The following is a 230,686-nucleotide window of genomic DNA, read 5'->3' as shown; positions in this document are numbered from 1 at the left end:
CCGCCAGCAGGGCCTCGCGGAGTTCGGTGGCCAGCCCGCCGTGCTCGTTGGACGCCACCCCATCCACGCCCAGCCCGACGGGCACCCCGGCCGCCAGCAGCTCCGGGATCGGGGCGATGCCGGACCCGAGCCGGCCGTTGCTGCTCGGACAGTGCGCCACCCCCGTCTCGGCTGCGGCCAACTTCGCGATGTCACCCGTGGACAGGTGCACACAATGTGCCAGCCACACGTCGTCGCCGAGCCAGCCCAGCGATTCGACGTAGTCGACCGGTCGGGCGCCGAACGTCTCGAGGCAGAACTGCTCTTCGTCGACGGTCTCCGCGAGATGGGTGTGCAACCGCACGCCAAGTTCCCGGGCGAGGTCGGCGGACTGTCGCATCAAGTCGCCGGTCACCGAGAACGGCGAACACGGCGCGAGCGCAATCCGAACCCGGGAGTCGAAGCCGGGGTCGTGGTGGTCGGCGACGGCCTGCGCACAGGCCGCCAGGATGGTGTCGATGTCCTCGACCACGGAGTCCGGTGGCAGCCCACCCGAGGACGCGCCGAGGTCCATCGATCCGCGGGTGGGGTGGAAACGCAGCCCGATCCGGGCGGCCGCGGCCACCTCAGCGGCCAACACGTCACCGCCTCGGTGGGGGAAAACGTAGTTGTGGTCCATCGACGTGGTGCAGCCGGTGAGCGCCAGCATTCCCAAAGCTGCGCTGGCAGAGGCGAATTCGAGATCCTGATCGATACCTGCCCACAGTGGATACAGCGTGGTCAGCCACTCGAACAGGGTGCCGTCCTGCGCGTAGCCGCGAGTGATCCACTGATTGAGGTGATGGTGGGTGTTGACCAGACCGGGCGTGGCCAGGCAGCCGCGTCCGTCGATCACGTCGGCATCGGCGACGTACGGTGCCGAACCGCTGCCGACCTCGACGATCACCCCGTCTCGGATCACGACATGACCGAGCGGGTATTCGGTGCCGGCGGAATCGATCGTCGCGATGGCGCAATCGGTGATCACGTGGGTGGGCATGATTCATCCTCCCGCGTTGCGGTGCCACGAGCACCTCCTGAGGACCCCGGGACATGGTTACCATGACTTTTCATGAGCGTTCCGCCGCGACCCCGCCCAGCCGGTGAGGTGTGGCGATTCGACGATTTCGAACTCGACACCGCGCGATACGAACTGCGGGGCAAAGGATCTGTGATCCGGATCGAACCGCAGGTGTTCGACGTGTTGACCCAGCTGGTGACCAACCGGGACCGCCTGGTCACCAAGGAGGAACTGTTCGACACCGTCTGGGGCGGACGGTTCGTCGGTGAGGCCGCGTTGACCAGCCGGATCAAGGCTGCACGCCGGGCGCTGGGCGACGACGGCGAACACCAGCGCTACATCCGCACCGTCCGCGGCCGCGGTTACCAGTTCATCGGTGCGGTCGCTGACGCACCGCAGGCACCCGCCACCGAACCCGAGCCGGCGCCGCCGTTGCCCAGGCAGACCATCGCCTTCACCCGGGCCGCCGACGGCATCCGGTTGGCCTATGCGGTGGCCGGGCAGGGCCGGCCGCTGGTGCGGGCGGCCAACTGGATGACCCACCTCGGCTACGACATCGAGAGCCCGGTGTGGTGTCACTGGGTCCGCGACCTGTCGCAGGCGCATACCTTCATTCGTTACGATGAGCGCGGTTGTGGTCTCTCGGACTGGGAGGCGGGCGCGTTCACCTTCGACGACTGGGTTGCCGATCTCGAATCCGTGGTCGAAGCGCTTGACCTGCAACAGTTTCCGCTTCTGGGTGTGTCGCAGGGGGGTGCGGTGGCGGTGGCGTATGCGGCCAAGCATCCCGAGCGGGTGACCAAGCTGGTGCTGTGTGGCGCATATGCCCGGGGCCGAGCGGTGCGGGCGGTGGGCGAGCAGGAAAAGCGCGCCGCCGCTTTGGATCTCGATCTGGCCCGGGTGGGCTGGGGTAAAGACGACCCGGCTTTTCGTCAGGTGTTCGCCGCGCAGTTCCTGCCCGACGGCAGCCGTGCTGACTGGGCGGCCTTCGATCAGCTGCAGCGGCGCACTACCTCACCGGAGAACGCGGTGCGGTTCCTGGAGCAGTTCGCCACCATCGATGTGCGCGAGCAGGCCCGCGACGTGCAGTGCCCGACCTTGATCCTGCATTCCCGTGAGGATCATCGGGTGCCGATGCAGTCCGGCCAGGAGCTGGCGGCATTGATTCCCGATGCGCGTCTGGTGGCTCTCGACAGCAAGAATCATCTGCTGACCTCTGACGAGCCCGCGTGGCGGGTGTTCCGCGACGAGGTGGCGGCCTTCCTGGGGTCGTGAGCCGGGGATCTCCACCGAATCTCCACGCTATCTCCATGTAACCCCGTCTCGCGGCGACCATGCTGGTGGACATGAGAAAACACCTCCGTACCCTGCTGATCGGCACCACCGCGATGGTGGCGCTGGGCACCGTGCCGGCATGTTCGGGCGGCTCCTCCACGGAAGCCACTTCCACCACCACTGCCGCGCCCACCTCGAGCACCAGCGTGGCCGCCGCTCAACCGTTCCCGCAGGCCGCCCGTTACATCGCCGACATGCCGATGGCCGACGGCGGAACCATGACTCTCGGCGTCGCGGTCAGCGGTGAGAAGGTGGTGGCCTACGCCTGCGACGGCAGCAAGGACGAGGCCTGGTTCTTCGGCACCCAGGACGATGGTGCCCTGGACATCACCGGCAAGTTCAAGGACACCTTGGCCGCGGAGTACAACGGCGCCGATGTCGTCGGTGACCTGACGATGAACGGCGTCACCTACGCGTTCTCCGCACCGCAGGTGGCCGACCCGGCCGGGATGTACACCGCCGAGCTCGGCGGCGTCCGCGCCTCCTGGGTGGTCCGGCCGGATGACACCTCCACTGGTGTGCAGTTCACCCCGAAGGACGATGACAAGACGGTCTTCGACCTGCAGGGGGAGGAGTTCCGGGAACGGGTCCGCAACGCCCGGCAGCTGGCGCCGGCCCCGCAGCTGACCCTCGACGGGCTGCGCACCACCATCAACGGCCAGCCGGTGGTCGCCGAACTCGTCACCGGTGACACCAGCTTCACCAAGGACTGAACGGCAAGCGGCCCTTTGCCTCACCAGGAGCGCAACCCTGGTGAGGCTGGGGCCGCACCCGGTAGAACCGGATACCGTGCCCGCCAAGTTCTTCTGGTTCCTGCCCACCAGCGGGGACAGCCGGTCGATCGTCGGTTCCTCCCATGCCTCATCGGAACAGGTGGTCCCCGACGGCTACCGCCCGCCGACACGGCGTTACCTCGCTGAAATCGCCCGGGCGGCAGACCGGCTCGGCTACGAGGGCGTGCTCACCCCCACGGGAACCTGGTGTGAGGACGCCTGGCTCACCGCGTCGGCGTTGCTGGCCGAGACAGAACGCCTCAAATTCCTGGTGGCCTTCCGGCCCGGCCTGGTGCCGCCGACGCTGGCCGCGCAGCAGGCCGCGACGCTGCAACGGTTCTCCGACGGCAGGGTCCTGCTCAACATCGTGAGCGGCGGCGACGACAGCGAGCAGCGCCGGTTCGGTGACTGGCTGTCCCACGACGAACGTTACGCCCGCACAGGCGAGTTCCTCGACATCGTCCGAGCCACCTGGACCCAGGAGTCGGTGGACTACACCGGGCGCTACTACACCGTCGCCGACGCGCGGGTATCCGAACCGCCCGACCCGTTGCCGGAGATCTATTTCGGCGGTTCCTCACCAGCGGCGTTGCCGATCGCCGCCCAGCACGTCGATGTGTACCTCACCTGGGGTGAACCGCCGCAGGCGGCCGCCGAGAAGATCGCCAAGGTGCGTGCACTGGCCACCGCCCGCGGTCGCGATGTCCGGTTCGGGATCCGGCTGCACACCATCAGCCGCGACACCTCCGAGGCCGCGTGGGCTGTTGCCGACGAGCTGGTACGCCGGCTCACCCCGGAACAGATCGCCAAAGCTACCGCGCTGCACAGCAACTCGGAGTCCGAGGGGCAGCGCCGGATGACCGCGCTGCACGGCGGTCGGCTCGACCGGTTGGAGATCTATCCCAACCTGTGGGCCGGGGTGGGTCTGGTTCGCGGCGGCGCGGGCACCGCCCTGGTGGGCAGCCACCAGGAAGTGGCCAACCTGATCTGGGAGTACCACTCATTGGGTTTCGACGAGTTCATCCTTTCCGGGTATCCGCACCTGGAAGAGGCGTACTGGTTCGCCGAAGGTGTGCTGCCGATCCTGCGCAACAAGGGTGTGCTGGCCTAGACGCTAGCCGCACTCGTAGCGGACGCCGGCGTCAGCCGGAGGCGGCACCTGCTCCAGGCAGCCGAACGGCACCACACCGGCATCGGACATCTGCACGGCGGTCTGACGGGCGAAGTTGACGCAGAACAACGCCACCGGATCGGTGCGGCACTGGTAGTCGCCGAACCTCAGGGAGCTGCCGTAGGGCAGTTCGGGTCCGGTGCCGACGGTGAACGGGCCGGGGTCGCCATGTACCGAGCCCACCTGTGCCGCACCGCCGTCGAAGTCGACCCAGTTGCCGATCCACTGCCCGGCCACCTCGTCCGGCTGGGCGGGCGGTTCGGCGAGTTCCACCAGGCAGGCCAGCGCGCCGCCGGTCATCGTCGCGTCGGTGCGGCACTGGGTCTTACCCGAGGGTGTGACGAAGGCCACACCCTCACCGAGGTCGGTGGTCGTGCCGTCGCGTGTCGCGCTGTGGAATCCGGCCAGGTCAGCCGGGGAACCGGCCTGCACCCACGAGATCACCGCGGCCACCGGTGCGTCCGCGGGGGGCGGGCCAGTCGGGCTGGGTGAGGTGGTGGTGCGGGGCGTCGAAACCGCCGCTGAACTGGGGCTCGGCGAGGATGACGTGGAGGCGCCGGAGCCGCCGGACTGTTCTTCGCCGGCGCCCGAGCAGCCCGCAACCAGCACCGACGCAGCGATCGCGACAACCATCCGCATGCCAGCCACGGTAGCGGCCGGGACACGCGATCTCGGTCAACCCGATCTGCTGGACACCTGTCCGCTACCGTCGGGGTTATGCACGAGCACACCGTCCGCGCCACCGTCTCGAGCGGTGTCGTCGAGGGGTTCACCCGCAACGGCGTGAACCGTTGGCGCTCCATTCCGTACGCCCGCCCTCCGGTGGGGCCACTGCGGCTGCGGGCGCCGCAGCAGCCCGAGCCGTGGCGGGGAGTGCGCTATTGCCACGGCTTCGCCAATTGCGCTCCGCAGCAACGCAAGTACACGCTCACGGGCCTCGGCCGCTATCAGACGATGGGTGAGGACTGCCTGACGCTCAACGTCGTGGCACCGGAGAAGCCGGCGGACGAGCCGCTACCGGTCATGGTGTTCGTCCATGGGGGCGGTTACATCCTGGGCAGTTCGGCCACCCCGATCTACGACGGGGTGAAACTGGCCCGCCGCGGCTGCGTCTACGTCTCGGTGAACTACCGCCTGGGGGCGCTCGGCTGTCTGGATCTGTCGTCACTGGGCACCCCGGAATTCCCGATCGACTCCAACCTGTTCCTGCGTGATCTGGTGCTGGCGCTGCAGTGGGTGCGCGACAACATCGCCGTCTTCGGTGGTGACGCGGACAACGTGACGATTTTCGGGGAGAGCGCAGGGGCCCACGCGGTGGCCACCCTGCTCGCGGTTCCCGCCGCCAAAGGGCTGTTCCATCAGGTCATTTCGGAGAGTCCCGCCGCAGGCATGTCCTCCTCGACCGAGCAGGCCGCCGCCATCGCGGATCGTTTCGCGACACTGATCGGCGCCGACAGGGCCGACGCCGCGCGCGTCTTGCGCACCGCCCAGGCCGCCGACCTGGTCACTGCGACCGACCAGCTGCTCGCCCTGGGGACCGACGAGATGTTCGGCGCCTTCCCGGTGGGTCCCACCTACGGCGACGACTATCTGCCGACCGAGCCGCTGGAGGCGATGCGGCGCGGTGAGGCACATCGGGTGCCGCTGATCGTGGGCAGCAACGCCGACGAGGCCCGGCTGTTCACTCGGTTCCTCAAGCTGCTGCCCACCACCGAACCCATGATCGAGGCCTTGCTGGCCGAGGCGGGACCGGACGCGCGGGCGCGTATCACCGCGGCTTACCCCGACTATCCGCGGCCGGATGCCTGCATACGCCTCGGTGGTGATTTCGCCTTCGCGTCGGCGGCCTGGGAGATCGCCGAGGCGCACAGCACCCACGCGCCCACCTACCTGTACCGCTACGACTATGCGCCGCGCACCCTGAAGTGGTCCGGCATGGGCGCCACCCACGCCACCGAGCTGCTCGCCGTGTTCGACGTCTACCGCACCCGGTTGGGTTCTCTGCTGACCGCCGCGGGGGACCAACGTTCGGCGGCCCGGGTGACTCGCGAGGTCCAGACCCGCTGGCGTGCGTTCAGCCGAACCGGTGTTCCGGGAGACGACTGGCCCGCCTACCACCACGACGAACGGGCGGTGCTGGTGTTCGACCGGCACACACGCGTCGAACTCGATCCGGACCAGGATCGACGCACCGCATGGTCGGGGTTCTCCCTGGCGCGTTGAGAAGCGTCGAGTTGTCGCTGATGTCCTGCGCCGTAGTCGACGATGTGATTGCGTAACTGCTCATGAGCGAATCCCTGCGCCCATCCTCTGATCACCCACTGGATCCGCTGTCTGCTGACGAGTTCATCGCGGTTTCGGCGATTTTGCGGCGCGAGTGCAACGTGGGTGAGGGCTGGCGGATCAACTGCATCGAGATGCTGGAACCCGGTAAGGCCGAGCTGGCCGAGTTCGACGGCGGTGGGACACGACCGGCCCGCAAGGCCCTGGTGCTGTGCCTGGACCGGGGCAGCAACGCGACCTATCGCAGCGTGGTGTCGCTGACCGACGACCGGGTGGAATCTCATCAGCATGTGCCCGGCGTCCAGGCCAACTTCACCGTTGACGAGTTCCATGAGTGCGATGCGATGCTGCGCGCGCACCCGGACGTGATCGCCGCGCTGGCCAAGCGGGGCATCACCGATATGGATCTGGTGTTCATGGACACCTGGACCTACGGGGCCGCTGTCGCGCCGCCGGAATACCGTGACCGGCGCATCGGCTGGTCGGACACCTGGCTGCGCAGCGCGCCGGGCACCAATCCTTATGCCACCGCGGTCAGCGGGTTGCACTGCGTCATCGACCTCAACACCATGGAGTTGCTGCGCATCGAGGACGACGATCCCTTCACCGGGGGCGGTGCACCGCCCAAGACCATGGGTGAGTATGTGCCCAAGCACATTCCGGACCGCATTCGCGCCACCTGGCAGCGGGACCCCGTGAAACCGCTGGACATCACCCAGCCCGAAGGCCCGTCGTTCACCCTGTCGGGAAATCTGCTGACGTGGCAGAACTGGTCGCTGCGAGTGGGTTTCAACCATCGCGAAGGCATGACGCTGCACGCCTTGAAGTATCGCGACGGCGGCCGGGACAGGTCGGTGGCGCACCGGCTGTCGTTCGCCGAGATGATGGTGCCCTACCGTGACCCGTCGGTGGATCACTACCGCCGCACCGCGTTCGACATCGGCGAGTGGGGTCTGGGTTTCATGACCACGTCGCTGGAGCTCGGATGCGACTGCCTGGGCGAAATCCGGTACCTGGACGCCACATTGCACAACTCGCAGGGCCAGCCGTACACCATCTCCAACGCGATCTGCATCCACGAGGAAGACAATGCCGTGCTGTGGAAGCATGTCGACACCGCCGGTGCCGAGGTGCGCCGCATGCGGCGGCTCACCATTTCCAGTCACGTCACCGTCGCCAACTACGAGTACCTGATCTATTGGCGGCTGTACCAGGACGGCAACATCGAGTGCGAGGTCCGCGCCACCGGGATCATGGTGACCACCCCGTTCGCGGCCGGGAGGCCCCACCCCAACGGCACCCTGGTCGACGAACGCACCTACGCGCCGTTCCATCAGCATTTCCTGGTGGCCCGGCTGGATCTCGACGTCGACGGCAGCGACAACACCGTCTACATGTCGGAGTCCTACGCCGAACCGATGAGCCCGGAGAATCCCTACGGCTTGTCGGTGGTGCAGCGCAACGTGCCACTGCGCACCGAGCGGCAGGCGATCCAGGATCTCAACTTCGCCACCCAGCGGGCGTGGAAGGTGGTCAACACCAACGTCGTCAACGGGCTGGGCACGCACCCGTCCTACAAGCTGGTCCCCACCGGCGCCATCCCGCCGATGTTCGACCCGGATTCTCCGGTGTTCCAGCGCGCCACGGTGATCGGCCACACTCTGTGGGTCACCCCGAACCATCCCGACGAGCGTTGGCCGGCAGGCGAATTCGTGAACCAGTCGACCACCGACACGGGACTGGGTGCCTGGACCCGGGCCAACCGGTCGATCGAGAACACCGATGTGGTGCTGTGGTACGTGTTCGGTATCCACCACATCACCAGGCCCGAGGACTGGCCCATCATGCCGGCGGATGTGGTGTCGTTCTGGCTCAAACCGTACGGGTTCTTCGACCGCAATCCCTCGCTCGACGTGCCCGCGAGCCCGCCCTCACACTGCCACGGGCCCAATTGACACGCGTCAACAAATCGGCCGAAAACGCCGTGCGGCGCCGCATCGGTGTCCTACCTTGGTGCGGTGCGAACTGACACCGTTGTCGAGCGTCCCTCCGATCTGACCGCCGCGTGGCTCACCGACGTACTCCAGCACCCGGTGCGCGCTTTCGCTCTCGAGCGGATCGGCACCGGCCAGATGAGCGAGTGCTACCGCGTCACCCTCGACTACGCCAGTGGCGGTGCCGGCCCGGCATCGGTGGTGCTCAAGGTCGCCGCCGCGGACCCCACCAGCCGCCAGACCGGGCTCGCGCTAGGGCTCTATGAGCGCGAGGTGCGGTTCTACACCGATATCGCACCCCGGCTGGCGGCCGGGGGAGCAGGTCCCGTGGCGCCGTGCTTCCACGCCGCCATCGACTCGGCCACCGGGGTGTTCGACCTGGTGCTCGGAGACGCGGCTCCCGCCGTGGTCGGTGACGAAATCCGGGGTGCCACAACAGAACAGGCGCTACTGGCGGTGTCCGAACTGGGCCGCCTGCACGCTCCGCTGCTCGGTGACCCCACGCTGGCGGGGGCCGACTGGCTGAACCGGGAAGCTCCGGTGAGCGCCGAGCTGCTCAGTGGGTTGTACGCCGCGTTCACCGACCGTTACGGCCAGTCCATGACAGACGAACAGCGACTGGTCTGTGACCGTCTGGTGGCCGGTTTCGACGATTACCTGACCGCCGAGGGTGCACCCGAGCGGCCGCAGGGACTGGTGCACGGCGACTACCGGCTGGACAACATGCTGTTCGGTCAGGCCGGTGCCGCCCGGGCCGTCACGGTGGTGGACTGGCAGACCGTCACCTGGGGACCGGCGCTGACCGACCTCGCCTATTTCCTGGGATGCGCACTGCCCGTCGCGGTGCGCCGTGAACAACACGACGCTTTGCTGCGGGCCTACCACGGCGCACTCGGTGCCGATCCGGTGTTGAGCTTCGACGCGGTGCGCGACGGGGTGCGGCGGCAGAGCTTCTTCGGCGTGATGATGGCGATCGTGTCGTCGATGCTGGTGGTCCGCACCGAACGCGGCGACGAGATGTTCCTGACGATGCTCGACCGGCATTGTGCACACGTGCTGGACACCGACGCGTTGGCCGTGTTGTGAGCGAACAGCCGCTGCAACCGTCCCCCGATGACGAAGGCGCTCATCTCCGCGGCGACGAAGCGCTGTGGAACGAGAGCTGGTACTTCGACTTCGTCGATGCCGAGCAGTCGGTGGGTGGCTGGATCCGGCTGGGCCTGATACCCAACGAGAACCGATGCTGGGTCCAGGCGCTGCTGTGCGGACCGGAGATGCCGACCGTGGCGGTGTCGGATTTCGACGCACCGCTGCCGTCGGACCCCGCTCGGGTCCACACCGAGAACATCGAATTGATCCACGGCGCAACGGTTCCGCTGCACAGCTACGCGGTGACGGTGCGCGGACGCGGACAGGCTCACGACGACCCGGCCGCGCTGCTGCGTGGCGAGTCCGGCCACGATGTCGATGCGGCGTTCGAGCTGGTGTGGACGACGCAGGGCACGCCGTATCAGTACCGGATCGCCTCCCGCTACGAGATTCCCTGCGCGGTGACCGGAACCGTCACCGCAGGCGGGCGCAGCTACGTGCTCGATCAGGTGCCAGGCCAGCGCGACCACTCCTGGGGTCCGCGCGACTGGTGGGGCATGGAGTGGGTGTGGAGCGCGGTACACCTCGACGACGGCACCCACCTGCACGGTGTCGACCTGCGAATCCCCGGCTTACCGCAGATGGGCGTCGGCTACTCGCAACTCGACGGCGCTGTGACCGAGCTGCAGACGGTGACAGCACGAGAAGTGTTCGGCGACAACAACTTACCGGTCAGCGCCGAGCTCACCCTAGACTCCGTGGTCCTCGACGCCCGGGCGGTGGGTCAGGCCCCGGTGCTGCTGGCGGCCGCCGACGGCCGGGTGAGTCATTTCCCGCGCGCCTGGGCGGCCGTCACCACCGGTGACGGCCGCCGCGGCGTCGGCTGGTTCGAGTGCAACCGGATCCAGTGATCAGGACTGGAAGAACTCCAGCAGAACAGGATTGAGCTCGTCGGCGTGGGTGGTCGGCAGACCGTGCGGCAGGTCCTTGTACGTCTTCAGTCTGGCGTTGGCCAGCAGCTCGGCTGACTTCGGTCCCGACGCCACATACGGCACGATCTGGTCGTCTTCGCTGTGCACGACGAGCACCGGGATGGTGATCTTTTTCAGGTCCTCGGTGAAATCGGTCTGTGAGAAGGCGACGATGCCGTCGTAGTGCGCCTTGGCGCCGCCCATCATGCCCTGGCGCCACCAGTTCTCGATGACGGCCTCGGACGATGTGGCGCCCGGCCGGTTGAATCCGTAGAAGGGGCCCGACGGTAACGCACGATAGAACTCCGACCGGTTGGCCGCCAGTTGCGCCTGCAGATCATCGAAGACCTCCTTGGGCAGGCCCTCGGGGTTGGCGTCGGTCTTGACCATCAGCGGCGGCACGGCGCACAACAGCGCGGCTTTCGCTGCACGGTCCTGGCCGTGGCGGGCCAGGTAATGCACCACCTCACCGCCGCCGGTGGAATGCCCCACGTGGATGGCGTCCTGCAGATCCAAATGGTCGACCACCGCCTTGAGATCGTCGGCGTAGTGGTCCATGTCGTGGCCGTCGGCGACCTGGGTCGAGCGGCCGTGCCCGCGCCGGTCATGAGCGATCACCCGGTAACCCTTGGACAAGAAGAACAGCAGCTGGGTGTCCCAGTCGTCGGCCGACAGCGGCCAGCCGTGACTGAAGACGATGGGCTGGCCCGTTCCCCAGTCCTTGTAGAAGATCTCGACACCGTCGGTGGTGGTGATGGTGGGCATCAGGTGGTCTCTTTCGCTGAAATCAACTCCGGCTCGCGCTCAACCTACGCCGGATTCAGCTCAGGTGTGCGCTGTTGTCGTCCAGCTCGTGACGGCGCATGCCCATGGGCGTCGACTCCGGGACATCACCGGCCGCGACCACCGCGCGGGTCAGCGGGGTCAGTGCTTCGAAGAGCGCGTTCACCTCCGCGTCGTCGAGCCCCCGCAGCGCGCTCAAGGCCGCTGTGTCGGTGGCGTTCTCGAGCTGGTGCTTGAGGCGGCGGCCCGCCTCGGTGATCGCGCCGTCGCACATCAACCCGCGCTCGGCGAGGGTGGCACAACAACCCGTCCACTCGTCGTCGTCGTAATCGCGGGCCCGGCGTATGAACTCCTCGCTGACCGCGCCGGCCGCACAGTGCAGGACATTGGCTTCCCGGCCACTGATCCCGGCCGCGGTCAGCACCGCGACGTGCCCGTCGCCGCGGTGCTCGCGCAGCAGGGTGGTGGCGTGCCAGAGCGCGGCCAGGGGTTCGTCGGGCCAGGGGAGCGCGGCGTTGGCCGCAAAAAGCGGGCGTCCATCGAGCGGGGCACTACGCGCAGCTTTCGCCGCCAATCCGGCTGCGGTGACCACCAACTCGTCATCGCCGATCCCGTACCGGCGCAATGCCGCCACGGCGCCGTCCGCCCGGGCCCGGAGTGCCTCCTGTGGAGTCGCGTGCGCCCAGGCGGCGGGCAGGGCCCGCCTCACCCGTTGCGCGGAGAAATTGTAGAAGGTCGCGGTCACCAGCTCGGGCGACGGCCCCGCGGTACCCGAGCTCAGCGGGGCCGACCGGGCCGCGAAATAGCTCATCCAGAACCCACGGAACCCCAGCGCGTCCAGCGCTCGGCGGGCCTCGGGGGCGAAGTAGGTGACCGCGTGCACCGGTTCGAAGCGGTCGAAAAAGCGGCGCGCCAGCTCAGGTGATCGACTCACCATTGCAGTTAAACACCGGCGACGGCGGATCCCTGTTATGTTGCCACCGCAGGCGGGACTCCGTCCCGGCTTGGCAACTTCGGGAGGTCATCATGCGCACCTTGATAAAGGCGGCTTCAACTGCGGTTTTGGTATGCGCAGCAGCAGTGGGTTGCAGTTCCAGCACGCCGGTCGTCGGCAAAGCGGATCTGCAGAACGACATCACGCAGCGGCTGGAGGAGGCGGACCAGAAGCCGGAGTCGGTCACCTGCAGCGCCGACCTCGAAGGGGTGGTCGGCAAGACCACCACCTGCGAGGTGGTGCTCAGTGAGACCAACGCCATCGAACCCATCGTGGAGGTGACGAAGGTGGAGGACACCACCGTCAGCTACGAGATGACGCCGGCGCTGTCGCAGGCCCAGCTGGAGAAGTCGGTCGCCAACCTGGTCACCGAGAGTGCCGGGGGCGAGGTGACGGGCGTGACCTGCGACGGCGGTCTGCAGGGCGAGCAGGGCAACGAGACCAAGTGCTCGATGCAACTCGACGGTGAGCCGCTGGACACGGTCGTCACGGTGACGACGGTGGAGGGACTGCTGATGAACTTCGAGGTCAATCAGGTCTGACGGCAGCGGTGGCCTCGTCGATGATCGCGCGCATCGCGGCTTCGGCGGCCGCCTCGTCGCGCAGCCGGATCGCCCGTGCCACTTCGTCGTGCAGGGCGATGGCGTCGGTGTTCGGCCGTTCCGGCATCAGGTGGTGATGGGTGCGGCCGGTCAGCACCTCGGCCACCACGTCGTTGAGTGCCCGGAACATCTCGTTGCCGCTGGCTTCCAGAAGCGTGCGATGAAACACCTTGTCCGCCAACAGGTATGCCTCGAGGTCGCCGGAGCGCCCGTGAACCACCATGTCGGAGACCGCGGCGGCCAGGATCCGGCACTGGTGGGGATCTGCGCGCCGGGCCGCCAGGGCCGCGGCGGCCGGTTCGAACCCCCCGCGTAATTCCGACAGCGAGACCAGTTGTGCTGCGCGGTCGCCGGCGGCGAGCCTCCAGCGGATCACCTGCGGATCGAAGACGTTCCACTTCTCGGCGGGCTGGATGGTGATGCCCACCCGCCGCCGGGAAGCCACCATGCCCATCGCCTCGAGAACCCGGACGGCTTCACGGGCGACGCTGCGTGAGACCCCGTGTTCGGCGCTCACGGCATCGAGTGTCAGCACGCTCCCGGCGCGCAACCGTCCAGACACGACGCCGGTGCCGAGGGCATCGAGCAGTGTGGCGTGCAATTCGCCGACGGATGACTGCCCGGTCACCTGATACATCCTGTCATACGAGCACCCTGGTGTGGTTAAAGCAGGTTCTTGAGTCTCGGGACTTGTAATAGTCAGATCATTGGGGCATCCTGTGTGACACAGAGCTCAACAGGGTAGGTGGAGAGACATGGGCGCACCGATCGTCGTGATGGGCGTGTCCGGGTCGGGGAAATCAACGGTCGGAGCAGCGCTGGCGCAGCGGCTGCGGGTACCGTTCGCCGACGCGGACGACTTCCATCCGCAGGCCAACATCGACAAGATGAGCGCAGGCCACGCGCTCACCGACGAGGACCGTCATCCGTGGCTGGAAGCCATCGGGCAGTGGCTCGCCGAGCATCCCGACGGCGGGGTGATGAGCTGTTCGGCGCTCAAGCACCGCTATCGCGACCAGCTGCGGAAGCACTGCCCCACAACCGAATTCCTGCATCTGGCCGGTACCACCGAGGTGATCGGTCGCAGGCAGGCGAGCCGGCCCGGTCACTTCATGCCGGCGTCCCTGCTGGCGTCGCAGTTCGAGACGCTCGAGCCGCTGTCCGACGACGAGACCGGGGTCACCATCGACGTCGCGCAGAACATCGATTCCATTGTTGACGAGTACATTTCGCTGACCGGACGGGAGAGCTAGATGAACGGTGCGAACACCCTCGCCGTGCTGGCGGCGCAGGAGGCGCCCGAGCTCGCCGAGCCGGTGGCCTCCGGGCCGCAGTTGATCCTGGCGTTCCTCGCCGGCATCGCGGTGATCGTCGTGTTGATCACCCTCGTCAAGCTGCATCCGTTCCTGGCTTTGATCTTCGGTGGTCTGACCGTCGGCTTCGTCGCCGGTGAGAACCTGACCACGGTGCTGAGCTCGTTCACCAGCGGCTTCGGCACCACGGCAGCCGGAGTGGGCATCCTGATCGCCTTGGGCGCGATGTTCGCGAAGCTGCTGGCCGACTCGGGTGGGGCCGACGAGATCGTCGACACCATCGTCGGGCACGCCTCGCCCCGAGCGTTGCCGTGGGCGATGGCGCTGGTGGGCGCGATCATCGGTCTGCCGATGTTCTTCGAGATCGGCCTGGTGCTGGTGATGCCCGTCATCTACCTGGTGGCGCGCCGCTCCGGACTTTCGCTCATCACGGTCGGAATCCCTGCGCTCGCAGGCCTTTCCGCCATGCACGGGTTCGTGCCGCCGCACCCCGGGCCGCTCACGGCCGTCGACCTGTTGGGCGCTGACCTCGGTATCACCCTGGCTCTCGGTGTGGCAGTTGCCATTCCGACGATCGTGGTCGCCGGGCCGCTGTTCGGCAAGCTCGCGGGCAAGTGGGTTGTCGTGGGCGCACCGGACACCTTCGACGCCGACGAACGCGAAGACCAGCGCAGGCCGGCGTTCGCCATCACCTTGTTCTCGGTACTGCTGCCCGTGGTGCTGATGATGGGCAAGTCGCTCGCCGACATCTTCCTGGAGGAAGGCAACTGGCTTCGTGTCATCCTCGACGGCCTCGGCACCCCGGTGGTGGCGCTGCTGATCGCCGTGATCGTCGGCATGTTCACCCTGGGCCGCGGCGCGGGTATGGACCGTGCGGCCATCACCAAGTGTGTCGAATCCGGACTGCCCCCGGTCGCGGGCATCATCCTGATCGTCGCCGCCGGCGGCGGCTTCAAGCAGGTACTCGTCGACAGCGGTATCGGCACCCTGCTGGCGCGGTGGGCCGAAGACACCAGCATCTCGGTGCTGATCCTGGCCTGGACGCTGGCGGTGCTGATCCGCCTCGCCACCGGCTCCGCCACCGTCGCCACCATCACCGCGTCCTCGCTGGTTCTCGGCCTGGTCGAGGGCCTGCCTCCCACGCAGGTCTCGCTGGTGGTGCTCGCCATCGGCGCCGGGTCGGTGTTCTTCTCCCACGTCAACGATGCCGGGTTCTGGTTGGTCAACCAGTACTTCCGGCTCAGCGTCGGCCAGACGATCAAGACCTGGTCGATCATGGAGACGATCCTGTCGGTCACCGGCCTGGTGGTGGTGCTGTTGCTGGATCTCGTCTTCTAAACCCCCGACACGACAATGGCCCCCGCTCGCGCGGGGGCCATTGTCGTGAAAACCAGGTCAGCCCTTGACGACCTGCGTGCCACCGGCGAGTTCGTCGTGCTTGCCCTGTTTGGTGGGGCTGCCATTGATGGTCACCGCAATGACGATGTAGGCGATGAAACCGAGCAGACCACCGATGTAGGGGATCACCGACAACAGCGTGAACGAGTTGCGGATCGCGGACTGCTTGACGTCCGGCTTGGGAGCGCCGCCGGGGCCGCGCACCGACAGGCCGAGCATCTTCTTGGCGGGCGTCCATCCCTGCGTGACCTCGAACCCCACGAAGTAGGCGAAGGTCAGCACACCGGAGAACAGGCCGGTGACCAAGATGTTGTCCATGGCGCCGAAGGCGAACGCCAGGATGAACGCGACGATGCCGACGATGATGCCGTCGATGAACCGGGCGGCGAACCGGATTCCGAGGCTGCCGGGTTCCGCTCCACCGGCAGGGCCGTACTGCGGGGGCGGGTAGCCGCCCGGAGTGCCGTACTGCGGGCTGCCGTATTGAGGAGCGCCGTACTGGGGGCCACCGTATTGGGGCGGGGGAGGAGGCGGCGGGTACGAGCCCGAGGGGCCGTATTGCTGCGGCGGCGGAGGCGGCGGGTAGCCGCCGGGCGGAGGCGGCGGATAGTGGGGGTCCGGATTGTTGGGGTATTCACCCGAAGTCATCGGTCGGCTCCTGATCGCAGTCGTGGACGCTTCGAACTTACCGCGCCCACCGCTCGCTGTGCGGCATTGGCCGCACAGCGAGCAGAAGCCGATCTATCGTGCCGGGACTAGCGCCGAAGTGCCTTGGCCTGCTTGCGGGCCTGCTTGCGTGCCTTCCGCGACAGGTCCTCGCTCTGGCTCAACGCGGTGTGGGCGAGCTCGCCCCCGCGGTCACGGGCCACCTCGGCCAACTCCACGCCTCGGTCGCGGGCCACCTCGGCCAACACCGCTCCGCGGTCGCGGGCGACGTCGGCGAAGTCGCCTCCGCGGTCGCGGGCCACGTCGGCCAGTTCCACGCCGCGTTCCCGGGCGATCTCGGCCAGTTCGGCACCCCGCTCGCGCGCCACATGCGCCCACTCCGACCCGCGGTCGCGGGCGATCTCGGCCCACTCGGCTCCGCGCTTGTGTGCAGCGTCCAACAGGGGAGCGCTCTTCTCGGCGGCGACACTGGCCAGTTCCCGGCCGCGTTCAGCGCCGACGTGCAGACCCTCGTGGACGTTCTTGCCGACCTTCTCGGCGAGCTCACTGTCGATCAGGGCGTTTCCGCCGGCCGCACCGACGGGCAGCGCGGCGGCCACTTTCCCTGCGGCCCGGCGACTCCGCCAGCCCAGAGACGGCTTTCCGGCGGTGTCAGCGGAGGCGATGATGAGACCGCCGAGCAGGCTCATGTCGACGAGGAAATCGCGGCGCTTCTGGGTCTTGAGCTCCGGGTCGGTCTCGGACCAGAACATGTGGGAGCCGAGGTTGGCCGGGATGACCGTCGCGGCCAACGCGGCGGAGGCGAGTCGCGGCACCTTACCGGTGGCCAACAAGATGCCACCGCCGATCTGAACCGCAGCGGTGATCTTGGCGAAAGTCTCTGCGTCGCGGGGAACGTTGGGGCCCACCGGTTCTGGCAGCTTCTGCAGGCCTTCGAGGGTGGGGCGGGCGGCGTCGGCTGCGGGTTTCGGGCTGCGCAGCGCTTCGATTCCTTGGCCGATGAAAGCGGCGGACAGCAGGGGACGGGCGACTCGACGTAGCAACATGACGCGGGTGTTCCCCGCTTGACGGGGGTGCAAACAAGCCCTCTCAGGAGGGCTTTGACCTGGGTTTATTGCGCATTGTCAGCGGCACGATCACCCAGAAGAGAACGAATGCGGCGAGCGCGGTGGCACCGGCGATCAATCCGGCGATGTCACCGGCGACGGCGCCGAAAACGACCACCACGACACCCACCAGTGAGACGCCGAGGAACATCAGTCCCACATAGGTGGTCCGATGGGCTGCGTTCACCAATTGCTCGAGACGGTGCCGCCGGAACAGCAGCCGGTGCATCGCCACCGGGCTGGCCAACAGCACCGTGCTGATGATCGAGCACGCCACCGTCACCAGGTAGACGATCCGCAGGTCGGTGGCGAGTTCCTCGAAGCCGTCGTGAAAAGGCAATGTCAGCAGCAGGCCGGTGAGCAGTTGCACGCCGGTCTGGACCACGCGCAGCTCCTGCACCAGACTCGCCCAATTGCGGTCCAGCCGTTCGGTTTCGGTCTCGTCGCGCTCAGGCTCATCCCAGTGCTTCTCGCGAAGGGGCTGCTCGGCCATAGCTGTAGATCTTTGCACCTCAGGCGGGCTCGCAGCGCCACATCAGGCCAACACCAGGCGCGCAGATCTCTCCAACAGGTCGGCGATCTGCTGATAGGACGCGTACCCCATCCCCGCCCTTACCAACGCCCCGGCGTACAACAACTCCAGCGTGTCGATGACACCTGCATCACCCTCGGGCCCGAGCGCCGTGGACAGCCGTTTGTGGATCTCCATCCCGATTCGCAGGCGCAGGTGTTCCACATCGGGGTCCTTGCCGAGCAAGGCGTTGGTCACCGCGCCCGCCAGCTCGGGTTCGTCGGCCAACAGCAGTGCGATGTGGCGCAGCACGGCGACCACCCGAACCGTCGGATCGGGGGACTCGTTGGGTGGTGCCGGGCTGCCGGCCAGTCGGCGCCAGAACACCTCCGCGACCAGATGTTCCTTCGAGGAGAAGTAGGTGTACGCCGTGGCGGCACCGACACCGGCCTCGGCCGCCACCATCCGGATGGTCAGACCGGAGAACCCTTCACGGCTCAACACCTCCACCGCGGCCCGGCCCAGCCGATCGACCGTATCGGCCTGTTTGGCCGTGAGCCGACGCCGGGTGGCTTCCCGAGCTACCGGATCGGACACATGTCCGGACGCTACTACAACGACTTCGGCCCGGCAAGGATGCGCGCTGGCCATCGGCCCTGCCGACGGGTTAGGTTGCCTGCATGTCACAGACCGACACCACCCCCGCCGAACTGCGCTCCCAGCAAACTGACCGTCTGTTCGCTCTCGCGAACGAGGTGACGGGGTTCATGCCCGCCGACGAGGGCCGGGCGCTGTACGAGGCGGCGTGCGCCTACCTGGACGGCGGCGTCGGCGTCGAGATCGGAACCTACTGCGGGAAGTCCACCGTGCTGCTCGGTGCAGCAGCGCTGACCACTGACGGCGTGGTGTACACCATCGACCACCACCACGGCTCCGAGGAACACCAGCCGGGATGGGAGTACCACGACACCAGCATGGTCGACAGCCACACCGGCCTGTTCGACACCTTGCCCACCTTCCGGCACACTCTCGATGCGATGGCGTTGCCGGACAACGTGATTGCAGTGGTGGGCAAATCGCCGGTGGTGGCCAGGCACTGGCGGACGCCGCTGAACCTGCTGTTCATCGACGGTGGGCACACCGAGGAGGCCGCGCATCGCGACTTCGACGGGTGGGCGCCATGGGTCAGCGTCGGCGGAGCGTTGCTGATCCACGACGTCTTTCCCAACCCCGAGGACGGTGGGCAGGCGCCCTACCAGATCTATCGCCGGGCATTGGAGACCGAGCAGTTCCGCGAGGTCTCGGCCATGAAGTCGCTACGGGTGCTCGAACGGGTGGCCGGAGAGGTCGGGGGCGCGCTCAGCGCTCGCTGACAACACATTCGCAGCTGAAGTCGGCTTCCAGTCCGCGGGGCAGGTCCTCACCACGGAAGATGCCGTTGCCCGCGGTGGTGCGGGAGAGTGCATCGGCGGCCAGTACCACCGCGGCACCGGTCCACGTGGTTCGTTCCACCGGCCAGCGTTTACCGTCGGCATACACCAGCCCGGTCCAGTACGACCCGTCCCGCTCGCGTAGGTGCTGCATGTTCGCGAACTGCTCCAGGGCGCGGTCGGATTCCCCCATGGCGTCCAAAGCCAGGACGAGCTCGCATGTCTCGGCGCCGGTCACCCAGGGCCGGTCATCCACGCAGCGGATGCCGAGGCCGTCGACCACAAAATCGGACCATCGCTCGGCGATACGTTCCTCGGCGCCCGGCCCGCGCAACGCGCCGCCGAGGATGGGGTAGTACCAGTCCATCGAGTGGTGGGGTTTCTCGGTGAACGACCCGGGATGCGCGACGATCGCGTGTCCCAGTTGGCCGCAGGACACCTCCCATTCCGGTTGTGGTTCGCCGACGTAGTTGGCCAGCGCCAGCGCGCACCGCATGCTCTGGTAGATGCTGGCACAGCCGGTCACCAGAGCTTCCTCGATCCGGCCGGACGGTCCGCACGCCCAACAGATCTCACCGCCGTCGAGCTGCAGCCCGATGACAAAATCGATCGCGTTGCGCACCACCGGCCACATCCGCTCGGCGAATACATCGTCGCCGGTGACCAGCACGTAATGCCAGACCCCGGTGGCGATGTAGGCGCAGAAGTTGCTGTCGCTGTTGGCGTCCTCGATGACCCCGGCCCGGAACTGCAGGGGCCAGGAGCCGTCGGCGCGCTGCTCGCGGCGGCACCACTCGTAGGCGGCCCGGGCCGGTTCGAGCAGGCCGGCCACCGTCAACGCCATTGCGCACTCGACGTGGTCCCACGGGTCGGTGTGCCCGAAAGGCGACCACGGGATGGCCCCTGAGTGCTCTTGCGCCCGGGCTATCGACTCGGCCGTGGCCAGGCACTGCGATGCGGTCAGTACACCGGCCACGGAGGGAATCTCAGCGCGCCGCACCGCCGGTCACCGGCCCTCGTCCGTGGCGTGGTGTTCGTTGGCGGGTTTGTCGAAGTAAAGCGCGACGCTCTTGCCGATCAGCGGGTTCAGTGCCGCTTCGGCGGTGCGGGTCAGCGTCGGAGCGGACATCATGTCCCATACCAGCAGCCGATGGTAGGCCGTCACCGCCGGGTGCTTGGTCTTCTCCACCCCGACAGCACATTTGATCCACCAGTAGGGCGAGTGCAGCGCGTGCGCGTGGTGTGAATGGGTGAACCGCAACCCGCGCGCGGTGACCTTTCCGCGAAGCTCGTCAGCCTTGTAGATGCGGATGTGGCCGCCTTCGTTGGCGTGGTACTCGTCGGACAGCAGCCAGCACAACCGTTCCGGAAGCCAGCGGGGCACGGTCACCGCGAGCTTGCCACCGGGTTTGAGCACCCGGACCAGCTCGGCGATGGCGGCCTCGTCGGCCGGAACATGCTCGAGGATCTCCGAGGCGATCACCACGTCGAAGGTGGCGTCGGCGTACGGCAGCGCCAGCGCGTCACCGGCCACCGCCTCGGCGCGCGCGGTGTCAGGCACCTCGCCGGCCTCGGCCATGGCCTCGAACATCGTGGTGACGTTCTCCAGCTCTTCCTTGTCCTGATCGAAGGCGATCACGTCGGCTCCGCGCCGATACGCCTCGAAACTGTGCCTGCCCGCTCCGGCGCCGACGTCGATCACCTTGGTGCCGGCCCCGATACCCAGCCGGTCGAAGTCGACGGTCAGCATGCGGCGTTCCGATCGATCGCGCGGCGGTACACCGTGACCGTCTGCGCGGCAACGGATTCCCAGCTGTAGATCTCGACGGCGCGACGCCGGCCGGCGATACCCATCCGGTGCAGTTCGGCCGGGGAGTCCAGCAGGTCGCCCAGGCTCTTGGTGAGCTCTTCGACGTTGCCCGGCTGCACCAGCACCGCCGCGGACCCGTCGGTGCCGAGCACTTCGGGTAACGCGCCCGCCCGGCTGGCGACGATCGGGGTGCCGCTGGCCATGGCCTCCACCGCGGGAAGCGAGAAACCCTCGTAAAGAGAAGGGATACAGGCTATTTCAGCGGACGCCAGCAAGTTCGCCAGTTCGGCGTCGGTGAGACCGCTGGAGATGTGCACGATATCGGAGATGCCGAGCTCGGCGATCAGCTTCTCGGTGGGACCCTTGCTCTCCAGGCGCGCCACCAACTGCAACTCGACATCACGTTCCGTGCGAAGTTTGGCGACGGCCTGCAGCAGATTGGACACGCCCTTGAGCGGGACATCGGCACTGGCGATCGCGATGATGCGGCCGGGCACTCTGGGCGCCTCTGACGGGGAGAAGACTGCCGTGTCCACACCGAGCGGTACGACGTGCAGCTGATCGGGGCTCACACCGAAGTCGGCGGCGATATCGGTGGCCGAGGTGGTGGACACCGTCAGCAGGTCGGGGATCGTCCTGGCCACCCTCTTCTGCATCTCGGCGAACCCGTACCAGCGGTGCACCAGCGGCTTGCGCCACCACCGCGCCGCCGCGAGATCGAGCACTCGGTCGCGGGTGATGGGGTGGTGCACCGTGGCGACCACCGGCAGGCCCGACGCGGCGATCTTGCGCAGACCGGTGCCCAGGCTCTGGTTGTCGTGCACCACGTCGAAATCGGCGCGACGCTCGGCCAGCAGCCGGGCCGCACGCAGGCCGAAGGTGCGCGGCTCCGGAAAACCCGCGGTCCACATGGTGCCCAGTTCGAGGAGATCGATCGAGCTGCGGATCTCGCTGGGGCGGGGTACCCGGAACGGGTCCGGCTCCCGGTACAGATCCAGGCTGGGCACCTTGCACAGACGCACGCGTGGATCCAGGCCGTCCGGATACGGCTGACCGGAGAACACCTCGACGTGATGACCCAGCTCGACCAGGCCGCGGCTCAGGTGGCGCACGTAGACACCCTGGCCACCACAGTGCGTCTTGCTGCGATAGGACAGCAGGGCGATTCGCATGCCTTTCACCTATACCCGACCGGCTGCGGCGGTGTAGGGGTGAACGAGATCACGCTGCTGTGTCTGGACATGTGTCTGGACCTTAATTCGCATAGCTAACCGGCGCAACGCACTACCCCCGCCGCGGTCTAGGGCAACGGCGCTGGCCTGCGGTTTCACCACCCGGTGCGCAGAACCCGGTCCAGCATGTCGACGAAGAAGTCGGCCGACGCGACGCTCAGGCACATGGGCGGCTTCATCTTCAGCACGTTCTGGTGATCGCCGGTGGGTTGGACGATGACCCCGAGTTCGCGCATCCGCTCGCAGATCGCCGCGGTCTCGGTCACCGCCGGTTCCAGGGTCTGTCGATCGCGCACCAACTCGACGCCCATGTACAGCCCACTGCCGTGGACGGCGCCGATGAGCGGGTGCCGGTCGGCCAACTCCGCGAGCCTGGTCTTCAGGTGCTCGCCGACGGTCCAGGCGTTCTGCTGCAGTCCGTCGCGCTGAATGACGTTCAGAACGGTCAGTCCGACGACGCTGGACACCGGGCTGCCGCCCGCCGAGGAGAAGAAGTACCCCTCGTTGCGGTAGGCATCGGCGATCGCCTTGCTGGTGATCACCGCGCCCAGCGGCTGGCCGTTGCCCATCGCCTTGGCCACGGTGACGATGTCGGGTAGCACACCCTGCTGCTGGAAGCCCCAGAACCAGCCGCCCAGGCGGCCGTAGCCCACCTGCACCTCATCGGCGATCGCCAGCCCACCCGCGGCACGGACCGCGGCGTACACGGTCTCGAGGTAACCCTCGGGCAAGGCCACCCCGCCGGCGTTGCCGTAGAAGGGCTCGGCGATGAACGCCGCAGGCGGATGACCGTCAGCGGTCAGCTTCTCGATGATCGCCTTGGCCTCGGGGGCGTACCGGCTCGCCTCGGCGCCGCGGTAGCGGCCGCGAAAACTGTTGGGTGACGGCACCGTGTGGACCCAATCGGGCCGGGTGGTCAAGGCGTTCGGATTGTCGGCGACGGAGGTGGAGACGGCGTCGGTGGCGTAGGTCCAGCCGTGGTAGGCCTCGGCGACGGCCACCACATCCTGGCGGCCGGTGGTGGTGAACGCCAGTCGCAGCGCCAGGTCCACCGCTTCGGACCCGGAGTTCACCAGGAACACGGTGTCCAGCGGGTCGGGCAGTGTGGCGGCCAGCCGTTCCGAGAACTCCACCACCGCACGGTAATTGAACCGCGAGTTGGTGTTGAGCCGGCGCCACTGCCTGCTGATCGCATCGGCCAGCTCCGGGTGGCCGTGCCCGATGCTGGTCACGTTGTTCACCATGTCGAGGTAGCTGCGTCCCTCGGTGTCCTGCAGGTACTCACGCCAGCCCCGTTCGATGCGCGGGGGATCGCTGTAGTACTGCTCCTGCACCGACGCGAACCAGCGGCCGCGGCGGGCGAGCAACCCCGCGCTGTCCTCGCCGACGGCAGCGGTCTGCGTTCCCACCAGGGCGGCGGGATCGCGGGTCAGCGCCAGCCAGCCCGGTGCGTACTCGGGCCGCACGAATGCCGGTACCGGCACCGAGTTCTCGGTGGTGATCTGCACCCACAACCGGCCTGGGCCGACCTGCGCCAGCGGCGCCCCTGCCGGTACCGCGTGCCCGGTGTCCACCGAGGTGTGCAGGGAGGCGCCGCGCACGTGCAGGACACCTTCCTCGCCGGCGAAGGTCACTTCGTGGGTGCCCACCCCGGACACCAGACCCGTCCACGGTGCGGTCAGCGTCATGTCGCCGGCCACCCAGACGTCGATGCCGGTGGGTACCGTGGCTGGTGAAACACTGCTCAGTGCAACGGATCTGGTGAGGCGTGGCTGCCCGTGGCTGGTGGCCACCACCGCCGCGCCGGCGTTGATGGCAGCCTGGGCCAGCTGATCCTCGACGCCGGTGTGCAACCATCGCCCGCTGTCGAGCTCGTCGGACTCGGTGGACAGATCCAACACGTGTGCGGCACCGCCGGCGAACACCGGGACACCGGGGGTCGACGCCGGCCTGCCGTTGCCCAGCGCATCGGCGATCAGCTCCGTCATCACCGCTGTGGGCACTGACACCGCACGCTCGAAGATTCGCCACTCGTCATCGAGAGCGCTTGTCGCATAGTCGTTCTCGCGATCTATTGCGGCCTGCTGATTACCGCTTACCACCAGTGTGGCCGCCCGCAGCACCACCAGCGGCCACAGTGCGGTGATCTCCGGGCGGCTCAACGGCCGCTGCTGGTGGAACGAGGCGATCAAGGGCAGAACCGCCGCGGGCTCACCACCGGCGTGCCGTAGCACCGACGACGCCGCCACCGCGAGTTCTGCGACGGCCCATGACCGGGTGAGGTCCCCGAGGTCGATCACCCCGTCGGGCAGCTGCTGCGCGTCCACCGCACACACCACGTTGTCGTCGGTGAGATCGCCGTGAATCACCTGCACCGGCAGCGCGCCGGCCAGCTCGGCGACCGTGCGCCAGGCCTGCGCGGCTTCACGTTCGATGAGGGTGCGCCGCCCCGTGTCGGACACATACGGCGCCAACAGCGCCACGGTGCGGTCGGCGTGCTGGAGATCCCACTGCAGCACCCGGTCCACGCCGGGGTGGTCGAATTCGGCCAGCGCCCGGCTGACCCGTCCGGCCAAGGTGCCCAGGGCCGCCCACCGGGCCGGTGACACGTAGCGGTCGCCGCTGAGGGTGCCGCCGGCCAGGAAGTCGATGATCCTGGCGGACAGCGCGGATTCGGTACCCACGTCCGCGACGGGCGAGTCGCCGGTGCCGATGTTCCGGGCGGTGCGCACGGATGGTTCGCGGGCGGCGATGAACTCCGCGGCGGCATCCTGCGCCTCGATCTCCAGCCGGGTGAATGCGGGGTTGGCCACCTTGAGCACTCCGAGCGGCCGGTCGCCGTCGGCGCCGAGCAGCAGGAAATTCGCATCCTGCTGGCTGCCCAGCGGTGTCGCCGACGCCTCGATGCCGAAGTGCCTGCGTGCGATCTCGGCTGCGTCGGCGGCAGTGACATCGGGGACGGGCAGTTCGGAGGCCTGGAAGAAATCGAACGTCGTCATGAGGCTCCTTCGGCGAATTATGCGGTTTCACTGTACGTCCCGATACGGTGGAGACATGCGCGCGCTGATCATCGTCGATGTCCAGAACGACTTCTGCGAGGGCGGGTCCTTGGCCGTCGAAGGCGGTGCCGCCGTGGCCCGGGCAATCAGTGAACGGCTGGCCGGTTCGCACGGTTTCGATCACGTGGTCGCCACCCAGGATTTCCACATCGACCCGGGTGAGCATTTCTCCGAGACCCCGGACTACCGGGTGTCCTGGCCGCGGCACTGTGTCGCGGAATCTCCGGGCGCGCAGTTCCATCCCGACCTCGACACCGCCACCGTGGAGGCGGTGTTCCGCAAGGGCCACTACGCCGCGGCCTACAGCGGTTTCGAGGGCGCAGACGACACGCAGACCACACTGGCGGACTGGTTGCGCAGCCGTGGCGTCGACGAGGTGGACGTGGTGGGAATCGCCACGGACTACTGTGTGCGTGCCACCGCGGCCGACGCGGCCAAGGCGGGATTCAGTACCCGCGTGCTGCTGGACCTGACCGCAGGCGTGGCCCCGGATTCGACGGCACAAGCTGTCGAGGATCTGCGGGCCGCCGGTGTCGAGATCGTCGGCGCCACGGCGTGACGTCGCATACCGACGCCGATCTGCTGGCCGCGGTCGAGCAGTCTCCGCAGGCGGCGGCCCGGCACGACCGGCCGGGCTGGGTCGGGCTGTTCACCGCCGACGCATGCGTCGAGGACCCGGTGGGCTCGACACCTCACGTCGGTCGTGACGCCATCGGCAGGTTCTACGACACCTTCATCAAACCGCGCGACATCGTCTTCGACGTGAATGAGGACATCGTCAGCGGCAGCACCGTCATCCGGGATGTGACACTGGAGGTTCGGATGGGCCCGGGTGTGACGATGGCGGTGCCCGCGATCCTGCGCTACGTCCTGCGGGACGTTTCCGGCGAACTCAAAATCGCCGAGTTGCAGGCATTCTGGGAGCTGCCGCCGATGCTGTGGCAGTTCGCCCGCCGCGGGCTGCCGGCGGTGCCGGTGGCGTTGGGGCTCACCCGGTCGCTGTTGTCCAATCAGCACCTCGGTGGCGCGGCGGGATTCCTGACGGGGCTCTATCGGCCTGCGCGACGGCGACGGGCGGCGGTGGACGCGCTGTTGGCCGCGTTGACGGGTGGTGACCAGCTGACCGGGCGCCGGATGCTCGGGGCGGGCGCCAGGGTCACGCTCGGGGAGCATGATCCGCTGAGTGTGGATGCCTTGGGCGTCCGGGTCCGGGGCGCACGGTTGGCGGCCCGGATCACGGCGGGAGCGACGACGGCGGTGTCGCTGCGCAGTCTCGACGGCCCGGTGGTGTTGCTGATCGGCACCGACCCGTGGACGGTCCGCTGCTTCGCGTGAGCGGACCCGGCCACGATCACATCCGGGCGAACCGCGCCATCACGAAACAGTAAGCGCCGTAAGCGGCGATACCGAGGGCGGCGGCGATCAGCAGGAACTTGCCGAACGGCGCCTGGCCCAGCGTCTTGACCGCGGCGTCGATTCCGGAGGCCTTGGCGGGGTCGGCGTTCAGCGTCGCGACGATGACCAGCAGGCCCGCACCCGCGAGCACACCGCCCTTGGCGATGTAGCCCACCTTGCCCATCGGTGTGATGACCGAACCGCCGGAGACCTTCAGGTCGTGGAGGAATTTCTCGGAAAAGCCCTTGTACACGTGGTAGCCACCGACACCGATGACCACGAGTCCCACCACGATGAGAAGTGCTTTGCCCCAGGTCGATTGCATCAGCTGGGCGGACATCCCCGCGTTCTGCTGACCGCTGGACTGTCCGCTGCCCGTGGCGAACCGGATGGCCGACAGGGCGAGTCCGCAGTAGACGATCGCCAGGGACAGCGATTTGACCCGTTTGAATTGTTTCTTGGCGCCCTTGTCGCTGTCGGTGGGTTCATTGGGGTGCGAGCCCACCACCGTCTCGGCCAGCCGCCAGGCAGCCAAACCGAACAGGCCGATGGCCGCGACCCAGAGTGTGAACGCGCCGCCACCGCTGGACGCCAGGGTGGCCAGCGCACCCGATTGGTCGGCGTTCTGGCTGGCCCCACCTCCACCGCCGATGGCCAGCCGCACGACGATGTAGGCGACCAGCAGGTGCAGGACCCCGCTGGTGACGTACCCGGCACGGGCGGCGTATTCGAAAGCGTTGGTACTGGTGGCTCGGTCCACCGCACCGTGAACCCGGTTGTCGGTCATGTCAATTTCGGTACCCGGACAGGGGGTGCGACAAACCGGTCACCGCTCGGTCGCCGATGCGGCGAGGGACGAGTCCGGGGAGAGCGGCCGAGCGAATGGTCACCGCTCGGTCGCCGATGCGGCGAGGGACGAGTCCGGGGAGAGCGGGCCGAGCGTAGGGTCACCGCCGGGTAATCGCGACTCCGAGCAGCGCCAACGCGCCGCCGACGAAACCCAGCGACGTCGGAACCTCCGACAGGAACAGCCACGACAATCCGATGGCGATCGCCGGGACCGCCAAAGTGGTGGCCGCCAAGGCGCCGGCATCGGTGCGGGTGAGCGCGTACGCCCACGTCAAGAAGGCGACGGCGGTGGGGCCGAGGCCGAGGAACACCACGCCCAGGATCGCCGACGCCGGCGCATCGGCGAGTTCGCGCAAGGCTTGCGGCGCAAACGGTGTGGTGGCCACCAGACCGGCGGCGCAGCCCACCCAGGTGGCCGTCACGGCGTCGACGGAGCGCAGCGCCACCTTTTGCATGAGCACACTGGCCGCGTACAGCACCGCGGTCACCAGTCCGAGGGTGATACCGAGGCGATCGTTGGTACCGCCGCCCGACCCGCCGAGTGCGATCAACACGATTCCGGCGAAGGCGATCAGGATGCCGACCACGCGGGCACGGGGAAAACCCTCACCGAGGAACAATCCGGCGAACACCGCGACGATGATGGGCGCGAAGTTCACCAGCAACGCCGCGGTACCGGCGTCGAGATGTTGTTCGGCCCAGTTCAACAGAACCGTGTACGCCGCGAACCACAGCACGCCGTAGCCGAGCACCAGGGCCAGGCCGGTACGGTCCCGGGGCACCGGCCGCCGGTAGTGGGCCGCCACCAGCAGCAGCGCCGTGGTGCCCACGAGCAGGCGGGTGAAGGCCATGGCGCCCGGGGACAGTTCGGCACCCGCCGCTCTGATCACCACGAAGGACGAGGCCCACAGCACAACGGTGGTGGCGGCGGCCAACACCGCCAGGCGTTCGGGTGCAACCCGCATGGGTGTCACCCTAGTGGGTGTCTAGGTGTCGATTCGTTTGCGGCGGTATAGCGTTCCGATGCCGATCAACAGCAGGCTGATCACCAGGATCGCGGTGGCCAGCACGTTGATCTGGGGTGGCACAGCGGCTTTCACGGCGGCGTTCACGTACAGCGGGTAGGTGACGGTCGAACCACTGACGAAGTAGGTGATGATGAAGTCGTCGAGAGACAGCGCGAACGACAACATGGCCGCCGCGACGATGCCCGGGACGATCAGCGGCAGCGTCACCTTGAAGAACGTTCGCGTCGGGCTGGCGCCGAGATCCATCGATGCGTCTTCGAGCGTCCAGTCGAAACCGCGCACACGAGCGCGCACGGTCATTGCGATGAAGCTGACCTGGAACGCGATGTGGGCGATGACGATCGTGGTGTAGCCGGCCGGCCATCCCAGGTCGAGGAACAGCACCAGCAGCGAAGCGCCCATCACCACTTCGGGAGCGGTCAGTGGCAGCACCAGGAAGCCGTCCACCAGGCGGTCACCCCGGAAACGTTGTCGCACAAGGGCGATCGCGAGCAGGGTGCCCAGCACCAGTGCGATCGCGGTGGACACCGCCGCCACGTTGAGGCTCATCTTCAGCGCCGAAGTCAATGCCGGGTACTTGAAGGGGTCCGCCCAGTTGGCGAGGGTGAAACCCTGCCAGGTGTAGTTGAACTTGCCCTGCGGGTTGTTGAACGAGAACGCCACGATGACCGCGATCGGCACGAACAGATACAGCAGCACCAAACCTGCGATGACCCGCAAGGCGATGTCGCCCACCTTGAGGCGGGCGAAGAATCCCGGCTGGTTCTCCGCGGCCTTGTCCGCGACATCGACGTTGGCGGCGGCGATCCGGTCCTGCAGTGTCATGAGAGCGCCCCACTCATACCAGATCCTCCGTACCCAGCGCCTTGGTGTACATCAGCACACCCACCAGGATCAGTCCCATCAACAACATCGACAGCGCGGCAGCGGCCGGGTAGTCCTTGACCACCAGGAACTGCTGCTGAATCACGTTGCCGATCATGGTGGTCTGCGTACTGCCCAGGTACTCGGCGTTGATGAAGTCCCCGACCGACGGAATGAACACCAGCATGCTGCCGGCCAGAACACCCGGAAGTGCCAGCGGCATGATCACTTTGGTGAAGGTGCGGCGGTTCGTCGAGTACAGGTCCTTCGAGGCCTCCAGCAGTCGCGGATCGATCTTCTCCAGGCTCACGTACAGCGGCAGGATCATGAAGATGATCCAGTTGTAGGCCAGTCCGCCGACCACGGCCCAGCTGGTCGACAACAGCCGGCCCTCGCTGGGCAGCAATCCGATGGCGCCGAAGACGTCCACCACCCAGCCGTCGTCGGCCAGGATCGTCTTCCACGCGATGGTGCGGATCAGGAACGTCACGAAGAACGGCAGGATCACCAGACCCAGCAGCAGGTTCTTGTACCGGCCCGCCTTGAACGCGATCACGTAGGCCAGCGGGAACGCCAGCACCAGACAGATCACCGTGGCGGCGAGCGCGTAGGTGAACGACCGGATGATCTGGTCGGTGTAGGCGCTGAAGGCCTCCGAGTAGTTCCCGAAGTCCCACGAGAACGTCAGCGTCGGCATGAACACCGACCCGCCGGTGCTGGACAACGACGTGCGGGCCAGCGAGATGAACGGCACCACGAAGAACAGCCCGAGGTAAGCCAGCCCAGGCAGGATCATCAGATACGGTGCGATCTTGCTGCGCTGCCGGCTGCTGGAAGCTATGCCGGCCACGGTCAGCCTCCGGTGACGGCGGCGTACGCGGTGTTGAATTCCTGGGTCTGCTCATCGGTGAGCGACGCCCACGACTTCACGTTGGCGAGGGTCTCCGGCGACGGGTTGATCAACGGGTTGGCCGCCGCCTCCGGGTCGATCTTGGCGAGCTCGTCGGTCATGTCCGACAGCACCGGCACGTACTGCACGAACGACACCAACTTGGCGTAGTTCACCCGGTCGTAGATGTAGTTGATCCACTCCTCGGCGGCCTTCTGGTTCTGCGTGGTGTACGGCAGCACCATGGTGTCGACGAAGTTGACCGCACCCGACTCGGGAACGATGAACTGCAGATCAGGGTTGTCGGCCTGCAGCTGCACCACGTCACCCGAATAGGCCTGCGCTATGGCGATGTTGCCCGCCGCCAGGTCGTCGGCGTAGTCGTTGCCGGTGAACCGGCGGATCTGGCCGGCGTCGCGCTGTTCACGCACCAGATCGACCGCCTTCTGCACGGTCTCGATGCTCGGGTTCCCGATGTCGCTGCCCTGCGACAGCATGATCATGCCGATTCCGTCGCGCAGATCGGAGAACATGCTGACCCGCCCCTTGAACGCGGGATCCCACAGATCGTCGATGGAGGTGATGTCGCGGCCGGTGGCCGCCCGGTTGTATGCCAGCCCGACCAGACCGGACATGTAAGGCGCGCTGAACTTGCGGCCCGGGTCGTCGGGGGCGTCCATCAGGTCTTGGCGCAGGTTGGCGAAGTTGGTGACGCGATCGTGGTTGATCTCGTTGAGCCAGCCCAGTCCGTTGAGGCGGGCCGCCATGAAGTTGGTGGGCACGGCCAGATCGGCGCCGATGTCCTGCTTGCGCGAGAGCGGCTCCTTGACCTTGGCGAACCACTCCTCGTTGTCGTTGAGGTCTTCTTTGTAGTCGACGGTCAGGCCGGTCGCGGTCTGGAAGGCGGCGACGAAACCGTCGGCCATGTACAGCGGCCAGTTCGAGATCCGCAGTGTGCCGGTGGCCGGCGAACCGTCATCGGGTACGGCGGTGGCACTGCTGGCGCCGCCACCGGAATCGCTGCCGCCACACGCGGCGAGGAAGGATCCGCCGAGTGCGAGCCCGGCCGCGGCGGCGGCGCTGCCGCCGAGGAAGCGGCGACGGGAGGTGCGGTTGGCGGCAAGACGGGACAGTAGAGCGGGGTCGATGTCAGGAGTTCTGGCCATGGCGGCGTGTGCCTTTCGCGATGAGGGGGAGCGGGCCGGATGGTCGGGCGCAGTCGGTGGGCGCGTTACGAGTCGTCGAGCATTTCCTCGAGATCTTCGGTGGTGGGGATGTCGGCGGCGGGCAGCACCAGCGAGGCATCCGATGCCCACCCGACGTGTACCTCGTCGCCGGGCCGCAGCAGGGGCAGGTTCTGTTCGGGGCCGACGTGCGCGACGATCGGTGACCCGTCGGAAGCCTGCAGCGACAGCCGGACGACGGGCCCCTGGAAGGTCAGATCGACGACAGAGGCGCGCACCGAGGCGACGGTCTGGTCGGTGGCGGTGAGCTCGGTGGTCGACACGCGGACGCGTTCGGGACGGACCATGAGCGTGGCCTGGCCACCGTTTTCGATGGTGGTGTCGCCCGGCCGGGCCTTGAGGGTGGTGCCGAGCACGGACAGGTCCACCAGATCGCCCGAGGTGCCCAGCTGCGTACCGTGCCAGAGGTTGGCCTGGCCGATGAAGCCGGCGACGAACACCGTGGCCGGCCGGTCGTAGATCTCGGTGGGAGTGCCGATCTGCTCGACGTTGCCCGCGTTCATGACCGCGATGCGGTCACTCATCGTCAGCGCTTCCTCCTGATCGTGCGTCACGTAGACGAACGTGATGCCCACTTCCCGCTGGATGCGCTTGAGCTCGAACTGCATGACGTGGCGCAGCTTGAGGTCCAGGGCGCCGAGTGGCTCGTCGAGCAGCAGGGCACTGGGGTAGTTGACCAGGGCCCGGGCCAGCGCGACACGCTGCTGCTGACCGCCGGACAGCTGGCTCGGGCGACGCTGGGCGAAGTCGGTGAGGCGCACCACCTCGAGCAGTTCGTCGACGCGGCGTTTCACCTCCGCTTTGTCCTTGCGCATGCTGCGTGGTCCGTAGGCCACGTTGTCCCACACACTCATGTGCGGGAACAGTGCGTAGTGCTGGAACACCGTGTTGACGTTGCGCTTGTGGGGCGCAACCCGGGACACGTCGGCGCCTTCGAGGCGGATCGCGCCCTCGGTCGGCGTCTCGAAGCCGGCGATCATCCGCAGCGTGGTGGTCTTGCCGCACCCCGACGGGCCGAGCATGGAGAAGAATTCACCCGCGCCGATCGAGAAGTCGGCATCCGCGACCGCGACGTAGTCGGAGAAGCGTTTCGTGACGTGATCGATCTCGATGACGGGACCGCCTGCGGAAGCGCCGCCGTGCTGTGGTGCCCGGTGTTCTGTGGCTTGTGCGCCGGTGTTGCTCAGAACAAGTCCTCCTGTTTACTGCACTGCTTCTCACGAGGGCAGGGTTCTGACCGACGTGATCGCAACTGTCAATAAACCTTCACCCATCCTTCGCGCCCTCGCAACCGATTCCGTGGGAAATTTTCCATTTTGCGATGGAATCGCTCGTCAGAAGGCTGTCGAAGCGTCGCGGTCGTCGCCGCCGCGCAGGTTTCAGGGAGTGGGTGTGAGGGTGACGCTGAAGCGGTTCTCCAGGTTGCCGCGGAACTCGTCCTCGCACTCCAACTGGGCGGACGTGTCATTGCCCGCTTGCTGCATGCAGTCGAAATAATCGCCGCCGCCTACTTGGAGGAAGCCCCAGACCCCGAATGCGATGAGCGCCGCGTTCAAGACGATGCCGAGCAGACCGATCACGATGCCGGCGATGGCGATGCCGCCGTTGGTGGCCTCACCCTTCTTGGCGCGCCGGTAGCCGATGAATCCGAGCACGATGGCCACCAGACCGAGCACGAAGCCACCGAAGACGGTCAGCACCGCCGGGAGCGACAGGATCCCCACGACCAGAGCGGCGATCCCGAGTCCGTTCTTCGGCGCGACGGGCGGTTGGCCGTATCCGCCGCCCTCGTACCCCGGATAGCCGGGGTAACCGGGATAGCCCGTTGAGTAGGGCTGCGGCGGTGGTGGCGGATACCCGCCTTGGTACGGGACGGACGGCGGAGGCGGATAGCCCGGTGTATTGCCCGGATAAGGGCTGCCCTGACCCGGTGTATTGCCCTGATACGGAGTGTCGGGCTTCGGGGACTCGGGCGGTTCAGTCATTACTCGTACTCCGGATCAGGTTCGTGTGCGGGCCACCGACGATAAGCAACGTTACCCGTCGGGGTTGATGGACAGTGACGGACAGGCAAAGGAGTTCGCGAAGTCCCGCGGCAGGTGATGGGTGGCCACCACGACGGTTCGGTCGGGCGCCAGCAACCCGTGCTCGGTGCGCAACAGCGCGTGCAACAGTTCGTCGGCGTCCGAAATGTCAAGGTGCTCGGTGGGTTCGTCGAGCAGAACAATCGCCGCCCGGCAGAGCAGCACACGCGCCAGCAGGAGCCGTCGCCGCTGCCCGGCGGACAGCGCCGCGGCCCCACCCTCGAGCACGGTGTCCAAGCCCGCGGGCAGCGATTCGAGCCACCGGCTCAGTCCGACATCAGCCAAGGCGCTGTGCAATTCGGCATCGGTGCAGTCGCCACGCACCACCAGCAGGTTGTCACGGACAGTGGTGGCGAACACATGCGCGTCCTCGGCGAAAAACGCCACCGCCGAGCGTAATTCGGCCTCATCCAGCTCCGCGATGGGCGTCCCTCCGATGTCGACCCTGCCGCGCACCGGTGGCAGCAAGCCCGCGAGCGTCATCAGCAATGTGGTCTTCCCGGATCCGCTGGGGCCCCGCACCACCAGCCGGCTACCGGGCCGCAGCTCCAGGCTCACCGGCGTGGCCGCAGTGTCTGGGGTGTACCCCGCGACCACGTCGATGGCACGTAGCGTCATATCGGCCGGGCGCGAGGCCTGGCCCACAGGTGCCGTTGTGCGCGCGCCGGTGAGCCCGAGCAGCCGGCGCGCGGCGATGCGCGAACGCGACAGCGCAGTGGCGGCGGCCGGCAGTGCGGTGGTGGCCTCGAACGAGGACAACGGCAGCAGCATCAGGATGGCCAGGGTGGTCGGCGCCACGGCCGGGGCGATCCCGAGACCGGCCACCACCGCGCCCAGCACGCTCACCCCGATGGCCAGGGTGGGAACGGCCGCGCCCAGAGCCGCCGGCCGCGCCGCCAGGTCCAGGGCCGAGCCCCAATCACGCTGCCGTTGCTGGGATTCGGCGATCACCGACGGCAAGCGGCCGGCAACCCGCAACTCGGCCGCGTGGTGCAGGGCGAGCATGGCCGCCACATCGCGCTGAGCGTGCAGGTCGCGTGCCGCCGCCTCCTGAGCCGCTGCGCCGCGGGCCGACAGCCACGGCGCGAGCACCCCGGCGACCAGCAGGCAGACCGCCAGCACCGCGGCCGCCGCCGGTGAGATCAGCGCGATCGCCACCACCGCGGCCACCGACAGCACGGCCGCCACCGCGATCGGTAGCACCGCCCGCACCAGCACATCGGAGAAGTCGTCGACATCGGAACCCACCCGCCCGGCCAGTTCGCCGCCGTCCAGGCGCGCCACCGTGTCGACCGGTCCGTCGGCCAGGGCACGGTAGATCCGCGTGCGCGCCGAGCCTGCTGCCCGCAGCGCGGTGTCGTGTGAGGCCAGTCGCTCGCAGTAGTGCAGGACACCGCGTGAGATGCCGAAGGCCCGCACCGCGACGACGGCAACGCTCAAGTCCAGGATCGGTGGCATCTGCCAGGCCCGCGTGATCAGCCATGCGGACACGGCGGCCAGAGCCAAGGCGCTACCCAGGGACAGCACACCGCACAGGATGGCCAGCAGCAGTCGCGGCAGACGGGGCCGCAGCAGGGGCAGCGCCTGCACCAGCGGGTCGGACCGCACACTGTCACACCACGTCACGAGGCTAGACCGAGACACGTTGACCCACCCTCACTATCCGGTCGGCGATCGCGAGCACCGGAGCGCGATGCCCCACCACGACGACGGTGGCTCCCTCCCGCGCCCGGGCGGCCAGAGCCCGCAGTACCGCGGCTTCGGTGGCGGCGTCCAGATGCGCGGTGGGCTCGTCGAGCAGCAACACCGGTGCGGGGGAGCCGAGTGCACGGGCCAGGCCCAGGCGCTGGCGTTGCCCCAGCGACAGACCCACCCCGCCACGGCCGAGGACCGTGTCCGCCCCGGCGGGCAGCTCGGCCAGCACCCGGTCGAATCCCGATGCGGCGCAGGCTGCTTCGAGGTCGCGCAGCGGACCGAACAGGGTCAGGTTGTCGGCGACGGTGCCCGGGACCAGCACGGGGCGTTGAGGCAGCCAGCTCAGTTGCGCCCACCAGGCCCGCGGCTCCAGCTCGGCGACCTCCACGCCTGCCACCGTGACCGCGCCGGCGGCAGCCGGCGTCAGTCCCGCGATCACCTGTACGGTGGTGGACTTGCCCGCGCCGTTGGGTCCGGTCAGCACCGTCACCCGGCCCGGTTCCAGATCGGCGTCCAGCCCGTCCGGTGCGTACCCCGAGCGGCTCGGCACCGACAAGGCCCGGATCCGGATCGGGGCACCGCGCGCCTGGACGGTGCGCGAGCCGACGGGACGTGCGGGGGCGTCGTCGATGAGTGCGAAAGCCCGGTCGGCGGCGGCCTTACCGTCCTGTGCGGCGTGGAACTCGACACCGACACGGCGCAGCGGCCAGAACACCTCGGGCGCCAGGAGCAGCACGGTCAGCCCGGTGGTGAGGCTCAGATCTCCGTAGACCAGCCGCAATCCGACGCTGACCGCCACGAGCGCCACCCCGAGGGTGGCGAGCAGTTCGAGCACCAGCGAGGACAGGAAGGCGATGCGCAGCGTTGCCATCGCCGAACGGCGGTGCGCGGCAGACAGTTCGGCGATCCGGCCGGCCGGACCGCGCGCCCGGCCGAGGGCCCGCAGAGTCGGGATGCCGGCGATCAGGTCCAGCATCCGGGCCTGCAGTGTGGTCATGGCTTCCAGCGCGGCCGCGGAACGCTCGGCGGTGGCCAGCCCGATCAACACCATGAAGATCGGGATCAGTGGCAGCGCCACCAACACGATGGCGGTGGCCTGCAGGTCGAACACCGCCATCAGCAGTACGGCCGCCGGGGTGAGGATCACCGCGAGGACCAGCGCGGGCAGGTACGCCGTGAAATACGGGCGCAGTCCGTCGAGTCCGCGCAACACGACGGTGGCGGCATCGTCTCGGCGCTCGGCGAGCGTTCGCGGATCACCGGCGGTGACCGCCTGCAGCACCTGCCCGCTGAGATCGGCGATGGCGCCGGTGGCGCCGCGCTGGCTGAGTCGCGCCTGCATCCACTGCGCCGCGGTACGCAGGCCCCAGAGTCCGGCCAGCAGCAGCAGTTCCGGCGCCCACTGCATCAGGGTCCGCCCGGCCGGATCGGTGATGATCCCAGCCACGATGTGAGCCAGCAGGACCGCCGAACCGAGCGTGCAACCGGCGATCACCACACCGCAACTCACGGTGGCGGCCAGGAACCGCCGGACCGCAGGGGAGGCCCGCAGCAGCCGCGGATCCAGCGGTGCCCGGCTGGTGGTCGCGCTCGTGGTGGTGGTCAGTGGGTCTGTCCCGACAGCCCGATGGGGTCAGGGATCCGGTCGGTCGAGACCCGCTGCCGGAAGACCCAGTAGGTCCAGGCCTGGTAGATGATCACCAGGGGAGCGAAGATCGCGGCCGCCCAGGTCATCACTTTCAGGGTGTACGGAGTCGACGACGCGTTGTAGATCGTCAGGCTCCACTCCGGGTTCAGCGTGGAGGGCACCAGATTCGGATACAGCGCACCGAACAGGAGCACGATCACCGCGAACACCACGAGCGTGGTCGAGACGAAAGCCCAGCCGTCCCGGGTTCCCTTGTGCAGCAACGCGACTGCGGCCAGTTGCGCGATGACGGCCAGCGCCAGCACCGCCCACGTCCAGGTCTTGCCGTGGGCGAACTGAGTCCAGATGCCGAAGACCGCCACCAACCCGGTCACCGGCCAGGTCAACAGCCGGGCCACGTGCAGTGCGTCATCGCGGATGTCGCCCTCGGTCTTCAACGCCAGGAACGCCGCGCCGTGCAACAGGAACAGCCCGCCCGTGGCCAGCCCGCCCAGCAGCGTGTACGGGTTGATCAAGGCGGTGAAGCTCAGGTGGATCTGCGCGTCGGCGTCGACCGGCAGTCCTTGCACCAGCGCTGCGAATGCCACCCCCCACAGCACCGCCGGAACCCAGGAGCCGATGGCGATACCGAGGTCGGCCCGCTTGCGCCACGTCGGGTCGTCGATCTTGCCGCGCCACTCGATGGCCACGATGCGCAGGATCATCGACACCAGGATCGCCAGCAGCGGCAGGAACAGCCCCGAGAACACGGTGGCGTACCAGCCCGGGAAGGCGGCGAACATGGCGCCGCCCGCGGTGATCAGCCACACCTCGTTGCCGTCCCATACCGGCCCGATGGTGTTCAGCACGGCGCGGCGGCGTTTGTCCACCAGTTCGGCGGTGTGTGCGCCCCGGCCGAAGCGTGACAGCGGCTCCATGAGCATGCCGACACCGAAGTCGAAACCCTCGAGGATGAAGAAGCCGAGGAACAGCACGCCGACGAGGATGAACCAGATCTCTTGAAGTCCCATGGTCGTCTCTCTGGTCAGTAAGCGAACGACAGGGGCGCTACTTCGTCATCGCCCGGTGGTTTGGGTGGCGCCGGCTCGGAGTCGTGTTCCTGTGGCCCGGCGACGATGTAGCGGCGCAGCAGGTAGAACCAGATGACCGCCAGCACCGCATAGGTGAGGGTGAGGCTGATCAGTCCGATCCACACCATGGTCGCCGAGTGTCCTGATACGCCGTCTTGAACGGTCAGGTGCAACAAGGGATCCCCGTCGATGTTCGGTACCACCACCCAGGGCTGGCGGCCCATCTCGGTGAAGATCCAGCCGGCGCTGTTGGCCAGGAACGGTGTGGGCAGCGTGACGAGGGCCAGGGTGGACAGCCACCGCCGGTCGGTGGTCCGGCCGCCCCGGGTCAGCCACAGCGCGGCGAGTGCGAACAGCACCGGCACCGCCAGCAGGCCGATCATCGCGCGGAACGACCAGTAGGTGACAAACAGGTTGGGCCGGTAGTTCCCGGGGCCGAACTTCTCTTCGGCCTGTTGCTGCAGGTCTTCGACACCCTGCAGCGTGACGCCGCTGAACTTGCTCTCGGCCAGGAACGGCAACACGTACGGCACCTCGATCAGGTGCATGACGCTGTCGCAGTTGTTGTGGGTGCCCACCGTCAGGATCGAGAAATCAGGATCGGTTTCGGTGTGACACAACGATTCCGCCGACGCCATTTTCATGGGCTGCTGTTCGAACATCAGCTTGCCCTGGATGTCGCCGGTGAAGAACAACGCCGCGGCCGAGATCAGCGCCACCCAGCAGCCCAGGATGGTGGCGGGCCGGTACATGGTGTGTGACTCGGGGACCGTGACGTCGGCGTCCTGGGCCGTGCGGGAGTTGCGCACCATCCACCAGGCACACACGCACGCGACGAACGTCCCGGCCGTCAGGAACGCCCCGGCCACGGCATGCCAGAACGCGGCGATACCGGTGTTGTTGGTGAACAACGCCACGATGCTCTCGAGTTCCGCGCGGCCGGTCTCGGGGTTGAAACGGGCGCCGACGGGGTGCTGCATGAAGGAGTTGGCGCTGATGATGAAGAAGGCCGACAGGTTGACCGCGATCGCCACGATCCAGATGCACGCCAGGTGCACCAGGCGGGGCAGCCGCGTCCAGCCGAAGATCCACAGCCCGATGAACGTGGATTCGAAGAAGAAGGCCACCAGGCCTTCCATGGCCAGCGGGGCGCCGAAGACGTCGCCGACGAAGCGGGAGTACTCACTCCAGTTCATCCCGAACTGGAATTCCTGGACGATGCCGGTGGCCACCCCGATGGCGAAGTTGATCAGGAACAGCTTCCCGAAGAACCGCGTCAGCCGGTACCACTCAGGGCGACCGGTGACCACCCAGACGGTCTGCATGACCGCGATCAGCGGGGCCAGACCGATGGTCAGCGGGACGAAGATGAAGTGGTAGACCGTCGTGATCCCGAACTGCCATCGCGATACGTCGAGGGCGTCCATGTGCACTTCTCCCGGGGCTGCGAGGCGTCTTTACTACGACACACTGTAGTAGTCGCGTGGTCGTCCGACCAGCACTTCGAGACTCGCACCGCAGTGATCTCCCCGACAAGGGACCTTCGGGCTACACCGCGGGGGCTTTGGATTCTTTCCGGATGCCGAAAGCCATCACGATCTCGAACACGCCGGTGACGATCAGCCAGATCCCGACCACCAGCGCCAGGGTCGCCAGCGACTCGAAGGGCATCACCATCATCACGATGCCGGCGATCAGGGAGACGATCCCGAAGAAGATCTCCAGCCCACGGCCGGGCAGCGTCTTGTCACTGATCGCCGAAGCGGTGGTGGCCACACCACGGAAGATGAAGCCGACTCCGATCCAAATCGCGAGCAGCAGAATGGAGTCCGCCAGGCTCAGGAAGCAGAGCACGCCCAGGACCACCGCGGCCAGGCCGCTGATCCCCAGCAGGATCTTGCTGCCGGTGGGGGCGTTGAGGCTGAACGCCAGGACTATCTGAGCGATACCGGTGACCAGGAGATAGGCCCCGAAGAAGATGGCGGCGATCAGGATCGAGATCCCGGGCCAGGCCACGATGGCGATGCCGAGAAGCACCGCGAGCACACCTGAGACAAGTGTGGACTTCCACAAATGCGGCAACAGGCTTGGAGCAGTAGTGGTTCCCATGGGCGCAGTGTGGCACAACGACGCTGTTCAATCGATGATTTCGACAGTCACAGAACGATGTACGGATCAGACCAGAACGGGTCTGAGAACCGGCAATGTGCTTCTGTCCCGTCCACGCGGTGGTTAATGTTCGGTTACCGGCACTGCGCGCTGGGTTCACGGTCGTTATGGTCGTCGGCGGTCCTGACCGACTCTTGGCGGCCCGATGCAGAAAGAAGAGGAACGTGGAAGCTGGAAACGAGAACTGTCGGAGACGCTCGCGTTGGTGGTACACCGCGGCGATGTTCGCGGTATCGGGCGCCATCGCCCTGTCGGGATGTGCGGCAGGCACCGACAGCGGCAGCAACGCCGACGAAACCACCCCCGCCGAGGGTGGTGCGTCGGGTGCGGTCGAGGAGATCGCCAACACCGTCCCCGAGGACATCAAGGCTTCCGGCAAGCTGATCATCGGCGTGAACATCCCTTACGCGCCCAACGAATTCAAGGACGAGAGCGGCAAGATCGTCGGTTTCGACGTCGATCTGATGAACGCCATCGCCTCCACCCTCGGGCTGACCGCCGAGTACCGCGAATCCGATTTCGCCAAGATCATCCCCTCGATCCAGGGCGGTACCTTCAACGTCGGCATGTCGTCGTTCACCGACACCAAGGAGCGCGAGCAGACCGTCGACTTCGTCACGTACTTCTCCGCGGGTACTCAGTGGGCGCAGAAACCGGGCGCGGGAATCGATCCGAACAACGCCTGCGGCAAGAAGGTTGCGGTACAGGCCACCACCTACCAGGAGACCGACGAGCTGCCCGCCAAGAGCAAGGCGTGCACCGACGCCGGCCAGCCGGCCATCCAGATCACCCCCTTCGACGGTCAGGACGCGGCCACCAACGCCGTCGTGCTGGGGCAGGCCGACGCGATGTCCGCCGACTCCCCGGTCACGGCCTACGCCATCAAGCAGAGTGACGGCAAGCTGGAACCGGCCGGCGAGATCTTCGACGCCGCGCCGTACGGCTGGCCGGTGGCCAAGGGGTCGGCGCTGGCGCAGTCGCTGCAGCAGGCCCTGGAGCACCTCATCGAGAACGGTGAGTACGAAAGGATCTCCACCGAGTGGGGCGTCGAGGCCGGGATGATCGACAAGCCCGTGATCAACGGCGCGATCAGCTGATCCATGAGTGTTGACGCGCCGTCGCCTACCCAGTCGCCGTCCTCCGGTCCTGCCGCCATCGACGCCGTACCGTTGCGGCACCCGTGGCGGTGGGTGGCGGCGGCCGTCATCCTCATCCTGGTGGCGCTGTTCCTCTACGGGGCGGCCACCAACCCGGCCTACGGCTGGTCCACCTATCTGGAGTACCTGTTCAACGAACGGGTGCTGACCATCGGCGTGGTGAACACGCTGCAGCTGACCATCTATTCGATGGTGATCGCCATCCTGCTCGGCATCCTGCTGGCGGTCATGCGTCTGTCACCCAACCCGGTGTTCCGCTACGTCGCGTGGATCTACCTGTGGATCTTCCGCGGCACTCCGGTGTACGTGCAGTTGGTGTTCTGGGGTCTGCTGCCGACCATCTACCAGAACATCCAGCTGGGGGTTCCGTTCGGGCCGTCGCTGCTGCACTTCAACCTGCAGGCGCTGTCGTTCCCGTTCGCATTGGCGATCATCGGCCTGGCGCTCAACGAGGCCGCTTACATGGCCGAGATCATCCGCGCCGGAATCAGTTCCGTGCCCGAAGGCCAGTTGGAGGCCTCGACGGCGCTGGGCATGTCCTGGGGTCTTGCCATGCGCCGCACCGTGTTGCCGCAGGCGATGCGGGTGATCATCCCGCCCACCGGCAACGAGGTCATCAGCATGCTGAAGACCACCTCACTGGTCACCGCCGTGCCGTTCGCATTGGATCTCTACGGCATCACCTCACGTGAGATCGCCGCGCGGATCTTCGAACCCGTGCCGCTGCTACTGGTGGCCGCGACCTGGTACCTGGTGGTCACCAGCATCCTGATGGTCGGCCAGTACTACCTCGAGAAGTACTTCTCGCGCGGGGCGTCGCGCAAGCTCACCACCAAGCAACTCGAAGCGCTGGCCAAGGCGCAGATGGGGGAGTCGCAGCACCCATGACGACTGTGACAGACAACGTGTCCGGGTCGGTGCAACCCATGGTGCGAGCCGAAAAGGTATGCAAGGACTTCGGCGCGCTCAAAGTGCTCAAAGGGGTCACCCTGGAGGTCCAGCGCGGTCAGGTGCTGGTGCTCGTCGGGCCGTCGGGCTCAGGCAAGTCCACGTTCCTGCGCTGCATCAACCACCTGGAACAGGTCAACGCCGGGCGGCTGTACGTCGACGGCGATCTGATCGGGTACCGCGAACGTGGCGGCAAACTGCACGAGATGTCACCACGGGATGCCGCCAAGCAGCGTCGCGACATCGGCATGGTCTTCCAGCATTTCAACCTCTTCCCGCATCGCACCGCCCTGGAGAACATCGTCGAGGCGCCGATCCAGGTCAAGGGCATGAAGAAGGACGCCGCGCTGAGCCGGGCCAGGGACCTGCTCGACCAGGTGGGGTTGTCGGCCAAGGCGGACGCCTATCCCGCGCAGCTCTCCGGTGGTCAGCAACAGCGGGTGGCGATCGCCCGCGCGTTGGCGATGAGCCCCAAGCTCATGCTGTTCGACGAGCCCACCTCGGCTCTGGACCCCGAACTCGTCGGCGAGGTGCTGGGCGTGATGAAGAAGCTGGCGTCCGAAGGTATGACCATGGTGGTGGTGACCCACGAGATGGGCTTCGCCCGTGAGGTCGCCGACCAGCTGGTGTTCATGGACGCCGGTGTGATCGTGGAATCGGGCAAGCCCCGCGAAGTCCTGAGCAATCCGCAGCATGAACGAACCAAAGCGTTCCTGTCCAAGGTGATGTAACCTCAAGCGACCCAAGCGGGGGCAAGCTCTCTGGCCAGGAGTTTCGACGGTGGATGCTCACAGTGCTGGCACAAACGGCGACGGGCCACTCGGGCCTTTCGGGCATTACCAGCTCTTGGAGCTGTTGGGCCGCGGAGGCATGGGCGAGGTCTACCGGGCGCACGACACCCGCACCAACCGGATCGTCGCGCTGAAGGTCCTGCCCCCACATCTGGCCGAGGACACCGTGTTCCAGCAGCGGTTCCGCCGGGAATCGCAGGCGGCCGCCGGCGTCAACGACCCGCACGTGGTGCCCATCCACAGTTACGGTGAGATCGACGGTCGGCTCTACCTGGACATGCGACTCATCGAGGGACTCAACCTCGGTGCCATCCTCTCCGAACGCCGGCGTCCCCTCCGGCCGGAACTCGCGGTCACCGTCGTCGAACAAGTGGCCTCGGCCCTCGACGGCGCGCACGCGGCCGGACTGGTGCACCGCGACGTCAAACCGTCCAACATCCTGATCTCCGAGCGGGAATTCGTCTACCTCATCGATTTCGGGCTCGCGCGTACCGCCAGCGATCCCGGATTGACCACAGCCGGAAGCACTCTCGGGACGCTGGCCTACATGGCGCCGGAGCGGTTCAGCGGCGGACAGGCCGATCCCCGTTCGGATGTCTACGCCCTGACGTGTGTGCTCTACGAATGTCTCACCGGGAGCCGGCCTTATCCCGACGACAGCCTCGAGCAGCAGATCGCCGGGCACATGGTGACCCCGCCACCGCGACCGTCGGACACCGACCGCACGCTGGCCGCGTTCGACGCGGTGATCGCCAAGGGCATGGCCAAGGAGCCGGCCAGGCGGTATCAGACCGGCGCCGAACTCGCCGCCGCGGCACGCCGGGCGCTGAGCACGCCGACAGTCGCGCGGCACCGTGCCCCGGTGCGTACGGGACCACGGCCGCGGCGCAAGGTGTTCGTCGTCGTCGGGGTCAGCGTGGCACTCGTCGCGGTCTCCGCGCTGATCGCCTGGCAGGTCCGTGGTCAGCAGGACGGTACCCGCTCGGCGAGCATCGCCGAGAGCACCGCGCCGCCCGGTGCGGTCGGCCCGGGTGCGGTGCCGGCGATCGCGGCAGGAGTTCCCGCCGACATCCGCGAGTCGGGTCGGTTGGTGATCGGCGTCAATGTGCCCTACGCGCCCAACGAATTCCGCGACGCCTACGGAGAGCTGGTCGGTTTCGACATCGATCTGATGAACGCGGTGGCCCGGGTGCTCGGGCTGACGCCCGACTATCGCGAGACCGCGTTCGAGACGATCATGCCCTCGGTGCAGTCCGGCGCCTTCGACCTCGGAATGTCCTCGGTCACCGACACGGTCGCCCGCGAGGAGTCGGTGGACTTCGTCACCTATTTCGAAGCCGGCACACTCTGGGCGCAACGTTCGGGGTCGGCGGTCGATCCCGCCAACGCCTGCGGAGCACGGGTCGGCGTGGCATTCGGGACCATCCAGGAGACCGACGAGATTCCCGCCAAGAGCGACAGCTGCGTTGCCGCGGGCCGCCCACCCATCGAGAAGGTGGTCTACACCAGCCAGGACGATGTCACCAACGCGCTGATGTCCGGTGCGGTGGACGCCATGTCGGCCGACTCGCCGGTGACCGGCTTCGCCGTCAAACTCAGCGGCGGTGCCCTGGAAGCGGCGGGGGAGGTGTTCGACTCCGCGCCTTACGGCTGGCCGGTCGAGAAAGGTTCACCGCTGGCCGAATCCCTGCGCCAGGCACTCGAACACGTCATGGCCACCGGCGAATACCGCACCGTGGCCACCATGTGGGGCGTCGAGAAAGGCATGATCGACGCGCCGATGATCAACGGTGCGCCGAAGTAGCGCGGGTGTAGGTCTCGGCGAGGAAATGCTCCACCGCGACGGCCGCGTGGGCCGCGCGCGGTGAGCCGAAGATGTCGAAAGCGTGCTGCGCCAACGGCAGTTCGGCGTACACCACCGGCTCGGTGCTGACCTCGCGCAGCCTGGCGGTGAAGCGCCGGGCTTGCTGCACCGGGATCAGGGAGTCGTTCGTACCGTGCAGCACGAAGAACGGCGGAGCCTGCGCGGTGATGTGGTTGATCGGCGAGCTGAGGTCGAACAGTTCCCGTGATTCCCTGCGTCGCTGTTTCATCACCTGGCGTTGCAGCAGCGGAATCAGGAAGGGGTGCAACGAGTTGTCGGTGCGGGTGAAGTCGTACACGCCGTAGAACGGCACGGCGGCCTGCACCCGGGTGTCCACGTCCTCGAAGCCCGGCTGGAACTGTGGGTCATTGCCGCTCAGAGCGGCCAGCGAGCTCAGGTGACCGCCGGCCGACCCACCGGTGATGGCCAGGAAGTCGGGGTCGCCGCCGTATTCGAAGATGTGGTCCTTGGTCCACGCGATGGCGCGTTTGACGTCGACGATGTGGTCGGGCCAGGTGGAGCGCGGGCTGAGCCGGTAGTTGATCGACACGCAGACCCAGCCCAGCTCCGTCAGGTGGCTCAGCAGTGGATGTGCTTGTCCGCGTTTGCTTCCCAGCATCCACGCGCCGCCGTGCACCTGCAGAAGCACCGGTGCGCGGCCGTGGCGTGGCAGGTCGGGGCGACGCCAGATGTCCAGGGTGTTGCGGCGGCCGTACTCGCCGTAGGGGATATCGCTGTCATGGGCGTAGTCCCGGTAGATCCGCAGCATGCGCACCACCCCGGGTTTCTTGGCGGTGGCCCCACCCCGCACCGGTTCCTCCCACAATCCTGTGGAGTCTCGCCGGCGGTCTGCCCCCAGGCCGGCATCCAATGCCGCCGTGAGCGGCGCGTCGGCGGCGCGGCCGACGCGGTACAGGTTGGCCAAACCCAGCCAGGACGCCACAGCAAGGATCCAGGCCACCGCCCCGGTGCGCCGGCCCAGACCGCGCGACACCGGGAGGAACGCCGCGGCGTGCCCGGCCAGGATCTGCAGCGGCAACTCGGAAGTGACCACGCCGAAGCCGAACGCGTACAGCGACAGGTACCCGCGCTTGGTCAGCGGCCGATACCCGTTGGCGGTGACGACCGCGATGAACAGGGACAACAGCAGCGCCACGAATCGCTTCACCAACGTCACCGGCTATTCATACCCCGGCGCGGTGCGCCCTATGCTGAGCACATGCCGGACCGGGATCCCTGCGGCCCCCTGTGGCGCGCCGCCCAGGTGTTCCGGCTGCTGAGCTACGTCTATGCCGCCGGCTTCCAGGTGGTCAGCAATGCCGAGTTCGAGCGTCCCGCGTTGGGCTGGGTGTTGTTCGGCGTCTTGACGGTCTGGACGTCGGCGTGTGCGGTGGCCTATCTGCAAGGCTTCGGCAGGCGACCGGTGTGGGTGCTCAGCGAACTGGCGGTGGTGTGCGCGCTGATCCTGTCCACCGAAATGGTGGCGTCGGCGCAGTGGATCGCCGACAACCAGTCGTGGCCGACGACGTTGTGGGCCACGAATGCCACCATCTCGGCGGCCATCCTGTTCGGCCCCGTCCGTGGAATGCTCGCCGGTATCACGATGATGGCGGTGTACGCGTTCCTCAAAGGGGTTGTCAGCATCGACCTCGCGCGCAACGCCACCATGGTGATCGAGCTTGCCGTCGGGTTGGCGGTGGGCATGGCCGCGCAGACGGCGCAGCGCGCCCACGCCGAGCTGGAGCGGGCCACCCGGATCTCCGCGGCCGTCGCCGAACGCGAACGGCTGGCCCGCCAGGTGCACGACGGCGTCATCCAGGTGCTCGCGCTGGTGGCCAAGCGTGGCCGCGAAATCGGCGGCGCTGCTGCGGAATTGGCGGACCTTGCCGGCGAGCAGGAACGCGCCCTACGGCGTCTGGTGAGCGCCGAGAATGCTGATCCCGAGCCCGGTTCCGTGGACCTGCGGGTGGCGCTGCGGCGTCGGGCCGGCGACCGGGTGGTGGTCAGCGTGCCGGCCACCCCGGTGCTGCTCGAGGCCGCGGTCGCCGACGAGCTCACGGCCGCGGTGGGTAACGCGCTGGACAACGTGACCGCTCATGCGGGCCCACAGGCGTGCGCCTACGTTCTCGTCGAGGATCTGGGGGATGAGGTGACGGTGAGCGTTCGTGACGACGGTGTGGGCATCGCTGCGGGCCGGCTCGAGCAGGCCGTGGCCGAGGGTCGGGTGGGCATCTCGAAATCCATCGTCGGACGCCTGCAAGCCTTGTCGGGCACCGCCAAACTGACCTCGGATGCCGGCGGTACGGAATGGGAGCTGACGGTGCGCCGTGGGTGAGGACAAGCCGGCCGGTGCCGTGAACCCGTCCGTCATGGTGGTCGACGACCATCCCATCTGGCGCGACGCGGTGGCCCGCGACCTCGCCGAGGACGGTTTCGAGGTGGTGGCGACCGCCGACGGTGTGGCCGCGGCGCGGCGCCGGGCGGCCGTCGTGCGCCCCGATGTGGTGTTGATGGACATGAGCCTGGCCGACGGTGACGGCGCCGCGGCCACCGCCGGCGTGCTCGAGGTGTCACCCGGGTCGCGGGTGCTGGTGCTGTCGGCGTCGGCCGAGCAGGATGATGTGCTGCAGGCCGTGAAAGCCGGCGCCAGCGGCTATCTCGTCAAGAGCGCGTCGAGAACCGAACTGGCCGAAGCGGTCCGGGCCACCGCGGCCGGGCGGGCCGTGTTCACCCCCGGCCTCGCCGGACTGGTCCTGGGGGAGTACCGGCGTATCGCCCGCCGCCCGAACGCGGACTCCGGCGGCGGACCCACGCTCACCGAGCGCGAGACCGAGATCCTGCGGCACGTGGCCAAAGGCCTGACCGCCAAACAGATCGCCGCCAAGCTCTCGGTCAGCCACCGCACCGTGGAGAACCACATCCAGGCCACGTTCCGAAAGTTGCATCTGGCCAATCGGGTCGAATTGGCCCGCTACGCCATCGAACACGGACTCGACGAGTAGTCCTACTCATGCCGGGAGCGTCCGGCGCCGTCACTGTAGAGGACATGAGCCAGCCCGCCCGGTTGTCGGAAGAATTCGCCGCGCTGTCGCAGCAACTGTCCCGCGTTGCCGCCCAACTCAGCGAGTTGGAGCGCACGCTGCCGGTGGCGGCCCCTTCACCGCCGCCGGTGCCGCACTACCCGCCCTACCCCTACCCGGTTCCCCCGCCACCGGTGCCCGGGCCTCCACCGGTGGCTCGGGTGCCGTTACCGGTCGAGCGCAGCGGCAACCGTGAAGGCTGGATCGGCAAGGTCCTCGCGGTGGCCGGCGTCGCGGTCACGTTGATCGGCGTGGTGCTGCTGCTGGTGCTGGCCGCCCAGGCCGGGCTGCTGGCGCCCCCGGTACGGGTGGCCGCGGGCGCGGCACTCGCGGCGGCACTGGTGACCGCCGCCGTTTGGTTCAACCGGAAAGCCGGCGGCCGGGTCGGTGCCACGGCGTTGGCGGCCACAGGTATTGCGGCCGGCTACATGGACGTCATCGCCGTGACCACGATCTATCACTGGGTGGCGCCGGTGGCGGGCCTGGTGATCGCCTCGTTGATCGGTGGCGGCGGCCTGACCCTGGCCCGGCGCTGGGATGCCGAACATCTGGCGGTGCTGGTGCTGGTGCCTCTTGCGGTGCTGGCGCCCATCGTCAGCGACGGTGTGACGGTGTTGCTCATCGGGTTCATGCTGGCGCTGTCGGCTGCCTCGCTGCCGGTGCAGCTGGGCAAGGACTGGACGTTGATGCACGCCGCACGTACCGCGGCCGTCACGGTGCCGCTGCTGCTGGCGCTACTGGTGGCAAGCTTCGGCTCCGACCAGAATCCGTGGCTGCTCGGCGGCGCGTGCGGTGTCGCCGCATTGCTGGCCGTCCTCGGTGCGGTGGTTCTGCTTCCCGGCAGTTCACGTCCGGTTGCCATGGCGCTCATCACCGCAGCAGGTGTGCTCCCGGCGTTGTCGGCAGCCGTCGCGGTGGATCAGGTGTTCGCAGTCCTGCTGGCCGCGGCGATCTCGGCGGCCATGCTCGCCATGGTGCTGATGCGCCACCGCCTGCCCGGGGTGACTCCTTCGGTGGCGGCGGTCTTCTCCGCGTTGTCGGCGGTGGCACTGGTGGTGGCGGTCACCGTGGCCTTCGACGGCCATGTGCAAGCCCCGGTCTTCCTGGCCGTGGCGCTGGTGGTGGCTGTCGCAGGCCGCCACAGCACCGTGTCCCGTTGTGTCGCAGTCGTTTTCACCGTAATCGGCGGTCTGGTCTTGGTCAGCTACGTACCTCCGGAACACCTGGCGAGCGCGTTCACCCTGCCGGCGTCGGAAGCGGTGTCCGTGCTGGCAGCCAGTGTGCTGCTGATCGCCTGCGCCGTGGCTCTGGCCCGGAGTGCGACCGCGCAGTGGGCGCCCGTGGCGGGAGCCTCCGCGCTGGCCGTGGGGGTCTACGCGGTCACCGCGTTCACCGTCACCGTGGGCGTGCTCGTCGGCGGCGCTGCCGGCGGGTTCCTGGCTGGGCACATGGCCGCCACCATCTGCTGGATCGCCATGGCGGCTGCTCTGTTCGTCTACGCACAACGGGTCGCGGACCGGGACGCCCGCACCGCGCCGATCACCGCCGGGTTGGCATTGACCGCGGCGGCCACTGCCAAGCTGCTGTTGTTCGACCTCGGCACCCTGGACGGCATGTTCCGGGTGGTGGTGTTCATCGTGGTGGGACTGGTGCTGCTGGCCATGGGGGCCGGCTATGCCCGCAGCCTCGCAGCCACCGGCTCAGCTGATTCACAGCAAAGGCATGCCTCACCAATCGTGACGGAGTAGACAAGATGTTGGGCATGATTTCGCGGCGGGCGGCGTTACGGTAAGCAGGCAAGCGGAAATACCACGGCACGGCAGGTAAACGGCCCGGCAGCCCTCGAGCGGGGTTTACCGCCAACTGTTGACCACTTGCGGACGCCGTTGTCCGGACCGAGAAGAAAGGGCGTGAATCATGACCGCCGCAGCAACCAAGACCAACCGTCGCGAAGCCAATGACATCCAAGGCTTCGTGCCCACCCAAGAGTTCTACGGAAATCTGCAGAAGGTGCTCGTCGACCTGATCGAGCTGCACCTGCAAGGTAAGCAGGCGCACTGGAACGTCGTCGGCACCAACTTCCGCGATCTGCACCTGCAGCTCGACGAACTGGTGGATTTCGCCCGCGAAGGCAGTGACACCATCGCCGAGCGCATTCGCACGCTCGACGGCGTGGCCGATGGCCGGTCGGACACCGTGGCCGCCACGACGTCGCTGCCGGAGTTCCCGGCTTTCGAGCACAACACCACCGAAGTGGTGGACCTCATCACCACCCGGATCTACGCCGCGGTCGCCACGATGCGCGAGGTACACGACGCCGTGGACGCGCAGGACCCCAGCACGGCGGACATCCTGCATCAGCTCATCGACGGGCTCGAGAAGCTGGCGTGGCTGATCAAGTCGGAGAACCGCAAGGTCTAACCGCAGGAACTTGTTCGAGAGGGGCCGTACGGCTCGCCTGGAAACTTCTCTCGCCAGGCGGGCCGTACGGGCATGTCTGGCCTAAGTTGGCCGCATGACGATTATCGCCTGCTGTCAGTTCTCACCCGCCTTCGGTGACCTCGACGGCAACATCGCGGCGATCGAAGCGAAAATCGGTGAGGCCGTGGCGTCCGGTGCGGACGTCGTGGTGGCACCCGAGCTCGCGACCTCGGGTTACATGTTCGCCGACGCCGACGAGGCCCGCTCGCTGGCGCTGCCGTCGTCGTCTCCGCAATTCGCGAGCTGGTTTGCCGCCGCCGGTGATTCAGTGGCCGTGGTCGGTTTCTGCGAGGCGGGAGAGGGCGGTGTGCTCTACAACAGCGCCCTCGTCGTCGACGGCAGTGGGGTGCTCGCCTGCTACCGCAAAACCCATCTGTGGGACCGCGAGAAACTGATCTTCACGCCCGGCGCAGCGCTGCCCCCGGTCGTCAAGACCCGTCACGGCCTGATCGCCGTCATGGTCTGCTACGACCTGGAGTTCCCCGAACTCACCCGTCGCGCCGTCACCGATGGCGCGGAACTCATTGTCGCGCCGGTCAACTGGCCGCTGTTCCCGCGGCCGGACGGTGAACGTCCCGGCGAGGTGATCACCGCGATGTCGACAGCCCGCACCAACAAGGTCGCCGTCGCCGCCTGCGATCGGTGCGGGGTGGAGCGGGGGCAACCGTGGACTGCAGGCACCGCGATCGTCGACCCACACGGCTGGGTGGTGGCGGCCGCCGGACCCGAGGCCGGTATGGCGCTGGCGGACATCGATCTTTCGGTCACGCACGACAAGTCACTGACCGAATACGTGGATCTCCTTGCCGACCGGCGACTCGACCTGTACTGAGCGTCGGCTCACCAGGTACCACGTGTGCATGGTGCCCTTGCCTTTCACGGTGACGTTGCCGCGCTCCTCGAGTACGAAATCGTTCTTCAGCCGTTCATATACGTTCTGGGGCACCTGGATCCGGCCTGCCTGGTCGGTGGTCTCCATCCGTGAGGCGACGTTCACGGCGTCGCCCCACACGTCGTAGAAGAACCGGCGTGAGCCCACCACGCCGGCCACCACCGGGCCCATCGCCAAACCCATGCGCATCGGCACCGCGCGGCCGAGTGGATCGGTGAGACCCGCTGCGGCCGAGGCCATGTCGAGCGCGAGATCGGCCAGCGCGTGCACGTGGTCGGCGCGAGGCTCCGGGACGCCGGCCACGACCATGTACGAGTCACCGGTGGTCTTGATCTTCTCCAGGCCGTGCTGATCGACCAGCACGTCGAATTCGGTGTAGATGCGGTCGAGGAAGGCGACGAGGTCGCACGGGGGAATGTCACTGGCGCGTTCGGTGAAGCCGGCGATGTCGGCGAACAGGATCGACGCGTCGTCGTAGCGGTCAGCGATAGCCGACCGATCGGGATCTTTGAGGCGCTCGGCGATACTGGCCGGCAGCATGTTGGCCAGCAGGCGTTCGGAGCGTTCGTATTCCATCTCCATGGCGGCTTCGGCGCGGGCGATCTCCCGCAATGCGTACCACACGGTGGCGAACGCCATCACACACGAGGACACCACCGATGTCACGAAGCCGACCGTCAACGGCCACAGCGGTTGATTGTCGACGTTGTCGGGCACCAGGATCTCCAGCAGCACCGCCAGCAGTGCGCCGAGTCCGGCCAGCGCACCGGCCAACCCGATTCGTTCGACACCGAGGACCAACACCAGCACCGACGCCGCCACCAGGTAGTAGAACTGCAGGCCCGAGCCGGTGCCGATGTTCCACGTGATGAAGAAGATGGAGCCGTAGGCGACGACGATGAACGTCAGCGGTGCCACCAGATCGCCCAGCGGACGCAACAGCGGGATCATGACGAAGGCGAATCCCGTCACGACGTTGATCAGACCGATCTGCCACATGCCGTAGCCGCTCACCATCTGCCAGACACCGAAGCCGGCGCTGACCACAGCAGCGATCCAGGTGGTGATCTTCAGGACGCGGAACCGCCGTGCAGCGCTGTCGGCGTAATGGGCGCCGCGCACCGGCACGCAAGGATTGTCCTGTCGGAACCGGCCGTCGGCCAGGGCCGAGGCCGCAGCATCGCGCGCTGTCACCACGGCTGCAGCGTATCCCGCTGGGGTGCCGGTGAGCAGCGACTTGGACCGAAGGTCAGGCGCTTGCGGTGACCATTCGGACGGTGTGTTCGACGACGGCGTCGAGGTCATCACCGAGGTTGCCTGACAGCCACTGTTGCGCGAGTTCGCTCATGGCGCCGGTGTAGAGCGCCGCGGCCACCAAAGTCGCGGTGTTGTCATCACCCGGATGGCTGTGTTTACGTTCGCTGAGGACCAGCTGGCGCAGATTCTCCTGAGCGACCGAGCGTCGGGCGGCCAGCACTGGATTGGCGCGCGCCTCGGTGAACAACACGCGGCCGCGGCGGGGGTCGGCGGAGCTGAAGCCCAACACCGCGCGGACCCCGGCACGTAGCCGGTCCACATCCGTGCCGCCGGCCTCGGTGACCGATCTGGTCGCCGACTCCACCTCACCGGCCAGAGCCGCCGCAACCCCGTCATAGACGGCGCCGAGCAGCTCATCGGTATCGGCGAAGCTCTCGTAGAAATACCGGGTGTTCAGTGAGCACTCCCGGCACACCGAGCGAACCGAGACTGCGCTCTCGCCTTCGTCGCCGAACAAGGCAAAGGCCGCGGCGACGAGTAGACCTCGGCGCTCGATGCGGCGGTCGGTCAGCGGAACTCCCGCCCACCTGGTGGGGCTTGACACCGGTACATCCTAGCTACAGAAAGTCTGGCCACAGGTGTATCCAGAAGGTAATCTCGGCCGTATGCAGCTCCTGCCACCGTTGCCGCACCAGCTAATCCAGCAGCGCTTCCTCCGGTTCTACGACGATGAGATCCGCGGACGCTACTTCCGCGGTCTCGACTTCGCCGAGCCGGCCGGCGACCCCGGATGGTTCGGTCCCGGCAGCGCGGTCTGGCATGTCCATTCGCATATGCCTGCGCTGGTGTTCGGGTTGCAGTGCGCCGCCTACATCGAGCGGTTCGACCCGTCGATCTTCTGGATGGGCGTCGACCATTCCCGTATTCCTGAGCGTGACGCCGACGGCGTGGCCACGGGCCGCATCGATCCCGAGGGGGCCGCGGTCAGGCTCGGCCACTCCCTGTCGTTCTTCATCGGCACCGCATACGGATCCACCGCGACCGCCGAACGATTGGCGAAGACTGTCCGCGCCATGCATCACACCGTCAAGGGCACCCGTCCCGATGGGCTTGCTTACGACGCCGACGATCCCGAGTGGTTGCGGTGGAACTATGCGACGGTGGTGTGGGGGATAGCCACCGCGCACGAGTACTACCATCCGAACCCCCTGCGCGGCAAGAAGATAAACCGGTACTACCGTGAGTTCGTCAAGGTGGGCCACGCCCTGGGGGGTACCGACCTGCCGGAGACGAAGGCGCAGACTCTGGAATGCCTGCACTCCTATCTGCCGAAGTTGGCCATCACCTATGGCATGGCGATGTCCACCGGGCCCAATATCGACGGCGCCGACTTCGGCCCACCCGGCAGTGAACTCATCGACTGGGCCATCCGCGACACCCTGCCCAGCTGGGCGGCGGCCATGGTGATGCACCGCGCCCCCAATCCCGTTGAGCGACTGGCCCGTCAGGCCGCCGTCTGGTCGGTGATCAACGGCATCCACGCAACCATGGGGCCGCTGCCGGAGTTCCGGGCGGCCAAGAAGCGCGTCAAGGGTGCGCGCACTGATCCGACCTCGCCGACCTATGTACTCGGCAGCGATCCGGAACGCTCGCGGGCCACAGCTGAACAGATGGCTTGACCCGCAAGGGATCTAGAACGGATCACGTGGCGGTGGTCTGCTTCGTCCGTGTTCTTGTTCGAGGGCGCGTTGGGTGGCGTTGTAGGCGCGTTCGGTTTTGATGTGTTGTTGGCGGTCTTGTTGTCGGGTTCGTTTGCGTTTGGGCATGGTGGGGCCCGGGGTGGTGGTGCGTCGTGTTTTGCGTTTCGGTGGTGGGGGAGTGTGGCGGTTTCGGGGTTCCAGTCCGGGAAGATGAGCCAGGTGGAGGGTTCGGTGAGGTATTGGTGTCCGGTGGGGGCGGTCCAGATGACTTCGCCGGTGGGGAGTTGTTCGTCGGTCCAGCCGTCGGGGCCGGTGTAGAAGGTTTTGGCGAGGTGGTGTTCGCGGCACAGGAGTTTGCCGTTGGAGGGGTGGGTGGGGCCGCCGTCGCCGTGCGGGAGGGTGTGGTCGATGTCGGCGTATTCGGCGCGGCGGTTGCAGCCGGGGAAGCGGCAGCGCATGTCGCGGCATTGGATGAATTCGCGCAGGGCGCCGGTGAAGGCGTACCCGGCCTTGGGTTCTGCGGTGGGTAGCGGTAGGGCTTTGACGGTGGCGCCGGTGTGGATGAGTTCGGCCAGTAGTGCGGTGGGGATGATGCCGCCGGCGAGGGTGACCGCCGGCCGGATGGGCGCGGCGTGGCAGCCACGGGTTGAATCATCCTGTGGTGCATCGTTTTCCGTTTTCCCGGCACGCGCGGCGGGCTGCCCGGCGGTGGTGTCGGTGTCGGCCGGGTCGGTGTCGGGGTTGGGCACCGCGGCGTCGCCGCCACTGTCGGGGTCCTCGGGTCCGGGGACGGGCGCCGGGGCGGCTCTGGGCGGGTCCTCGCCGTCGCCGTCCTCATCGTTGGGGGTGGTGGAGGTCCAGTGCGCCCAGGGCGGTTCGTCGTCGTCATCCTCTCCGGTGGTGGTGTGGTTGTCGAAGTCGCGGGCCAGGGCTTCCAGGTCGACGGTGGGCGCGGGGTCGGTGGGGTTGGCGGGTTGGCGGTTTTGCAGGGCGGCGACCTGGGCCAGGGCGGCTTCCAGGGTGGCTTGTTCGGCCAGGATGTGCACCATCACCGACCCGACTTTCGACGGGATGGTCGCCGCCGGGCAGTCCGGTGTAGCGCAGCGGCAGATCAGCCGGTCGTGGCCGCGGAACACCGCCCCGTAGGCCGCGCTGCGCAACTCGCCGCGGGAGCGGGGGTCGTTGTTGCAGACGGTGTCGGCGTAGGCGTTGAGCACCCGTACCGACAGGTCGGCGTCGGCGTGCAGGATCCGGCCGTAGAGCGATTTGGTGCCGGTGGCGTCCTCGCGTTTCCCGACTTGGACGTCGCAGTGTTTGGCGGCTTCCCGGAATCGCCGGACCGCGTCGGGGTCGCGTTCTTCGATGACGGCGTCGATGGCGACGTCGAGTTCGGCGTCGGAGAGGGTGTTGAACCCGCCGGCGCGCTCGGCGATTTCGGCGTCGACGGCGGCGTGGGCGTGGGGGGCGACGTATTCGGTGCGGTAGACGATGGTGGTGGCCACCGCGGCGGAAATCATGCCGTGTTCTAGGAGGGCGGCGGTTTCGGGTAGGCGCAGGGCCAGGGCTTCGGCGATTTTCATCTGGGTGGAGGCCCGCCGCGGGCTCAGGCGCAGGGCGGGGCCGATGTCGTCGCGGGCGGCGGCCCAGCCGTCGTGGGCCCAGTGTTGGCGGTCCTCGGCGGCGGCGGTGTCTTCGTGGTCGCGCAGCAGCATCGCCACGAATGCCCAGGTGCGGGCGGCGGTGGTTGGCGTGCAGGCGGTGGTATTGCCGGATGGCGGTGACCATCTGCGCGCGGGTGATTTCCCCGCAGGTCGCCGGATCCAACAAGTCATCGAACATGTGTTCGATACTAGATCCACCCACCGACAAATCCGTAGGCGAAGCTGGTGCCGTCTGCGGAAAATCATCGGAAGTTTGCGGCTAATCTGCCTCTTCAGGAAACGAGGGGGATCGGTGACTGCACACAAGCCAGCTGAAGCTTTGCTGACCTGGAGGTACGTGGCGGCAGCGGCATTTGCCGTGGGAGCGGTTGCCGCATCGTGCCCAGGTGTCGCGTCGGCTACCCCAGACGATCGCACTACTGCAGCCTCTAGCAGGGACTCCAGTGCTGACTCACCGTCTGAGCAGACCGAGGCGGTAGGCGAGACCGAGGCGCCGGACGAGGACTCCGACACCGATGACGCAGAGCCCCAGGCGGTCGCGGACCTGGCCGAGGACGACGAGGACGTTGCTGAGGCCGACGACGCCGAGCCGGTCGAGGTTGAATCCGACAAGGCGCAGACCTCATCAACTGCAGACGAGGCTGAACCAGACCCGCCGACTAAGGAAGCGCCGAAGACCTCGCGGTCGCACTTCGGCTCCACATCCGCAGAGGAAGAGACGTCCGATTCGGTAGTCGCCGACACGCCAACAGCGACGGCCGAACCGCAGCCGTCGGTTCAACCCGTCGCGCAGGCGCCAGAAATCGACAACAACTCAGAAATCGACAACAACACGGACACCCCCGCTGCAGTCACCTCCATCCCCACCATCTCCACCGAAACTCCCGAACCGGCACGGCCCGTCAACACGGCCACGATCGCCACCGACGTACTGACCTGGGTCGGGCTGGGGCACGTGGCGGACGATCTCCCCGTCCCGGCTCTTCCTGTGCCACGGCTCCTCGAGATGCTCTGGGTGGCCGTGCGCCAGACGCAATACAGCTGGAACAACCAGCGGCCGACCGCAACGCCCACGCTCCTGACCCAGGGCGATGACGGCGTCATCCACGGTGCCCTCAACGCGACCGACTACGACGATGCGCAGCTCACCTACACGGTCGCGACGCCCGCCCGGTTCGGCACCGTGGTGGTCAATCCCGACGGCACCTTCGCCTACACCCCGCGTCCCGGTATCGCCGTGACCACCGACACCTTCATCGTCACCATCGACGACGGTCCGCGGGTGCACGGCCTCGCCGAGTTGTTCGGGTGGACCGGGCCGACCACCGCCGCCGTCACGGTGAACGTGGTGTCACCAGCCATCAACGACGCCACCGTCACCCGTCCCGGCGCGGTGACGGTCCAGATGGGCACCGATGGCCGGATCAGCGTCATCGACGGCACGTTCACCGACGCGCGGGTGTACAACGCCGCTGACGCAGCAGCGGTGCTCAATACCGTCGCACCGATCCTCGGGGCTCGATCAGGTTTTGCCGCAACCGATTTCATCACGGTGCAACGAGTGGCGGCGACTGGGTTCCCCGAAGAGTTCTTCCGGCTCCGCCAGAGCATCGACGGTATTGCGGTGATCGGCGGCGACGTCGTTCTGGTGACCGATGGCCAGGGCACCGTCACCGGGTTGTTCAACTACCACGACAGTCGGCTCAGCGAGGTCGACACCACGCCTGTCATCTCCGACGGATCCGCGGCCGCTGCGCTGGCCGCCGCTGCGCTGGCCACTTCGATGGGGGTGCGGCCGGGGCCGGCCGCGGTGACGCGGTTGCTCGAATCCACAACGAACACAACCGAACTCGTGATCCTCGCGCTCGACGACGATGCAGCGCCGAGCCTGGCCTGGCGTGTCGAGCTGCGCTCCGCCAATCAGGATGAGCCTTCCGTGGGTGCCAGCTATTACATCCGCGCCAATGGGGACGAGGCCGGCGAGGTGATCACAGGCACGTCGAACGTGCAGGCGCTGGCGGCCACCGTTTTGGCCCGCGATCTGAGCGGAGTCGACCGGCCGCTCAATGTGGAAACCGCCAAGTGGTGGTTCTTCGACAGCCACGCCCTCGTCGACTCCACCCGCAACATCACCACCTACGCCACCACGTACAGCTTCTTCGGGCTGGGTAGTCCGAACATCCCCGGAAACGTCGTGGTCCGCTCGTTGCTGTTCGGCTGGAACGCAGCTGGGGTGTCCGCGCACGCCAACATGGCGGTGGTCTACGACTACTACCTGACGGTCCTGGGCCGCGACTCGATCGACGGCGAAGGCGCGACGGTGGTGTCGTCGGTGGGCTACAACCCACGTACGGGCCTGTGGCAGTACTTCGCCGGGTACACCAACGCGTTCTGGGATCCGGGTGCACAGCAGTTCGCCTTCGGCAACACCGGGGGTTTCGAGGCCGCGCTGGATGTGGTGGCCCACGAATTCACGCACGGGGTGGTCAGCCACATCCTCGCCGACGGCGGCTCAGTATGGGAGTACGGCGAGCCCGGGGCGCTGAACGAGGCCTACGCGGACGTCCTCGGCAGTCTCGCCGAAGGCGACACCGGTGTCGACCGGTGGTTGATCGGCGAAGACACCGGTACCGGTGCACTGCGCAGTATGGCCGATCCCACGGCGGTCGGATCGGGTTACAAGGCGCACTACGCCTTGCGCTACACCGGCACCGAGGACGACGGCGGCGAGCACTGGAACAGCACCATCTTCAGCCACGCTGCGTACCTGATGATGACCGATTCCGATACCACGGACGTGTCGTCGGACACCTGGGCCAAGGTGTTCTACAGCTCGCTGTTCCGACTTCGCGCCGGCGCCAAGTTCGTCGACGGCCGAGCGGCGATCCTGGACAGCGCGGCGCTGTTCGGTTTCAACGACGACGAATTGGAAGCGGTGAGAGACGCGTTCGACGCGGTGGGAATCGCCGGAAGTACGACGCGTGCCGGTTCCGAGGCACTGGTACTTCTGTAGTGCTGGTGCCCTCGGTGAGATTCGAACTCACACTGGACGGGTTTTGAATCCGTTTCCTCTGCCAGTTGGGATACGAGGGCCGTGCGGGATACCACCATAGAGGATGGCTGCGCGCGAACCGTCAGAGGTTACCGTGCGCGCCCTGGGCTCGCCCAATGCGGCGCCCCGCGCCACAATGTCGGGATGACCGCGCCAACGGGCGACTCCGACGTCGCCACACCGCACCGAGTGCTCATCGCCGAGGACGAGGCGCTCATCCGGCTTGATCTCGCCGAGATGCTTCGTGAAGAAGGCTATGAAGTCGTGGGTGAGGCGGGCGACGGCCAGGAAGCGGTCGAACTCGCCGAACAGCTGAAACCCGACCTCGTGATCATGGATGTGAAGATGCCGCGACGCGACGGTATCGACGCCGCCGCCGAGATCGCCGCCAAACGAATCGCCCCGATCGTGGTGCTCACCGCGTTCAGTCAGCGCGACCTGGTGGAACGCGCCCGCGATGCCGGCGCCATGGCCTACCTGGTCAAACCGTTCTCCATCAATGACCTGATCCCGGCGATCGAGCTGGCCGTGAGCAGGTTCGGCGAACTCGCCCAGCTGGAGCAGGAGGTGGCCAGCCTCTCCGACCGGCTGGAAACCCGCAAGCTCGTCGAGCGCGCCAAGGGTTTGCTGCAATCGAAGCAGAACATGTCAGAACCGGAAGCTTTCAAGTGGATTCAGCGGGCGGCGATGGATCGGCGCACCACCATGAAACGCGTTGCGGAGGTCATTCTGGAGACCTTGGACCCGCCTGCGGAGGAACCGCCGGCGACCTGACGCGGCCCGGGCGCGCGTTAAGAATGCGTTTCCCGGGTGGTCAATTTCCGGTTCCACGCCCCGCTGACCGTGAGTTTTCCCGTCGCAGTGCCGACAGAGGGCGGCTCGCGTTCGCCAACACCACGCGGTTCGGCCAAGCGTTGGCTATGTTCTTTCCGAAGCATCAACGTCCCTTTCGAACCATCGACGTCCTTTCCGACGCAGTCGACGGTCCAACTAGGGGCGTTGGTGCCGACTCACATTGACCCGGAGGTGAGAAGTGCGCGGTCGCACGGTACGAAGTGCATTCGCTCTCAGTTCAGCTGCTCTGCTTGCGTTGGGGCTAGCCGGCTGCAACCAGGGGTCGCCCGAAGAAGGTGCGGCCCAAAGCGATCTCAAGATCGTCGAGCAGGTTCAGATCGATCAGGACGGCGCCGAGGTCGCAGCGGAGGAGGGCGCTGAGCCCGCCGATCCCGCGGGTGACGGCAACGCCCAGTGCCCGCCGCTGTCTCTGGCCATGGCCGGCGCGCTGACCGGGCCCGATGCCGCTCTGGGCATCAACATCAAGAACGGCGTCCAGTTGGCCGTCGACAAGCACAACGAGGCCAACCCCGGCTGCCAGGTGCAGCTCAAGACGTTCGACACCGAGGGCGATCCGCAGAAGGCGACCCAGATCGCCCCGCAGATCATCCAGGATCCGTACACAGTTGGACTGGTCGGACCGGCGTTCTCGGGTGAAACGAAGGCCACGGGTCAGGTGTTCGACCAGGCGGGCCTGGTGGCCACCACCGCGTCGGCCACCAATGTCACCTTGTCCGAGAACGGCTGGAAGACCTTCTTCCGCGGCCTGGCCAATGACGGCGTGCAGGGCCCCTCGGTGGCGAACTACCTCAAGAACACGTTGGGCAACCAGAAGGTCTGCGTCGTCGACGACAGCACCGATTACGGTCTCGGGCTGGCCCAGGCGGTCCGCGAGACGCTGGGCTCCGTGGCGGATCCGGGCTGCAACATCTCGGTGAAGAAGGGCGACAAGGACTTCTCGGCCGCGGTGAACCAGATCAAGGGTGTGGCCCCGGATTCGGTGTTCTTCAGCGGGTACTACGCCGAGGCTGCGCCGTTCGTCCAGCAGCTGCGTGACGGTGGCGTGGAGGCGACGTTCGCCAGCGCCGACGGCACCAAGGATCCCGAGTTCGTCAAGCAGGCCGGCGAATCCTCCAAGGACGCCGTGTTGGCCTGCCCGTGCGGCCCGGCCACCGGAACCTTCGCCGACGAGTACACCGAGAAGTTCGGCCAGGAGCCGGGTACCTACAGCACCGAGGGCTACGACCTGGGCACGATCCTGCTCAAGGGCATCGACTCGGGCAAGGTCACCCGTCCGGAGCTGTTGGAGTTCGTGCGTACCTACAGCGCTCCCGGTATCGCCCGCAAGTACGAGTGGACCCCGAACGGTGAGCTCACCAACACGCTCATCTGGATCTACAAGGTTCAGTAAGACTGACGACGAACGCGTCCGGGACCACATGGCTCGGACGCGTTCTCGTTCAGCGGCTAGCGTTAAGGAGCCCCCAACCGGATGACCCAGGACTGCATCGGTCAGAGTGCCTGTCTTGCCAACATCAGCTTCAACGTAGAGGGGCTGTTCGACAGCTTCTGGCAGCTGACCATCGATGGACTGTCATGGGGAGCGATCTACGCACTGGTGGCAGTCGGTTACACACTGGTCTTCGGTGTGCTGAGGCTGATCAACTTCGCGCACTCCGAGATCTTCATGCTCGGAATGTTCGGCGCCTACTTCTGCCTGGACATGATCTTGGGGTTCACACCCAGCGGTAACGCCTACAACAAGGGCGTGCTGCTGACGGTGCTGTACCTGGGCATCGCGATGATCTTCGCGATGCTGGTATCGGGTTCAGCCGCAGTGGGTTTGGAGTTCATCGCCTACCGGCCACTGCGAAAACGCAATGCCCGGCCGCTGACGTTCCTGATCACCGCGATCGGCATGTCGTTCGTGCTGCAGGAGTTCGTGCACTTCATCCTGCCGCAGATCATCAAGGGCTACGGCGGCAACAACGCCCAGCAGCCGATCACACTGGTGCAGCCCAAGGAGCAGTTCACCATCTTCGGCGCCTCGGTGACCAACGTGACGCTGGTGATCATCGCTGCCGCACTGATTCTCGCGTTGGTCACCGACACCGTGATCAACCGCACCAAGTTCGGGCGCGGTATCCGGGCGGTGGCGCAGGACCCGACGACGGCCACCCTCATGGGTGTCTCACGGGAGCGGATCATCATGACCACCTTCCTCATCGGTGGTCTGCTGGCCGGTGCGGCGGCGCTGCTGTACACGTTGAAAGTGCCGCAGGGCATCATCTACTCCGGTGGCTTCCTGCTGGGCATCAAGGCCTTCTCCGCGGCGGTGCTCGGCGGTATCGGTAACCTGCGCGGCGCCCTGCTGGGCGGCTTGATCCTGGGCGTCATGGAGAACTGGGGACAGATCCTGTTCGGCACCCAGTGGCGCGACGTCGTCGCGTTCGTGCTCCTGGTCCTCGTCCTGCTGATCCGGCCCACCGGCATACTCGGGGAGAGCCTCGGGAAGGCACGAGCATGACCGCACCCACCACGAAGAACACCAAGGCCGCCAAGGCGCTTGCCCCCGGCGACGTACTGCGCGGGTGGTGGGACGAACGCACCCGCGTCCAGAAGTGGGGATTCGGCGTCATCGGGTTCGCGCTCATGGCACTGCTCCCCATCTATACGCCGTCGTTCCTCAACACCCCCGGGGTCAGCTTCGACGGGGTGATGGCGCAGTTCACCATGATCGCGCTGGTGGCGATCGGGCTGAACGTCGTTGTCGGACAGGCAGGTCTGCTCGACCTCGGCTATGTCGGCTTCTACGCGGTGGGCGCGTACACGGTGGCGCTGCTGACCAGCCCGCAGAGCCCCTGGAACAGGCTGGGGCCCACCGGCTTCTTCAGCACCGACTGGGCGTGGCTGTCGTGTGTACCGCTGGCCATCGCGTTCACGGCACTGGCCGGGCTGATCCTCGGTTTCCCCACGCTGCGGTTGCGTGGCGACTACCTGGCCATCGTCACGCTGGGTTTCGGTGAGATCATCCGTCTGCTGGCCGACAACCTCAACGACATCACCAACGGCTCCCGCGGCCTCGGTTCGATCGCCTTCCCTCAGCTGGGCGAGGACAAGGTGCCGGGCGGCTACTTCTCGGGTGCCAATGCGATGGGCAACGCCAACAACGGCACCTGGTGGTACTGGCTGGGCTTGCTGCTGGTGGCCATCATCCTGTTGATGGTGGGAAACCTGGAGCGCAGCCGGGTGGGCCGCGCCTGGGTGGCGATCCGCGAGGACGAGGACGCCGCGGAAGTGATGGGTGTCAACGCATTCAAGTTCAAGCTCTGGGCGTTCACCATCGGGGCGGCCATCGGTGGACTGTCCGGGGCCCTGTATGCGGGTCAGGTGCAGTTCGTCGCACCCACCAACTTCAACATCATCAACTCCATGCTGTTCCTGTGTGCGGTGGTGCTCGGCGGGCAGGGCAACAAGCTGGGCGTCATCTTCGGTGCGTTCGTCATCGTGTACCTGCCGAACCGGCTGCTCGGTGTGCACCTGTTCGACGTCAACCTCGGCGACCTGAAGTACCTGTTCTTCGGGTTGGCGCTGGTACTGCTGATGATCTTCCGGCCGCAGGGGCTGTTCCCGGTACGCCAACAACTGCTCACCTACGGCAGATCGGCGAAGAAGTTGTTGAGCAGCGCCGATGATTCGAAGGCGGCGGCATGACCGACGAACCGGAAGTCCTGATCGACCAGGAGATGGCCTCGCTCACCCGTGACGTGAACGTCGCGGAGGGGGAGACGCTACTCGAAACTCAGGACCTGACAGTCAAATTCGGCGGACTGACGGCGCTGGATTCGGTGAGCTTCACGATCAAGCGTGGTGAGATCCTCGGGTTGATCGGCCCCAACGGGGCCGGCAAGACCACCTGCTTCAACGCGATCACCGGCGTGTACCGGCCCAGCTCGGGGTCGGTGATGTTCGACGGCGCCCCGCTGGGTCGCATCAAGCGGCACGAGATCACCCGCCTGGGAATCGCGCGCACCTTCCAGAACATCCGGCTCTGGGGTGAGATGACGGCGCTGGAGAACGTCGTCGTCGGTACCGACGCGCGGCATCGGACCTCGGTCCCGGGCGCGTTGTTCCGCACCCCCCGGCATCGCCGGGAAGAGCAGAGCGCCATCGACAAGGCCGCGGCGCTGCTGCAATTCGTGGGTATCGCGCACCGCGGGGAGGAGAAGGCCAAGAACCTGCCCTACGGCGACCAGCGTCGGCTCGAGATCGCCAGGGCATTGGCCACCGAACCCAAATTGCTGTGCCTCGACGAGCCGGCGGCCGGCTTCAACCCCAGCGAGAAAGCCGCACTGATCGACCTGATCCGCGCCATCCGTGACGACGGTTACACGGTGTTGCTCATCGAACACGACATGCGATTGGTCATGGGTGTCACCGACCGCATCGTGGTGCTGGAGTTCGGCCGCAAGATCGCCGACGGGCTGCCCGCGCAGATCCGTGAAGACCCGAAGGTGATCGCCGCCTACCTGGGAGTGCCTGATGACGAACTCGAATGAGGTTCTGCTCGAAGTCCGCGATGTCGTGGTGCATTACGGGAGAATCGAAGCCCTGCACGGTGTCTCGCTTGTCGTGCATCAAGGCGAGTTGGTGACGCTGCTGGGCTCCAACGGCGCCGGTAAGACGACGTTGATGCGCGCCATCTCGGGTTTACGGCCGCTCACCTCGGGCTCGGTCTGGTTCGAGGGACGCGACCTCTCCCGCGTGAAAGCCCACAACCGGGTCACCGAAGGACTGATCCAGGCGCCGGAAGGCCGGGGCGTGTTCCCGGGCATGTCCGTCACCGAGAATCTCGAGATGGGTTGCTACGGACGCAAGTTCTCGTCGAAATCCGAGCATTCCGAGCGCCTGGATTGGGTGTTCGAGACGTTCCCGCGGCTCAAAGAGCGCGAGTCTCAGGTGGGGGGCACGCTCTCCGGCGGTGAGCAGCAGATGCTCGCGATCGGTCGCGCCCTGATGGCCAGGCCGCGGGTGTTGCTGCTCGACGAACCGTCGATGGGGCTGGCGCCCATGGTGATCTCGCAGATCTTCAAGATCATCTCCGAGATCAACAAGCAGGGCACCACGGTGCTGTTGGTGGAGCAGAACGCGCAGCAGGCGTTGAGTCGGTCCGATCGCGCCTACATCCTGGAGACCGGCAGCGTCACCCGTACCGGTCCGGCGCGGGAACTCCTGGCCGACGACAGCATTCGTTCGGCGTACCTCGGCGTGGCTTGACCGACCAGTTCCGCGGCATCGCGCACGTTGGCCGAGTATCGCCGGGATCTCGCCATAGTGGCCGGACCGATCCCGTGGCCGTGAAACCCGGTGTTACCCTGCTGAAATGGAACTACTACGCAACGTAGTTGTGCTGCTGCACATTGCGGGTTTCGCGGTCACCTTCGGTGCATGGTTCGCCGAACTGACTGCCCGACGATTCCGCACCAGCCGGGTGATGGACTACGGGCTGTTGGTCTCGCTGCTGACCGGGTTGGCCCTCGCGGCGCCGTGGCCGGCCGGAATCGTGCTGAACTACCCGAAGATCGGAGTCAAATTCGCCATCCTGGTGGTCCTCGGCGGCGTGCTGGGTATGGGCAACGCCCGCCAGCGACGCACCGGCGAGGCGGTACCGCGGCCACTGTTCTACGTCGTGGGTGTCCTCTCGTTCGGGGCGGCGGGTATCGCAGTTCTCTGGTGAATGCGGGAGTGACCCCGCGGCGAAACCCGTTCAGCCGTTACCGTTGACTGACACGGCCGGAACGGGGGGCAACGATGTCGGACAGCATGGTGGTCGGCACCCGGATCAGGCATGCCCGGGGAGAGCGCGGTATCACCTTGCGTGAACTCGCCAACCGGCTCGGGGTCAGCCCGGCGACCATGAGCGCAGTCGAGAACGGCCGCACCGGTATCAGTGTCCTGCGGCTGAACGAGGTCGCGAGCATCCTGGACATCACCACCGCCGACCTGCTGGCGCCGGTGGACGCCGTCGATGCCGAATCCTGCCCCAGTGCAACATCAACGGACTGGCGGCACTACGAGCCGCTTGATCTCGACGTACCGATGACGGCGGCGCTCGAGGCGTTTCTTCAGGTGGGCTATCACGGCGCGACCATGCGCGATATCGCCAGCCGGGCCGGGCTGTCGGTTCCCGGCATCTATCACCACTACGCCAGTAAGCAGGAGATGCTGGTGAAGATCTTCGACACGGCGGTGCGCGATCTCACCTGGCGGTGCGAGCGCGTCCGGACCGAAGCCGACGACTGCGTGAGCCGGTTCCGGCTGCTGGTCGAGAATCTTGCCCTGTTCCACACCCATCGACGTGAGTTGGCGTTCGTCGGGGCCAGCGAGATGCGCAGCCTGGAAGAACCCGGCCGATCCCGGATCATGGCCGGGCGCAGCAATATTCAGCAGATCATCGACGCCGAGGTGCAGCGCGGCTGCGAGCAGGGTGTCTTCGCCGTCGACGATCCGCGGGAGGCGGCCCGCGCGGTGGTCACCATGTGCACCGGCCTGACCCAGTGGTATTCGCCGGCCGGCGCGGCGTCGGCGGAAGAGGTGGCGCGTCGCTATGTCGGGTATGCGCTCGGCCTCGTCCGCTACCGCTAACGAGCCACGATCACCGACGAGCCGTGGCCGAACAGGCCCTGGTTGGCGGTAACCCCGACCGTGGCGTTCTCGACCTGCCTGCCCGTCGCCTGACCCTTGAGCTGCCAGGTCAATTCGCAGACCTGGGCGATGGCCTGAGCCGGGATGGCTTCGCCGAAGCAGGCCAGCCCGCCGGACGCGTTGACCGGCACCCGACCGCCGATGGTGGTGGCGCCGCTGCGGAGCAGCTGTTCGGCTTCCCCCTTGGCGCACAAGCCCAGATGCTCGTACCAGTCCAGCTCCAGTGCCGTCGACAGATCGTAGACCTCGGCCAGGCTGACGTCTTCCGGTCCGATGCCGGCCTCGGCGTACGCGGCGTCCAGGATCTGATCCTTGAACACCCGGTCCGGGCCCGGCACCACCGCGGTGGAATCGGTTGCGATGTCCGGTAATTCGGGCAGGTGCTGCGGGTACTGCGGCGTGACGGTGCTGACGGCGCGCACCGACGGCACACCCTCGACCGATCCCAGATGCTTCTCGGCGAATGACCTGCTGGCCACGATCAGCGCGGCGGCGCCATCGGAGGTCGCGCAGATGTCCAGCAGTCGCAGGGGATCGGCGACCATGGGGCTGGCCAACACGTCGTCGATGGAGGTCTCTTTGCGGAACCGCGCGTTCGGGTTGTCCAGGCCGTGGCGAGCGTTCTTCACCTTGACCTGGGCGAAATCCTCGAGGGTCGCTCCGTAGAGGTCCATCCGTCGGCGCGCCAGCAGGGCGAAGTACACCGGGTTGGTGGCACCGATCAGGTGGAACCGCTGCCAGTCCGGGTCGTTGCGGCGCTCCCCGCCGACCGGGGCGAAAAAGCCTTTGGGCGTGGTGTCGGCGCCGATCACCAGCGCGACATCGCAGAAGCCGGCGAGGATCTGGGCGCGCGCGCTCTGCAACGCCTGGGACCCACTGGCGCACGCCGCGTAACTCGAGGACACCGGCACGCCGTTCCAGCCCAGCTTCTGTGCGAACGTCGCTCCGGCGACAAAACCGGGATACCCGTTGCGGATGGTGTCGGCTCCGGCGACCAACTGGATCTGCCGCCAGTCCAGCCCGGCCTCGGCCAGCGCGGAACGTGCTGCGACAACACCGTATTCGGTGAAATCCCGGCCCCACTTGCCCCACGGGTGCATGCCTGCCCCGAGGATGTACACCGGATCCGGGCTCATACCAGCCTCCATGCGTAGGTGACTCGCTGTACCCCGTCGTCATCGGTGTAGAGCGTTTCGGTGGTCAGTTCCATCTCGGCGCCCACGGTCAGATCCGCGGCCAGGGTGCCCTCGACCACCTTGCCGAGCACGATCAGGCCTTCGTCGGCGAGCTCCACCGCGGCGACCGCGAACGGCTCGAACGGGTCGGGGGAGGGATAGGGCGGAGGCGGCGCGTACCGGTTCTCGGTGTAGCTCCACACCGTGCCGCGGCGCGACAGTGCGACGGATTCGAGCGCGTCGCCGTCGCACGCGGGGTTGGGGCAGCCGTTCGGTCGCGGCGGGAAGACGTAGGTGCCGCACTGTGGGCACTTGCTGCCGGTCAGATGCGGATTGCCCGACTCGTCGGTGTCCCACCATCCTTCGATGGCGGGCTGGCTGTCGGCGTGTGTGGCTCCTGGCACGCGGGTCAGCGTACCGGAGAACTGAAACGTGTTGCAGTTTTGTCGGTGGCGGGACCTGGCTCGGCTGTCGTAGGGCTTGCCTAGAGTTAGGTCCGTGAGCCCAGCCAAGACAGCACCAGCGAAGGCACCAGCGAAGCCTGCCGACGACAAGCCCACGTTGATGCTGCTGGACGGCAACTCGCTGGCGTTCCGCGCGTTCTACGCGCTGCCTGCCGAGAACTTCAAGACCCAGGGCGGCCTGACCACCAACGCGGTGTACGGGTTCACCGCCATGCTGATCAACCTGCTGCGCGACGAAGGTCCCACCCACATCGCCGCCGCGTTCGACGTGTCGCGTCAGACCTTCCGCCTCGAGAAGTACCCCGAGTACAAGGCGGGCCGGTCCGCGACGCCGGACGAGTTCCGGGGGCAGATCGACATCACCAAAGAGGTGCTGGCCGCACTCGGCATCACCGTGCTCGCCGAGCCGGGGTTCGAAGCCGACGACCTGATCGCGACGCTGGCCACCCAGGCCGAAGCCGAGGGGTACCGGGTGTTGGTGGTCACCGGCGACCGGGATTCCCTGCAACTCGTCAGTGACGACGTGACGGTGCTGTATCCACGGAAGGGCGTCAGTGAACTCACCCGGTTCACCCCCGACGCGGTGTTGGAGAAGTACGGCCTGACGCCCAAGCAGTACCCGGACTTCGCGGCACTGCGCGGCGACCCGAGTGACAACCTGCCGGGCATTCCCGGGGTGGGGGAGAAGACCGCCACCAAGTGGATTGCCGAATACGGTTCACTGCAGGCGCTGGTCGACAACGTCGACAAGGTCAAGGGGAAGGTCGGCGACGCGCTGCGGGCCCACTTGTCCAGCGTAATTCTCAACCGCGAGCTCACCGATCTGATCAAGGACGTGCCGCTGGCGCAGACCCCGGACACGCTGCGGATGCAACCGTGGAACCGCGACCAGATCCATCGGCTGTTCGACGACCTCGAATTCCGGGTCCTGCGTGACCGGTTGTTCGAGACGCTGGCGTCGGCCGACCCAGAGGTCGAAGACGGTTTCGACGTGCGAGGCGGGGTGCTCGAGCCCGGCACGCTGACGGCCTGGCTGGCCGAGCACAGTTCCGGTGGGAGGTTCGGTGTCGCGGTGGTGGGAACCCACCTCGCCTTCGACGCCGATGCCACGGCACTGGCCCTCGTCGCGGCCGACGGTGACGGCATCTACCTCGACACCGCCAGACTGGATCCCGAGGATGAAGCGGCGCTGGCGGCCTGGCTGGCCGACCCTGCTGTGCCGAAAGCGCTGCACGAGGCCAAGCTGGCCATGCACGACCTGGAGGGCCGCGGCTGGCGGTTGGCCGGCGTCACCTCCGATACCGCCCTGGCCGCCTATCTGGTGCGGCCCGGCCAGCGCAGCTTCGCGCTCGATGACCTGTCCGTGCGGTACCTGCGCCGCGAGCTCCGAGCCGACACCCCGCAGCAACAGCAGCTGTCGCTGCTCGACGACGAGGACGGCGGCGTTGATGACCAGGCGGTGCAGACGCTGATTCTGCGCGCCAACGCCGTCGCAGATCTGGCCAACGCCCTCGACGAGGAGCTGGCCCGGATCGACTCCTCGGCACTGCTCGGTGAGATGGAGCTGCCGGTGCAGCGGGTGCTGGCGGAACTGGAGTCCAACGGCATCGCCGTCGACCTCACGCTGCTCGGGGAATTGCAGAGTGAGTTCGCCGACCAGATCCGTGATGCCGCGGAGGCGGCCTATGGCGTCATCGGCAAACAGATCAATCTGGGTTCGCCGAAGCAGCTGCAGACGGTGTTGTTCGACGAGCTCGAGATGCCGAAGACCAAGCGCACCAAGACCGGCTACACCACCGACGCCGATGCGCTGCAGTCGTTGTTCGACAAGACCGGCCACCCCTTCCTGCAGCATCTGCTGACCCACCGCGATGTCACACGGTTGAAGGTCACCGTTGACGGCCTGCTGAATTCGGTGGCCTCCGACGGGCGAATCCACACCACGTTCAACCAGACCATCGCGGCCACCGGCAGACTGTCGTCCACCGAGCCCAACCTGCAGAACATCCCGATCCGCACCGACGCCGGACGGCGCATCCGCGACGCGTTTGTGGTGGGCCCGGATTACGCCGAGCTCATGACGGCCGACTACAGCCAGATCGAGATGCGCATCATGGCGCACCTGTCGCGCGACGCCGGTCTGATCGAGGCGTTCAACACCGGTGAGGACCTGCACTCGTTCGTCGCATCGCGGGCGTTCGACGTGCCCATCGACGAGGTCACCGCCGAGCTGCGGCGTCGCGTCAAGGCGATGTCCTACGGCCTGGCCTACGGGTTGAGCGCCTACGGGCTGTCCGCGCAGCTCAAGATCTCCACCGAAGAAGCCAAGCTGCAGATGGACCAGTACTTCAACCGGTTCGGCGGTATCCGGGACTACCTGCGTGACGTCGTGGATCAGGCTCGCAAGGACGGGTACACCTCGACGGTGTTCGGGCGTCGCCGCTACCTGCCCGAACTCGACAGCAGCAACCGCAACGTCCGGGAGGCCGCCGAGCGGGCCGCGCTCAACGCGCCCATCCAGGGCAGCGCCGCCGACATCATCAAGGTCGCGATGATCAACGTCGACCAGGCGATCAAGGATGCCGGCCTGCGGTCGCGCATCCTGCTGCAGGTGCACGACGAACTCCTGCTCGAGATCGCCGACGGGGAGCGCGAGCAGGTGGAGGCGTTGGTCCGGGACAAGATGGGCTCGGCGTATCCGCTCGACGTTCCGCTCGAGGTGTCGGTCGGTTACGGCCGCAGCTGGGACACCGCCGCACACTGACGGCGGAGCGCGCTACCGGCCCGGCGACTCCGGGATCCGGTAGTGGGTCAGTGTCTGCAACGCGGGGGTGGCGGCCCGTACCGTGCGCAGCCAGTTCGTCTCCTCGTGGAACAGGGCCGTCACCCTGGCGTCGGCGAAACCGCGGTCGATGCGGTCTTTGACGAAGGCCAATTCGACCACCTGGGCGGCGAAGTCGCGCACCGTCTTGCCCGCTTTCTTGCCGTCGGCCCGGGTCACGGCGGCCACCGCGAGCTTGCGCGAGCGGATCGAACCCAGCCAGCTGGCTTCGTTGGCCGTCACCAGCCCCGCCTGCACCATGCCGGGCAGTTTCGTCGCGACCAGCCGCTGCTCGCGTCGGCGCGCGGCGACGCCCAGCCAGATCGCCAAGCCGAAGATCGGCACCATCCACAGCACGTACACCAGCAGGTAGGTCCCGAAGCCCAGTACCGCGGAGCCGTTCCAGAGGGCGTGCATGATCACCGCGCCGGCGTATCCCAACAGCAGGTACCCGGCCTTGGCGAAGACGTTGCGCTGATGGAGCGCGAAGTACACCCCGATGCCGATCGCCGTGGTGAACAGCGGATGGGCGAAGGGTGCCATCACCAGGCGCATCGCCGCGGTCACCAGCGCCTCGCCCAGTGACTCGCCGCCGGCGATGTAGAAGATGTCCTCCAGCCAGGCGAAACCCGCGGCCACCAGACCGGCGTAGACCAGGCAGTCCACCAACGAATTGAGCTCGTGGCGGCGGCGGCCCGTCATCATGAGCAGAAGGAACAGACCTTTGGCGGCTTCCTCGACGACCGGTGCGGCGATGGCCGTCGTGCGCCAGTCGGAGTCGGCGGCGGCGTCCGTGCCGACCACCGCGCCGAACGCCATCTCCAGGATCACCGACACCACGATGGCAACCGACGCTCCCCAGACGAAGGCGAGCACCAGCAGCCGTGGCGGCTCGGGTTCGAACCGGTCCAGCCACAGGTAGGCCAGCACCACCACCGCCATGGCCACGCTGGACAGGACGAACCCGATGGCGGTGCCCACCGGGTTGACCGAGGTGAGCAGGATGACGAGCAGACCGGCGAGGGTGCCCAGGAGGATGATGACGGCGATCGGGGCGCCGACAGCACGAACCCGGCGTGGGAACGGGGCCGGCAAGTGCGGCTGATTGTGCACGTCAGCAGGGTAGCTGTGACCGTGCATGGACGCGCGCGGTTCGGGCGGTACGCAACGAGCCGCCAAAACGGAACCATGTCGTATCGGAATAGATGAGAGAAAACTCGTGTTGGAACCGCCTGTACCGCAATAATGGCACTCAGTAGTTCCGTATTGGAGGAATCATGAACGCCGCCAATGAGATCGTCGACCGGCTGCAGGCCGCGTTGCTGGCCCACGATATGCAGGCATTCGCCGACGAATGGGCCCCCAACGGGACCATGACGTTCCCCTTCGCCCCGCCCGGCTGGCCCTCGCTGAACAGCCGCGACGACGTGCGCGACTATCTGTCCGGATACACCGACAGCCTCGATGTCCGTGGTATCCGGCACCAGACCCGCTACACGGACTCCGATTCCCGAACCGTGGTCGTCGAATGGGGGGTGACGGGCGTGGTGGTGGCGACCGGACAGCCCTACGACATCGACTACATCTGCGTCATCACCGTGGGTGAGCAGGGAATCGAGTCCTATCGCGACTACTGGAACCCGCTGGCCATCGCCGACGCGATGGGCGGCTCGGCGGACATGGCCGCCGCGTTCGCGATGCCGGGGTCGACGAAATGACCACCGTCCTGGTGCTCGGCGCCACCGGGAACACCGGGTCGGTGGTGGCTGCCGAACTGGCCGGACACACACACCTGACCGTCCGTACCGCGTCACGGCGCGCTGGGAGTTCGCTCCGGTTCGACTGGGCGGACCCGGCTACCCACGACGCCGCAGTCGACGGTGTACAGAAGATGTATCTTGTTGCCCCCGTTGGCGATCCAGACCCGGTGCGGGTTGTCGGCCCGTTCCTGGAGCGCGCTGCGCGCCGTGGGGTCGAGCACGTGGTGATGTTGAGTTCGTCGGCGCTGGACTCCGGTGATCCCGGACTCGGGGAGGTGGCCGCCGCAGTGCAGGCCACGATGCCGCGATGGCACATCCTGCGACCGTCGTGGTTCATGCAGAACTTCCTCGGCGCCCATCCATTGGCGGCCTCGATTCGCAACACCGGGCGTTTCGTCACGGCTACGGGCACCGGGCGGGTGCCGTTCATCGATGCGCGCGATATCGGCCGTTGTGGGGCTGCGCTTCTCCTGGGCGGTGACTCGGACAACGGCGAGTACCGGTTGACCGGGCCTGCCGCCCTCACCTACGACGAAGCGGCTGTGATCGTCGGCGCAGCGCTGGGGCGGCCGGTACGACACGAGGCGGTCAGTGCGCCCGTCTACATCGATCACCTGGTGGACGCAGGGTATGACCGGGCATTCGCCGCCGGACTCGCCGCACTGGACGTGTCGATCCGGCGCGGTGCGGAATCAGCGGTCACCGACACGGTGCAGCGGCTCAGCGGTGAACGGCCGCGCTCGCTGGCGGAGTTCCTCGAAGCGCCCACCGTGGCACCCGTATGAGCGCGGGCCGCCCCCAAGAGGCCGGGGTCACCGCGGCGATCCTCGACGCCGTGCTGGCCGAACTCGCCGAACACGGCTTCGGGGCGATGACCGTCGATGGTGTCGCCCGCCGGGCGGGTGCCGGCAAGGGCGCGATCTACCGGCGTTGGCCGTCGAAGATCGAGATGACCGTCGCGGCCATGGGCGCCCTGGCGAGACCACCGGGCCCCGCACCGGACACCGGTTCACTCCACGGCGACGTGCTGGAACTGCTCGGCAACGTCAGCCGGTGGCTGGGGGAGGATCGCACCCGGCGGCTCTATCCGGACGTACTGGCCGAAGCGCAACGCAACCCGGTGCTTGCAGAGGCGCTGATGGAGCACATCGGACGGCCCCGGCGCCGCTGGGCGCAGGCTGTTCTGGACCGGGCGGCGGGGCGGGGTGAGCTGGCCGCCGACGCAGACCGGGAGCTGATGGTGGACGCCATGGGTGCGCTGGTCTTCTGGCGCATGATCGCGTTGTCCACGCCGGTCACACCGGAGTATCTGAGGCGGATCGCCGATGCCATCTGCGTGATCGCGGGCACCGCGCCACCCCGTTTGTGAGGGTGGGTTTGTCCTGCATGTACCCGGTCGAGTAGGCTCGGCGAGTACCCGTGTGCACGATCTGACGCGGATGCAAACATTCTCGAGGTTTTCTCGGAATGAGCACGACCAATAACTGCACTGTCCCTACGACCACACCTGTCCGGAGCAACCCACCATATGCCAAGTCCCGTCGCCACCTCGCCGCAAGTAGCCGTCAACGATATCGGCTCGGCCGAGGATTTTCTCGCCGCAATCGACAAGACCATCAAATACTTCAACGATGGTGACATCGTCGAAGGGACAATCGTCAAGGTTGACCGTGACGAAGTCTTGCTCGACATCGGCTACAAGACCGAAGGCGTCATCCCTTCCCGCGAACTCTCGATCAAGCACGACGTCGACCCCAATGAGGTTGTGTCCGTCGGCGACGAGGTGGAAGCGCTGGTCCTCACCAAGGAGGACAAGGAAGGCCGCCTGATCCTGTCCAAGAAGCGTGCTCAGTACGAGCGCGCCTGGGGCACCATCGAAGAGCTCAAGGAGAAGGACGAGGCCGTCAAGGGCACCGTCATCGAGGTCGTCAAGGGTGGTCTCATCCTCGACATCGGTCTCCGCGGCTTCCTGCCCGCCTCGCTCGTCGAGATGCGTCGTGTCCGCGATCTGCAGCCGTACATCGGCAAGGAGATCGAAGCCAAGATCATCGAACTCGACAAGAACCGCAACAATGTGGTCCTGAGCCGGCGCGCGTGGCTGGAGCAGACCCAGTCCGAGGTCCGCAGCGAGTTCCTCAACCAGTTGCAGAAGGGCGCCATCCGCAAGGGTGTCGTCTCCTCGATCGTCAACTTCGGCGCGTTCGTCGATCTCGGCGGTGTCGACGGCCTGGTGCACGTCTCCGAGCTGTCCTGGAAGCACATCGACCACCCGTCCGAGGTTGTCCAGGTGGGCGACGAGGTCACCGTCGAGGTGCTCGACGTCGACATGGACCGCGAGCGGGTCTCGTTGTCGCTCAAGGCCACTCAGGAAGATCCGTGGCGCCACTTCGCCCGCACCCACGCCATCGGCCAGATCGTGCCGGGCAAGGTCACCAAGCTGGTGCCCTTCGGTGCGTTCGTCCGGGTCGAAGAGGGCATCGAGGGCCTGGTGCACATCTCCGAGCTGGCTGAGCGCCACGTCGAGGTGCCGGATCAGGTTGTCGCCGTCGGCGATGACGCCATGGTCAAGGTCATCGACATCGACCTCGAGCGGCGCCGGATCTCGCTGAGCCTCAAGCAGGCCAACGAGGACTACACCGACGAGTTCGACCCGTCGAAGTACGGCATGGCCGACAGCTACGACGAGCAGGGCAACTACATCTTCCCCGAAGGCTTCGACGCCGAGACCAACGAATGGCTCGAAGGCTTCGACAAGCAGCGCAACGAGTGGGAGGCCCGGTACGCCGAGGCCGAGCGTCGCCACAAGATGCACACTGCGCAGATGGAGAAGTTCGCCGCTGCCGAGGCCGAGGCCGCCAGCCGGCCCGCGACGGCCAACGGCTCGTCGTCGTCCAGCTCGGGTGAGTCCGCAGGTGGATCGCTGGCCAGCGATGCGCAACTCGCCGCGCTGCGTGAGAAGCTCGCCGGCAACGCGTAACAAAGACACTCATTCGCCGAGTGAAGCCGCGCAGCACGTCTTTCCGACGTGCTGCGCGGTTCTTTTTTCACACTGATGTGAGGGCAGGGCATTGCTGCGAATCGGTTTGACGGGTGGTATCGGCGCCGGAAAGTCCACGGTATCCGCCACATTCAGTGAACTGGGCGGCATCATCGTCGACGGTGACGTGATCGCCCGGGAAGTCGTGGAACCCGGCACCGAAGGCCTGGCCAAACTGGTCGACGCGTTCGGCAAGGACATCCTGCACCCGGACGGCGCGCTGAACCGTCCGGCGCTGGCCGCGGTGGCATTCAGCGATGACGAGAAGCGCAAGACGCTCAACGGAATCGTGCATCCGTTGGTGGCGCACCGGCGCTCAGAGTTGATCGCTGCGGCGGCGGAGGACGCCGTTGTGGTCGAAGACATCCCGCTCCTCGTGGAATCCCACATGGCGCCGATGTTTCCGTTGGTGATCATCGTGCACGCCGACGAAGACGTGCGCGTCCAACGGCTCACCGAGTACCGCGGATTCAGCGAGGAGGACGCCCGGGCGCGTATCAAAGCGCAGGCCACCGAAGAGCAGCGCCGCGCCGTCGCCGATGTGTGGCTGGACAACACCGGCAGTGCCGGGGCACTCGTCGAAAAGGCGCGCGAACTCTGGCATCAACGCATCCTGCCGTTCGCGCACAACGTGCAACAGCGCCGGCCCGCGCAGGTGGTCCCACAGTTGGTGCCCTACGACCCGACGTGGCCGGACCAGGCCCGGCGGATCCTGGCCCGCCTCGGCACCGCATGCGGGCATCGTGCGAAGAGGATCGACCACATCGGCTCGACGGCCATACCCGGTCTGGATGCCAAAGACGTCATCGACATCCAGGTCACGGTCGACTCGTTGGCCACCGCGGACGAACTCGGTGAGGCGCTGTTGACGGCCGGTTATCCGCGTATCGAACACATCACAGACGACGTGGCCAAGGACGACGGCCGCAGTACCGTCGTGCAATTCGATCACGCCGGCGATGCGTCACTGTGGCGGAAGCGGATTCACGCCTCGGCTGATCCGGGGCGGCCCACCAACGTGCACATCCGGGTCGACGGCTGGCCCAATCAACAGTTCGCCTTGCTGTTCACCGCATGGGTGCTCGCCAATCCCGCTGTGCGACAGGACTATCTGGCGCTCAAGCGCAGCGTGGCCATGGCCGGGCATGCCACCACCGGTGCCTACGCCGACGCCAAGGAGCCGTGGTTCCTGGACGCGTACCGGCGGGCCTGGGACTGGGCCGACGCCACTGGCTGGCGCCCCTGAGCTCAGGCCGGCGGGGCCGGCGGCAGGTTCTCCGGCAGGGGTTCCGCCGGCGGCGGGACGGCGGGCACACCGCCCACCGGGGCCTCGCAGGTCAGTGACCCGAAGTCCGGATCGTCGCGCTGCGGCAGTACACGTGGTGCGATGAAGTCGTCGGCCTGCGCCACCAGTGCGTCGTCCACCAAGATCTCGCAGTGCAGGTTCGCCGAGTACGGCCACTGGATGGACAGCCGCATCGTGGCGATCTTGGATGCCGGCAGCACGGTCTGCGCTTCGAAGACCCGGCCCGGCACCATCGTCGGGTTCTCGGTCTGGGTCTGATCGTCCTGCGCGGCCCAGGAGACCGTCGCGCCGCGGGACACCCCGTCGATGCGCGCGCGGTAGGTGATGTTGTGCAGTACCTCAGGCGCGGGGGCCGGTTCGACCGTCGGTGTATCGGTCACCGGTTCGGCGGAAGCGATCGCCGGCTTGAGCGCAGACATGCCGACGAGCAACGCGGCGGCGGTAACCACGCGTACCCAGAAGTTCACATTCGCTGACACTACGCCTCTATCGCCAGGAGATCTGCATTCCGTTACTCGCTAGCCAAGCTAACAGATCGTGATGGTGCTCGGTCAACCCCGTGACCGCGCTGACCGCACTGTTCACTGCTTTTTCAGCTGCCTGATCGGTGATCAACCCCGCCTTGTGTGCCTTGAGTAGCTCATCGATGTCGACGAGTTCGGTGCGCTGTCCGGTGTACACCACAAGATCAAGGTAGTGATCAACAGTTCGCCAGATGTCAGTGCCCGCGGTGATCTCACCGATGTCGAGGTAGAAATCCTGGTCCCGTTCGTGCCCCGGATTCCAATGGAAGACGTTGGCCCGCAGCTGCAGGCCGGGCAGCAGCCAGGACTCGAGATAGTGGAACTGGGCACGACCCGGCGTCGGCCGGGCCATGTACAGTCCCCAGGGCTCGCGCACGTAGACATCGACTGCCCGGACGAAACCCTTGGGGTCGGTGTTGGTGCGGGCAGCCAGATCGAAGGTCTCGTTCTTGGGCGGGTGGATACCGCCAGCCTAATAGCGCTCATGGCGTCAGGAACAACAGATGTCGGTGGCTGGTTCTAACCTGGTGAACATGGCTTTCGCAACCGAACATCCCGTGCTTGCGCACTCGGAGTACCGCCCTGTCGAGGACATGGTGCGCGCGGGCGGTCAGTTCCAGGTGGTCAGCGAGTATCAGCCCGCCGGCGACCAGCCGGCCGCCATCGAAGAGCTGGAACGCCGGATCAGAGCAGGCGAACGTGACGTCGTTCTGCTCGGTGCCACCGGCACCGGCAAGTCCGCCACCACCGCCTGGCTCATCGAGCGTCTCCAGCGCCCCACCCTGGTCATGGCCCCCAACAAGACGCTGGCCGCGCAGTTGGCCAACGAGCTGCGGGAGATGCTGCCCAACAACGCCGTCGAGTACTTCGTCTCGTATTACGACTACTACCAACCCGAGGCGTACATCGCGCAGACCGACACCTACATCGAGAAAGACAGTTCGATCAACGACGATGTCGAGCGGCTGCGGCACTCGGCCACCTCGAATCTGCTGTCGCGGCGGGACGTCGTGGTGGTGGCGTCGGTGTCCTGTATCTACGGCCTGGGCACTCCGCAGTCGTATCTCGATCGCTCGGTGGAACTGAAGGTCGGCGACGAGGTACCCCGCGACGGGCTGCTGCGCCTGCTGGTCGACGTGCAGTACACCCGGAACGACATGTCCTTCACCCGCGGCACCTTCCGGGTCCGCGGCGACACGGTCGAGATCATCCCGTCCTACGAGGAACTCGCGGTACGTATCGAGTACTTCGGCGACGAGATCGAGGCGCTGTACTACATGCACCCGCTCACCGGCGACGTGATCCGTCAGGTGGACTCGTTGCGCGTGTTCCCGGCCACGCATTACGTGGCAGGCCCGGAACGCATGGCGATGGCCATCTCCAGCATCGAGAAAGAACTGGAGGAGCGGCTCGCCGAACTCGAAGGGCAGGGCAAGCTACTCGAGGCCCAGCGGCTGCGGATGCGCACCAATTACGACATCGAGATGATGCGTCAGGTCGGCTTCTGCTCCGGTATCGAGAACTACTCACGGCACATCGACGGGCGCGGGCCGGGTACGGCGCCGGCCACCCTGCTCGACTATTTCCCCGAAGACTTCCTCATGGTGATCGACGAGTCGCACGTCACCGTCCCGCAGATCGGCGGCATGTACGAAGGCGACATGTCGCGTAAGCGCAATCTCGTCGACTTCGGGTTCCGGCTGCCGTCCGCGGTGGATAACCGGCCGTTGACGTGGGAGGAGTTCGCCGACCGGATCGGTCAGACGGTGTACCTGTCGGCGACGCCGGGGTCCTATGAGATCAGCCAGGCCGGCGGTGAGTTCGTCGAACAGGTCATCCGTCCCACCGGTCTGGTGGACCCGCAGGTCATCGTCAAACCGACCAAGGGCCAGATCGACGACCTCATCGGCGAGATCCGGCTGCGCACCGAGCGTGACGAACGCGTGCTGGTGACGACGCTGACCAAGAAGATGGCCGAAGATCTCACCGACTACCTGCTCGAGATGGGTATCCGGGTGCGCTACCTCCACTCCGAGGTCGACACCTTGCGCCGCGTGGAACTCCTGCGGCAGTTGCGACTCGGCGAGTACGACGTACTGGTCGGCATCAACCTGCTGCGTGAGGGTCTCGATCTTCCCGAGGTGTCACTGGTGGCGATCCTCGACGCCGACAAGGAGGGTTTCCTGCGGTCGCCGCGAAGCCTGATCCAGACCATCGGCCGTGCGGCACGAAACGTCTCTGGCGAAGTGCACATGTACGCCGACAAGATCACCGACTCGATGAAAGAGGCCATCGACGAGACGGAGCGCCGCCGGGCCAAGCAGATCGCCTACAACAAGGAACACGGCATCGACCCGCAGCCGCTGCGTAAGAAGATCGCCGACATCCTCGACCAGGTGTATCGCGAGGCCGACGACAGCGAGACCGTCGAGGTGGGCGGTTCCGGGCGCAACTCCTCACGAGGACGACGCGCGCAGGGCGAACCGGGCCGTGCGGTCAGCGCCGGCGTGTTCGAGGGTCGCGACACCAAGAGCATGCCGCGCGCGGAGCTGGCGGACCTCATCAAGGACATGACTGATCAGATGATGGTCGCCGCGCGTGATCTGCAGTTCGAACTCGCGGCGCGGATCCGTGACGAGATCGCCGATCTGAAGAAGGAACTGCGTGGAATGGACGCAGCCGGCCTCAAATAATTGCCGACTGCTTGATCTCAACCGAGGTTGAGCTCGTACGGTGAGGCGGTGACTCGCACCGCGCCCACGACGGCCGCCACCGAGGGGGCCACGTGGCGCAGTCTGCTCGGTCCCCGCTATCTGGGCACGTCGACCGTCCTGGCCGGCGGCGTTGCGCTGTACGCCACCAACGAGTTCATCACCATCAGCCTGTTGCCCAGCGCCGTGGCCGATATCGGCGGGCAGCGGTTCTACGCCTGGGTCACCACGGTCTATCTCGTCGCCTCGGTGGTCGCCGCCACCACCGTGAATCCCATAGTGACGCGGCTGGGCCCGCGCTGGTCCTACCTGTGCGCGCTGGCGGTGTTCGCTTCGGGGACGGTGCTGTGTGCGCTGGCGCCGTCGATGGAACTGCTGCTGGTGGGCCGCACGGTGCAAGGCCTGGGTGGGGGAGTGCTCGCGGGGCTCGGCTACGCCGTCATCAATGCCGCTCTGCCGCAACACTTGTGGACCAAGGCATCGGCCCTGGTCTCGGCGATGTGGGGAGTGGGCACGGTGCTCGGACCTGCGGCGGGCGGTCTTTTCGCCCAATACGGCTCGTGGCGTTGGGCTTTCGGTGTACTGGCGTTGGCCACCGCGGCCATGGTGCTGCTGGTGCCGTTCGCGCTGCCGGGGCGGTCGCGGGCGGGTGAGCCCGCGGCCCCGTTCCGCATCCCGGTCTGGTCGCTGTTGTTGCTCGGTGCGGCGGCGCTGGCGGTCAGTGTTGCCGGTATTCCGCGTGAACCGGCGCTCACCGCGGTGCTGCTGGTTCTCGGTCTGGTCCTGGTCGGCGCGTTCCTCGTGGTGGACCGGCGGACGCGGGTGGCGGTATTGCCGCGCAGCGCTTTCCGGCCGGGTCCGCTGAGGTGGATCTATGCGACGTTGGGCCTTCTGATGGCGGCCACCATGGTGGACATGTATGTGCCACTGTTCGGGCAGCGGCTCGCAGACCTGGTGCCTGTGGCGGCGGGCTTCCTCGGCGTCGCCCTGTCGGTGGGATGGACGGCCGGCGAGATCGCGAGTGCATCGCTGCGCTCGACGCGAATGACCGTTCGGGTGGTGGCCGTGGCCCCGTTGGTGATGGCCGTGGGTTTGGCGGTGGCCGCGGTGACGCAGTTCAACCAGGCGTCCGCGTGGGTGGTGGCGGTGTGGGTGGTGGCACTGATGGTGACCGGAACCGGCGTCGGGATGGCCTGGCCGCATCTGTCTGCCTGGGCGATGAGCAGCGTCGCCGACCCCGGTGAAGGCGGGGCAGCAGCCGCCGCCATCAACACCGTGCAGCTGATCTGCGGTGCCTTCGGCGCCGGACTGGCCGGCGTGGTGGTCAACATGAGTGAGCACCAGGATGCGACGGCGGCGCGGTGGATGTTCGCAGTGTTCGCCGCGCTGGCGGTGGTCGGTGTACTGGCGTCCTACCGGGCAACGCGGGCGGCGCCGTGAGGTCCCGGACCCCCGTGAATTCGGGACTGCGCTCACGCTGAGTGAAACCGTGGTGCCGGCACACGGGTCGAGGCATTGTTGTCGTCAGTGCGGGTGTGGCTGAGTGGCTAGGCACCGGCCTGCAAAGCCGTTTACACGGGTTCGAATCCCGTCATCCGCTCGCATGGTGGTGACGCTGAAGCCGCTCTCCCCGTCGGGGCGAGCGGCTTCAGCGCGTCATGCAGGTCGTGGCCTATGGCTTCCTGCGGGTAGCGCGAACAGCCGCACCACCTACCTCACGCTCCCCATCAGAACCTCCTGTCTATCCTCCAGCCAGCGCCGCCAGCGCCACAGGGTCGACGCCATCTTTTACCGAGATCGGTTGCCGTGCAGTAGAATTCGCCGATCAAACCCCGGGGTACCCGGCGCCGTCGGTCGGCATCTCACCCGTGAACCGGTCAATCGGGGCGGCGAGGGCAAACGGCAAATCCGCCGACCAGTTGGGCATCGACAGCGCCGCCCGGACCCGGCAGCACGCTGTTCGGCAACATGAAACCGAAGACTTTGCAGCCGAACATCTTTGGTACAGGCGCTGCGCTGATCCGGCGATCGCCGAGCCAAAAAGCGGAAAACTCCACGTAACGGTGCAGCGGTTCGGCGTTTGACCGTGGTCAGGCGGGGTAGGACTGCGGCAATGCGGCGCAACAGCCCTGTGCCGTGATCGTGGCTGAATAGCGGAGGTGTGCCATGGTGGAAACGTTCGTGCAGTCGACCGATGATGTGATCGCGTTCTTGGTCGGGCAGCACAATCTGATCAAAGACATGTTCGACGATGTGTTGTACGCGACGGAGACGCCGGCGCGGGAGAAGGCGTTCGTCGATCTGCGCCAACTGCTGGCGGTCCACGAGACCGCCGAGGAGATGATCGTGCACCCCCGCGCGCGTCGTGAAATCGACAACGGCGAAGCGCTGGTGGACGCCCGTCTGCAGGAGGAGCACGAGGCCAAGGAGCTGCTGTCGGAACTGGAGAGCATGGACCTCGGCTCGGAAGAGTTCCTCGCGGCGCTGACCCGCTTCCGGGACGCCGTCGTCGATCACGCCGAGCACGAGGAGAACGAGGAGTTCAACCTGTTGAAGGCAGAACTGAGCCCCGATGACCTCAAGTGGATGGCATCGGCGGTCCGGGCCGCCGAAGCCATCGCCCCGACGCGTCCGCACCCAGGTGTCGAATCCGCCAAGATGAACTTCGCGGTGGGGCCGTTCGCTTCGATGCTGGACCGGGCCCGTGACGTGATCTCCTCGGCGCTTCGGTGATCGTGGCCGAACCGGACCTCACCAATCTGCTGGTGTCACAACACCACCAGATCGCCGAACTCTTCGAGGCGGTGTTGGACTCCCCGGCCGAGAGCAGAGAGTCGACATTCGTGCGGCTGCTGCAGGCACTGGCCACGCACGAATCCGCCGAGCACATCATCGTCCATCGGCAGGCGCGTCATCTCATCGATGGCGGCGACGAGGTGGTGGACGCGTTGCTCAACGAGGAGTTGGCGATCAGCGAGGCCTTCACCGAATTGGAAACCGTACCCGTGGACACCGAGGAGTTCATTTCCCAGCTGACCCGGATACGAGGAGTGGTCGACGCGCACAATCGCCACGAGGAGACCGCCGAGTTCGTCGCCCTCTCCGATCGGCTCGACGTCGACGATCACCGTCGACTCACCCGCGCGGTCGAGGCGCTGAGCGCGTTGGCGGTCACCGGGTCGGAAGACGAGTACCAGGATGCGAGCCTGGCGCCGGGCAGTCCGAACATGATGGTCGGGCCATTTGCCCCGATGTTGGACCGCGCCCGGCAGTTCGTCCAGCACCCGCGCGGGTGAAATGGCATGGCCGGCTTGCTGAATGAGCCGGGCGAAATCTGACGGACTGGTGACGTAGCTGCCGGAGCAGTGTCGTCCCGTAACGGCAGGGCACATAGGGGCGACGTGATCAATACGGCTCCGTGGTGGCGGTGACCGTCTTGCGAAACGCGGCGGATGCCACGCAGCGGCACACGTTCTCCTCCCGAGCGCGCCCCGGTGCGCGTCCGAAAAGAATGGCGAAACACGATGACATTCATGCTCGATCTGGGGCGGCGGCTGACGGCCGCAGCGTTGGCAAGCCTGCTGCTGGCGGGCCTGGTGGCGGTCGCGGGTGGATCGGCGACTGCCGGGGCGTACTCGCGTCCCGGTTTGCCGGTCGAGACGCTGATGGTGCCCTCCGCTGCGATGGGCCGCGACATCCCGGTCAGATTCCAGGGCGGTGGGTCGAAGGCGGTGTATCTGCTCGACGGGCTACGTGCCCGTGACGACAACAACGGCTGGGATATCGAGACAACGGCTTTCGAGGACTACTTCGAGTCCGGTCTCTCGGTCGTCATGCCCGTGGGTGGGATGTCGAGCTTCTACACCAACTGGCAGGGACCGGCCGTCGGCAACGGCGGCACCTACAACTACCAGTGGGAGACGTTCCTGACCTCGGAGCTGCCGGGGTACTTGGCGGCCAACAAGGGGATTTCACCCACCGGCAACGCCGTGGTGGGTCTGTCGATGGCGGGCAGTGCGGCGTTGATCCTGGCCGCCTACCACCCGGGCCAGTTCAGCTACGCCTCGTCTCTGTCCGGTTTCCTCAATCTGTCTGAGGGCATCTGGCCCACGCTGGTGGGCATCGCGATGCGCGACGCCGGCGGCTTCGACGCCACCGCCATGTGGGGTCCCGGTGGCGGTCCGGCGTGGAAGCGCAACGATCCCACCGTCAACGTCGGCCGTCTGGTGGCCAATGGCACCCGCATCTGGGTGTACTGCGGCAGCGGCCGGCCGGGGGAATTGGGCGGCGGCGATCTGCCGGGCCAGCTGCTCGAGACCATCACGGTGGACAGCAACCGGAACTTCCAGCGGCAGTATCAGTCCGCCGGCGGCAGTAACGGAATCTTCAACTTCCCGGCCAACGGCACCCACGGTTGGGGTTACTGGGGTGCGCAGCTGAAGGCGATGAAGCCGGACATCCAGCGCACACTGGGAGTCTGAGTCAGGCCGCCGGTGGCGGGGGCGGTGGCGCCAACGGCACCGGCGGCATTCCGGGCAGCGGCCCGAGCCATACGCCTTCCACTGGTGCCGTTGAGGATTCGGGTGCGGTCAGCGAAACCGTCCCCGGTGGCAGTGGCGGTGAGGGACCGGCACCGGGAGGTGCGCCCGGCGCCTGCACCGGCGGCACGGTGAGTGCCCCGAGCGGGTTGTCCGTGTGGAAGGTCTGCCACATCTCGCCGAGATAGCCCACCGGCTCGTCCAGGCTTCCCGGACCGTAGGCCGGGTTGGGGATCGGCGGAACCGGTGGCGGCGCGGGTTCGGCGGCGGCGGGCCCGGCCAGCGCCAGTGCCCCGAACGCGGCGCACGCGATACCGACGGTGAGCCTCACAGTCATGCAGCCAGGTTAGCGTTGCTCACCGGGTCAGTCCCCGTAACAGCACCGCCAGCCCCCATTCGAAGGCGTCATCGGCGCGCATCGGTTTCGGCGCTCCCGTGGCCACTGCGGCCGCCAGTTCGGGGCCCACGCCGTCGCCCGTTGTCCATGGCTCGTCGGGGGCGGCCAGGTCCAACGCGGAGCCCAGGACGAAGTTGTCCATCGTGGTGATGATGCGCAGCGTGTCGGCCGCATCGAAGCCGGCCCGCGCCAGCGTCACGGCCACGGAGTTGTACATGACGATTGCCTGGGTGCTGTTGACGGCATGGATGGTGAGCAGGGGGATCAGCCGCGGATACCGGGCGAAACTGTCGCGGTAGGACCGCATGATGTCGCCGAGCGTCTCGGTCCACGGGCGGCTGGGATCGTCGTCCGGCAACTGCACCGCCGACATGGCGCGCTCCCGGAGCAATTCCACGATCTGGTCGCGACCGGACACGTGGTTGTACAGCGACGACGGGCTCACCGACAGACGGCGGGCGAGCTCCGGGATGGTGAATCCGCCGGTCGAGTTCACCATCTCCAAAGCCACCTCGGCGATGCGTTCCGTTGACAGCAACGGCACAGGTGGTCGTCCCATTCGTTCCCCTTGCCAAAGGCTGTGCTTGGTATCACACTAAACGAAAGTCGTTCGTTTTAGGAGTTGGATGCTGACACTCAGGGCCGCCGCGCCCGACCCGTTGTCTCGGTCGATCCCGTCGGACCGACCGCCGTTGCGCGTGGCGCTGGTGCAACACCGGTGGCGCCCCGAGCGCGACGAACTGGTGAAAACCCTGCGTGGCGGCATCGATCGGGCCGCTGCCGAAGGCGCGAAGATCGTCTTCCTCCCGGAGATCACGTTGCTGCGCTATCCCGCCGACGTTCCCGGCGGCTCCGACCCGGCGGCACTCGCCGAGCCTCTGACCGAAGGACCGACATTCGCGTTGGCTGCCGAGGCCGCGACGGCCCACGGCATCTTCGTGCACGCCTCGCTCTACGAGAAGGCCGACGCCGGCGACGGCCTGGGTTTCAACACGGCGATCCTGGTGTCGCCGGCCGGAGACCTGGTGGCCCGCACCCGCAAGATGCACATCCCGATCTCGGCCGGTTACTACGAGGACACCTACTTCCGCCCGGGGCCCTGCGAGGGGGAGCCCTATCCGGTGTACGAGCCCGAGGGGTTGGGGGCGCGGTTGGGCATGCCCACCTGTTGGGACGAGTGGTTCCCCGAGGTGGCGCGTAGCTATTCGCTCGGCGGCGCCGAGATCGTGGTGTATCCCACCGCCATCGGGTCCGAGCCGAAATTTCCCGCCTTCGACACCCAGCCGATCTGGCAGCAGGTGATCGTCGCCAACGGCATCAACAGCGGTCTGTTCATGGTGGTGCCCAACCGAACCGGCGACGAGGGCGCGCTGTCGTTTTACGGTTCCTCGTTCATCTCCGACCCGTATGGCCGCGTGCTCGTCCAGGCACCCCGTGACGAGGAGGCGGTGCTGGTGGCCGATCTGGACCTCGATCAGCGCCGGGACTGGCTGGAGCTGTTCCCGTTCCTGTTGACTCGGCGACCCGAGAGTTACGCCACGCTGACCGCACCCGTCGACGGCGACCGGCCCTACGGCGCCGGGCACGCTGCCACGGCGGTGGTCAAGTGAGCGCGAGGCTGTTCACCAACGGGGTCATCTGGACCGGCCCCTCGGGTGACACGGATGCGCTGCTGGTTGCCGACGGCGTTGTAGAGGCGGTTGGGGAGCAGGCGCGTGCCCGCGCCGACGGCGCCGAGGTCGTCGACCTCGACGGGGGATTCCTGATGCCGTCGTTCGGCGACGGTCACGCCCACCCGCTGTACGGCGGACTGGAAGCAGCCGGCCCGTTGGTGCGGCCATGCCGCTCGGTGGACGAGATCGTGGACACGGTACGGCGATTCGCGCAGGACAACCCTGACCAGGAGTGGATCCTCGGCGCGTCGTATGACTCGAGCCTGGCGCCGGACGGTCTGTTCGACGCCCGGTGGCTCGATGCCGCGGTGCCGGACCGGCCGGTGGTACTGCGCGCATGGGACTACCACACTGTGTGGTGCAATTCGGTGGCACTGAAGCGGGCCGGCATCACCGCCGACACGCCCGATCCTCAGATGGGTGAAATCCCGCATCGCGCAGACGGTTCGGTGTTGGGCACGTTGCGCGAATGGGGTGCCGTCGACCTGGTGATGGCCGTAGCCCCGCCACGCGGCGACGATGTCCGCGTCAAGGCGTTGCGGACCGCCGCCGACTACTACGCCGCCCGAGGGGTCACCTGGGTGCAGGATGCGTGGGTCGAGCCCGCCGATGTGGACACCTACATCGAAGCGGCCCGCCGTGGTGAACTCGGGGTGCGTTTCAACCTCGCTCTGTACGCCGACCCACGTCACTTCGATTCGCAGATCGAGCTTTTCGCCGAGTCACGCCGCCGTGTCGAAGAGCTGAATTCGCCGTACCTGACGTGCCAGACGGTGAAGTTCTTCGCCGACGGCGTGGTGGAGAACGAAACCGGCGCCTTGTTGCAGCCGTACTGCTCTGGGCTGCACAGCCACGGTATGACGGTGTGGGAGAACGGCTCGCTGGCCGAGGCCGCCCGGCGGGTGGACGAGTTGGGTCTGCAGATCCACATCCATGCCATCGGTGATGCCGCCGTGCGCCAAGCCCTCGATGCCATCGAGCATGTGGTGCGCAGCAACGGGCAGCGTGATCGCCGGCCGGTGATCGCACACAACCAACTCGTCGACGACGCCGACATCGGCCGGTACGCCGCGCTGGGCGTGATCCCCAACATGCAGCCGCTGTGGGCGCAGCTGGATGCGCTCATGACCGAGCTGACCATCCCGCGTCTCGGAACCGAGCGCGCCGACAAGCAGTACCGGATGAACACGCTGTCGACCTCGGGTGCGCCGCTGGCATTCGGCAGCGACTGGCCGGTGTCCTCCGGCGCTCCGCTGGACGGGATCGCCGTCGCGGTGTCGCGCCGCACCGCCGAAGGGGAGCCTGCCGACGGTTGGACGGCCGAGGAGATCCTGCCGATCGAACCGGCGTTGCTCGCGGGGACCACCGGGGTGGCGTATCAGGGCTTCGCCGAAAAGGCCTGGGGGAGAATCGAACCCGGAGCGAGCGCCGATCTGGTGTGGTTGGATCGCGATCCGCGCGCCACAGCGCCGCTGGACATTCCGGCAATCCGCGTCGTCCGTACCTACCTGCGGGACAAGATCGTCTTCTACGCCGCCAACTGAAGGGAACCTCATGTCAACACCCGCGCCCGCGGATCCCGCGGCATTCCAACCCATCCCGGACGGCCAGGAAGGCCACCTGCGCCGCGCCCTCGGCGTCCCGTCGCTGGTGCTCTTCGGTTTGGTCTACATGGTTCCGCTCACCGTGTTCACCACCTACGGCATCGTCACGGTGGAGTCCGGTGGCAGGGTGCCGCTGGCCTACGTGGTGACGCTGGCCGCGATGATCTTCACCGCGCGCTCGTACGCGCGGATGGCCGCGGCGTTCCCGGTCGCCGGCTCGGCGTACGCCTACACCCAGAAGACCTTCGGCGCACCCGTCGGGTTCCTGGCGGGGTGGTCGCTGCTGCTCGACTACCTGTTCCTGCCGATGCTCAACTACATGGTCATCGGGCTGTACCTGAACGCCGCGGTACCCGCCATCCCGAACTGGGTCATCATCGTGGTGACCATCGTGATCGTCACCGTGCTAAACATCATCGGCATCGTGTCGGTGGCCCGCGCCAACATGCTGATCATCGCGATCCAGGCCGTCTTCATCGTGGTGTTCTTCGTGATGGCGTTCGCGGCGATCTCCGGCTCGGGCACCGTGGACGTCATGGCCCCGTTCGCCGGCGACGGCACTGCCGGCGGGATGGCCCCGGTGCTGGCGGGCGCGGCCATCCTGTGCCTGTCGTTCCTCGGATTCGACGCTGTGTCAACACTTTCCGAAGAAGCCAAGGACGCCAGACGTGATGTGCCGAAGGCCATCATGCTGGCCACCCTGATCTGCGGCGTGCTGTTCATCATCCTGTCCTACGTCTCGCAGCTGGTGTTCCCGTCGAATGCGTTCGAAGACGTCGACTCCGGATCGCTGGATGTCATGACAGCCGCAGGTGGTGCGTTCCTGTCGGCGTTCTTCACCGCCGCTTACGTGGCCGGCGCGCTGGGGTCGGCGCTGACCTCGCAGGCGTCGGTGGCGCGCATCCTGTACGCGATGGGTCGCGACGGCGTGCTGCCGCGCAAGGTGTTCGGGCACGTCTCGGTGAAGTTCAGCACCCCCACCTGGGCCATCCTGGTCGTCTCGGTGATCTCGCTGCTGGCTGTGGTGATCGACCTCGGTCTGTTGGCGTCGGTGGTGAGTTTCGGTGCGCTGGTGGCCTTCTCGGCGGTAAACCTGACGGTGATCAAGCACTACTTCGTCGACGAGGGCGAGAAGAACATCCTCAGCAACCTGATACTGCCCTTCATCGGGTTCGCGCTCACGGTGTGGCTGTGGACCAGTCTGTCCGGCACCGCGTTGACCCTCGGGCTGATCTGGCTGGCGGTCGGCTTCGTGTGGCTGCTGGTGGTCACCCGCGGCTTCCAGCGGCCCACCCCGGTCCTCGACATGCGGGAGTGACGGCACAGTCCTGACGATCCCACCGGCGCGGCGTTCGAGTTGTTCGAACGCCGCGCCGGTTGTGTTGTGCGGGCTGGCAGGGCCACCACCCGGCTGCTAAATGGCTAACGTGTATTTACTTGTCCTCACAGAGTGTCGACGGCTGACGATCCCGGATCTGGGACACGCGACACGCCGGTGGGATGGAACGCGAATTCCGTTCAACTGGGAAAACCCCAGTAGGGGCGGGGCTGGGGTAACCGGAACGCCACTCCTTTGCAACGGTTCCATAAACGCGTGAATTGTCGCGTCGGCAAAGCTCCTGCGCCTGGATACGTTCTGGCGCGAACACCGCAGTCCGAGGAGCCGGAGAACATGTCAAAGACCACGAAGCGCATCGCCACGGGCGCCGCTGCGACAGCAGGGTGCATGTGGGTGGTACAGCTCGTCACACCCCTGACGATGATGCTCGCCGAGGCGCCCGCGAGTCCCGGTATCCCGTGTGTGGGCATCCTGAAGGACTTCGGACCCGGGACGCCCGGCACCCCGGGTTCGGTCGAGAACATCACGACGATGGTCCCCGGTGTCGGTTCGCCGGGGATGGCTCCTGGCGAACTGCTGACGTCGACGACAAATCTGCTGCCCGGGTCGCCCGGTCTGCCCGGGAGCAACGCGGTGAACTCGACTGCGCGCGTGACTCCGAACCTGCCCGGCTACCCCGGCGGCCCGGACGCATCTTCGACGCGGGGTGTGCTGCCGGGTGGGCCCGGGGCCCCCGGAGGTCCCGCGGTGACCTCGACCTCGGCTGGAACCCCGCCGGCGCCGGGTGCTCCCGGTGCTCCTGGCGTGTCGTCGACGACGGGTGTGTTGCCGGGTGGTCCGGGTGCTCCGGGTGCTCCTGGTGTCACGTCGACGACGGGTGTGTTGCCGGGTGGTCCGGGTGCTCCGGGTGCTCCTGGTGTCACGTCGACGACGGGTGTGTTGCCGGGTGGTCCGGGTACCCCGGGCGCTCCTGGTGTCACGTCGACGACCGGTGTCGTCCCCGGCGGCCCCGGGACCCCCGGTGCGCCCCTTGTGGATTCCGCCGGCGGTGCCCTGCCTCCCGGACCCGGTGGTCCGGCGCTGCCCGCCATCAACTCGTCGGCCGGTGTGCTTCCCCCCGCTCCCGGCGCTCCGGCCATCCCGACCGGCGGTGCCATCGATACCGCGCTTCCTCCCGGCGGCGCACCGGTTCTCGACGCCGCGGGCGCCGGTGCACCCGGCGCGCAGGGAGCCCCGGTCGCTGACGCCGGTGCCCTGGGTGCCGGCGGCGGAGGTGCCGGAGCGGGTGAAGGTCTGGGTGCCGGTGCGCCCGCGGGTGCGCCCGCCGGAGCTCCCGGCATCGAGGGACTGCCCGTGATCGATGCCTCCGCAGGTATCGCGCCGCCCCCTCCCGGCGCGCCGCCGATCCCGACCGGTGGCGCCATCGAGGCGGGACCGCCTCCGGCGCCTCCGATTCCGGCTGCGCCCGTGCTGGACAACGGTGCCGTCGTCGCGCCTCCGGGGCCGGGTGCGCCTGGTGTTCCGGTGGGTGACAACGGTGGTGTGGTGGCGCCTCCGGGGCCGGGTGCGCCTGGTGTTCCGGTGGGTGACAACGGTGGTGTGGTGGCGCCTCCGGGGCCGGGTGCGCCTGGTGTTCCGGTGGGTGACAACGGCTCTGCGGCAACTCCGCCCGGGCCGGGTGCGCCTGGTGTTCCGGTCGGTGACAACGGCTCTGCGGCAACTCCGCCCGGGCCGGGTGCGCCTGCTGTCCCGGTGGGCGACAACGGCTCTGCGGCAACTCCGCCCGGACCGGGCGCCCCCGGTGCTCCCGTGCTGGACAGCGGCGCTGTGGTCCATCCGCCGGCGCCCGGCACCCCCGGCATCCCCGTGGTCGAGACCGGCAACGTCGTGACCCCGCCGGCGCCGGGTGTCCCCGGCGTGCCGGTGGTCGAAACCGGCAACATCTCCACGCCCCCCACCCCGCCGGTCCCGGGTGGACCGGCCGGTGACCACGGTGTGGAGTTCACGCCGGGCACCCCGCCCACCCCGGGCGAGCCGCTGGTCGAGACCCGCCAGATCGTCACGCCCCCCACGCCGGGAACCCCAGGCGAGCCGGTGATCACGCCCTACATCGGCATGAACCCGGGAACCCCGCCCACTCCCGAGCTGCGGACCATCGAACCGCCCAGCATCGACATCCCGCCGGGCGGTAGCTACCCGGGCGTGCCGAGCATGCAGCCCAACAGCATCTCGACGCCTCCGGTGCCGGGTGGGCCCGGTGCGCCCGTCGTCGATGCCGGCAGCATCTCGACGCCGCCGGCCCCGGTGGATCCCGGTCTGCCGATCCACGACAACTCCAGCGCGGTGACCCCGCCGGCACCCGGCACCCCGGGTGCCCCGGTGGTCGACACCGCCGGCGTGGTGACCCCGCCTGCGCCGGGTGCTCCCGGAGCGCCGGTGGTCGAGACCGGCAATGTCGTCACCCCGCCCACCCCCGGAACACCCGGTGTCCCTGCCGGTGACAACGGTGGTGTGGTGACTCCGCCCGGACCGGGGACCCCTGGTGTTCCGGTGGGTGACAGCGGTGGTGTGGTGACTCCGCCCGGACCGGGCACTCCTGGTGTTCCGGTGGGTGACAGCGGTGGTGTGGTGACTCCGCCCGGACCGGGGACCCCTGGTGTTCCGGTGGGTGACAGCGGTGGTGTGGTGACTCCGCCCGGACCGGGCACTCCCAATGTGCCGCTTGGCAATCCGGGTGGCGTCGTGACGCCTCCGGGTCCGCCGGCCCCCGGCGCTCCGATCGGTGACGCCGGCGGCGCCGCGGCTCCGCTGGGTGGCGCACCCATCAGCGACGCCTCCGGACCCGTCGGGCCGGCGGGCGCTCCCATCGCCGACGCCGCCGGTGGTACCGGCGCCGGAGCAGGTGGTGGTGCCGGTGCTCCCGCCGGAGCGGTTCCCGGTGCCCCCATCGCCGATGCCGCCGGGGTGGGCGCACCTCCTGCGCCGCTCGGGCCCAGCGGGCCGGTGGGTGCCGGGGTTCCCGCTGCCACTCCGCCTGCTCCCGGTGGCCCGCCCGCGGGTGTGCCGACCGGCCTTCGGATCGCGAATCCGCCGGGGCCGGGTGTGCCCGGTGGTGGTGTGCCGACGGGTGTTCCGGGGGTGACTCCGCCGGGGCCGGGTGTGCCGGGCGGTGGTGTGCCGACGGGTGTTCCGGGGGTGACTCCGCCGGGGCCGGGTGTGCCCGGTGGTGGTGTGCCGACGGGTGTTCCGGGGGTGACTCCGCCGGGGCCGGGTGTGCCCGGTGGTGGTGTGCCGACCGGTGGACCGGGTGCGGTCCCCCCGGGTCCTGGCGGACCGGGTACCAGCGTGCCGACCGGTATCCAGATCAACACGCCCCCAACGGGTTCGGTCCCCGGCGCCTCGGCGGCCACCGATCTCGGGTTGACGACGCCGCCGGCGCCGGGAACCCCCGGCGCTCAGGTGTTCGATCAGGCGTCGCAGATGCCCCCGGGCGTGCTGCCGGTGCTGGGCACCACCTCGTCGTGGGTGACGAGCCTGATCCCGCAGCCGACCCTGGGTGCTCCGGCCGCGGACGCCTCCGGACTCGCGAGCCTGTTCCCGCAGCCGGGGCTGGATCTGCCGAAGATCCCGGGCCTGCCGGTGCCGCTGCCCGAGAACATCCCGCTGAACCCCACCGATTTCATCTGTGAGGGCACCAGCTGGTCGGCGACCGCCACAGACGCCGATGGTGTGACCCTGCCGGGCACGCCGCCGGCGGACCGGCGCGACGACTGGGGCTGACCCGGAGCCGCCACCCGCAGTTACTCCTAGCTGCGGGTGGCGTCCGGGATCAGCAGTGACAGAACCCAACTGACGAGCGACAACACGATGGCGCCCCAGATCGCCGTCCACCAGAAATCGTCCACATCGAGGCCCCAGTGTGTGGTGTTGCGGGTGATCTGCGACGTGATCCACAGCATCAGCGCATTGATGACGATGTGGATCAGGCCGAGCGTCAGGATGTACAGGGGCAGGGCGATGAACTGAACGATGGGTTTGATGATGGCGTTGACCAGTCCGAAGATCACCGCGACCACGAAGATGATGCCCACCCGCGCCGCCGTGCTGTCGCCGCCGACGAAGTAGATTCCCGGGACCACCAGGGTCACGATCCACAACGCGAAACCGGTGAGTGCGGAACGAACCAGGAACGTCGTCATGCTGCGATCTTGGCACGCCCGGTGGCCGGCTGCGATGACGGTTGCTCACAACGAGTTTCGGGGTCACCGCTGGCGAGTCGCTCCGTCAGGTGAGTTGTGTTGCGCGACAGGATGTCCCGAGCCTGCGGTGTGACCTCCGGTACACACGGCCATGGGGCACCTGCTGGCTCACCCTGCCGATCTCACTGTGCCGCGGGCTACGTCGCGGCTGCGACGCCGCTCACGTGTCAGCAAGCTCACCCAAACGGTTGGTGCAGTGGCTTTCGTGCTGGTCGTGCGCGAAAAGCGGGCGCGGGTCGGCGCCGATGTGTCGGCCAAATGCTCCCGTCGGTGAGCAGGAACGGGTTACTGTTTCGGGTGGCGTTGTAACCGAATCGGTTGTCATCGAACTACATGGAGGGTATGGATGAGCGGCTACAAAACCGTGGTGGTCGGCACCGACGGCTCGGACTCGTCGTTGCGTGCTGTCGACCGGGCGGGTGCCCTCGCCTCGGACCCGGACGCGAGAGTGATCATCGCGACCGCCTACTTCCCGTCGGCCGAGGACTCCCGCGGCGCCGACGTACTCAAGGACGAAGGCTACAAACTGTCCGGCAATGCGCCCATCTACGCGATCCTGCGTGAGGCCAAGGACCGCGCGAAGGCCGCCGGCGCCGCCAACATCGAAGAGCGCCCCATCGTCGGGGCGCCGGTCGATGCGCTCGTCGAGCTGGCCGAAGAGGTCAAGGCTGATCTGCTGGTGGTCGGCAACGTCGGCCTGAGCACGATCGCCGGCCGGCTGCTCGGATCGGTGCCCGCCAATGTGGCTCGTCGTTCCAAGACCGACGTGCTGATCGTCCACACGACCGGATAGCCGGCCTCAGTATCCGCGCTCGCGCCACTCTCCGAGGTGCGGGCGCTCGGTGCCCAGCGTGGTGTCGTCACCATGGCCCGGGTACACGATGGTCGTGTCGTCGAACACGTCGAACACCTTGGTGGTGACATCACCCAGCAGCGTCTCGAAGTCTCCGGGCTGCCACGTCTTGCCGACACCGCCCGGGAACAGGCAGTCCCCGGTGAACAGGTGCGTCACCCCGCCGGTGGCGTCGCCGGACAGGGCCAGCGCCACCGACCCGGGGGTGTGGCCACGCAGGGTGATGACGTCGAAGGACAGGTCGCCGACGGCGATCGTGTCGCCGTCGGCGAGCACACGGCTCGGCGGCACCGGCAGCTCCTTGCCGTCGACCTCGCTGGCGGCGGTGGGCACACCGGTGGAAGCGGCCACGGCCTGCAGCGCCTGCCAGTGGTCGAAATGCTGGTGGGTCGTCACGATCAGCACCAGTTTCGGCGCGTGCTCTTCGATGACCGAGAGCAGTGTCTCGGCATCGTTGGCCGCGTCGATGAGTAGGGACTCGCCGGTGTGGGAACAGGTCACGAGGTAGGCGTTGTTGTCCATGGGGCCAACGGACACTTTGACCACCGATGCGGCGGGCAGTGTGCGGCGTGCTCCGGAGCCGGGGTCGACATGGCCGGTGTAGGTGTCGTCGATGACGGTCATGGTGGTCACGTTACTGGCCCCGGAAACCGGCGGAGTAAAACTTGTCGGTGGGGAGACCTAGCATGGAACGCAACGTCTGTGGCCGGTCCGTCGGACCACTGGATTAGCTCCAAGAACTGCACAAACCAGCTGAAAGGTACCGGGTGGCTGAGCGCCTGATCGTCAAGGGTGCGCGCGAGCACAACCTGCGCAGTATCGACCTCGACCTGCCGCGTGACTCCCTGATCGTCTTCACCGGGCTGTCGGGATCGGGTAAGTCGTCGCTGGCCTTCGACACCATCTTCGCCGAGGGCCAGCGCCGCTATGTCGAGTCGCTGTCGGCCTACGCCCGGCAGTTCCTCGGGCAGATGGACAAACCCGACGTCGATTTCATCGAAGGTCTGTCCCCGGCGGTGTCCATCGACCAGAAGTCGACCAACCGCAACCCCAGGTCCACCGTCGGCACCATCACCGAGGTCTACGACTACCTGCGCCTGCTCTACGCCCGCGCGGGCAGCCCGCACTGCCCGGTGTGCGGCGAGAAGATCGCCAAGCAGACCCCGCAGCAGATCGTCGACCAGGTGCTCGCCATGGAGGAGGGCACCCGCTTCCAGGTGCTCGCCCCGGTGGTCCGCACCCGCAAGGGCGAGTTCGTCGACCTCTTCGAAAAGCTCAACACCCAGGGCTACAGCCGCGTCCGGGTGGACGGCACGGTGCACCCGCTGACCGATCCCCCCAAGCTGAAGAAACAGGAAAAGCACGATATCGAGGTCGTCGTCGACCGCCTCACCGTCAAGGCCTCCTCGAAACAGCGTCTCACCGACTCGGTGGAGACGGCGCTCAATCTCGCCGACGGCATCGTCGTCCTCGAATTCGTGGACCAGGAAGAAGGCGCGCCGCACCGCGAGCAGCGCTTCTCCGAGAAGCTGGCCTGCCCCAACGGTCACGCCCTGGCCGTCGACGATCTGGAACCGCGGTCGTTCTCCTTCAACTCGCCCTACGGCGCCTGCCCGGAGTGCACGGGTCTGGGCATCCGCAAGGAAGTCGATCCTGAACTGGTGGTGCCGGACCCCGACCTCACGCTGGCCGAGGGCGCGGTGGCGCCGTGGTCCATGGGTCAGACCTCGGAGTACTTCACCCGGATGATGTCCGGCCTCGGTGACGAAATGGGCTTCGACGTCAACACACCGTGGAAGAAGCTGCCGGCCAAGGCGCGGAAAGCCATCCTGGAGGGTTCCGATCACCAGGTACATGTCCGGTACAAGAACCGCTACGGACGCACCCGGTCCTACTACGCCGACTTCGAAGGCGTCATGGCGTTCCTGCAGCGCCGGATGGAGCAGACCGACTCCGAGCAGATGAAGGAACGCTACGACGGGTTCATGCGTGACGTGCCGTGCCCGGAGTGCAACGGCACCCGCCTCAAGCCCGAGATCCTGGCGGTCACTCTGTCGGCAGGAGACTGGGGCGGCAAGTCCATCGCCGAGGTGTGCGCGCTGTCCGTCGCGGACTGCTCGGACTTCCTGAACGCGCTCACCCTCGGCCCGCGTGAGGCCGCGATCGCGGGACAGGTGCTCAAAGAGGTGCAGTCCCGGTTGGGCTTCCTGCTCGACGTCGGGCTGGACTACCTGTCGCTGGAGCGGGCCGCGGGCACGCTCTCCGGTGGCGAAGCGCAACGGATCCGGCTGGCCACCCAGATCGGTTCGGGTCTGGCCGGGGTGCTGTACGTCCTCGACGAACCTTCCATCGGCCTGCATCAGCGTGACAACCGCAGGTTGATCGAAACCCTGACGCGGCTGCGCGACCTCGGCAACACCTTGATCGTCGTCGAACACGACGAGGACACCATCGCCCACGCCGACTGGGTGGTCGACATCGGTCCGGCGGCCGGCGAACACGGCGGCACCGTCGTGCACAGCGGTACCTACGCTGAGCTGTTGAAGAATCCCAAGTCGATCACCGGTGCCTATCTCTCCGGCAAGGAGAGCATCGAGGTGCCGGCGATTCGCCGCCCGGTCGACCCCAAGCGTCAGCTGACGGTTGTGGGCGCGCGCGAACACAATCTCAAGGAGATCGACGTCGCGTTCCCGCTGGGCGTGCTCACCTCGGTGACGGGGGTGTCCGGTTCGGGTAAGTCGACCCTGGTCAACGACATCCTGGCCACGGTGCTGGCCAACAAGCTCAATGGCGCCCGCCAGGTGCCGGGCCGGCACATCCGGATCAACGGACTCGATCAGCTCGACAAACTGGTGCGCGTCGACCAGTCGCCGATCGGTCGCACGCCGCGGTCCAACCCCGCCACCTACACCGGCGTGTTCGACAAGATCCGCACGCTGTTCGCCGCCACCACCGAGGCCAAGGTCCGCGGTTACCAGCCCGGCCGGTTCTCGTTCAACGTCAAAGGTGGCCGCTGCGAAGCGTGTTCGGGTGACGGCACCATCAAGATCGAGATGAACTTCCTGCCCGACGTGTACGTGCCGTGCGAGGTGTGTCAGGGCGCCCGGTACAACCGCGAGACCCTCGAGGTGCACTACAAGGGCAAGACCATCTCCGAGGTGCTCGACATGCCCATCGAGGAGGCCACGGAGTTCTTCGAGCCCATCAGCTCGATCCACCGCTACCTCAAGACGCTGGTCGACGTCGGCCTCGGGTACGTCCGGCTGGGCCAGCCCGCGCCCACCCTCTCCGGTGGTGAGGCGCAGCGCGTCAAGTTGGCCGCCGAACTGCAGAAGCGCTCCACCGGGCGCACCGTGTACATCCTCGACGAGCCCACCACCGGCCTGCATTTCGAGGACATCCGCAAGCTGCTCAAGGTGATCAACGGGCTGGTCGACAAGGGCAACTCGGTGATCGTGATCGAGCACAACCTCGACGTCATCAAGACCTCGGACTGGATCGTCGACATGGGCCCCGAAGGTGGGTCCGGCGGCGGAACGGTGGTGGCCCAGGGGTCACCGGAAGATGTTGCGGCGGTGCCGGAGAGCTACACGGGCAAGTTCCTGCGTGAGGTGCTCGACGCACCGGCGGCCAAGCCGGCACCGAAGCGGGCGCCGCGCAAGCGCAAGGTCAGCGCGTAGGAAGCGTCGTCGACGCGATCGATTTGGACAGCGGCGACGGGAACCGCGGACTGACCTTCGTGCCGCCCAGCCAGTCGGTCAGTTCGGCAGCCTTGCGGTCCAACGCTTTTCGGGCCTTGGCTCCCGGGTCTTCGAGCAGCTGCACCTGCACCCGGCCGCTGGTGTCCTGGTTCCAGGCGCCGATGACCCGGCCGTTGCACCAGACGGTGGGCCCGGCGTTGCCGTTGGTGTCGAACACCTGACTGCGGTGCGGGCCCAGATACCAGTCGCGCTCCACCCAGCCCATGGTGGTGACATCGAGGCTGGGTAGCAGCGCCACCCACGGGTCCGGTGTGCTCACCGGTTCCAGGTCATCGGCCAGGGCGTACCCGGGAGAACCCTCCAGGTCCACTTCCACCGCACCGATGGCGGCGAGTGCGGCCCGGCTGGCGGTCAGGGTGCTGCCGAACCACCATTTGAGATCGGTGAGGCCGGCCGGCCCGAACGCCCGAAGCCAGCAGCGCACCATTTCAGCGCGCGCCTGCTCGGCCGGTAACCGCTCGATCGTCCCGACCCAGTTCTGGGCGTCGACCCAGCGTGGACGCGAGGTCACCCACGACCCGTCGTTGGGACCCCGCACGATGGCGCCGCTGACCGACAGCACCGTCATGACCCGCGGCGCGACGTGACCGATTCCGCCCCAGGTCTTTCCGGGCGCCGGATCATAGGTGCCGGTCAGCTCGGGCAGGGCGGTGCGCAGTTCAGTGGTGCTGGCCTCGCCGTGCTCCTCGAGGTACGTCAGCACCGCCGCCGACGCCGCCTCCAGCCACCGCGCGCCGTCGGGTGCCACGCCCGCGGTCTCGATATCGGCGATGAGCCGGCGGCGTTCGTTGGCGGCCACCCGGTCGCTCGCGCCGGGCAGGACCATGGCCAGATCGGGCGAGGGGATCAGCCACAACGTCCGCCGCATCGCCAGTTGTTTGACCAACGAACGGTGTTGGTACATCTCGGCGTCCAGGGCGTCGACGGTGAAACCCGGCCGGCGGGCCCACAAGGACAGGTAGGGCGTGGTCGGGTCGGTGGCGTGCCAGCCGATCAGTGCCGCCGTCATCTCCGGTATCGGCAGCATCGAATCCGGGTCGGCAAGGAAATGCCGGTGCGCCAGCCGAGCCCGTCGCTCGGCCGCGGTGAACGCCCTCAGCGGTCTTCGGACTTCATCTGGGCGCGGATCTGCGCCAGGCGTTCCGCAGCCGCACGTTGCCGCGCCTCGTACTGCTCTTCGACGCTGCGGCCCTCAGGGGTCTCGGCGTCCAGTTCGGCGGAGCCGAGAGCGGTACCGAACCGGGTCTCGATCTTCTCGCGGACCGACTCGAAGGTGGGCACACCGCCGGGGGTGTAGCCCGGGTCCTCCGGCGGGACGGGCGCGAAGCTGGGCTCAGGGGTGGGCACCACCTCGGCGTCGATGACGTTCTCGAGCTCCTCGTCTGGCTTGTCCGGCATGACTTCACGGTACCGCCGAGATCGGTCAGCGTACGAGGCTCTTTGTTGTGTCAGGGGGATCGGTATGACGCGTCGGTCGCGGCGGTCCCTGGAGACGGATTCGGGGCGGCCTCCGGCGTGTGGACCGCGCCGGCCAGCCACGGCAGCGCCTGGGCGAAGGCCGCCGCGGCGAAGGGCCAGTCGTGATTGCCGGCCTGGGTCACCACCGTGCAGTCGACGGCCACGGTCCGGCCTGTCGCGCAGAGCTCTTGGGCCGCGGCGGCTTGGCTGGCCTGACCGAATTGCGCCATCCCGCTGACGAACATGCCCGTCTCGTCGACATAGGGCCCGTGGCGGGTCAGCACCGTCACCGGATCGAAGCTCGCCTGGGCCGCAGCATTGCCGCCGTAGAGCCGGGCGAGGGTCTGTCCCGGGGTCCCCGCGTTCGGGGCCAGGTCGCCGGCGATGTCCTCGAAGACGCTGAACCGGTCGGGATGCATCGCCGCGAGGTCGACGGCGCAGGTTCCGCCCATCGACCACCCCGCCACCCCCCACTGCGCCCGGTCGGTACTCACCCCGAAGTGCGAGAGGACGTACGGGGCAACATCTTTGGTGATGTGGTCGGCGGCGTTGCCGCGCGGGCCGTTGACGCATTCGGTGTCGTTGTGGAAGGTGCCCACCGCGTCGACGAACACGAACACGGGTGTGGTGCCGTGATGGGCGGCGGCGTAAGTATCAAGGGTGGTGATCGCGTTGCCGGCCCGCAACCAGTCCGCCGGTGTGTTGAACTCGCCGCCGATCATCAGCACCACGGGCAGTGCCGGAGGCGGGCTGGTGGCGAACCAGGCCGGCGGTAGGTAGACGAACTCGTGGCGGTGCGCGAAGTGCGACGCGTCGCCGGGGGTGTTGATCTCCACGATGCTGCCCTTGGCTGGCAACCGGTGCTGGCGCGCGGTGTTCGCCACCAGTTCGCTCACGCCGGATTGGTCGATCTGATCGGGCAGCGGACCCGCGGTGAGCTGATTCCAGCCGGCCTGCACGTCTGGGACGTAACCCACCCAGAGGTTCACGCTGAGCGCCGCACTGAGCACACACAGTGGCACCGCCAGCACGGACACCGCGCGTCGAAGGCGTCCGGCGCTGCGCCACCCGAGTGCCAGCACGCTGACCGCCACACCGGTCAACCCGACCCACGCCCACAATCCGCCCGGTGGGGGAGTGCCGCCCCAGCCTTCGTCGGCGATGAACCAGTAGAGCCAACCCGTCAGTGCGGCACCGACGAGCACACACCAGGGCAGGAACAGCCGACGCCAGCGGCGCGTACGCCAGCCGACGGCCGCCGCCACGGCCGAGGCGGCAACCGCCTGCGTCGCGCACGGCACCACACCGTGCAGCAGCGAAATCGGCACCACCCCATGGTGGCTCGCGTTTCTTACCGATCGCTGCGAGGTGGCTGTATGTGACCTAGCGCGGTTTGGCCAACGGGAACGGCAGCGTCTCGCGGATGCTGCGCCCGGTGATCAACATGACGATCCGGTCCACACCCATTCCCAGACCACCCGTCGGCGGCATCGCGTACTCGAGGGCCTGCAGGAAGTCCTCGTCGAGCTCCATCGCCTCGGGATCGCCGCCGGCGGCCAGCATCGACTGCTCATGCAGTCGCCGGCGTTGCAGTACGGGATCGGTGAGTTCGCTGTAAGCGGTGCCCAGCTCCACACCCCAGGCCACCAGGTCCCACCGTTCGGCGACGCCGGGTTTGCTGCGGTGCGGCCGGGTCAACGGCGATACCGAGGCCGGGAAATCGGTGTAGAAGGTCGGCGCCTCGGTGCGGTCCTCCACCAGGTGCTCGTACATCTCCAGCACCACCGCACCTGCGTCCCAATGTGTTTGATAGGGGATGCCGGCAGCGTCGCAGAGCTTGCGCAGCGCCGGGACATCGGTGTCGACGTCGACGTGCTCACCCAGGGCCTCCGACACCGCGTCGTGCACTGTCTTGACCGCCCACTGCCCGGAGATGTCGACAGGTTCCAGGCTGCCGTCGGATCTGGGTCGCAGGATCACGTGCGCGCCGTTGGCGGCCTCGGCCGCGTTCTGGATCAGCTCACGGCAGCCGTCGATCCAGACCCGGTAGTCGGCGTGGGCCTGGTAGGCCTCCAGCAGGGTGAACTCGGGGTTGTGGCTGAAGTCCACACCCTCGTTGCGGAACGCCCGGCCCAGCTCGAACACCCGCTCCACCCCGCCCACACACAGACGTTTGAGGTAGAGCTCGGGGGCGATGCGCAGATACAGGTCCAGGTCGTAGGCGTTGATGTGGGTGGTGAACGGCCGCGCATTGGCCCCGCCGTGGATCTGCTGCAGGATGGGCGTCTCGACCTCGAGGAAACCCTTGGCGAACAACGTCTCCCGGATCGCGTGCAACACCTGGCTGCGGGCCCGGATCAGATCCCGGGCTTCGGTGTTGATGGCCAGGTCGACGTAGCGGACCCGCACCCGCGCTTCCTGGTCGGTCAGGCCTTTCCACTTGTCCGGCAGCGGCCGAAGGCACTTGCCGATCAGCCGCCACCGCTGCACCAGGACCGAGCGGGTGCCGTTCAAGCTGGCGCCCACCACGCCGCTGACCTCCACCAGGTCGCCGAGGTCGATCGCGGCGGTGAACTCGGCGGTGCTGAGCCTCGAATTGTCCAGCAGCACTTGGGTTTCCCCCGACCAGTCGCGCAGCTGGGCGAACAACACCCCGCCGTAGTCGCGTAGCCGCAGGATCCGCCCGGCCACGGTGACGTCGGTGCCGTCGGCCGACTCGAGCGCCTCGGCCACGGTGTGGCTGGGTGCCTGCCCGACGGGGTAGGCGTCGACGCCGTTGTCCTGCAACCACTTCAGCTTCGCCATCCGGACTCGGACCTGTTCGGGCAGCCGCGGGGTTCCGGTTTCCTGCGTCGAGTCGGCGGGTAGCGCCGCGGCGTCGGGTGTGCTGCCGTCCTCGTGCAGGGCGCCGGTCCTGACCAGTGCCTCGGGCACCGACGAATGCTGGCCGGTGTGCTGCTTGTTGCGCCGGCTGAACGGCAGCACCAGGAAGCCTTCGGCGATCACCGAGGCCACCCCGACGCGCGGCGCCAGGCGGGCGTCCTCGTAGCAGGCGAACCGCGGCACCCAGTCCGGTTGGTATTTCATGTTGGAGCGGTACAGGGTCTCCAGCTGCCACCAGCGCGAGAAGAACACCAGCAGTGCGCGCCACAACCTGGCCACCGGACCCGCACCAAGCTGCGCGCCCTCTTCGAACGCCGACCGGAACATCGCGAAGTTCAGCGAGATCCGGGTGATACCCAGCGCCTCACCCTGCAGGCACAGCTCGCTGACCATCAGCTCGACGGTGCCGTTGGGGGACTGGCGCGAGCGTCGCATCAGGTCCAGCGACACCCCGTTGGTGCCCCACGGCACCAGCGAGAGCATGGCCACCACTTCTTCTTGCCCGGGGGCACCCCCGACCGCTTCCACCAGCAGGCAGTCCGCGTCGGCCGGGTCTCCGAGGCGACCCAGCGCCATCGAGAAACCCCGCTCGGTCTCGGTGTCGCGCCAGGCGTCGGCCCGCTCGATCGCGGTGGTCATCTCCGCGGCCGACAGCTCGCGGTGGCGCCGGATCCGGACGGTCAACCCGGCGCGGCGGGCCCGGGTGACGGCCTGGCGCACGGGCTTCATGTCCGGGCCGGAGAGCTTGAACCGGTCCGGGTACAGGATGGCCTCGTCGCCGAGTTCCAGCGCGTGCAGTCCGGCCTCGCGGAATGCTTCGGCGGCCGCCGCACTGGCGCCCATCACACCGGGCGCCCAGCCGTAGGTCTCACACAGCTGCAGCCACGCCTCGATCGCGTTCGGCCACGCCCGTGGATCGCCGACGGGGTCACCGCTGGCCAGGCAGACGCCGACCTCCACCCGGTAGGTGATCGCGGCGCGCCCATCAGCGGAGAAGACCACCGACTTGTCGCGGCGGGTGGCGAAGTACCCCAGGGAGTCGTTCTTGCCGTAGACCTCCAGCAGCCCGCGGATCGCCGACTCGTCTTCACCGGTGAGGGCGTTGTCTGCCTGCTGGGAGCGGAACAGCACGACTGCGGCCACCATCAACGCCAGTGCACCGAACAGGCCGAGCAGGGCGTTGACGACGACGTGCGGGTGCTGCCCGTCGAACGCGCCGCCGTCGACGCCGGCGAAGGCGACCACCCGGTTGATGGAGTACGCCAAGCGGTAGTCGCGCTCCAGCGTCCCGGGGAACAGTTCCAGCAGGCCCCAGCCCACCAGGATGCCCAGGGCCATCCCCACCAGAAGCGTCGCGGCGGCTTTGAACAGCGCCGCCCGGCGTACCCGGGCCCAGAACTGCTTGTGGGCCATCACCAGGAAGGCGATCGCGGCGAGGTGGAAGACCAGGCCGATGACTTCGCCGAACTCCTCGCTCAGCGGTTCCTCGCCCTGGACCAGGTCGCCGATGTTCACGACGATCGCGGCCGCCATGTACAGCACCAGGATCCACCAGGCGATGCGTTTGCGTGCCGCCAGCGCCGCCGCCAGCAGCGCCAGCACGAACGCCCACGCGAAGCTGGTGTCGGGGAAGTTGAAGATGTAGTCGTCGACGAATTCGCGGGGGACGCGGATGATCGACCGCACCAGCGGTGACACGCTGGCCACCAGCGACAACGTGGCGATGACGCCGACGGTCCACCCGGCTGCCGCGGGAACCCAGCGGAAGCGGGAGTCGAAGCGGTGCACCGTGCGGTCGACGAGGGTCATAGGCCGGGAGGATATTCGCTGGCGTAGAAAATATCGTGGAGAAACCCTCGAGCTGCCTGTGACCGGCGGGCTACCAGACGGGTCCGGTGTACTTCTCGCCCGGACCCTTGCCCGGCTCGTCGGGCGCGGCGCTGGCTTCGCGGAACGCCAGCTGCAGACTCTTGAGCCCGTCGCGGATCGGGCCGGCGTGCGGGCCGAGGTACTCGACGGAGGCGGTCACCAGTCCGGCCAGCGCAGTGATGAGGCGACGCGCCTCGTCGAGGTCACGGAAGGGGCTGTCGTCGGGGTCGGGATGCGACAGGCCGAGCTTCTCGGCGGCCGCACTCATCAACATCACCGCTGACCTGGTGATCACCTCGACGGCGGGTACTTCGGCAAGTTCGCGTATTTGATCTTGCTCGATTCTGGGATCCTCGGTCATGCCTGATAGAGTGGCACGTGCGACCGTCCCGGCTCACGCCAGGGACAGCAAGTGGAGTCCCACTCCCACCGTTGGCCGAACAGGTTCAACGGTCCGGTCACCGGCATCCCAGGATGCCAGGTTCTGCGTTTCACGCAGGCGGTTCGTCCCGCGACCGGTCGGCTTTGGGCCCTGCTACATGCAGGGCTTTTTTGCTGATGACGTGGTGTTCCAGCTGTTACGCGGTCCGACACAGTGGAACAAACCAGGGAGGCCCCATCAGCACTGAGACCCGCATCAACGAGCGTATCCGCGTACCTGAAGTCCGTTTGATCGGCCCCGGTGGGGAGCAGGTGGGCATCGTGCGCATCGAAGATGCACTCCGCGTCGCCGCGGATGCCGATCTCGACCTTGTCGAAGTAGCTCCGAATGCCAGACCTCCGGTCTGCAAGATCATGGACTACGGCAAGTTCAAGTACGAGACGGCTCTGAAGGAGCGCGAGTCTCGCAAGAACCAGCAGCAGACCGTCGTCAAGGAACAGAAGCTGCGCCCCAAGATCGACGACCACGACTACCAGACCAAGAAGGGTCACGTCGTCCGCTTCCTCGAGGCGGGGTCGAAGGTCAAGGTGACGATCATGTTCCGCGGACGTGAGCAGTCCCGGCCCGAACTGGGCTTCCGACTGTTGCAGCGGCTGGGCGCCGACGTAGCCGAATACGGCTTCGTCGAGACGTCCGCCAAGCAGGACGGCCGCAATATGACAATGGTGCTGGCCCCGCACCGCGGCGCGAAGACTCGTGCCAAGGCGGCTCATGACGCTGACACTCCGGCGCAACGCTCCGGCGGCGCGGACGCACAGCCCACCGAAAACCCAGACACCACCCAGTAGAACTGAGGACTACATGCCCAAGGCCAAGACCCACAGCGGCGCGTCGAAGCGTTTTCGTCGCACCGGCACCGGCAAGATCGTTCGGCAGAAGGCCAACCGCCGCCACTTGCTCGAGCACAAGGCCACCAAGCGCACTCGTCGTCTCGACGGCCGCACCGTTGTCGCCACCACGGACAACAAGCGCATCAACGCGATGCTCAACGGCTGATCCAGCCACCCGAACTTTCTGACCGAACGTAGACAAAGAACAGGAACACCCCCATGGCACGCGTGAAGCGCGCAGTCAACGCCCAGAAGAAGCGGCGCTCAGTCCTCAAGGCGTCGAAGGGCTACCGCGGACAGCGGTCCCGGCTCTACCGCAAGGCCAAAGAGCAGCAGCTGCACTCATTGACCTATGCCTACCGCGACCGCCGGGCCCGCAAGGGTGAGTTCCGCAAGCTGTGGATCTCGCGTATCAACGCCGCCGCCCGCGCGAACGACATCACCTACAACCGGCTGATCCAGGGCCTCAAGCTCGCCGGTGTCGAGGTGGACCGCAAGAACCTGTCGGAGATCGCGATCAGCGATCCGGCCGCGTTCACCGCGCTGGTCGAGGTCGCCAAGGCTGCTCTGCCCGAGGATGTCAACGCGCCCGCCGGAGAGGCTGCCTGACGCTCACCGAGCGCTCCAACCGGGTCGCTGCAGCGCTGAAGCTGCAGAAAGCCTCCGGACGTCGCCGCGCCGCACGCTTTCTCGCCGAAGGTCCCAACCTCGTCGAGGCAGCGTTGCGGCGCGGTCTTGTCAGTGAGGTCTTCGTGACCGAGGACGCTGCCGCTCGCTTCGACTCGCTTCTGGCCGGGGTGGAGACCCAACTGGTCACCGAACGCGCGGCAAAAGCGCTGTCGGACACCGTGACCCCCGTCGGTCTGGTGGCGGTGTGCCGGACCCCCGAGGTGTCACTCGCCGATGTGCTGGCCTCGCCGCGCCTGGTGGCGGTGGGCGTGGACACGTCTGATCCCGGTAATGCGGGCACCCTGATCCGGCTGGCCGACGCCATGGGTGCCGACGCTTTCATCCTGGCCGGCAACAGCGTCGACCCGTACAACGCAAAATGCCTGCGGTCTTCGGCCGGCAGCATCTTCTCGGTGCCGGTGATCGAGGCGCCCGACACGCTGGCGTTGATCTCTGCGCTGGGTTACGCCGAACTGGTGGTCATGGCCTCGACGCTGGACGGCGAGATGTCGCTGGATGACGTCGATCTGAAGGTGCCCACCGCGTGGCTGTTCGGATCCGAAGCGCACGGACTGTCCGCTGAGGTCGCTGCGGCGGCCGACGTCCGTGTCACGATTCCTATGGCCGGGGGAGCAGAGAGCCTCAATGTGGCTGCGGCCGCGGCCATTTGCCTGTATCAGAGCGCGGCAGCGCACCGAGCCTGACGGACGCGTCCTTTCTTTACACATCCTTAACCGGCTGATGGCAGGACCAGAAATGGTTCAGAACCAGGGTTCGGGTCAAGAGGCCTGCGTCGGGATGAGGAGAATTCGGTGATCGATCTCGCCAACAAGACTGCGGTGGTGACCGGCGGCTCGCGCGGCATCGGCCGGGCGGTTGCGTTCACGCTCGCCGAGCACGGAGCCCGCGTGATCGTCGCCGACCGCAGTGATCACCTGCGCAGCGCCGAGGAATCGACCTCCGGACTGATCCGGGCCCGCGGTGGGTCGGCCGAGTCACACCCGCTCGACGTCGCCGACTCGGCTGCCGTCACCGAGCTCTTCGACAGTGTCGCAAACAGTTACGGCATCGACATCCTGGTCAACAACGCCGGGGTGCTGCACGCCGGGTCGGTCACCGAGACCAGCGATGAGATCTGGCGTGACCAGTTCGCGGTCAACGTCGACGGAACGTTCTTCTGCATGCGCTCGGCCATCACAGCGATGGTGGCGGCCGGACGGGGCGGCAAGATCGTCAACGTCACCTCGATCAGCGGCCTGCGTGCCAACCCGGGATTCGCCGCCTACTGCGCCTCCAAGGCAGCGTTGGTGAATCTGACCCGGCAGGCCGGAATCGATTACGCCACAGCAGGAATCAACGTCAACGCCGTCGCTCCCGGATTTGTCGAGACCGATATGACCTCGCTCTACGATGCGCCCATCAGGCGTGCGCTCGAAGGGCAGACACCGAACGGACGGTGGGCGACCGCGGCGCAGATCGCCGACACCGTGCTGTTCCTCGCCTCCAGCCTGTCCGATCACATCGTCGGCGAGATCATCGCTGTCGATGGCGGATGGCTGGTCGGCACTCCCGTGGTGGTGGCGCCGTGAGCGCCTGTCATTCTCCCCGCAGCAGCCCCTTGGCGACGTGCGTGATCTGCACTTCGTTGCTGCCGGCGTAGATCATCAACGACTTGGCGTCCCGGGCCAGTTGCTCCACCCGGTACTCGGTCATGTAGCCGTTGCCACCGAACAGCTGCACCGCTTCCATCGCCACATCGGTGGCAGCCTGCGAACAGTAGTACTTGATCGCCGACGCCTCGGCCAGGGAGATGGCCGTCCCGGTCTGGGCGGCCTCGATGACGCGGAACAGCATGTTGCGCACGTTCATCCGGGCCACTTCCATATTGGCGAGCTTCAGCTGGATGAGCTGGAACTGGCCGATCTCCTTGCCCCACAGGGTGCGGGTCCGCGCGTAGTCCACCGACAGCCGCAGGCATTCCTCGATGACCCCGAGCGCCATCGCCGCCACACCGATGCGTTCGGCGGAGAAACTGGAGCGCGCGCTCTCGCGCCCCTGATCGACACTGCCGGAGGCGCCCTCGGTCTCGCCCAACAGCCGGTCGCGGCCGAGCCGGACGTTGTTGAAGAACAGTTCGCCCGTGCGGGAGGAGTGAATTCCCATCTTGCGGAAGGGTTTCGACTGGACGAAACCCTCCATGCCTTTGTCGAGCACGAAGGTCAGGACCTTGCGATCTCTGGGACTTGTTGGGGCGGAGATGTCGGATCTACCTTCGTCCAGCTTGGCGTACACCACCACGACGTCGGCGTCGGGGCCGTTGGTGATGAAGGTCTTCTGGCCGTTGAGGATGTAGTCGTCGCCGTCGCGCACCACATAGGACTTCATGCCGCCGAAGGCGTCGGAGCCCGAATCCGGTTCGGTGATGGCCCAGGCGCCCACCTTCTCGTAGGTCACCAGTTCGGGCAGCCAGCGTTCCTGCTGCGCCAGGGTGCCGCGGCTCTGGATGGTCGGCACCGTCAGGCCCAGGCTGACACCCATCCCGGTGACGACGCCCATCGACACCCGGCACAGTTCGCTGATCACGACGAAGCCCATCCCGCCCTGCTCGCCGCCGAACATCCCGCCGCCGCCACCGGACTTCGACTCACCGCCGTCGCGCAGCCTGGCCAGGCGCTTCTCCAACGCTTCACGCGCCATCACATCGATCCCAAACGAGGAGAACAGTTTCCGGATGATCGGGTACGGCTCCATCTCGCCGCTCTCGAGCGCGTCGACGTGGGGGCGGAACTCTTTGTCTACGAACTGGCGCACGGCGTCACGCACCGCGAGGTCAACGTCGGACCACTCGATCATTGGCGATTCTCTCGATTCGGTTGTGTTGTGTAGTCGGTCAGATCATGCTGCCGAACGCCGCCCGCGGGCGGGCCGGAATCCGGCAAGGGAAAACGTGGTGTGCACCAGGGAGCCGGCCCGCTCGGCCAGAGCCAGGGGCAGCGGCGCCTTGCGCTTCGGTACATAGTGCATCGGCATGCCCTTACGGTCACGTGGCGGACCCATGAAGAACGGCGCCTCGACCAGCGGAGCGTCGGCGGCGACCTGCCCCGAGGCGCGCCGGTAGGCGGCCAAGGCCCGCGGGTGCAGGCGGATCTCGTCGGGCACTGCCAGGAAGGCGATCTCCACGGCCTTGCCGAACAACCTCAGCAACACCTCGTCACCGGGTGTCCACCGCATGCCGGCCTTCTCCCGCAGCGCCGGGTCGAACAAGCCTGCCGCGATCCACCGCTGGCCGGCGATCATCGGCCGGAACATCTGGTCCCACAACGGTGTCGGCATCAAGACGAATTTTGGCTTCGGGATTCGGATGCTGAAGATGTCCAAGGTCGCCCGGTTGATCTCCAGCTCGTCGCGGCAGGTGCGCTCCCAGTATTCGCAGAACTCTTCCCAGCTTTGCGGTACCGGCCGCATGCTCATGCCGTACTGGCGGTACCACTGGACGTGCTCGTCGAACAGTTGGCGTTTCTCGGCCTCGGTCAGCCCGCCGCAGAAATACTCGGCGACCTTGATGATCAACATGAAGAACGTGGCGTGCGCCCAATAGAACGTCTCGGGGTTCAATGCGTGGTAGCGGCGCCCATGGGTGTCCACACCCTTGATCGTGGTGTGGAAGTTCTTGATCTGCCGACCGGTGTGGCCGGCGCGGTCACCGTCGTAGACGACGCCCATGATCGGGTAGACCGAGCGCGCGACTCGTTGCAGCGGTTCACGCAGCAGAATCGAGTGGTCTTCGACGCCGGCGCCGAGTTGGGGATACATGTTCTGGACCGCGCCGATCCACACGCCCAGCAGCCCCGTGCGCAGGTCGCCGAAGTACTTCCAGGTCAATGAGTCCGGGCCGAGTGGATCGGCCGGGGTCTGCTCGTCCATTGCGCCTCCCGTCCTTGCCAGGAGTACCCAACGGTAGTGATGACAACCGCGGTTGTCCATGGTTCTCGAAGTTTGCCGGCTGTGCCGTTAGCGGTCGGTGACCGGTTCGTTGTTGTTGTTGTGGCTTCTCGAGTTAAATGGCCAATTTTCATCTGGATATCCAGGCGATGCCCAATTGGACATTCAAGTGAGAATCGTCAACTTCCGTGGCTCGACTGCGTGCAGTCCAAAGCAGCGATCCACAGACCAACGCGGCACTAGTTCCCGGATGCCGGTGAACGCCCGCGAGGGAAAGGCGACCACCCCGTGGCGGCGACCGTGACGATCCAGTACCGCGTGGGTTCGATTGTTTTCACACGACCGCGTTTCGCGAGCCTACCCTGCTGCGCGTACCAGCTGATGCCTCAACATCCGAAAACGCCTGCCGCTGCGGGTTTCCCAGGACGACGCCTGAATGCGGCGCCGTCACCATGGGTCCGTGCGGTTGCCCGGCCTTCACTACGGCTGCCTGCGGATAAGTCAACGCGCGTGTCACGCGACGAAACACCATGTCGGTAGCTGGAGCCATTTGACCACGAGAGCAGACATTGAATACTGGCCCATCACTTAGTGGTCACTTCACTATCTGTTCGCGCCGACCCACGATGGTGAGGGTGGCTGCGATCACCACCACCGCGCCTTTGATCATGGTCTGGGTGAAATCCGGGACGCCGAGCTGATTCAACCCGCTGGAGAGAACGACCAGGATGAGGACGCCGACGAGCGTTCGTTCCACGCCGCCGCTGCCACCCCACAGCGAGGTACCTCCGACGGCTACCGCAGCGATGGCGTCGAGCATGAACGACGTGCCCAGCGTCGGCCCCCCGGCCTGCAGCCCGGAGACCACCAGCAGACCGGACACGGCGGCGAACACCGCCGACATCACGAACAGCCAGAAGCGCAGCGACCGGGCGTTGACGCCGGCCAGGTGGGCGGCCTTCTCGTTCGCCCCAATGGCGTACACGTAGAGGCCAAAACGTGTTTTGCGGGTGAGGAACCAGCTGAGCGCAAACAGTGCAACCCCGATCAGGAAGGTTCCGGTGACACCGGGGACGATCTGGGTGTTGACCAGAGCAAGGAGACTTGGCGCGAAGAACGAGACGGATTGCCCCTTGAGTAGGGTGAGGGCCAACCCGGTGAACACCGACAACGTTCCCAGTGTCACGATGAACGACGGCAGCCGCCCCAGTACCGTCAGCGCCCCGTTGATGGCACCGACCACCAGGCCCACGGCGAACGTCAACGCCACCGACACCCAGAAAACGTCCCCCAGTTCACGATTCGCGATGGCCACCACTGCGGCCGTCAGCAGCACCGTCGCACCCACCGAAAGATCGATGCTTCCCGCCAGGACCACCAACGTCAGGCCCAGCGCACCGGCGAGCAGGTAACCGGCCGAGCTGCCCATGGACACGAAGTTCTGCACGGTGAAGAAGGTGTCGCGGGCAAAACTGAAGTACACCACCAGGGCGACCAGCACCAGGGGCGGCAGAATGCGGACGAGCAACTGCACCCCGAGTCCCCGGCTCGCGGTGGTGCGTTCTTCGTTGGGGGTCTGTTCGGGTGGGTTTGTGTCGGTGATGGTCATAACAGTGCGGTTCCCTTCAGAACATGTACGGGACGACGTCGTCTTCTTGCGGCTTGGCGCCGACCGGGCACGCGATGGTGGCCGCGATCTGCGAATCCTTGACTACGAGCACGCGGTCGGAGAGCCCGATCAATTCGGGCAGGTCGTCGCTGATCAGCAGAACCGCGCTGCCTTGCGCGGCGGCGGCGCGGATGGCTTCGTAGATGGATTCACGCGATCCGGTGTCGACGCCCTGGGTGGGTGAGTCGAGCACGATGAGTCTGGGTTTGCGGTGCAGCCACCGCGCGATGATGACCTTCTGCTGGTTGCCGCCCGACAGCTCGCCGATGGGTTGCGCCAATCCTGTTGTCTTCACCGCGTATTCGGTGAGTAGGCGGCGGGAGCGTTCGGCGGCGAGCCGCTGTTTCACGGTGCCCCACCGACGTCCGTAGAGGTCGTGCAGCGAGCCGATCACCAGGTTGAACAACAGACTCTTCTCGGCGAACAAACTCGAGGTGGCGCGGTCCTGTGGCAGGTAGACGATTCCGGCCTGCACTGCCTGGCGCACCGAACCGTAGCGGATCGGCGCACCGTCGAGGGTCACCGCGTGCTGCGATCTCGTGACCCCGGCCACCAGCGCCCCGATCTCGTTCTTGCCTGACCCTTCGAGCCCGGCCAGCCCCACGATTTCACCTGCCGCGAGGTCGATTTCGATGGGCTCCCGATCCGGTCGCAGGGACAGGTCGCGGATCTCGAAAGCCGGCACAGGCCCCTGGGCTTGTCCGGCGAACTCGCCTTGGAGGTTCTCGCGGTAGTACACCTCCGAGCGCACCCGGCCCACCATGAGGCGGTGGAGGTCTTCCTCGGTCAGGCCGTCGGTCGGGCGCTCGGCCACCAGTTGGCCGTCTTTGAGGACGAGCACCCGGTCGGTGAGCGCGAGGACTTCCTCGAGCAGATGCGAGACGAAGACCACTGTGGCACCGCGGTCGGCGAGGTCTCTGACCACGGCGAGGAACCTGGTCTCACTTTGCTTGTCCAAGCTGGTGGTCGGTTCGTCCAGGAAGATCACCGGTCTGTCGACCTGCAGCAGGTCGATGGCGGCGAGCACCTTCGCGAAACTGAGACTCTGCTTCACGCTGACCGACAACCCCGACACGGTGGCCGCGGCCAACCGTGCGGGCAGCTCCAGGGTTTCCAATGCCCGGACAGCGATGTCGTGGCGTTGCCGGCGATCGATGAGCCCCAGCCGGCCGCCGATCTGCTGCTCCCAGCCCAGCAGCAGGTTCTCTTCCACGGTCAACGACTCGACGAGCGCGATGTCCTGGTAGACGCGGAACAGACCGAGTTGGTTGGCAGCGCGGTAGTTCGGAACCGTCACGGCCGCGCCGTTGATGATCACGTCGCCACGGGAAGCGGGAAACACCCCGGACAAGATGTTGAGAAGGGTGCTCTTGCCGGCACCGTTCTCTCCCACCAGCCCGACGATCTCCCCTTGGTGCAGGGTGGCGGTGACGTCGTCGAGCACGGTCACGCCGGAGAAGACCTTGGTGAGTCCGCTCAATTCCACCCGGGCGAGGTCGGTTGGGGCCAGAGGAGTCATCAGCTGTTCAGATCCGGATCGGGATCGAAGGGATTGATCTTGTCGTGGCTGGCCAGCGTCTGTTCGGCCTTCTCGAGTTCACCTGAGTCACGGAGCTCGACGAAGGTGGGGTTCTCGGCATAGCCTCTGGGCGGGTTGGAGATGGGCCACAGGTGGGGCAGGTCGGTGATCGGTGTGTAAATGGCCTGCAGGTCCCAGTTGTCACCGGAATACACCTGCGAGATCTTGCGGGCGCTGAGCTGCTCGCCCACGGGCCTGCTGTAGCGGGTCAGGAAGTCAGAGGCGTTGTCCTTGGTGATCAGCGGCAAGGTCAGCTCGAGCTGACGCAAACCTTCACCGGGGAACTTTCCGTTGAGTGCGTCGAACAGCTGGGCGGCCTGCTGGTACCCGGTCCAGCTCCCCGGCATGGCCGCGGCGGTGAGCACCAGCCCCTGCTGGACGTACTGGGGTACGACGCCCGCTGAGTGTGCGGAGACGATCAACACGTCTTTTCCTGGTTCCTTGCCGATGGCGCGGATCGCGGCGACGGCACCTTCGACGTCGGCGGCGTCGGTGGCGAAGAACGCCGACGCATTCGGGTTGCTGGCCAACAGGTCTGCGACCTTGCGCTGGCCGGTCTCGGCGGTCCACTCGGTGTCGACGTTGCCCACCAGTTTGATGTTGGGGTGCTTCTTGAGCGTGTCGGTCAGTCCCAGATACGCCTGGTTGGAAATCGTGAAGGGGCTCTGGTTTCCGGCAAGGGCGATCAGTTCGGTGTCTTTGCCGTCGAGCGCTTCGGCGAGCGTCTCGGTAGCCTCCACCGCGGATTGGTAGTAGTTGGGCGAGACGTAGGACACTTGGCGCTGCTCGGGGATGTCCCAGACCGTCTTCCACTCTTCGTTCTGGAAGATGTTGGCGAAATACGCGTTGTGCTGGGCGAATCGGCGAGACAGCTCGGCGGAGTTCGGGGAATGGATGTTGAGGCCGATGCCCTTGTAACCCGCGTTCAGCAGGGAGTCGATCTGCTCGCTCTGCTTCTGCGCGTCACCGTTGGAGTTGAGCACCCGGACGTCGGTGGCGCCGAGCTGTTCGGCGGCGGCTTTGAAGGATTCGCCGTACTCGGTGTTCCACGGGTTCGAGTTGGCCACCACGACGGCCAGTTTCACGCTGGTGTCACCTTTGGTCTCACCGTAATCCGCTGTGGTGCCCGATGAGCAGGCAGCGAGCGTGATGGCCGAAAGTGCCGCGGCGCCGGCGGCCAACAGCTTGCTGGTTGGAGTTCTCTTCATGAGATGTTCCTTCGTGATGAATCGTCAGGGCCGCGGGTCAGCGGCCACAGGGGTGACACGGTCGCGCAGATCGACTCCGCTGAACCACGCCCGAAAGGGAGAGGTGCCGTTGAGCTCGAAGTCGCCGATCGAGGCGAGCCGATACGAAACTGGGTTGTGGCTGGACAGCGTTCTGGCGTTGCGCCAGAACCGGTCCCATCGTTTCGAGGTGCTCAGCGCCGAAGCGCCACCGACGTCGAACAACCGGGTGGTCGCGTCCAGCACAGCTTTGATGATCAGGACCTGGGCCCGGTACACCAACACTTCCACGTGATCTTCGAGGTCACCGGTTGCGCCTCCGGCCGAGATCTGTGTTGCCAGCCGGTCGAGGGCGCGTGCCACGTCGCGAACCAGGGTGGCGGCCAGGTACGCCGCTGCGCTGAGTTCACCGATGATCTCCTGGACCAGCGGGTCGAACCGTGGCGGGCGGCCGGTGCCTTGGGCGAAGTACCGTTCCCGGCCACGGACGTACCCGACGGTCTCGTCGTGGGCGGCACGGGCGATCCCGGCTAGGGCGATCAGGTGCAGCTGTTGGGCGAAAGATGTTCCGTAGCTTCCGATGTCCAGTGCCGGCAGCTGCTCGTCGGGGTCGACGACGACGTTCTCGAATCGGCTGGTGCCGCTGGCGGTGAGCTTTTGCCCGAACCCGTCCCAGTCATCGACCAGGGTGACTCCGGGGGCGTGTCGGTTGACCAGCACGGTCACCAATCCGTCGGCGCTTTCGGCGTTGGTCACGATCCACTCCGCGAACAGCGACCCGGTGCTGTAGAACTTGACGCCGTTGAGCAGGAAGCGGCCCTCGGTATCGGTGGTGAGCGTGGTGGCGAACCGGTCGGTGTTGGCGCTGTGGCGTTCGGTGTGGGCGCCACCAAGCAGCACCCCGTCGCCGATGCGGTGCAACCACCGGTCCCGTGCGGGTGATGGCGCCGCGGCCGCCAGGGCGTCGGTGAAGATGAAATGCGAGCGCAGTGCCTGGACCAGGTTGGAGTCCGCTGCCGCGAGGTCGATCAGGATCTCGGTCAGATCGACGACGCTGCGGCCTCCTCCGCCGAACTCGGTGGGCACCCGCAGCGCGCCAAGGCCGGCGCGGCCCAGGTCGCTGAGCTCGTCGACGGGCAGCAGCCGCTCGTCGTCGCGCGTGGCCGCCGAGGCGGCGATGTCGGCGAACTTTTCGGTGAACGCATGTGCACTCACCGGGCACCTGCTGACTGCGCAAGCGTCAGTCGGCGGCCGTGGTGGTTCTCCGGCAGCCGGTCACCGTTACCGAAGAGCTTTTGGCGCAGGGTGCCCGGGGCGTACTCGGTTTGGGCGAGCCCCCGCTTTTGTAGGACCGGTACCACGTGGTCAACCCATTCGTCCCACCACCCGAGGCTGGTGATCGGCACGACGTTGAAACCGTCGATCCCCGCGTCCACCCATTCCTGCACCAGGTCCGCTATCTGTTCGGGGGTACCGGCGAATTTGCCGGGCAGCAGCGCGTGGTCGATCAGGTATTCGCGCCAGCTCAGGTCCCGGCCACGCCCGTAATCGGCTTCGACCGCGGCGCGGAAGATGGAGCGCACGTGGTCACCGAGTTCGATCCGCTCCTTGAGTTCGGACAGCGGGGTCTCGGGGTCGATCGAGGTGAAGTCGATGCCAGAGCCGCCGCTGTAGAAGCCGACAAGGCCACCGAAGTCGATGTTGTCCCGGAGGTACTGCTGCTTGCGGCGGGCCTCCTCCTCGGTGGAGCCGATCACTGTCGACAGCTGCACCAGCGATTTGAGCGTTTTCGGATCGCGCCCGGCCGCACGGGCACGCTGCGCGAGCGCCTCGACGTCTTTGCGTGCACTGTCGGGCGTCATGGACGGCAGGAACGTGACTTCGGCGTTGCGGACTGCGAATTCGGCTCCGGCAGCCGAGTTTCCGGCCTGGAAAAGCACGGGCGTCCGCTGCGGTGACGGTTCGACGAGGTGCGGCCCCTGCACGCGGTACCGTTCGCCCGCGTGGTCGATAGTGTGAATTTTGGTGGGTTCGAAGTAGACGCCCGTCGATGGATCCTGGACCACAGCGCCGTCGTCCCAGGAGTGTTCCCAGAGCTTGAAGGTGACGTCGACGTACTCCTGGGCCCAGGCATACCGTTGGTCGTGGCTGATGATGTCGTCGTAGCCGAAGTTGCGGAACCCGTTGGATAGATACGACGTGACGATGTTCCACGCCACCCGTCCGTTGGTGTAGTGGTCGAGCGTGGACAGCTTCCGGGCGAAGGAGAACGGGTGGTCTTGGATTATGTTGCTGGTCAGTGCTATTCCGAGATGTTCGGTCACGTACCCGAGCACTGACACCAGGGCTGCGGGGTCGTTCTCGGGGAACTGCGAGCCGGCCCGGACTGTTCCGTTGTTGCCGACATAATCCAGGTCGTAGACACCGACCACATCAGCGATGAACAGCGTGTCGAGCTTGCCGCGCTCGAGCGTCTTCACCACATCGACGTAGGGCTGGAGGTCCTTGTACCCGTACTGGACCTGCCCTTCGGGGGTACGCCAGTACCCGTGGCTGTGGTGGTTCGGAGTCAGGTGAAGAAACCCGTTGTAGATCGGCGGCCTACCGGACACTCTTAACTCCTTGCACATCGGGATCATGACCTCGAAATTGACTGTAGGACACCGCATTTCAGCATCAAAATCGAGCTTTATCGCACGGGAATGCAAGTATTTAACTTTCCCAGAGTTAAATTTCACGCACGTTTGTCACGTGATCTGCGCCACCGTTCGAAGTCGATCGCTTCAATGAAAGTTGCTGTCCGAGGTGCAGCGTTGTCAACAGTCCTTATCGAAAGCCGGGTCGCGACCAGCCGCTGCACTCGTGGAGATCGACGTCCATTTCAGGCGGGGGTCGTCGACGAGGTCGTAGCCGATGCCGAGTTCGAACGTCCCGTCGGCCACTCCTTCGGCCAGATCCGCGAGGTCCACCTCGCTGGTGTGGACGTGGAATCGAGGTAGCTTTTCCGCTGCCACAGACAGCAGCTCTGGAAGCAGATAGGGCGCCACCACCTCGAAGCAACCGGTTGTTCCACTGATCAAGACATCGGGACGACGCGGCAGCGGATCAGCCTGTGCCGTGTAGCGCTGTCGAGCCTGCTGGGGACAGCCATCGAGTACTACGACTTCCTGGTCTACGGAACGATGAAGGCCTTGGTCTTCGGGATGGTGTTCTTTCCCGAGTCAGACCCCGCCTTCGTAACCTGAGGAAATCTGGCCCTTGGTCACGCAATGGGGAGGCGGTGGCGCGTCTCCGTGGAAGTGGTCCGAACGGGCCTCTTTGGGCAGAGTCGACTTGCTCCCAGGACATCTTCGGAACGAAGCTCAATCGTAGGTAGGGGAATGCAGATGGTGTTTGAGGTCGAGGGATGGTGAGGCCGAGTAGCTGGAACGGGGCATACCCCGCCGGCTCTGCAGTGAAAGTGTGTGTGTGTGTGTGTGCTTCACGAGCCGGTTTCGGGCGAGGTGAATATCTGGCCGTCGAGGGTGGTGGTCATTGTGCCGGAGATTGTCGGCGGTTGCGCGAGACCGGGTGACTGGACGACGAATCCATTGGTACCGGTAGATTTTCGTGTACCAGAGTGCTCGCCTGACAGTGTGATGTCAGAATGCCAGGTGTAGCGCAGTGGTCCTGTCTCCTTGATGGATTCTTCGATGCCGTCCACGACTGTGCGGCCGTCGGAGCTGTATCCGCGGTATGTGACCTTGACGCGGTTGACCGCCGTACCGTGGCCTGGGAAAGCGGCAGGGCCGTGGGCGATTTCGACGTTCGCTGATCCTTGCACTCCGGTCAGTGTGTAGACACCAGCTGCTACCTCGGGCCGTTTGGGTGGCAGTGGGTCTCCAACCTGGTACTCCAGACCCCACGGGATGCTGTCGGGCACGGGTTGTGGTTGTGGTTGAGGGGGTAGCGGCTCCCGGTCAGTGAGCCGCGCGATCATCAGCCGTGACATCCGTCCGCCGGGCTCTGTCGACATGGGGCAGGGTGCAGGCTCGGGTGTCGTGTGCGCACAGGCCGGCGGGCCGACCAAGAGCTGGTAGTACGCAATTGCGGTGCCGTCTGGGGACCAGGCGGGGTCGGCTCCGGCATTCCACAGCGGGTCGCTGATGCCACCGTTGCCGGGAGTGGTGTCGCCACCACCGTTGAGCTGATAGCCGTCGTGGATTGTGCTCTGGCCGGATTCTGGCGACCGCCGCTCGTCGAGCTCGATTACGTACGGCTGGAAGAACCTTCTACCACTGGTGTCGTCGTTCGGGGAGACACCGGGGGCGGGCGGAAGCCCGTACTGATTGTTGTACAGGTTGCCGATGGCGCTTCCGGCCGCGAGATCTACCAGAGGCGGGACACCCGGCAGTGCGCTGGCGAAGTACATCCGTCCGTCACTTCCGGGCTGATTGGCCCCTGGCTTGCCGGTGTGGTTGTCCACTCGCCCGTCTGCGAGAACCAGCGCGGTGTCATCCGGTGCCATCACTACGGGATCTGTATATGCCGGGTCACGGCTGAATCGTGTTGATTCTCCCGAGGTCAGATCGGTGGCAAAGATGTCGAAGTTCCATGACTCCTGTGTACCGATACCGAGGGCAGCGGTGCCGTCGTTGGTGAAGCCGCGGAATTCGCCGATGACACCGGCACTCTCGGCAAGGTTCAGCTGACCGGGCTTTTCATCGGTGGGTGGCTGCGCCACCTCGATGAATCGACCTGATGTGCCCGGACTTTCGCCCAGGAGGAAGGACACGTTGCTCACCTCGTAGGCCGGCGGGTTTGCTGCACCGTTGAAGGTCATGCGTCCAAACGCACCGAATTGGGTCGCGTCTGTCATGCCTGCAGTGAGGAACATCTGGTTCCAGCCCAGGTGCTCATTGTCGGGATGCAATCGTAGTTCCCGCATTTGACCACCGTTGGGTAATGGGAAGGGAGAGCGAATGGGGTAGATGTGGGTGGTGTTCGCCGTCGGGTCGCAGTCGATGACGTCCACCGTCCCGCAATCCAGCACGTTCCTGCCGAACTTGACCCGCTTTCCGTCGCGAAATGCCTCCGGGTAAGAGACGTCAGTTGTGTCGTTCGCGCCGAGCCGGTTTCCCTCGGATACGCCGCAGGTGAGGCACTTCCAGCCGTCCCCATTGGGAAACAGTGCGCCGTCGGTCTTGACCAGGATCAGCTGAGGTCCGGTGAAGACGGAGTCGGCGGAGGCTCCCGCGTACGTGATCCCGGCCAGTAGATGGCGGCTGTCCCAGGTGAAGGTTCGGAGCCCGCGAATGCCGTCTCGACCGGCACTGATGCAGCCGGTGCCGTTGGCATTGGCTGCGTGATCACAGCTGCCGGCGGTCGGCGTCGGTGCCGTCGGCGGCAGAGGTAGATGCTCGATGACAACAGACGTCGGTGGAGGGCTTGTAACTGTGGCCTCGGATGTGCCTTCAGCGCGTTCGGTAGCGGTCGTCTCGATTGGTGCGCTGCAGCCTGTCAGCGTCAGGGTAAGGAGGATGAGGAGCGCGTAGCCGCGGCGCGCTGTGGTGGCAATTGACATGAGAAGCGGCAATACCTTTCGGTTGTCGAGTTGATCAGGCCGTCGCCGGCTGGTTGGACGGGGCGGGCACAAAACCAAAGATACATTGAAAAAAATGCATTTTTAGTGAGCTATAGTCACGGGGTGGACCGCCAACGAATGCACTTGCTCGGCAAGCGGCTGATCGCACTGTCCCGTCAGGTCGATCTAGAGCCGCAGGATGCGATGTCCAATCCAGCGGAACGCCTGGTGCTCGGCGACGTTGCGCTGTACCCGCGCAGCGCGATCGGCGATATCGTTGGGCGGACTGGTTTCACCCAAGGCTACGTCTCGAAGTGTGTAGCGGGATTGAGTGATCAAGGCCTGGTCACGACCGTCATCGACGAAGATGACCGGCGCCGCACCCTGGTGGAGCCGACCGCCAAGCTGACGAGGGCAATCGCTCGGCGCACCCTCCCGCTCGACGAGCTGGTCGCCGGCGCCATACCAGTGGGCAAGGACCCCAAAGGCGTCATCGCGCTGCTCGACGAACTCGCCGATCTGTTTATTCCGTGATCAGGGTCGGTCTGAGCCTGGTCATGCTGGCGGCCACGATCGGCTGCAGCACACCACTGCCGCGTGCATGCGCGGCGTCCGATGAAGGAACGGCGATGGTGATAACCGGCGACTGTGTGGATGAAGAGTACGAACGGCCAGTGATCGACATCGAAATCGAAGCCTCTGAACCTGTTGCACATCAGAAGATTTCGGGGCACTTCACCGGCACGGACGTTCGTTTCAACATCTATCTGCCGCCCCAGGAGCAATGGCAGGGCCGATTCTTTCAGAGTGTCTACCCGCTTTACGACGAGAACGCCACCGATCGGGCGATCACGTTCGCCGCCACCAACGGCGGGTATGTAGTCCAGACCAGCAGCAGCGGGGGATACCGCGCAGACGCAGCAGCCGCGAAGCTCTCACGCGAAATTGCACAACGCCATTACGGGACATCACAACATATCTACGGATACATCTGGGGTGGCAGCGGGGGGTCGTACCAAACCGTTGGTGCTCTCGAAAACACCACGGGCGTATGGGATGGTGGTGTGCCCTACATCGTGGGAGACCCCAGTTCGATTCCCAACAACTTCTTCATCCGTGTGTTGGCGCGCCTGATCCTGCGCGACAAGGCACCGTTGATTGCCGACGCAGTGGCCCCCGGTGGTCATGGCGACCCTTATGGCTCCCTCGACGAAGCCGAGCGTGTCGTGCTACGCGAGGTCACCGCAATCGGGGTCCCACTGCGGGCGTGGGAGGACTACCGCTACCTTCTTGGTCTAGACGCTGCCGACGGTTTGCTGGGTTTTGCCGACCAGGTCAGGCTGGCGGATCCGACCTATAGCGAAGACTTCTGGACGCAACCGGGATACCTCGGAACCGAGAGTTCGCCGCTGGGTCAACGGATCAGAGACCTTCGTCTTGACCGCGAGGTCACCATCGACCGGGTCGAGGTCCTCGACGGCGGTTCGGACGTTGAGCTCATGGTGGCCGGACTGCCCAACACCGGCTACGCCGGGATAGTGGATATCGACGTCCCGTCTGTCGAGGGGTCGTCGGTGCGGGGGACCCTCGATTCAGGCACCGGTTCGATGACCGTTTCCTCCGTGGCCGGGGACAAGCTGCACCGGGGTATGCGCATTCGGGTTGATAACAACTGGTACTTGGCATTCACGCGCGATCTCCTCAGTTCGGTGCCACCTCTGGCTGTGTCTGTTGCTAGTCAGACCCTAGGGGTCTGACTTTACTGATGGCAAGTCAGCTGTCACCATGGTGGCTATGTCCTCGATAACACTCACTGGCCGGCTCAGCGACCGCGATGCCTGGTCGGCGGACGGCTGCTCCGTCGCGGCGGCGCTGGATGTCGTCGGCAGGCGCGCCAGCCTGTTGCTCTTGCGTGAGGCGTTCTACGGCGCGCACCGCTTCGACGAATTCTCGCGGAGGGCCAAGCTCAGCGAGAAGATCACCGCCGCCCGGCTGAGGGAGCTCGTCGAGGAGGGTTTGCTAGAGAAGCGGCCCTACCACGAACCCGGCCAACGCGGGAGGGAGGCTTACCACCTCACCGAGAAGGGCGAGGACTTCCTACCCGCGCTGCTGGCACTCATGCGATGGGGGGACCGCTGGGTTCGTGCCGACGGAGGAAAAGTGAAGATGGCGCACTCCGTGTGTGGGGAACCCGTTGAGGTGGAGATTCGTTGTGGTGCAGATCATTCCGTATCGGTCGCGGATATCGAGGCCGCACCACGAAGGTGAGGTGTCAACTCTTGGACAACGTGCTGCAGTGCGTACGCCCCGCCACGCGATCGCCCGCGAAAGGCGCCTCGCGTGCCAGAGGATGCGTTTTGTGTGAAGGCTGACTGGCTGCCAGGGGCGCATGGACCTCGCGACGCGGCTATGGGTGCAGGGACGCTTGCTGAAGCTCGTGAGGCCGACACGTCGGGATCGGCCGGATAAGTTCTGGTGTCGGCACGAGACTCCGGTCCAAGGCAACTCCCTGCAGGTGGCATCGACGGTGGCATGGCTGAGCTGGCCGATGTGGTCGGTCCGCTGCGCGATTGGCGTTGAGATCATTACCGGCGACGGGTAACGCGAGTCGCCTTCCCGCATCGCTCATGCGGGCTCTGCGCAACCAATCATCCGCCCACACTCAAGCTCCGCGTATGCCAGCACGAAACACGGTGACCGAAGCCGCGGTGAATCGATATCAACATCCGAGACCACCAGCCGAGCCCTCGAACGTTGCGGGCCGGAGGTGAAGCGGCCTAACCCTGTGAGCTGGCGCCCTCGACCACCAATCTCCCAGACGAGGGTCGACCAAAGGTACCGAACGGAAAAGATTGTGCTGCAACAACGGTGACCTCCAACCGGCAATCAAGACCGTGCTGATTGGTCGCCATACAAGACTGGTGGTAGCGCTCGACGCGTCGAGGTCGATGAGAGCTGAACTGATACTCAGGGGATCAGGATGGTCGCGCCGTGGGTTTTGCATCCCTCCAGAGCCCGGTGAGCGTCAGCGGCGTCTTGCGGGCGATACTCGCTGCTGCCTATTCCGTGTGACCACCTGGGTGACGTGCTGCGTTCGGCGTCTCGGGGGGTAAGCCCACCGACCGAGTCGGCTCTGCATGCCGACGGCCCAGGACGATCCCGAGCGCGAGCATCCCGGCGGCCAAACCCAGGTGCAACCAGTTGTCGGCGTTGTTCACCGGAACGAAGTTCATCGAACTGTTGTGGTCGATGACGAGTCCGTAGAGAAACAGAACCAGGTAGATCACGCCGCCGCCGATGAGGTAGGCCCGCGCCGTGTTGAACGTGCGGGCCAGCGCCACGCCAGCTACACCGAACGCAAGATGCACGATGTTGTGCAACACCGAGACATTGAAGATTCCGAACAGCGCGGCCTCAGAATGATGGCCGGCGAACGTGAGTTGGTCGTAGTTGGTTGTGATGCCGGGTATAAAACCCAGCACACCTACTAGAAGGAACACCGCGCCTACGGCGAGGGCACCCTTCTGCACAGGAGTTCGCCTGACCCCAGTGGGGGTAGGTGTCGGGACAGCGTTCGATGCAGGCATCGGTTGATTCCTTAGATGAAAGTGGGTCGACCCGGCGACGTTTCCCAGCGGCTAGAGGAATGTCCGGCGACTTGATGCGGTTACCCCGCAACTTGCCCTGCAAACGCCAGAACCAGATGTCGTCCTCGTAGGACTTTCCCTGAAACCGTTGTGCAGAGAGTAATTCGCTCTCACGAGGTCTCTAGGTGAGACCCCGGGCGTCGGCACGCGATCAACGGTTCGCCCGCGGGACAAGCCAAAAGACGGTCAACGAGTCCCGTCAGGCGCCGTAGGAAGCGGGGAGTGGGGATCGCGACACTGTCCACGAGGGCGAGGAAAACTGAGCTGCCGTGAGGGGAGAAGTATGCACAGCGCCAAGCGCGGGGCCCCGGCCTGAGGCAGTCGCCTGAGAGCCATCGCGAGTGGTGGATTGAGGAGCAGGAAGCACGCAGTGACGACCGGTTCTTGCCCCACGCACCTGCTTCGCCTTGAGGGTTCAATGGCAATGCCGGTCGGCCGCGACGTTCACCGCCACATGCACTTCTCTACTGATAACGGGGCGAGGTAGTCCTCGGCCCGGTCTCGTGACCTCGGGGTGTAAACACTGATGTCAGGCCGAGTCGCACGTTGGGCGGCACCGATTGCTGAAGGGCAGGTATCCGCGAGGCATGATGTTTCGGCCGCGGTTATTGAACCCTTCACGCGGGTTACCCGCCGTCAGGTTGACCTCACCCGCATGTCGGCAGGTCTGCCGGTGATCTAGGAAAGCCTTGTGCTGCATGCAAACTCCCGTCGTGACGAAGTGCGCACACGGACGTTGCCGCTGTTGTGCTCGAGACTGCGGGTCACGCCTTGGACGGTGGGTTGTCCGCATCGGACTCTTCCAGCGCCCGACGTAAACGCGGGACGACGGACTCGAGTGATTCCTTTGTGGAGAAGGCGATGACGGCGGTGTGAGAGTCGGCGCCCGACTGGGCGGTGGTGGCCACCTTTGCCAGTGCTTGGGCGAGTTCAGTCCGTGGCTCTGCGCATTCCCCCCGAAGCCAGCGCCGAAGGACAAAGTTGTGCGCTGACACCACGGCGTTCGCGAACAGTTCAGCACTGAGTTCTGTATTCCACCCTGCGGGCTCGGAACGCTTGAGATGTTTGGCGAACAAGCGGACGTACTGCGCCACCGTTGAAACCTCGTAATCCTTCAGTGCCGGCACCGAGCGGGTGAGCCGGTACCTTGATCGCGCGAGGTCGCCCTCTGCCAGGTAGTGGTCGAATACGTCGGTGGCCACTTCGATGACGGCGGTCTTCATGCTGGGGCCGCGCGCTTCGGACAGGGTGCGCTGAGCCCGCGCGAGCAGAGCGTCGTGGTCAGGAAACACGAGTGCTTCTTTGGATCCGAAATGACGAAAAAGCGTCGTGCGGCCTACTTGTGCACGCGCAGCAATGTCGTCGACGCTCGTCGCCGAAAATCCGCGCTCTTCGAAGAGCGCGAACGCTGCTACCACCAGGCGGTCCCGAATCGATTGCGCAGCCATAACCCGCCCTCCTACTTGCCAGGTACTCAGTACCTGTGTCATGGTACTCAGTGCCGCGGTTCAACAGGCGGCGCCACTCGCTTGCCATACGTTCAACACGCGGCTCGCCGTCGGACGCGCGCCGCCAGCACGATTCTTCGAGGAGTTTCCCATGGCCGGTAATTCGTCATTTGATTTGTTTGCGTTGCCGGAGGAGCACGACGAGTTGCGTGCGGCGATCCGGGCGCTCGCGGAGAAGGAGATCGCTCCGTATGCCGCCGATGTGGATGAGAATTCGCGGTTTCCGCAGGAGGCCCTCGACGCGTTGAACGCCTCGGGTTTCAATGCCGTGCACATCCCGGAGGAGTTCGGCGGCCAGGGCGCGGATTCGGTGGCGGCGTGCATCGTCATCGAAGAGGTGGCCCGCGTGGATGCCTCGGCGTCGCTGATCCCGGCGGTCAACAAGCTGGGCACCATGGGGCTGATCCTGCGGGGTTCGGAGGATCTGAAGAAGACGGTGCTGCCGGATCTGGTGAACGGTGCCATGGCCTCCTATGCGTTGTCTGAGCGTGAGGCGGGCAGTGATGCGGCCGGGATGCGCACGCGTGCCAAGGCCGACGGGGAGGACTGGATCCTCAATGGCACCAAGGCGTGGATCACCAATGGTGGCAAGTCGTCGTGGTACACGGTGATGGCGGTGACCGACCCGGACAAGGGCGCCAACGGCATCTCGGCGTTCGTCGTTCACAAAGACGACGAGGGGTTCACCGTCGGGCCGAAGGAGCGCAAGCTCGGGATCAAGGGTTCGCCGACCACCGAGTTGTATTTCGAGAATTGCCGGATTCCGGGGGATCGGATGATCGGGGAGCCCGGTACCGGGTTCAAGACGGCGTTGGCGACGTTGGATCACACGCGTCCGACCATTGGTGCCCAGGCGGTGGGGATTGCCCAGGGTGCGTTGGATGCGGCGATCGACTACACCAAGGGCCGCAAGCAGTTCGGCAAGTCGGTCAGTGATTTTCAGGGTGTGCAGTTCATGTTGGCCGATATGGCGATGAAGGTCGAGGCGGCTCGGCTGATGGTCTACTCGGCGGCGGCGCGGGCTGAGCGTGGTGAGGGCAATCTGGGGTTCATCTCGGCGGCGTCGAAGTGTTTTGCCTCTGATATCGCCATGGAGGTCACCACCGATGCGGTGCAGTTGTTCGGCGGGGCCGGGTATACCGCGGACTTCCCGGTGGAGCGGATGATGCGTGATGCCAAGATCACCCAGATCTATGAGGGCACCAACCAGATCCAGCGTGTGGTGATGAGCCGCGCACTGCTGCGGTAAGACCGTCCACTTCGGACGCCGGAAAGACGGTTTGCGGTAGTTGTGACGGCCTCGGTCTTCCTATAAGAGGCCCAGCCTTGCCGCTGCCCGCCGGACTGCCGGTTCGCGCGTGCGCCGTGCATTAGCCCGGATTGCCTCCACATCGGCCGGGTCGGCGTCCGCGCCCGCCGGTGACCCGGCCTGGAACGGCGGCTTGGGGTCGTACTCGAGGGCCAGTTGGGCTCGTGTGGCGGCGGCCCGGCCGGCGACCTCGGCGGCGACCGTGAGCGCGAAGTCGATGCCGCTGGTGACCCCGCCACCGGTGAAGATGTTGCCGTCGCGGACGACACGTTCCTGAACCGGTTGCACGCCCAAGATGTCGAGCAACGGATGGGATGCCCAGTGTGTCGTCGCACGTCGGCCCTGCAGAAGCCCGGCCGCGGCGAGCACGAATGAGCCGGTGCACACACTCGTGACGAATCGTGCACCGGCGGCTTGACGTTTCACGAAGCCCAACGCGGTGTCGTCGTCGAGGAGGTCGAAGGCTCCCTGGCCGCCGGGAACCATCAGGAGGTCGGCCTGGGGCGCCTCGTCGAAGGTGGTGGTCGGCACGATGGAGAAGCCTGCATCGGTTGGAATGGGATCCAAAGTGGCCCAGGCGAGTTCGACTGTCGCGCCGGGGATTCGCGAGAACACTTGAACTGGTCCGGTCAGGTCCAGTTGCGTGACATCAGGGAAGAGGACGGCGACGATCGTTGTCGCAGCCGGCTCGGAAGCTGTAGACGACATGATGTTCTCCTGGAGGCGTTGTTGAACGAAGTGTCTGGAGACGGCAGGCGTTACCCAACCTGGCGGCATTGTGACGGTTCATATCACGAGGGCGCTGGCGCTCAGTGCGACAATCTGGCCATGCCGTTGACCGGGCCGTAGCCTCGCCCCAGCGGATATGCCGCGCGGATGCACTCGGTGACCCAGAGCTTGGCAAAACCCACTGCCTCGGGAACCGCGTAACCGTGCGCCAGCGCGGCGGTGATCGCCGCGGCAAGAGTGTCGCCGGCGCCGTGGTCGTGGCGGGTGTCCACTCGCGCCGCGGTGAATTGATGGAACTCCGCGCCGTCGAAGAGGAGGTCGGCGCTGGTCTGTGAGGTGCGCAGGTGACCGCCTTTCACGAGCGCCCAGCGCGGTCCCAGCGCGTGCAGAGCCCGGGCCGCATCGCGTTGGCTCTCGTCGTCGACGACATCGATGCCGACGAGCAGTCGTACCTCGTCGAGGTTCGGCGTGACCAGCGTGGCCAGCGGGATCAATTCATGGCGCATGTCATCGAGTGCACTGGCGTGGAGAAGGGGTTCGCCGACATTGGAGGCGCATACCGGATCGACCACCAGCGGAACAACGCCGTCGAGCCCTTCGGACCTCCAGGTAGCCACGACGGTCCTGATGATCTCGCTGGAGGCGAGCATGCCGGTCTTGGCAGCCTCGATGCCGATGTCTGACACCACGGCGCTGATCTGCCCGGCTACCACGTCAACCGGAACTTGGTGAAATGCTCTGACGCCCAATGTGTTCTGGACCGTGACGGCTGTCAATGCGGCGCATCCATGCACACCCAGCATGGCAAATGCGCGCATGTCGGCCTGCAGGCCGGCGCTGCCGCCGGAATCGGAGCCGGCGATGGTCATGACCCGGTGGGGGGTCTGTCCCAGTGCGGGCAGCGGAAGGTCGGGAGCGTCGGCCATGGGTCCGATTGTTTCAAGGATCGTTGCAGCGGTTGCGGCAGGTACCGGACTTCGGAAATCCGAAACCTGCCTGCATCGCTGGCCCCAGGTCGCCGAGCGGAAAGACGGTGCTTGCACCCCGAATCTCGCACCCTTTCCTGATCAGGCCGCTGAGCCGCGCGAGGCCCACAAACGGGCAAAGCTCATCGAACAGGAGACCGGGGTAATGCACCGTGCCGTCGGCTATCTCTTTCAAGGTGTCAGCACAAGATGACGTACTGAAAAACTAGACCTTGACCCCGCCGCCGACAGAACCCCGGTCTCGGTGATCTGCCGGGTGCTCGATATGTCCACGCGATCGTTCTGCGAATGGCGGAAGAACCAACTTCATAAGGAATCGAGACGACGCTCATCTCATCAAGATGCATATCCGGCCGTCGACGATCCGGCAATTCGGATACCGCTTCATCCACGACGATTGCCCGCACCCGAGGCGCTGAGGGCGAGAAGCGGTCGCGCGGCTGTGCTCCAGGAACGCAACCGTGGTGAACACCCAAGAAACCAGCCGTGACAAGAAAACCCGGGCGACCCTGCACGATCGCCTTCGTCGACGCCATCGCGACCTCATCGCCGGTAGAACCATTGGGCATAACGGTCGTGGCAGTCAGAATCGGTCAAGAAGTTCGGTCACCCGTTGTCGGACAATGGTTTCACCCATCGATAGGTCGGGTGAGCGCACTGGGGGGACATTGCCGCGATGGGCGTCGGAATCCGCGGCTTCGGCGTCGGTGACGGCGCGCAGGAACTGCCGCCGGTGAAGCGTATGAGGGACACAACGGCCCCTGTCCCCGGGTCCGGGAAATGACACCCCCAGAGAACCTGTGCACCAACCCGATTGGGATCGTTCGACACTGGCCGACAGCCGCCACCGGAACAGCTCGCTGTGACTGCGGCACTCAGGGCAGGGCAGCGAGAATGTTGAACGGATTCGGTGGAGGCGGTGGCGGCGCTGGCGGTGCGGGCACACCCATGACGGAGACGGGCGGCACCGGACCAGGGAGCAGTCGGGCAGACAGCGCCTCCGGGGTGAGGTGGGGTTGGCCGGCCATCGTGGTGGCCGGGGCAGGACCGGGCGTCAAAGCGGTGGCGGGCAAAGGGGCCGTTACGGGTACCGTCGTGGGCCCGGCCGACGGCGCCTCATGGGTGAGGTGGGGTTGGCGGGCTACCGGGGCGGCTTCCACCGACGCAGGCGCGGGGTCGGTCAGCGCGGTGGTGTCTGGCGTTGTCGCGACCTCTGGTTGGTCAGTGACTGTCGGGGCCGCCGCCACGACTTCGGGTTCCTCAACGACTATCGGTGCCGCCGTCGCGACACTCGGTTCGGCAGCAACTGTCGGTGGCGCCGCCACGACCGGGGGGAGTGCGAGGACGACGGGCGGGGCCGCGGCGACCTCCGGAGCGGGAGGCGGCGGCAGTGCCGCAGTGGGCGCGGCAATGACCGGGGCATCGTCCGGCGGTGGAGCTGATGCCACCGGCGTGGCGGCGTGGTCGGCTGCCTGGGGCGGTGCCGTGTCCACCAGCAAGTGCCCCGCAGCCGCTGTACCCACGGCCATGGCCACGACGCTCAACGCCACAGCCAAGGAGACCCGGCGGGCAGGCAGCCGCGAAGCGATCCGGCGCAACGGCCTGTTGTGGTCCTCGGCGGTAACGGTCCGCGCAGCACCGTACGCGAGTTCCAGAGCGGGATCGATGTAGCGGGCCGTCCGGTTCCGGCTGTACCGCGCCTCATCGGCGGAGACCAGATCGATATCGCTGAAACCCAGCGACCGTAGCTCCGACGTCAATTTCACGGCTGACCCGGCCGTGCCCTTGCTCCACGCTATTCGAATAGCGTGAATGTCCTGTTCCGTCCGGGAAGCGAGTGCCTCGACACTGGTGGCTGCTGCGTTCGCCAGGTCCTCGGACGGATCGACCTCGACGATGTCATCGGCGGCGATTGTGCCGTCCACGAGGTCGACAAGGGTCCACACCACCGTGTTCGCTGTCAGCGACAGACCTAGTAGCTTGCGCATCGCCAAACCCCTCGAGGACCGCTGGTCCCTGCCTTTTTGTGTTGCGTCAAAGTCAGAGCTAAGCACGCGGTGATGTGAGGTTCAAACCGCACAGCAAAACCTCAATGAATTCTCAATCCGGCGTGTCAGCGGAGAATGCGGGCGCGGGAAATCGATTCCCGCCGTTAATTTTTGCTGGCACTTCTGCCACCACGGCGACGCAGCGAACGTCGTCTTCACCTGTCGCTTCCTTGCGCCACCTGTTGGTGGTTCTGACCAATTTGGGTCGGTTGACGGAGGTTTCGCGCTCATGGAAAGCACTGTCCTGGCCGCCAACCTCGTTCCGGTGCGCCCCTTCTCCCGCCATGCTGTGTCGGCTCTGAGCAGAAGCCATGGCCTGCAACAAGTGTGGGCGGCAAGCATGCCGCCAAGGGAAGTGCTCGAGGGCGATGCAGTCGCCGATCACCAAGGTGAGCACGTCCATACTGACACTGGGCAGCATGGGCGTCCTCGTCGTTGGATGGCAGTCCCCGCAACCGCGAGCGGCAAATCAGATGCGGCTCATGTCGGAGTCCACATAACATTCGCCCGTCCCCTTATCCGGTCGTCGCCTGCACCAACCAGGAGCGGTGGGCGGCGCTGCCTGCAGATGGGTCCAACGCGGCGAATCCCATCAGAGATCGAACTGCCCCGATGAAAAGTCAAAAGCATCAGGGAATCCTGACGCGGGCCTGGTGCAGGTCCGCGGCGTCGAAACCGTGGTCGCTGACGGGAGAGGGCTGACCTACTTGGTCGGCGGCGCAGTTGTCGGACCGACCGTCGACTTTGATTCCGGACCAGGACGAGTATCAGGCGTCGCGGGGTTCGAGAAGCCTCAGAGCGTCCAGACCACCGTGGCTGGCTCGGCCGGCAGTATGGATCAAATTGCACTCGAGCATCGGCAGGCGCCGATCTGCTGAATGGTGTTGCAGGACAGTCGAAAAACATCGTCGACAAGTCAGCAGCTGCTGTTCGCAACTCTGGCGACCAGCGCTGGCAGGGACTGGTGAATCCGAGTCGGTCTGAGTCACAACACCGTCCGGGCGGCAGGTGCTTCGAGATCAGCATGAACCCTGCCGCGCAACAGCGGACTTTCGCCTTCGGGCTGTGTCAAAAACTGTGCCAGGACCCCAGAAGTCGTTGAGACGCCACAAATGCAACGGAAGGTCAGAAAGGGTGGCCGGTTAGCCGCAAGAGCCGACCCGGGGAGGAGTAGACAGATGGTCGTGACCATCGAGTCCAGGCTGGCGCGAGTATTCCGCCTGCAAGGCAACGCGTGGCAGCGGCACGCCAATCCCTGGAGCGTGTACACGCGTATCCCGATCCCGATCGTGCTGGTCACGGCGATCTGGTCGCGGCAGTGGCTCGGGTGGTGGTGCTTGGTCCCGGTGGGCACCGTGCTGCTCTGGACGTTCCTGAATCCGCTGGCCTTCCCGCCGCCGAAGTCGCTGAATCACTGGGCATCACGGGGGGTGCTCGGCGAGACGTACTGGTCGGCCCGAGGCGCGATGCCAATCCCGGTCCGTCATCGGGTGGCGCCGCTGGTTCTGAGTGGGCTCAGCGTGGTCGGCGTGCCGTTCATCGTGTGGGGGCTGGTCGTCTTCGACCCGTGGCTGACCGCGTTCGGTGTGGCGGTCCAGATGGCGGGCAAAGTGTGGTTCATCGACCGGATGGCACTGCTGTACGACGACATGACGGCCGACTTGCCACCCGGCTGAAACCCGGCGGCTGACATGTTGTCGCAGATCAGGGCGGTGCACGGGGCACTTTGCGCGCCGCCGGGAAGGTGCGGTACCGCTCAGCGGGGCGGGTCGCCGCGCCAGTTGAAGCTGTTGACGTACTTACCCATATCCAGTGCGAGCTGAAGGTTGGCAGCTGACGGCTTGCCGGAACCGAAGTCCGGCCCGAAGGCGCGGTACGGACCCACCGCACCCGCAATCAGGGCCAGGTCGTTCTTGACGGCGACCATCACGATGATGCGCATCCGGGTGGAACTGCTCATAGCGCCCTGCGGCCAGAGATCGGCAGCCAACCCGTATCCGTGCTGGTAGCCGACCATGGTGTTCGGGATCTCGTACGCGGTCTTGGTGTCGGGGTAGGTTTCGTTCAGCAGGTCGAAGGCAATGTCCTTCGCGCTGCGCCCGCCCGCGGGGCGGCTGAACAACTGCATGGTGCCGCCGTCACCGGCTTGCAGCACTGCAGTGACCCCGTCGGCGTGTTGGGAGACCTCGTAGGCCGACCCCTGGACCGGGTAGGACACCGAGAACGCCCCGTCGGCCGAGGTGAACCGAGGGTTTATCTCCACTGCACGGTTCATCGGCGGGCTTCCGCAATCTGGCGGACAGATGTATCTGGCCGCGGGACGCGAGATCAGTCCGGACAGGCCGACCAGCCCGCCGGCCAGCACGACGATGGTGATCCCGAGCGCGAGCGCCACCGTGCGAAACGACGTCGTCGGCGGCTTGGTTCCCTCGAACGTTCCGGACTGTGTCGAGTAGCCGGGCAGCAACCCGACGGTGATCTCTCCGGCGAGCCCCCCGCTCGCCGGTTCCTCGGTGAGCCGGGTTGGGCGATCATCGCGCCGGGTCCGGCGGGACTGCCGTGAGCACGCGCGCATGGCGGCGCCGCACCTGGCGCAGAACGGTGCATCGGGTACAACGTGATTGCACTCGATGCACAGGATGGGCTCGTCGGTGTGGACGTCGTCCTTCGCCTCGTGCAGCAGTGCCAGGTGCAGGCCGACCCGGAGCGCGAACAACGCAATCCCGGTCAACGTCAGATGCAGTACCAACTGCAACGACTGGGGAAGCCGGACGACGTCGACCATGCCCAGCGCGGCGTAGATGGCGGTCACCACGACCGCGATCAGGACGAGGGTGGCCCGGACGAAGCTGCGGTGCTGGTTGGCCTTGGCCGGCGGTCGGGTGAACCACAACGCCGTGCCGATCAGACCACCGACGGCCGCGGCGGTCAGTGGCATGGCGATTCCACGGACGCCGGCTTCGACGAGCAGCCCGTCCAGCGGACGGGCCCGGTTGATCATCCCGGTGGTGAACTGGGGTGCCAGCCGAGTCAGGGTGGCCGCCGCGGTGAACGTCACGGCGCCCAGTGCACCAATTGCGTAGCCGTCCAACGCTTCCCGCTTGCCTTGCCACGACAAGCGGGTCACCACAGCCGGAACCAGCATGAGCAGCATGCTCCCCAACGGCACCCCGATCCCGTCCCGTAGGATCCGTGCTCCGGCGATACCTGCGCCCAGCGGGACGCCATAGGCGCGGGCCATGGCGGCCCCGGTCAGTAGCGCCCACCCGACGCCCAAGATGACTCCCAGCGCCGCCGTCAACGGCAGCGTGCGGCGGGGGATATCGTGAGAGACACCGGATTCGCGCAAGTACAAGCCGAACAGCAAGGGCAGGCCGAGTGAGGCGACCGCGATCAGTGCGGCGGGCATCCGCAGGAACGTGGCGACGGCCAAGGCGGCCGCGAGCAGTCCGATGCCCATCAGGAACACCGTCCGTGAGCGCGGCGTCAGGTGCGGGAAGAGCGAACTGGTCAGTGCGGGCGCAAGCAGTCGCTGTCCGGGTGCGGCACTGAAGGCACGCGCCCGCAGCCAGTGTGGGCCGTCTCCGCTGCGGTGTTCAGCCAGCGGCATTCCGCAGAGCCCGCAGTATTGGCCTGCGGGAACGTCGACCTCGCACACCGGGCATTCCACCATGCCGGGGGCGCTCATCAGGCCTGCACTTTCTGGGCGACCTGCAGGTTGCGAACGAGATTGTCGACATCCGGGGTACCGAGCCCGGTGACCAGGTCATAACCCGGGCCGGCATTGTCGACGGCGTTGCCTCCCAACGTCACATCGCGGTAGGCGGGTCGTGGCGCTCCCTCGGCGATGCGATACAGCAGCGGATTGATATCGCCGATCAGGGTTCCGTTGTTCTCCAGCAGATACTGGTTCATCAGCGCGGTCAGACCCGCCCAGATGGGCGCCGACTGTGAGGTACCGCCGCCGATGACAACCCGCCCGTCGAGCACGAACTTCACGCCGGTGAACGGGTCGGCCACCGCGGCGACGTCCGGTGTCATGCGCTTACCGGTGTTGCGCTCGGGTGGTACCGCGCCTGCGGCGGTGCGTTGCCAAGGCGGGAGTTCGAACAGCGTCGAGACACCGCCACCGGTGCCCTGGGACAGCGGGACGTCGAACCAGGTCTGTTCAGACACCCAGTTTCCGTCCGCGTCGGTGGACAAGGTGGTGCCTCCGACGCTGGTCATCTCGGGCAACGACGCGATCGAGTCGAGGCCGACGTCCTGTTCGCTGGGCGGTGACGACCAGTCCTGTCCGCCACGGCATTCCATGCCGGCGAGGTCACCACTGGCGTTGTAGGCGGTGGTGCCGTGTGACTGGGCGGTGCGCAGCGCCGACCTGACCGGGGCCAGGTCGGCGGCGGTGATGAGTTTGTCGCAGCCCCAGCCGATCGAGAAACTCCACACCGCGCCGGGGAACTGGCGGTCGGTGTCCTCGAGCATCTGGCCGATCTTGCGATAGCCGCCGCCACCTTCGACGGTCGGGCGGGCATTGACCACGACTTTGCGGGCATCGGGTGCAATGGCGTGTGCCACTTGAAGGTCCATCGACAGCTCGCCGCGCGGTTCACCGGGCGATCCGCCGACGACCTCCGGGGTGAACTGCGGTAGGTCGAACGTGGTGGTGAAGGTGTCCAGATCGGATTGCCTGAAACCGTCGAAGGCGAAGATCACGATGGTGATTCCCTTGCCAGTGAAGCCGGCCCTGGCCAGATCGTCGGCGTTGTAGGTGGTCAGCAGCGCGTCGGGGGTGAGGCCCCGGTCGGGGATATTGAGCGGGAGGTGGTCGGGTAGCGACATGTGATGGGGCGTGTAACTGAGGATCCGACCCATTTCAGAAACTTCGGCGCGCAGGTGCTCGGGCACCGCAGGCTGGTGCGGTGAGGCGTAGAAGAGTTGGCCCATCCTTCCCCGGTAGTCACGCACGGAGACGTCGAATGCCCGCTCGACGGAATCGGGTGATCCTTCGACGAGCACCCAGTCGTCGCCGGGTCGCCACTCGACCGACAGCGACTGGTCCCGGGCCCAGTCGATCAGCGCCGTGGGGCGCGACCGGTCGGTGAGGCTTGCGGTGAACTCGATGCTCTGCTCACGCGCCGGCCCGAGATCAGTCGACGCACCCAACAGCGATGCGTAAGGGCCTTCGATGAGCTTGTCATCGGCGGGGGGCTCGGTGACGGAGAGGCCGAGGCCGACCAGCACCGCGCCGACAAGAAGGAAGGCAGTCAGTGAGCGAACGGTCGCTGTTCTTCTCATGGTCCCGGTAAGAACTGAGGGCGGGTCCGCATGGTGTTCGGACCCGCCCCGTTCATCGACAGTGACGCCTAGCTGCCGTAATCGTCGCGGCCGGTGTCCAAGGTCGGCTGAGGCGCCACCACCGGGGGAGTGAAGGGGTCATTGGGGGCGTTGGGGTTGGGCGCCTTCTCGGTGGGGCTCAGCGGTGCCTCCGTGGTCGTCGTGGTTGTGGTGGTGGTCGTGGTGGTCGACTCTTCGGGGGCGTCGCTCTCGCTGCTGCACGACGCGGTCAGGCCGATCATTGTTATGACGGCGACACCGCCCGCCGCTGCCGCAATGCGACGACCCAGACGATTCAATGCCATGTTCAGTCCTCTACTCGTTGCTACGTGGTATCTCCGGTCACTGCGATGGCCCGCAAACCCCGTGGACAGACCTATCCTAAGATCAGGATCGAGATCACGGGGTGTAACGCAACGCTGTCTCGGCGCATTCCCCCTGCTTCACCTTCCTCTACAGTGGTGCGAGCACCGACAAATCCGCCGAACCGGCGTTACCGTGCGGTGCATGACGATGACCGTTTTTGGTAAGAGCGACCGGTCAGAAAGTATCAGTTCCCCTGTGGCAGAGTTGTTTTCGGTCGACGGCACAGGCAGCGGCGGCCGCAGGGCCGTCACAGCGGTTCGTAGCCGGCACGTATCTTGGAGTAGCGCGGGGGTGGGCCTCAGTCACGTGACGAAACCGCCTACGCAGTCTCGACTCAGCGGCAAGGCGGTGGCTGGCTCGTTCGTGACAAGCCCTTGAAGGACGCGGCCGAGCGCTCCGAACTCGGACACGACGGTGAGGAAATGTCAGTGGGTGTCAAGTGCGAATCCCACGATAAGGGCAGCTCAGGGACCCTGTTCAGCCCGCGTCGGGGGACCCGTAGCGTGTCACTACGACCTCGAGGAGTCTCGGCATGATTTCGCATTCCATCACCATCGAGCTGCTCCGCGGACTCGCGGACCTCGAGGACACCGGCCGTGGCCTGCTTCCGCACCGCCTGCCGCGTGCCGCTCGGGCGCGATGCGACGACCCGCAACTGTTGAGTGCCGAAACGCAGCCCTCCGGTGTACGCCTGGTGATGCGCACCGCCGCGACCGTGATCGAACTCGACATATTGCGGACACGCGTGGTGCTGGTGGGCGTACCGCCGCGTGCCGACGGCGCCGTGGATCTGCTGATCGACGGTCAACAGGTTCAGCACGCGACGGTGTTCGGCGGCGACCTGGTGCGTATCGACCCGTCGACGGGCGCGACCGAGGTGGAGCCGGGCGAGGTGGCGACCCTGCGCTTCGACGGGCTGGCGCCGGGGGACAAGACAGTCGAGATCTGGCTGCCGCATTACGAACGAACGGAACTGGTGGCGTTGCGCACCGACGCGCCGATCACGCCCGCACCGGCGGCCCGGCCCGTCTGGGTCCACCACGGCAGTTCGATCAGCCAAGGCTCCAACGCGGAAACCCCCAGTACCACCTGGCCCGCATTGTCGGCCGCCGGGGCCGGCCTTGACCTGGTGAACCTCGGTTTCTCGGGCAGTTCCATGCTGGACCCATTTGTGGCCAGGGCGATTCGCGATCACCCTGCCGACCTGATCAGCGTGAAGATCGGCATCAACCTGGTGAACTCGGACCTGATGCGCCAGCGGGCGTTCGGCCCCGCCGTGCACGGGTTCCTCGACAGCATCCGCGACGGGCACCCGACCACACCGCTGGTCGTCATCGGGCCACTGCACTGCCCGATCCACGAATCCACTCCGGGGCCGGGCAGTTTCGACGTCGAGGCACTGGCGGCGGGCGTGGTGCGCTTCGTCGCGCTGGGCGACCCCGCCGACGCCGTGGTACCGAACCCGGGACTCCGTCGCCTCACGCTGCGCAGCATCCGCGAACAGCTCACCCAGATCATGACACGGCGTCGGGCCGAGGATCCACACCTGTCCTACGTCGACGGTCTCGATCTCTACGGACCCGGTGACGCAGCGACGCATCCGCTGCCCGACAACCTGCACCCCGATGCCGCCACCCACCGGCTCATCGCGGAGCGGTTCGTCGCACTGGCCCTGAGTCGGTAGCGCAGGAGGTCGGGTCCGTCAAACAGCCTGTCCGGGAACCTATTTCAAATAACAGGTGACTGGGGCTGTTCGGGTGTCGGCGCCGACAGCATGGCTGCCGGGCGCAGCAGCGAGCCGGTCCACGCCTTGGTCCCGGTGGAGAACACCTCGCCTGAAGTAGATCTCTTCGAGGACCGTGGGTAGTAGTCCGAGTGCCCCCGGGAGGAGGCCGGTAGCACAGCGTGATCACCCGCCGAGCACGGCCCGTCGACCGGTGAGGTCTATGCAGTGCAGTGCGACGGCTCGGCGATCTGCAGCAGCTGCTTGCCGAAGTTCTTGCCGTCGAACAGCCGGTTCAGGACGTCCACGGTATCTTCGAGATCGCCCTTCTGGAGGTCGTCGGCCCACACCAGGGCGCCGTCGCGGATCCACGTGGCGAGGCGGGCGGCCGCGTCGTCGAACTGGTCCAGGAAATCGGTGACGATGAAGCCGAGCATCTTGGCGCTGCGCACGGTGATGGTCGACAGGTTGGTCGGCCCGTAGGCGGTGGCTTCGTCGGAGTATCCGCTGGAGATCCCTCCGCACAGGACGACGGTGCCGCGCTGGGCGATGTTGCTGATGCCGGCCTCGAGGACCTGCCCGGCGACGTTGTCGTAGAACAGGTTCACCCCGTTCGGGGCCAGCTCGGCGATACTCTGCTTGATGTCTTGGGACTTGTAGTCGATGGTCGCGTCGAAGCCGGCGACCTCGGTGAGCCACCGGGTCTTCTCGGGGCCTCCGGCGATGCCGATGGTGGTGGCACCGGCAAGCTTGGCGAGCTGCCCGGCCACCGAACCCGTCGCCCCGGCGGCGCCCGAGATGAGCACCACGTCACCGGGTTTGGGCCGGCCCAGCTCCAGCATGCCGAAGTATGCGGTCAGCCCGGTGGTGCCCAGCACGCCGAGGACCGCGGTGGGGGCCAGGCCGTCGGGAATCCGGCGGGCCGCCGGCAGGTCTCCCGCGTCGCCTCGGATGTGTTCGAGCTCACCGACGGTGCCCTCGGCGAAGTGGCACAGCGCGTATTCCTGCCAGCCGAAGTTGCCGTGCACCAGCGTGCCCTCCGGTACACCGGGATGGGCGCTGGCGACCACCTCCCCGATGGCGTGGCCGCGCATGACAGCCCCCAGCCGGACCGGTGGGGCATAGGAGGGGCCGTCGTTCATCCAGCCCCGCATCGCCGGGTCGAACGCCAGCCAGAGGACCTTGACCAGCACTTGCCCGGAAGTCGGTGCGGGAGTGCGCTGTTCGTCGACGGTGAAATCGGATTTGCTGAGGGTCCACACGGGACGCTGGGTCAGCAGCATCCGGCGGTTGGTGTACTCGGCCATGGAGATTTCCTTTGCTCGGGGAATTACGGAAGGGGCGGGGCTCAGCCGCGGATCAGACTGGAGGTCTGCGCCCATTCGGCAGCGCGCAGTTCGGTCTTGAGAGTCTTGCCGGTGGACGTCTTCGGGAGTTCGGCCACGAATGCGATGTCCCGCGGGGCTTTGTACGCCGCCAGTCGTGTTTTCACGTGCGCGACGATGTCCTCGGCGCTGACCTGGGCCTGTGGGGCGGTCACGACGAAGGCCTTCGGGCGCTCACCCCATGTGTCGTCGGGAACCCCGACGACGGCGACCTCGACCACCGCGGCATGGGACATCACCGCCTGTTCCACTTCGACGGAGGAGATGTTCTCACCACCGGAGATGATGACGTCCTTGGCCCGGTCGAACAGCTGGACGTAGCCGTCGGCATGCCGCACGCCGAGGTCGCCGGAGTGAAACCAGCCGCCGGCAAACGCCTTCCGGGTCTGCTCCGGCTCCAGGTAGTAGCCCTTCATCACGATGTTGCCGCGCATGACGATCTCACCCATCTCGGATCCGTCCGCGCGCACGTCGACAAGCGGCCCGGTGCCGTTTTCGGCCGCCGGCCGGACGACGCGCATGTCGTCGGAGCAGAGCATGCCGACGCCCTGGCGGGCCAGTCGTGTTGCGAACTCGTCGCGGGGCAGTTGCTCCCAGCCGGGCTGCACCTCGCAGATCGCGTACGGTCCATAGGTTTCGGTGAGGCCGTAGACGTGTGTCACCGTGGCGCCCAGCCCGCGGACGGCCCCGATGGTGGCCGGGCTCGGTGGGGCACCCGCGGTGGTGATGGTGACGGGGTGGGCCAGCTCGTGCGCTTCGGGCGCATTGGTGAGCGTGGTCAGCACGGTGGGGGCTCCGCTGAAGTGGGTCACCGCCAGTTCGTCGATCAAGCGCCACATCGCGTCACCGCGCACCGCGCGCAGGCACACATGGGTGGCGGCTACCGCGGTGACTGCCCAGGGATGACACCACCCGTTGCAGTGGAACATCGGCAGCGTCCACATGTAGCGCGACTCGGCGGTGAAGCCGTTGTGCACCACTTGGTTGAGCGCGTTGAGGTAGGCGCCGCGGTGGGTGTACATCACACCTTTGGGTCGGCCGGTGGTGCCCGAGGTGTAGTTGATCGAGATGGTGCTGTCTTCGTCGTCGACCTCCCACCGCAGGGGATCGTCGGCGCCGCGGTTCAGCAGGTCGGCGTAGGTGGTGGCCGGCCACAGGCCGGCATCGTCGCCGTGCTCGTCGGGGAGTTCGACGATCTCCCGCACCGTGGCCAGGTCGGTCTCGTGCAGTCCGATGCGCTGCAGGTGGGCCCCGTCGGCGAACAGCAGCTCGGCTCCGGAGTGGTCGCAGATGTACTGGACTTCCGGCGCCGCGAGACGGGTGTTGATGGCCACCAGCACGGTGCCGGCCAGCGGGACCGCAAAATGGGCTGCCAACATCTCCGCGGTGTTGGAGGCCAGATACGCCACGCGTCCGCCGGGCGCCACCCCCGAGGTCCGGATGGCGTGGGCCAGCCGGGTGACGTGCGCCGCCAGCTGTGCGTAGGTGAGGCGGCGGTCGCCGTCGATGACGGCGATCTTGTCGGGGAACACCGATGCCGATCGGTCGAGAAATCTCAGTGGGCTCAGTGCGACGTCGAGGCCGGTCATGGGTTGTCCTCCTGGTTAGCAGCACGCGCTGACGGCCGAGGAGCGCTCGGCGCAGCAGTTGACGAAGTTTCGCAGCAGGTTTTCGGATCGAGAGTCGTTGAGCCACAGGATCTCCGGGTGCCATTGGACCGCCACCAGGTTGGCGGAGGCGATCTCGAACGCCTCCACCAGTCCGTCGTCGGCGGTCGCGGTGGCACGTGCATCGGGTGCCAACGTCAGGAACCCCTGATGATGTTGGCTGTTGACCTCGACGCGCCCGTCTGCACCCAACCACTCTGCCAGCCGGGTGCCCGGTTCGACGTGAACCGAATGGGCGGGCAGGTCGAGTGCCTCCTCGGAGACCCGGTGGGCCAGCGTCGTCCGGCAGTCGCGGGCCAAGTCGGCGATCAGTGTTCCGCCGAGTGCCACATTGGTCAGTTGTGCCCCGCGGCAGATCGCCAGGACCGGGGTGCCGGCCTGGAGCGCGATGTTCAGTGCGGTGATCTCGTTGTCGTCCAGGGCGCGGGGGCCGGCCTCGATGAGTGGGTCGGCGCTGTCGCCGCCGTACAACTCGGGGTTGACGTCGGATCCGCCGAGCAGGACGAGTCCGTCGGCCATGCCGATCAGTTGGTCGAGATCTGTTCGCGGGTAACGGCAGTCGATGGTCAGCGGGGCTGCTCCGGCGGCGACGATACCCGCCAGCATCGCCCGCCAGTGGTGGTAACGGCGCAACACGTCGAAATCCATGGTGACGGCCACTACGGGCTGTCGCGGTTGGGTCATGACACCCCTTCTTCGAAAGGTGGACCCGCGCTGTACCGCGGGCCCAGCGAGCATATCCACCGCTTTAAGGTCTAGTCAATGGTTCTTTTGCCGACACGGTATGCGCCAGGTCACATTTATGGTCTACTAATTACTTCTTTAGTCCATTTGGGCATTGTCTCGAACATCAAACAGCAGGAAGGGATTCGACGTGAACGCTGACCAGACAGGGCCGAGCGGGCTGGTGCCCCAGGCGGCCGAAAGCCCCGCACATCTCAAACGAGGCGCCGTCGGTCTCGCCGGCGTCGTGTTCATGGTGGTCGCCTTCTCGGCGCCCATCTCGGCGATGACCGCCAACCTGCCCGTCGCGGTCGGATTCGGCAACGGTGCCGGAGCCCCGGCCGGCTTCATCATCGCCACCGTGGTGCTGACCATCTTCAGCGTCGGGTTCGTGGCACTGGCCCGGCACATCACCGCTGCCGGTGCGTTCTACACCTTCGTCGCGCGGGGCTGGTCCAGGACGCCGGGCCTGGCGGCGGGGGTGATGTCGATGTTCGTCTACATGATCATGGAAGCCGGCGTGATCGGGCTCTTCGCCACCTTCGCCCAGCAGGCCGCGTCGACCTACCTCGCGGTGGACGCGCCCTGGTGGGTGTATGCCCTGGTGGCGGTGGCAGCCATCGGCGCCCTGTCACACCGCGACATCTCGGTGGCGGCGAAGGTGCTGGGCGTCGCGCTGATCGCCGAGATCGGGATCCTCACCCTCACCTCGGTCGCCGGCTTGATCCAGGGACCGGGCATCGCCTGGAGTTCGCTGAACCCGGTGGCCGCGGTGCACACCAACGGCGTGGCCGGCGGGGCGGTCGGCCTCGGCCTGCTGATGGCGTTCTGGTGCTGGGTCGGGTTCGAGGCCACCGCGATCTACGGCGAGGAATCCAAGGATCCGAAACGGATTGTTCCGCGCGCCACGATGATCGCGGTCATCGGGATCGGGGTCTTCTACACCTTTGTCGCGTGGGCGGTGATCAGCGCCAACGGTCCACAGCAAGCCGTGACGCTGGCTTCGAGCGCCAGTCCGTTCGAGTTGCTCTACACCCCGGCTCGTGAGTACGTGGGGCCGTGGGCGGTGACCGCGTTCGAGCTGCTGGTACTGGCGGGCACGTTCGCGTGCGCGCTGGCGATCCACAACTCTGCCGCCCGGTACCTGTTCGCCTTCGGCCGGGATGGTCTGCTGTGGAATCGTCTCGGTCAGGCCCATCCGCGGCACGGCTCCCCGTGGATCGCGTCGTGGACACAGTCGCTGTTCACCGTGCTGCTCATCCTGGTCGCGGTGCTCACGAAGTCGGATCCCTATCTCATCCTGTTCACCCTGGTGGCCATTCTGGCCACCCTGTGCCTCCTCGTCGTGCAGGTGATGTGCTCGATCTCGGTGATCACCTACTTCCACGTCCAGAAACAGCACCCCGAGACGGCCGGCGTGTGGCGCACCCTGGTGTGTCCCCTCATCGGCGGTGTGGGGATGGGGTTCGTGATCTATCTGATGGCGTCGAACATGGCCGTGGCGGCTGGTGCTGCTTCGGAATCGCTGTTCTTCAAGTCCATTCCGTGGATCGTCATCGGTCTTCTCGTCGGCTCACTGGCGACGGCGACCTACCTGCGGCGGGTGCGGCCCGACCTCTACAGCCGCATCGGCCGCACCGTCTTCGACGACGCGGAGCTTCCCGTGGAGAGCGCCTCGGCTGCCGACGGCGATCTGATCCGGGAGTGAGGGCGGTGGGAGGTGGCGGCGGTACCGCCACCTCCCACCGTCAGCGCTGGCGCAGCCAGGACTCCACCGTCTGGCGGGTGGTGTTGATGTGTTCGGTCATCTTCGACGACGCCAGTTCCGGGTCCTTGGCCTCGATCGCGTCGACGATGGCGTCGTGGAAGTCGTTGGCGTTGGGCTCGACGTGGTGGAAGATCGCCCCGACGGGCAGCCACATGGCGCGGCGGGCGTTGGCCACGGCATCGAACAGGTACTCGTTGCGGCAGGATTCGGCGATCTTGAGGTGGAACGCTGAATCCAGCGACTGCCACTCGGTGATGAGGTGGGGGGTGTTGGTGTCGGACAGTGCCCGGGCGATGTGAGCGTCCATGGCGGCCAACAGTTTGCGTAGCTGGGTGACATCGGTGGCGCGTCGGCGCTCGGCCGCCAGCCGGGCCGCACCCGACTCCACGATCACCCGGTAGTCGAAGGCGTTGCGAAGGGTCACCCGGTTGTCGCGCATCGCCCGCCGCGCCGCGGCCTCGTCGTGCGGGGGGGCCAGCACGGTGACCCCGCCGTTGCGGCCGCGCTTCACCGACACCAGGCCTTCACGGTCGAGGATGGTCATGGCGGCACGGACCACGGTGCGCGAGACGTCCAGCATCTCCGAGAGGTCGCGTTCGGTGGGCAGCTTGTCACCGGGCTTGAATCTGCCCAACTCGAGGGCGCGCCGGATCTGATCGACCACCAGCTCATGTGCAGGGATCTGCCGTACCCGGCTGAGCTCGAGCTGCTCCAGTGTCATCGGCCGACTTCCTTTCGGTGTGGTCTCAGATTAGCCGATCAAGCAGCTTCTAAGTGCATTTGAACCAGTCAATAGTCCACTGCATCTCTGAACCCCCACTTACATCTTAAAGAACTAAAGACTTGACCTTTAAGTGTTTAAGTCGCATGCTGGACCGACAAGCGATCGACATCTCCAGAAGGGATGAAGAGGTTGAACACCTTGGTCATCGTCACCGGCGGAGCCGGTGTCATCGGGCGGGCAATATGCCGGCGGCTGGCTCGCAGCGGGTACCGCCCGGTGGCCGCCGACCTGCCCGCAGCCCTGCGCAGCGGCGACCCCGAACGCGCCGACATCCCCGAAGTGGCGATGGACATCACCGACCCCGGCAGTGTGCAGCGCGCAGTCAGCGAAGCCGTCGCCGAAGGCGAGACGGTGTCCGGTCTCGTCAATTGTGCTGGTGTACTGCGCGATTCCTTCCTCGGTGAACTGGACGAGTCCAAGCTCGAACTCATGTTCCAGGTCAACATCGCGGGCACGGCGCGCGTCACCAACGCCGTTGCCCCGCTGCTGGGCGAGGGCAGCGCGATCGTCAACGTCGGCTCACTCACCGGTCACTTCGGCCGGTTCCGGGGCGCGTCCGTCTACGGCGCCACCAAAGCCGGGATCGCCGCCTACACTCGCTATCTCGCCGAAGAGCTGGCCCCCCGCGGTATTCGTGTCAACAACGTCGCACCCGGAGTCATCCGCGCGCCCATGAGTGCCTCGATGGCCCGGGTCTCCGGCGGCGAGGAAGCCAGCGCGGCACACGCCATGCTCAAGCGCATCGGCGAACCCGAAGAGGTCGCCGACGCGGTGGAATTCCTGCTGTCGCCGCGCGCGTCGTACATCACCGCGCAGACCCTGCTGGTGGACGGGGGGACCGTCGCATGGTGACCGCAACACAGCCGGCCGCCGGTCAGATGAGCGTCGAGCAGGCCAATGACGAAGCCTTCCGGCGTCTCGACGCCGCCGACCCCTGGGTGGTGGACGTCGCCACCGCCGGCGATGTGCTGCCCGGGTACCGGCCCAACCTGGTGTTGACCTCCGGTGCGCCGATGCCGTGGCAGAACTACACCGGAGGCCAACGCGAAGCGCTGATCGGCGGGGCCCTGTTCGAGGGCCTGGCATCGACCCGCCAGGAGGCCATCGCCGGGTTCGCCGACGGCAGCATCGAGATCGGCAGCTGTCACGACTACGCCGCGGTCGGTTCGCTGGCCGGCATCTACACCGCCTCGATGCCGGTCTTCGTGGTGGAGAACCGGACCCACGGCAACGTCGGGTTCTGCAACTTCTACGAGGGCAAAGAACCGCGCCGCCTCAACTACGGCTGCTACGACGCCGGGGTGCACGAGCGGCTCCTGTACGTCAACACGGTGCTGGCGCCGGTGGTGGGCGAGGCCATCCGCCGCCGCGGCGGAATTGCACTCAAACCGCTGATCGCGCGCGCCCTGCGCATGGGCGACGAGGTGCACAGCCGCAACGCCGCCGCCTCGGTGCTGTTCAACCGGGAGATCCTGCCCGCCATCCTCGACATGGTGACCGACGGCATTCCCGGCGTGCGCGAGACCATGCTGCACCTGGCCGAGAACGACTACTTCTTCCTGCGGCTGTCGATGGCCGCCGCAAAGGCCTCTGCCGACGCCATGGCTGTCCCGGGTTCCACGCTGGTCTCCGCCATGGCCTTCAGCTGCCGGGGCTTCGCCATCAAGCTCGCAGGCCTCGGCGACACCTGGTTCGAGGGACCCCCGCCGGTGCACGAGGGCAAGCTCTTCGACGGGCACACCGAAGACGAGATCACCTGGATGGGCGGCGAATCGCCGATCACCGAAACCGTCGGACTGGGCGGTTTCGCGCAGGCCTGCGCGCTGTCCCTGCAGGACTACCAGGGTGGCTCACCCGAGGTGATGATCGAACGCAACCGCGAGATGTACCGGATCACCCACGGCACCAACACTTCCTACCGCATTCCACTGTTCGCCTTCGAAGGCACCCCCACCGGCATCGACGCCCGCAAGGTGCTGGCCACCGGCATCTCACCGGTGATGGACGTGGGCCTGGCCGGGCGCGATGGCGGCCAGATCGGCGCCGGGATCATCCGGGCCCCCCGCGAATGCTTCGAGGCCGCCCTCGACACCCACACGGCCACCTACGGGCCGTCATGAGAACACACGCGCTGACGTTCGCCGGTACCTCCGCGGTGGTCACAGGCGCGGCGTCCGGCATCGGCGCGGCCACCGCGACCCTGCTCGCCGACGCCGGTATCCGCACGCTGGCACTGGACCTCACCGCGCCGCATCACCGCCGCGCAGACGATCTGCTGGTCGGCCGCGCCGTCGATGTCCGCGACGCCGCTGCCCTGAAAAGCGCACTGCAGCAGGTGTTTCCGGAGGGCAACCTGCACTATGTGGTGAACTGCGCCGGGGTGCCCGCGCACACCGGGTTCCGGGGTGTCGGCGCGGGGGACTGGCACAGGGTCCTCGACGTCAACCTGATCGGCGCCTACACCGTGATCGACAGCTGCGCCGACCTGCTGGCCGCTCCCGCCGCGATCGTGAACATCACGTCGATGGAGGCCACCCGGGTGATCGCGCTGACCAACCCCGACCCGAACCCGCAGTACGCCGCCTCCAAAGCCGCGCTGGCGATGCTGACGAAAACCGCCGCCAGAGCCCTGGGCCAGAACATCCGGGTCAACAGCATCGCCCCCGGTTTCGTCGCGACACCCATGGCCGCCGAGCACGGCGACACCACCACCCTGCCGCCGCAACTGGCGGCCCGCACCGTCGTGAACCGGTGGTCGCAGCCGGCCGAGATCGCCGAGGCCGTCGCGTTCCTGCTCAGCGACCAGGCGAGCTTCGTCACCGGCTCCGACCTGCGCGTCGACGGCGGCTTCGCCACCACCTGACCGTACTGCGGCCCGACAGAAGGAGATTCGATGCCCATCGATCCGACAGCCCAGAAAATGCTCGACGACGCCCGCGCCTCGGGCCGGCCCAACGCCCACCTGCTGCCGGTCGAGACCGCCCGCGCCAACTTCGAGGCGACATTCGGAGCCCTGGCCAAGCCCGACGTCGCGCGCGCCGTCGACGTGCTGATCCCCACCCGCGACGGCGACAAGATCCGCGGTCGGGTGTACCTGCCCGTCGAGTCCGGCGATCTCCCGCTGACCCTCTACTACCACGGTGGCGGCTGGCTGCTGGGCAGCATCGACTCCCACGACACCACCACCCGGTCACTGGCGCTGTCGTCCCGGTCAGCGGTGCTCTCGGTGGACTACCGCCGCGGGCCCGAATATCGTTTCCCCACTGCCGTGTACGACGCGATCGACGCCCTGCACTGGGCGCGCAGCGACACCGCGGACCTGCAAGCGCTGGGAATCGACCTGACCCGGGTGGCGGTGGCCGGCGACAGTGCCGGCGGCAATCTGGCCGGCGCGGTGGCCCTCGCCGCGCGTGACAGCGCCATCGACCCCCCGCTGCGCCACCAGTTGCTGATCTACCCGAGCGCCACCAGCGACCTTTCGATCGGCTTCGATGACGCCTACGAGGGCGTGATGCTCGAGCGCGACGAACTGAAATGGCACCAGCGCAACTACTTCCGGACCCCAGACGACGCCGCCGACCCGCGGGCGTCCATTCTGAACGCCGTCCACCACGGTTTGCCACCCACCACCGTCATCCTCGCCGAATGCGACCCCATCAAACCGCAAGGGGTGCTGCTGGCGCAGGCGTTGGAGGCCGCGGGCGTCGACCTCGACACCCGCGAATACCCGGGGATGATCCACGGTTTCTTCGGGCTCGACGAGATTTTCCCCACCGCCACCGACGCGATGACCTACGCGGGTGCGCGTCTCTCGGATGCTCTGGAGCCCCGCTGATGACCCGCACCGCGGTGGTCACCGGCGCCAACGGAGGTATCGGTGGCGCCATCACCAGCCGTCTCCACGGTGATGGTGTCCGTGTCATCGCCACCGACGTCAATCCAGTTCCCGCACAGAGCCTCCCGGACGGCGTGACGTATGTGCCGTTGAACCTGCTCGACGCGGGGGAGGGATTCGAGCAGGTGTTCGCCGAGGTGGGCGACGGCGGGCTGGACCACCTGGTCAACGCGGCGGGGCTGGCGATGTTCGACCGGGACGGCTCCATCGTCGATCACGAGGACGAGGTGGTCTGGGACCACACCCTGGGGGTCAACCTGCACGGGCTGCGGCGGCTCACCGTCGGGGCACTGCCACATCTGCGCCGGGGCAGTGGCAAGAGCATCGTCAACGTCGCCAGTGTGGCCGGCCTGCGCGGTATGGACTCTCCGCTGGATGCTTATCAGGTCAGCAAGGCCGCAGTGGTGTCGCTGACGCGCGCCCTGGCGCTGCGGCTGGCAGGGGAGGGCATCCGGTGTAACGCGCTGTGCCCCGGCGCAATTCTCACCCCGATGATCGAGCCGATCTATCAGCGCTCGCCCGAGCGCCGCACCGACATGGAGCGGCGCACACCGCTGGGGCGACTCGGCATGCCGGCCGACGTGGCCGGCGCCGCGGCATTCCTGCTCTCCGACGATGCCGCCTTCATCACCGCCACCGAACTCGTGGTCGACGGTGGCTGGTCCGCCCAACTCAAATAGTCGAACAGAAGGTGATCTCAATGAACACAGACGGGGCTTATCGGCCACGCGTGGCCATCATCGGTGCCGGATTCAGCGGCATCGCCGCGGCGGTCGCCCTCAAGAGACAGGGAATCGACGACTTCGTGATCTTCGAACGCTCAGCGGGACTGGGCGGGACCTGGCGGCACAACACCTACCCGGGTGCCGAAGTGGACCTCGAATCACACATCTACTCGTTCTCCTTCGAGCGGTACGACTGGACTCGCACCCATGCCGGCTGGCGGGAATTGTTGACCTATCTGCAGTACGTCGCGCAGAAGTGGGACCTGTTGCCGCACATGCGCTTCAACGAGCAGGTCGAGCAGGTGAGCTGGTCTGACGAACGCCAGGACTACACCGTGAGGACTGCTTCGCAGGCCGACCACGGTCGCTTCACGGCGGTCATGAGCGCTGTCGGTTTCCTCAACACACCCGCCAAACCGCCCTTCGTCCGGGAGGAACACGATTTCACCGGGCCGGTGTGCCACACCTCGGAGTGGCGCGACGGGCTGGACATGGCGGGCAAATCGGTCGGGGTGCTCGGAACGGGTTCCTCGGCCGTCCAGATCGTCACCGAGGCCGAGAAGGTGGCCTCCGCCGTCACCGTGTTCCAGATCGAGCCCAACTGGATGCTGCCCAAGGAAGCCCGCGACTTCAGCCCACTGGAGCGCAGGCTCAACCGGCTGTGGCCGGTGTACGCCTACCGCAGGGTCAAGCTGTACGTCGACTACGACGTGCGCCAGCACCAGGCCCGGCATGCCCGGCCCGACAAAGCGCTCAACAGGAAACGCCGGGCTGCTGCACTGGCCTATCTGCACCAGGAGATGTCCGATCGCCCGGAGCTGCTCGAACTTCTGACTCCCGACTTCCCGATGGAGGGCCGCCGGACCGTCATCAGCGACACCTACTATCGGGCGCTGAAGAGCCCGAAGGTCAGGCTGGTGCCGCACGCGGTGAAGGGGCTGTCGGCCCGCGGCGCGGTGGATGCGGACGGCGAAGAACACCAGCTCGACATGATCGTGCTCGCCACCGGATTCCAGGCCCATCAGTACCTGAGCACCTACAAGGTGTCGGGGGAGAACGGCGTCGACCTGCACGAGCGGTGGGCCGACGGAGCCGAAGCCTTTCTCGGCACCATGGTGCCCGGCTTCCCGAACTTCTTCATCATGTTCGGCCCGAACACCAATGTCGTTCCGCTGGTGGCGTTCTACGAAGCGCAAGCGAGATTCTCGGCCGGCCTGATCGCCCGCGCTGCCCGCGAAGGCAAGCGGCGGATCGAGGTGCGCCGGTCGGCGTTCTACATCTACAACGACTGGGCGCAGAACCTGCTGGCGAAAACGGTGTGGGCGACCACGGAGAGCTACTTCCGGGCCGGCGCGAACCGCACCGGGAAGGTCATCTCCCAATGGCCGAGCAGTCCCACCCTGTACCTGCTGGCGATGCGACTGCTGCGCCGCATCGCGACGACGCTCACCTGAGCCAGTAGCGAACCTTGACCCAGATCACAAAACCACTATAAAATAGACCTTAAGCACATCACGGCCCAGCCGGCCGCCGAGACGCCTCAGGACGATTCCAGGAGAACCTCATGACAGTTCGATTCGATGCCTCGGTGACCACCGGTGCCCCCAGCACCAACGGCCACCGCCGGCCGCGCGGGGTGTGGTCGCTGTCGGCGCTGCGCGAAGCGGTGGACGACGGCAGGATCACCAAGGTGCTGATGGTGGCCGCCGACAACATCGGCCGCCCTCTCGGTGAGCACTTCCCGGCCCGGCGCTTCCTCGATCACGTCGACGATCCCTCGTCGTTCCGCATCCCGCTCATGGTGTGGCAGCTCGACGTCGAGCAGGACCTCAACCCCGACCTCGAGCACGTCGGTGGCCTGAGCAACGGCGGTCCCGACTGCTTCTTGCGGCCCGACCTCGACACGCTGCGGGTGCTGCCGTGGATCCCGGATACCGCGTTTGTCATCTGCGATCCCATCCTGGCCGACGGAACGGTCCTCGAGATCGCTCCCCGGCAGATCCTCAAGCGCCAACTCGACCGCCTGGCCGTACACGGCGCCACGGTGCAGTGCGCCTCGGAACTGGAGTTTTACCTGTTCGGGCAGAGCTACGAGGACAGTTGGGAGTCCGGCTACAAGAGCCTGACGCCGGCCTCGCGTTTCAAGGCGGCCTATGATCCGCTGGCCGCGGTGAACAACGAACCGTTCATCAACGCGGTGGTGGACCAGATGGAACTTGCCGGCGTCGAAATCGAGGCGCTGTCATGCGAATACGGCATCGGCCAGCAGGAGATCAACCTGACCCACACCGACGCCCTCGAGATGGCCGACCGCCATTTCATCTACAAGTTCGGCGTCAAGACCATCGCCACCAGGATGGGCAAGTCGGCCACGTTCATGGCCAAATGGGACGGCGCCGACGTGGGCAGCTCCTGCCACATCCACACCAGCCTGTGGTCCAGCGACGGTGCCACTGCGTTGGGCGACAGTCCGCTGTTCGACGGGTTCGTCGCCGGGCTGGTGGCCGACGCCCGCGAACTGTGCCTGCTCTATGCGCCGAACCTCAACTCTTACCGGCGTTTTCAACCGAACTCGTTTGCGCCCACCACCGTCGCGTGCGGCAACGACAATCGCACGATGTCGTTCCGGGTCATCGGCGAGGGGCCGATGCGTCGGGTGGAGAACCGCATCCCCGGCGCCGACGTCAATCCCTACGTCGCCATCGCGGCAGCCGTCGCGGCGGGTGTCAACGGTATCGAGGCGCACCGCCCGTTCCCCGACCTGGTTGACGGCGATGGCTACGCCCGCCGCGACCTGCCGCAGCTGCCCACCTCGCTGCCCGAGGCGCTGGCACTGTTCGGTGACAGCGATTCTGCCAAGCGTGCTTTCGGTGCCGAGGTGCACAACCATCTGCTCACGGTCGGACAGGGCGAGATGAACGCCTTCCTCACCCAGTCGGTGACTGATTGGGAGCAACGCCGCTACTTCGAGCGGACGTGAGAGCTTGTCGCAGGCACTGACTTACAACAACCTACTGGGACACCTGGTCCGCAGCGACCCCTGGCTGGAGCAGGGGCAGTCGAGCTATGAACTGGCCTTCGCCGCGCTGGACTCGGCCGACTTCTCCCGCGCCAGAGACTACGGAGCGATCACGGTCCAAGAGGCATCGGAAGCCTATGAACTGTACGCGTTATGGCTTGATCAGATTCCGCAGGTGCTGTTGGACAACGGTATTGATCAAAATCTGCTGAGCCGTTCGATGAGCCAGCTCGTCTCGACCATCGGCGATCACGACCTCGATACGGGTTGGTCAACCTATCAAAGCCTCATCGAGGCGTTCGCCGACGCATGCCACAACGGCGACGGCTCCCTGGCACGTAGTCTCCTCGACGAGGCGCGCGGCACCTGGCAGCACCATCACGACCGCGCCTGTGACACCATCTGCGGGCTCCTCGACGTCGCGGCGGCCGCCATGGGGGAGGCGTTCATCGGCGAGCTGTGGGACATCCTGCTCGCGGGAATGTACGAGCGCTCCGCGCGGGTGTACCACCCCGCCAATCTGTCCTGGGCGCAGGCGGTGGAACGATTGGTGCTCGACATCTTCGAGGCGACACGCGGACATCTCACCGGTCCACGTCGGGACGGCGCATTCTCCGTCGTCGAGGAGGAATCGCGGTGGGTGATCACGTTCGCCCCCTGTGGATCGGGTGGTAGAAGTTACGCACCGGAACCGGTCGGCCCTGCTGCAGCGCACCCGGCGGACGCGGCCGGTGCACGTTCGGTGACCACCGAACGGCATGATTGGGCCTGGAACCGCACGGGTGTGTGCCTGTACTGCGCGCATTGCTGCCAACTGCAACAACGTGCCCCGATTGCGCGACTCGGCTTCCCACTTCGGGTGATCGATCCGCCGATCCAGGGGCAAGACCCGGTGTGTACATGGTCCATCTACAAGGACCCGGCCCGCGTCCCGGACAAGGCTTACACCAGCGTAGGGTTCGAGGCGCCGGCGCGCCGCGAGCCAAACACGCACACCGGGCGCGCCGACTCCTGCGCGGTACGGCCCGCCGACGTAGTTCACCATCCGCAGCGACGCGAAGGCTCGCACGGAGTGATACCCGCCGCGAGGCACAGTGGGTCCTCGTGCGGTGCACCAAGAGCTCGGCCGTAACCTGGGGTGCCGGAACCGCGCCGGTCGGAGGTGCATTGTTTCGCCGATACCACGGAGGTCGACATGCTCGACATGAACAGGCTGTTCACCCTTCGTGAGGTGGCTCAGCACGGGTCGATCACTGCGGCCGCAGAAGCGCTCGGTTACACGACGTCGGCTGTGTCACAGCAGATTGCGAAGCTGGAGAAGGAGGCTGGACAGCCGCTACTGGAGCGACATTCCCGCGGGATCGTGTTGACCGATGCCGGCCGTGCGGTAGTCCGCCACACCGAACGCATCCTGATCGAGCTCCAAGCCGCAGACGCCGAATTGGCGGAGATTCGGGGCCTGCGTGCCGGCGTACTAGCGATTGGGACGTTCCCGACAGCGGGGGCGTCATTGCTGCCGCTCGTGGTCAAGGAGTTCAAGACCCGCCACCCGGGTGTCGAACTGACAGTCCTCAGTGGCCGCTTCAATCAGCTGGTGGACGCACTGCGGCGGCGTGAGACGGAACTGTCGCTGCTCTGGGACTACGAGTGGAATCGCGTCGATGACCCGACGCTTGTCTGTCACCACTTGATGAACGATCCCACCATGCTGTTGGTTTCGGATCGGCACCGCCTCGCTGACCGGGATTCTATTCGGATCCAAGAACTTCGGGACGAGTCGTGGGTGGTGCGCGCAGACGATCACCCGGTAGCGCAGACCCTCGAGAAACTCTGTCAGCAAGGCGGTTTCACACCGCGCACCAGTGTATTCGCGCATGATTACGGTGAGGTGCAGGCCATGGTGGCCGTCGAGTTGGGTGTTGCGATTGCTCCCCGGCTGGCGGTTCTGAACCCGCGGCCGGATGTCCGGTCCATCGCTCTGGCGCGGCCCCCTCAACGCAGGATCTTGATCGCGCACCTCGCGGAGCGGCGGCTCAGCCCGGCCGCGCAGGAAGCCATCGCGGTGAGTGCGGCGGCAGCTCACCGCCTGGAGGATGGCTTCAGAACGCCATGATCATCGGGCGGCGCCGATCAGGTCTCGAGCGGGTTCGGTCACGAACAGCTCGGCCGAGGCGATGCGGCGTGCCGCGCGGTGCAAGGTCACCGAGTCCAATGTGCCGTCGACAGAGGCGGTCAGATCGACGTGGAGAACTCCGGCCGGTGTTCCGAGACGGATCGAATTTGATTGGCCCACAGTCATGACCGAGGATACAGTTCCGCCTCTGACGGTCGAAGCCGCTGCCACGGCGACGGCAGACGTGAGCCCGATTGCGGGATGTGGGGCCAACATCGACAACATGCGGACCGACACGTCGTAGTCGCCCGCTCTGATCAACTCACCGGTGTTGGTCCGGTAGTCCCGCGGCGGACCGACGATTCCCACCTTGGGGATGGCATGCGATATCGGATCACCCGGTTGGCTCAGTCCCATCCGCAGCGACGATGCCCGCCGAAGCTCGACCAGCAGGGGCACGTGATCGGCGACGACCGAATTGTCCTCGGCGCCGGTCAATCCGACGTCCGAGGCGTCGAACAACGTCGCCGGCGCGCCGGCGGTGACCATAGTGGCGGTGTAGCCGGCCCCCGCCACCGTCACACGGTCGACGGTGTTGCCGGTGGGCAGCAGCGTGCCGATAGAGCAGGCAAGGCCGGTGAACGTCAAGCCCACCGGAACACCGAGGGCGCTGGTCCCGGGCACGGTGGCGTCACCCTCGGTGGGGACCGCGCGGTTCGGCGTGGCGATCTCCGCCATGAGTACAGCGCCGGTGTTCTGGTTGCGCATCCGCACCGTGGTCATCACCGGATCCACCGCGACGAGCCCCGACTGCAGGGCGAACAGGCCGATGGCGGTGGCGCAGTTGCCGCAGTTGCTGCCCCACTCCACCCGGCGTTCACCGATGGCGACCTGGGCGAAGAGATAGTCGATGTCGATCCCTGGGGTCTCGGAGCGGCGCACGATGGCCGCCTTGGAGGTTGTCGAACTACCGCCGCCCACGCCGTCGAGCTGGCGGGGGTCGCCCGACCCGAAGGCCGAGGTCAGCATCGCGTCAAGGCCGCCTGCTTGGGTCAGCAGCGGATCGACGTCCACTGCGTTGAACAGCCAGCATTTGCTGGTGCCTCCGCGCATCCATGTTCCTCGGAGAGTGAACATCGGTTCCTGCCTTTCGGATGAAGTGGCCATGCTGGTTGACCCGATGCAGCTGCGAAGTGGCCGTGTATTCAGCCTGGCGCAGATCGGGGTGAAGAACAATCAGGAATATGTGGATGAGGGTTCAGCTGAGCTAAACCCTCATCCAGGGTCGATCAGAGGAAGCCGGGCGCTACGACCAGCAGCAGCCAGCACAGCGCCGGTGCCACCGCGACGACGATGCCCGCGTTGAGCAGCAGCTGGCGGTAGAACCGCGGCCGCTCGATGCCCTGGGCGTTGGCCAGCACGAGCGCGCCGTTGGTCGAGAAGGGTGACACGTCGACCACGGTGGCTGAGATGGCCAGCGCCGCAACCAAACCGACGACGGGCAGGGCGCCGGTCTGCAGCAGCGGCAGCGCCAGTGGGATCACGGCCGTCAGCAGCGCGGTGGAGGAGGCGAACGCCGAGGTCACTCCGATCACGTAGCAGAGAACGACCGCGACGACCAGTGGAGCGCCGATGGTGATCGCCATTTCCGCCAGGTGGTCGATGGTGCCGATCTCCTGCATGAGCGAGATGTAGGTGACCATGCCGGCGACGAGCAGGACGGTGGACCAGCTGATTCCTGCGATGGCCTCGTTCTGCTTGGACAAGTCGGTGAAGGCCAGGATTGCGCCTGCTGCGATGGCGATGAAGCTGATGGGCAGGTGGAACACCAGGACCAGGACGAGGACCGCGGCGATCAGGAACAGCGTCAGCTTCTGGACGAATGTCACCGGATGGACCTGGGTCTCGACGAGGACATCGGTCTGTGCAGGGCGGGTGAGCACCTGGGTGCTGGTCCCCCCGGACGCGCCGCCGCCGGTAGGCGCGGCGGGACGGACGGTGGATGCACCGGTTCCGCCAGGGGTGCCGGTGGTCGCCGCCGCGGAGCCGGTGGCGCTGAACTCCAGGTTGCGGGTCCGGGCCAGTGCGGCGTAACCGATCACGGTGAGCACGGAGAGAAGCAGGTTGATCCCGTAGCTGGACAAGAACAGGGTCCACGGGCTGATGGTCAGACCGCTGGATTCAACGATGTCGCGGACCAGGACGCCGGACACTGAAATGGGGGAAAACGCCCCGGCGTGGGCTCCGTTGATTGTCATGATGCCCATGACGAGCGGGCTCATTTTCGTCCTGGCGGCGAAGGACATCGCCGCCGGGCTGATGAGCGCGACCGCGGCCGGGCTGAACGTTCCCAACGCGGTGAGCACTGAGGCGGAAAAGAAGAACACCCACGGCACGATGGTGACCTTGCCCCGGACGGCCCGGATGCAGGCGTTCACCATCAGGTCGATGGTTCCGTTCTTCTTGGCCATGCCGAAGAAGTAGGTGACGCCGATGATCGTCAGGACGATCGAGCTCGGAAACGCGGCAAGGATTTCCTTGTCGTCGTAGCCGAGCATGAACGCCCCGACGCCGAAGGCGCCGATGAAGCCCAGGATGCCGATGTTGATGGGGAAGAACGTCGCTATGACGAACATGGCCACCAACGCGATCAGTGGCAGTACTTCGACAGAGGTCATGGCTTTCTCTCAGTTCCAGGGAGGTGGCGCGAAGGACGATTCGGCGGCCACACTGGCCGGGGGTGCTGCCCGGGAATCGACGTGACATCACCGGGGAACGCAGCGGCGCTGGTGGGCCAACTGAGTCGTCGCGTGCCGCAGTTTGGTCCGGAATCAGCAGAAAACGGCCGGCGGCCTGGGTCTACGTCGCCGGACCATGAATCCCGATGACCCCGGCTGAGGGGAGCAGCTGTGTCCTCTGGCATGTCACATCCTTCGTTGATCATTACGCAGATCACACTAGGAACGGCACGCCTTTACAACAATCTCGAATTTCTCCATGGGGGTTAATTCGAGCTTAACCCCTGACGCCCGCCCTGGACTCCTGCGACAGCGCTGAGTGGGCCGCCGGGTATCGACAGCAAAGGACGACGAATCTCAGCCAGCGGCGAAACTCGGACACGTATCACCGTTGCGCAATACCGCTTGCCGGGGACAACCAAGAACACAGGGTTACCGCCAGCGCAACGCAATACTGCTGCGCCACTGGGGGATTCAGGCTGTAAGCACTTTGCCCCGCCGGCCTCAGGACATGCCTCGCCCGTTTACCGCCTCGTGCCAGCTGTCCACCAGACCGCTGTCGTGCGCCTCGACGGACCTGAGCTCCGTGAGCGTCGGATGCCCGGCAGCCAGCAGCGCGCTGTCGGTACCGGGCTCGGGTTCATCGGAGATTTCGACCTCCGCCATCCGCACGTCGCCCTCGCGCACCTCGTCCACACGCGTCTGCACCGCCCCGCCCCGTGCCAGACGGGCGTGGCGGATCGGTCCCAGTCCGGTTGCCGGGCGGTCAGGAACGTTCAGGGACAGGACGGTGGTTTCCGGCGCATCCAGCAGCAGTTCCAACACCGGCGCCACGAGACCGGCCGCCGTCTCCCAATGCCGCTCGCCGGTGGGATGCAGCGCCACATCCAATGACACCGCCAGCGCACGGGTGTCGCTGATCTTCGCGGTCAACGCTGCGCCGACGGTGCCCGAATGCAACACGGCGCGACCGACATTCGCGCCGTGATTGATTCCGGACAGGACGAGGTCCGGGCGCGGGTCGAACCACCCGTTGAGCGCCGCGGCGACGATGTGTCCGGGCTGCGCTTGCACCGCCCACGCCTCGACGCCGGGCAGGCCGGGCACCTCTCGACGCTCGACCAGCGTGCGGCCTTCGTGGCGGACCGCGCTCAGCGCCGCGCTGGCTCCGCTGGCCTGCTCCGCGGGTGCGGCAACGATGACGTCCAGGCCCGCCTCTCGTGCGGCGGCGGCCAAAGCGTGCAGGCCGGGCGAGTCGATCCCGTCGTCGTTGGTCACCAATGCACGTGGCACCTGTTTTCCTCCATCTCCTCGGCCATCGGCTTCACACCCGAGTCCGCTATTTCCACGGGCGCAGCTCGACTCGTTCGGCGAGGGTCTCCACGGCTTGGGCGCCGCCGGTGCCCAGGCCGTGGCGTACGACGTTGAGCGCTCCGCAAGCCGCACCGATCCGCAACGCCTGGCGTAGTGAGCGACCGCTCGCCAGCGCGGCGACCATCCCCGCCGTCATGGAGTCCCCGGCGCCGGCTGGGTCGGCGGGTTCCAACTTCGGCATCACGATCTCCACGACGGCACCGTCGGAGTCTTGGCCATCGAGCAGGGCCAACGCGGGTGCCGCCCCGGACCGTGACACGACGATGGTGCCCGCGCCCTCGTCGCGCAGAGAGCGCATGGCCTCAACGAGGTCTTCGGGTTCCTCGGATTTCGCCCGGCCGTCGTCGAGGAGTTCCTCGTGGCTGACCTTGATCAGATCCGGCTTGCCCGCGAGCACCGCCTCGAGTCGTTCGCCGGCGAGGTCAGCGGCGACTTTGCACCCGTTGGCACCGAGGTCGGTGGCCAGGCGCCGGTACAGGTCGGCGGGCACCACCCGGTCGTCCTGCGGCCCGGACAGCAGGACACGACCGTGGGTGAGGCCTTCGGTGAGGGTGAGTTCGTAGAGCGAGTCCAGTTCGTGGCGGTCCAGCGGGCTCCCTGGGCTCTCGGCAATGATCTCCCGGCTGCCCGTGCGACGGTCGTGCACGTAGGCCCCGTTGCGGGAGCTGACCGGGACGCTTCGGACGGTCACATCGGTCGCGGGCAGTAGGTGGCCGAGCACCGACCCGGTCTCCCCTCCGAGCGCGGCGCACAGCACGGCCGGCACGCCGAGGGAGGACACCATACGTGACTGCCACACACCTTGGCCCCCGGCGTGGACATGGATGTCGGCCTCGCCGGAACGGTTCTCCACGGTGACGGTCAGGACCGGCAGGGGAGCGAAGATGACAACGGTGTCCGGCTGTCCCGCCGCGGGCGATTCCGATTCTCGCTGGTTGTCCGTGTTCGCTGGCGGCTGCGTGTTGGTCATGGGTGGGTATGTACCCACTCGCCGCAACCGCATGCTTGTCAGGCGTATCCGCCACCACATTTGTGGCAGCGACGGCGCTCTGGCGGTGCAAGCTCAACGGCGCTGAACGTGGGTGGTGAACCACTTGTCCTGTGGGGCAACGTGATTGAAGCCCACATTTGAGAGCACATCCATCACGCGGACAGTTCCACTGCGGTTCGAACGCCGGCGGCGTAGTCGGCAGGGCACTCCCATGCCGCAAAGTGTCCGCCCCGGGGTGCTTCGACCCACGAACGTACGGTGAAGAAGCGTTCCGCGAATACCTGCGGCGCGTTGACGAGGTCTTTCGGGAAGATGGTGAAAGCGGTGGGGATCTCGAGGCGCTGCCCGGGATGTGCTCCGCCTTCGACGTAGGGCGTGAAGGACGTTCCGATCGCTCCGCTGACCCAGTACGCAGTGATCCAGGTGAGCAACTCGTCACGGGTGAACACGGTTTCCACGTCACCGTTGCAATCGGTCCAGGAACGAAGCTTTTCGAGAATCCAGGCGGCGAGTCCGGCCGGGGAGTCGCCGAGTGCGACGGCCACGGTGTGTGGTTTGGTTCGCTGCAGGTGCATGTAGCCCCCTTCAGCGTCCTGCCAGCGGTGACCGTGTTCCATGTAGGCGCGCTCGGAGTCGGTGGTGTCCGTCGGCGGGTCCACCAGGTATCGGTATTGCGAGACGTCGGTGAGGTGGAGGGCGGCGACATGGCGGCCATAGCGGTCTGCGATCACTTCGGCGACATCGCAACCCACGTCCCCTGCCGACACGACGTAGCGGTCATATCCCAGTTCCGCCATGGCTTTTGCGACTGCATCTGCGGCGTCAGCGGCAGACAGTCCGCGACGAGCGGTGGGCGCAGCGAACGGGAATCCCGGCAGCGCCGGTACGACGAGATGCAGGTCCGCGAGGAGAGGCAGCACTTTCTGAAACCGCAGGATCGAGTCGGGCCAGCCGTGCAGGAGCAGGACCGCGGCGCTGTCGTCGTGGTGTGCTCGTTGATGGATCGCCCGGATCGGGGTCTGGCTTCCGTCTGCTGTGAGTACCCAGGGCAGAGCCAGGACCCGATCCTCATGCCGTCGCCAGTCGTACGAGGCGGCCCAGTATTCGATCAGACTCACGAGGTAGTCGCCATCCACTCCGCGTTCCCACCCGAATCCCGCGGGCAATTCCACACGTCGGTAAGACAACAATCTGTGCCGCAGATCATCGAGGACGGTCTGTGCGACGGCGTCCGGCGCTTGCCCCACTCGGCTCATCGTGCTCCCGTCCCTCCGTCGCTGCACCGATGCACACGGTATCCCTGCCGACGAGTCCGCGGGCTGAGTCTCTTCACCTGAACGGAAGGCGGACGCTCTACGGAGCGGGTGTCACATCGACGCCGGAACCCTTGATCGACGCCTTCGCGCGATTCTCGGCCCGCACCGCTTTCTTGCCCCGCACGAAGCCGGTGGCCGACACCGTTGCCGCCACCAGTGCGTCCTCGCCGTTGACGAACGGGTGGAACCCGACCCCGGCGCCACCGCGGCCTTTCACCGGGATATCGGCGACTTCGGTGACCTTCCAGCCCTTTTCGGATATCGACAGGATGGCCTCGCCGTTCTCACAGGTGAGCGGCAGTGCGGCAATGACCTCGTCGCCGTCGCCTGCCAGCTTCACTCCGGCCACACCGTTGCCGGCTGCGCCCTGCGGGTTCACCGCCGCGGGGTCGATGCGGAGCACCTTCCCGCGCCGGGTCACCAGCGCCAGGTGTGAGCCGGGCGTCAGCACACCCGAGCGCACCAGCCCGGTGATATCCGGCGCCACCGGGATGTCGCGGATCTTGTACGGCAGCCCGTTGCCGGTGGTGAACTTGATCCGACCATCGGTCCACACCGCCCAGCCCAGACCTGACGTGAGCAGGTCGCCGTGGCTGTCGGAGAACACGCCGCGGTCATCCAAGCGCCAGGCGGCGTTGACCTTCCGCTCACGAGGCCCGTCCTCGTCAGCGCCGGACGTCACGGGGGTGGCGTCGAAGTCCAGCACGGTGCGACGGTCGAACTCGGGGCCTTTGAACAGTTTCGTGGTCTCCACCAGCTCTTTGTCGATCACCACCCGGCGCGCGTCGGGGTTGCCCACCAGCTCGGTGAGCTCGGCGAACTCGGCGTCCAGCTTCTCTGCTTCGGCCTGCAGTTCGATAACGTCGAGCTTCGTGAGGCGTCGAAGCTGGAGTCCGAGAACATAATCGGCCTGTTCGGCATCGATGGCGAAGTGATCCTGCAAGCCCTGGCGTGCCTCGTCAACGGTCTCGGAGTTGCGGATGATCGCGACGGCGGTATCGATGTCGAGGTGGATGGTCATCAGGCCGGCCACCAGATGGCGGCGCGCAGTCACCTTCTCCAGCCGGTACTGACTGCGGTGCAGCACCACCGAATCGCGCAGCGACAGGAATGCGGCGATCAGTTCGCGTACCGACCACCAGCGGGGCACCCGGTTCTCGTCGAGTGCGACCAGGCTGGCGGCGAACGTCGACTCCAGCGGCGTCAGGGCCAGCAGTTGCTCGCGAATCTGCTCGGCGCTGTGCCCGCGTTTGGCGGTGACGACGATGCGCAACCCGTTGCGGCGGTCGGTCAGGTCCGACATGTCCGCCACCCCGGACATCTCGCCGGACTCGACCAGGGCCCGAATCCTGTCTTGCACAGTGTTGCTCGCGACACCGGGCGGCAGCTCGGTGATGATGCAGTTTTTTCCGTCGACGGAGACCGTGCCGCGCACCGTGAATGCGCCCCGGCCGGTGGTGATGTATTCCCGCAGCCCGGCGGTGCCGACCACGGTGGCGCCGCAGCCCCAGTCGGGGCCGGGAATGAGCTTCACCAGCCTGTCGTCGGTCATGTTCGGGGTTTTCAGCAGCGCCCGGCAGGCGGCCATGACTTCACGCGGATTGTGTGCCGGTACCTTGGTGGCCCAGCCTTCGGCGATGCCGACGGCACCGTTACAGAGCAGCACCGGCCACTGGGCCGGCAGCACCGTCGGCTCTACCCACTCACCGTCGAACGTCGAGACCATCGGCACGGCGTGGTCGGCCAGTTCGGCGGTCAGGGCCGCACCGGGTGCCGACAATCGCATCTCGGTGTAGCGGTCGGCGGCGGGAATGTCACCCTGGATACGGGGAAAAGCACCTTGTCCGTCAATCACTTTCACGCGCTGGAACTCCGCGGCCATCAGCGCCGCGGCCCCGTACATGGAAGCGCCGCCGTGTGGGTGCAGGTTGCCCGTCACGGCCGAGCAGACCTTCGAGGACTTCTGCGGCTTGTTTCCCGGCAGCAATCTGGAGTCGTACATCTGGTACAGCAGGCGGCGCTGACCCGGCTTGAGCCCATCGAACGCCGACGGGATGGCGCGGTCGCTGACACTGTAGAGCGCAAAGGTCAGCTGGTAGCGGTTCCAGTAGTCGTCGGCGCTCTGGTCGAGCACCAGATCCGGATTCTGCTCAGGAATATCCAGCGTGGCGGTCACAATAGTTCTTCCTAGTCGAGGTCGAGAGATGCAGTGTCGACGCGGGAGGCGACATCGGCCATCCACGTGCGCCGGCCCTCCGGCGGCCCGCCGAACAACGTGTGGTGCAGCTTCGAATCACCGTCATCGAGGTTCACCCGAATCACGGTGCGCCGCTGCGGATCCAGCACGGTGTTCCAGAAGTCGTCGGCATCCATCTCGCCGAGACCCTTGTTGCGTTGCACCTCGACCTTGCGTTTGGAGGTGGCCTTCATCTGTGCCACGGCGGCGTCGCGTTCGGACTCGTCCTGGCAGTAGATCCGCGACTGGCCGTCCTTGACCACGAACAGCGGCGGCAACGTCACGTACACCATCCCGGCCTCGACCAATGGCCGGTAGAAGTCCAGGAACATCGAGATCAGGCTCGAGTTGATGTTGCCGCCATCGGGATCGGCGTCGGAGGCGAACAAGATCCGGTCGTAACGGCACAATTCGGGGTCGCAGCTATCACGAACCCCGCAGCCCAGAATGCGCTCGATCGAATCGAACTCGTCTTTGACCCGCGCCTTGTTCAGGGTGAAGCCGTAGACGTTGGGCGGCTTGCCTTTCAGCGGGAAGGCCGCCTGGAACGTGGCGTCGCGCGCGGCCTTGATGGTGCCCAACGCCGAATCGCCCTCACACAGGAACAATTCGGCTCCCGAGCCGCGTCCGGTCTCCCGGCTGGGCAACAGTTTCGGCGGCAGCGACAGGTTGGTTCCCAGACCCTTGGCTTTCGACGCCGCCCGCGAGCGGGCCTTGGCGCCTTCGGCGCTGCGCCGCGCCCGGGCGGCTTCCAGCGCCAGCTTGGTCCACAGCGACACCGTGTCGCCGTTGCCGGGGTTGGCCGCCCAGATGGTGACGCTGCGTGCGACGTCGGGGGCCATCGCCACGTTCAGTGATCGCGAGGACACCGCGGTCTTGGCCTGGGAGTCCCAGGACACGTCGGGTGCGCGGGTGTCCACCGCCAGCGCGGTCACCGCGGCGAAGTCCTGGGCCTCCGGGCCGTCCTCGCCTTTGGCCAGGCCCAGGTCGCGGATGCGCGACGCGCGATCTGCCAGTGCTTCGGACAGCCCTTTGACCGCGGCGGTCAGGTGGGACCCGCCGCCGGGGGTGCGCACGGTGTTGCAGAACGCGGCGACGGTGGCCGGTTCGGCGGGTCCGGCGGTCAACGACCAACGGAACGGAGTGGGGCCGCGGCCGGTGGTGTACTCGCCGCGGCCCTCCACCACGGCTCGCACGCCGGGTACCGGCGTACCGGCGGCGGTGCACATCAGGTCCAACAGGGTGTCGGTGCCCCACGGACCACTGAACGGCTCGACCAACTCGGGCCGGACGTCCTCACCCGGCCATCCTTCGTCGACAACGACCAGGTGTACCCCGGGCGACATTCGCGCAGCGGCGTGTGCCCGCAGCAGCACCTCGTTGATGTCCACGCTGGAATCCGGAACGACGGTCGGGTCGAACAGGATGCGCACCGTGGTGCCGTGCGCGTCCGGTTTGCGGTTTGCGGAGCCACGCAGCTTCTGCGTGTCGGCCCGGGTGAACGGCGCGTTCGGGTCGAAGTCCTTACCCTCGAACACCCCGGGGTAGCCGCCGCCGAAACTCTGCAGGTAGGTCTTCCCGGCGCGGCGTACGGTCACATCGGTGCGGGCGGAGATGAACACCGCCGCCGCGGCGCCGATTCCGTTCAGGCCGGCGCCGGTGCTGGTTGCGTCGACGTGTGCGGAGAACTTGCCACCCGCGCGCGCGGTCCCCAGGGTCTTGACGATGCCGTTCTTCCCGTTCACCGGGTCGGAGTCCACGGGCAGGCCGCGGCCGTCGTCGGCGACGCTGACCGATCCATCGGCGTGCAAGGTGATGGTGACGCATGCTCCGCCGTGGTTGGGATCGGCGACCTCTTCGATGGCGTTGTCCACAAGCTCGCGCAGCGCGGTGTTCAGAACGTCCAGACCGAGGTTCACCGCCGGCCGCAGGCGTGTGTGCTGGACATCGTCGAGCTCGGTGATGTCGGCGGCGGTGTAACTCACTGCTCGTCCTTTCACTGAATGCCGGGTGTGCCGCAGGAATGGTAGACCGTGGGTCCGACATCCTCGGGGATCTCGATCGGCGTAGGCCGCGCGCGGTTGGTCGGGCCGGTGCCGACAGGCCGCGAACCGCCGACTGAGCAGGGAAATGCCCAGCTCAGCGCCTCATCTTGCCGGTTCGGGATCGGGTCACATGGTAGTGATCTTGTTCACGATGGGCCGGCTGACCGTGGTTTTTTGCCAGCTCCGAGCCGAATACGCCGTCCGTTTCTGCCAGTACACGTAAATGCCTTGTGACGCAGTGTGTTACCGGCGTTACTACCGCGCACGTCAACAGGGGTGCGCCTCGAGGCGCGAGTGCTCAGTGTTGCGCGCCACACGAGTGGACCTGCCCTCCGCTGCCGAACTGCGCACCACAGTGCCCACGACACCGCCGAGAATCTGAATGCCCTACGGCGCTGATCAGGACGCCGCGAGCCTTTCCAGCTACGACCGACCGAGAACGGCCAGCGCTGGGTGATCGCAACCGCGAAATTGCCGCAAGCGCCCGTGACACGAGTCCCGTTCGTCAGTGCTAGCGATATCTGGAAGCGCTCGGCGCCACTCCCGCTCCTCGCCGCGTCTAGGGCGGCGCCTCTCGGACTCCCGAGTGGAACGTTTCACACCGGCGTGACTGCCGCGCAACACATTCAATTCAACTTCTCTGCCGGTACGGGCGGTTATGCTGTCGAACTACTGGGACTTGTTCGCCGGCGGTTGGCCGAGTTCGCAAGAAGGAGAAAGCTTTAAGGCGGGCGGGGCGGCCTGGGAGGTGCTCAGCGTGGATGACTTCACTTTCGACAGTACTGATCTGGGCGAAACTGAGGAGTTTCTTGTCGATGCTTACACGCGACTCCGAATCGGCGGGCGGGAGCCGAACCCGCGCACCCGGATCACGCGTCGCTGGTTGGGGACAACGAACCTCGACGTACTCGATTTCGACTTCACCATGGATTTCGACGTTGAGCCGTTGGGCCAGATCTGCGTGTGTCGGATTCGCTCCGGCAATCTCGTGAACCGTTTCGGCGGGGTGGAGGACGTCTTCATGCCCGGCGACATCGCGTTGCTGGCGCCCCCGGATCAGTCGTACGCCGGTCAACTGCACCGCACCCACTACGGCGTCGTGATGTTCGACATCGCACAGCTCAACCGCATCGCCGCGCCCGCGGACGGGCCCGCGACACGCTCGGTGAGCCTGTTGGACCACCGTCCACGTAAGGAAGGCGGTGCCCGGCTGAGCGCCTTCGTCGATTATCTGCACAGGTACGCACTGACCGACACGGCAGTCGGCGGTTCTGCCTTGATCGCCGATACCGGAGCTCAAATGTTGGCCAGCTTGGTCCTGTCCGCCTTCCCGAACACCGCGCAAAGCCAACCCACCCATTCCGATCGTCACGATGCCTCTACCGCCGCCCTGCAACGCGCCGTGTCCTTCATCGACGACAATGCCCATCTGCCGCTTTCTCTGGCTGATATTGCCGGCTACGTGCACATGACCCCTCGCGGTGTTCAGTACCTGTTTCGGCGGCACCTGGACTGCACCCCCATGCAGTACCTACGGCGAGTCAGATTGGACCTTGCCCACCGCGACCTTCAACGCGCCAACCCCGCGCTGGATTCTGTCGCCGAAATCGCTGCCCGGTGGGGGTTCGCACACCAGAGCCGTTTCGCCCGCTACTACCGGCAGGCGTACGGCACGACACCGCACCGCACCTTGAACCAGTAGCCCTCACTGCTGGCAAACCGGTAGTCGCACAGTGGGCTGTCCTGCGGTAGGCGCCAGGTTCCGCACCGGGTCGTCCATTCAGCGCAAACATGCTCGGGTTTTGTTGCGGACTTCCTGTCAACTTGGCATGCTCCGCCCAGCGGGTGAAGGAGATGCAGTTGCGAGGCCCCATGTACGGCGAAGAATCTTCTCCGCTCGCGGACGGCCCACGAGAGTGGGGGTCTGAGCGTAGGTCCCTCCACGCTGCGTTACGCGAAATCGGCGAAGTACAGGACCGTGGGATCACCGATTGGGGCGGGATCTCTGACATTCTGTCCTGCGCACCGGAATCAGTGCCTGGGGCCACGTCAGCGGGCGTCGTCGTCTTTCGCGGATCCGAGATGATCTCCCTGTGTGTCACTGATGCGTCAGTGCGGACCATCGACGACATCGCACGCAACAGTCGACAGGGGCCCTGGCTCTTGGCTACGTCAGACCATCCCGTGGTGATCGATGATCTCGAGCTGGATATGCGATGGCCGGAGTACCGAGCGGCTGTGCTGGCGCGCACGCCGGTGCGTACGGTGTTGACGTTGCAACTGTTCGAGGACACGACCACCATCGGTGTGCTGAACTTCTACGCCAACTCGGCGTATGCATTCGACGATGACTCTCTCGAAGACAGCCTCATCTTCGCTGCGTGCGTCAGTCTGGCGGTCAGTGCATCCCAGCGTGAACGCCGACTTCGGGACGCTCTGGCAAGCCGCGAGGCCATCGGCCAGGCCACCGGAATCCTGATGGAACGCCACCGCGTCGACGCGGACACCGCCTTCGCAATCCTGCGCGCGATGTGCCCGAAAGACCCCGATCGGACCATCAGCGATGTGGCCGCGCGGATCGTCGCCGGCGATCAATCGTAGCGGTATGGACTACCACCTCGGAGGCGCCGGACCCTTGGCCGCCGCCTGATGGGCGCTGGCCTTACCTCCTACAGGGCCGGTGTGCTGACTCGAGCTCTGGAGGGTACCCCTGGCTCTGAGGTGTAAGGGGACAAGCGATGCAGGACTTCGAGTTCGACAGCACCGACCTGGCCGAGACCGAAGAATTTCTGGCGTGCTCGTACACGCGAATGCGGATACGCAGTGATCGACGGGTTTCTCGCGCACGTCTGTCTCGGCGGTCGCTGGGATCAGTGACCTTCGACAACATTGCCCTGGGCTTCGAGATGTCCTACAGCGCCGACCCGCTGCAGCGCGTCTGCCTGGTGCGCGTGCATTCGGGCTCGATAACACCGAGCGGCGCGGGCCTCGATGTCCTCGGCCCCGGCGACATCGCCGTGCTTACGCCGCCAGAAGTGGCGTATTCCGGCCGGGTGAATGCCCGCTACGACATCACCATGTTCGATCCTGCCCTCTTCGACCGCGTGAGTGACCGCCCGGGCAACCGGGAGACAGCCGTCGAGTTGACCGGACAGCGGCCCATTTCCGGGCGCGCCGGCAAACAACTCAACGATGTCATCGAATATCTGAGAGTCGAGGTGGCGAGCAATGACATCGCGCGCGCGTCAGACCTCGTGTCCTCGAACGCCGCCACATTGTTGGCGGCCTCGGCGTTGGGCGCCTTCCCCAACACCCTGTTGGCGGAGCCCAACATTGAGAAGCGCCGCGACAGCACACCCACTCTGCTGCGCCGCGCCACCGCGTTCATCGACGAGAACGCGCAACGGGATATCACCATCGACGACATCGCCGGTGCCGTGTACATGAGCCCCCGTTCTGTGCAATACATGTTCCGTCGGCACTTGGACTGCACGCCGATGGAGTATCTGCGCCGCGTACGCCTGAACCACGCCCATCACGAGCTGCTGGCCTCCGACCCCACCCGCACGACCGTCGCGGTGATCGCCGCAAAATGGGGTTTCGCGCACACCGGCCGCTTTGCCGGCCTCTACCGCCGTACCCACGGCCGCAGCCCTCACGTCTCCCTACGGTCCGGCGTGTGAACGCTGAACGAACCTGAAAACTCACAGGTCGGAGTCGTCATAGTGCATCGGCACATCATCTGGCTGTGTGTCCGATCAGTCGTGTTCAGCCGCGTAGCGCAGCAGGACCGTGCCACCCGGGAAGGTGCGGTTCTCCAGCAGTCGCAGCGAGATCCATGACGGCAGGGTCGGGAAGAACGGGGTGCCGCCGCCCAGGGCGGTGGGCGCGACCACGATCCGGTACTCATCCACCAGCCCGGCCCGCACGATCGGCGCGGCCAGCGTCGCGCCGGCCACCTCCAGCGTGCCGTCGGTTTCGGCTTTCAGCTTCCTCACCACCTCAACCGGGTCGCCGCGTTCCAGGCGGGAGTTCCAGTCGACGGACTCCAGGGTGCGCGAGAACACGACCTTGGGCATGTCGCGCCAGATGTGCGCAAAGTCGACGATCAGCGGGGTGGCGTCTGGGGCCTTGTCAGCAGTCGGCCAATAGGCGGACATCAGTTCGTAGAGCCGACGCCCGTAGAACGACAGGGCGGTTTCCCTCTCGAAATCGTTCCAGTACTGGTGTAGTTCTTCGCTCGGATCGGACCAGTCGATGTTGCCTTGCGCATCGGCGATGTACCCGTCCACCGACACGTTGAAGCCATAGATGAGTTTGCCCATGCAGATCAGACTGCACCGGAGGTCAGAACTCATCGCAACGCCACACGCGAGCCTTGTCGAATCGTTGTGAACACGGTGCACCCAGCGCGACGGCGCCCCGAGGGGTCTCCCGCCGGGTGCGCGATGAATCCGGGGGTGCATCCGAGTCTGTAAGAGTGACGACGGGCTGATCGGCACCCGACGAAACGGAGGCGATATGAGCAAAACGAATCTCTCGATGTCCGTCTCAGCGGACGGATACGTCGCTGGACCTCATCAGAGCAGCGAGAACCCGCTGGGGGTCGGCGGTGAAGCACTGCACGAATGGCATATCGGACCCGCCAAGGACCACCCTGTCAATCGGCAGGTCGCCTCCGAAATGCTAGACGGTATGAAAGCAACGATCATGGGCCGCAACATGTTCGGGCCCATTCGGGGTGAGTGGGGCGATTCGGGGTGGCAAGGATGGTGGGGCGATGAGCCGCCGTACCACTGCCCGGTGTTTGTGCTGACCCACTACGAACACGCCCCGATCGAGCTGAAGGGCGGGACCACCTTCTTCTTCGTCACCGACGGAATCGAATCCGCCTACCGGCAGGCCACGGCGATTGCAGACGGCGGCGACATCTCCATTGCAGGTGGAGCTTCGTGTGCCCGGCAAGCACTTGTGGCAGGGATCGTCGACGAGATCGACCTACAGGTCAACTCCGACATCTTGGGCTCGGGTGAGCGCCTGTTCGACGGCCTCGAGCGCGGCGTACCGAAGCTCGACCTCGTTCGGGTGCTGGAGGCGCCCGGCGTTGTTCACCTGCGATACCGCGTGATCCGCTGATCTCAGGCCGAGGCGGTGTGCCACCATTTACGGAATTGCGCTCCATGGCAGGAGGTTTCGCACCTCCGTCGTGGTGTGCGGCGACCTGTTGTGGGCTCGCGCCGCGTCGACGTCAGCGGTGGCGCCGGTCAACCAGGTGAGGGGAGTGCTTTCTTCGATGAACGGCCCGTAATCCACACGATTTCGGCGCGGATCAGCGGGGCTCGAGTAAGGCCGGTGCCGCCGTTCGGCGCCAGCGCGGTTCTGCCTACCCGCGAGAACTGCACTCCCGAGGTGACCGCAGCTGATGACTCCAGATCGGAGATTGTCGAGTACAGTGACTCTATAAAGCGCTTTGCTTGCCCGGTTCAGCTTCAGCCTGCCAGACACCGCGCGTCACCTGACCTCACATAGCGAGGAAGCTTCATGACGCAGTCCATTACCAATGCTCCAACTGCGCCCAACGGCGTATTCAATCAACACTGGCGCGACACGACCGTAGTAATTCACTGCATGGGTGAGGTTGACATGCTGTCGGCGCCGGACCTGGAACGCGAGATCACCTCAGCGTTGGCCAGGGGACCCCTGGCGGTGGTGATCGATCTGACCGAGGTGACGTTCCTGGCCTCACATGGGATGGGAGTGCTCGTCGCGTTCCAGCAATCCACGGCATCCGAGGTGCGGTTCGCGGTCGTCGCCGACGGGCATGTGACCCGGCGGCCCATGTCATTGATCGGCCTCGATGAGGTGTTGGACTTGCATCCGACGTTGGCAGTGGCGTTAGAGGCGATCAAGGTCTGAGCCACCTCGCTGTCCCGCAACGACCCGGTCGGTGACGAACAGTGGGGTAACGGCGTGCTCCAGGGCTCGCGATGGTGGGGAACTGTGACCCGCCGGGCTGCATACTCCAAGTGAGACTGGCTATAGACACCATGTGCTCTTCCCTGTTGTGCGTGCCGTGTCCACACTCAATCTTGCGAATTCCCGTTGAGGACGGCCGCGCGTTTCGTTTCCCTCGAGGATGCAGCACAGTGCCTCGATGCCGCCCCGGGCTCATTCGACCAGTCGTCGTCAGCTTCGGGGCAGCACGACATCGCGCCCACTCCAAGCACTCGCCGACCGGCGGTACCGTTACATCTGGAGTTCAGTGCTGAGCCACGCCGTTTAGGCGCTGTGCGCCGCGTACTGGCACGCTGGTTGGACGGCGCCGGTGTGTCCGCCGAACTCGCCGCGGACGTCATCTTGGCTGTTGTAGAGGCCTGCGCCAACAGCATGGAGCACGGCTACAGCAACCGTGGCGAGGGTCTGGTGCGGGTTTCGGCGCAGATGGACACCGGCGCCATTCGCATCGATGTCGATGACTCAGGCCGTTGGAAGGCCTCGAAAACTCCAAGCCGGTTCCGCGGACGTGGACTGCACCTGATGCGCGTCATGAGCGCCCGCTTTCACTTGGATACCGGGCCTTCAGGAACATCGGTGTCGATGACATTCGACCCGCCCGCAGCTCTGGCGCCCGCAGACGCGAGGTAGCGGGTCTCCCCGTTCGGTCGGTGTCTCATTGCGAGGCAATCAATTTCGCGAGACCGCGCATTGCCGTGCGGCTCACCGCATGACGAAATGCATCCACCACACCGCGTTCCGGTGATGCCGGCGCTGACCCCAACCGTGGGAAGAGGCGCAGCGCGGTGTTGTGTTCGATTGCTGCTCTGGTGGTTTCGTCCATTCGGTAATCCTCGAGGCCGGCGGCGAAGAGTTTCGAGGCAGCCAGAGGGGCGAAAGGCCAATCGGAGCCGAAGGTGATGTGGCCAGGTTTGGCGAAGGCCAGCAGCGTCGGCAGCGCCGCCGGGCTCGAGGACAGAGCGGTGTCGAAATAGAAGCTGGCGAAATCGTCGAGGCTGTCGGCCGGGTTGCGTCCGGTGTCGCCCAGGATCGCCACGGCCATGCGGTGGCTGGCGTAGGGCACGAATCCGCCGGCGTGACTCAGGATGAAGCTGATGTTCGGGTACTTACGTCGAATACCGTTGCGCACCAGCAGGTACGCCGCACGCGTGGTGTCCAGCAGGAAGTCGGCCGCGAACGGCAAGACGCCGGGGACCTCCGGTCCGGGTAGGTCGGCCGGGTGGATGAACACCACCGCCGCCCGCGCGTCCAGAGCGGCCCACAGATCGTCTTGGCCATCTTGGCCGATATACACGCCGTTGTTGTTGGCAAGCAACACCACGCCGTCGGCCCTCAAGGTGTCCAGTGCGCGGACAGTTTCGGTGACCGCGTCAGCGATGTGGGGCATCGGCACCGTGGCGAAGAACCCCCGGACTGTTGATCTGTACGGCGGCAGCAATCGTCTTCTCGGTGCTGGCGATCACCCGGATCAGTCAGTTCGTCCGCAGGAGGGTCGGCTGATTGGTTTCTGTAAAGCCTCCTGATGGGGCACAAGTCTTGTTGAGCACCGACGCCTTGGGCGTCGGCTCCAGACATCGTCGCGCCCGCGAGATCAGCACGGTGGTGCTCGACGCGACGTTGTCCGTCGTCGCCGGCAAGACCGTGGCGCTCGTCGGACAATCCGGTTCGGGTAAAACGGCGACCTGGCACAGGGCACAGATCCCGGGTTGTTGGCCCGATATCTGCTGACCGTGGGAAACGGCATCGCCGTTCAGGCGGCAGGGGGCGTGAGCCGTAAGGAATTACAGGCTGTGGCCGACGGCGCACTTCGGCACTGGCCACCCTTCTGATTCTCGGGTCTGATCAGCCTGCGCCGACGGCGTTGTTGATCACTCGGACCACCTCATGCGGATCCTCGACGGTGATCACGAGGCGATCGAAGCGTTCTGCGGCGTTCAGCGTGATCACGATTGCGCGGTCGTAGCCCGAGATGTTCCAGAATTGCCTCTTTCCATCCGCATGGAAGGTGCCCGACAGTTTGCCGGGAAGCCCTAGACCGGGCCCGCGCCACCCTTTGGGCTCATCCCTCATGCCCGGATCGTGGGTTGCTCCCCGCACGTTGTGGAGCGGGACCTGCACGCGGCGCGTGAAAGACCAGAGCTTGTTCAGTCCCACCGGCTCGATCACGAGATGTTCTCCGGTGACGGTTACTCGGTTGATGCTCATACCGATCTCCTATCGTATTCCTGCGCGGACCAGTAATCGGCGGCCCAGTTGTTCTTCGGTGACGCCGGCTTCCTCGAGGAGCGCCACCACCCGTTCACGAACACGCGGGTCGTCGGGGGCGAGTTCGAGCAGTGCGATCAGGACGACGTCGAGCCGATCGGCCGGATCCGTACTCGGGGGCGCGACGGCTTCCAGAACGCGCAGGAACAGGCCGTGTTTACTCCCGAATGCTCCGTAGAGGCTGCCTCGATGCACACCAGTTGCCTCGACAAGGTGATCGATGGACGTAGCGGCGTATCCGCGCTGGCGAAACGCCGCCGCTGCGGCGTTCAGGGCGCTCGTCTCATCGAACTGACGTGGGCGGCCCATGGTTTGAGAATAGTCATTCAAGAACGATTGGTCAAAAACTATTGCGTACCCACGTGCCTTGGCAACTGTCGAAGGAAACAGCGCGCGGACTCTCGGTCGGCCATGACGCCGCGTCGGGCCGCGCGCACGGCGTAGTCGGCGGCAGCCATACTCGAGGTCCATTCGCTGTCGCCGCGGCGGCGGCCTGGACGCGCGCCGCGGCATCGATGCCATCGGAGGCAAATGCGGCACTCGTACAACACACTCGTGTCAGCGGGAACGATGCTGATCGCGTGCTGCTACGGATTCGCCCGGTTCGCCTACGGGTTGTTCACGCCGACGTTGATCGACGAGTTCGCATTGACGCCGGCACTGGTCGGGGCGATCGGATCCGGCAGTTACATCGGGTACTGCATCGCCATTGTGGTGAGCACCGTCCTCACCAGACGGAAAGGGGCGAGGTATACCGCGGTGACAGCGGGAGTCGTTGCCACGTGCGGGCTTTCCGTCGTCGCGACGGCGCCCTCCACCTTTGTGCTCTTCGTCGGTGTGGTGGTCGCCGGGAGCAGCACGGGCCTTGCGTCACCGCCGCTTGCGGCCGCGGTGAACCGCTGGGTCGACTCGGGCCGCAGGGATCGAACTCAGACCGTGGTCAATGCCGGCACCGGAGTGGGGGTCATCCTCTCCGCGCCGATTGCGTTGTTGTTGTTCGGCCACTGGCGTTTGGCCTGGGCCGTCATGGCTGTGATCTCGGCCGCCGTGACGATGCTTGTGTTTCGGGCGATCCCGCCATCGGCAGACAGCACCGAGCGCGCAGCGCCGCGCCCCGGTTGGCGACCCGGTGCGCTGGGGTTGGTCGCAGCTTCGGTGCTGGTCGGTATCGGGAGTGTGGCCGTCTGGACATTCGGACGTGAGATGACCGCCGGCCTGGGGTCCACGTTGTCCGTCCTGGCGTGGGCGGTGCTCGGCGTCGCCGGGATCGCGGGTGCCTTCAGCGGTGATGTCGCCCGGCGGGTCGGCCTCACTGTCGCCTGGCGCATCGCCCTCACCATGATGGTCGGTGCGACTCTGGCGTACGCAGCGTTCGCCACCAATGGCATTGCTGTGGTGGCCGCGGCCGCGACATTCGGGTCGGCCTACATCGCCCTCACCGGTCTGGTACTGCTGTGGGCGGTCCGTGTCTATCCCGACAGCACGGCATTCGGGGTGGGGATGGCATTCCTTGCGATTGCTGTCGGGCAGGCCCTCGGCGCCCCGGCGGTCGGGTTCTTCGCCGGCGCCACCTCCGACGCCGCCGCCTTCGTCATTTCTGCTGCGGTGGGTGCCGTGGCACTGGCCGTCGCACCGGCCCGGGAATCGTCCGGCTGACCCAGCGCGCTCAGCCCTCTGATGCGGTGGCTCGAAGCCCGGCGAGCACCACGGTGACGACACGCTCCGCATCGGCACGGGTGAAGGCGCGGAATCCGCGATTGACGATCAGATGTACTGGCCCGGAGATCATTTCGCCGAGGAAGGCGCTGTCGACGGGCGGGAGCTCACCTCGGTCGACGGCCGCATCCACCCGTTGCTGCATGGCGGCCACCCGCTGGTCCAGCACCTTGCTCAGCGCCTGGACGGCCGAGGGCTGATCGGCCGCTTGAAGGGCTCGTTCGAGCGTCTGCCCGAAAGGTGTCTGCAAGCCGTCGGCGAGGGCGACCAGAAAGTCGACCAGATCCGACTGGATGTCGCCGGTATCGGCGACGGACGCGAGGTCACGGGCGTAGGTAAGCAGGGCTTCGACCACCAATTCTTCGCGGTCGGGCCAGTTGCGGTAGACGCTGGCCTTGTGGACGCCGGCACGTCCGGCGACCTCCTCGTAACGGAATCCAGCGATACCGTCGCGTGCGACGAGTTCGGCTGTCGCAGCCAGGATCTGGGATCGGACCCGCGCAGTGCGACCACCTGGACGTCGGGTGGCGGACTGGTCCTCGGCCATGGCCCCGCTTGCCTCCTGTGTTCTGCCCCGGTGCCGATTGTCGTCACGTCCGGCGTCGCGGTGCAAACCAATGGTGTACCGTGCCATTAAAGCGACAGATAGTCGCTTTAGGAGAAACTCGGGCGGTTCCATGGAAATTCTCGTGTCGGGCGCGGGTATCGCGGGGCTGGCGTGTGCACTCGAATTCGGCACCCGCGGCCACCACGTCACCGTTGTCGAACGCGCCCACCACCTCCGGCTCTCCGGTACGCCCATCGATATCCGAGGCGATGCGATCGCGGCGGTGGACACCATGGGGCTGCTTGCCGAAATCCGGGATCGACGGGTCCGGATGTCCGAGCGCACCTACTTCGTCGACGGCCGCGGCGAGCCCGTGGCGCCGCTGCCGCTCGCCGAAGTCAGCGACTCCGAGGATGACATCGAGTTGCTCCGCGAGGATCTTGTACGCATCTTGGCCGACGCGGTCCCGGACAGCGTGCAGATCCGCTTCGGCGACTCGATCGTGGCGCTGGCCGAAGACGGTGATGTGCGTTTCGCCTCCGGCCGAGCCCGGCGATATCACCTGGTGATCGGGGCCGACGGGCAACACTCGGTGGTGCGCAGGCTGGTATTCGGACCTGACCACCATTGCCTCCGCCATCTCGGGGTGTACTTCGCCCTCGCCGATCTTCCCGCCCAGGCGGACACCGATGGCGTCAACAGGATCCACAACGTGCCAGGAAAGATGGCCGGAGTCTTCCGATACGGTGGCAAGACCGTCGCTGTGTTCCAGTTTCTTTCGGCACCAATCGATTACGATCATCACGACATCGACTCCCAGAGACAGATTCTCGTCGACGCCTTCGCCGGTCACCGCTCGTGGCGCATTCCCGAGTTGCTCGAAGCGGCGTGCACGGATCCGAATTTCTACCTCGCCGGCGCGAGTCAGGTGCGCCTACCGTCCTGGCACCGCGGCCGTGTGGTCCTCGTCGGTGACGCGGGATACTGCGCCTCATTCCTGTCCGGGCGAGGCACCTCTCTTGCCCTCACCGGCGCCCGTCTGCTCGCCGAAGAACTCGGCCAGCTCTCCGCGGGAGAACTCGGCGACGAACCCGCGCGCTACGAGTCTCGGCAACGCCCGTACGTGGCCCACGCGCAGGGTCGTGTCGAGAGCGGGCGTGCCCGCATGCTGCCCACCACGTGGGCTGCCATCAGCGCGCGTAACAAGGCGCTGCAGGCACTGTGAAGGATTCGCGCCTCATCGTGTGGGCCGCTGTTCTCACCCTTGCCAACGTGCTGGCCGACGTCGCCATCGGGTCGCCGATGATGGTCCTGCCCCAACTGATGGAGCATTTCGACACCGATCAGGCCGCCTGGCTCAATGCCAGCGCGATGCTGGCGGGGGCGCTCTGGTCACCGCTGCTCGCAAGAGCGGCCGACCTCTGCGGAAAGCGCCGGATCCTGCTCAGCACACTGGTTCTCGCATGCGCAGGTGCACTGCTGTGTCTCGTCGCCCCGAACATCTGGGTATTCCTGATGGGCCGGCTCCTGCAAGGTGCCGCATTCGCCGCGATCTTCATCACGGTGGCCCTCGTCCTGCAGATCTGCACGCCGCCGGTGGCGATGACCATGGTGGGGATCGTGACCTCGGGTTCGTCGGTGGTCGGCATCTTCGAGCCATTCCTGATGAAGCCTGCCATCGATGCATTCGGCTACCGCAGCGTGTTCCTGGTGGCGGCGCTGCTGGCTGCGGCCGCGGCGATCTGCGTGCGCGCCTTCATCCCGGAGTCGCCCGTCCGTGGTGACGGCCGCATCGACATCGCGGGGGCGGTCCTGCTCGGTGGCGGTCTCGGTTCTGTGCTCGCTTACGTCAGCCTCGGCAGTGATGTCGGCTGGCTGGATACGGGGATGATCGCGCTGCTGGCGGCCGGTGTGAGCGCGCTGGCCGGTTGGGTGCTCGTTGCGCTTCGCGTCGACCAACCGATCATCGACCTACGGGGCTTGACTCGACCGATCCTGTTGACGCTGCTGGCTCTGGTGCTGGCCGCGGGCGCGTTCAGGAGCATGCTTCAACTGACCAGCATTGTCGCCCAGGTATCGCCCCACCTGGGGCTCGGCTACGGGCTGGGCGACGGTGGCGCGGTCGCGCTGCTGCTTGCCGCACCCAACCTCGGCATCGCCGTCGGCGGCACCTGCGCCGGATGGATCGCGGGCCGGATGGGGCCGCGAGCCCCGCTGCTCGGCGGCATCGCCATTGGGGCGGTGGCGACGTTCGCAATGGTGGTGGGAACAACGGTGCTGCCGTTGGCGATCGGCTGCGGCACCCTGATGGGTGTGGCCGCCGGCGCGATCGGCGCCTCCGGCTACAGCTTGGCGACCAGCCTGGAAGCGCCAGAACGGCAGGGCATGATCGCCGGACTGGTTTCCGTCGTACTCGCGCTCGGTTCCGTGATCGTCAACGTCGCCGGAGGCGAGATACTCAAGGCCACCCAGATTTCCGGTACTGCGGTGAGCACGGCCACGGGAATTCACAGCTATGTCCTGATGGCCGGGCTACTGTTCGTCTTTGCGGCCATTCCCGTACTTCGGTTGCAGCGCGGACGTGAACTGGCCTTTTGATGCCCGGCGGCAAACGCCGCGGCTACCCTCGTTGCCCGGTTCCGGCGGTCCCACATACTGTTTCCCACATGGAGCCCGAGGGCGGTCAGGACCGGCAGGAGCCGGCCCAGCGCGTCGCCGCATGGTTCAAGGACACCAACTCCAACCCAGGTGTGGTGGGCTTCATCCGCCGGGCACGCCGCGCCCTGCCGGGCGACCCGGACTTCGGTGACCCGCTGTCCATGGCCGGCGACGGTGGTCCGCGCGCCGCCGCCCGGGCCGCCGACCGGCTGCTCGGTGCGCGCGATGCCGCCACCCGGGAGGTCAGCCTGGCCGGTTTGCAGGTGTGGCAGGCGCTGACCGAGCGGGTGTCCCGCAAACCGGCCAACCCCGAGGTGACCATCGTCTTCACCGATCTCGTGGGTTTCTCGGAGTGGTCTCTGCAAGCCGGTGACGATCTGACCTTGCGGATGCTGCGGCTGGTGTCGGCCGCGGTGGAACCGCCGCTGCTGGATCGCGGTGGGCACATCGTCAAACGGATGGGCGACGGGCTGATGGCCGTCTTCCGTGATCCCGTCGTTGCGGTCACCGCGGTGCTGGCCGCCCGTGACGCCGTGAAAACCGTTGAGGTGGAGGGTTATACGCCGCGCATCCGGGTCGGGCTGCACACCGGCAGGCCGCAGCGGCTCGGCGCCGACTGGCTGGGCGTCGACGTCAACATCGCCGCCCGGGTGATGGAACGCGCCGTCCGCGGCGGGGTGATGGTCTCCGGTTCCACGCTGGACCTGATAGACCCGGCCGAGTTCGAGGCACTGGGGGTCACCGCTCGCCGGGCCCGCAGGCAGATGTTCGCCGCCAAGCCCAGCGGGGTGCCCGCCGACCTGGCGATGTACCAATTGCGGTCCAAACGCGACGGCGACGACGAGGACGAGCGCTAGCCGGAAGTAGTCGGCTCGGTCACAGTCCTGCGCAGATGTGTGCTGGCTCAAATGTGTTGGGGTGTACGCAAACTCACACCGCGAAAGTTGTTTTACGCAGAATTAACAGAGACGATGGTGGCGTTGGAACAAGCGGTATCCCGTAGTCCAACACCGAGCGTCATCAAGGTCCCGCTGATCCGGGACCGATCGAGGAGAAGAACCGCATGTCCATCACTCAGTACCGCGCGTCGCGCCGGCGCGCCAAGGAAGTCCGTCGTCTCTACGCGCGGATCAACGACCTCCCGGACTCCACCGTCCGCGAAGAGCTGCTCGCGATCGCCCAACGGCACGAATTCGGAGATCGCTGACGCCGAAAGCGTCGCCATACGAAGAGCCGGTGACCCATGGGGTCGCCGGCTCTGCTGCTTCCCGGGACGCCTCGAGCACGGTGCGAGGGTGGCGCGGGTGCATCGCCTATGATCGGCACTTGCGTTTGTGCTGGAAACCAACTCTGAGGAGCCGCGTCGCGTGGGTGAAGAACCCCAGGTCGGAGACCTGGCCCAGGTCCCCGATCTCACTGAGGAGACCCTGACCAAGGCGGTCAGCGCGGCTGGCCACGCCTTCAGTCTGGCCACTGACCTGGACGGCCTGGCCCGCGCCAAGACCGAGCATCTGGGCGACAAGTCGCCGTTGGCGCTGGCCCGTCAAGCCTTGGGTGCGCTGCCCAAGGCCGACCGCGCCGACGCCGGCAAGCGGGTCAACGTCGCGCGCGCGGCGGCCCAGCAGCTCTACGACGACCGGTTGGCTGCCCTGCGTGCCGAGCGCGATGCCGCTGTCCTGGTGGCCGAGCGCATCGACGTGACGCTGCCGTCGACTCGGCAACCCACCGGCGCACGTCACCCCATCACGATCCTGGCCGAGCACATCGCCGACACGTTCGTTGCGATGGGCTGGGAACTGGCCGAGGGGCCCGAGGTGGAGACCGAACAATTCAACTTCGACGCGCTGAACTTCCCGCCCGACCACCCGGCGCGCAGCGAGTCCGACACCTTCCACATCGCGCCGGAGGGCTCCCGCCAGCTGCTGCGCACCCACACCTCGCCGGTGCAGGTTCGGGCGCTGCTGGAGCGTGAGCTGCCGGTGTACATCATCTCGATCGGCCGGACGTTCCGGACCGACGAGCTCGATTCCACCCACACCCCGGTCTTTCACCAGGTCGAGGGGCTGGCCGTGGACCGCGGCCTGACGATGGCCAACCTCAAAGGCACGCTGGACGCGTTTGCCCGCTCCGAGTTCGGGCCCGAGGCGCGCACCCGGATCCGGCCACACTTCTTCCCCTTCACCGAACCGTCCGCGGAAGTGGACGTCTGGTTTGCGGGTAAGAAAGGAGGCCCCGGCTGGGTGGAATGGGGCGGCTGCGGCATGGTGAACCCCAACGTTCTGCGCGCCGCCGGGATCAACCCCGAGGTGTACAGCGGCTTCGCCTTCGGTATGGGCCTGGAGCGCACCCTGCAATTCCGCAACGGCATCCCCGATATGCGAGACATGGTCGAAGGTGACGTGCGGTTCTCCCTGCCGTTCGGGGTCGGTGCCTGATGAAACTGCCGTACAGCTGGTTGCGTGAAGTGGTCTCTGCCGGGGCACCTGGCTGGGACGTCTCTGCCGAGGAACTCGAACAGGCGCTGATCCGCATCGGTCATGAGGTCGAGGGCGTCCTCACCCTGGGGCCCGTGACCGGTCCGCTGACCGTCGGCCGGGTCGCCGAGATCGAGGAACTCACCGAATTCCAGAAACCAATAAGGGCCTGCAAGGTCGATGTCGGTGAACCCGAGTTACGCGACATCGTATGCGGCGCACGCAATTTCGTGGTCGGCGACACCGTGGTGGTGGCGCTGCCCGGGACGACGCTGCCCGGCGACTTCCAGATCGCCAAGCGCAAGACCTACGGCCGTGTCTCCGACGGCATGATCTGCTCCGCAGCCGAACTGGGAATGGGGGCCGACCATTCCGGCATCCTGGTGCTGCCTCCGGGTACCGCCGAGCCGGGGGAGTCGGCCTACGACCTGCTCGGGCTCGACGACGTGGTGTTCGATCTGGCAATCACCCCGGACCGCGGCTACGGACTGTCGGTGCGCGGCATTGCCCGCGAAATCGCCTGCGCGTTCGACCTGGAGTTCGTCGACCCGGCCGACGTGGAACCGCTGCCCGTCGAAGGTGAGGCGTGGCCGCTGACCGTCCAGCCCGGCACCGGCGTGAGCCGCTTCGCGCTGCGCCCGGTCACCGGGATCGACCAGCACGCGCTGTCGCCGTGGTGGATGCGACGACGCCTGCTGCTGTCCGGTATCCGGCCCATCTCGCCGGCCGTCGACGTCACCAACTACGTCATGATCGAACTCGGGCACCCCATGCACGCCCACGACCGCAAACGCATCAACGGCGGCTTCGAAGTCCGCTTCGCGCGGCCGGGGGAGACGGTGGTCACCCTCGACGACATCGAACGCAAGCTCGACCCGGGTGACGTGCTGATCGTCGACGACGTGGCCACGGCTGCCATCGGCGGCATCATGGGCGCGGGCACCACCGAGATCAACGACGACTCCACCGACATACTGCTGGAAGCAGCGGTGTGGGATCCGGCCACCGTGTCGCGCACGCAGCGCCGGCTACACCTGGTCAGCGAGGCGGGCCGTCGCTACGAGCGGGCCGTCGACCCGGCGATCTCCGTCGCCGCGATCGACCGCTGCTCGCGCCTGCTCGCCGAAATTGCAGGCGGCACAATCGAACCCACGCTCACCGACTGGCGGGGTGATCCGCCGCGGGAGGACTGGTCGCCCACCCCGGTGCGGATGGCCGCCGACCTGCCGGACCGTACCGCCGGGGTGGACTACCCCGAGGGTGCCACCGTCCACCGGCTGACACAGATCGGCGCGAAAGTGACCGTCGACGAACGCAACGTCTTGACGGTGACACCGCCGAGCTGGCGGCCCGACCTGGTGCAGCCCGCCGACCTGGTGGAGGAGGTGCTGCGGCTCGAAGGACTGGACGTCATCCCCTCGGTGCTGCCCACCGCGCCCGCCGGCCGCGGTCTGACCGCCGGGCAGAAGCGTCGCCGTGCCGTCGGGAAATCGCTGGCCCTGTCGGGGTACGTGGAGATCCTGCCGACACCGTTCCTGCCGGCCGGGGTGTTCGACACCTGGGGGTTGCCGGCCGATGATCCGCGGCGCTCCACCACCCGGGTGCTCAACCCGCTGGAAGCCGACCGGCCGCACCTGGCCACCACGTTGTTGCCGGGTCTGCTGGAAGCGTTGTCCCGCAACGTTTCCCGTGGTGCCGTCGACACCGCACTGTTCGCGATCGCCCAAGTGGTGCATCCGACCGAGCAGACGCGCGCCGTCGAGTTGATCCCGACCGACCGTCGGCCCACCGACGAGGAGATCGCCGGTCTGGACGCGTCGCTGCCGCTGCAGCCGCAGCACGTGGGGGTCGTCTTGTCGGGGCTGCGGGAACCTCGCGGTCCCTGGGGTGCCGGGCGCCCCGTCGAGGCGGCCGATGCCTTCGAGGCGGTACGCGTGATCGCGCGCGCGGCCGGTGTCGAGGTCACGCTTCGGCCGGCTGCGCTGCTGCCGTGGCATCCGGGCCGCTGCGCCGAATTGTTCGTCGGCGACGTGAGCGTCGGCCATGCCGGGCAGCTGCATCCGGCGGTGATCGAACGGGCCGGCCTGCCGAAGGGCACCTGCGCGGCCGAGTTGAATCTCAGCGCGATCCCGATCGCCGAGGCGCTGCCCGCCCCGCGGGTGTCGCCGTTCCCGGCGGTGTTCCAGGACATCAGCCTGGTGGTCGATGCCGATGTCGCCGCCCAGACGGTGATCGACGCCGTCCGCGACGGTGCCGGCGAGCTGCTGGAAGCGGTGCAGCTGTTCGACGTCTACACCGGGCCGCAGGTCGGCGAGCAGCGCAAGTCGCTGGCCTTGGCGCTGCGATTCCGTGCCCCCGACCGCACGCTCACCGAAGACGAAGCCAGTGCTGCCCGCGACGCCGCCGTGGCCGCAGCGGCGGCGAGTGTCGGCGCCACCATGCGCGCCTAGATCCACTTGGGTTAATTCATTTGCATATCGGTGCATAAAGATGCAAAGATCCGTGTATGCCCAAGACAGTGGCGTTGGCGGGTGCCAGCGGATATGCCGGTGGTGAGATCCTTCGACTCCTGCTGGGACACCCGGCCGTCGCCGACGGCCGGCTCAGCATCGGTGCGCTGACGGCAGCGGCCTCCGCGGGAACCACCCTCGGTGAGCACCACCCGCACCTGTTGCCGCTGGCCGACCGCGTGCTGCAGCCCACCGAACTCGACGTGCTGACCGGACACGACATCGTGTTCCTGGCCCTTCCGCACGGCCACTCCGGTGCCATTGCCGAACAACTCGGCCCCGACACCGTGGTCATCGACTGCGGTGCCGACTTCCGGCTCACCGACGCGGCGGCCTGGAAGCGGTTCTACGGCTCCGACCACGCCGGCAGCTGGCCGTACGGACTGCCCGAGCTGCCTGGCGCCCGGGATGCGCTGCGCGGCGCATCCCGCATCGCGGTGCCCGGCTGCTACCCGACCGCCGCGCTGCTGGCACTGCTGCCCGCCGTGGCCGCAGACCTCGTGGAACCCGCGGTCACCGTCGTCGCCGTCAGTGGCACCTCCGGCGCCGGTCGCGCCGCCAAGGTGGATCTGCTGGGCTCGGAGGTGATCGGCTCGGCGCGCGCCTACAACATCGGCGGCGTTCACCGGCACACCCCCGAGATCGCGCAGGGACTGCGAGCCGTCACCGACAAACCCGTCACCGTGTCGTTCACGCCGGTGCTCATCCCCACCTCGCGCGGAATCCTGGCCACCTGCACCGCGCGAACTGCCGCACCGGTGTCGGAACTGCGCGCCGCCTACGAGAAAGCTTATGGGACAGAGCCGTTCGTGCACCTGCTGCCGGAGGGGCAGCTGCCGAAGACCGGTTCGGTGATCGGCAGCAACGCCGCGCAGATCGCGGTCGCCGTCGATGAAGATGCGAGGACACTGGTCGCGGTGTGCGCCATCGACAACCTGACGAAAGGCACCGGTGGCGCGGCGGTGCAGTCGATGAACCTCGCGCTGGGCTGGCCGGAAACCGAAGGACTGTCAACTGTGGGGGTGGCACCATGACCGAGATTCTCAAAGGACGGGGATCTGTCGACACAACGCGGCTCGTGCGGACACAGGGGGTCACCGCGCCCGCGGGCTTCCGCGGCGCCGGAATCGCCGCGGGGATCAAAGCCTCGGGCAAGCTGGACCTGGCCCTGGTGTTCAACGAAGGCCCCGACCACGCCGCAGCGGGTGTGTTCACCCGCAACCAGGTCAAGGCCGCTCCGGTGCAGTGGAGCCGGCAGGTGCTCACCACCGGACGGCTGCGGGCCGTCATCCTGAACTCCGGCGGCGCCAACGCCTGCACCGGGCCGGGCGGGTTCCAGGACACCCACACCACTGCCGAGGCCGTGGCGGCCGCACTGTCGGCATGGGGTACCGAGACCGGCGCCATCGAGGTCGCGGTGTGTTCCACCGGCCTCATCGGTGACCGGCTGCCCATGGACAAGGTGCTCGCCGGTGTGCAGGAGATCGTCCACGAGATGGCCGGTGGGCTCTCCGGCGGTGACGAAGCCGCGCGCGCCATCATGACCACCGACACCGTGCCCAAACAGGTTGCGCTGCATCATGCCGACAACTGGACCGTGGGCGGAATGGCCAAGGGCGCTGGCATGCTGGCGCCGTCGCTGGCCACCATGCTGTGCGTCATCACCACCGACGCGGTGGCCGACGCCGAGGCCTTGAACACCGCGCTCACGCGTGCCGCCGCCAGGACGTTCGACCGCCTCGACATCGACGGCAGTTGCTCCACCAACGACACCGTGCTGCTGCTGGCCTCCGGCGCCAGCGAGATCACCCCGTCCCAGGAGCAACTCGACGCCGCCGTCCTGGCCGTCTGTGACGATCTGTGCGCACAGTTGCAGTCCGACGCCGAAGGCGTCACCAAGCGGATCACCATCACCGTGTCCGGTGCCGCCAGCGAAGACGACGCGCTGGTGGCCGCCCGGGTGATCGCCCGCGACAGCCTGGTCAAGACTGCGCTGTTCGGCTCCGATCCGAACTGGGGCCGAGTGCTTGCCGCCGTGGGCATGGCACCGGTGACGCTGGACCCCAACCGGATCTCGGTGTCGTTCAACGGCTCCGACGTGTGCGTCGACGGTGCGGGCGCGCCAGGCGCGCGCGAGGTCGACCTGTCCGGCGACGAGATCACCGTGCGGGTGGACCTCGGTGCCGGCGATGCCGAGGCTTCCATCCGGACCACCGACCTGTCGCACGCTTACGTCGAAGAGAACTCGGCCTACAGTTCATGACCGAGGTAGTCCCCACCCGGGCCAAGGCGCAGGTCCTCGCCGGCGCGCTGCCGTGGCTCAAGCAGCTGCACGGCAAGATCGTCGTCGTGAAATACGGCGGCAACGCCATGACCGATGACAACCTCAAACGGGCGTTCGCCGACGACATGGTGTTTTTGCGCAACTGCGGAATCCACCCCGTGGTGGTACACGGTGGCGGTCCTCAGATCTCGGCGATGCTGAAACGCCTTGGCATTGCCGGAGATTTCAAGGGCGGCTTCCGGGTCACCACGCCCGAGGTGCTCGACGTCGCCCGCATGGTGCTGTTCGGTCAAGTGGGCCGTGAACTGGTAGGGCTGATCAACTCCCATGGCCCCTATGCCGTCGGAATCACCGGTGAAGACGCACAGCTCTTCACCGCCGTTCGCCGCAGCGTCAACGTCGACGGCGTCGCCACCGACATCGGGCTGGTGGGCGACGTGCAGACGGTCGACACCGCCGCGGTCGTCGACCTCATCGGCGCGGGCCGGATTCCGGTGGTGTCCACCATCGCCCCCGACGTTGTCGGCATCGTGCACAACATCAACGCCGACACCGCCGCCGCGGCCCTGGCCGAAGCGTTGGGCGCCGAGAAGCTGTTGATGCTCACGGACGTCGAAGGTCTCTACACCGACTGGCCGGACCGCACGTCGCTGGTCACCGAGATCGATACCGACACGCTCACAACCCTGCTACCGAGCCTGGAATCCGGCATGGTGCCCAAGATCGAGGCGTGCCTGCGCGCCGTCAACGGCGGCGTGCCGAGCGCGCATGTGATCGACGGTCGGGTGGAGCACTGTGTCATCGCGGAGCTGTTCACCGATGAAGGAACCGGAACCAAGGTGGTGCCGACGCCGAAGCCGGAGCGAGGGACGAGCTCCGGTGAGAAGTCGGACGAGGAAGGCGTGGTGCCCGCATGAGTGAAACACAAGCGCTGCAGGACCGTTGGCAGAGCGTGATGATGAACAACTACGGCACCCCGCCGCTGGCACTGGCCAGTGGTGACGGCGCCGTCGTCACAGACCCCGACGGCAGGACCTACCTCGACCTGCTCGGCGGAATCGCGGTGAACCTCCTGGGCCACCGGCACCCCGCGGTGATCGAAGCCGTCACCACCCAGCTCAACACGCTGGGGCACGTCTCCAATCTGTATGCCACCGAACCCGGTATCGCGCTGGCAGAACAACTGGTAGCGCACCTCGGTGCGCCGGCGCGCGCGTTCTTCTGCAATTCCGGCGCCGAGGCCAACGAGGTGGCGTTCAAGATCACCCGGCTCACCGGACGCACGAAAGTGGTTGCCGCCGAAGGGGCTTTCCACGGACGCACCATGGGATCGTTGGCGCTGACCGGCCAGCCGGCCAAGCGGGCGCCGTTCGAACCGCTACCCGGCGATGTCACCCACGTGCCCTACGGCGACGTCGAGGCGCTGCGCAACGCCGTCGACACCGACACCGCCGCGGTGTTCCTGGAACCCATCATGGGGGAGGGCGGCGTCGTCGTGCCACCCCCCGGCTATCTGTCCGCGGCACGCGAGATCACCACCGCCGCAGGAGCTCTGCTGGTCCTCGACGAGGTGCAGACCGGGGTCGGCCGCACCGGGGCGTTCTTCGCGCATCACCACGACGGCGTCACCCCCGATGTGGTGACCCTGGCCAAGGGGCTGGGCGGCGGACTGCCGATCGGTGCCTGCCTGGCCCTCGGACCCACCGCCGATCTGCTGACCCCGGGCCTGCACGGCAGCACGTTCGGCGGCAACCCGGTGTGCACGGCGGCGGCGCTGGCGGTGCTGCGCGCCCTGGCCGATGACGACCTGATCGCCCGGGCCGGTGCGCTGGGCAAGACGCTGAGCCACGGTGTGGAAGCACTGAATCACCCACTGGTGGACCATGTTCGGGGTAGAGGTCTGTTGATCGGTATCGTGCTGACCGAGGAGAAGGCCAAAGCCGCCGAGACGGCCGCGCGTGAGGCCGGGTTCCTGGTCAACGCCGCGGCCCCGAACGTGGTCCGGTTGGCGCCGCCGCTGATCCTCACCGATGCGCAGGCCGACCACTTCCTCACCGCGCTGCCCACCGTGCTCGACACCGCAAAGGACTCTTGATGACCATCCGGCACTTCCTGCGGGACGACGACCTGACGCCGCAGGAGCAGGCGGAAGTCCTGGCGCTGGCCGCCGATCTCAAACACTCGCCGATGAGCCGCCGCCCGCTGGAAGGGCCGCGGGGGGTGGCGGTGATCTTCGAGAAGAACTCCACCCGCACCCGGTTCTCCTTCGAGATGGGCATCGCCCAACTCGGCGGGCACGCCGTCGTCGTCGATGGCCGCAGCACGCAGCTGGGTCGCGAGGAGACCCTCGAGGACACCGGACAGGTGCTCTCGCGCTACGTCGACGCCATCGTGTGGCGCACCTTCGCCCAGGAACGGCTGACGTCGATGGCGGCCGGGTCGACGGTGCCGATCATCAACGCGCTCTCCGATGAGTTCCACCCCTGCCAGGTGCTGGCCGATCTGCAGACCCTGGTGGAACGGAAGGGCTCCCTGAAGGGCCTGCGGATGACGTACTTCGGTGACGGGGCCAACAACATGGCGCACTCGCTGATGCTGGGAGGTGTCACGGCGGGCATCGACGTGACCATCGCCGCGCCGCGGGGCTTCGAGCCGCACGCCGCGTTCGTCGCCGCGGCACGCCAGCGGGCCGAGCAGACCGGCGCCGCGGTCACCCTCACGTCTGACCCGGTGGCCGCCGCCACCGGCGCCGACGTGCTGGTCACCGACACCTGGACATCGATGGGGCAGGAGAACGACGGCCTGGACCGGGTACGTCCATTCCGGCCGTTCCAGGTGAATTCCGAACTGCTGGGCCACGCCGACCCCGAAGCCGTTGTGCTGCACTGCCTTCCGGCGCATCGCGGGCACGAGGTCACCGACGACGTGCTCGACGGTCCGCAGAGTGCGGTGTGGGACGAGGCGGAGAACCGACTGCACGCGCAGAAGGCGCTGCTGGTCTGGCTGCTGGAGTACCGCGGGACTGCGCGATGACGTCTGCGACCACCCGGGCCGGCAGGCAGGCGCGGATCGTGACGTTGCTGTCGTCACGGTCGGTGCGCAGTCAGAGCGAGCTGGCCGGGCTGCTGGCCGCCGAGGGCATCGAGGTCACCCAGGCCACGCTGTCGCGTGACCTGGAGGAGCTGGGCGCGGTGAAGCTGCGCGGCGCCGATGGCGGCGTCGGTGCGTACGTCGTCCCCGAAGACGGCAGCCCCGTGCGCGGCGTCAGCGGCGGCACCGAACGTGTCACCCGGTTGCTCAGTGACCTGCTGGTGTCCACCGACGCCAGCGGGAATCTCGCGGTGCTGCGTACCCCACCCGGCGCCGCCCACTACCTGGCCAGTGCCATCGACCGCGCGTCGCTACCGTATGTCGTCGGCACCATCGCCGGTGATGACACCATCTTCGTGATGGCCCGGGAACCCATGACCGGCGCCGAACTGGCCGCCACCTTCGAAAACCTGCAGTAAGAGAAGAGAGAGAAGGAACAACACATGTCCGATCGCGTCATCTTGGCGTACTCCGGCGGTCTGGACACTTCGGTGGCCATCAGCTGGATCGGCAAGGAGACCGGCCGTGAGGTCGTCGCCGTGGCCATCGACCTGGGCCAGGGCGGTGAGGACATGGAGGTCGTGCGGCAGCGCGCACTGGATTGCGGCGCCGTCGAGGCCGTCGTGGTCGATGCCCGCGACGAGTTCGCCGACGAGTACTGCCTGCCCACCATCCAGTCCAACGCGCTCTACATGGACCGCTATCCGCTGGTGTCGGCGATCAGCCGACCGCTGATCGTCAAGCACCTGGTGGCCGCCGCCCGCGAGCACAACGGCGGCATCGTCGCCCACGGCTGCACCGGCAAGGGCAACGACCAGGTGCGCTTCGAGGTCGGATTTGCCTCGCTGGCGCCCGATCTCGAGGTGCTCGCGCCGGTCCGCGACTACGCCTGGACCCGGGAGAAGGCCATCGCCTTCGCCGAGGAGAACGCCATCCCGATCAACGTCACCAAACGTTCACCGTTCTCGATCGACCAGAACGTGTGGGGCCGCGCAGTGGAAACCGGCTTCCTCGAACACCTGTGGAACGCGCCGACCAAGGACGTCTACGACTACACCGAAGACCCCACGGTCAACTGGAGCAGCCCCGATGAGGTGATCGTCGGCTTCGACAAGGGTGTCCCGGTCTCCATCGACGGTCGTCCGGTCAGCGTGCTGGAAGCCATCGTCGAGCTGAACCGCCGCGCCGGCGCCCAGGGTGTGGGTCGTCTCGATGTGGTGGAGGACCGGCTGGTCGGCATCAAGAGCCGCGAGATCTACGAGGCCCCCGGCGCGATGGTGCTCATCACCGCGCACACCGAACTCGAGCATGTCACCCTCGAACGCGAGCTCGGACGCTACAAGCGTGGTACCGACCAGAAGTGGGGCGAGCTGGTGTACGACGGCCTGTGGTACTCGCCGCTGAAGCGGGCGCTGGAGTCGTTCGTCGCGCACACCCAGGAGCACGTCACCGGCGAGATCCGGCTGGTACTGCACGGCGGGCACATCGCGGTCAACGGCCGTCGCAGCCCCACCAGCCTGTACGACTTCAACCTGGCCACCTACGACGAGGGCGACAGCTTCGACCAGTCCAGCGCCAAAGGCTTCGTCCATGTGCACGGCCTGTCGTCCAAGATCTCGGCCAAGCGCGACCTCGGCCTGTAAACAAACTGGCCGAGCGCGCGTGTTCGTACAGCGACACGCCGCTTTTGACGTACGAACACGCGCGCTCGCGCTGAAAGGGGCATGCGAATGAGCACCAATGAAGGCGCGCTGTGGGGCGGTCGTTTCGCCGACGGGCCGTCGGCCGCCCTGGCCGCACTGAGCAAATCGACCCACTTCGACTGGGTGCTCGCGCCCTATGACGTCACCGCGTCGAAAGCCCACACCCGGGTGCTCTACAACGCCGGCCTGCTCACCGAGGAACAACGCGACGGACTACTTGCCGGGCTGGACTCGCTCGGCGAGGACGTCGCCGACGGGAGTTTCGGTCCGATCGTCACCGACGAGGACGTGCACGGCGCGCTGGAGCGCGGCCTGATCGACCGGGTGGGCCCCGACCTCGGCGGCCGGCTGCGCGCCGGGCGGTCACGAAACGATCAGGTGGCCACGCTGTTTCGGATGTGGCTGCGTGACGCGTTGCGCCGCATCGCCGACGGGGCCATCGAGGTGGTGCAAGCGCTGTCCACCCAGGCCGCGGCGCATCCGACAGCGATCATGCCGGGCAAGACGCACCTGCAGTCCGCGCAACCCGTACTGCTGGCGCATCACCTGCTGGCGCACGCCCACCCGTTGTTGCGTGATGTGGACCGTATTGCCGACTTCGACGACCGGACTGCGGTGTCGCCCTACGGTTCGGGCGCACTGGCCGGATCGTCGTTGGGCCTGGATCCGGACGCGATCGCTGCCGACCTCGGTTTCGCCAGAGCCGCCGACAACTCCATCGACGCCACCGCGGCCCGTGACTTCGCGGCCGAGGCCGCCTTCATCCTGGCGATGATCGCCGTCGATCTGTCCCGCCTCGCCGAGGACATCATCCTGTGGAGCTCAACGGAATTCGGCTACGTCACCCTGCACGACTCCTGGTCGACGGGAAGTTCGATCATGCCGCAGAAGAAAAACCCGGACATCGCCGAACTGGCCCGCGGTAAGTCGGGGCGCCTGATCGGCAATCTCGCCGGGCTGCTGGCCACCCTCAAAGCCCAGCCGCTGGCCTACAACCGGGATCTGCAGGAAGACAAGGAGCCGGTTTTCGATTCGGTGGCCCAGCTGGAACTGCTGCTGCCCGCGATGGCCGGTCTTGTCGGCACACTGACGTTCGACACCGACCGGATGGCCGAACTGGCGCCCGCCGGTTACACCCTGGCCACCGATATCGCCGAATGGCTGGTGCGCCAAGGGGTGCCGTTCCGGGTCGCCCACGAAGCCGCCGGGGCGGCCGTCAAAACCGCCGAGAGTCGCGGCGTGGGCCTCGAGGAGCTCACCGACGACGAACTGACGGCCATCAGCCCCGACCTCACCCCGCAGGTGCGGGAGGTACTCACCGTCGACGGTTCGGTGGCGGCTCGTGATGCGCGCGGCGGGACCTCGCCCGTGCAGGTCGCCCGGCAGCTCGGCGGCGTCCGCGACACCATCGACGGCCTACGGCTGCGGTTGCATCGCTGAATGTCAGGATGACTGCATGAAAATCGCCGGATCGGTGGCGCTGGTCACCGGAGCCAACCGCGGGATGGGCCGCGTCTACGCCGAGGCCCTGCTGGCCCGCGGTGCCGCCAAGGTGTACGCCGCCGCCCGTGACCCCGGACAGATCGACCTCGACGGCGTGACACCGCTGGCGCTCGACATCACCGACCCCGAATCCGTCGCCGCCGCGGCCACGGCGGCAGGTGATGTCACCCTGCTGATCAACAATGCAGGGGTGTCCGCCGGCCAGAACCTGATCACCGGCGACCTCGGCGAGATCCACCGCGAGATGGACACCAACTTCTTCGGCACCCTCACCGTGATCCGCGCGTTCGCCCCGGTGCTCGGCGCCAACGGCGGGGGAGCCATCCTCAACATGCTGTCGGTCCTGTCGTGGCTGTCGCTCGACGGATCCACGTCCTACTCGGCGGCCAAAGCCGCGGAGTGGGCCCTGACCAACGGAGTCCGGATCGAGCTCGCCGGGCAAGGCACCCAGGTGACCGGACTGCACGTCGCCACCGTCGACACCGACATGACCGCCGGCCTGGACGTGCCCAAAGCCGACCCCGCCGATGTCGTCGCCGCCGGACTCGACGGACTGGAAGCCGGCAACCTCGAAGTCCTGGCCGACGACACCAGCCGTTACGTCAAGAGCCGGCTGTCGGAGCCCCCGACCGCGCCGTAGAGTCGCCGCATGGGGGCTGGTACCGGGGTCGCTGAGCAGGTGGCCGCCCGGGTGCGGCGATGGTTCGCCGGCCTGGGCTTCAAACAGATGTGGCAACTGCTGATCGTGCTGGTGCTCGCGGCGACCGCCCTCTTCGGCGGCCTGGACGACGCCAACACCACGGTGACGCTGTTCGAGCCGGGCGAGGAGTTCAGCGACGGTCAGTACACACTGACCGTCGACCGGGCCAGGCTGGTCGACGAGATCGAGGGCGTCCTCTACGACCAGCCGGGATCCCGGTATCTGGGCGTGGTGGTGGAGATCCGCAACGACGGCCACACCCCTGGCAATCTGCTCAGGGCCATCAACCTGACCGGCCACCCCGAGCAGCGTCTGGTCGGCGCGTACCGACTGGCCGACAGCACTTACAACACGAACCTGGGCCCTGGTCTGCAGCAGGAGATGGCGTTCTTCTGGGAAGTGCCCGACGGTGCCGTGGAGCCCGGTGGCTCCGTGACGCTGCGTGTCTGGAAGAAGAAACTCTCCGAGCTGATGGTCACCTACGGTGAGGCGTGGCTGGACAGCGTGACCGACTACGGTCAGGTCACGGTGCCCGTCGCGAACCGATCATGAAGTGGCGCAGCGTGCTTACGGCAGCTGCGGCGGTCGTGGCCATCGTGGCGGCCGCAGTTATCTGGCACGACCTGCCGGTGAACAGCAAGATCTACGCACCGTTCGACGTGACCGCCGGCGCGGGGCAGCCGGCCACCGGACGCAACATCACCGCCATTGTGCTTGGCACTCAGATCACTCCGGTGGTGCAACCGGCGAACGGTCGGCCGCCGAGACTCGAGGCCGCCGGGGTGTGGGTGGTGGTGAACGCGACGGTCGCCGCGGTCGAGGAACCCGGCCTGTTGCGTACGGAGCTCGAGGTCGGCCCGGACACCTACCGTCCGACCGATCGGCTGTCGCCGACGGCGACCGCCGGCGGCACCATGCAGCCTGCGATCGACTACCGGGCCAACTGGGTGTTCGACGTCGCGCCGCAGGTGCTCGACGAGGTCGACGAGGTGAGACTGCGGCTGTGGATCGGCGACGCCAGATTGGATTCGCGCCTGGTGATCCGGATTCCGATGGGCGGCCCGCAGATCAGTCGGCTCGAACGAGTGCGGCTGACCCCTCCGACGATGAGTGCGTCATGATCCGGTTGTGGCAACGAAACCTGATCGGTGCGGCGGTGTCCGTGGCGGCGCTGGCGGTCATCACCGCAACCACCCTGTGGCCGGACTGGACGGCCTACCGGGAGTCGACGAACCCCGAACGCGTGGTGGCCAAGGGCGAGTCCGGTGAGGCCGCAGGCCAGATCTGGCGGCTGGACACGGTCCGTTACCTCAACACGTCATCCAACCGGCTGACGCCCGAGCTGCCCGAGGGAACGCTGGTCCATGTGGTGACGCTCGAGAGTGCAGGTCCCGGCCTGCCCGGGTGTTCCGGCGTCATCACCGATGGGCAGCGGCGGTGGAGCGCCGAGTCCGTCGGTACCCACGGCCCGCTTCCGCCGGAGGGCACCAGCTCCAATTGCTCCGAGCCGGGCCCGGTGCAGTTCAGTTTCCTGCTCCCGGACGACGCGACGCCCACCGCCGTCGACGTCACGGATTGGTCGGGACGGATCCTGGTTCGAATGATGCTGTAGCCGGCTCCGGCCGCGCGACCCGCTCCACGCAGTAGGCGAACGTGCTCGCGATCAAGCAGAGCCGCAGCGGCTCGATCAGCAGATGAAACGCCAGACTCAGGGTGGCGGTGAAATTCGACCAGAACACCCACGGTTGCGGGCCCAGCAGCCAGGCCACCCCACGAAAGAGGTTGCCGTCGCCGATCTGCGCGCGGTAGAAGCTGCCCGCCATGTCCAGCCAGGCCAGCCCCAGATAGCCCAGCACGTAGAGGGCCAACGCCAGCACCCCACCGTGCAGGATCAGGTTGGCCGAGTCGACGATCGGCCGGAACTTGCCCAGCTGTCCCACCGCGTGCTCATGCGCCTTGTCCCGCAACGACTTCGGGATCGCAGTCCACTTGGAGCTGACGCGTTTGTGCGCCGGTGCGGCCCGCTCGAACAGCGAGTCCGCCCTGGCGCCGCCGAACCGTCGCGCCGTCTCGCGCCAGTTGACCGTCGACGTCACGCCGTAGACGATGCCTGCCACCGCCAGCCAGATCAGCGGTACCGCCGCCCCGCCGAAGACCGTGCGCAGCGCAAACGCACAGGCGTCCCAGATGGCGTTCAACGGCGCGAAGTGAGAGAAGAGCTGTTCGCGAGTCTCGGTGAACCACACGATGATCCGCCGTTCGGCGATCCAGCCCGCGGGATTGACCAGCAGGGTCAGGCCCTGGTTCACCGAGAAGCTGAGCGCCAGGAACACCCAGAGCGTGTCCACATACACCCGGATGGCGATCACCCATTTCGGCATCCGGTCCTTGAAGAAGCCCAGCACATAACGCAGCGCCAGCGCCGAGATGATCAGCACCAGCGTGCTGGCGCCCACTGGCAGCGATTCCGGGTGCAGATCAGTCGGTTCCGGCGACATCATCGCTTCGCCCACCCGGTAGGTCAGCGCACGTGCCTCGAATGCCAGCCAGTCCTCGCGGAACATCTGCCAGGCCATGTAGATGGCGAAGAACGGCAGGATGATCGTGGAGAACACGTCGATCTCGCGCAGCCGACGCGACGAGAAGCTCGCCAGTACGGGAAATGCCGGTTTCAGCACCAGGAACATCCCGACGAAGGCCGCCAACCGTGCCAGACCGGCCAGCGGCATGATCACCGACGCCCACCACTTGTTGTCGTAGCCGGCCCATGCGGCCAGCTCGATGGCTCCGAGACGGCCCAGGTACCCCAGCAGGAAGCAGGCAGCCAGCTGCGGGAAGTACTGCACCCACAGGAGCACGGGTCGCAGTAGGTAGCGCACGGCGACAGTCTACGAAGGGTCACTCGGACGCTTCGGACAACTCCAGCCAACGCTCCTCGAGTTCGTCGTTCTCCGATTCGAGTGCCCGCAGTCGGGCGGTCAGCCCGGCCAGACCCGTGTAGTCACTCTGGTCGTGAGCGGCCATGGTGGTGTGCACGCCGGCGATCTGTTCGGACAGTTTGGCCAGCTTGCGTTCGATGGCGCCGAGTTCCTTGCGCGCGTTGTACTGGGCGGCGCCGGTGCTCGATGCCGAACTCGGCGCCGGGGCCGCGGCGGGCGTCTCCACCCGCTGCGCCAACTGCAGATACTGGTCCACCCCGCCGGGCAGGTGCCGCAGGGTGCCGCCGATGACGGCGTACTGCTGATCGGTGACTCGCTCCAACAGGTAACGGTCATGCGAGACGACGATCAGGGTGCCTGGCCACGAGTCCAGCAGATCCTCGGTGGCGGTGAGCATCTCGGTGTCGACATCATTGGTCGGCTCGTCGAGCACCAGCACATTGGGTTCGCTGAGCAGAGTCAGCATCAACTGCAACCGGCGCCGCTGCCCGCCGGACAGTTCGGACACCCGCGTCGACAGCTGGTCGCGGGCGAATCCCAGCCGCTCGAGCAGCTGGGTGGGCGTGAGCTCGCGGCCGTCGACCTCATATCCTTCGCGCAGCCGGCCGATCACCTCACGGACCAGGTCGCCTTCGACCTCGGCCAGGATCCCGGCCTGCTGATCCAGCATCGCCAGCTGCACCGTCTTGCCGCGCTTGACCCGGCCGGCGCTCGGTGTCACCGTTCCGGCGATCAATCCGAGCAGGGTCGACTTCCCTGCGCCGTTGGCGCCCAGGATCCCGGTGCGCTCGCCCGGCCCGATACGCCACTCGATGTCGTGCAGGATCTGTCGTTCCCCGAATTCCACCGAGACGTCGAGCAGATCGATGACATCTTTGCCCAGCCGCGCGGTGGCCAGCTTGGCCAGCTCGAGGTTGTTGCGGATCGGCGGCACATCGGAAATCAGCGCGTTCGCGGCGTCGATCCGGAACTTCGGTTTGGACGTGCGGGCCGGCGCACCGCGGCGCAGCCAGGCCAGTTCCTTGCGCATCAGGTTCTGGCGCTTGGCCTCCGAGGCCGCGGCCATGCGGTCCCGCTCGACGCGCTGCAGGACGTAGGCCGCGTACCCGCCTTCGAACGGCTCGACGATCCCGTCGTGCACTTCCCAGGTGGTGGTCGCGACCTCGTCGAGGAACCACCGGTCGTGGGTGACCAGCAGCAGGCCGCCGCTGTTGCGGGCCCACCGCGTCTTCAGGTGTTCGGCGAGCCAGGTGATGCCCTCGACGTCGAGATGGTTGGTGGGCTCGTCCAGCGCGACCACGTCCCAGTCACCCATCAGCAGGGCCGCCAACTGGACCCGGCGCCGCTGGCCACCGGACAGGGTGCCCACGCGCGCATCCCAGTCGAGGTCGGTGACCAGGCCGCCCACCACGTCGCGGACGCGGGCGTCGCCGGCCCACTCGTGTTCGGGCATGTCACCGACGAGGCTGAACCCCACCGTGGCGTGCTCGTCGAGGATGTCCGACTGGTCCAGGGCGCCGACCCGGAGACCGCCGACTCGGGTCACCCGGCCGGCGTCGGGGGTGATCTGACCGGTGAGCATGCCCATCAAGCTGGACTTGCCGTCGCCGTTGCGTCCGACGATGCCGATCCGGTCACCGTCGCTGACGCCGACGGTCACCGAATTGAAGACCACTCGGGTCGGGTACTCGAGGCGCAACGATTCGGCGCCGAGCAGGTGTGCCACTGGGCCGACCCTATCGTGCTCTCCGGTCTGGTCGCCCACGTGACCAAACATGACGGACACGATGAGGCGGTGTGGAATGATGTGCTGGCTGTCGGGGCGACATGATCAGGGCGTTCAGCAGGGGAGCACTCAGATGGATTCGACATGGGACTGACTCGTTCCGCAGTCACCAGGCCGGTGGAGCGGTTGGTGGCCACGGCGCAGAACGGGCTGGAGGTCCTGCGACTGGGCGGCCTGGAGACGGGTTCGGTGCCCTCGCCGTACCAGATCGTCGAGAGCGTCCCCATGTACAAACTCCGGCGGTACTTCCCACCGGACAGTAGGCCCGGTAAGGCCAAAGTGGGCCCGCCGGTGCTCATGGTGCACCCGATGATGATGTCGGCCAACATGTTCGACGTCACCCGCGAAGACGGCGCGGTCGGCATCCTGCATTTCGCCGGTCTGGATCCCTGGGTCATCGATTTCGGTGAACCCGACAAGGTCGAAGGCGGCATGCTGCGCACGCTGGCCGATCACATCGTCGCGCTCGACAACGCCATCGACACCATCAAGAAGACCACCGGCCACGACGTCCACCTCGCCGGCTATTCGCAGGGCGGGATGTTCTGCTATCAAGTCGCGGCACTGCGGCATTCGAAAGACCTGGCCAGCATCGTCACCTTCGGCTCACCGGTCGACACCCTCGCCGCGCTTCCGCTGGGCATCCCACCGAATCTCGGTGTGCTGGCCGCAGATTTCATGGCCGACCATGTCTTCAGCCGTCTCGACATCTCGGGCTGGATGGCCCGCACGGGTTTCCAGATGCTCGACCCGTTGAAGACGGCCAAGGCCCGCGTGGACTTCCTGCGCCAGCTCCACGATCGTGAGGCGCTGTTGCCGCGCGAGCAGCAGCGTCGCTTCCTGGATTCCGAAGGCTGGATCGCATGGTCGGGCCCAGCGGTGCAGGAACTGTTGAAACAGTTCATCTCCCACAACCGGATGATGACCGGTGGTTTCGCCATCAACGGTCAACTGGTGACGCTGACCGATATCACCTGTCCGGTGCTGGCTTTCGTCGGTGAGGTCGACGACATCGGCCAGCCGGCCTCGGTGCGCGGTATCAAACGTGCCGCCCCGACCGCCGATGTCTACGAAACCACCTTGCGTGCAGGACATTTCGGATTGGTCGTGGGATCGAAGGCGGCCGAGATCACCTGGCCGACGGTGGCCGACTGGGTGCTGTGGCTCACCGGTCTGGGCCCCAAACCCGCCAATGTCGAGCCGATGCCGGACCAGCCGAGCGAACACAGCGACAGCGGTGTGCCGCTGGCCTCCCGGGTGGTCCACGGGGTGGGGGAGGCCTCGGAGGTGGCGCTGTCGCTGGCCCGCGGGGCCGCAGGCGCGGTGGTGGCCGCCAACAGATCGGTGCGCACCCTGGCGGTGGAGACGGTGCGCACCCTGCCGCGGCTCACTCGCCTGGGCCAGATCAACGACCACACCCGGATCTCGCTGGGCCGCATCCTGTCCGAGCAGGCCCGGGGTGCGCCGGAGGGTGAGTTCCTGCTGTTCGACGGCCGCGTGCACACCTATGAAGCCGTGGACCGCCGGATCAACAACGTCGTCCGCGGTCTGATCAAGGTCGGCGTCCGGCAAGGCGATCACGTCGGCGTCCTGATGGAGACCCGGCCCAGTGCCCTGGTCGCCATTGCTGCGCTGTCCCGGCTCGGGGCCGTCGCGGTGTTGATGCCGCCGGACGGCGACCTGGCCGCCGCCGCCCGGGTGGGGGGTGTCGCCGAGATCCTGACCGATCCGCCCAATCTCGAGGCGGCCTTACAACTGTCGTTGCAGGTGTTGGTGCTCGGCGGCGGTGACCTGCGTGCTCTGAACCTGCCCGAGGGCGCCGACGTCACCGACATGGAACAGATCGACCCCGATGCCGTCGAGCTACCCGGTTGGTACCGACCCAACCCGGGGCTGGCACGCGACCGTGCGTTTGTCGCGTTCAGCACGGTCGGCGGCGAACTGGTGGCCAAGCAGATCTCCAACTACCGGTGGGCGTTGTCGGCGTTCGGCACCGCCTCGACCGCGGCGCTGGATCGCACCGACACCGTCTACTGCCTGACACCGTTGCACCACCAATCCGGGCTGCTGGTGGCACTCGGCGGCGCCGTCGTCGGCGGCGCCCGCATCGCGTTGTCCCGCGGGCTCAAGCCCGACACCTTTGTTCAAGAGGTGCGCCGTTACGGGGTCACGGTCGTGTCCTACACCTGGGCGATGTTGCGGGACGTCATCGACGATCCCGGCTTCGCGCTGCACGGCAACCACCCGGTCCGCTTGTTCATCGGCTCCGGCATGCCGACCGGTCTGTGGCAGCGGGTCACGGATGCATTCGCGCCGGCTCAGGTGGTCGAGTTCTTCGCGACGACGGACGGGCAGGCGGTACTGGCCAATGTCTCCGGCGCCAAGATCGGAAGCAAGGGCCGGCCGCTGCCGGGCAGCGGGCAGGTGGAACTGGCCGCCTACGACGCCGAATCCGACCTGATCCTGGAGGACGAGCGCGGTTTCGTCCAGATCGCCGACACCGACCAGGTAGGGGTCATGCTGGCCCGCCCGCGCGGACCGATCGACCCGACGGCCTCGGTGAAGCGCGGTGTCTTCGCACCCGCCGACACCTGGATCTCCACCGAATACCTGTTCCGCCGTGACAGCGACGGTGACTACTGGCTGGTGGACAGTCGCCCGGGGGCCCTGCACACCCAGCGAGGTGTGGTGTACGCCGAGCCCATCACCAATGCCATCAGCATGATTCCCGCCGTCGACCTGGCCGTCACCTACGGTGTGCAGACCGCCCACGGGCAGCTGGCCATCACGGCCCTCACCCTGCGCCCGGGAGCTACCGTCACCGCGGCTGATCTGTCCGAGGCGGTGTCCTCGTTGGTGGTGGGCCTGCCGCCGGACATCGTGCAGGTGGTGCCCGAGCTCCCGCTGGCGGCGACGTATCGGCCCACGATCAGCGCTCTGCGCGCCGCCGGGGTGCCCAAACCGAGCCGCACCACCTGGTTCCTCGATCCCGGCACCGGCCAGTACAAGCGACTGACCACAGCCGTACGGGCCCAGCTCGCGGGGGCGAAGTAACAGAGATGGTGCTGCCGACCGATAGCGCTGTTAGGCTCCCCGAGACAGCTCGAGGCGTGGTTCTATCGCGGGGCGCCTCTGACTCAATGCTCACAAGCATCGCGCCGCTGGAGGATTCGCAATGACATCACAGTCCGACCCGACGACCTCCCGCTGGCGGCGTGCGATGGTGACCGGCCTGGCCAGTGCCGGTCTTGCCGCGTCGATGCTGGTCGGTTTCTCGGCAACCGCCAATGCCGACATCCTCGACGAACTCGAGGCGCAGTACGGCACCGGCAGTGGCGGCGGTCAGGTGGCCAATCTGCTCAACGACGCGCTGATGATGCGCGCCCAGGGTGTCCGCCCCAAGCCGGCCGATCTGCAGGTGGTGCAGGCCGCCGCCGCCAACCGCGGGCCCAACCAGGCTCCGTTGGTCGGCGCGCTGCAGCAGGTCGTCGCCAACCAGCAGAAGGTGCTGGCGCAGATGGGCGCACCGTCAGGCCCCGGCGGCATCGGCTTCTCCATCAACCAGGGTCCCTGGCAGCCGAACATGAACGGCAACCCCATGATTCGGGACGACAACCCGATCTTCCCGATGCCCGGCCGGTAAGTGATCGACGAAAAGCTGCTGAGCATCATCGTCTGCCCCGCTGACCGGGGCCCGTTGATGTACACCGAAGATCTGCTGTACAACCCGCGCTTGCGACGTGCGTACCGGATCGACGACGGAATTCCGGTGTTGCTCGTGGACGAGGCACGCGACGTCGACGAGGCCGAGCACGCTCGCCTGACCGGTCAGTGATCCGCCACTGGCAATTCGCCGGTGAAGTAGCGCTGCAGATTCGGCGCGATGGTGTCGACGATCTGCTCGACGGGTAACGAGGCCATCGGGTCCAATTCGAGGATGTGGCGTGCCATCACCACACCGAGGATCTGAGTGGCCGCGAATTCGGCGCGCAGGATCCCGGTGCCCGGCGGATCGTCCAACCGGACGCTCAACTCTGCGACGACAACATCGCGCAGGAACGACCGGAAAATGGTGATCTCGTCGCCGCTGAGCGCCGAGCGCAGGGTGGCCACCATGCCTGCGCCGACCTCGGAGTCCCACAGCGGCAGGATCAGGGAGGGCAGGATGCGGCCCAACTCCTCGACCGGCGCGGTGCGTAGTGGCGTCAGGATCTCGGCAGGGTCGAACGCGACGTTGATGGCCGCGGTGAACAGCTTCTCCTTGGTGCCGAAGTAGTGATGTACCAGGGCCGCGTCGACGCCGGCCCCGGAGGCGATGGCGCGAATCGAGGTGTTGCCGATCCCGTTGCGCGCGAACAGTTCCCGTGCGCTGGCGAGGATCTTCTCGCGGGTGTCGGAGGCGCCGGCCGGCCGCCCCGGACGCCGTCGGCTTTCGGTGGTCACCAGCTCAGGGTGTCCGTCGCCGCAATGTCGCCGCTGCCAACCCCAATGCTGTGACCGCGAATACCACGACCACCACGATGTCACGGATGGCCACGCCGGTCAGCTCGGGGTGGGCGCCGACTTCGCGGAGCGCCTCGAGCGCATAACTGGCGGGCAGGGCGTTGCTGATCCACTGCAGCCATTCGGGCATCAGCGCCCGCGGCACGATGATCCCGCACAACAACAGCTGCGGAACCACCACCACCGGCATGAACTGAACCGCCTGGAACTCCGTACGGGCGAACGCGCTGCACAACAATCCCAGACCCACCCCGAGAACCGCATTGATGATCGCGATGACGAACACCCAGGCAGGGCTGGATGCAGTGTCGAACCCCAGTACCCAGAACGCGACCACGCAGGCGATGCTCGCCTGGGCCGCAGCGGCGAGTGAGAAGGCGGTGCCATAAGCGGCAAGCAGGTCGAACCTGCGCAAAGGCGTGGTCAGAATCCGTTCGAGCGTGCCGGACACGCGTTCACGCTGCATGGAGATCGACGTGATGAGGAACATCACCACCAGTGGCAGCAGTCCCAGCAGGATCAGGCAGGCCTGGTTGAACGACGCTGAGGTGGGCGCGTTCTGGAACATGAAGTACATCAGCACGATCACGAAACTGGGCACCACCAGGATCATCGCCACGCTGCGGTGGTCGGCGGCCAACTGCCGCAGAATCCGGGCGGTTGTCGCCAGATACGGTCGCAGCGGCACCGGGCGGGACGTCGTCAGGCTGCGGTGCTTTGTTCGATGATGGACAGGAATGCGTCCTCCAGCGAGTTGCATCGGGTGTCCTCTCGGAGTCGGGCCGGGGTGGTGTGGGCGAGCAGCCGTCCGTCGCGCATCAGCAACAGCTCGGCGCAACGGTCGGCTTCGTCCATGACGTGACTGGAGATCAACAAGGTGGTGCCGCGCCGCGCGAGTTCGTTGAACCGATCCCAGAGGTCCACCCGGAGCACCGGGTCGAGGCCCACGGTCGGTTCGTCGAGTACCAGCAGTTCGGGTGCGCCGACGAGTGCACAGGCCAGGGACACTCGGCTGAGTTGCCCGCCGGACAGGTCGGCGCAGAGGGTGTCGCGCTGGGCGTCGAGTCCGACCGCGGTAACGGCCTCCCGCGCACTGGCGGCCGGGGCTCCGTACAGGGCGGCGAAGTAACGCGCGTTGTCGATGACCCTCAGATCGCCGTAGACCGTCGGGTTCTGGGTGACGTAACCAACCCGATGGCGCAAGGCGGGGGAGCCGGCCGGGTGGCCCAGCACGTCGACGGACCCGGATCCGCCGGTGAGTTTCTGAGTGCCGACGATGCAGCGCATCAACGTTGTCTTGCCGCACCCGGACGGGCCCAGCAGCCCGGTGACGGTGCCGTGGGCAATGGTCAGGTCGAGATCGTGCAACACCGTGGCTTTACCCCGGATGACCCGGAGATTTCGCACGACGACGGCATAGTCACTGCTCACAAATTCACCGACCGATGAACTCATCATACGATGAATATGCGCCCGGATCTCGCGGCCGTCAAGGGTCTGGGCAGAATCGGGCCTATGACGGCTTCCGCTTTGGACACCGATCCCGTGACTGCGGCCCGTCGACTCCTGGGCGCCACCTTGTGGTCGCGCGGTGTCGAGGCCAAGGTGGTGGAGGTCGAGGCCTATGGCGGGCCGCCCGACGGTCCTTGGCCGGATGAGGCGGCGCACTCCTACCGAGGTCCCGGAATGCGCAACGCGGTGATGTTCGGCCGAGCCGGTCTGCTCTACACCTATCGCAGCCATGGCATCCACGTCTGCGCCAACGTCGTGTGTGGCCCGGCCGATGCCGCCGCGGCAGTGTTACTCCGTGCCGCGGTGGTGATCGATGGTGTCGAGATAGCGCGCGAGCGCCGTGGTGTGGCCGTCGCCGACCGTGCTCTCGCGCGTGGGCCGGGCAACTTGTGTTCGGCGATGGGAATCCTGATGTCGGACAACGGAACCGACCTGTTTGCCGCAAATTCCCCGGTCAGCCTCGAACTCGGCGACGCGCACGACTCCACCGCGGGGCCCCGCGTCGGCGTGAGCAAGGCGGCTGACCGGCCGTGGCGGTTCTGGCTCGCGGATCACCCCGAGGTCTCGGCCTTTCGGCGCAGTCCCCGGGCCCCGGCGCCGGGGCTGTCTGACTGACCCCGACGCGGGTGCGGGAAGATTCATGCATGGGCACGACGATCCTCGACGAGCTGACCTGGCGTGGGCTGATTGCGCAGTCCACCGATCTCGATACATTGGCCGAACAGCTGGCGTCAGGCCCTGTCACCGTCTATTCCGGTTTCGATCCCACCGCGCCGAGCCTGCACGCGGGACATCTGGTGCCCTTGCTCACGTTGCGGCGTATCCAGCAGGCGGGTCACCGGCCGATCGTGCTGGCCGGGGGAGCGACGGGCATGATCGGCGATCCCCGAGACGCCGGCGAGCGCACGCTTCACACCGCGGACGTGGTTGCCGACTGGGCCACTCGCATCCGCGGCCAACTGGAACGTTTTGTGGAGTTCGATGACACACCGACCGGTGCGATCGTGGAGAACAATCTGAACTGGACAGGCGAGCTGTCGACCATCGAGTTCCTGCGTGATGTGGGCAAGTACTTCTCGGTGAATGTGATGCTGGACCGCGATACCGTGCGGCGCCGACTCGAGGGCGACGGCATCTCGTACACCGAGTTCAGCTACATGTTGTTGCAGGCCAACGACTATGTGGAGTTACACAGCCGGTATGGCTGCGCATTGCAGATCGGTGGCTCCGACCAGTGGGGCAACATCATCGCCGGGGTCCGGCTGGTCCGCCAGAAGCTCGGCGCCGGCGTGCACGCGCTGACCACGCCGCTGGTGACCGATTCCACCGGAGCCAAATTCGGGAAGTCGACGGGCGGTGGCAGCTTGTGGCTCGATCCCGAGATGACCAGCCCGTATGCCTGGTACCAGTACTTCGTCAACACCGCCGACGCGGATGTGATCCCGTACCTGCGGTGGTTCACATTCCTGACCGCGGACGAGATCGCCGAGCTGGAAGAGGCGACGACCGCGCGTCCGCACGAGCGTTCGGCGCAGCGCCGGCTGGCTCGAGAGCTGACCACACTGGTGCACGGCGAAGCCGCGACCACGGCGGTGGAACACGCGAGCCAAGCGCTGTTCGGTCGCGGCGAGCTGACCGTTCTCGACGAGGTGACGCTGACGGCGGCACTGGAAGAGACCTCCGTGGCCGACCTCGTCCCCGGCGGACCCGATGCGATCACCGACCTCCTGGTGGCCACCGGACTGTCTGCCAGCAGAGGCGCGGCCAAGCGCACGATCGCCGAGGGTGGGGTGTCGGTGAACAACGTCCGGATCACGAATGAGGAATGGATCCCCCAGGAAACCGACTTTCTTTTCGGCCGCTGGCTCGTCGTTCGGCGCGGGAAGCGGAACGTGGCCGGGGTGCGCCGGGTTTCGTGAACGGCCGGTGCTGGGGTTTCGCCCTCAAACAGGCCGTCTACCAGGCGATTTGACTCTGAGTTTCCAGAGCCGTAACTTATTCCAGGTCAGAGCGACCCGGCCAGGCCGGAAAGCGCGAAGACCTCCGGGAATCGCCCTGGTAACAAGGCGCTTCCGAACAGCCCGCTCGAGAATGGCGGCCAATTAGGCCGAGTATTTGTTGCGCGGTCTGACGGAGACAACTGCAGGTCTGTTGTTTGAGAACTCAATAGTGTGTTTGGTGGTTTTTGTTTGTTTTTGCCACATCCTGTGGGGGACTCCCCGTCTTCCTGTGTGGGGTGTGGTTTTTGGATGCCAGTTTTGGTGTCTTTTGTTTGTGATCGGATTTTTCTGATTCGAATTCTGCCTTGGCCTGTGGGTTGAGGGGTTTTTGTTTGGAGAGTTTGATCCTGGCTCAGGACGAACGCTGGCGGCGTGCTTAACACATGCAAGTCGAACGGAAAGGCCCTTCGGGGTGCTCGAGTGGCGAACGGGTGAGTAACACGTGGGTGATCTGCCCTGCACTTTGGGATAAGCCTGGGAAACTGGGTCTAATACCGAATAGGATCACGCGCCTCATGGTGTGTGGTGGAAAGCTTTTGCGGTGTGGGATGGGCCCGCGGCCTATCAGCTTGTTGGTGGGGTAATGGCCTACCAAGGCGACGACGGGTAGCCGGCCTGAGAGGGTGACCGGCCACACTGGGACTGAGATACGGCCCAGACTCCTACGGGAGGCAGCAGTGGGGAATATTGCACAATGGGCGCAAGCCTGATGCAGCGACGCCGCGTGAGGGATGACGGCCTTCGGGTTGTAAACCTCTTTCAGCAGGGACGAAGCGCAAGTGACGGTACCTGCAGAAGAAGGACCGGCCAACTACGTGCCAGCAGCCGCGGTAATACGTAGGGTCCGAGCGTTGTCCGGAATTACTGGGCGTAAAGAGCTCGTAGGTGGTTTGTCGCGTTGTTCGTGAAAACTCACAGCTTAACTGTGGGCGTGCGGGCGATACGGGCAGACTGGAGTACTGCAGGGGAGACTGGAATTCCTGGTGTAGCGGTGGAATGCGCAGATATCAGGAGGAACACCGGTGGCGAAGGCGGGTCTCTGGGCAGTAACTGACGCTGAGGAGCGAAAGCGTGGGGAGCGAACAGGATTAGATACCCTGGTAGTCCACGCCGTAAACGGTGGGTACTAGGTGTGGGTTTCCTTCCTTGGGATCCGTGCCGTAGCTAACGCATTAAGTACCCCGCCTGGGGAGTACGGCCGCAAGGCTAAAACTCAAAGGAATTGACGGGGGCCCGCACAAGCGGCGGAGCATGTGGATTAATTCGATGCAACGCGAAGAACCTTACCTGGGTTTGACATGCACAGGACGCCAGTAGAGATATTGGTTCCCTTGTGGCCTGTGTGCAGGTGGTGCATGGCTGTCGTCAGCTCGTGTCGTGAGATGTTGGGTTAAGTCCCGCAACGAGCGCAACCCTTGTCTCATGTTGCCAGCACGTTATGGTGGGGACTCGTGAGAGACTGCCGGGGTCAACTCGGAGGAAGGTGGGGATGACGTCAAGTCATCATGCCCCTTATGTCCAGGGCTTCACACATGCTACAATGGCCGGTACAAAGGGCTGCGATGCCGTGAGGTGGAGCGAATCCTTTCAAAGCCGGTCTCAGTTCGGATCGGGGTCTGCAACTCGACCCCGTGAAGTCGGAGTCGCTAGTAATCGCAGATCAGCAACGCTGCGGTGAATACGTTCCCGGGCCTTGTACACACCGCCCGTCACGTCATGAAAGTCGGTAACACCCGAAGCCGGTGGCCTAACCCCTTGTGGGAGGGAGCCGTCGAAGGTGGGATCGGCGATTGGGACGAAGTCGTAACAAGGTAGCCGTACCGGAAGGTGCGGCTGGATCACCTCCTTTCTAAGGAGCACCACAATGTCTGGGTCGGCCCGCATCGTGCGGATCGCCGAGGTTTCAGACGGATTCTGTGGATGGCCGGTGCCTGTAGTGGGTGTCGGTCTGGTGCATAAATGTTTGAGGAACAAACTCAAAAACCTTGCGTGTCAATTGGTTTCGGCTGGTTGGGGTGTGGGGGTTGCCAAGCACACTGTTGGGCTTTGAGGCAGCAGCCTTGCGGCGTCCTTCCCTGGTGAGGGGGTGTGCCGGCCCGTATCGCGGCACCGTTGGTGTTGTGGTGGTGGGTGTTGTTGTCGCTCCATCTTGGTGGTGGGGTGTGGTGTTTGATTTGTGGATAGTGGTTGCGAGCATCTTGCACGCAGAATGTCTGCCTCCGGGTTGATCCTGGTGGTGGTTTTTGTGTGTGTTGATGTGCAATTTTTGCTCATTTTTGGTTTTTGTAAGTGTTTAAGGGCGCATGGTGGATGCCTTGGCACTGGGAGCCGATGAAGGACGTGGGAGGCTGCGATATGCCTCGGGGAGCTGTCAACCGAGCGTTGATCCGAGGATGTCCGAATGGGGAAACCCGGCACGAGTGATGTCGTGTCACCCAACGCTGAATATATAGGCGTTGGGGGGAACGCGGGGAAGTGAAACATCTCAGTACCCGTAGGAAGAGAAAACAATTGTGATTCCGTGAGTAGTGGCGAGCGAAAGCGGAGGATGGCTAAACCGTATGCATGTGATACCCGGCGGGGGTTGTGTGTGCGGTGTTGTGGGGCGTTTCTTCACTCATCCGCCGATGGGTGCAGGAGTGAGAAATCATGGTGTTAGTTGAAGTGGCCTGGGATGGCCTGCCGTAGACGGTGAGAGCCCGGTAGACGAAAACATTGTGACTCCTGTGGAACTGTCCCCGAGTAGCAGCGGGCCCGTGGAATCTGCTGTGAATCTGCCGGGACCACCCGGTAAGCCTGAATACTTCTCAGTGACCGATAGCGGATTAGTACCGTGAGGGAATGGTGAAAAGTACCCCGGGAGGGGAGTGAAATAGTACCTGAAACCGTGCGCTTACAATCCGTCAGAGCCCTCCTTCGTGGTGGGGTGATGGCGTGCCTTTTGAAGAATGAGCCTGCGAGTCAGGGACATGTCGCGAGGTTAACCCGGGTGGGGTAGCCGTAGCGAAAGCGAGTCTGAATAGGGCGTATCCCCGTTGGGGGTGTAGTGGCGTGTTCTGGACCCGAAGCGGAGTGATCTACCCATGGCCAGGGTGAAGCGCGGGTAAGACCGTGTGGAGGCCCGAACCCACTTAGGTTGAAGACTGAGGGGATGAGTTGTGGGTAGGGGTGAAAGGCCAATCAAACTCCGTGATAGCTGGTTCTCCCCGAAATGCATTTAGGTGCAGCGTTGCGTGTTTCTTGCTGGAGGTAGAGCTACTGGATGGCCGATGGGCCTCACAAGGTTACTGACGTCAGCCAAACTCCGAATGCCGGTAAGTGAAAGCGTGGCAGTGAGACGGCGGGGGATAAGCTCCGTGCGTCGAGAGGGAAACAGCCCAGATCGCCGACTAAGGCCCCTAAGCGTGTGCTAAGTGGAAAAGGATGTGCAGTCGCGAAGACAACCAGGAGGTTGGCTTAGAAGCAGCCACCCTTGAAAGAGTGCGTAATAGCTCACTGGTCAAGTGATTGTGCGCCGATAATGTAGCGGGGCTCAAGCACACCGCCGAAGTCGCGGCATCAACGCAAGTTGATGGGTAGGGGAGCGTCCTGCATCCGGTGAAGCAGCCGCGTAAGCGAGTTGTGGAGGGTGTGGGAGTGAGAATGCAGGCATGAGTAGCGATAAGGCAAGTGAGAACCTTGCCCGCCGAAAGACCAAGGGTTCCTGGGCCAGGCCAGTCCGCCCAGGGTGAGTCGGGACCTAAGGCGAGGCCGACAGGCGTAGTCGATGGACAACGGGTTGATATTCCCGTACCCGTGTGAGCGCGTCCCTGATGAATCAGCGGTACTAACCGCCCAAATCCAGGATCACTGAGCCCTTCGGGGTGACGGTTTCTGGGGCTGCGCGGGACCTTCGTTGGTAGTAGTCAAGCGATGGGGTGACGCAGGAAGGTAGCCGTACCAGTCAGTGGTAATACTGGGGCAAGCCGGTAGGACGAGCGATAGGTAAATCCGTCGTTCACATAGTCCGAGAGGTGATGCATAACCGGATGAGGTGAATTCGGTGATCCTATGCTGCCGAGAAAAGCCTCTAGCGAGCTCTCACACGGCCCGTACCCCAAACCAACACAGGTGGTCAGGTAGAGAATACCAAGGCGTACGAGTGAACTATGGTTAAGGAACTCGGCAAAATACCCCCGTAACTTCGGGAGAAGGGGGACCCACCTACCGTCATGGCCTTCGCGGCCGGCAGCGGGAGTGGGTCGCAGAAACCAGTGAGAAGCGACTGTTTACTAAAAACACAGGTCCGTGCGAAGTCGCAAGACGATGTATACGGACTGACGCCTGCCCGGTGCTGGAAGGTTAAGAGGACCCGTTAACCCTTCGGGGTGAAGCGGAGAATTTAAGCCCCAGTAAACGGCGGTGGTAACTATAACCATCCTAAGGTAGCGAAATTCCTTGTCGGGTAAGTTCCGACCTGCACGAATGGCGTAACGACTTCTCAACTGTCTCAACCATAGACTCGGCGAAATTGCACTACGAGTAAAGATGCTCGTTACGCGCGGCAGGACGAAAAGACCCCGGGACCTTCACTACAACTTGGTATTGGCGTTCGATACGGTTTGTGTAGGATAGGTGGGAGACTGTGAAGCTCACACGCCAGTGTGGGTGGAGTCATTGTTGAAATACCACTCTGATCGTATTGGACTTCTAACTTCGAACCGTATATCCGGTTCAGGGACAGTGCCTGGTGGGTAGTTTAACTGGGGCGGTTGCCTCCCAAAATGTAACGGAGGCGCCCAAAGGTTCCCTCAACCTGGACGGCAATCAGGTGTTGAGTGCAAGTGCACAAGGGAGCTTGACTGTGAGACTGACACGTCGAGCAGGGACGAAAGTCGGGACTAGTGATCCGGCACCCCCGAGTGGAAGGGGTGTCGCTCAACGGATAAAAGGTACCCCGGGGATAACAGGCTGATCTTCCCCAAGAGTCCATATCGACGGGATGGTTTGGCACCTCGATGTCGGCTCGTCGCATCCTGGGGCTGGAGCAGGTCCCAAGGGTTGGGCTGTTCGCCCATTAAAGCGGCACGCGAGCTGGGTTTAGAACGTCGTGAGACAGTTCGGTCTCTATCCGCCGCGCGCGTCAGAAACTTGAGGAAATCTGTCCCTAGTACGAGAGGACCGGGACGGACGAACCTCTGGTATACCAGTTGTTCCACCAGGAGCACGGCTGGATAGCCACGTTCGGACAGGATAACCGCTGAAAGCATCTAAGCGGGAAACCTCTTCCAAGACCAGGTTTCTCACCCTCTAGGAGGGATAAGGCCCCCCGCAGACCACGGGATCGATAGGCCAGACCTGTAAACACAGCAATGTGTGAGGGAACTGGCACTAACCGGCCGAAAACTTACAACAACCTTTTGCTTCGCAACCACATCCGCAATGACCAACATTGCATCCCACCACCAAAAACACCTTTCTTGGTGCACACGAAACCCCCCACGGGATTCTGGGCCGGCCGCCACCACACCGTGGCGCCACCCGACCACCCCGGGGGGAATCACACAAGAAAATAGAGTTACGGCGGTCATAGCGACAGGGAAACGCCCGGTCCCATCCCGAACCCGGAAGCTAAGCCTGCCAGCGCCGATGATACTACCCCTACGGGTGGAAAAGTAGGACACCGCCGAACACACATTCAGAAATACCCCCCACACCCGTGGGGGGTATTTCTATTTCCATTACAAGCCATTTTCTTTTGTGCGAAAGAATGGCTTTGTCGCGGCGAATTGTGGCGTAAACGCCGGTACCCGTATCCTGACGTGAGGTTTCGAGTCTGAAAGGCACCAGTGGTCGACAACAGAGGCGGCGGAGATCGCCGGTCAGGGCGCCCCGACCGCGAGGGCGCTCCCCGGTGGAAAGAGCGGTCCAAGCCGCCGGCACGCTCGGGTCCCGACCGTGCCCGCCGTACTCAACCGCAGGGTGCACCGGCTGACCGGACCGATGATCGTCTGCAAGGCCCACGGATCCCCGCCACTGTCGATGCCAAGCAGCTGGCTCCCGAGGTGCGCCGCGAACTCAGCACACTGGACAAGACCACCGCGGACACCATCGCCCGTCATCTGGTGGCAGCGGGAGAGTTGCTGGACGACGACCCGGAAGCCGCGTTGGAGCACGCCCGGGCAGCGCGCCAGCGCTCCGGCCGTATCGCGGCGGTACGCGAGGCGGTGGCCATCGCGGCGTATCGATGCGGTGACTGGGCGCAGGCGCTCGCCGAACTGCGAGCGGCCCGCCGAATGGGTGCGAAATCAGAGCTGCTGCCGCTGATCGCCGATTGCGAGCGTGGTGTCGGCCGGCCCGAACGCGCCATCGAATTGGCGCGCAGCCCCGAGGCGCAGGCGCTCACCGGCGACGACGCTGACGAATTGCGCATCGTGGTGGCAGGTGCCCGTGCCGATCTGGGGCAGCTCGAGCAGGCGCTGGCGGTGCTGGCGTCCCCGCCCCTGGATCCCACCAGAACCGGGCAGACCGCCGCACGGCTGTTCTACGCCTACGCCGAGGCGCTCCTTGCGCTGGATCGCGCTGACGAGGCCCTGCAATGGTTTTTCCACGCGGCCAGCGCCGACGTCGACGGCGTCACCGATGCTGAAGATCGCATCAGCGAGCTCGCCTGACGTGACGACCTTCGCCGAACGTTACGACTGCTTGCTGCTCGACCTCGACGGGACCGTGTTCCGCGGCGCGGAACCCACCGAGGGCGCCGTCGATGCTCTCGCCCGGGCGCAGGCCCGCACCTTCTTCGTCACGAACAATGCCTCGCGCAGCGCTGGCGAGGTGGCCACACACTTGACCGAGCTCGGCTTCACCGCCGAGGCTGCGGACGTCGTCACCAGCGCCCAAGGTGCGGCGCGGTTGCTGGTCCAGCAGTTGCCGCAGGGTGCGCCGGTGCTCGTGGTCGGGACCGAGGCGCTGGCGCTGGAAGTCAGCGGCGTCGGGTTGCGACCGGTACGGCTGTTCACCGACGAGCCGGTGGCCGTGGTGCAGGGACACAACCCCGACACCGGCTGGGCCGACCTGGCGGAAGCGGCGCTGGCGATCCGCTCCGGCGCGCTGTGGGTGGCTGCCAACGTCGACCTGACCCTGCCCACCGAGCGCGGACTGCTGCCCGGCAACGGCTCGATGGTGGCCGCACTACGCGCCGCCACCGACAGCGAACCACAGGTCGCCGGAAAGCCCGCGCCCACACTCATGGAAGATGCGTTGTCGCGCGGAGATTTTCGTGCGGCTCTCGTCGTCGGCGACCGGCTCGACACCGACATCGCCGGCGCCAACGCCGCACAGCTGCCCAGCCTGATGGTGCTCTCCGGTGTCAACACCGCCCGCGACGCCGTGCACGCCCCGCCCGCGCTGCGCCCCACCTTCATCTCCCACGATCTTCGTGCGCTGCACGACGACGTGTCCTCCTACGCCGTCGAGGCGCAGCCCGCCTGGGACGTGCGGGTCGACGGGTCGGCGGTCACCGTCCGGGCCACCGACGCCGATCCGGGCGCCGACGGGTTGTCGGTGGTGCGGGCGACGGCCCGGGCGGTGTGGGATGCCGGCCTGACGGACGGACAGTTCGTGGTGCGCGCCGACGACGACGCCGCGGCCGAGGCTCTGCGGCGCTGGTCGCTGCTGACGCCCGTCGATCAGCTAGCGTGAATGCCGTTATGAGTGCCGACGCAGACCAGATCCGTGCGCAGCTCGATGCGCTGCTCGCCGAGGTGCCCGATGTGCGACAAGACGGCGCCGGTCGAGACCTCGACCTCGAGGACATCGCTCGTCGCCTCGAAGAAGCACACGACGTCCTGGTGCACGCCCTGGAATCGGTGGAGAAGGGCTGAGAAGACCGTGACACGGCGTACACGCGTTGACGCCGAGCTGGTTCGGCGCGGGCTGGCCCGGTCACGTCAACAGGCAGCGGAGCTGATCAGCGCCGGACGTGTCTTGGTCGACGGCATGCCCGCCACCAAACCGGCGACGGCGATCGCGGTGACGGCCACTGTCCACGTGGAAGCAGGCGAGCGTAGTTGGGTCTCCCGTGGCGCGCACAAACTGATCGGTGCGCTCGACGCGTTCGGTATCGATGTCGGCGGGCGTCGCTGCCTCGATGCCGGGGCGTCGACGGGCGGTTTCACCGAAGTGCTGCTGGACCGCGGTGCCCGCGAAGTGGTGGCCGTCGACGTGGGTTACGGGCAGCTGGCGTGGTCGCTGCGGTCGGATGAGCGGGTGCGGGTGTTCGAGCGCACCAATGTCCGTGAACTCACCCCCGACGTGATCGGCGGTCGGGTGGACGCCGTCGTCGCCGATCTGTCGTTCATCTCGTTGGCGACGGTGTTGCCTGCGCTGACCGGCTGCTGCGCCGCCGACGCCGATATCGTTCCGATGGTGAAGCCGCAGTTCGAAGTCGGTAAAGGCCAGGTGGGCGCGGGCGGCGTGGTGTCGGATCCGCGGCTGCGGCAGGCCGCTGTGCGCGCGGTGTCGCAGCGCGCCGCCGAACTTCACTGGCATACCGTTGGGGTGGTGGCCAGCCCGTTGCCGGGACCGTCTGGCAACGTGGAGTACTTCCTGTGGCTGCGTGCTGACACCGATCGGGCACTGCACGGTGACGATCTCGACGCAGCCATCCGCACAGCCGTCGACGAGGGGCCGCAATGACGTGCGACCGAACGATCCTGCTGGTGGTGCACACCGGCCGACCGGAAGCGACCGAGGTTGCTCGCAAAGTCGAGAAAACGTTGGCGGACAACGGCATCGGCTTGAAGATGCTCTCGGCGGAGGCCGTCGACCGGGGGCCGCTGCATCTGGCACCCGACGACATGCGGGCTCTGGGCGTGGAGATCGAGGTGGTGGACGCCGACGAGAAGGCCGCCCAGGGCTGCGAGCTGGTCCTCGTGCTCGGCGGTGACGGGACGTTCCTGCGCGCTGCCGAACTGGCCCGTAATGTCGGGATTCCGGTGCTGGGGGTCAACCTCGGGCGTATCGGTTTCCTGGCCGAAGCCGAAGCCGACCATCTCGACGCCGTGCTCGAGCACGTGATCCACCGCAACTACCGGGTCGAGACCCGGATGACGCTCGACGTCCTGGTCCGGGTCGACGGGGAGATCGTCGATCGCGGCTGGGCGCTCAACGAAGCCAGCCTCGAGAAGGGGCCGCGGTTGGGTGTGCTGGGCGTGGTGGTGGAGATCGACGGCCGCCCGGTGTCGGCGTTCGGGTGCGACGGCGTGCTGATCGCGACGCCCACCGGTTCCACCGCGTATGCGTTCTCCTCCGGCGGCCCGGTGGTGTGGCCCGATCTGGAGGCGATCCTGGTGGTGCCCAACAATGCGCACGCGCTGTTCGCCCGCCCCATGGTCACCAGTCCCGCGGCGACGATCGCCGTGGAGATCGAAGCCAACGGCTACGACGCCATGGTGTTCTGCGACGGCCGCCGACAGATGGTGGTGCCTGCGGGCGGGCGACTGGAAGCGACCCGGTGCGGGACGCCGGTGAAGTGGGTGCGGCTGGACAGTGCGCCCTTCACCGACCGGCTGGTGCGCAAGTTCCGGCTGCCGGTCACGGGCTGGCGCGGGCAGTAACGACGTGCTGGCCGAGATCCGCATCGAGGCACTGGGCGCCATCAGTGCCGCCAACGCCGAGTTCGACCGTGGGCTGACCGTGCTCACCGGTGAGACCGGCACCGGCAAGACCATGGTGGTGACGGGCCTGCATCTGCTGGGTGGCGCGCGTGCCGACGCCAACCGGGTGCGTTCGGGAGCCGACCGTGCCGTTGTCGAAGGCCGTTTCACGACAGCCGAACTCGACGAGACCGTGACCGCCGAGATCGACGAGATCCTGGATTCGTCGGGTTCCGAACGCGACGATGACGGCAGTGTGATCGCCTTGCGGTCGGTGAGCCGCGACGGCCCGTCACGGGCGTACCTCGGCGGACGCAGCGTGCCGGCGAAATCGCTGAGTACCTTCACCACCCAGCTGCTGACCCTGCACGGCCAGAATGATCAGCTCCGGCTGATGCGGCCCGACGAGCAGCGGGCGGCGCTGGACCGGTTCGCCGACGTCTCGGCGAAGCTGAACCGCTATCGGGCGCTGCGTGAGGAATGGCTGACGGCGCGGCGGGACCTGGTGGAGCGCACCAGCCGCGCGCGCGACCTCGCGCAGGAAGCCGACCGGCTGCAGTTCGCACTGCAGGAGATCGACGCCGTCGACCCGCAACCAGGGGAGGACGAGGCGCTGGTCGCCGACATCCGGCGGCTTTCCGAGCTGGACGCGCTGCGCGAATCCGCGGCGACCGCACGGGCCGCGCTCTCCGGTGTGCTCGACGATGCCGACGGCGGCTCCGAGGTATCGGCAACCAGTGCCATCGGTGCCGCGCTGGGGGCGCTGGAGTCGACCGATGACGCGGCGTTGCAGGCCCTCGGCCGTCAGCTCAGCGACGCGTTGACCGTGGTCAGCGATGTGTCCCGCGAGATCGGCGGGTTCCTGGCCGAGCTGCCCAGCGATGCCAGCACCCTGGAGACGAAGCTGGCCCGACAGGCGGAACTGCGCTCGCTGACCCGTAAGTACGCCGCCGACGTCGACGGCGTACTCAGCTGGGCAGCGGAGTCGCGCGCCAGGCTCGCGCAGCTCGACGTGTCCGAGGAGACGCTGACGGCACTGGCCGCGAAGGTCGAGGAACTGGCCGGCCGAGTAGCCAAGGCCGCCGCCGACCTCAGTGCGGTACGCGCCAAATCCGCCAAGGGGCTGGCCAAGGCGGTGACGGCCGAGCTGACCGGGCTGGCGATGTCGAATGCGGAGTTCACCATCTCGGTGTCACCCCTGCCTGCCCGCGACGACGACGCCGCGCCGCTGAAACTCGCCTCCGGTGAGCGGGTGCACGCCGGTTCCCACGGCGTCGACCTGGTGGAGTTCGGCTTCACCGCGCACAAGGGTGGCGGGGTGCTGCCTCTGGGCAAGAGTGCCTCCGGTGGCGAGCTGTCGCGGGTGATGCTCGCTCTGGAAGTGGTGCTTGCTGCCTCCGCCGAGGGCACGACGATGGTGTTCGACGAGGTGGACGCCGGAGTGGGCGGGCGTGCCGCGGTGCAGATCGGGCGGCGGCTGGCTCGGCTGGCGCGCACCCACCAGGTCATCGTCGTCACCCACTTGCCCCAGGTCGCCGCCTATGCCGACACCCACCTGGTGGTGGCGCCGGTCGGCAAGAACGGCACCAGCGGAGTGCGTCGGCTCAGCGACGACGACCGGGTTGCCGAGCTGGCCCGCATGCTGGCCGGTCTGGGTGAATCCGATACCGGCCGGGCCCATGCGCGCGAGCTCCTGGAAGCGGCGCAGACGGATCGCGAGTCACCCAGTTAACTGTTACTGGTGTGACGGAATGTGACTTCTGTGGCTGATGTTACGGCGCGCCTCCCCGCCGACAGCACAATCTGGTTACAGAATCACCGCCATGCGGATGGCAGCGCTTCTCTCACGTAACGGCAGCTCCCGACCCGGCGTCACGGGCACCGCCCGCGTCGATCGCGATATCGATCGGTTGCTGCGCCGAATCGAACCCGGTGACATCGTCGTGCTCGACGTCTTGGATCTGGACCGCGCCACCGCCGATGCCCTGGTCGACGCGAACATCGCGGGCGTGGTCAACGCGTCGCCCTCGATCTCGGGCCGCTATCCCAACCTCGGGCCGGAAGTCCTGGTGGGCAACGGCATCATCCTGATCGACGAGACCGGCCCCGAGGTCTTCAAGAAGGTCAAGGACGGCGCCAAGATCCGGCTGCACAACGGCGGCGTCTACTCCGGCGACCGGCGTCTGGCGCTCGGTTCCGAACGGTCCGACGAGGACATCAACGAGATGATGCACGAGGCCAAGAGTGGCCTGGTGGCTCATCTGGAATCGTTCGCCGGCAACACCATCGAGTTCATCCGTAGCGAGAGCCCGCTGCTGATCGACGGCATCGGCATCCCGGACATCGATGTCGACCTGCGTCGCCGGCACGTCGTCGTGGTGGCCGAAGAGCCGTGCGCGGCCGAGGATCTCAAGGCCCTGAAACCGTTCATCAAGGAGTACCAGCCGGTGCTGATCGGCGTGGGCACCGGCGCGGACCTGCTTCGCAAGGCCGGCTACCGACCGCAATTGATCGTGGGCGATCCCGAGCAGATCAGCAGTGATGCGCTCAAGTCCGGTGCGCAGGTGGTACTGCCCGCCGATGCCGACGGACACGCTCCCGGCCTCGAGCGCATCCAGGACCTGGGCGTGGGAGCGATGACCTTCCCGGCCGCGGGATCGGCTGCCGATCTGGCGTTGTTGCTGGCCGATCACCACGGCGCGGCGCTGATCGTCACCGCGGGCCACACCGCCAGTATCGAGGAATTCTTCGACCGCACCCGTCAGCGCTCCAACCCGTCGACCTTCCTGACCCGACTGAAGGTGGGGGAGAAGCTCGTCGACGCCAAGGCGGTGGCCACGCTGTACCGCAGCCGGATCTCCGGCGGCTCCATCGCGATGCTGGTGCTGGCCATGCTGGTGGCGGTGATCGTCGCGCTGATGGTTTCGCAGACCGACACCGTGGTCATCGACTGGGTGATGCAGTATTGGCACAAGTTCTCGCAGTGGGTACAGCACTGGGTGACCTCGTGATTTCGCTTCGCTCCCACGCTATTTCGTTGGCGGCGGTGTTCCTGGCGCTGGCCATCGGGGTGGTGCTCGGATCCGGCTTGCTCTCTGACACGCTGCTGTCCGGTCTGCGCGACGAGAAGCGGGATATGCAGGCGCAGATCAACGGGTTGACCGACGAGAAGAATGCGCTGAACGAAAAGCTCAGTGCGGCAAACGATTTTGATGCCCAGGTGGCAGGACGCATCGTCGGCAACGCGCTCAAGGACCGCTCGGTGGTGGTGTTCCGCACGCCCGACGCCGACGACGGTGACGTCGATGGGGTGACCAGGATCATCGGACAGGCCGGTGGCAACGTCACCGCCACGCTGGCCCTCACCCAGGAGTTCGTCGACGCCAATTCCGCCGAGAAGCTGCGCACGGTGGTCGGGTCGTCGGTGCTGCCCGCGGGTACGCAGCTGCGCACCACGCTGGTGGACCAGGGCTCACAGGCCGGCGATCTGCTGGGGATCGCTTTGCTGAGTCCCCGTGATCCGGCGGCGCCGAGGGTCAACGACCAGCAACGCGAGACCGTGCTGGCCTCGCTGCGTGAAACCGGATTCCTGTCGTATCCGGACGGGGCGATCGGATCGGCCGATGCGGCCGTCATCGTCACCGGTGCCGGTCTCGGCGACGACGCGGGCAACCAGGGCTCCACGGTGGCACGGTTCGCCGCCGGGCTGGCCCCGCACGGTTCCGGCGTGGTGGTGGCCGGTCGGGACGGCTCGGCCACCGGTACCGCGGCCGTGGCCGTCATCCGGTCCGACCCGAGCCTGAACAGTGTCGTGAGCACCGTCGACGACATCGGCGCGGAATCCGGTCGGATCACCGCGGTGCTCGGCATCCAGGATCTGGAGGCCGGCGGCAAGCCCGGACAGTACGGCGTCGGGCAGGGTGCCACCGCGGTCACCGTCACGCAGTAGACGCGGCGCGCCGACGTCAGCTTGTCGGCGTCGGTGTTAAGGTGAACTTCCGTGGGTCAGCAGGCCCAAACTGGGCATCAGCCCAGGCAAGTAACCCTGCTTCTACGCCACGGGAGGATGCACTTGCCATCGTTACGCAAGCACCCGCAAACCGCGACCAAGCACGTTTTCGTCAGCGGCGGCGTGGTGTCCTCGCTGGGGAAGGGCCTGACCGCCAGCAGCCTCGGTCAGCTGCTCACCGCACGAGGTCTGTACGTGACGATGCAGAAGCTCGATCCGTACCTCAATGTCGATCCCGGCACCATGAATCCGTTCCAACACGGTGAGGTGTTCGTCACCGAGGACGGTGCCGAGACCGACCTCGACGTGGGCCACTATGAACGGTTCCTCGACCGCGACTTGTCCGGACATGCGAATGTCACCACCGGGCAGGTGTATTCGGCGGTGATCGCCAAGGAACGCCGCGGTGAGTACCTGGGTGACACGGTGCAGGTGATCCCGCACATCACCGACGAGATCAAGAACCGCATCCTGGCCATGGCCGAACCCGACGTCAACGGCAACCGGCCCGATGTGGTGATCACCGAGATCGGCGGCACCGTCGGCGACATCGAATCGCTGCCCTTCCTGGAGGCGGCCCGCCAGGTCCGCCACGAGGTGGGCCGGGAGAACTGCTTCTTCCTGCACGTCTCGCTGGTGCCGTTCCTCAAGCCGTCCGGCGAGCTCAAGACCAAACCCACCCAGCACTCGGTCGCCGCGTTGCGCAACATCGGCATCACCCCCGACGCACTGATCCTGCGCAGCGACCGTGAGGTACCGGAATCGCTCAAGGACAAGATCGCCCTGATGTGCGATGTCGACGTCGACGGCGTGATCTCCACCCCCGACGCCCCGTCCATCTACGACATCCCCAAGGTGCTGCACCGCGAAGAGCTCGACGCCTATGTGGTGCGCCGGCTCAACCTGCCGTTCCGGGACGTGGACTGGACGCAGTGGAACGACCTGCTGCGCCGGGTGCACGACCCCAAGGAGACGGTGCGAATCGCTCTGGTGGGCAAGTACATCGACCTCTCCGACGCCTACCTGTCGGTGGCCGAAGCGTTGCGGGCCGGTGGCTTCGCCAACCACACCAAGGTGGAGATGCGCTGGGTGGCCTCCGACGACTGCGAGACCGGTGCCGGTGCCGCCGCCGAACTGGGCGACGTGCACGGTGTGCTGATCCCCGGCGGCTTCGGTATCCGCGGTATCGAAGGCAAGATCGGCGCCATCAAGTACGCCCGCGCACGCCGCATCCCGGTGCTCGGTTTGTGCCTGGGACTGCAGTGCATCGTCATCGAGGCGGCCCGCTCGGTCGGTCTGACCGAGGCCAGCTCGGCGGAATTCGATCCGGACACCCCGGATCCGGTGATCTCGACGATGGCCGACCAGGAGCAGATCGTCGCCGGTGAAGCCGACCTGGGCGGCACCATGCGGCTGGGGGCCTACCCGGCGGTGCTGCAACCGAAGTCGATCGTGGCGCAGGCCTACGACTCCACCGAGGTCTCGGAGCGGCACCGGCACCGCTATGAGGTGAACAACGCCTACCGCGACAAGATCGCCGAGAGCGGACTGCGGTTCTCCGGTACCTCACCGGACGGTCACCTGGTGGAGTTCGTCGAGTATCCGAAGGAGATCCACCCGTTCCTGGTCGGGACGCAGGCCCACCCCGAGCTCAAGAGCCGGCCCACCCGGCCCCACCCGCTGTTCGCGGCGTTTGTCGCCGCGGCCGCCAAGTACAAGGCCGCCGAACGGTTGCCGCTGGACACCGAACAGCATTCCAACGGTCTCGAGCAGTCGGAGTCCGCGGAGTTGGCCCACGAGTCGACGTCCCGTGGCTGAACACGCCTTCGATACCGTCGCCAGCGAAACGCTGTACACCGGCAAGATCTTCGCGCTGCGCGCCGACGAAGTGCACATGCCCGGCGGTGGCACGGCGCGCCGCGAGGTGGTCGAACACTATGGGGCCGTCGCGGTGGCCGCCCTCGACGATGACGACCAGATCGTGTTGGTGTACCAGTACCGGCACCCGCTCGGGCGCAGGCTGTGGGAGCTGCCGGCCGGACTTCTGGACATCGGCGGCGAAGACCCGGCGCTGACCGTTCGGCGCGAGCTGGTCGAGGAGGCCGGCTTGGAAGCCGACACCTGGAGTGTGCTCGTCGACATCGACTCGGCTCCGGGCTTCAGCGACGAGAGTGTGCGCATCTATCTGGCGACCGGACTGCGCGAGGTCGAGCGCCCGGAGGCGCACGACGAAGAAGCCGACATGCGCACCGAACGGGTGCCGTTGATCGACGCAGTGAAACGGGTGTTCGCCGGCGATATCGTCAATTCCCTTGCGGTGGCTGGGATCCTGGCGGCGTGGGCGGTCCGTCAAGGGGTGGCCGAAACGCGTCCGGTGGACGCCGAGTGGACCGACCGGCCTACCCGGTTCGCTGCGCGCCAGGGCCACTAGATGACCACCGTGGGCACGCTGCTCGATGACCAGTTGCAGGGCTACCTGGACCACCTGACCATCGAACGCGGGGTGGCCGCCAACACGCTGAGTTCCTACCGCCGCGACCTGCGCCGCTATCACGAGCATCTCAGGGCCCGGGGGGTCGATGACCTGGCCAAGGTGACAGAGGCCGATGTGAGCGAGTTCCTGGTGGCGCTGCGCCGCGGTGACCAGGACACCGGAGCGGTCGCGTTGTCGGCGGTGTCCGCGGCCCGGGCGCTGATCGCCGTGCGTGGACTGCACAAGTTCGCCACCGCGGAGGGGGTCACCGCGATCGACGTCGCGCGGGCGGTGAAACCGCCCACCCCCGGCCGGCGGCTGCCCAAGAGCCTGTCGCTGGACGAGGTGATCGCGCTGTTGGAGGGCGCCGGAGGCGAGGATGCCTCAGACGGTCCACTGACGCTGCGCAACCGGGCGATGCTGGAACTGCTGTACTCCACCGGAGCCCGGATCTCCGAGGCCGTGGGCCTGGATGTCGACGATATCGACACCGAGGCCCGGTCGGTGCTGCTGCGGGGCAAGGGCGGCAAACAGCGGCTGGTGCCCATCGGCCGGCCTGCCGTCGCCGCGCTGGACGCCTATCTGGTGCGGGGCCGTCCTGATCTGGCGCGGCGCGGCCGTGGCACTCCGGCGATCTTCCTCAATGCCCGCGGCGGCCGGTTGTCCCGGCAGAGCGCGTGGCAGGTGCTGCAGGATGCCGCTGAACGGGCCGGCATCTCCTCGGCCGTGTCGCCGCACACGCTGCGACACTCGTTCGCCACCCATCTGCTCGACGGGGGCGCCGACGTCCGCGTGGTTCAGGAACTGCTGGGCCACGCGTCGGTGACGACCACTCAGATCTACACATTGGTGACCGTGCACGCGCTGCGCGAAGTGTGGGCCGGCGCCCATCCCCGCGCTCGCTGACGGGCCGGGCACCGGTCAGTTCCGCGCGACGATGTCCACCACGATGTCCCGGTCGGGCGCGACCGCGATTCCCCGCGCCGACGATCCGGGGGGCTTGCGGGCGGCTTCCGCGGGGGACAGGCGCAGGTCCACGCCACGCAGCACGGTCGCGAGGATGACCGCGAGTTCGGCGGTGGCGAAGTGAGCTCCTATACAACGCCGGTGGCCACCACCGAAGGGCGCGTACTCGAACGCGGTGTACCGCCTACGGAGGAACCGGTCCGGGTCGAACTGGTCGGGTTGGTCCCAGATGTCCGGGTTGTGGTGCAGGGCGTACAGCGCCACCCCCACGACCGATCCCGCCGGACACCTGTTTCCGGCGATGGTGAGGGGTTCGGCGAGTCGACGCAACACGATGGGCACCGGTGGGTGTATGCGCAGCGTCTCGTTGATCACCGCGCTGAGGTACGGCAGCGTCGTGATCTCCGTTTCCGTTGGGGCACAGGACAGTTCATCGATCAGCCGATGGCGGACGGACTCGTCGGCGCAGACGTGGTAGAACGCCCACATCAGCGTGGTCGCCGTGGTCTCATGGCCGGCGGCCAGTAGCGTGCGCAACTGGTCGTACAGTTCGGCATCGTCGAACGGGCGACCGTCCTCATCGGTGGCGGACAACAACAGGTCCAGAACGTCGTTGCCCCCGGCGCCGACGCGTCGGCGGCCGTCGATGTCCTCGGCCAGCAGACGGTCCAGATCGTCACGGAGCGCCACCAGACGTGCCCACGGACCCCGGCCCGCCAGATCACGCCGCAGCGCGGGCACCAACATCAGCGCCGCGGTGTTGGCGGACAACAGCGCGGACATGGCGTCGGTGTACTGACGTTGCCGATCCGGTTCCGTCACGCCGAACACCACACGAACGGCGACGCGCAACGTGACCGCGGTGCACAGTGCCCGCAGCCCGATGCGCTGGCCGGGCTGGTAGCCGTCGATCTCGGCGCGGGTGACCTCGGCGAAGAGCCCCGCGAAGGACTTCACCCCGGCGCTGTGGAACGGCGTGCTGAGCCGACTCCGTTCCCGCCGATGCTGCTGGCCCGACAGCAGGATCAACGAGCCCCGTCCCACCACCGGCTCGATGGGGTTGGGTCGCGGTGCCAGCAGCGCCGTGGCGGGAGCCGTCAAGATCTCGCGTGCAGCTGCTGCGCCGCTGACGAAACGAACGCGGCCCAGCCCGGGAAACCTGAGGCAGAACATCTGACGGTCGGTGGCATGTGTGCGGAAGTACTTCACCGGATCGACACCCGCGCGGACCGCATCCATCAATTCCGACAGCGGTCGGACCACGGGTGTACGCACCCTCTCTTTATGACAGATCTTCCGCTGTCTGGAATCGCGAAACGCCAACGAATTCATAGTGGCGGCGCGATGTCCCGCGCCGAATTTGCGGACGGGTGCCGCGACTCAGGTACACGGCGAAAAGCATTTAGCCAGAAATATTTTCGGTGATAATTGAACCGCAGCGGGCCCGAATACGTCCTACTGACTGAGTGGCTTCACGCCGCCCGAATATGCGCCTGCCGCTGGGGTCTTTTGCGAGGGGAAACATGGTTGTCGCACCATCAGGCACCCGTGGGGGAACGCGGCGCGTCGTGGACTACCTCACGGGCCAACTCGTCGCCGCCGACGTCCGGCACATCTTCGGAGTCGACGGGGCCAACATCGAAGACCTCTACGACGCGGCCTACTTCACCACCGGTATCACCGCGGTGCTCGCCAAACACGAATTCTCGGCCGCTGCGATGGCGGACGGGTACAGCCGAAGCGGCCAGGGCCTGGGCGTCGTCGCCACCACCTCCGGCGGTGGCTGCCTGAATGCGGTTGCGGGCTTGGGGGAGTCGTATGCGAGCCGGGTGCCGGTGCTGGCTCTGATCGGGCAACCGCCGCTGGCGCTCGACGGGCAGGGAAGCTTTCAGGACACCAGCGGACGCAACGGTGCCGTAGATGCCGAGGCCCTGTTCTCCACGGTGTCGGTGTTCTGCGAGAGGTTGCGCAACCCCGCGGAGGTTGCCGACGTACTTCCGCGTGCTATCGCCGCCGCCCGGTCCGGCGGTCCCGCGGTCCTGTTGTTACCCAAAGACATTCAGCAGAGTGTCATCGATGTCCCGGCATCCCAGCACCCCCGCAACGGCGCCCACCCCCGGGCGGTGGGGGAGACGCAGGTGGTGGTGCGCGCACTGCGCCGGGCCGACGGTCCGGTGACGATCATCGCCGGCGAGCAGGTTGCGCGCGACGACGCCCGCGCCGAACTCGAGGAGTTGCGTGCTGTCCTGCGGGCGCGGGTGGCTTGCGTTCCGGACGCCAAGGACGTCGCAGGCACACCCGGTTGCGGATCGTCTGCGGCCCTGGGTCTGGCCGGCATCATGGGGCACCCGGGTGTCGCAGCGATGATCGCCGACAGCGCGCTGTGCCTGCTGATCGGCACCCGGCTGCCCCTGACCGCCCGCGGCGGCCTGGAGAAGGCGCTGGCCGGCACGCACACCCTGTCGATCGGCGCTGCCTCGCCGTTCATCGCGTGCACCCATGTACACAGCCAGGACCTTCGGACCACGCTGACGCGGATCCGCAGCGCGCTGACCGGCGCGGGGCGGCCGCACGGCATCCGGGTGCAGGGCGATCTGCGCAGAACCGAGTTGTCGCCCCCGGCCTACAGCGGTCCCGGCGTGCGATACAAGGACGCGATGGCGGTCCTGGACACCGCGCTGCCCGACCACACCGACATCGTGGTCGACGCCGGTAACACCGGCGCCGCGGCCCTGCACCATCTGCCGGTGCGGCGGGACGGGCGCTTTGTCGTCGCGCTGGGTATGGGCGGAATGGGCTACAGCTTCGGCGCGGCGATCGGTATGGCATTCGCGCGCGGTCGCCGCACCGTGGTGATCGCCGGCGACGGTGCCTTCTACATGCACGGTATGGAGTTGCACACCGCAGTCGAGTACCAACTGCCGATCACCTTCGTGTTGTTCAACAACAACGCCCACGCGATGTGCGTCACCCGTGAGCAGCTCTTCTACCGCGATGTGTACAGCTACAACAGGTTCCGGCCCGCTCACCTGGGCGCCGGTCTGGCGGCCATGTTCCCCGGCCTGCATGCCGTGGACGTCGCCGCTACCTCCGAGCTGGAGCAGGCGTTGAATGCAGCCCTGGCCGTCGACGGCCCGTCGGTGGTGTGTGTGGAGTGCTCGGCCGACGAGATCCCACCGTTTGCACCGTTTCTCGTGTCTCCGCCATCAACCCCACCCGTCCGCTGCACCGCCCCCCAGAAGGAGACCGTCCATGGCCCTGCCCGCCCTTGACGACATCGTCACCCACAGCGGATCCACCGCACCCATCGACGGGGTGCACCGGATCGAAACCAGCCCCCGGGAGAAGGCGACGCCGCTGATCCTCGAGATGATGCGGTCGGTCTATCCGCACGATCAGGTGTTCGGCACCTTCTGCACCGTCAACGATTACATCGACTGTCCCCCTGACCAGCTCTTCGATTACCTGGCCGACACCCGGTGCCTGGAGGAGTGGACCTACAGCCTGCGTGATTTCGAGGAGACCGACGAACCGGGATTGTGGCAGGCCAGGGACAAACTGGGCTCGGAGACCATGATCTACACCCGCACGGTCGCCAACCCGGCGGCGCGCACCGTGGACTATCACTGCGCCTGGGACCAAGGGATGCACCTGTGGATGATCTACCTGATGCGCGTGGTGGACGCCCAGGTGGTGTTCAACAAGCCCGGTTCTGTTGTGCTGTGGACCAATTGCCGCCACCCGTTCTACGACGACAATCCCTATCCGGAGACAGCGCCGCCCGGCCGACCGGTGTGGGTGGGCGACTTCTGGGACATGTTCGGGGCCGGCCACCTGCTGGAGTTGAAGAACCTCAAGGCCATCGCCGAATACCGGCACCACAACGGCCTTCCCGTGAAACCCGATTGGATGAGGTGAGCAGACCGTGACGACTGTCAGCCTGGTCGACGTCGCGACCTATCTGCCCGCCAACCGGGTGCCCGCACAGTGGTATGCCGATATCGCCGGCACCGACGACCTGCGCGACAACCTCATGTTCCGGGCACCCGAATACCGCCACCACGCCGCCGGTGACGAAACCAATGTCGACATGATGGAGCGTGCGGCCGACGGACTGGCCGCCAGGTTCGGGCCCGACCTGCTGGCCGACGTCGACGTCCTGCTCACCCATTCCCAGCTGCCGGACCTACCGATCCTCGGGGCCGGCGGGGAACTGGCGCATCGGCTCGGCATGAACCCCGAGTTCGTCATCGATGTGCACAACGGCGGGTGCGCGGCGTTCATCCTGATGATCAAGCTGGCCCGGCAATTGCTGGCATCCGGTGCCGGTCGGACCGCGCTCATTGCGTGTGCCCAGAACGCGGCGGGCAAGATCTTCACCCAGGAGCAGGTCCGCATCAAGGCACAGGCTTCGGTCCCCGGCGACGGTGCGGCTGTCGGGCTGCTCCGGGCTTCCGACGAGTCGCCGATTCTCGATGTGGAATGCCGGTATTTCGGTGAGTACGCCCCGGACATGTCGTTGACCGCCGACCCGCCGCGGCAGTGGTGGCAGGCCGGCCCAGGCCAGGGTTACGTCAGCTTCAACGAGGCCAAGATCATGAAGGTGCTGGCCCGGGGCAACCGGGAAGTTCCGGAGGTGGCGCTGTCGGTGTGCGACCGGATCGGGATGAAGTCCAAGGACATCGACCTGCTTGTCACCAATCAGCCCAACCGGGTTTTCCTGCGGAACTGGAACGAGGCGCTCGAGATCCCGCGGGAGCGGCATCGCGACACGTTCCACCGGTGCGGGAACCTCTTCGCCGTCGGTATCCCGGTGAACTTCGATGCGGCGGTCGAGGACGGCCAGGTACGTCCCGGCGACGTGGTGATGATGGCCGGGTTCGCCCATGCCGGTGACTTCGCCGCCGCGACGGCGATCCGCTGGGGTGGGCGACCATGACGGCGGTCGCATTCTCCCCGATGGCGCCGGTGCAACCGCTGGGGATCGATCCGTTTGCCTTGTCGCTCAACGAGAATCCGTACCCACCGTTACCCGCCGTCCGGGCAGCGCTGGTCCGGTCCATCTCCTCGGCCAACCGCTATCCCGAGTTCCTGCCGCAGCGCCTGCGTGCGATGATCGCCGCGCACGTCGGAGTTCCCGACGAGCAGGTCATCCTGGGTGCCGGGGCAACCGGTGTGATGCTGCACGTTCTGCATGCCATCACCGATCCCGGCGATCGCATCGTCATCCCAGATCCGGCCTTCGAGGGCTACGAGATCGTGTCGACCATGAACCGGCTCGTGCCGGTGCGAATCCCGTTGCTGCGCTGCGGGCGTCATGACCTTCCCGCGATGGCTCAGGCCGCCCGGGACGCCCGTGCCGTGGTGATCTGTCGGCCGCACAACCCGACGGGGACCATCGAGTCGCGTGCCGCTGTGGAAGAGTTCCTCTCGAAGGTGTCGACGGACACCGTCGTCCTGCTCGACGAGGCCTATGTCGAGTTCGTCGCGCCCGCGCACCGTATCGACGCCGTCGACCTGGTGGCCAGATTCCCCAACGTGGTGGTCATGCGCACCTTCTCCAAGGCCTACGGGCTGGCCGGTCTGCGCATCGGGTACGCGTTCAGTTCGGCTGCACTCGGTGCCAGGCTGTGGGCGATGCAACTGCCGTTCGGTATGGGAACCACCAGTTTGGTGGCCGTCGCCGCCTCCTATGCCGCCGAAGCCCAATTGGACCTGCGGATCCGGCGGATCACCGACGAGCGCCGACGCCTGCAGGCCTCGCTGCGCTTCCTGGGCATCCGCAGCACCGACGCCCACGCCAACTTCGTGTATCTGCCGGCCTCCGGCGAGTCGTGGCGAGACGTATTCGGCGACAGCGGAGTACGGGTCAAGAACTACGCCGACGGCGGAGTGCGGATCACCATCGGTGGGCCGAACTCCACCGAAGCCGTGCTCGCGGCGGTCGGCGGGGCCGGGCTGTCCCGCGCATCGGCGTCGCGGGCCTGATCTGCGGGGGTACAGCCCGGCGAGCTGAGCCGGTGAGGGCGGGCATCCGGCTGCCCGCCTGGGCTGATTCCGGAATCTCCCGCGAAACTGCTGGTGGATTGCCTGCGGGTCTGCCGGCGCAGGCGTCTCGACCGGTTAGACTTTCCCGGATGTCCGCCGACGATACTGCTGACGAGCTTCCGCTCGGCCTCACGGGTCGTCCGCCGCGCCCCATTCCCGAGCCTGCACCGTTGAACTCTCACGGGCCGGCGAAGGTCATCGCCATGTGCAACCAGAAGGGTGGCGTGGGCAAGACCACGTCGACGATCAACCTGGGCGCCGCGCTCGCCGACTTCGGCCGGCGGGTGCTGCTGGTGGATCTGGACCCGCAGGGCGCCCTGTCGGCGGGGCTGGGCGTGCCGCATTACGACCTCGACAACACCGTGCACAACCTGCTGGTGGAGCCCCGGGTGTCGATCGACGAGGTGATCATCAAGACCCGCGTCGCCGGCCTGGACCTGGTGCCCAGCAATATCGACCTGTCGGCGGCGGAGATCCAGCTGGTCAACGAGGTGGGCCGCGAGCAGACCCTGGCGCGGGCGCTGTACCCGGTGCTGGACCGCTACGACTACGTGCTGATCGACTGCCAGCCGTCGCTGGGTCTGCTCACCGTCAACGGGTTGGCCTGCTCGGACGGCGTGATCATCCCGACCGAATGCGAGTACTTCTCGTTACGCGGTCTGGCGCTGCTGACCGACACGGTGGACAAGGTGCATGACCGGCTCAATCCGCGGCTGTCGATCAGCGGCATCCTGATCACCCGCTACGACGCCCGCACCGTCAACGCCCGGGAAGTGATGGCGCGGGTGGTGGAGCGGTTCGGCGACCTGGTGTTCGACACCGTGATCACCCGCACGGTGCGATTCCCCGAGACCAGTGTGGCCGGGGAGCCGATCACCACGTGGGCGCCGAAATCGACTGGCGCACAGGCGTATCGGTCGCTGGCCCGCGAGGTCATCGACCGCTTCGGCACGTGAGCGAGACGCCCGAGCAGGAGGCTCAGGCCGGCTTCACGGTGAAGCTGACCAACTTCGAAGGCCCGTTCGACCTGCTGTTGCAGCTGATCTTCGCGCACCGGCTCGACGTTACCGAGGTGGCGCTGCACCAGGTCACCGACGACTTCATCGCCTACACCAAGCAGTTCGGTTCGCAATTGGCGCTGGAGGAGACCACGGCATTCCTGGTGGTCGCCGCGACGCTGCTCGACCTCAAGGCTGCCCGTCTGCTGCCGGCCGGCCAGACCGAGGACGACGAGGACCTGGCGCTGCTGGAGGTGCGCGACCTGCTGTTCGCCCGCCTGCTGCAGTACCGCGCGTTCAAACACGTGGCGCAGATGTTCGCCGAGCTGGAGGCCGCGGCGCTGCGTAGCTACCCGCGGGCGGTCTCGCTGGAAGACCGGTTCTCCGAACTGTTGCCCGAGGTGATGCTGGGTGTCGACGGCGCGGCGTTCGCCCAGATCGCCGCGGCCGCCTTCACGCCGCGACCGGTGCCGACGGTGGCCACCGACCACATCCACTACTCCCGCGTTTCGGTGCCTGAGCAGGCCGAGATCATGCTGGGGTTCCTCAGGCGCCGCGGGATGGGCGAGTGGGCGAGTTTCACCGAGTTGGTGGCCGACTGTGAGGTGCCCGTGCAGATCGTGGGGCGCTTCCTGGCGCTGCTCGAACTGTATCG

The 230,686-nt window shown here is 66.5% G+C and carries 199 protein-coding genes, 2 tRNA genes, 3 rRNA genes and 3 pseudogenes (2 of these 207 cut by a window edge); 122 read left to right on the top strand and 85 right to left on the bottom strand.

The genetic code is table 11. The features are described from left to right. Positions 1-1,018 carry the 5' portion of an 8-oxoguanine deaminase gene (locus tag NL241_RS20745; RefSeq protein WP_494394910.1) on the bottom strand. The gene continues 341 nt to the left of window position 1, outside the view, so 1,018 of the gene's 1,359 nt are visible here — the first part of the coding sequence; it begins with the start codon at positions 1,016-1,018; the stop codon falls past the left edge of the window. Between the two features lie 72 nt (positions 1,019-1,090). On the opposite strand from NL241_RS20745, the gene NL241_RS20740 reads away from it, so the two are divergent. From NL241_RS20740 to NL241_RS20730, 3 genes are all read left to right on the top strand, one after another. Continuing rightward, complete coding sequence (locus NL241_RS20740; protein ID WP_494394909.1) at positions 1,091-2,314, top strand: alpha/beta hydrolase; 1,224 nt, start codon at positions 1,091-1,093, stop codon at positions 2,312-2,314. Positions 2,315-2,385: 71 nt separating this feature from the next. Further along, positions 2,386-3,087: a hypothetical protein gene (locus NL241_RS20735; protein WP_487694837.1), complete on the top strand. Its 702-nt coding sequence runs from the start codon at positions 2,386-2,388 to the stop codon at positions 3,085-3,087. A 76-nt stretch (positions 3,088-3,163) separates the two neighbouring features. Further along, complete coding sequence (locus NL241_RS20730) at positions 3,164-4,258, top strand: LLM class flavin-dependent oxidoreductase (RefSeq protein ID WP_494394908.1); 1,095 nt, start codon at positions 3,164-3,166, stop codon at positions 4,256-4,258. 3 nt (positions 4,259-4,261) lie between these two features. Here the strand turns inward: NL241_RS20730 and NL241_RS20725 are convergent, their stop codons facing one another. Further along, on the bottom strand, positions 4,262-4,957 hold the full coding sequence (locus NL241_RS20725) for a hypothetical protein (protein WP_494394907.1): 696 nt from the start codon (positions 4,955-4,957) through the stop codon (positions 4,262-4,264). Positions 4,958-5,035: 78 nt separating this feature from the next. On the opposite strand from NL241_RS20725, the gene NL241_RS20720 reads away from it, so the two are divergent. From NL241_RS20720 to NL241_RS20710, 3 genes and pseudogenes are all read left to right on the top strand, one after another. Then, positions 5,036-6,541 (top strand): carboxylesterase/lipase family protein, encoded by a 1,506-nt coding sequence (locus NL241_RS20720; protein ID WP_494394906.1) that lies wholly within the window; start codon positions 5,036-5,038, stop codon positions 6,539-6,541. 62 nt (positions 6,542-6,603) lie between these two features. Then, a complete protein-coding gene (locus tag NL241_RS20715) occupies positions 6,604-8,556 on the top strand; it encodes a primary-amine oxidase (protein ID WP_487694831.1) in 1,953 nt (650 codons plus the stop codon). Between the two features lie 63 nt (positions 8,557-8,619). After that, positions 8,620-10,595: pseudogene (locus NL241_RS20710) on the top strand (DUF7064 domain-containing protein). Here the strand turns inward: NL241_RS20710 and NL241_RS20705 are convergent. Then, a complete protein-coding gene (locus NL241_RS20705; protein ID WP_494394905.1) occupies positions 10,596-11,420 on the bottom strand; it encodes an alpha/beta fold hydrolase in 825 nt (274 codons plus the stop codon). Positions 11,421-11,475: 55 nt separating this feature from the next. Next, the gene (locus NL241_RS20700; protein WP_494394904.1) at positions 11,476-12,372 is read right to left on the bottom strand and encodes an SCO6745 family protein; all 897 of its coding nucleotides are present in this window, start codon (positions 12,370-12,372) and stop codon (positions 11,476-11,478) included. Between the two features lie 146 nt (positions 12,373-12,518). Here NL241_RS20700 and NL241_RS20695 point away from each other — a divergent pair, with 146 nt between their 5' ends. After that, positions 12,519-12,974: a DUF4333 domain-containing protein gene (locus tag NL241_RS20695; protein ID WP_494394903.1), complete on the top strand. Its 456-nt coding sequence runs from the start codon at positions 12,519-12,521 to the stop codon at positions 12,972-12,974. On the opposite strand, the gene NL241_RS20690 is transcribed toward NL241_RS20695, so the two are convergent. Beyond that, positions 12,961-13,662 carry a FadR/GntR family transcriptional regulator gene (locus NL241_RS20690; RefSeq protein ID WP_487694826.1) on the bottom strand — a complete coding sequence of 234 codons (702 nt, stop codon included), beginning with the start codon at positions 13,660-13,662 and terminating at the stop codon, positions 12,961-12,963. The two genes, NL241_RS20695 and NL241_RS20690, sit on opposite strands and share 14 nt — an antisense overlap. A gap of 127 nt (positions 13,663-13,789) precedes the next feature. On the opposite strand from NL241_RS20690, the gene NL241_RS20685 reads away from it, so the two are divergent. Both NL241_RS20685 and NL241_RS20680 read left to right on the top strand, forming a co-directional pair. Next, positions 13,790-14,287 (top strand): gluconokinase, encoded by a 498-nt coding sequence (locus NL241_RS20685; RefSeq protein WP_487694825.1) that lies wholly within the window; start codon positions 13,790-13,792, stop codon positions 14,285-14,287. Next, on the top strand, positions 14,288-15,685 hold the full coding sequence (locus tag NL241_RS20680; RefSeq protein ID WP_487694823.1) for a GntP family permease: 1,398 nt from the start codon (positions 14,288-14,290) through the stop codon (positions 15,683-15,685). Between the two features lie 57 nt (positions 15,686-15,742). On the opposite strand, the gene NL241_RS20675 is transcribed toward NL241_RS20680, so the two are convergent. The 4 genes from NL241_RS20675 to NL241_RS20660 form a co-directional block, all read right to left on the bottom strand. Continuing rightward, the gene (locus NL241_RS20675) at positions 15,743-16,393 is read right to left on the bottom strand and encodes an RDD family protein (protein WP_487694822.1); all 651 of its coding nucleotides are present in this window, start codon (positions 16,391-16,393) and stop codon (positions 15,743-15,745) included. A 107-nt stretch (positions 16,394-16,500) separates the two neighbouring features. Further along, positions 16,501-17,457, bottom strand: a complete 957-nt coding sequence (locus NL241_RS20670; protein ID WP_487694821.1) for a DoxX family protein — start codon at positions 17,455-17,457, stop codon at positions 16,501-16,503. A 43-nt stretch (positions 17,458-17,500) separates the two neighbouring features. Further along, a complete protein-coding gene (locus tag NL241_RS20665) occupies positions 17,501-18,010 on the bottom strand; it encodes a DUF6328 family protein (RefSeq protein ID WP_487694820.1) in 510 nt (169 codons plus the stop codon). Between the two features lie 42 nt (positions 18,011-18,052). Then, a complete protein-coding gene (locus tag NL241_RS20660; RefSeq protein WP_494394902.1) occupies positions 18,053-18,625 on the bottom strand; it encodes a TetR/AcrR family transcriptional regulator in 573 nt (190 codons plus the stop codon). Positions 18,626-18,708: 83 nt separating this feature from the next. On the opposite strand from NL241_RS20660, the gene NL241_RS20655 reads away from it, so the two are divergent. Next, entirely contained in the window at positions 18,709-19,401 is a 693-nt protein-coding gene (locus NL241_RS20655) for a class I SAM-dependent methyltransferase (protein WP_487694816.1), read from the top strand. Here NL241_RS20655 and mmpH read toward each other — a convergent pair. From mmpH to NL241_RS20635, 4 genes are all read right to left on the bottom strand, one after another. Then, entirely contained in the window at positions 19,388-20,434 is a 1,047-nt protein-coding gene (mmpH, locus tag NL241_RS20650) for an MMP endo-(1,4)-3-O-methyl-alpha-D-mannosidase (protein WP_487694814.1), read from the bottom strand. The two genes, NL241_RS20655 and mmpH, sit on opposite strands and share 14 nt — an antisense overlap. A gap of 30 nt (positions 20,435-20,464) precedes the next feature. Next, entirely contained in the window at positions 20,465-21,208 is a 744-nt protein-coding gene (locus NL241_RS20645) for a class I SAM-dependent methyltransferase (protein ID WP_487694813.1), read from the bottom strand. Beyond that, complete coding sequence (manT, locus tag NL241_RS20640) at positions 21,202-22,440, bottom strand: MMP alpha-(1->4)-mannosyltransferase (RefSeq protein ID WP_494394901.1); 1,239 nt, start codon at positions 22,438-22,440, stop codon at positions 21,202-21,204. The genes NL241_RS20645 and manT overlap by 7 nt, the downstream gene beginning before the upstream one ends. Positions 22,441-22,595: 155 nt before the next feature. Further along, positions 22,596-25,499 (bottom strand): aminotransferase, encoded by a 2,904-nt coding sequence (locus NL241_RS20635; RefSeq protein ID WP_494394900.1) that lies wholly within the window; start codon positions 25,497-25,499, stop codon positions 22,596-22,598. A gap of 55 nt (positions 25,500-25,554) precedes the next feature. Between NL241_RS20635 and NL241_RS20630 the strand changes: the two genes are divergently transcribed. Continuing rightward, complete coding sequence (locus NL241_RS20630; RefSeq protein ID WP_494394899.1) at positions 25,555-26,118, top strand: isochorismatase family protein; 564 nt, start codon at positions 25,555-25,557, stop codon at positions 26,116-26,118. Beyond that, a complete protein-coding gene (locus NL241_RS20625; RefSeq protein ID WP_487694806.1) occupies positions 26,115-26,894 on the top strand; it encodes a nuclear transport factor 2 family protein in 780 nt (259 codons plus the stop codon). The genes NL241_RS20630 and NL241_RS20625 overlap by 4 nt, the downstream gene beginning before the upstream one ends. Positions 26,895-26,910: 16 nt before the next feature. Here NL241_RS20625 and NL241_RS20620 read toward each other — a convergent pair whose 3' ends face one another. From NL241_RS20620 to NL241_RS20565, 12 genes are all read right to left on the bottom strand, one after another. After that, on the bottom strand, positions 26,911-27,741 hold the full coding sequence (locus NL241_RS20620; RefSeq protein WP_487694805.1) for a DUF1206 domain-containing protein: 831 nt from the start codon (positions 27,739-27,741) through the stop codon (positions 26,911-26,913). Positions 27,742-27,901: 160 nt separating this feature from the next. Then, positions 27,902-28,768 (bottom strand): DMT family transporter, encoded by an 867-nt coding sequence (locus NL241_RS20615; protein WP_494394898.1) that lies wholly within the window; start codon positions 28,766-28,768, stop codon positions 27,902-27,904. Between the two features lie 21 nt (positions 28,769-28,789). Further along, positions 28,790-29,656, bottom strand: a complete 867-nt coding sequence (locus NL241_RS20610; protein WP_487694802.1) for an ABC transporter permease — start codon at positions 29,654-29,656, stop codon at positions 28,790-28,792. A gap of 13 nt (positions 29,657-29,669) precedes the next feature. Beyond that, positions 29,670-30,545 carry an ABC transporter permease gene (locus NL241_RS20605; protein WP_494394897.1) on the bottom strand — a complete coding sequence of 292 codons (876 nt, stop codon included), beginning with the start codon at positions 30,543-30,545 and terminating at the stop codon, positions 29,670-29,672. Between the two features lie 2 nt (positions 30,546-30,547). After that, positions 30,548-31,750 carry a polyamine ABC transporter substrate-binding protein gene (locus NL241_RS20600; RefSeq protein ID WP_494394896.1) on the bottom strand — a complete coding sequence of 401 codons (1,203 nt, stop codon included), beginning with the start codon at positions 31,748-31,750 and terminating at the stop codon, positions 30,548-30,550. 65 nt (positions 31,751-31,815) lie between these two features. Further along, on the bottom strand, positions 31,816-32,940 hold the full coding sequence (locus NL241_RS20595) for an ABC transporter ATP-binding protein (RefSeq protein WP_487694984.1): 1,125 nt from the start codon (positions 32,938-32,940) through the stop codon (positions 31,816-31,818). 267 nt (positions 32,941-33,207) lie between these two features. Continuing rightward, on the bottom strand, positions 33,208-33,813 hold the full coding sequence (locus tag NL241_RS20590; RefSeq protein ID WP_494394895.1) for a DUF4190 domain-containing protein: 606 nt from the start codon (positions 33,811-33,813) through the stop codon (positions 33,208-33,210). Positions 33,814-33,864: 51 nt separating this feature from the next. Continuing rightward, a complete protein-coding gene (cydC, locus tag NL241_RS20585) occupies positions 33,865-35,556 on the bottom strand; it encodes a thiol reductant ABC exporter subunit CydC (RefSeq protein ID WP_494394894.1) in 1,692 nt (563 codons plus the stop codon). After that, a complete protein-coding gene (gene cydD / locus NL241_RS20580; protein ID WP_494398352.1) occupies positions 35,543-37,162 on the bottom strand; it encodes a thiol reductant ABC exporter subunit CydD in 1,620 nt (539 codons plus the stop codon). Before cydD ends, cydC begins: the two co-directional genes overlap by 14 nt. A gap of 47 nt (positions 37,163-37,209) precedes the next feature. Then, entirely contained in the window at positions 37,210-38,265 is a 1,056-nt protein-coding gene (gene cydB / locus NL241_RS20575; RefSeq protein ID WP_487694795.1) for a cytochrome d ubiquinol oxidase subunit II, read from the bottom strand. Positions 38,266-38,279: 14 nt separating this feature from the next. Next, positions 38,280-39,752, bottom strand: a complete 1,473-nt coding sequence (locus NL241_RS20570; protein ID WP_494394893.1) for a cytochrome ubiquinol oxidase subunit I — start codon at positions 39,750-39,752, stop codon at positions 38,280-38,282. 121 nt (positions 39,753-39,873) lie between these two features. Beyond that, positions 39,874-40,452 carry an HdeD family acid-resistance protein gene (locus NL241_RS20565; RefSeq protein ID WP_487694792.1) on the bottom strand — a complete coding sequence of 193 codons (579 nt, stop codon included), beginning with the start codon at positions 40,450-40,452 and terminating at the stop codon, positions 39,874-39,876. Between the two features lie 263 nt (positions 40,453-40,715). Between NL241_RS20565 and NL241_RS20560 the strand changes: the two genes are divergently transcribed. The 4 genes from NL241_RS20560 to stpK7 all read left to right on the top strand — a co-directional run bounded on the left by NL241_RS20560 (position 40,716) and on the right by stpK7 (position 45,194). Then, positions 40,716-41,591 (top strand): ABC transporter substrate-binding protein, encoded by an 876-nt coding sequence (locus NL241_RS20560; RefSeq protein ID WP_487694791.1) that lies wholly within the window; start codon positions 40,716-40,718, stop codon positions 41,589-41,591. A gap of 3 nt (positions 41,592-41,594) precedes the next feature. Beyond that, the gene (locus tag NL241_RS20555) at positions 41,595-42,539 is read left to right on the top strand and encodes an amino acid ABC transporter permease (protein WP_487694789.1); all 945 of its coding nucleotides are present in this window, start codon (positions 41,595-41,597) and stop codon (positions 42,537-42,539) included. A gap of 38 nt (positions 42,540-42,577) precedes the next feature. Continuing rightward, positions 42,578-43,330 carry an amino acid ABC transporter ATP-binding protein gene (locus NL241_RS20550; protein ID WP_487694981.1) on the top strand — a complete coding sequence of 251 codons (753 nt, stop codon included), beginning with the start codon at positions 42,578-42,580 and terminating at the stop codon, positions 43,328-43,330. Positions 43,331-43,469: 139 nt separating this feature from the next. Then, positions 43,470-45,194 (top strand): serine/threonine protein kinase StpK7, encoded by a 1,725-nt coding sequence (gene stpK7, locus NL241_RS20545; protein ID WP_494394892.1) that lies wholly within the window; start codon positions 43,470-43,472, stop codon positions 45,192-45,194. On the opposite strand, the gene NL241_RS20540 is transcribed toward stpK7, so the two are convergent. Then, positions 45,175-46,431 (bottom strand): alpha/beta hydrolase fold domain-containing protein, encoded by a 1,257-nt coding sequence (locus NL241_RS20540; protein WP_494394891.1) that lies wholly within the window; start codon positions 46,429-46,431, stop codon positions 45,175-45,177. The genes stpK7 and NL241_RS20540 overlap by 20 nt on opposite strands. A gap of 42 nt (positions 46,432-46,473) precedes the next feature. On the opposite strand from NL241_RS20540, the gene macS reads away from it, so the two are divergent. The 5 genes from macS (at position 46,474) to NL241_RS20515 (ending at position 51,647) form a co-directional block, all read left to right on the top strand. Next, complete coding sequence (gene macS, locus NL241_RS20535) at positions 46,474-47,589, top strand: MacS family sensor histidine kinase (RefSeq protein ID WP_494394890.1); 1,116 nt, start codon at positions 46,474-46,476, stop codon at positions 47,587-47,589. Between the two features lie 34 nt (positions 47,590-47,623). Further along, positions 47,624-48,256, top strand: coding sequence for a response regulator (locus NL241_RS20530; protein WP_487694977.1), 633 nt, complete (start codon positions 47,624-47,626; stop codon positions 48,254-48,256). 44 nt (positions 48,257-48,300) lie between these two features. Beyond that, a complete protein-coding gene (locus NL241_RS20525) occupies positions 48,301-50,082 on the top strand; it encodes a DUF2339 domain-containing protein (RefSeq protein WP_494394889.1) in 1,782 nt (593 codons plus the stop codon). A gap of 169 nt (positions 50,083-50,251) precedes the next feature. After that, complete coding sequence (locus tag NL241_RS20520; RefSeq protein WP_494394888.1) at positions 50,252-50,755, top strand: Dps family protein; 504 nt, start codon at positions 50,252-50,254, stop codon at positions 50,753-50,755. A 94-nt stretch (positions 50,756-50,849) separates the two neighbouring features. Continuing rightward, complete coding sequence (locus NL241_RS20515) at positions 50,850-51,647, top strand: nitrilase-related carbon-nitrogen hydrolase (RefSeq protein ID WP_494394887.1); 798 nt, start codon at positions 50,850-50,852, stop codon at positions 51,645-51,647. On the opposite strand, the gene NL241_RS20510 is transcribed toward NL241_RS20515, so the two are convergent. Further along, the gene (locus tag NL241_RS20510) at positions 51,594-52,901 is read right to left on the bottom strand and encodes an adenylate/guanylate cyclase domain-containing protein (protein ID WP_494398351.1); all 1,308 of its coding nucleotides are present in this window, start codon (positions 52,899-52,901) and stop codon (positions 51,594-51,596) included. The genes NL241_RS20515 and NL241_RS20510 overlap by 54 nt on opposite strands. Positions 52,902-52,956: 55 nt before the next feature. Next, positions 52,957-53,568, bottom strand: coding sequence for a TetR/AcrR family transcriptional regulator (locus tag NL241_RS20505; RefSeq protein WP_487694781.1), 612 nt, complete (start codon positions 53,566-53,568; stop codon positions 52,957-52,959). A 61-nt stretch (positions 53,569-53,629) separates the two neighbouring features. Here NL241_RS20505 and NL241_RS20500 point away from each other — a divergent pair, with 61 nt between their 5' ends. After that, on the top strand, positions 53,630-54,643 hold the full coding sequence (locus NL241_RS20500) for an oxygenase MpaB family protein (protein ID WP_494394886.1): 1,014 nt from the start codon (positions 53,630-53,632) through the stop codon (positions 54,641-54,643). On the opposite strand, the gene NL241_RS20495 is transcribed toward NL241_RS20500, so the two are convergent. Beyond that, complete coding sequence (locus NL241_RS20495) at positions 54,586-56,496, bottom strand: HNH endonuclease signature motif containing protein (protein WP_494394885.1); 1,911 nt, start codon at positions 56,494-56,496, stop codon at positions 54,586-54,588. The two genes, NL241_RS20500 and NL241_RS20495, sit on opposite strands and share 58 nt — an antisense overlap. A 121-nt stretch (positions 56,497-56,617) precedes the next feature. Between NL241_RS20495 and NL241_RS20490 the strand changes: the two genes are divergently transcribed. Next, entirely contained in the window at positions 56,618-59,338 is a 2,721-nt protein-coding gene (locus NL241_RS20490) for a M4 family metallopeptidase (RefSeq protein ID WP_494394884.1), read from the top strand. A gap of 3 nt (positions 59,339-59,341) precedes the next feature. Here the strand turns inward: NL241_RS20490 and NL241_RS20485 are convergent. Continuing rightward, positions 59,342-59,418, bottom strand: a tRNA-Leu gene (locus tag NL241_RS20485). A gap of 103 nt (positions 59,419-59,521) precedes the next feature. Between NL241_RS20485 and NL241_RS20480 the strand changes: the two genes are divergently transcribed. The 8 genes from NL241_RS20480 to NL241_RS20445 all read left to right on the top strand — a co-directional run bounded on the left by NL241_RS20480 (position 59,522) and on the right by NL241_RS20445 (position 66,856). After that, the gene (locus NL241_RS20480) at positions 59,522-60,151 is read left to right on the top strand and encodes a two-component system response regulator PdtaR (RefSeq protein WP_487697210.1); all 630 of its coding nucleotides are present in this window, start codon (positions 59,522-59,524) and stop codon (positions 60,149-60,151) included. A 259-nt stretch (positions 60,152-60,410) separates the two neighbouring features. Continuing rightward, entirely contained in the window at positions 60,411-61,622 is a 1,212-nt protein-coding gene (locus NL241_RS20475; protein ID WP_487697211.1) for a branched-chain amino acid ABC transporter substrate-binding protein, read from the top strand. Between the two features lie 81 nt (positions 61,623-61,703). Then, complete coding sequence (locus NL241_RS20470; RefSeq protein WP_494394883.1) at positions 61,704-62,738, top strand: branched-chain amino acid ABC transporter permease; 1,035 nt, start codon at positions 61,704-61,706, stop codon at positions 62,736-62,738. Then, positions 62,735-63,925, top strand: coding sequence for a branched-chain amino acid ABC transporter permease (locus NL241_RS20465; RefSeq protein ID WP_487697213.1), 1,191 nt, complete (start codon positions 62,735-62,737; stop codon positions 63,923-63,925). Before NL241_RS20470 ends, NL241_RS20465 begins: the two co-directional genes overlap by 4 nt. Then, entirely contained in the window at positions 63,922-64,770 is an 849-nt protein-coding gene (locus NL241_RS20460) for an ABC transporter ATP-binding protein (protein ID WP_487697215.1), read from the top strand. The genes NL241_RS20465 and NL241_RS20460 overlap by 4 nt, the downstream gene beginning before the upstream one ends. Further along, positions 64,754-65,488 carry an ABC transporter ATP-binding protein gene (locus tag NL241_RS20455; RefSeq protein ID WP_487697217.1) on the top strand — a complete coding sequence of 245 codons (735 nt, stop codon included), beginning with the start codon at positions 64,754-64,756 and terminating at the stop codon, positions 65,486-65,488. Before NL241_RS20460 ends, NL241_RS20455 begins: the two co-directional genes overlap by 17 nt. A 106-nt stretch (positions 65,489-65,594) precedes the next feature. Then, on the top strand, positions 65,595-65,948 hold the full coding sequence (locus tag NL241_RS20450) for a Fe-S protein (RefSeq protein ID WP_494394882.1): 354 nt from the start codon (positions 65,595-65,597) through the stop codon (positions 65,946-65,948). A 74-nt stretch (positions 65,949-66,022) separates the two neighbouring features. Further along, positions 66,023-66,856, top strand: a complete 834-nt coding sequence (locus NL241_RS20445) for a TetR-type transcription factor C-terminal domain-containing protein (RefSeq protein ID WP_487697219.1) — start codon at positions 66,023-66,025, stop codon at positions 66,854-66,856. Here the strand turns inward: NL241_RS20445 and NL241_RS20440 are convergent. Both NL241_RS20440 and NL241_RS20435 read right to left on the bottom strand, forming a co-directional pair. After that, on the bottom strand, positions 66,853-68,052 hold the full coding sequence (locus NL241_RS20440) for a lipid-transfer protein (protein ID WP_494394881.1): 1,200 nt from the start codon (positions 68,050-68,052) through the stop codon (positions 66,853-66,855). The genes NL241_RS20445 and NL241_RS20440 overlap by 4 nt on opposite strands. After that, a complete protein-coding gene (locus tag NL241_RS20435; RefSeq protein WP_487697223.1) occupies positions 68,049-68,495 on the bottom strand; it encodes a Zn-ribbon domain-containing OB-fold protein in 447 nt (148 codons plus the stop codon). Before NL241_RS20435 ends, NL241_RS20440 begins: the two co-directional genes overlap by 4 nt. A 94-nt stretch (positions 68,496-68,589) precedes the next feature. Here NL241_RS20435 and polA point away from each other — a divergent pair, with 94 nt between their 5' ends. Next, positions 68,590-71,319, top strand: coding sequence for a DNA polymerase I (gene polA, locus NL241_RS20430; protein WP_494394880.1), 2,730 nt, complete (start codon positions 68,590-68,592; stop codon positions 71,317-71,319). Between the two features lie 12 nt (positions 71,320-71,331). Here polA and NL241_RS20425 read toward each other — a convergent pair whose 3' ends face one another. Further along, positions 71,332-72,516: a PrsW family intramembrane metalloprotease gene (locus NL241_RS20425; RefSeq protein ID WP_494394879.1), complete on the bottom strand. Its 1,185-nt coding sequence runs from the start codon at positions 72,514-72,516 to the stop codon at positions 71,332-71,334. 137 nt (positions 72,517-72,653) lie between these two features. Between NL241_RS20425 and NL241_RS20420 the strand changes: the two genes are divergently transcribed. The 5 genes from NL241_RS20420 (at position 72,654) to coaE (ending at position 77,419) form a co-directional block, all read left to right on the top strand. Then, positions 72,654-73,094 (top strand): nuclear transport factor 2 family protein, encoded by a 441-nt coding sequence (locus NL241_RS20420; protein ID WP_494394878.1) that lies wholly within the window; start codon positions 72,654-72,656, stop codon positions 73,092-73,094. Further along, positions 73,091-73,921 (top strand): Rossmann-fold NAD(P)-binding domain-containing protein, encoded by an 831-nt coding sequence (locus tag NL241_RS20415; RefSeq protein WP_494394877.1) that lies wholly within the window; start codon positions 73,091-73,093, stop codon positions 73,919-73,921. Before NL241_RS20420 ends, NL241_RS20415 begins: the two co-directional genes overlap by 4 nt. Continuing rightward, entirely contained in the window at positions 73,918-74,505 is a 588-nt protein-coding gene (locus NL241_RS20410; protein WP_494394876.1) for a TetR/AcrR family transcriptional regulator, read from the top strand. Before NL241_RS20415 ends, NL241_RS20410 begins: the two co-directional genes overlap by 4 nt. A 159-nt stretch (positions 74,506-74,664) precedes the next feature. Continuing rightward, positions 74,665-76,113, top strand: coding sequence for a 30S ribosomal protein S1 (rpsA, locus tag NL241_RS20405; protein ID WP_487697233.1), 1,449 nt, complete (start codon positions 74,665-74,667; stop codon positions 76,111-76,113). Positions 76,114-76,204: 91 nt separating this feature from the next. Then, positions 76,205-77,419, top strand: a complete 1,215-nt coding sequence (coaE, locus tag NL241_RS20400) for a dephospho-CoA kinase (protein WP_494394875.1) — start codon at positions 76,205-76,207, stop codon at positions 77,417-77,419. 2 nt (positions 77,420-77,421) lie between these two features. Here coaE and NL241_RS20395 read toward each other — a convergent pair whose 3' ends face one another. Both NL241_RS20395 and NL241_RS20390 read right to left on the bottom strand, forming a co-directional pair. Beyond that, the gene (locus NL241_RS20395; RefSeq protein ID WP_487697237.1) at positions 77,422-77,946 is read right to left on the bottom strand and encodes a hypothetical protein; all 525 of its coding nucleotides are present in this window, start codon (positions 77,944-77,946) and stop codon (positions 77,422-77,424) included. A gap of 19 nt (positions 77,947-77,965) precedes the next feature. Then, positions 77,966-78,466 carry a ribonuclease FAU-1 family protein gene (locus NL241_RS20390; protein ID WP_494398350.1) on the bottom strand — a complete coding sequence of 167 codons (501 nt, stop codon included), beginning with the start codon at positions 78,464-78,466 and terminating at the stop codon, positions 77,966-77,968. Between the two features lie 70 nt (positions 78,467-78,536). Between NL241_RS20390 and uvrB the strand changes: the two genes are divergently transcribed. From uvrB to NL241_RS20360, 6 genes are all read left to right on the top strand, one after another. Beyond that, positions 78,537-80,696, top strand: coding sequence for an excinuclease ABC subunit UvrB (uvrB, locus tag NL241_RS20385; RefSeq protein WP_487697239.1), 2,160 nt, complete (start codon positions 78,537-78,539; stop codon positions 80,694-80,696). Positions 80,697-80,744: 48 nt separating this feature from the next. Then, the gene (locus NL241_RS20380; protein WP_494394874.1) at positions 80,745-82,154 is read left to right on the top strand and encodes an MFS transporter; all 1,410 of its coding nucleotides are present in this window, start codon (positions 80,745-80,747) and stop codon (positions 82,152-82,154) included. 89 nt (positions 82,155-82,243) lie between these two features. Then, positions 82,244-82,314: transfer RNA gene (locus NL241_RS20375), tRNA-Cys, on the top strand. Positions 82,315-82,880: 566 nt separating this feature from the next. Then, positions 82,881-83,447, top strand: a complete 567-nt coding sequence (locus NL241_RS20370; protein WP_487697251.1) for a hemerythrin domain-containing protein — start codon at positions 82,881-82,883, stop codon at positions 83,445-83,447. Positions 83,448-83,449: 2 nt separating this feature from the next. Then, complete coding sequence (locus NL241_RS20365) at positions 83,450-84,010, top strand: hemerythrin domain-containing protein (protein WP_494394873.1); 561 nt, start codon at positions 83,450-83,452, stop codon at positions 84,008-84,010. Positions 84,011-84,238: 228 nt separating this feature from the next. Next, the gene (locus tag NL241_RS20360) at positions 84,239-85,195 is read left to right on the top strand and encodes an esterase family protein (RefSeq protein ID WP_494394872.1); all 957 of its coding nucleotides are present in this window, start codon (positions 84,239-84,241) and stop codon (positions 85,193-85,195) included. 1 nt (position 85,196) lies between these two features. Here NL241_RS20360 and NL241_RS20355 read toward each other — a convergent pair whose 3' ends face one another. Further along, positions 85,197-85,589 (bottom strand): hypothetical protein, encoded by a 393-nt coding sequence (locus NL241_RS20355; RefSeq protein WP_494394871.1) that lies wholly within the window; start codon positions 85,587-85,589, stop codon positions 85,197-85,199. Positions 85,590-85,608: 19 nt separating this feature from the next. After that, on the bottom strand, positions 85,609-86,208 hold the full coding sequence (locus tag NL241_RS20350) for a TetR/AcrR family transcriptional regulator (protein WP_494394870.1): 600 nt from the start codon (positions 86,206-86,208) through the stop codon (positions 85,609-85,611). Between the two features lie 67 nt (positions 86,209-86,275). On the opposite strand from NL241_RS20350, the gene NL241_RS20345 reads away from it, so the two are divergent. From NL241_RS20345 to NL241_RS20330, 4 genes are all read left to right on the top strand, one after another. Further along, complete coding sequence (locus NL241_RS20345; protein ID WP_494394869.1) at positions 86,276-87,259, top strand: nitrilase-related carbon-nitrogen hydrolase; 984 nt, start codon at positions 86,276-86,278, stop codon at positions 87,257-87,259. Beyond that, positions 87,256-88,866: an amidohydrolase gene (locus NL241_RS20340; protein ID WP_494394868.1), complete on the top strand. Its 1,611-nt coding sequence runs from the start codon at positions 87,256-87,258 to the stop codon at positions 88,864-88,866. Before NL241_RS20345 ends, NL241_RS20340 begins: the two co-directional genes overlap by 4 nt. 10 nt (positions 88,867-88,876) lie before the next feature. Beyond that, positions 88,877-90,244 (top strand): APC family permease, encoded by a 1,368-nt coding sequence (locus NL241_RS20335; protein ID WP_487697265.1) that lies wholly within the window; start codon positions 88,877-88,879, stop codon positions 90,242-90,244. A 354-nt stretch (positions 90,245-90,598) separates the two neighbouring features. Further along, positions 90,599-94,045, top strand: a complete 3,447-nt coding sequence (locus tag NL241_RS20330) for a hypothetical protein (RefSeq protein ID WP_494394867.1) — start codon at positions 90,599-90,601, stop codon at positions 94,043-94,045. 26 nt (positions 94,046-94,071) lie between these two features. Here the strand turns inward: NL241_RS20330 and NL241_RS20325 are convergent, their stop codons facing one another. After that, entirely contained in the window at positions 94,072-94,464 is a 393-nt protein-coding gene (locus NL241_RS20325) for a phage holin family protein (protein WP_487696381.1), read from the bottom strand. Positions 94,465-94,870: 406 nt separating this feature from the next. Here NL241_RS20325 and NL241_RS20320 point away from each other — a divergent pair, with 406 nt between their 5' ends. Beyond that, a complete protein-coding gene (locus tag NL241_RS20320) occupies positions 94,871-95,317 on the top strand; it encodes a universal stress protein (RefSeq protein WP_487696380.1) in 447 nt (148 codons plus the stop codon). Positions 95,318-95,323: 6 nt separating this feature from the next. Here NL241_RS20320 and NL241_RS20315 read toward each other — a convergent pair whose 3' ends face one another. Continuing rightward, positions 95,324-96,001 (bottom strand): MBL fold metallo-hydrolase, encoded by a 678-nt coding sequence (locus NL241_RS20315; protein WP_494394866.1) that lies wholly within the window; start codon positions 95,999-96,001, stop codon positions 95,324-95,326. Between the two features lie 143 nt (positions 96,002-96,144). On the opposite strand from NL241_RS20315, the gene uvrA reads away from it, so the two are divergent. Beyond that, on the top strand, positions 96,145-99,057 hold the full coding sequence (gene uvrA / locus NL241_RS20310) for an excinuclease ABC subunit UvrA (protein WP_487696378.1): 2,913 nt from the start codon (positions 96,145-96,147) through the stop codon (positions 99,055-99,057). On the opposite strand, the gene NL241_RS20305 is transcribed toward uvrA, so the two are convergent. From NL241_RS20305 to NL241_RS20285, 5 genes are all read right to left on the bottom strand, one after another. After that, the gene (locus NL241_RS20305) at positions 99,047-100,237 is read right to left on the bottom strand and encodes a winged helix DNA-binding domain-containing protein (protein ID WP_494398349.1); all 1,191 of its coding nucleotides are present in this window, start codon (positions 100,235-100,237) and stop codon (positions 99,047-99,049) included. The two genes, uvrA and NL241_RS20305, sit on opposite strands and share 11 nt — an antisense overlap. Then, the gene (locus NL241_RS20300; protein ID WP_487696377.1) at positions 100,234-100,536 is read right to left on the bottom strand and encodes a PspA/IM30 family protein; all 303 of its coding nucleotides are present in this window, start codon (positions 100,534-100,536) and stop codon (positions 100,234-100,236) included. Before NL241_RS20300 ends, NL241_RS20305 begins: the two co-directional genes overlap by 4 nt. 50 nt (positions 100,537-100,586) lie before the next feature. Continuing rightward, on the bottom strand, positions 100,587-101,924 hold the full coding sequence (locus NL241_RS20295) for an alpha/beta hydrolase (RefSeq protein WP_494394865.1): 1,338 nt from the start codon (positions 101,922-101,924) through the stop codon (positions 100,587-100,589). 55 nt (positions 101,925-101,979) lie between these two features. Beyond that, the gene (gene lysX, locus NL241_RS20290) at positions 101,980-105,288 is read right to left on the bottom strand and encodes a bifunctional lysylphosphatidylglycerol synthetase/lysine--tRNA ligase LysX (RefSeq protein ID WP_494394864.1); all 3,309 of its coding nucleotides are present in this window, start codon (positions 105,286-105,288) and stop codon (positions 101,980-101,982) included. Positions 105,289-105,358: 70 nt separating this feature from the next. Continuing rightward, positions 105,359-105,709 (bottom strand): DUF1844 domain-containing protein, encoded by a 351-nt coding sequence (locus tag NL241_RS20285; RefSeq protein WP_487696374.1) that lies wholly within the window; start codon positions 105,707-105,709, stop codon positions 105,359-105,361. Between the two features lie 197 nt (positions 105,710-105,906). On the opposite strand from NL241_RS20285, the gene infC reads away from it, so the two are divergent. The 5 genes from infC to NL241_RS20260 all read left to right on the top strand — a co-directional run bounded on the left by infC (position 105,907) and on the right by NL241_RS20260 (position 108,878). After that, the gene (infC, locus tag NL241_RS20280; protein WP_494394863.1) at positions 105,907-106,578 is read left to right on the top strand and encodes a translation initiation factor IF-3; all 672 of its coding nucleotides are present in this window, start codon (positions 105,907-105,909) and stop codon (positions 106,576-106,578) included. A 13-nt stretch (positions 106,579-106,591) separates the two neighbouring features. Further along, positions 106,592-106,786: a 50S ribosomal protein L35 gene (gene rpmI, locus NL241_RS20275; RefSeq protein WP_487696373.1), complete on the top strand. Its 195-nt coding sequence runs from the start codon at positions 106,592-106,594 to the stop codon at positions 106,784-106,786. Between the two features lie 53 nt (positions 106,787-106,839). Continuing rightward, positions 106,840-107,229: a 50S ribosomal protein L20 gene (gene rplT, locus NL241_RS20270; RefSeq protein ID WP_487696372.1), complete on the top strand. Its 390-nt coding sequence runs from the start codon at positions 106,840-106,842 to the stop codon at positions 107,227-107,229. After that, positions 107,226-107,993 (top strand): TrmH family RNA methyltransferase, encoded by a 768-nt coding sequence (locus NL241_RS20265; RefSeq protein WP_494398348.1) that lies wholly within the window; start codon positions 107,226-107,228, stop codon positions 107,991-107,993. The genes rplT and NL241_RS20265 overlap by 4 nt, the downstream gene beginning before the upstream one ends. A gap of 108 nt (positions 107,994-108,101) precedes the next feature. Further along, positions 108,102-108,878, top strand: a complete 777-nt coding sequence (locus NL241_RS20260) for an SDR family NAD(P)-dependent oxidoreductase (RefSeq protein ID WP_487696371.1) — start codon at positions 108,102-108,104, stop codon at positions 108,876-108,878. Positions 108,879-108,885: 7 nt separating this feature from the next. Here the strand turns inward: NL241_RS20260 and NL241_RS20255 are convergent, their stop codons facing one another. The 8 genes from NL241_RS20255 to NL241_RS20220 form a co-directional block, all read right to left on the bottom strand. Continuing rightward, positions 108,886-110,142 (bottom strand): acyl-CoA dehydrogenase family protein, encoded by a 1,257-nt coding sequence (locus NL241_RS20255; RefSeq protein WP_494394862.1) that lies wholly within the window; start codon positions 110,140-110,142, stop codon positions 108,886-108,888. 42 nt (positions 110,143-110,184) lie between these two features. Further along, entirely contained in the window at positions 110,185-111,213 is a 1,029-nt protein-coding gene (locus NL241_RS20250; RefSeq protein ID WP_494394861.1) for an oxygenase MpaB family protein, read from the bottom strand. A 613-nt stretch (positions 111,214-111,826) separates the two neighbouring features. Then, positions 111,827-112,840, bottom strand: a complete 1,014-nt coding sequence (locus tag NL241_RS20245) for an ABC transporter permease (RefSeq protein WP_494394860.1) — start codon at positions 112,838-112,840, stop codon at positions 111,827-111,829. A 16-nt stretch (positions 112,841-112,856) separates the two neighbouring features. Further along, positions 112,857-114,419 carry a sugar ABC transporter ATP-binding protein gene (locus tag NL241_RS20240; protein ID WP_494394859.1) on the bottom strand — a complete coding sequence of 521 codons (1,563 nt, stop codon included), beginning with the start codon at positions 114,417-114,419 and terminating at the stop codon, positions 112,857-112,859. Next, positions 114,419-115,687 carry a sugar ABC transporter substrate-binding protein gene (locus NL241_RS20235; RefSeq protein WP_494394858.1) on the bottom strand — a complete coding sequence of 423 codons (1,269 nt, stop codon included), beginning with the start codon at positions 115,685-115,687 and terminating at the stop codon, positions 114,419-114,421. Before NL241_RS20235 ends, NL241_RS20240 begins: the two co-directional genes overlap by 1 nt. Positions 115,688-115,711: 24 nt before the next feature. Further along, the gene (locus NL241_RS20230) at positions 115,712-116,920 is read right to left on the bottom strand and encodes an acyl-CoA dehydrogenase family protein (RefSeq protein WP_494394857.1); all 1,209 of its coding nucleotides are present in this window, start codon (positions 116,918-116,920) and stop codon (positions 115,712-115,714) included. Then, a complete protein-coding gene (locus NL241_RS20225; protein WP_494394856.1) occupies positions 116,917-118,317 on the bottom strand; it encodes an NtaA/DmoA family FMN-dependent monooxygenase in 1,401 nt (466 codons plus the stop codon). The genes NL241_RS20230 and NL241_RS20225 overlap by 4 nt, the downstream gene beginning before the upstream one ends. A 204-nt stretch (positions 118,318-118,521) precedes the next feature. Beyond that, entirely contained in the window at positions 118,522-118,755 is a 234-nt protein-coding gene (locus tag NL241_RS20220) for a LysR substrate-binding domain-containing protein (RefSeq protein WP_494398347.1), read from the bottom strand. 33 nt (positions 118,756-118,788) lie between these two features. Between NL241_RS20220 and NL241_RS20215 the strand changes: the two are divergent. Beyond that, positions 118,789-118,947: pseudogene (locus NL241_RS20215) on the top strand (MFS transporter); the annotation flags it as partial. 239 nt (positions 118,948-119,186) lie between these two features. On the opposite strand, the gene NL241_RS20210 reads toward NL241_RS20215, so the two are convergent. Continuing rightward, positions 119,187-120,632, bottom strand: a complete 1,446-nt coding sequence (locus tag NL241_RS20210; RefSeq protein ID WP_494394855.1) for a hypothetical protein — start codon at positions 120,630-120,632, stop codon at positions 119,187-119,189. A 759-nt stretch (positions 120,633-121,391) separates the two neighbouring features. Here NL241_RS20210 and NL241_RS20205 point away from each other — a divergent pair. The 3 genes from NL241_RS20205 to NL241_RS20195 are packed head-to-tail and all read left to right on the top strand — an operon-like array spanning position 121,392 to position 123,536. After that, positions 121,392-121,802 carry a helix-turn-helix domain-containing protein gene (locus NL241_RS20205; RefSeq protein ID WP_487696332.1) on the top strand — a complete coding sequence of 137 codons (411 nt, stop codon included), beginning with the start codon at positions 121,392-121,394 and terminating at the stop codon, positions 121,800-121,802. Further along, positions 121,799-123,025, top strand: coding sequence for a hypothetical protein (locus NL241_RS20200; RefSeq protein ID WP_494394854.1), 1,227 nt, complete (start codon positions 121,799-121,801; stop codon positions 123,023-123,025). The genes NL241_RS20205 and NL241_RS20200 overlap by 4 nt, the downstream gene beginning before the upstream one ends. 28 nt (positions 123,026-123,053) lie before the next feature. Beyond that, positions 123,054-123,536: a winged helix-turn-helix transcriptional regulator gene (locus NL241_RS20195; protein WP_494394853.1), complete on the top strand. Its 483-nt coding sequence runs from the start codon at positions 123,054-123,056 to the stop codon at positions 123,534-123,536. Positions 123,537-124,327: 791 nt separating this feature from the next. Here NL241_RS20195 and NL241_RS20190 read toward each other — a convergent pair. Together NL241_RS20190 and NL241_RS20185 are read right to left on the bottom strand one after the other, a co-directional pair. Then, complete coding sequence (locus tag NL241_RS20190; protein ID WP_494394852.1) at positions 124,328-124,855, bottom strand: DUF4383 domain-containing protein; 528 nt, start codon at positions 124,853-124,855, stop codon at positions 124,328-124,330. An 824-nt stretch (positions 124,856-125,679) separates the two neighbouring features. Continuing rightward, positions 125,680-126,363 carry a TetR/AcrR family transcriptional regulator gene (locus tag NL241_RS20185; protein ID WP_487696304.1) on the bottom strand — a complete coding sequence of 228 codons (684 nt, stop codon included), beginning with the start codon at positions 126,361-126,363 and terminating at the stop codon, positions 125,680-125,682. Between the two features lie 151 nt (positions 126,364-126,514). Here NL241_RS20185 and NL241_RS20180 point away from each other — a divergent pair, with 151 nt between their 5' ends. Next, a complete protein-coding gene (locus tag NL241_RS20180) occupies positions 126,515-127,672 on the top strand; it encodes an acyl-CoA dehydrogenase (RefSeq protein ID WP_494394851.1) in 1,158 nt (385 codons plus the stop codon). Between the two features lie 60 nt (positions 127,673-127,732). Here the strand turns inward: NL241_RS20180 and NL241_RS20175 are convergent, their stop codons facing one another. From NL241_RS20175 to NL241_RS20155, 5 genes are all read right to left on the bottom strand, one after another. Beyond that, positions 127,733-128,440, bottom strand: a complete 708-nt coding sequence (locus NL241_RS20175) for a DJ-1/PfpI family protein (protein WP_494394850.1) — start codon at positions 128,438-128,440, stop codon at positions 127,733-127,735. A 101-nt stretch (positions 128,441-128,541) separates the two neighbouring features. Then, entirely contained in the window at positions 128,542-129,387 is an 846-nt protein-coding gene (gene thiD / locus NL241_RS20170; RefSeq protein ID WP_494394849.1) for a bifunctional hydroxymethylpyrimidine kinase/phosphomethylpyrimidine kinase, read from the bottom strand. Positions 129,388-129,400: 13 nt separating this feature from the next. Next, positions 129,401-129,622: a hypothetical protein gene (locus tag NL241_RS20165; protein ID WP_494394848.1), complete on the bottom strand. Its 222-nt coding sequence runs from the start codon at positions 129,620-129,622 to the stop codon at positions 129,401-129,403. Between the two features lie 700 nt (positions 129,623-130,322). Further along, entirely contained in the window at positions 130,323-131,435 is a 1,113-nt protein-coding gene (locus NL241_RS20160; protein ID WP_494394847.1) for a DUF7159 family protein, read from the bottom strand. Between the two features lie 112 nt (positions 131,436-131,547). Next, a complete protein-coding gene (locus tag NL241_RS20155) occupies positions 131,548-131,898 on the bottom strand; it encodes a hypothetical protein (RefSeq protein ID WP_494394846.1) in 351 nt (116 codons plus the stop codon). A gap of 775 nt (positions 131,899-132,673) precedes the next feature. On the opposite strand from NL241_RS20155, the gene NL241_RS20150 reads away from it, so the two are divergent. Further along, positions 132,674-133,171, top strand: a complete 498-nt coding sequence (locus NL241_RS20150) for a DUF6653 family protein (protein ID WP_494394845.1) — start codon at positions 132,674-132,676, stop codon at positions 133,169-133,171. 80 nt (positions 133,172-133,251) lie between these two features. Here NL241_RS20150 and NL241_RS20145 read toward each other — a convergent pair whose 3' ends face one another. From NL241_RS20145 to NL241_RS20135, 3 genes are all read right to left on the bottom strand, one after another. Next, complete coding sequence (locus NL241_RS20145; protein WP_487695285.1) at positions 133,252-135,183, bottom strand: zinc ribbon domain-containing protein; 1,932 nt, start codon at positions 135,181-135,183, stop codon at positions 133,252-133,254. Further along, entirely contained in the window at positions 135,183-136,790 is a 1,608-nt protein-coding gene (locus NL241_RS20140) for a S53 family peptidase (protein ID WP_494394844.1), read from the bottom strand. Before NL241_RS20140 ends, NL241_RS20145 begins: the two co-directional genes overlap by 1 nt. A 68-nt stretch (positions 136,791-136,858) precedes the next feature. Then, the gene (locus tag NL241_RS20135) at positions 136,859-137,134 is read right to left on the bottom strand and encodes a hypothetical protein (RefSeq protein ID WP_487695283.1); all 276 of its coding nucleotides are present in this window, start codon (positions 137,132-137,134) and stop codon (positions 136,859-136,861) included. Between the two features lie 593 nt (positions 137,135-137,727). Here NL241_RS20135 and NL241_RS20130 point away from each other — a divergent pair. Then, positions 137,728-138,879: a GDSL-type esterase/lipase family protein gene (locus tag NL241_RS20130; protein ID WP_494394843.1), complete on the top strand. Its 1,152-nt coding sequence runs from the start codon at positions 137,728-137,730 to the stop codon at positions 138,877-138,879. A gap of 260 nt (positions 138,880-139,139) precedes the next feature. Here the strand turns inward: NL241_RS20130 and NL241_RS20125 are convergent, their stop codons facing one another. From NL241_RS20125 to NL241_RS20115, 3 genes are read right to left on the bottom strand one after another with little or no spacing between them, the layout of a single operon-like run. After that, entirely contained in the window at positions 139,140-140,225 is a 1,086-nt protein-coding gene (locus NL241_RS20125) for an NADP-dependent oxidoreductase (RefSeq protein WP_494394842.1), read from the bottom strand. A 41-nt stretch (positions 140,226-140,266) separates the two neighbouring features. After that, positions 140,267-141,892, bottom strand: coding sequence for an AMP-binding protein (locus tag NL241_RS20120; RefSeq protein WP_494394841.1), 1,626 nt, complete (start codon positions 141,890-141,892; stop codon positions 140,267-140,269). Between the two features lie 15 nt (positions 141,893-141,907). Next, positions 141,908-142,654 (bottom strand): gamma-glutamyl-gamma-aminobutyrate hydrolase family protein, encoded by a 747-nt coding sequence (locus tag NL241_RS20115; protein ID WP_487695278.1) that lies wholly within the window; start codon positions 142,652-142,654, stop codon positions 141,908-141,910. Between the two features lie 190 nt (positions 142,655-142,844). On the opposite strand from NL241_RS20115, the gene NL241_RS20110 reads away from it, so the two are divergent. Then, positions 142,845-144,401 (top strand): APC family permease, encoded by a 1,557-nt coding sequence (locus NL241_RS20110; RefSeq protein ID WP_494394840.1) that lies wholly within the window; start codon positions 142,845-142,847, stop codon positions 144,399-144,401. Between the two features lie 40 nt (positions 144,402-144,441). Here NL241_RS20110 and NL241_RS20105 read toward each other — a convergent pair whose 3' ends face one another. Continuing rightward, positions 144,442-145,182, bottom strand: coding sequence for a FadR/GntR family transcriptional regulator (locus tag NL241_RS20105; protein WP_487695275.1), 741 nt, complete (start codon positions 145,180-145,182; stop codon positions 144,442-144,444). Positions 145,183-145,374: 192 nt separating this feature from the next. On the opposite strand from NL241_RS20105, the gene NL241_RS20100 reads away from it, so the two are divergent. From NL241_RS20100 to NL241_RS20060, 9 genes are all read left to right on the top strand, one after another. Continuing rightward, the gene (locus NL241_RS20100) at positions 145,375-146,097 is read left to right on the top strand and encodes an SDR family NAD(P)-dependent oxidoreductase (RefSeq protein WP_494394839.1); all 723 of its coding nucleotides are present in this window, start codon (positions 145,375-145,377) and stop codon (positions 146,095-146,097) included. Further along, positions 146,094-147,365, top strand: coding sequence for a YlbE family protein (locus NL241_RS20095; RefSeq protein WP_487695271.1), 1,272 nt, complete (start codon positions 146,094-146,096; stop codon positions 147,363-147,365). The genes NL241_RS20100 and NL241_RS20095 overlap by 4 nt, the downstream gene beginning before the upstream one ends. After that, positions 147,362-148,108: an SDR family NAD(P)-dependent oxidoreductase gene (locus tag NL241_RS20090; protein ID WP_494394838.1), complete on the top strand. Its 747-nt coding sequence runs from the start codon at positions 147,362-147,364 to the stop codon at positions 148,106-148,108. Before NL241_RS20095 ends, NL241_RS20090 begins: the two co-directional genes overlap by 4 nt. Positions 148,109-148,138: 30 nt before the next feature. Then, the gene (locus tag NL241_RS20085; protein ID WP_494394837.1) at positions 148,139-149,080 is read left to right on the top strand and encodes an alpha/beta hydrolase; all 942 of its coding nucleotides are present in this window, start codon (positions 148,139-148,141) and stop codon (positions 149,078-149,080) included. Next, entirely contained in the window at positions 149,080-149,820 is a 741-nt protein-coding gene (locus NL241_RS20080; protein ID WP_487695266.1) for an SDR family NAD(P)-dependent oxidoreductase, read from the top strand. The genes NL241_RS20085 and NL241_RS20080 overlap by 1 nt, the downstream gene beginning before the upstream one ends. Positions 149,821-149,840: 20 nt before the next feature. Continuing rightward, on the top strand, positions 149,841-151,319 hold the full coding sequence (locus tag NL241_RS20075) for a flavin-containing monooxygenase (protein WP_487695264.1): 1,479 nt from the start codon (positions 149,841-149,843) through the stop codon (positions 151,317-151,319). Positions 151,320-151,429: 110 nt separating this feature from the next. After that, positions 151,430-152,845, top strand: a complete 1,416-nt coding sequence (locus NL241_RS20070) for a glutamine synthetase family protein (protein WP_494394836.1) — start codon at positions 151,430-151,432, stop codon at positions 152,843-152,845. Between the two features lie 4 nt (positions 152,846-152,849). Next, positions 152,850-154,016 carry a hypothetical protein gene (locus tag NL241_RS20065; protein WP_494394835.1) on the top strand — a complete coding sequence of 389 codons (1,167 nt, stop codon included), beginning with the start codon at positions 152,850-152,852 and terminating at the stop codon, positions 154,014-154,016. Between the two features lie 63 nt (positions 154,017-154,079). Beyond that, positions 154,080-154,997: a LysR family transcriptional regulator gene (locus NL241_RS20060; RefSeq protein WP_494394834.1), complete on the top strand. Its 918-nt coding sequence runs from the start codon at positions 154,080-154,082 to the stop codon at positions 154,995-154,997. Here the strand turns inward: NL241_RS20060 and NL241_RS20055 are convergent, their stop codons facing one another. The 7 genes from NL241_RS20055 to NL241_RS20025 all read right to left on the bottom strand — a co-directional run bounded on the left by NL241_RS20055 (position 154,998) and on the right by NL241_RS20025 (position 165,637). Continuing rightward, positions 154,998-156,110: a PrpF domain-containing protein gene (locus tag NL241_RS20055; RefSeq protein ID WP_494394833.1), complete on the bottom strand. Its 1,113-nt coding sequence runs from the start codon at positions 156,108-156,110 to the stop codon at positions 154,998-155,000. Positions 156,111-156,286: 176 nt separating this feature from the next. Beyond that, positions 156,287-157,675 carry an SLC13 family permease gene (locus tag NL241_RS20050; protein WP_494394832.1) on the bottom strand — a complete coding sequence of 463 codons (1,389 nt, stop codon included), beginning with the start codon at positions 157,673-157,675 and terminating at the stop codon, positions 156,287-156,289. A gap of 564 nt (positions 157,676-158,239) precedes the next feature. Then, a complete protein-coding gene (surE, locus tag NL241_RS20045) occupies positions 158,240-159,028 on the bottom strand; it encodes a 5'/3'-nucleotidase SurE (protein WP_494394831.1) in 789 nt (262 codons plus the stop codon). Between the two features lie 46 nt (positions 159,029-159,074). Next, entirely contained in the window at positions 159,075-160,079 is a 1,005-nt protein-coding gene (locus tag NL241_RS20040) for a 1-phosphofructokinase family hexose kinase (RefSeq protein WP_494394830.1), read from the bottom strand. 173 nt (positions 160,080-160,252) lie between these two features. Next, complete coding sequence (locus NL241_RS20035; protein WP_494394829.1) at positions 160,253-161,356, bottom strand: epoxide hydrolase family protein; 1,104 nt, start codon at positions 161,354-161,356, stop codon at positions 160,253-160,255. Positions 161,357-161,453: 97 nt separating this feature from the next. Next, on the bottom strand, positions 161,454-163,592 hold the full coding sequence (locus NL241_RS20030) for a DNA gyrase subunit A (RefSeq protein WP_494394828.1): 2,139 nt from the start codon (positions 163,590-163,592) through the stop codon (positions 161,454-161,456). An 11-nt stretch (positions 163,593-163,603) separates the two neighbouring features. Beyond that, entirely contained in the window at positions 163,604-165,637 is a 2,034-nt protein-coding gene (locus tag NL241_RS20025) for a toprim domain-containing protein (RefSeq protein WP_494394827.1), read from the bottom strand. A gap of 718 nt (positions 165,638-166,355) precedes the next feature. Between NL241_RS20025 and NL241_RS20020 the strand changes: the two genes are divergently transcribed. From NL241_RS20020 to NL241_RS20010, 3 genes are all read left to right on the top strand, one after another. Further along, positions 166,356-167,399: a helix-turn-helix transcriptional regulator gene (locus tag NL241_RS20020; RefSeq protein WP_494394826.1), complete on the top strand. Its 1,044-nt coding sequence runs from the start codon at positions 166,356-166,358 to the stop codon at positions 167,397-167,399. 485 nt (positions 167,400-167,884) lie between these two features. Then, positions 167,885-168,298: an ANTAR domain-containing protein gene (locus NL241_RS20015; protein WP_494394825.1), complete on the top strand. Its 414-nt coding sequence runs from the start codon at positions 167,885-167,887 to the stop codon at positions 168,296-168,298. Between the two features lie 272 nt (positions 168,299-168,570). Then, complete coding sequence (locus NL241_RS20010; protein WP_494394824.1) at positions 168,571-169,380, top strand: helix-turn-helix transcriptional regulator; 810 nt, start codon at positions 168,571-168,573, stop codon at positions 169,378-169,380. Between the two features lie 75 nt (positions 169,381-169,455). On the opposite strand, the gene NL241_RS20005 is transcribed toward NL241_RS20010, so the two are convergent. Next, a complete protein-coding gene (locus NL241_RS20005) occupies positions 169,456-170,022 on the bottom strand; it encodes a dihydrofolate reductase family protein (RefSeq protein ID WP_487695244.1) in 567 nt (188 codons plus the stop codon). 196 nt (positions 170,023-170,218) lie between these two features. Between NL241_RS20005 and NL241_RS20000 the strand changes: the two genes are divergently transcribed. From NL241_RS20000 to NL241_RS19990, 3 genes are all read left to right on the top strand, one after another. Further along, the gene (locus tag NL241_RS20000; protein WP_487695243.1) at positions 170,219-170,833 is read left to right on the top strand and encodes a dihydrofolate reductase family protein; all 615 of its coding nucleotides are present in this window, start codon (positions 170,219-170,221) and stop codon (positions 170,831-170,833) included. Between the two features lie 405 nt (positions 170,834-171,238). Continuing rightward, positions 171,239-171,613: an STAS domain-containing protein gene (locus tag NL241_RS19995; protein ID WP_487695242.1), complete on the top strand. Its 375-nt coding sequence runs from the start codon at positions 171,239-171,241 to the stop codon at positions 171,611-171,613. A 186-nt stretch (positions 171,614-171,799) separates the two neighbouring features. Continuing rightward, entirely contained in the window at positions 171,800-172,342 is a 543-nt protein-coding gene (locus tag NL241_RS19990) for an ATP-binding protein (RefSeq protein WP_487695240.1), read from the top strand. A 25-nt stretch (positions 172,343-172,367) separates the two neighbouring features. On the opposite strand, the pseudogene NL241_RS19985 reads toward NL241_RS19990, so the two are convergent. Next, a pseudogene (locus NL241_RS19985) lies at positions 172,368-173,120 on the bottom strand (amidohydrolase family protein); the annotation flags it as partial. Positions 173,121-173,251: 131 nt separating this feature from the next. Between NL241_RS19985 and NL241_RS19980 the strand changes: the two are divergent. After that, positions 173,252-173,440 carry a hypothetical protein gene (locus NL241_RS19980; protein ID WP_494394823.1) on the top strand — a complete coding sequence of 63 codons (189 nt, stop codon included), beginning with the start codon at positions 173,252-173,254 and terminating at the stop codon, positions 173,438-173,440. Positions 173,441-173,554: 114 nt separating this feature from the next. Here NL241_RS19980 and NL241_RS19975 read toward each other — a convergent pair whose 3' ends face one another. Next, a complete protein-coding gene (locus NL241_RS19975; protein WP_494394822.1) occupies positions 173,555-173,917 on the bottom strand; it encodes a hypothetical protein in 363 nt (120 codons plus the stop codon). A 9-nt stretch (positions 173,918-173,926) separates the two neighbouring features. After that, on the bottom strand, positions 173,927-174,286 hold the full coding sequence (locus NL241_RS19970) for a TetR/AcrR family transcriptional regulator (protein WP_494394821.1): 360 nt from the start codon (positions 174,284-174,286) through the stop codon (positions 173,927-173,929). A gap of 246 nt (positions 174,287-174,532) precedes the next feature. On the opposite strand from NL241_RS19970, the gene NL241_RS19965 reads away from it, so the two are divergent. Beyond that, positions 174,533-175,633 carry an MFS transporter gene (locus tag NL241_RS19965; protein WP_494394820.1) on the top strand — a complete coding sequence of 367 codons (1,101 nt, stop codon included), beginning with the start codon at positions 174,533-174,535 and terminating at the stop codon, positions 175,631-175,633. A 10-nt stretch (positions 175,634-175,643) separates the two neighbouring features. On the opposite strand, the gene NL241_RS19960 is transcribed toward NL241_RS19965, so the two are convergent. After that, positions 175,644-176,240, bottom strand: coding sequence for a TetR/AcrR family transcriptional regulator (locus tag NL241_RS19960; protein WP_494394819.1), 597 nt, complete (start codon positions 176,238-176,240; stop codon positions 175,644-175,646). Positions 176,241-176,370: 130 nt separating this feature from the next. Here NL241_RS19960 and NL241_RS19955 point away from each other — a divergent pair, with 130 nt between their 5' ends. From NL241_RS19955 to NL241_RS19870, 18 genes are all read left to right on the top strand, one after another. After that, a complete protein-coding gene (locus tag NL241_RS19955) occupies positions 176,371-177,465 on the top strand; it encodes an FAD-dependent monooxygenase (RefSeq protein ID WP_494394818.1) in 1,095 nt (364 codons plus the stop codon). After that, the gene (locus tag NL241_RS19950) at positions 177,462-178,838 is read left to right on the top strand and encodes an MFS transporter (protein ID WP_494394817.1); all 1,377 of its coding nucleotides are present in this window, start codon (positions 177,462-177,464) and stop codon (positions 178,836-178,838) included. Before NL241_RS19955 ends, NL241_RS19950 begins: the two co-directional genes overlap by 4 nt. Positions 178,839-178,906: 68 nt before the next feature. Continuing rightward, positions 178,907-179,755 carry an adenylate/guanylate cyclase domain-containing protein gene (locus NL241_RS19945; RefSeq protein WP_494394816.1) on the top strand — a complete coding sequence of 283 codons (849 nt, stop codon included), beginning with the start codon at positions 178,907-178,909 and terminating at the stop codon, positions 179,753-179,755. A 206-nt stretch (positions 179,756-179,961) separates the two neighbouring features. After that, complete coding sequence (locus NL241_RS19940; RefSeq protein WP_487695229.1) at positions 179,962-180,105, top strand: hypothetical protein; 144 nt, start codon at positions 179,962-179,964, stop codon at positions 180,103-180,105. Positions 180,106-180,292: 187 nt separating this feature from the next. Then, entirely contained in the window at positions 180,293-181,333 is a 1,041-nt protein-coding gene (pheS, locus tag NL241_RS19935) for a phenylalanine--tRNA ligase subunit alpha (protein WP_487695384.1), read from the top strand. Beyond that, the gene (gene pheT / locus NL241_RS19930; RefSeq protein WP_494394815.1) at positions 181,333-183,822 is read left to right on the top strand and encodes a phenylalanine--tRNA ligase subunit beta; all 2,490 of its coding nucleotides are present in this window, start codon (positions 181,333-181,335) and stop codon (positions 183,820-183,822) included. Before pheS ends, pheT begins: the two co-directional genes overlap by 1 nt. Before the next feature lie 56 nt (positions 183,823-183,878). After that, entirely contained in the window at positions 183,879-184,916 is a 1,038-nt protein-coding gene (gene argC, locus NL241_RS19925; protein WP_494394814.1) for an N-acetyl-gamma-glutamyl-phosphate reductase, read from the top strand. After that, positions 184,913-186,145: a bifunctional glutamate N-acetyltransferase/amino-acid acetyltransferase ArgJ gene (argJ, locus tag NL241_RS19920; protein ID WP_487695224.1), complete on the top strand. Its 1,233-nt coding sequence runs from the start codon at positions 184,913-184,915 to the stop codon at positions 186,143-186,145. Before argC ends, argJ begins: the two co-directional genes overlap by 4 nt. Continuing rightward, positions 186,142-187,083 carry an acetylglutamate kinase gene (argB, locus tag NL241_RS19915; protein WP_494394813.1) on the top strand — a complete coding sequence of 314 codons (942 nt, stop codon included), beginning with the start codon at positions 186,142-186,144 and terminating at the stop codon, positions 187,081-187,083. The genes argJ and argB overlap by 4 nt, the downstream gene beginning before the upstream one ends. Then, complete coding sequence (locus NL241_RS19910) at positions 187,080-188,261, top strand: acetylornithine transaminase (protein WP_494394812.1); 1,182 nt, start codon at positions 187,080-187,082, stop codon at positions 188,259-188,261. The genes argB and NL241_RS19910 overlap by 4 nt, the downstream gene beginning before the upstream one ends. Then, entirely contained in the window at positions 188,261-189,199 is a 939-nt protein-coding gene (gene argF / locus NL241_RS19905) for an ornithine carbamoyltransferase (protein WP_494394811.1), read from the top strand. The genes NL241_RS19910 and argF overlap by 1 nt, the downstream gene beginning before the upstream one ends. Beyond that, positions 189,196-189,675: an arginine repressor gene (locus tag NL241_RS19900; RefSeq protein WP_487695218.1), complete on the top strand. Its 480-nt coding sequence runs from the start codon at positions 189,196-189,198 to the stop codon at positions 189,673-189,675. The genes argF and NL241_RS19900 overlap by 4 nt, the downstream gene beginning before the upstream one ends. Before the next feature lie 24 nt (positions 189,676-189,699). Continuing rightward, a complete protein-coding gene (locus NL241_RS19895) occupies positions 189,700-190,899 on the top strand; it encodes an argininosuccinate synthase (protein WP_487695217.1) in 1,200 nt (399 codons plus the stop codon). A gap of 87 nt (positions 190,900-190,986) precedes the next feature. Continuing rightward, the gene (argH, locus tag NL241_RS19890) at positions 190,987-192,399 is read left to right on the top strand and encodes an argininosuccinate lyase (protein WP_487695215.1); all 1,413 of its coding nucleotides are present in this window, start codon (positions 190,987-190,989) and stop codon (positions 192,397-192,399) included. Positions 192,400-192,415: 16 nt separating this feature from the next. After that, on the top strand, positions 192,416-193,102 hold the full coding sequence (locus tag NL241_RS19885) for an SDR family oxidoreductase (RefSeq protein ID WP_487695214.1): 687 nt from the start codon (positions 192,416-192,418) through the stop codon (positions 193,100-193,102). A 9-nt stretch (positions 193,103-193,111) separates the two neighbouring features. After that, complete coding sequence (locus tag NL241_RS19880) at positions 193,112-193,714, top strand: hypothetical protein (protein ID WP_494394810.1); 603 nt, start codon at positions 193,112-193,114, stop codon at positions 193,712-193,714. Next, on the top strand, positions 193,711-194,283 hold the full coding sequence (locus NL241_RS19875) for a hypothetical protein (RefSeq protein ID WP_494394809.1): 573 nt from the start codon (positions 193,711-193,713) through the stop codon (positions 194,281-194,283). Before NL241_RS19880 ends, NL241_RS19875 begins: the two co-directional genes overlap by 4 nt. Beyond that, a complete protein-coding gene (locus NL241_RS19870) occupies positions 194,280-194,774 on the top strand; it encodes a hypothetical protein (RefSeq protein WP_494394808.1) in 495 nt (164 codons plus the stop codon). The genes NL241_RS19875 and NL241_RS19870 overlap by 4 nt, the downstream gene beginning before the upstream one ends. Here the strand turns inward: NL241_RS19870 and NL241_RS19865 are convergent. Continuing rightward, a complete protein-coding gene (locus NL241_RS19865; protein ID WP_494394807.1) occupies positions 194,731-196,041 on the bottom strand; it encodes a hypothetical protein in 1,311 nt (436 codons plus the stop codon). The genes NL241_RS19870 and NL241_RS19865 overlap by 44 nt on opposite strands. A gap of 19 nt (positions 196,042-196,060) precedes the next feature. Beyond that, entirely contained in the window at positions 196,061-197,827 is a 1,767-nt protein-coding gene (locus tag NL241_RS19860) for an ABC-F family ATP-binding cassette domain-containing protein (protein ID WP_487695206.1), read from the bottom strand. Positions 197,828-197,971: 144 nt separating this feature from the next. Between NL241_RS19860 and NL241_RS19855 the strand changes: the two genes are divergently transcribed. From NL241_RS19855 to NL241_RS19845, 3 genes are all read left to right on the top strand, one after another. Continuing rightward, complete coding sequence (locus NL241_RS19855; RefSeq protein ID WP_494394806.1) at positions 197,972-200,941, top strand: acyl-CoA synthetase; 2,970 nt, start codon at positions 197,972-197,974, stop codon at positions 200,939-200,941. A gap of 121 nt (positions 200,942-201,062) precedes the next feature. Next, positions 201,063-201,530 (top strand): hypothetical protein, encoded by a 468-nt coding sequence (locus tag NL241_RS19850; RefSeq protein WP_487695203.1) that lies wholly within the window; start codon positions 201,063-201,065, stop codon positions 201,528-201,530. Further along, on the top strand, positions 201,531-201,722 hold the full coding sequence (locus NL241_RS19845; RefSeq protein WP_487695201.1) for a Trm112 family protein: 192 nt from the start codon (positions 201,531-201,533) through the stop codon (positions 201,720-201,722). Here NL241_RS19845 and NL241_RS19840 read toward each other — a convergent pair. From NL241_RS19840 to NL241_RS19830, 3 genes are read right to left on the bottom strand one after another with little or no spacing between them, the layout of a single operon-like run. Beyond that, entirely contained in the window at positions 201,716-202,333 is a 618-nt protein-coding gene (locus NL241_RS19840) for a TetR/AcrR family transcriptional regulator (RefSeq protein WP_487695382.1), read from the bottom strand. The genes NL241_RS19845 and NL241_RS19840 overlap by 7 nt on opposite strands. 1 nt (position 202,334) lies before the next feature. After that, the gene (locus NL241_RS19835) at positions 202,335-203,072 is read right to left on the bottom strand and encodes an ABC transporter permease (protein WP_494398346.1); all 738 of its coding nucleotides are present in this window, start codon (positions 203,070-203,072) and stop codon (positions 202,335-202,337) included. 20 nt (positions 203,073-203,092) lie between these two features. Next, a complete protein-coding gene (locus NL241_RS19830) occupies positions 203,093-203,848 on the bottom strand; it encodes an ABC transporter ATP-binding protein (protein ID WP_494394805.1) in 756 nt (251 codons plus the stop codon). A gap of 57 nt (positions 203,849-203,905) precedes the next feature. Between NL241_RS19830 and NL241_RS19825 the strand changes: the two genes are divergently transcribed. The 16 genes from NL241_RS19825 to xerD all read left to right on the top strand — a co-directional run bounded on the left by NL241_RS19825 (position 203,906) and on the right by xerD (position 222,925). Next, positions 203,906-204,517, top strand: a complete 612-nt coding sequence (locus NL241_RS19825; protein WP_494394804.1) for a DNA-3-methyladenine glycosylase — start codon at positions 203,906-203,908, stop codon at positions 204,515-204,517. Between the two features lie 29 nt (positions 204,518-204,546). After that, on the top strand, positions 204,547-205,821 hold the full coding sequence (gene tyrS, locus NL241_RS19820) for a tyrosine--tRNA ligase (RefSeq protein WP_494394803.1): 1,275 nt from the start codon (positions 204,547-204,549) through the stop codon (positions 205,819-205,821). A 410-nt stretch (positions 205,822-206,231) separates the two neighbouring features. Continuing rightward, positions 206,232-207,751, top strand: a 16S ribosomal RNA gene (locus NL241_RS19815). 434 nt (positions 207,752-208,185) lie between these two features. Continuing rightward, positions 208,186-211,296: ribosomal RNA gene (locus NL241_RS19810) — 23S ribosomal RNA — on the top strand. A 164-nt stretch (positions 211,297-211,460) separates the two neighbouring features. Continuing rightward, a 5S ribosomal RNA gene (rrf, locus tag NL241_RS19805) occupies positions 211,461-211,573 on the top strand. Together the 16S, 23S and 5S rRNA genes form the textbook arrangement of a ribosomal RNA operon. A 157-nt stretch (positions 211,574-211,730) precedes the next feature. Continuing rightward, positions 211,731-212,555 carry a tetratricopeptide repeat protein gene (locus NL241_RS19800; protein ID WP_494394802.1) on the top strand — a complete coding sequence of 275 codons (825 nt, stop codon included), beginning with the start codon at positions 211,731-211,733 and terminating at the stop codon, positions 212,553-212,555. A 1-nt stretch (position 212,556) separates the two neighbouring features. Continuing rightward, entirely contained in the window at positions 212,557-213,582 is a 1,026-nt protein-coding gene (locus NL241_RS19795) for an HAD-IIA family hydrolase (RefSeq protein ID WP_487694994.1), read from the top strand. A gap of 8 nt (positions 213,583-213,590) precedes the next feature. Further along, a complete protein-coding gene (locus NL241_RS19790) occupies positions 213,591-213,764 on the top strand; it encodes a hypothetical protein (RefSeq protein WP_487694995.1) in 174 nt (57 codons plus the stop codon). A 7-nt stretch (positions 213,765-213,771) separates the two neighbouring features. Next, complete coding sequence (locus NL241_RS19785; protein ID WP_494394801.1) at positions 213,772-214,578, top strand: TlyA family RNA methyltransferase; 807 nt, start codon at positions 213,772-213,774, stop codon at positions 214,576-214,578. After that, the gene (locus NL241_RS19780) at positions 214,575-215,498 is read left to right on the top strand and encodes an NAD kinase (protein ID WP_487694999.1); all 924 of its coding nucleotides are present in this window, start codon (positions 214,575-214,577) and stop codon (positions 215,496-215,498) included. Before NL241_RS19785 ends, NL241_RS19780 begins: the two co-directional genes overlap by 4 nt. 4 nt (positions 215,499-215,502) lie before the next feature. Next, on the top strand, positions 215,503-217,269 hold the full coding sequence (recN, locus tag NL241_RS19775) for a DNA repair protein RecN (RefSeq protein WP_487695000.1): 1,767 nt from the start codon (positions 215,503-215,505) through the stop codon (positions 217,267-217,269). Between the two features lie 91 nt (positions 217,270-217,360). Next, a complete protein-coding gene (steA, locus tag NL241_RS19770) occupies positions 217,361-218,548 on the top strand; it encodes a putative cytokinetic ring protein SteA (RefSeq protein ID WP_487695002.1) in 1,188 nt (395 codons plus the stop codon). Next, positions 218,545-219,486, top strand: a complete 942-nt coding sequence (locus tag NL241_RS19765; protein ID WP_487695004.1) for a copper transporter — start codon at positions 218,545-218,547, stop codon at positions 219,484-219,486. The genes steA and NL241_RS19765 overlap by 4 nt, the downstream gene beginning before the upstream one ends. 123 nt (positions 219,487-219,609) lie before the next feature. Further along, positions 219,610-221,364, top strand: coding sequence for a CTP synthase (gene pyrG, locus NL241_RS19760; RefSeq protein ID WP_494398345.1), 1,755 nt, complete (start codon positions 219,610-219,612; stop codon positions 221,362-221,364). Continuing rightward, positions 221,357-221,977, top strand: a complete 621-nt coding sequence (locus NL241_RS19755) for an NUDIX domain-containing protein (RefSeq protein WP_487695006.1) — start codon at positions 221,357-221,359, stop codon at positions 221,975-221,977. Before pyrG ends, NL241_RS19755 begins: the two co-directional genes overlap by 8 nt. Beyond that, positions 221,978-222,925 (top strand): site-specific tyrosine recombinase XerD, encoded by a 948-nt coding sequence (gene xerD, locus NL241_RS19750; protein WP_494394800.1) that lies wholly within the window; start codon positions 221,978-221,980, stop codon positions 222,923-222,925. Positions 222,926-222,940: 15 nt separating this feature from the next. Here the strand turns inward: xerD and NL241_RS19745 are convergent, their stop codons facing one another. After that, positions 222,941-224,248: a cytochrome P450 gene (locus NL241_RS19745; protein ID WP_494394799.1), complete on the bottom strand. Its 1,308-nt coding sequence runs from the start codon at positions 224,246-224,248 to the stop codon at positions 222,941-222,943. A gap of 260 nt (positions 224,249-224,508) precedes the next feature. Between NL241_RS19745 and NL241_RS19740 the strand changes: the two genes are divergently transcribed. The 6 genes from NL241_RS19740 to NL241_RS19715 form a co-directional block, all read left to right on the top strand. Further along, positions 224,509-226,257, top strand: a complete 1,749-nt coding sequence (locus NL241_RS19740; RefSeq protein ID WP_494394798.1) for a thiamine pyrophosphate-binding protein — start codon at positions 224,509-224,511, stop codon at positions 226,255-226,257. After that, positions 226,238-226,903: a DUF8713 domain-containing protein gene (locus tag NL241_RS19735; protein WP_487695012.1), complete on the top strand. Its 666-nt coding sequence runs from the start codon at positions 226,238-226,240 to the stop codon at positions 226,901-226,903. Before NL241_RS19740 ends, NL241_RS19735 begins: the two co-directional genes overlap by 20 nt. 7 nt (positions 226,904-226,910) lie before the next feature. After that, the gene (locus NL241_RS19730; RefSeq protein ID WP_487695014.1) at positions 226,911-227,924 is read left to right on the top strand and encodes a 3-oxoacyl-ACP synthase III family protein; all 1,014 of its coding nucleotides are present in this window, start codon (positions 226,911-226,913) and stop codon (positions 227,922-227,924) included. Further along, positions 227,921-228,973: a pyridoxal phosphate-dependent aminotransferase gene (locus NL241_RS19725; protein ID WP_494394797.1), complete on the top strand. Its 1,053-nt coding sequence runs from the start codon at positions 227,921-227,923 to the stop codon at positions 228,971-228,973. The genes NL241_RS19730 and NL241_RS19725 overlap by 4 nt, the downstream gene beginning before the upstream one ends. 149 nt (positions 228,974-229,122) lie before the next feature. Then, positions 229,123-229,989, top strand: coding sequence for a ParA family protein (locus NL241_RS19720; RefSeq protein ID WP_487695017.1), 867 nt, complete (start codon positions 229,123-229,125; stop codon positions 229,987-229,989). Then, positions 229,986-230,686, top strand: partial view of a segregation/condensation protein A gene (locus NL241_RS19715; RefSeq protein ID WP_487695018.1) — the 5' portion only. It continues 130 nt past the right edge of the window; the window shows 701 of its 831 coding nt (coding positions 1-701); it begins with the start codon at positions 229,986-229,988; the stop codon falls past the right edge of the window. The genes NL241_RS19720 and NL241_RS19715 overlap by 4 nt, the downstream gene beginning before the upstream one ends.

It is taken from the genome of Mycolicibacterium sp. SMGY-1XX (genome assembly GCF_059132455.1).
This window is presented reverse-complemented; position numbering and strand designations above follow the sequence as displayed.

Bases quoted from the DNA above. Each gene is read 5' to 3' on its own strand.
- NL241_RS20740 (WP_494394909.1), top strand. From the start codon at position 1,091: ATGAGCGTTCCGCCGCGACCCCGCCCAGCCGGTGAGGTGTGGCGATTC.
- NL241_RS20735 (WP_487694837.1), top strand. From the start codon at position 2,386: ATGAGAAAACACCTCCGTACCCTGCTGATCGGCACCACCGCGATGGTG.
- NL241_RS20725 (WP_494394907.1), bottom strand. From the start codon at position 4,957: ATGCGGATGGTTGTCGCGATCGCTGCGTCGGTGCTGGTTGCGGGCTGC.
- NL241_RS20720 (WP_494394906.1), top strand. From the start codon at position 5,036: ATGCACGAGCACACCGTCCGCGCCACCGTCTCGAGCGGTGTCGTCGAG.
- NL241_RS20715 (WP_487694831.1), top strand. From the start codon at position 6,604: ATGAGCGAATCCCTGCGCCCATCCTCTGATCACCCACTGGATCCGCTG.
- NL241_RS20705 (WP_494394905.1), bottom strand. From the start codon at position 11,420: ATGCCCACCATCACCACCACCGACGGTGTCGAGATCTTCTACAAGGAC.
- NL241_RS20685 (WP_487694825.1), top strand. From the start codon at position 13,790: ATGGGCGCACCGATCGTCGTGATGGGCGTGTCCGGGTCGGGGAAATCA.
- NL241_RS20680 (WP_487694823.1), top strand. From the start codon at position 14,288: ATGAACGGTGCGAACACCCTCGCCGTGCTGGCGGCGCAGGAGGCGCCC.
- NL241_RS20675 (WP_487694822.1), bottom strand. From the start codon at position 16,393: ATGACTTCGGGTGAATACCCCAACAATCCGGACCCCCACTATCCGCCG.
- NL241_RS20670 (WP_487694821.1), bottom strand. From the start codon at position 17,457: ATGTTGCTACGTCGAGTCGCCCGTCCCCTGCTGTCCGCCGCTTTCATC.
- NL241_RS20665 (WP_487694820.1), bottom strand. From the start codon at position 18,010: ATGGCCGAGCAGCCCCTTCGCGAGAAGCACTGGGATGAGCCTGAGCGC.
- NL241_RS20655 (WP_487694816.1), top strand. From the start codon at position 18,709: ATGTCACAGACCGACACCACCCCCGCCGAACTGCGCTCCCAGCAAACT.
- NL241_RS20645 (WP_487694813.1), bottom strand. From the start codon at position 21,208: ATGCTGACCGTCGACTTCGACCGGCTGGGTATCGGGGCCGGCACCAAG.
- manT (WP_494394901.1), bottom strand. From the start codon at position 22,440: ATGCGAATCGCCCTGCTGTCCTATCGCAGCAAGACGCACTGTGGTGGC.
- NL241_RS20635 (WP_494394900.1), bottom strand. From the start codon at position 25,499: ATGACGACGTTCGATTTCTTCCAGGCCTCCGAACTGCCCGTCCCCGAT.
- NL241_RS20630 (WP_494394899.1), top strand. From the start codon at position 25,555: ATGCGCGCGCTGATCATCGTCGATGTCCAGAACGACTTCTGCGAGGGC.
- NL241_RS20620 (WP_487694805.1), bottom strand. From the start codon at position 27,741: ATGACCGACAACCGGGTTCACGGTGCGGTGGACCGAGCCACCAGTACC.
- NL241_RS20615 (WP_494394898.1), bottom strand. From the start codon at position 28,768: ATGCGGGTTGCACCCGAACGCCTGGCGGTGTTGGCCGCCGCCACCACC.
- NL241_RS20610 (WP_487694802.1), bottom strand. From the start codon at position 29,656: ATGACACTGCAGGACCGGATCGCCGCCGCCAACGTCGATGTCGCGGAC.
- NL241_RS20600 (WP_494394896.1), bottom strand. From the start codon at position 31,750: ATGGCCAGAACTCCTGACATCGACCCCGCTCTACTGTCCCGTCTTGCC.
- NL241_RS20590 (WP_494394895.1), bottom strand. From the start codon at position 33,813: ATGACTGAACCGCCCGAGTCCCCGAAGCCCGACACTCCGTATCAGGGC.
- cydB (WP_487694795.1), bottom strand. From the start codon at position 38,265: ATGGGACTTCAAGAGATCTGGTTCATCCTCGTCGGCGTGCTGTTCCTC.
- NL241_RS20570 (WP_494394893.1), bottom strand. From the start codon at position 39,752: ATGGACGCCCTCGACGTATCGCGATGGCAGTTCGGGATCACGACGGTC.
- NL241_RS20560 (WP_487694791.1), top strand. From the start codon at position 40,716: ATGTTCGCGGTATCGGGCGCCATCGCCCTGTCGGGATGTGCGGCAGGC.
- NL241_RS20555 (WP_487694789.1), top strand. From the start codon at position 41,595: ATGAGTGTTGACGCGCCGTCGCCTACCCAGTCGCCGTCCTCCGGTCCT.
- NL241_RS20550 (WP_487694981.1), top strand. From the start codon at position 42,578: ATGGTGCGAGCCGAAAAGGTATGCAAGGACTTCGGCGCGCTCAAAGTG.
- stpK7 (WP_494394892.1), top strand. From the start codon at position 43,470: ATGGGCGAGGTCTACCGGGCGCACGACACCCGCACCAACCGGATCGTC.
- macS (WP_494394890.1), top strand. From the start codon at position 46,474: ATGCCGGACCGGGATCCCTGCGGCCCCCTGTGGCGCGCCGCCCAGGTG.
- NL241_RS20530 (WP_487694977.1), top strand. From the start codon at position 47,624: ATGGTGGTCGACGACCATCCCATCTGGCGCGACGCGGTGGCCCGCGAC.
- NL241_RS20525 (WP_494394889.1), top strand. From the start codon at position 48,301: ATGAGCCAGCCCGCCCGGTTGTCGGAAGAATTCGCCGCGCTGTCGCAG.
- NL241_RS20520 (WP_494394888.1), top strand. From the start codon at position 50,252: ATGACCGCCGCAGCAACCAAGACCAACCGTCGCGAAGCCAATGACATC.
- NL241_RS20515 (WP_494394887.1), top strand. From the start codon at position 50,850: ATGACGATTATCGCCTGCTGTCAGTTCTCACCCGCCTTCGGTGACCTC.
- NL241_RS20500 (WP_494394886.1), top strand. From the start codon at position 53,630: ATGCAGCTCCTGCCACCGTTGCCGCACCAGCTAATCCAGCAGCGCTTC.
- NL241_RS20495 (WP_494394885.1), bottom strand. From the start codon at position 56,496: ATGACTTGTTGGATCCGGCGACCTGCGGGGAAATCACCCGCGCGCAGA.
- NL241_RS20480 (WP_487697210.1), top strand. From the start codon at position 59,522: ATGACCGCGCCAACGGGCGACTCCGACGTCGCCACACCGCACCGAGTG.
- NL241_RS20470 (WP_494394883.1), top strand. From the start codon at position 61,704: ATGACCCAGGACTGCATCGGTCAGAGTGCCTGTCTTGCCAACATCAGC.
- NL241_RS20465 (WP_487697213.1), top strand. From the start codon at position 62,735: ATGACCGCACCCACCACGAAGAACACCAAGGCCGCCAAGGCGCTTGCC.
- NL241_RS20460 (WP_487697215.1), top strand. From the start codon at position 63,922: ATGACCGACGAACCGGAAGTCCTGATCGACCAGGAGATGGCCTCGCTC.
- NL241_RS20455 (WP_487697217.1), top strand. From the start codon at position 64,754: ATGACGAACTCGAATGAGGTTCTGCTCGAAGTCCGCGATGTCGTGGTG.
- NL241_RS20450 (WP_494394882.1), top strand. From the start codon at position 65,595: ATGGAACTACTACGCAACGTAGTTGTGCTGCTGCACATTGCGGGTTTC.
- NL241_RS20445 (WP_487697219.1), top strand. From the start codon at position 66,023: ATGTCGGACAGCATGGTGGTCGGCACCCGGATCAGGCATGCCCGGGGA.
- NL241_RS20440 (WP_494394881.1), bottom strand. From the start codon at position 68,052: ATGAGCCCGGATCCGGTGTACATCCTCGGGGCAGGCATGCACCCGTGG.
- NL241_RS20425 (WP_494394879.1), bottom strand. From the start codon at position 72,516: ATGCACGGTCACAGCTACCCTGCTGACGTGCACAATCAGCCGCACTTG.
- NL241_RS20420 (WP_494394878.1), top strand. From the start codon at position 72,654: ATGAACGCCGCCAATGAGATCGTCGACCGGCTGCAGGCCGCGTTGCTG.
- NL241_RS20415 (WP_494394877.1), top strand. From the start codon at position 73,091: ATGACCACCGTCCTGGTGCTCGGCGCCACCGGGAACACCGGGTCGGTG.
- NL241_RS20410 (WP_494394876.1), top strand. From the start codon at position 73,918: ATGAGCGCGGGCCGCCCCCAAGAGGCCGGGGTCACCGCGGCGATCCTC.
- rpsA (WP_487697233.1), top strand. From the start codon at position 74,665: ATGCCAAGTCCCGTCGCCACCTCGCCGCAAGTAGCCGTCAACGATATC.
- uvrB (WP_487697239.1), top strand. From the start codon at position 78,537: ATGGCTTTCGCAACCGAACATCCCGTGCTTGCGCACTCGGAGTACCGC.
- NL241_RS20370 (WP_487697251.1), top strand. From the start codon at position 82,881: ATGGTGGAAACGTTCGTGCAGTCGACCGATGATGTGATCGCGTTCTTG.
- NL241_RS20360 (WP_494394872.1), top strand. From the start codon at position 84,239: ATGACATTCATGCTCGATCTGGGGCGGCGGCTGACGGCCGCAGCGTTG.
- NL241_RS20355 (WP_494394871.1), bottom strand. From the start codon at position 85,589: ATGACTGTGAGGCTCACCGTCGGTATCGCGTGCGCCGCGTTCGGGGCA.
- NL241_RS20350 (WP_494394870.1), bottom strand. From the start codon at position 86,208: ATGGGACGACCACCTGTGCCGTTGCTGTCAACGGAACGCATCGCCGAG.
- NL241_RS20345 (WP_494394869.1), top strand. From the start codon at position 86,276: ATGCTGACACTCAGGGCCGCCGCGCCCGACCCGTTGTCTCGGTCGATC.
- NL241_RS20335 (WP_487697265.1), top strand. From the start codon at position 88,877: ATGTCAACACCCGCGCCCGCGGATCCCGCGGCATTCCAACCCATCCCG.
- NL241_RS20330 (WP_494394867.1), top strand. From the start codon at position 90,599: ATGTCAAAGACCACGAAGCGCATCGCCACGGGCGCCGCTGCGACAGCA.
- NL241_RS20325 (WP_487696381.1), bottom strand. From the start codon at position 94,464: ATGACGACGTTCCTGGTTCGTTCCGCACTCACCGGTTTCGCGTTGTGG.
- NL241_RS20320 (WP_487696380.1), top strand. From the start codon at position 94,871: ATGAGCGGCTACAAAACCGTGGTGGTCGGCACCGACGGCTCGGACTCG.
- NL241_RS20315 (WP_494394866.1), bottom strand. From the start codon at position 96,001: ATGACCGTCATCGACGACACCTACACCGGCCATGTCGACCCCGGCTCC.
- NL241_RS20300 (WP_487696377.1), bottom strand. From the start codon at position 100,536: ATGCCGGACAAGCCAGACGAGGAGCTCGAGAACGTCATCGACGCCGAG.
- lysX (WP_494394864.1), bottom strand. From the start codon at position 105,288: ATGACCCTCGTCGACCGCACGGTGCACCGCTTCGACTCCCGCTTCCGC.
- NL241_RS20285 (WP_487696374.1), bottom strand. From the start codon at position 105,709: ATGACCGAGGATCCCAGAATCGAGCAAGATCAAATACGCGAACTTGCC.
- infC (WP_494394863.1), top strand. From the start codon at position 105,907: ATGACGTGGTGTTCCAGCTGTTACGCGGTCCGACACAGTGGAACAAAC.
- rpmI (WP_487696373.1), top strand. From the start codon at position 106,592: ATGCCCAAGGCCAAGACCCACAGCGGCGCGTCGAAGCGTTTTCGTCGC.
- rplT (WP_487696372.1), top strand. From the start codon at position 106,840: ATGGCACGCGTGAAGCGCGCAGTCAACGCCCAGAAGAAGCGGCGCTCA.
- NL241_RS20255 (WP_494394862.1), bottom strand. From the start codon at position 110,142: ATGATCGAGTGGTCCGACGTTGACCTCGCGGTGCGTGACGCCGTGCGC.
- NL241_RS20250 (WP_494394861.1), bottom strand. From the start codon at position 111,213: ATGGACGAGCAGACCCCGGCCGATCCACTCGGCCCGGACTCATTGACC.
- NL241_RS20245 (WP_494394860.1), bottom strand. From the start codon at position 112,840: ATGACCATCACCGACACAAACCCACCCGAACAGACCCCCAACGAAGAA.
- NL241_RS20240 (WP_494394859.1), bottom strand. From the start codon at position 114,419: ATGACTCCTCTGGCCCCAACCGACCTCGCCCGGGTGGAATTGAGCGGA.
- NL241_RS20235 (WP_494394858.1), bottom strand. From the start codon at position 115,687: ATGAAGAGAACTCCAACCAGCAAGCTGTTGGCCGCCGGCGCCGCGGCA.
- NL241_RS20210 (WP_494394855.1), bottom strand. From the start codon at position 120,632: ATGCGGGAACTACGATTGCATCCCGACAATGAGCACCTGGGCTGGAAC.
- NL241_RS20195 (WP_494394853.1), top strand. From the start codon at position 123,054: ATGGTGGCTATGTCCTCGATAACACTCACTGGCCGGCTCAGCGACCGC.
- NL241_RS20190 (WP_494394852.1), bottom strand. From the start codon at position 124,855: ATGCCTGCATCGAACGCTGTCCCGACACCTACCCCCACTGGGGTCAGG.
- NL241_RS20185 (WP_487696304.1), bottom strand. From the start codon at position 126,363: ATGGCTGCGCAATCGATTCGGGACCGCCTGGTGGTAGCAGCGTTCGCG.
- NL241_RS20180 (WP_494394851.1), top strand. From the start codon at position 126,515: ATGGCCGGTAATTCGTCATTTGATTTGTTTGCGTTGCCGGAGGAGCAC.
- NL241_RS20175 (WP_494394850.1), bottom strand. From the start codon at position 128,440: ATGTCGTCTACAGCTTCCGAGCCGGCTGCGACAACGATCGTCGCCGTC.
- thiD (WP_494394849.1), bottom strand. From the start codon at position 129,387: ATGGCCGACGCTCCCGACCTTCCGCTGCCCGCACTGGGACAGACCCCC.
- NL241_RS20160 (WP_494394847.1), bottom strand. From the start codon at position 131,435: ATGCGCAAGCTACTAGGTCTGTCGCTGACAGCGAACACGGTGGTGTGG.
- NL241_RS20155 (WP_494394846.1), bottom strand. From the start codon at position 131,898: ATGGACGTGCTCACCTTGGTGATCGGCGACTGCATCGCCCTCGAGCAC.
- NL241_RS20150 (WP_494394845.1), top strand. From the start codon at position 132,674: ATGGTCGTGACCATCGAGTCCAGGCTGGCGCGAGTATTCCGCCTGCAA.
- NL241_RS20145 (WP_487695285.1), bottom strand. From the start codon at position 135,183: ATGAGCGCCCCCGGCATGGTGGAATGCCCGGTGTGCGAGGTCGACGTT.
- NL241_RS20140 (WP_494394844.1), bottom strand. From the start codon at position 136,790: ATGAGAAGAACAGCGACCGTTCGCTCACTGACTGCCTTCCTTCTTGTC.
- NL241_RS20135 (WP_487695283.1), bottom strand. From the start codon at position 137,134: ATGGCATTGAATCGTCTGGGTCGTCGCATTGCGGCAGCGGCGGGCGGT.
- NL241_RS20130 (WP_494394843.1), top strand. From the start codon at position 137,728: ATGATTTCGCATTCCATCACCATCGAGCTGCTCCGCGGACTCGCGGAC.
- NL241_RS20125 (WP_494394842.1), bottom strand. From the start codon at position 140,225: ATGGCCGAGTACACCAACCGCCGGATGCTGCTGACCCAGCGTCCCGTG.
- NL241_RS20120 (WP_494394841.1), bottom strand. From the start codon at position 141,892: ATGACCGGCCTCGACGTCGCACTGAGCCCACTGAGATTTCTCGACCGA.
- NL241_RS20115 (WP_487695278.1), bottom strand. From the start codon at position 142,654: ATGACCCAACCGCGACAGCCCGTAGTGGCCGTCACCATGGATTTCGAC.
- NL241_RS20105 (WP_487695275.1), bottom strand. From the start codon at position 145,182: ATGACACTGGAGCAGCTCGAGCTCAGCCGGGTACGGCAGATCCCTGCA.
- NL241_RS20090 (WP_494394838.1), top strand. From the start codon at position 147,362: ATGAGAACACACGCGCTGACGTTCGCCGGTACCTCCGCGGTGGTCACA.
- NL241_RS20085 (WP_494394837.1), top strand. From the start codon at position 148,139: ATGCCCATCGATCCGACAGCCCAGAAAATGCTCGACGACGCCCGCGCC.
- NL241_RS20080 (WP_487695266.1), top strand. From the start codon at position 149,080: ATGACCCGCACCGCGGTGGTCACCGGCGCCAACGGAGGTATCGGTGGC.
- NL241_RS20075 (WP_487695264.1), top strand. From the start codon at position 149,841: ATGAACACAGACGGGGCTTATCGGCCACGCGTGGCCATCATCGGTGCC.
- NL241_RS20070 (WP_494394836.1), top strand. From the start codon at position 151,430: ATGACAGTTCGATTCGATGCCTCGGTGACCACCGGTGCCCCCAGCACC.
- NL241_RS20060 (WP_494394834.1), top strand. From the start codon at position 154,080: ATGCTCGACATGAACAGGCTGTTCACCCTTCGTGAGGTGGCTCAGCAC.
- NL241_RS20055 (WP_494394833.1), bottom strand. From the start codon at position 156,110: ATGCGCGGAGGCACCAGCAAATGCTGGCTGTTCAACGCAGTGGACGTC.
- NL241_RS20050 (WP_494394832.1), bottom strand. From the start codon at position 157,675: ATGACCTCTGTCGAAGTACTGCCACTGATCGCGTTGGTGGCCATGTTC.
- NL241_RS20040 (WP_494394830.1), bottom strand. From the start codon at position 160,079: ATGACCAACACGCAGCCGCCAGCGAACACGGACAACCAGCGAGAATCG.
- NL241_RS20035 (WP_494394829.1), bottom strand. From the start codon at position 161,356: ATGAGCCGAGTGGGGCAAGCGCCGGACGCCGTCGCACAGACCGTCCTC.
- NL241_RS20020 (WP_494394826.1), top strand. From the start codon at position 166,356: ATGCTGTCGAACTACTGGGACTTGTTCGCCGGCGGTTGGCCGAGTTCG.
- NL241_RS20005 (WP_487695244.1), bottom strand. From the start codon at position 170,022: ATGGGCAAACTCATCTATGGCTTCAACGTGTCGGTGGACGGGTACATC.
- NL241_RS20000 (WP_487695243.1), top strand. From the start codon at position 170,219: ATGAGCAAAACGAATCTCTCGATGTCCGTCTCAGCGGACGGATACGTC.
- NL241_RS19995 (WP_487695242.1), top strand. From the start codon at position 171,239: ATGACGCAGTCCATTACCAATGCTCCAACTGCGCCCAACGGCGTATTC.
- NL241_RS19975 (WP_494394822.1), bottom strand. From the start codon at position 173,917: ATGAGCATCAACCGAGTAACCGTCACCGGAGAACATCTCGTGATCGAG.
- NL241_RS19970 (WP_494394821.1), bottom strand. From the start codon at position 174,286: ATGGGCCGCCCACGTCAGTTCGATGAGACGAGCGCCCTGAACGCCGCA.
- NL241_RS19960 (WP_494394819.1), bottom strand. From the start codon at position 176,240: ATGGCCGAGGACCAGTCCGCCACCCGACGTCCAGGTGGTCGCACTGCG.
- NL241_RS19955 (WP_494394818.1), top strand. From the start codon at position 176,371: ATGGAAATTCTCGTGTCGGGCGCGGGTATCGCGGGGCTGGCGTGTGCA.
- NL241_RS19945 (WP_494394816.1), top strand. From the start codon at position 178,907: ATGGAGCCCGAGGGCGGTCAGGACCGGCAGGAGCCGGCCCAGCGCGTC.
- NL241_RS19940 (WP_487695229.1), top strand. From the start codon at position 179,962: ATGTCCATCACTCAGTACCGCGCGTCGCGCCGGCGCGCCAAGGAAGTC.
- pheT (WP_494394815.1), top strand. From the start codon at position 181,333: ATGAAACTGCCGTACAGCTGGTTGCGTGAAGTGGTCTCTGCCGGGGCA.
- argC (WP_494394814.1), top strand. From the start codon at position 183,879: ATGCCCAAGACAGTGGCGTTGGCGGGTGCCAGCGGATATGCCGGTGGT.
- argJ (WP_487695224.1), top strand. From the start codon at position 184,913: ATGACCGAGATTCTCAAAGGACGGGGATCTGTCGACACAACGCGGCTC.
- argB (WP_494394813.1), top strand. From the start codon at position 186,142: ATGACCGAGGTAGTCCCCACCCGGGCCAAGGCGCAGGTCCTCGCCGGC.
- NL241_RS19910 (WP_494394812.1), top strand. From the start codon at position 187,080: ATGAGTGAAACACAAGCGCTGCAGGACCGTTGGCAGAGCGTGATGATG.
- argF (WP_494394811.1), top strand. From the start codon at position 188,261: ATGACCATCCGGCACTTCCTGCGGGACGACGACCTGACGCCGCAGGAG.
- NL241_RS19900 (WP_487695218.1), top strand. From the start codon at position 189,196: ATGACGTCTGCGACCACCCGGGCCGGCAGGCAGGCGCGGATCGTGACG.
- NL241_RS19895 (WP_487695217.1), top strand. From the start codon at position 189,700: ATGTCCGATCGCGTCATCTTGGCGTACTCCGGCGGTCTGGACACTTCG.
- argH (WP_487695215.1), top strand. From the start codon at position 190,987: ATGAGCACCAATGAAGGCGCGCTGTGGGGCGGTCGTTTCGCCGACGGG.
- NL241_RS19885 (WP_487695214.1), top strand. From the start codon at position 192,416: ATGAAAATCGCCGGATCGGTGGCGCTGGTCACCGGAGCCAACCGCGGG.
- NL241_RS19880 (WP_494394810.1), top strand. From the start codon at position 193,112: ATGGGGGCTGGTACCGGGGTCGCTGAGCAGGTGGCCGCCCGGGTGCGG.
- NL241_RS19875 (WP_494394809.1), top strand. From the start codon at position 193,711: ATGAAGTGGCGCAGCGTGCTTACGGCAGCTGCGGCGGTCGTGGCCATC.
- NL241_RS19870 (WP_494394808.1), top strand. From the start codon at position 194,280: ATGATCCGGTTGTGGCAACGAAACCTGATCGGTGCGGCGGTGTCCGTG.
- NL241_RS19855 (WP_494394806.1), top strand. From the start codon at position 197,972: ATGGGACTGACTCGTTCCGCAGTCACCAGGCCGGTGGAGCGGTTGGTG.
- NL241_RS19850 (WP_487695203.1), top strand. From the start codon at position 201,063: ATGACATCACAGTCCGACCCGACGACCTCCCGCTGGCGGCGTGCGATG.
- NL241_RS19830 (WP_494394805.1), bottom strand. From the start codon at position 203,848: ATGATGAGTTCATCGGTCGGTGAATTTGTGAGCAGTGACTATGCCGTC.
- NL241_RS19825 (WP_494394804.1), top strand. From the start codon at position 203,906: ATGACGGCTTCCGCTTTGGACACCGATCCCGTGACTGCGGCCCGTCGA.
- tyrS (WP_494394803.1), top strand. From the start codon at position 204,547: ATGGGCACGACGATCCTCGACGAGCTGACCTGGCGTGGGCTGATTGCG.
- NL241_RS19790 (WP_487694995.1), top strand. From the start codon at position 213,591: ATGAGTGCCGACGCAGACCAGATCCGTGCGCAGCTCGATGCGCTGCTC.
- NL241_RS19780 (WP_487694999.1), top strand. From the start codon at position 214,575: ATGACGTGCGACCGAACGATCCTGCTGGTGGTGCACACCGGCCGACCG.
- steA (WP_487695002.1), top strand. From the start codon at position 217,361: ATGCGGATGGCAGCGCTTCTCTCACGTAACGGCAGCTCCCGACCCGGC.
- xerD (WP_494394800.1), top strand. From the start codon at position 221,978: ATGACCACCGTGGGCACGCTGCTCGATGACCAGTTGCAGGGCTACCTG.
- NL241_RS19740 (WP_494394798.1), top strand. From the start codon at position 224,509: ATGGTTGTCGCACCATCAGGCACCCGTGGGGGAACGCGGCGCGTCGTG.
- NL241_RS19735 (WP_487695012.1), top strand. From the start codon at position 226,238: ATGGCCCTGCCCGCCCTTGACGACATCGTCACCCACAGCGGATCCACC.
- NL241_RS19725 (WP_494394797.1), top strand. From the start codon at position 227,921: ATGACGGCGGTCGCATTCTCCCCGATGGCGCCGGTGCAACCGCTGGGG.
- NL241_RS19720 (WP_487695017.1), top strand. From the start codon at position 229,123: ATGTCCGCCGACGATACTGCTGACGAGCTTCCGCTCGGCCTCACGGGT.